Origin of the sequence: Algoriphagus yeomjeoni (genome assembly GCF_003259505.1) — a bacterium.
Taxonomy (GTDB): Bacteria; Bacteroidota; Bacteroidia; order Cytophagales; family Cyclobacteriaceae; genus Algoriphagus; species Algoriphagus yeomjeoni.
The window spans coordinates 1-230,686 of the sequence record NZ_QLLK01000006.1 but is presented as its reverse complement, the minus strand read 5'-3'; the positions used below and the strand labels follow the sequence as shown (position 1 = coordinate 230,686).

General features: G+C 40.2%; 185 protein-coding genes, 1 tRNA gene and 1 pseudogene (1 of these 187 cut by a window edge). 112 read left to right on the top strand and 75 right to left on the bottom strand.

Translation table 11 applies throughout. From position 1 onward, the window contains the following. The 5 genes from LV83_RS12120 to LV83_RS12100 all read left to right on the top strand — a co-directional run. Window positions 1-130, top strand: partial view of a winged helix-turn-helix domain-containing protein gene (locus tag LV83_RS12120; protein WP_111611792.1) — the 3' portion only. Its footprint begins 164 nt before the window's first position; only the last 130 of its 294 coding nucleotides appear in the window; its start codon lies off the left edge, out of view; it ends in the stop codon at window positions 128-130. A gap of 54 nt (window positions 131-184) precedes the next feature. Next, a complete protein-coding gene (locus LV83_RS12115) occupies window positions 185-511 on the top strand; it encodes a potassium transporter KefB (RefSeq protein ID WP_111611791.1) in 327 nt (108 codons plus the stop codon). Window positions 512-559: 48 nt separating this feature from the next. After that, window positions 560-1,285 carry a DoxX family protein gene (locus tag LV83_RS12110; RefSeq protein ID WP_111611790.1) on the top strand — a complete coding sequence of 242 codons (726 nt, stop codon included), beginning with the start codon at window positions 560-562 and terminating at the stop codon, window positions 1,283-1,285. Window positions 1,286-1,343: 58 nt separating this feature from the next. Next, complete coding sequence (locus LV83_RS12105; RefSeq protein WP_111611789.1) at window positions 1,344-2,585, top strand: hypothetical protein; 1,242 nt, start codon at window positions 1,344-1,346, stop codon at window positions 2,583-2,585. Window positions 2,586-2,693: 108 nt separating this feature from the next. Continuing rightward, complete coding sequence (locus LV83_RS12100) at window positions 2,694-3,953, top strand: cation:proton antiporter (protein ID WP_111611788.1); 1,260 nt, start codon at window positions 2,694-2,696, stop codon at window positions 3,951-3,953. A gap of 9 nt (window positions 3,954-3,962) precedes the next feature. On the opposite strand, the gene LV83_RS12095 is transcribed toward LV83_RS12100, so the two are convergent. Continuing rightward, window positions 3,963-4,628: an FAD-binding oxidoreductase gene (locus LV83_RS12095; protein ID WP_111611787.1), complete on the bottom strand. Its 666-nt coding sequence runs from the start codon at window positions 4,626-4,628 to the stop codon at window positions 3,963-3,965. Window positions 4,629-4,786: 158 nt separating this feature from the next. Here LV83_RS12095 and LV83_RS12090 point away from each other — a divergent pair, with 158 nt between their 5' ends. Both LV83_RS12090 and LV83_RS12085 read left to right on the top strand, forming a co-directional pair. Continuing rightward, the gene (locus LV83_RS12090; protein ID WP_111611786.1) at window positions 4,787-5,698 is read left to right on the top strand and encodes a sugar phosphate isomerase/epimerase family protein; all 912 of its coding nucleotides are present in this window, start codon (window positions 4,787-4,789) and stop codon (window positions 5,696-5,698) included. Window positions 5,699-5,845: 147 nt separating this feature from the next. Then, complete coding sequence (locus LV83_RS12085; protein ID WP_111611785.1) at window positions 5,846-7,366, top strand: arylsulfatase; 1,521 nt, start codon at window positions 5,846-5,848, stop codon at window positions 7,364-7,366. A gap of 146 nt (window positions 7,367-7,512) precedes the next feature. Here the strand turns inward: LV83_RS12085 and LV83_RS12080 are convergent, their stop codons facing one another. Then, a complete protein-coding gene (locus LV83_RS12080; RefSeq protein ID WP_111611784.1) occupies window positions 7,513-9,039 on the bottom strand; it encodes a hypothetical protein in 1,527 nt (508 codons plus the stop codon). A 269-nt stretch (window positions 9,040-9,308) separates the two neighbouring features. After that, the gene (fahA, locus tag LV83_RS12075; protein ID WP_211320480.1) at window positions 9,309-10,577 is read right to left on the bottom strand and encodes a fumarylacetoacetase; all 1,269 of its coding nucleotides are present in this window, start codon (window positions 10,575-10,577) and stop codon (window positions 9,309-9,311) included. Between the two features lie 236 nt (window positions 10,578-10,813). Here fahA and LV83_RS12070 point away from each other — a divergent pair, with 236 nt between their 5' ends. Then, the gene (locus tag LV83_RS12070; protein ID WP_111611783.1) at window positions 10,814-12,703 is read left to right on the top strand and encodes a CocE/NonD family hydrolase; all 1,890 of its coding nucleotides are present in this window, start codon (window positions 10,814-10,816) and stop codon (window positions 12,701-12,703) included. A gap of 122 nt (window positions 12,704-12,825) precedes the next feature. Beyond that, window positions 12,826-13,803 carry an NAD(P)-dependent alcohol dehydrogenase gene (locus tag LV83_RS12065; RefSeq protein WP_111611782.1) on the top strand — a complete coding sequence of 326 codons (978 nt, stop codon included), beginning with the start codon at window positions 12,826-12,828 and terminating at the stop codon, window positions 13,801-13,803. Window positions 13,804-14,145: 342 nt separating this feature from the next. Here LV83_RS12065 and LV83_RS12060 read toward each other — a convergent pair whose 3' ends face one another. Next, window positions 14,146-15,051 carry a mechanosensitive ion channel family protein gene (locus tag LV83_RS12060; protein WP_111611781.1) on the bottom strand — a complete coding sequence of 302 codons (906 nt, stop codon included), beginning with the start codon at window positions 15,049-15,051 and terminating at the stop codon, window positions 14,146-14,148. A gap of 453 nt (window positions 15,052-15,504) precedes the next feature. Between LV83_RS12060 and LV83_RS12055 the strand changes: the two genes are divergently transcribed. The 7 genes from LV83_RS12055 to LV83_RS12025 all read left to right on the top strand — a co-directional run bounded on the left by LV83_RS12055 (window position 15,505) and on the right by LV83_RS12025 (window position 22,144). After that, window positions 15,505-16,086 (top strand): Crp/Fnr family transcriptional regulator, encoded by a 582-nt coding sequence (locus LV83_RS12055; protein ID WP_111611780.1) that lies wholly within the window; start codon window positions 15,505-15,507, stop codon window positions 16,084-16,086. A gap of 63 nt (window positions 16,087-16,149) precedes the next feature. Further along, window positions 16,150-16,512, top strand: a complete 363-nt coding sequence (locus LV83_RS12050) for a DUF4260 domain-containing protein (protein WP_111611779.1) — start codon at window positions 16,150-16,152, stop codon at window positions 16,510-16,512. Between the two features lie 116 nt (window positions 16,513-16,628). Next, entirely contained in the window at window positions 16,629-17,129 is a 501-nt protein-coding gene (locus LV83_RS12045) for a GreA/GreB family elongation factor (protein ID WP_111611778.1), read from the top strand. Between the two features lie 171 nt (window positions 17,130-17,300). Continuing rightward, window positions 17,301-18,446 carry an ATP-binding protein gene (locus LV83_RS12040; protein WP_111611911.1) on the top strand — a complete coding sequence of 382 codons (1,146 nt, stop codon included), beginning with the start codon at window positions 17,301-17,303 and terminating at the stop codon, window positions 18,444-18,446. A 203-nt stretch (window positions 18,447-18,649) separates the two neighbouring features. Next, entirely contained in the window at window positions 18,650-21,283 is a 2,634-nt protein-coding gene (locus LV83_RS12035; protein ID WP_111611777.1) for a valine--tRNA ligase, read from the top strand. Between the two features lie 137 nt (window positions 21,284-21,420). Next, window positions 21,421-21,840 (top strand): nucleotidyltransferase substrate binding protein, encoded by a 420-nt coding sequence (locus LV83_RS12030; protein WP_111611776.1) that lies wholly within the window; start codon window positions 21,421-21,423, stop codon window positions 21,838-21,840. Then, a complete protein-coding gene (locus tag LV83_RS12025; protein WP_111611775.1) occupies window positions 21,815-22,144 on the top strand; it encodes a nucleotidyltransferase domain-containing protein in 330 nt (109 codons plus the stop codon). Before LV83_RS12030 ends, LV83_RS12025 begins: the two co-directional genes overlap by 26 nt. Window positions 22,145-22,403: 259 nt before the next feature. Here the strand turns inward: LV83_RS12025 and LV83_RS12020 are convergent, their stop codons facing one another. Continuing rightward, a complete protein-coding gene (locus LV83_RS12020; RefSeq protein ID WP_111611774.1) occupies window positions 22,404-24,938 on the bottom strand; it encodes a phosphoenolpyruvate carboxylase in 2,535 nt (844 codons plus the stop codon). A 265-nt stretch (window positions 24,939-25,203) separates the two neighbouring features. Between LV83_RS12020 and LV83_RS12015 the strand changes: the two genes are divergently transcribed. After that, entirely contained in the window at window positions 25,204-26,343 is a 1,140-nt protein-coding gene (locus tag LV83_RS12015; RefSeq protein ID WP_158530560.1) for a lactonase family protein, read from the top strand. Here LV83_RS12015 and LV83_RS12010 read toward each other — a convergent pair. Further along, on the bottom strand, window positions 26,340-27,422 hold the full coding sequence (locus LV83_RS12010) for an o-succinylbenzoate synthase (RefSeq protein WP_111611772.1): 1,083 nt from the start codon (window positions 27,420-27,422) through the stop codon (window positions 26,340-26,342). The genes LV83_RS12015 and LV83_RS12010 overlap by 4 nt on opposite strands. A 159-nt stretch (window positions 27,423-27,581) precedes the next feature. Between LV83_RS12010 and LV83_RS12005 the strand changes: the two genes are divergently transcribed. Next, window positions 27,582-28,793, top strand: coding sequence for an S-adenosylmethionine:tRNA ribosyltransferase-isomerase (locus tag LV83_RS12005; protein ID WP_111611771.1), 1,212 nt, complete (start codon window positions 27,582-27,584; stop codon window positions 28,791-28,793). A gap of 57 nt (window positions 28,794-28,850) precedes the next feature. Here the strand turns inward: LV83_RS12005 and LV83_RS12000 are convergent, their stop codons facing one another. Further along, window positions 28,851-29,105 (bottom strand): hypothetical protein, encoded by a 255-nt coding sequence (locus LV83_RS12000; RefSeq protein WP_111611770.1) that lies wholly within the window; start codon window positions 29,103-29,105, stop codon window positions 28,851-28,853. A gap of 380 nt (window positions 29,106-29,485) precedes the next feature. Between LV83_RS12000 and LV83_RS11995 the strand changes: the two genes are divergently transcribed. After that, window positions 29,486-29,574: transfer RNA gene (locus LV83_RS11995), tRNA-Ser, on the top strand. Between the two features lie 344 nt (window positions 29,575-29,918). Here the strand turns inward: LV83_RS11995 and LV83_RS11990 are convergent. From LV83_RS11990 to LV83_RS11975, 4 genes are all read right to left on the bottom strand, one after another. Further along, a complete protein-coding gene (locus LV83_RS11990) occupies window positions 29,919-31,310 on the bottom strand; it encodes an FAD-binding oxidoreductase (protein ID WP_111611769.1) in 1,392 nt (463 codons plus the stop codon). Window positions 31,311-31,338: 28 nt separating this feature from the next. Beyond that, window positions 31,339-31,719: a group I truncated hemoglobin gene (locus LV83_RS11985; RefSeq protein ID WP_111611768.1), complete on the bottom strand. Its 381-nt coding sequence runs from the start codon at window positions 31,717-31,719 to the stop codon at window positions 31,339-31,341. A gap of 124 nt (window positions 31,720-31,843) precedes the next feature. Next, on the bottom strand, window positions 31,844-32,938 hold the full coding sequence (locus LV83_RS11980) for a nickel-binding protein (RefSeq protein ID WP_111611767.1): 1,095 nt from the start codon (window positions 32,936-32,938) through the stop codon (window positions 31,844-31,846). 178 nt (window positions 32,939-33,116) lie between these two features. Further along, window positions 33,117-35,288 (bottom strand): glycoside hydrolase family 31 protein, encoded by a 2,172-nt coding sequence (locus tag LV83_RS11975; RefSeq protein WP_111611910.1) that lies wholly within the window; start codon window positions 35,286-35,288, stop codon window positions 33,117-33,119. Between the two features lie 392 nt (window positions 35,289-35,680). Between LV83_RS11975 and LV83_RS21620 the strand changes: the two genes are divergently transcribed. The 4 genes and pseudogenes from LV83_RS21620 (at window position 35,681) to LV83_RS11960 (ending at window position 41,034) form a co-directional block, all read left to right on the top strand. After that, a complete protein-coding gene (locus LV83_RS21620; RefSeq protein WP_245947043.1) occupies window positions 35,681-37,159 on the top strand; it encodes a TonB-dependent receptor in 1,479 nt (492 codons plus the stop codon). A gap of 12 nt (window positions 37,160-37,171) precedes the next feature. Continuing rightward, window positions 37,172-38,851 (top strand): annotated as a pseudogene (locus LV83_RS21615) (TonB-dependent receptor); the annotation flags it as partial. Between the two features lie 130 nt (window positions 38,852-38,981). Then, window positions 38,982-40,274, top strand: a complete 1,293-nt coding sequence (locus LV83_RS11965) for an alkaline phosphatase family protein (RefSeq protein ID WP_317046674.1) — start codon at window positions 38,982-38,984, stop codon at window positions 40,272-40,274. A gap of 139 nt (window positions 40,275-40,413) precedes the next feature. Continuing rightward, entirely contained in the window at window positions 40,414-41,034 is a 621-nt protein-coding gene (locus LV83_RS11960; RefSeq protein WP_111611766.1) for a Crp/Fnr family transcriptional regulator, read from the top strand. Window positions 41,035-41,357: 323 nt separating this feature from the next. Here LV83_RS11960 and LV83_RS11955 read toward each other — a convergent pair whose 3' ends face one another. Genes LV83_RS11955 through LV83_RS11945 form a run of 3 tightly spaced genes read right to left on the bottom strand, consistent with a single transcriptional unit; the run spans window position 41,358 to window position 45,896 of the window. Beyond that, window positions 41,358-43,868 carry a YbcC family protein gene (locus LV83_RS11955; protein WP_111611765.1) on the bottom strand — a complete coding sequence of 837 codons (2,511 nt, stop codon included), beginning with the start codon at window positions 43,866-43,868 and terminating at the stop codon, window positions 41,358-41,360. 50 nt (window positions 43,869-43,918) lie between these two features. Next, window positions 43,919-45,577 carry a proton-conducting transporter transmembrane domain-containing protein gene (locus LV83_RS11950; RefSeq protein WP_111611764.1) on the bottom strand — a complete coding sequence of 553 codons (1,659 nt, stop codon included), beginning with the start codon at window positions 45,575-45,577 and terminating at the stop codon, window positions 43,919-43,921. A gap of 13 nt (window positions 45,578-45,590) precedes the next feature. After that, the gene (locus tag LV83_RS11945) at window positions 45,591-45,896 is read right to left on the bottom strand and encodes a hypothetical protein (RefSeq protein WP_111611763.1); all 306 of its coding nucleotides are present in this window, start codon (window positions 45,894-45,896) and stop codon (window positions 45,591-45,593) included. Window positions 45,897-45,986: 90 nt separating this feature from the next. On the opposite strand from LV83_RS11945, the gene LV83_RS11940 reads away from it, so the two are divergent. From LV83_RS11940 to LV83_RS11910, 7 genes are all read left to right on the top strand, one after another. Further along, complete coding sequence (locus tag LV83_RS11940) at window positions 45,987-46,880, top strand: LysR family transcriptional regulator (protein ID WP_111611762.1); 894 nt, start codon at window positions 45,987-45,989, stop codon at window positions 46,878-46,880. A gap of 137 nt (window positions 46,881-47,017) precedes the next feature. Further along, on the top strand, window positions 47,018-48,118 hold the full coding sequence (locus LV83_RS11935; protein ID WP_111611761.1) for a glycoside hydrolase family 43 protein: 1,101 nt from the start codon (window positions 47,018-47,020) through the stop codon (window positions 48,116-48,118). 117 nt (window positions 48,119-48,235) lie between these two features. Next, a complete protein-coding gene (locus LV83_RS11930) occupies window positions 48,236-50,680 on the top strand; it encodes a zinc-dependent metalloprotease (RefSeq protein WP_111611760.1) in 2,445 nt (814 codons plus the stop codon). Between the two features lie 316 nt (window positions 50,681-50,996). Next, window positions 50,997-51,992: a c-type cytochrome gene (locus LV83_RS11925; protein WP_111611759.1), complete on the top strand. Its 996-nt coding sequence runs from the start codon at window positions 50,997-50,999 to the stop codon at window positions 51,990-51,992. 95 nt (window positions 51,993-52,087) lie between these two features. Beyond that, window positions 52,088-52,471 carry an HYC_CC_PP family protein gene (locus LV83_RS11920; protein ID WP_449353831.1) on the top strand — a complete coding sequence of 128 codons (384 nt, stop codon included), beginning with the start codon at window positions 52,088-52,090 and terminating at the stop codon, window positions 52,469-52,471. Window positions 52,472-52,535: 64 nt separating this feature from the next. After that, window positions 52,536-54,749 (top strand): TonB-dependent receptor, encoded by a 2,214-nt coding sequence (locus LV83_RS11915; RefSeq protein WP_111611757.1) that lies wholly within the window; start codon window positions 52,536-52,538, stop codon window positions 54,747-54,749. Between the two features lie 272 nt (window positions 54,750-55,021). Further along, the gene (locus LV83_RS11910) at window positions 55,022-55,378 is read left to right on the top strand and encodes a heavy-metal-associated domain-containing protein (RefSeq protein WP_111611756.1); all 357 of its coding nucleotides are present in this window, start codon (window positions 55,022-55,024) and stop codon (window positions 55,376-55,378) included. A gap of 592 nt (window positions 55,379-55,970) precedes the next feature. On the opposite strand, the gene tnpA is transcribed toward LV83_RS11910, so the two are convergent. Then, window positions 55,971-56,441 (bottom strand): IS200/IS605 family transposase, encoded by a 471-nt coding sequence (gene tnpA, locus LV83_RS11905; protein ID WP_111611755.1) that lies wholly within the window; start codon window positions 56,439-56,441, stop codon window positions 55,971-55,973. A 147-nt stretch (window positions 56,442-56,588) separates the two neighbouring features. Continuing rightward, the gene (locus tag LV83_RS11900; protein WP_111611908.1) at window positions 56,589-57,338 is read right to left on the bottom strand and encodes a DeoR/GlpR family DNA-binding transcription regulator; all 750 of its coding nucleotides are present in this window, start codon (window positions 57,336-57,338) and stop codon (window positions 56,589-56,591) included. 187 nt (window positions 57,339-57,525) lie between these two features. On the opposite strand from LV83_RS11900, the gene LV83_RS11895 reads away from it, so the two are divergent. The 5 genes from LV83_RS11895 (at window position 57,526) to LV83_RS11875 (ending at window position 63,223) form a co-directional block, all read left to right on the top strand. Next, the gene (locus tag LV83_RS11895) at window positions 57,526-58,209 is read left to right on the top strand and encodes a peptidoglycan recognition protein family protein (RefSeq protein ID WP_111611907.1); all 684 of its coding nucleotides are present in this window, start codon (window positions 57,526-57,528) and stop codon (window positions 58,207-58,209) included. Window positions 58,210-58,384: 175 nt separating this feature from the next. Continuing rightward, a complete protein-coding gene (locus LV83_RS11890) occupies window positions 58,385-59,851 on the top strand; it encodes a glycoside hydrolase family 10 protein (RefSeq protein WP_245947041.1) in 1,467 nt (488 codons plus the stop codon). A 10-nt stretch (window positions 59,852-59,861) separates the two neighbouring features. After that, window positions 59,862-60,341 carry a GNAT family N-acetyltransferase gene (locus LV83_RS11885; RefSeq protein WP_111611754.1) on the top strand — a complete coding sequence of 160 codons (480 nt, stop codon included), beginning with the start codon at window positions 59,862-59,864 and terminating at the stop codon, window positions 60,339-60,341. Further along, entirely contained in the window at window positions 60,338-61,603 is a 1,266-nt protein-coding gene (locus LV83_RS11880) for an MFS transporter (RefSeq protein ID WP_111611753.1), read from the top strand. Before LV83_RS11885 ends, LV83_RS11880 begins: the two co-directional genes overlap by 4 nt. A gap of 114 nt (window positions 61,604-61,717) precedes the next feature. Next, window positions 61,718-63,223, top strand: a complete 1,506-nt coding sequence (locus LV83_RS11875) for a glycoside hydrolase family 3 protein (RefSeq protein ID WP_111611752.1) — start codon at window positions 61,718-61,720, stop codon at window positions 63,221-63,223. 473 nt (window positions 63,224-63,696) lie between these two features. On the opposite strand, the gene LV83_RS11870 is transcribed toward LV83_RS11875, so the two are convergent. The 4 genes from LV83_RS11870 to LV83_RS11855 form a co-directional block, all read right to left on the bottom strand. After that, window positions 63,697-64,833 carry a hypothetical protein gene (locus tag LV83_RS11870; RefSeq protein ID WP_111611751.1) on the bottom strand — a complete coding sequence of 379 codons (1,137 nt, stop codon included), beginning with the start codon at window positions 64,831-64,833 and terminating at the stop codon, window positions 63,697-63,699. Window positions 64,834-64,896: 63 nt separating this feature from the next. Then, window positions 64,897-66,030, bottom strand: a complete 1,134-nt coding sequence (locus tag LV83_RS11865; RefSeq protein ID WP_111611750.1) for an aldose epimerase family protein — start codon at window positions 66,028-66,030, stop codon at window positions 64,897-64,899. A gap of 117 nt (window positions 66,031-66,147) precedes the next feature. Continuing rightward, complete coding sequence (locus LV83_RS11860) at window positions 66,148-67,518, bottom strand: amidohydrolase family protein (RefSeq protein WP_111611749.1); 1,371 nt, start codon at window positions 67,516-67,518, stop codon at window positions 66,148-66,150. A gap of 104 nt (window positions 67,519-67,622) precedes the next feature. After that, the gene (locus tag LV83_RS11855; RefSeq protein WP_111611748.1) at window positions 67,623-68,120 is read right to left on the bottom strand and encodes a gluconokinase; all 498 of its coding nucleotides are present in this window, start codon (window positions 68,118-68,120) and stop codon (window positions 67,623-67,625) included. A gap of 370 nt (window positions 68,121-68,490) precedes the next feature. On the opposite strand from LV83_RS11855, the gene LV83_RS11850 reads away from it, so the two are divergent. Together LV83_RS11850 and LV83_RS11845 are read left to right on the top strand one after the other, a co-directional pair. Continuing rightward, the gene (locus tag LV83_RS11850) at window positions 68,491-70,818 is read left to right on the top strand and encodes a PIG-L family deacetylase (RefSeq protein WP_111611747.1); all 2,328 of its coding nucleotides are present in this window, start codon (window positions 68,491-68,493) and stop codon (window positions 70,816-70,818) included. A gap of 89 nt (window positions 70,819-70,907) precedes the next feature. Next, complete coding sequence (locus LV83_RS11845; protein WP_111611746.1) at window positions 70,908-71,774, top strand: ROK family protein; 867 nt, start codon at window positions 70,908-70,910, stop codon at window positions 71,772-71,774. 211 nt (window positions 71,775-71,985) lie between these two features. Here LV83_RS11845 and LV83_RS11840 read toward each other — a convergent pair whose 3' ends face one another. Further along, window positions 71,986-72,636, bottom strand: a complete 651-nt coding sequence (locus LV83_RS11840) for a bifunctional 4-hydroxy-2-oxoglutarate aldolase/2-dehydro-3-deoxy-phosphogluconate aldolase (RefSeq protein WP_111611905.1) — start codon at window positions 72,634-72,636, stop codon at window positions 71,986-71,988. Between the two features lie 224 nt (window positions 72,637-72,860). Beyond that, window positions 72,861-75,338 (bottom strand): S9 family peptidase, encoded by a 2,478-nt coding sequence (locus LV83_RS11835; protein WP_111611745.1) that lies wholly within the window; start codon window positions 75,336-75,338, stop codon window positions 72,861-72,863. 264 nt (window positions 75,339-75,602) lie between these two features. Between LV83_RS11835 and LV83_RS11830 the strand changes: the two genes are divergently transcribed. After that, the gene (locus LV83_RS11830) at window positions 75,603-76,478 is read left to right on the top strand and encodes a UDP-2,3-diacylglucosamine diphosphatase (protein WP_111611744.1); all 876 of its coding nucleotides are present in this window, start codon (window positions 75,603-75,605) and stop codon (window positions 76,476-76,478) included. Then, a complete protein-coding gene (locus LV83_RS11825; RefSeq protein ID WP_111611743.1) occupies window positions 76,475-77,590 on the top strand; it encodes a glycosyltransferase family protein in 1,116 nt (371 codons plus the stop codon). Before LV83_RS11830 ends, LV83_RS11825 begins: the two co-directional genes overlap by 4 nt. Window positions 77,591-77,604: 14 nt before the next feature. Here LV83_RS11825 and LV83_RS11820 read toward each other — a convergent pair whose 3' ends face one another. Together LV83_RS11820 and LV83_RS11815 are read right to left on the bottom strand one after the other, a co-directional pair. Beyond that, window positions 77,605-80,199, bottom strand: a complete 2,595-nt coding sequence (locus LV83_RS11820) for a M56 family metallopeptidase (RefSeq protein ID WP_111611742.1) — start codon at window positions 80,197-80,199, stop codon at window positions 77,605-77,607. Continuing rightward, window positions 80,196-80,564: a BlaI/MecI/CopY family transcriptional regulator gene (locus LV83_RS11815; protein ID WP_111611741.1), complete on the bottom strand. Its 369-nt coding sequence runs from the start codon at window positions 80,562-80,564 to the stop codon at window positions 80,196-80,198. The genes LV83_RS11820 and LV83_RS11815 overlap by 4 nt, the downstream gene beginning before the upstream one ends. A 309-nt stretch (window positions 80,565-80,873) precedes the next feature. Between LV83_RS11815 and LV83_RS11810 the strand changes: the two genes are divergently transcribed. From LV83_RS11810 to LV83_RS11800, 3 genes are read left to right on the top strand one after another with little or no spacing between them, the layout of a single operon-like run. Continuing rightward, window positions 80,874-83,549, top strand: coding sequence for an MGH1-like glycoside hydrolase domain-containing protein (locus LV83_RS11810; RefSeq protein WP_111611740.1), 2,676 nt, complete (start codon window positions 80,874-80,876; stop codon window positions 83,547-83,549). Then, the gene (locus LV83_RS11805) at window positions 83,521-84,123 is read left to right on the top strand and encodes a ribonuclease HII (RefSeq protein ID WP_211320478.1); all 603 of its coding nucleotides are present in this window, start codon (window positions 83,521-83,523) and stop codon (window positions 84,121-84,123) included. The genes LV83_RS11810 and LV83_RS11805 overlap by 29 nt, the downstream gene beginning before the upstream one ends. A 36-nt stretch (window positions 84,124-84,159) precedes the next feature. Further along, window positions 84,160-84,486: a DMT family transporter gene (locus LV83_RS11800; protein ID WP_111611739.1), complete on the top strand. Its 327-nt coding sequence runs from the start codon at window positions 84,160-84,162 to the stop codon at window positions 84,484-84,486. Window positions 84,487-84,491: 5 nt separating this feature from the next. Here LV83_RS11800 and LV83_RS11795 read toward each other — a convergent pair whose 3' ends face one another. From LV83_RS11795 to tsaD, 7 genes are all read right to left on the bottom strand, one after another. Further along, window positions 84,492-85,208, bottom strand: coding sequence for a DUF502 domain-containing protein (locus LV83_RS11795; protein WP_111611738.1), 717 nt, complete (start codon window positions 85,206-85,208; stop codon window positions 84,492-84,494). 92 nt (window positions 85,209-85,300) lie between these two features. After that, window positions 85,301-85,465: a DUF1328 domain-containing protein gene (locus LV83_RS11790; protein WP_111611737.1), complete on the bottom strand. Its 165-nt coding sequence runs from the start codon at window positions 85,463-85,465 to the stop codon at window positions 85,301-85,303. Between the two features lie 298 nt (window positions 85,466-85,763). After that, the gene (locus LV83_RS11785) at window positions 85,764-86,198 is read right to left on the bottom strand and encodes a hypothetical protein (RefSeq protein WP_111611736.1); all 435 of its coding nucleotides are present in this window, start codon (window positions 86,196-86,198) and stop codon (window positions 85,764-85,766) included. A 76-nt stretch (window positions 86,199-86,274) separates the two neighbouring features. Next, complete coding sequence (locus tag LV83_RS11780; RefSeq protein WP_111611735.1) at window positions 86,275-86,784, bottom strand: HNH endonuclease; 510 nt, start codon at window positions 86,782-86,784, stop codon at window positions 86,275-86,277. A gap of 3 nt (window positions 86,785-86,787) precedes the next feature. After that, complete coding sequence (locus tag LV83_RS11775) at window positions 86,788-87,585, bottom strand: SH3 domain-containing protein (protein WP_146613712.1); 798 nt, start codon at window positions 87,583-87,585, stop codon at window positions 86,788-86,790. Continuing rightward, window positions 87,548-88,015 (bottom strand): SsrA-binding protein SmpB, encoded by a 468-nt coding sequence (gene smpB / locus LV83_RS11770; protein ID WP_111611733.1) that lies wholly within the window; start codon window positions 88,013-88,015, stop codon window positions 87,548-87,550. Before smpB ends, LV83_RS11775 begins: the two co-directional genes overlap by 38 nt. A gap of 2 nt (window positions 88,016-88,017) precedes the next feature. Continuing rightward, window positions 88,018-89,031, bottom strand: coding sequence for a tRNA (adenosine(37)-N6)-threonylcarbamoyltransferase complex transferase subunit TsaD (gene tsaD, locus LV83_RS11765; RefSeq protein WP_111611732.1), 1,014 nt, complete (start codon window positions 89,029-89,031; stop codon window positions 88,018-88,020). Window positions 89,032-89,108: 77 nt separating this feature from the next. Between tsaD and LV83_RS11760 the strand changes: the two genes are divergently transcribed. From LV83_RS11760 to LV83_RS11730, 7 genes are all read left to right on the top strand, one after another. Next, complete coding sequence (locus LV83_RS11760; protein WP_170124568.1) at window positions 89,109-93,638, top strand: translocation/assembly module TamB domain-containing protein; 4,530 nt, start codon at window positions 89,109-89,111, stop codon at window positions 93,636-93,638. 40 nt (window positions 93,639-93,678) lie between these two features. Next, complete coding sequence (locus LV83_RS11755) at window positions 93,679-94,977, top strand: cryptochrome/photolyase family protein (protein WP_111611731.1); 1,299 nt, start codon at window positions 93,679-93,681, stop codon at window positions 94,975-94,977. Further along, a complete protein-coding gene (locus LV83_RS11750) occupies window positions 94,974-95,924 on the top strand; it encodes a Smr/MutS family protein (protein WP_111611730.1) in 951 nt (316 codons plus the stop codon). Before LV83_RS11755 ends, LV83_RS11750 begins: the two co-directional genes overlap by 4 nt. Window positions 95,925-95,927: 3 nt before the next feature. After that, the gene (locus LV83_RS11745) at window positions 95,928-96,761 is read left to right on the top strand and encodes a hypothetical protein (protein WP_111611729.1); all 834 of its coding nucleotides are present in this window, start codon (window positions 95,928-95,930) and stop codon (window positions 96,759-96,761) included. A 116-nt stretch (window positions 96,762-96,877) separates the two neighbouring features. Further along, window positions 96,878-97,696, top strand: a complete 819-nt coding sequence (locus tag LV83_RS11740) for a CPBP family intramembrane glutamic endopeptidase (protein ID WP_111611728.1) — start codon at window positions 96,878-96,880, stop codon at window positions 97,694-97,696. 91 nt (window positions 97,697-97,787) lie between these two features. Beyond that, the gene (locus LV83_RS11735; protein WP_111611727.1) at window positions 97,788-98,432 is read left to right on the top strand and encodes an MOSC domain-containing protein; all 645 of its coding nucleotides are present in this window, start codon (window positions 97,788-97,790) and stop codon (window positions 98,430-98,432) included. 172 nt (window positions 98,433-98,604) lie between these two features. Then, on the top strand, window positions 98,605-99,081 hold the full coding sequence (locus LV83_RS11730) for an acyl-CoA thioesterase (RefSeq protein WP_111611726.1): 477 nt from the start codon (window positions 98,605-98,607) through the stop codon (window positions 99,079-99,081). Between the two features lie 453 nt (window positions 99,082-99,534). Here LV83_RS11730 and LV83_RS11725 read toward each other — a convergent pair whose 3' ends face one another. Next, window positions 99,535-101,607, bottom strand: a complete 2,073-nt coding sequence (locus LV83_RS11725; RefSeq protein ID WP_111611725.1) for a beta-N-acetylhexosaminidase — start codon at window positions 101,605-101,607, stop codon at window positions 99,535-99,537. 198 nt (window positions 101,608-101,805) lie between these two features. Here LV83_RS11725 and LV83_RS11720 point away from each other — a divergent pair, with 198 nt between their 5' ends. Genes LV83_RS11720 through LV83_RS11710 form a run of 3 tightly spaced genes read left to right on the top strand, consistent with a single transcriptional unit; the run spans window position 101,806 to window position 104,723 of the window. Beyond that, entirely contained in the window at window positions 101,806-103,137 is a 1,332-nt protein-coding gene (locus LV83_RS11720) for a GntP family permease (RefSeq protein ID WP_111611724.1), read from the top strand. Between the two features lie 37 nt (window positions 103,138-103,174). Further along, window positions 103,175-103,900: a hypothetical protein gene (locus LV83_RS11715; protein ID WP_111611723.1), complete on the top strand. Its 726-nt coding sequence runs from the start codon at window positions 103,175-103,177 to the stop codon at window positions 103,898-103,900. 37 nt (window positions 103,901-103,937) lie between these two features. Further along, on the top strand, window positions 103,938-104,723 hold the full coding sequence (locus tag LV83_RS11710) for a polysaccharide deacetylase family protein (RefSeq protein ID WP_111611722.1): 786 nt from the start codon (window positions 103,938-103,940) through the stop codon (window positions 104,721-104,723). Window positions 104,724-105,199: 476 nt separating this feature from the next. Here the strand turns inward: LV83_RS11710 and katG are convergent, their stop codons facing one another. Next, window positions 105,200-107,455, bottom strand: a complete 2,256-nt coding sequence (katG, locus tag LV83_RS11705) for a catalase/peroxidase HPI (RefSeq protein WP_111611721.1) — start codon at window positions 107,453-107,455, stop codon at window positions 105,200-105,202. A 336-nt stretch (window positions 107,456-107,791) separates the two neighbouring features. On the opposite strand from katG, the gene LV83_RS11700 reads away from it, so the two are divergent. From LV83_RS11700 to LV83_RS11680, 5 genes are all read left to right on the top strand, one after another. Then, the gene (locus LV83_RS11700) at window positions 107,792-108,352 is read left to right on the top strand and encodes a LemA family protein (RefSeq protein WP_111611720.1); all 561 of its coding nucleotides are present in this window, start codon (window positions 107,792-107,794) and stop codon (window positions 108,350-108,352) included. 199 nt (window positions 108,353-108,551) lie between these two features. Continuing rightward, window positions 108,552-110,234 (top strand): DUF2207 domain-containing protein, encoded by a 1,683-nt coding sequence (locus LV83_RS11695; protein WP_111611719.1) that lies wholly within the window; start codon window positions 108,552-108,554, stop codon window positions 110,232-110,234. Window positions 110,235-110,256: 22 nt separating this feature from the next. After that, window positions 110,257-110,787, top strand: coding sequence for a hypothetical protein (locus LV83_RS11690; protein WP_111611718.1), 531 nt, complete (start codon window positions 110,257-110,259; stop codon window positions 110,785-110,787). A gap of 10 nt (window positions 110,788-110,797) precedes the next feature. Next, window positions 110,798-111,520: a hypothetical protein gene (locus tag LV83_RS11685; protein ID WP_111611717.1), complete on the top strand. Its 723-nt coding sequence runs from the start codon at window positions 110,798-110,800 to the stop codon at window positions 111,518-111,520. A gap of 48 nt (window positions 111,521-111,568) precedes the next feature. Beyond that, the gene (locus tag LV83_RS11680) at window positions 111,569-112,102 is read left to right on the top strand and encodes a dihydrofolate reductase family protein (protein WP_111611716.1); all 534 of its coding nucleotides are present in this window, start codon (window positions 111,569-111,571) and stop codon (window positions 112,100-112,102) included. 1 nt (window position 112,103) lies between these two features. Here LV83_RS11680 and LV83_RS11675 read toward each other — a convergent pair whose 3' ends face one another. The 4 genes from LV83_RS11675 to LV83_RS11660 all read right to left on the bottom strand — a co-directional run bounded on the left by LV83_RS11675 (window position 112,104) and on the right by LV83_RS11660 (window position 117,212). Then, window positions 112,104-112,886, bottom strand: a complete 783-nt coding sequence (locus LV83_RS11675; protein ID WP_111611715.1) for an SDR family NAD(P)-dependent oxidoreductase — start codon at window positions 112,884-112,886, stop codon at window positions 112,104-112,106. Between the two features lie 88 nt (window positions 112,887-112,974). Next, window positions 112,975-113,550: a hypothetical protein gene (locus LV83_RS11670; RefSeq protein WP_111611714.1), complete on the bottom strand. Its 576-nt coding sequence runs from the start codon at window positions 113,548-113,550 to the stop codon at window positions 112,975-112,977. Window positions 113,551-113,561: 11 nt separating this feature from the next. Next, entirely contained in the window at window positions 113,562-114,656 is a 1,095-nt protein-coding gene (locus LV83_RS11665; protein WP_245947040.1) for a sugar phosphate isomerase/epimerase family protein, read from the bottom strand. Window positions 114,657-114,659: 3 nt separating this feature from the next. Then, window positions 114,660-117,212, bottom strand: coding sequence for a DUF7133 domain-containing protein (locus tag LV83_RS11660; protein WP_111611712.1), 2,553 nt, complete (start codon window positions 117,210-117,212; stop codon window positions 114,660-114,662). Window positions 117,213-117,426: 214 nt separating this feature from the next. Here LV83_RS11660 and LV83_RS11655 point away from each other — a divergent pair, with 214 nt between their 5' ends. From LV83_RS11655 to LV83_RS11635, 5 genes are all read left to right on the top strand, one after another. Continuing rightward, complete coding sequence (locus LV83_RS11655; protein ID WP_111611711.1) at window positions 117,427-117,855, top strand: cupin domain-containing protein; 429 nt, start codon at window positions 117,427-117,429, stop codon at window positions 117,853-117,855. A gap of 38 nt (window positions 117,856-117,893) precedes the next feature. Continuing rightward, window positions 117,894-119,027, top strand: a complete 1,134-nt coding sequence (locus LV83_RS11650; protein WP_111611710.1) for a DEAD/DEAH box helicase — start codon at window positions 117,894-117,896, stop codon at window positions 119,025-119,027. A 263-nt stretch (window positions 119,028-119,290) separates the two neighbouring features. Then, entirely contained in the window at window positions 119,291-121,045 is a 1,755-nt protein-coding gene (locus LV83_RS11645) for an arylsulfatase (RefSeq protein ID WP_111611709.1), read from the top strand. A gap of 7 nt (window positions 121,046-121,052) precedes the next feature. Next, window positions 121,053-121,637 carry a TMEM175 family protein gene (locus LV83_RS11640; protein ID WP_111611708.1) on the top strand — a complete coding sequence of 195 codons (585 nt, stop codon included), beginning with the start codon at window positions 121,053-121,055 and terminating at the stop codon, window positions 121,635-121,637. A 222-nt stretch (window positions 121,638-121,859) separates the two neighbouring features. Further along, complete coding sequence (locus LV83_RS11635; protein WP_394335801.1) at window positions 121,860-123,095, top strand: multidrug effflux MFS transporter; 1,236 nt, start codon at window positions 121,860-121,862, stop codon at window positions 123,093-123,095. Window positions 123,096-123,147: 52 nt separating this feature from the next. On the opposite strand, the gene LV83_RS11630 is transcribed toward LV83_RS11635, so the two are convergent. Next, window positions 123,148-124,557: a cellulase family glycosylhydrolase gene (locus LV83_RS11630; RefSeq protein WP_111611902.1), complete on the bottom strand. Its 1,410-nt coding sequence runs from the start codon at window positions 124,555-124,557 to the stop codon at window positions 123,148-123,150. A gap of 183 nt (window positions 124,558-124,740) precedes the next feature. Between LV83_RS11630 and LV83_RS11625 the strand changes: the two genes are divergently transcribed. The 8 genes from LV83_RS11625 to LV83_RS11590 all read left to right on the top strand — a co-directional run bounded on the left by LV83_RS11625 (window position 124,741) and on the right by LV83_RS11590 (window position 130,530). Then, entirely contained in the window at window positions 124,741-125,607 is an 867-nt protein-coding gene (locus LV83_RS11625; RefSeq protein WP_111611706.1) for a cation diffusion facilitator family transporter, read from the top strand. 77 nt (window positions 125,608-125,684) lie between these two features. Then, window positions 125,685-125,981, top strand: coding sequence for a cupin domain-containing protein (locus LV83_RS11620; RefSeq protein WP_111611705.1), 297 nt, complete (start codon window positions 125,685-125,687; stop codon window positions 125,979-125,981). Window positions 125,982-126,039: 58 nt separating this feature from the next. Next, window positions 126,040-126,459, top strand: a complete 420-nt coding sequence (locus LV83_RS11615; RefSeq protein WP_111611704.1) for a nuclear transport factor 2 family protein — start codon at window positions 126,040-126,042, stop codon at window positions 126,457-126,459. A gap of 26 nt (window positions 126,460-126,485) precedes the next feature. After that, window positions 126,486-127,178 carry a response regulator transcription factor gene (locus LV83_RS11610; RefSeq protein ID WP_111611703.1) on the top strand — a complete coding sequence of 231 codons (693 nt, stop codon included), beginning with the start codon at window positions 126,486-126,488 and terminating at the stop codon, window positions 127,176-127,178. Window positions 127,179-127,271: 93 nt separating this feature from the next. Beyond that, window positions 127,272-128,648, top strand: coding sequence for a sensor histidine kinase (locus tag LV83_RS11605; RefSeq protein WP_111611702.1), 1,377 nt, complete (start codon window positions 127,272-127,274; stop codon window positions 128,646-128,648). A 112-nt stretch (window positions 128,649-128,760) separates the two neighbouring features. Further along, complete coding sequence (locus LV83_RS11600) at window positions 128,761-129,276, top strand: hypothetical protein (RefSeq protein ID WP_111611701.1); 516 nt, start codon at window positions 128,761-128,763, stop codon at window positions 129,274-129,276. Between the two features lie 11 nt (window positions 129,277-129,287). After that, entirely contained in the window at window positions 129,288-129,752 is a 465-nt protein-coding gene (locus LV83_RS11595; RefSeq protein ID WP_111611700.1) for a hypothetical protein, read from the top strand. Between the two features lie 4 nt (window positions 129,753-129,756). Further along, window positions 129,757-130,530: a YoaK family protein gene (locus LV83_RS11590; protein ID WP_111611699.1), complete on the top strand. Its 774-nt coding sequence runs from the start codon at window positions 129,757-129,759 to the stop codon at window positions 130,528-130,530. 128 nt (window positions 130,531-130,658) lie between these two features. On the opposite strand, the gene LV83_RS11585 is transcribed toward LV83_RS11590, so the two are convergent. From LV83_RS11585 to LV83_RS11525, 13 genes are all read right to left on the bottom strand, one after another. Next, on the bottom strand, window positions 130,659-131,744 hold the full coding sequence (locus tag LV83_RS11585) for a bile acid:sodium symporter family protein (protein ID WP_394335802.1): 1,086 nt from the start codon (window positions 131,742-131,744) through the stop codon (window positions 130,659-130,661). A 96-nt stretch (window positions 131,745-131,840) separates the two neighbouring features. Beyond that, complete coding sequence (locus LV83_RS11580) at window positions 131,841-133,325, bottom strand: mandelate racemase/muconate lactonizing enzyme family protein (RefSeq protein WP_111611698.1); 1,485 nt, start codon at window positions 133,323-133,325, stop codon at window positions 131,841-131,843. A 126-nt stretch (window positions 133,326-133,451) separates the two neighbouring features. Then, on the bottom strand, window positions 133,452-134,426 hold the full coding sequence (locus LV83_RS11575) for an RraA family protein (protein WP_111611697.1): 975 nt from the start codon (window positions 134,424-134,426) through the stop codon (window positions 133,452-133,454). A gap of 62 nt (window positions 134,427-134,488) precedes the next feature. Continuing rightward, window positions 134,489-135,763 (bottom strand): mandelate racemase/muconate lactonizing enzyme family protein, encoded by a 1,275-nt coding sequence (locus LV83_RS11570; protein WP_111611696.1) that lies wholly within the window; start codon window positions 135,761-135,763, stop codon window positions 134,489-134,491. A gap of 24 nt (window positions 135,764-135,787) precedes the next feature. Continuing rightward, window positions 135,788-136,720, bottom strand: coding sequence for an RraA family protein (locus LV83_RS11565; RefSeq protein ID WP_111611695.1), 933 nt, complete (start codon window positions 136,718-136,720; stop codon window positions 135,788-135,790). 60 nt (window positions 136,721-136,780) lie between these two features. Then, window positions 136,781-138,298, bottom strand: coding sequence for a SusD/RagB family nutrient-binding outer membrane lipoprotein (locus tag LV83_RS11560; RefSeq protein WP_111611694.1), 1,518 nt, complete (start codon window positions 138,296-138,298; stop codon window positions 136,781-136,783). A gap of 11 nt (window positions 138,299-138,309) precedes the next feature. Then, complete coding sequence (locus tag LV83_RS11555) at window positions 138,310-141,849, bottom strand: SusC/RagA family TonB-linked outer membrane protein (protein ID WP_245947039.1); 3,540 nt, start codon at window positions 141,847-141,849, stop codon at window positions 138,310-138,312. Window positions 141,850-141,892: 43 nt separating this feature from the next. Then, window positions 141,893-142,849 carry a FecR family protein gene (locus LV83_RS11550; RefSeq protein WP_111611692.1) on the bottom strand — a complete coding sequence of 319 codons (957 nt, stop codon included), beginning with the start codon at window positions 142,847-142,849 and terminating at the stop codon, window positions 141,893-141,895. A gap of 210 nt (window positions 142,850-143,059) precedes the next feature. After that, entirely contained in the window at window positions 143,060-143,656 is a 597-nt protein-coding gene (locus LV83_RS11545; RefSeq protein ID WP_111611691.1) for an RNA polymerase sigma factor, read from the bottom strand. A gap of 117 nt (window positions 143,657-143,773) precedes the next feature. Further along, window positions 143,774-144,913, bottom strand: a complete 1,140-nt coding sequence (locus tag LV83_RS11540) for a DUF819 family protein (protein ID WP_111611690.1) — start codon at window positions 144,911-144,913, stop codon at window positions 143,774-143,776. Between the two features lie 8 nt (window positions 144,914-144,921). Then, window positions 144,922-146,007: a DegT/DnrJ/EryC1/StrS family aminotransferase gene (locus LV83_RS11535; protein WP_111611689.1), complete on the bottom strand. Its 1,086-nt coding sequence runs from the start codon at window positions 146,005-146,007 to the stop codon at window positions 144,922-144,924. After that, window positions 145,988-147,277 carry a glycosyltransferase family 4 protein gene (locus LV83_RS11530; protein ID WP_111611688.1) on the bottom strand — a complete coding sequence of 430 codons (1,290 nt, stop codon included), beginning with the start codon at window positions 147,275-147,277 and terminating at the stop codon, window positions 145,988-145,990. The genes LV83_RS11535 and LV83_RS11530 overlap by 20 nt, the downstream gene beginning before the upstream one ends. A 281-nt stretch (window positions 147,278-147,558) precedes the next feature. Next, complete coding sequence (locus LV83_RS11525; protein ID WP_111611687.1) at window positions 147,559-149,010, bottom strand: NADP-dependent isocitrate dehydrogenase; 1,452 nt, start codon at window positions 149,008-149,010, stop codon at window positions 147,559-147,561. Window positions 149,011-149,223: 213 nt separating this feature from the next. Here LV83_RS11525 and LV83_RS11520 point away from each other — a divergent pair, with 213 nt between their 5' ends. The 16 genes from LV83_RS11520 to LV83_RS11445 all read left to right on the top strand — a co-directional run bounded on the left by LV83_RS11520 (window position 149,224) and on the right by LV83_RS11445 (window position 172,212). Further along, complete coding sequence (locus tag LV83_RS11520; RefSeq protein WP_111611686.1) at window positions 149,224-150,009, top strand: enoyl-CoA hydratase/isomerase family protein; 786 nt, start codon at window positions 149,224-149,226, stop codon at window positions 150,007-150,009. A 15-nt stretch (window positions 150,010-150,024) separates the two neighbouring features. Beyond that, the gene (locus tag LV83_RS11515) at window positions 150,025-151,530 is read left to right on the top strand and encodes a polysaccharide biosynthesis C-terminal domain-containing protein (RefSeq protein ID WP_111611685.1); all 1,506 of its coding nucleotides are present in this window, start codon (window positions 150,025-150,027) and stop codon (window positions 151,528-151,530) included. 159 nt (window positions 151,531-151,689) lie between these two features. Further along, window positions 151,690-153,417: a tetratricopeptide repeat protein gene (locus tag LV83_RS11510; RefSeq protein ID WP_111611684.1), complete on the top strand. Its 1,728-nt coding sequence runs from the start codon at window positions 151,690-151,692 to the stop codon at window positions 153,415-153,417. Next, window positions 153,410-154,150 (top strand): DUF4292 domain-containing protein, encoded by a 741-nt coding sequence (locus LV83_RS11505; RefSeq protein WP_111611683.1) that lies wholly within the window; start codon window positions 153,410-153,412, stop codon window positions 154,148-154,150. The genes LV83_RS11510 and LV83_RS11505 overlap by 8 nt, the downstream gene beginning before the upstream one ends. Before the next feature lie 5 nt (window positions 154,151-154,155). Then, window positions 154,156-155,403, top strand: coding sequence for a murein hydrolase activator EnvC family protein (locus LV83_RS11500; protein WP_111611682.1), 1,248 nt, complete (start codon window positions 154,156-154,158; stop codon window positions 155,401-155,403). Window positions 155,404-155,515: 112 nt separating this feature from the next. Further along, window positions 155,516-155,716: a Sec-independent protein translocase subunit TatA/TatB gene (locus LV83_RS11495; protein WP_086501145.1), complete on the top strand. Its 201-nt coding sequence runs from the start codon at window positions 155,516-155,518 to the stop codon at window positions 155,714-155,716. Between the two features lie 18 nt (window positions 155,717-155,734). After that, window positions 155,735-157,162: an Asp-tRNA(Asn)/Glu-tRNA(Gln) amidotransferase subunit GatA gene (gatA, locus tag LV83_RS11490; RefSeq protein ID WP_111611681.1), complete on the top strand. Its 1,428-nt coding sequence runs from the start codon at window positions 155,735-155,737 to the stop codon at window positions 157,160-157,162. 13 nt (window positions 157,163-157,175) lie between these two features. Further along, complete coding sequence (locus tag LV83_RS11485; protein ID WP_111611680.1) at window positions 157,176-158,564, top strand: LysM peptidoglycan-binding domain-containing protein; 1,389 nt, start codon at window positions 157,176-157,178, stop codon at window positions 158,562-158,564. A gap of 122 nt (window positions 158,565-158,686) precedes the next feature. After that, on the top strand, window positions 158,687-159,784 hold the full coding sequence (locus tag LV83_RS11480) for a DUF4837 family protein (protein WP_111611679.1): 1,098 nt from the start codon (window positions 158,687-158,689) through the stop codon (window positions 159,782-159,784). Window positions 159,785-159,806: 22 nt separating this feature from the next. Beyond that, the gene (locus LV83_RS11475; RefSeq protein ID WP_111611678.1) at window positions 159,807-162,077 is read left to right on the top strand and encodes an NADP-dependent malic enzyme; all 2,271 of its coding nucleotides are present in this window, start codon (window positions 159,807-159,809) and stop codon (window positions 162,075-162,077) included. Continuing rightward, entirely contained in the window at window positions 162,074-162,670 is a 597-nt protein-coding gene (gene ruvA / locus LV83_RS11470; protein WP_111611677.1) for a Holliday junction branch migration protein RuvA, read from the top strand. The genes LV83_RS11475 and ruvA overlap by 4 nt, the downstream gene beginning before the upstream one ends. A gap of 21 nt (window positions 162,671-162,691) precedes the next feature. Beyond that, a complete protein-coding gene (gene sov / locus LV83_RS11465; protein WP_111611900.1) occupies window positions 162,692-169,813 on the top strand; it encodes a T9SS outer membrane translocon Sov/SprA in 7,122 nt (2,373 codons plus the stop codon). A 56-nt stretch (window positions 169,814-169,869) separates the two neighbouring features. Further along, a complete protein-coding gene (gene gcvH, locus LV83_RS11460) occupies window positions 169,870-170,247 on the top strand; it encodes a glycine cleavage system protein GcvH (RefSeq protein WP_111611676.1) in 378 nt (125 codons plus the stop codon). Between the two features lie 10 nt (window positions 170,248-170,257). Beyond that, a complete protein-coding gene (locus LV83_RS11455) occupies window positions 170,258-170,626 on the top strand; it encodes a VanZ family protein (RefSeq protein WP_146613711.1) in 369 nt (122 codons plus the stop codon). 70 nt (window positions 170,627-170,696) lie between these two features. Beyond that, on the top strand, window positions 170,697-171,374 hold the full coding sequence (locus tag LV83_RS11450) for an energy transducer TonB (protein ID WP_111611674.1): 678 nt from the start codon (window positions 170,697-170,699) through the stop codon (window positions 171,372-171,374). A gap of 163 nt (window positions 171,375-171,537) precedes the next feature. Then, window positions 171,538-172,212 carry an energy transducer TonB gene (locus LV83_RS11445; RefSeq protein WP_111611673.1) on the top strand — a complete coding sequence of 225 codons (675 nt, stop codon included), beginning with the start codon at window positions 171,538-171,540 and terminating at the stop codon, window positions 172,210-172,212. A 44-nt stretch (window positions 172,213-172,256) separates the two neighbouring features. On the opposite strand, the gene LV83_RS11440 is transcribed toward LV83_RS11445, so the two are convergent. The 3 genes from LV83_RS11440 to LV83_RS11430 are packed head-to-tail and all read right to left on the bottom strand — an operon-like array spanning window position 172,257 to window position 177,517. After that, complete coding sequence (locus LV83_RS11440; RefSeq protein WP_111611672.1) at window positions 172,257-173,138, bottom strand: YicC/YloC family endoribonuclease; 882 nt, start codon at window positions 173,136-173,138, stop codon at window positions 172,257-172,259. 14 nt (window positions 173,139-173,152) lie between these two features. Beyond that, the gene (locus LV83_RS11435; RefSeq protein ID WP_111611671.1) at window positions 173,153-176,449 is read right to left on the bottom strand and encodes a biopolymer transporter Tol; all 3,297 of its coding nucleotides are present in this window, start codon (window positions 176,447-176,449) and stop codon (window positions 173,153-173,155) included. A 21-nt stretch (window positions 176,450-176,470) separates the two neighbouring features. Continuing rightward, the gene (locus tag LV83_RS11430) at window positions 176,471-177,517 is read right to left on the bottom strand and encodes an NAD(P)/FAD-dependent oxidoreductase (RefSeq protein WP_111611670.1); all 1,047 of its coding nucleotides are present in this window, start codon (window positions 177,515-177,517) and stop codon (window positions 176,471-176,473) included. A 56-nt stretch (window positions 177,518-177,573) separates the two neighbouring features. On the opposite strand from LV83_RS11430, the gene LV83_RS11425 reads away from it, so the two are divergent. The 5 genes from LV83_RS11425 to LV83_RS11405 are packed head-to-tail and all read left to right on the top strand — an operon-like array spanning window position 177,574 to window position 184,654. Continuing rightward, window positions 177,574-178,227 carry an MBL fold metallo-hydrolase gene (locus LV83_RS11425; RefSeq protein WP_111611669.1) on the top strand — a complete coding sequence of 218 codons (654 nt, stop codon included), beginning with the start codon at window positions 177,574-177,576 and terminating at the stop codon, window positions 178,225-178,227. Next, the gene (pssA, locus tag LV83_RS11420; RefSeq protein WP_111611668.1) at window positions 178,224-178,910 is read left to right on the top strand and encodes a CDP-diacylglycerol--serine O-phosphatidyltransferase; all 687 of its coding nucleotides are present in this window, start codon (window positions 178,224-178,226) and stop codon (window positions 178,908-178,910) included. The genes LV83_RS11425 and pssA overlap by 4 nt, the downstream gene beginning before the upstream one ends. Before the next feature lies 1 nt (window position 178,911). Continuing rightward, on the top strand, window positions 178,912-182,166 hold the full coding sequence (porU, locus tag LV83_RS11415; RefSeq protein WP_111611667.1) for a type IX secretion system sortase PorU: 3,255 nt from the start codon (window positions 178,912-178,914) through the stop codon (window positions 182,164-182,166). Continuing rightward, the gene (porV, locus tag LV83_RS11410; RefSeq protein WP_111611666.1) at window positions 182,163-183,380 is read left to right on the top strand and encodes a type IX secretion system outer membrane channel protein PorV; all 1,218 of its coding nucleotides are present in this window, start codon (window positions 182,163-182,165) and stop codon (window positions 183,378-183,380) included. The genes porU and porV overlap by 4 nt, the downstream gene beginning before the upstream one ends. A 2-nt stretch (window positions 183,381-183,382) precedes the next feature. Further along, window positions 183,383-184,654: a M16 family metallopeptidase gene (locus tag LV83_RS11405; protein WP_111611665.1), complete on the top strand. Its 1,272-nt coding sequence runs from the start codon at window positions 183,383-183,385 to the stop codon at window positions 184,652-184,654. Here LV83_RS11405 and LV83_RS11400 read toward each other — a convergent pair whose 3' ends face one another. Genes LV83_RS11400 through LV83_RS11390 form a run of 3 tightly spaced genes read right to left on the bottom strand, consistent with a single transcriptional unit; the run spans window position 184,655 to window position 186,933 of the window. Beyond that, window positions 184,655-185,605, bottom strand: coding sequence for a glycosyltransferase (locus tag LV83_RS11400; RefSeq protein ID WP_111611664.1), 951 nt, complete (start codon window positions 185,603-185,605; stop codon window positions 184,655-184,657). Between the two features lies 1 nt (window position 185,606). Beyond that, on the bottom strand, window positions 185,607-186,536 hold the full coding sequence (locus LV83_RS11395) for a hypothetical protein (RefSeq protein ID WP_111611663.1): 930 nt from the start codon (window positions 186,534-186,536) through the stop codon (window positions 185,607-185,609). Next, window positions 186,508-186,933, bottom strand: a complete 426-nt coding sequence (locus LV83_RS11390) for a sugar 3,4-ketoisomerase (protein ID WP_111611662.1) — start codon at window positions 186,931-186,933, stop codon at window positions 186,508-186,510. Before LV83_RS11390 ends, LV83_RS11395 begins: the two co-directional genes overlap by 29 nt. 103 nt (window positions 186,934-187,036) lie before the next feature. Between LV83_RS11390 and LV83_RS11385 the strand changes: the two genes are divergently transcribed. Continuing rightward, the gene (locus LV83_RS11385) at window positions 187,037-187,663 is read left to right on the top strand and encodes an IMPACT family protein (protein ID WP_111611661.1); all 627 of its coding nucleotides are present in this window, start codon (window positions 187,037-187,039) and stop codon (window positions 187,661-187,663) included. Here the strand turns inward: LV83_RS11385 and LV83_RS11380 are convergent. The 3 genes from LV83_RS11380 to LV83_RS11370 are packed head-to-tail and all read right to left on the bottom strand — an operon-like array spanning window position 187,656 to window position 190,893. Continuing rightward, window positions 187,656-188,255, bottom strand: a complete 600-nt coding sequence (locus tag LV83_RS11380; protein ID WP_111611660.1) for a 3'-5' exonuclease — start codon at window positions 188,253-188,255, stop codon at window positions 187,656-187,658. The genes LV83_RS11385 and LV83_RS11380 overlap by 8 nt on opposite strands. Next, the gene (gene nhaC, locus LV83_RS11375; protein WP_111611659.1) at window positions 188,252-189,715 is read right to left on the bottom strand and encodes a Na+/H+ antiporter NhaC; all 1,464 of its coding nucleotides are present in this window, start codon (window positions 189,713-189,715) and stop codon (window positions 188,252-188,254) included. The genes LV83_RS11380 and nhaC overlap by 4 nt, the downstream gene beginning before the upstream one ends. Window positions 189,716-189,765: 50 nt before the next feature. Then, window positions 189,766-190,893: an NAD(P)/FAD-dependent oxidoreductase gene (locus LV83_RS11370; RefSeq protein WP_111611658.1), complete on the bottom strand. Its 1,128-nt coding sequence runs from the start codon at window positions 190,891-190,893 to the stop codon at window positions 189,766-189,768. Between the two features lie 75 nt (window positions 190,894-190,968). Here LV83_RS11370 and LV83_RS11365 point away from each other — a divergent pair, with 75 nt between their 5' ends. Further along, window positions 190,969-191,448 (top strand): Mpo1 family 2-hydroxy fatty acid dioxygenase, encoded by a 480-nt coding sequence (locus LV83_RS11365; RefSeq protein WP_111611657.1) that lies wholly within the window; start codon window positions 190,969-190,971, stop codon window positions 191,446-191,448. Here the strand turns inward: LV83_RS11365 and LV83_RS11360 are convergent. Then, a complete protein-coding gene (locus tag LV83_RS11360; protein ID WP_111611899.1) occupies window positions 191,442-193,748 on the bottom strand; it encodes a patatin-like phospholipase family protein in 2,307 nt (768 codons plus the stop codon). The genes LV83_RS11365 and LV83_RS11360 overlap by 7 nt on opposite strands. Before the next feature lie 219 nt (window positions 193,749-193,967). Here LV83_RS11360 and LV83_RS11355 point away from each other — a divergent pair, with 219 nt between their 5' ends. Both LV83_RS11355 and LV83_RS11350 read left to right on the top strand, forming a co-directional pair. Then, entirely contained in the window at window positions 193,968-194,465 is a 498-nt protein-coding gene (locus tag LV83_RS11355; protein ID WP_111611656.1) for a DUF4494 domain-containing protein, read from the top strand. Window positions 194,466-194,813: 348 nt separating this feature from the next. Beyond that, entirely contained in the window at window positions 194,814-195,881 is a 1,068-nt protein-coding gene (locus LV83_RS11350; RefSeq protein ID WP_111611655.1) for a PAS domain-containing protein, read from the top strand. Window positions 195,882-195,958: 77 nt separating this feature from the next. Here LV83_RS11350 and LV83_RS11345 read toward each other — a convergent pair whose 3' ends face one another. After that, window positions 195,959-196,828 (bottom strand): SDR family oxidoreductase, encoded by an 870-nt coding sequence (locus LV83_RS11345; RefSeq protein WP_111611654.1) that lies wholly within the window; start codon window positions 196,826-196,828, stop codon window positions 195,959-195,961. Between the two features lie 98 nt (window positions 196,829-196,926). Here LV83_RS11345 and LV83_RS11340 point away from each other — a divergent pair, with 98 nt between their 5' ends. Then, entirely contained in the window at window positions 196,927-197,742 is an 816-nt protein-coding gene (locus LV83_RS11340; protein ID WP_111611653.1) for a hypothetical protein, read from the top strand. Window positions 197,743-197,796: 54 nt separating this feature from the next. Here the strand turns inward: LV83_RS11340 and ahcY are convergent, their stop codons facing one another. Then, the gene (gene ahcY / locus LV83_RS11335) at window positions 197,797-199,116 is read right to left on the bottom strand and encodes an adenosylhomocysteinase (protein WP_111611652.1); all 1,320 of its coding nucleotides are present in this window, start codon (window positions 199,114-199,116) and stop codon (window positions 197,797-197,799) included. 83 nt (window positions 199,117-199,199) lie between these two features. Next, on the bottom strand, window positions 199,200-199,958 hold the full coding sequence (locus LV83_RS11330) for a biotin--[acetyl-CoA-carboxylase] ligase (protein WP_111611651.1): 759 nt from the start codon (window positions 199,956-199,958) through the stop codon (window positions 199,200-199,202). Window positions 199,959-200,020: 62 nt separating this feature from the next. On the opposite strand from LV83_RS11330, the gene rsfS reads away from it, so the two are divergent. The 4 genes from rsfS to LV83_RS11310 all read left to right on the top strand — a co-directional run bounded on the left by rsfS (window position 200,021) and on the right by LV83_RS11310 (window position 204,168). Next, window positions 200,021-200,368: a ribosome silencing factor gene (rsfS, locus tag LV83_RS11325; RefSeq protein WP_111611898.1), complete on the top strand. Its 348-nt coding sequence runs from the start codon at window positions 200,021-200,023 to the stop codon at window positions 200,366-200,368. Window positions 200,369-200,432: 64 nt separating this feature from the next. Further along, window positions 200,433-202,505: an ATP-dependent zinc metalloprotease FtsH gene (gene ftsH, locus LV83_RS11320; protein WP_111611650.1), complete on the top strand. Its 2,073-nt coding sequence runs from the start codon at window positions 200,433-200,435 to the stop codon at window positions 202,503-202,505. A gap of 59 nt (window positions 202,506-202,564) precedes the next feature. After that, window positions 202,565-203,341 (top strand): UDP-2,3-diacylglucosamine diphosphatase, encoded by a 777-nt coding sequence (locus tag LV83_RS11315; protein WP_245947038.1) that lies wholly within the window; start codon window positions 202,565-202,567, stop codon window positions 203,339-203,341. After that, a complete protein-coding gene (locus LV83_RS11310) occupies window positions 203,338-204,168 on the top strand; it encodes a hypothetical protein (RefSeq protein WP_111611649.1) in 831 nt (276 codons plus the stop codon). The genes LV83_RS11315 and LV83_RS11310 overlap by 4 nt, the downstream gene beginning before the upstream one ends. 209 nt (window positions 204,169-204,377) lie before the next feature. Here the strand turns inward: LV83_RS11310 and LV83_RS11305 are convergent, their stop codons facing one another. Continuing rightward, window positions 204,378-204,803 carry an FKBP-type peptidyl-prolyl cis-trans isomerase gene (locus LV83_RS11305; protein WP_111611648.1) on the bottom strand — a complete coding sequence of 142 codons (426 nt, stop codon included), beginning with the start codon at window positions 204,801-204,803 and terminating at the stop codon, window positions 204,378-204,380. A gap of 182 nt (window positions 204,804-204,985) precedes the next feature. Between LV83_RS11305 and LV83_RS11300 the strand changes: the two genes are divergently transcribed. The 4 genes from LV83_RS11300 to LV83_RS11285 all read left to right on the top strand — a co-directional run bounded on the left by LV83_RS11300 (window position 204,986) and on the right by LV83_RS11285 (window position 209,904). After that, window positions 204,986-206,368 (top strand): sigma-54-dependent transcriptional regulator, encoded by a 1,383-nt coding sequence (locus LV83_RS11300; RefSeq protein WP_111611647.1) that lies wholly within the window; start codon window positions 204,986-204,988, stop codon window positions 206,366-206,368. Continuing rightward, window positions 206,358-207,701, top strand: coding sequence for a sensor histidine kinase (locus LV83_RS11295; RefSeq protein WP_111611646.1), 1,344 nt, complete (start codon window positions 206,358-206,360; stop codon window positions 207,699-207,701). The genes LV83_RS11300 and LV83_RS11295 overlap by 11 nt, the downstream gene beginning before the upstream one ends. A gap of 248 nt (window positions 207,702-207,949) precedes the next feature. Then, window positions 207,950-208,762, top strand: a complete 813-nt coding sequence (locus LV83_RS11290) for a DUF6438 domain-containing protein (protein ID WP_111611645.1) — start codon at window positions 207,950-207,952, stop codon at window positions 208,760-208,762. A 140-nt stretch (window positions 208,763-208,902) separates the two neighbouring features. Next, window positions 208,903-209,904, top strand: a complete 1,002-nt coding sequence (locus LV83_RS11285) for a DHH family phosphoesterase (protein ID WP_111611644.1) — start codon at window positions 208,903-208,905, stop codon at window positions 209,902-209,904. A gap of 216 nt (window positions 209,905-210,120) precedes the next feature. Here the strand turns inward: LV83_RS11285 and LV83_RS11280 are convergent, their stop codons facing one another. Further along, a complete protein-coding gene (locus LV83_RS11280) occupies window positions 210,121-210,924 on the bottom strand; it encodes a hypothetical protein (RefSeq protein WP_111611643.1) in 804 nt (267 codons plus the stop codon). A gap of 530 nt (window positions 210,925-211,454) precedes the next feature. On the opposite strand from LV83_RS11280, the gene LV83_RS11275 reads away from it, so the two are divergent. The 3 genes from LV83_RS11275 (at window position 211,455) to LV83_RS11265 (ending at window position 216,004) form a co-directional block, all read left to right on the top strand. Then, window positions 211,455-212,423: an NAD(P)-dependent alcohol dehydrogenase gene (locus tag LV83_RS11275; RefSeq protein WP_111611642.1), complete on the top strand. Its 969-nt coding sequence runs from the start codon at window positions 211,455-211,457 to the stop codon at window positions 212,421-212,423. Between the two features lie 183 nt (window positions 212,424-212,606). Beyond that, a complete protein-coding gene (locus LV83_RS11270; RefSeq protein ID WP_158530558.1) occupies window positions 212,607-213,305 on the top strand; it encodes a DUF4397 domain-containing protein in 699 nt (232 codons plus the stop codon). A 227-nt stretch (window positions 213,306-213,532) separates the two neighbouring features. Beyond that, window positions 213,533-216,004, top strand: a complete 2,472-nt coding sequence (locus tag LV83_RS11265; protein WP_111611640.1) for a hypothetical protein — start codon at window positions 213,533-213,535, stop codon at window positions 216,002-216,004. A 199-nt stretch (window positions 216,005-216,203) separates the two neighbouring features. On the opposite strand, the gene LV83_RS11260 is transcribed toward LV83_RS11265, so the two are convergent. The 3 genes from LV83_RS11260 to LV83_RS11250 all read right to left on the bottom strand — a co-directional run bounded on the left by LV83_RS11260 (window position 216,204) and on the right by LV83_RS11250 (window position 218,483). Then, window positions 216,204-217,619 carry a porin family protein gene (locus LV83_RS11260; RefSeq protein WP_111611639.1) on the bottom strand — a complete coding sequence of 472 codons (1,416 nt, stop codon included), beginning with the start codon at window positions 217,617-217,619 and terminating at the stop codon, window positions 216,204-216,206. Then, window positions 217,606-218,154 (bottom strand): RNA polymerase sigma factor, encoded by a 549-nt coding sequence (locus LV83_RS11255; protein ID WP_146613710.1) that lies wholly within the window; start codon window positions 218,152-218,154, stop codon window positions 217,606-217,608. Before LV83_RS11255 ends, LV83_RS11260 begins: the two co-directional genes overlap by 14 nt. A gap of 77 nt (window positions 218,155-218,231) precedes the next feature. Continuing rightward, on the bottom strand, window positions 218,232-218,483 hold the full coding sequence (locus tag LV83_RS11250) for a hypothetical protein (RefSeq protein ID WP_111611637.1): 252 nt from the start codon (window positions 218,481-218,483) through the stop codon (window positions 218,232-218,234). A 236-nt stretch (window positions 218,484-218,719) separates the two neighbouring features. On the opposite strand from LV83_RS11250, the gene LV83_RS11245 reads away from it, so the two are divergent. Continuing rightward, a complete protein-coding gene (locus LV83_RS11245) occupies window positions 218,720-220,525 on the top strand; it encodes a hypothetical protein (protein WP_111611636.1) in 1,806 nt (601 codons plus the stop codon). Window positions 220,526-220,571: 46 nt separating this feature from the next. Here LV83_RS11245 and LV83_RS11240 read toward each other — a convergent pair whose 3' ends face one another. The 6 genes from LV83_RS11240 to LV83_RS11215 all read right to left on the bottom strand — a co-directional run bounded on the left by LV83_RS11240 (window position 220,572) and on the right by LV83_RS11215 (window position 227,674). Continuing rightward, window positions 220,572-220,943, bottom strand: a complete 372-nt coding sequence (locus LV83_RS11240; RefSeq protein ID WP_146613709.1) for a SpoIIAA family protein — start codon at window positions 220,941-220,943, stop codon at window positions 220,572-220,574. A 30-nt stretch (window positions 220,944-220,973) separates the two neighbouring features. Continuing rightward, a complete protein-coding gene (locus LV83_RS11235; RefSeq protein ID WP_111611634.1) occupies window positions 220,974-223,580 on the bottom strand; it encodes an ABC transporter permease in 2,607 nt (868 codons plus the stop codon). Continuing rightward, on the bottom strand, window positions 223,570-223,911 hold the full coding sequence (locus LV83_RS11230; RefSeq protein ID WP_111611633.1) for a PadR family transcriptional regulator: 342 nt from the start codon (window positions 223,909-223,911) through the stop codon (window positions 223,570-223,572). The genes LV83_RS11235 and LV83_RS11230 overlap by 11 nt, the downstream gene beginning before the upstream one ends. Window positions 223,912-224,019: 108 nt before the next feature. Beyond that, window positions 224,020-225,663, bottom strand: coding sequence for an FAD-dependent oxidoreductase (locus LV83_RS11225; RefSeq protein ID WP_111611632.1), 1,644 nt, complete (start codon window positions 225,661-225,663; stop codon window positions 224,020-224,022). Between the two features lie 160 nt (window positions 225,664-225,823). Further along, window positions 225,824-226,978 (bottom strand): hypothetical protein, encoded by a 1,155-nt coding sequence (locus LV83_RS11220; RefSeq protein ID WP_111611631.1) that lies wholly within the window; start codon window positions 226,976-226,978, stop codon window positions 225,824-225,826. A gap of 111 nt (window positions 226,979-227,089) precedes the next feature. Then, on the bottom strand, window positions 227,090-227,674 hold the full coding sequence (locus LV83_RS11215; RefSeq protein ID WP_111611630.1) for a uracil-DNA glycosylase family protein: 585 nt from the start codon (window positions 227,672-227,674) through the stop codon (window positions 227,090-227,092). 221 nt (window positions 227,675-227,895) lie between these two features. Between LV83_RS11215 and LV83_RS11210 the strand changes: the two genes are divergently transcribed. From LV83_RS11210 to LV83_RS21525, 4 genes are all read left to right on the top strand, one after another. Next, a complete protein-coding gene (locus tag LV83_RS11210; protein ID WP_111611629.1) occupies window positions 227,896-228,480 on the top strand; it encodes a DUF4136 domain-containing protein in 585 nt (194 codons plus the stop codon). A 218-nt stretch (window positions 228,481-228,698) separates the two neighbouring features. Further along, window positions 228,699-229,547 carry an OmpA family protein gene (locus LV83_RS11205; RefSeq protein WP_111611628.1) on the top strand — a complete coding sequence of 283 codons (849 nt, stop codon included), beginning with the start codon at window positions 228,699-228,701 and terminating at the stop codon, window positions 229,545-229,547. A 359-nt stretch (window positions 229,548-229,906) separates the two neighbouring features. Further along, window positions 229,907-230,323, top strand: coding sequence for a GxxExxY protein (locus LV83_RS11200; protein WP_111611627.1), 417 nt, complete (start codon window positions 229,907-229,909; stop codon window positions 230,321-230,323). A 167-nt stretch (window positions 230,324-230,490) separates the two neighbouring features. Beyond that, window positions 230,491-230,686: IS1/IS1595 family N-terminal zinc-binding domain-containing protein (locus LV83_RS21525; RefSeq protein ID WP_449353829.1), on the top strand; the 196-nt coding region annotated here is incomplete at its 3' end.

The window sequence follows — 230,686 nt, the reverse complement described above, 5'->3', positions numbered from 1 at the left end:
CATTTCAGTAGCCAAATCATTTCTAGGCAGAAAACCATTAACCAATTATTCAGCAACAGCCCAAGGTAAAGCAGCATTCCAAGACCATCTGGAATTCCTTGAAAATTTGATCAAAGAAAACAAACCCTAAAAAAAATTTATACAAACACTTTGAATTACAAAGTACTTTCAAAATATAAATTCTATGAAGACTAACATTGAATTTCTAAAAGGTATTCAAGCCAAATCCGCGAGTGTAGCAGGCCTCATTGGAGCTGGAATTCCATTATCCTGGCTCTTATTTCTCATTCTGGTCAAGAGTGAAGACTTCGAGACCTGGATGATTGTCCCCCTCACATTTATCCCACTTGGTGGTTTGTTTGGAGGATTATTCTTCTACCTGATGGGATTTATCTGGTTTCCTTCAGGGGGAAGAAAGCTGGCGGCTATCATTTTCAGCACAGTAGTCTACTTTATAGGAATATGGCTAAGCGCGGTTCTTTCATTTAGCCTAGTCGGGCTTTGGGATTAATCAATTTACCAGATCAAGGCATTTCCAAACTATAAAACCAATTAGTAAATGACATTATCAAGTCTATCCGAAAGATTAGAAAACTACTATTTCAGCATAAAGCAAAACAGATGGCATTGGTTGTTTCAACTTGCTTGCAGAATACTGCTCGCTTATGCATTCATTGTTGCCGGCATGGTGAAGATTCTAGGTGAGCGATTTGCCAGTGGATTGTCAGTGATACATCCCATGGGATCCTATTTAGAAGCCCTGCATCACACGGGTTATTACTACACCTTCATCGGGGTTGCTCAGGTGCTGGCTGCCATTATGCTTTTAATTCCCAGAACTGTATTAGCCGGAGCTTTGCTCTACCTCCCCATCATTGTAAATATTTGGGTTCTATCATTTGCTGTTCGATTTGTGGGTTCTTATATGACATCACCTTTAATGGTATTGGCTAACCTTTACATACTTGCCTGGCACTATGATAAGCTGCGATATATACTTCCTTTTACTAGTTATTACAAGGAAGTAAGCGTATCCAAACCAGCGAAATACGAGAATAAATTTCCAATCCTATTCTGTATTGGAGTAATTTCCACTATGGCTTTCTTTGTTTGGTTTGCACGGTTTGGCCATGAAGTCATGCCTTTAAATTCCCTCTCTGACTGCAAATCTCAATTCATAGGAACAGAAAATGAAGCAGTTGGATTTGAATTTTGTGAATGTATCCATACCACCGGGAATCCACTGGACGAGTGTTTGGAAAATTTCGAAAAATCTAAAAATTAGAAAAAACATAACTCATTTATAATCAATAAAATACTGAACAACATAATCCTTCCCGACCATGCGTACAGAAATCTTAACTCACATCAATGATCCGGCTTATCTGGAAAAGCTTTACCGAAGCAACAAGTCAGAGTTTAAAGCATCATTTACTACGCTTTATCCCGAAATAAGGGAGAAGCCAATCAGCGAATTTTGGAACGAAAGGTTGAATTCCGAAGCTGGTGGAATCTCCTGGGGTTCCAATAACGAACTAGTTTACGTTGGCGTTGCCACATTCCTAGCAGGCTTGATCGCCCGGATTCCATTCACATTCTCCGTTTCAGAAGACTTCTTTTATCCAAGAAATATCGCCTTCATCATCTTCCCCGTCTTGGTAGCCTTTTTTGCATGGAAAAATAAATTACCTACCAAAACTATAGCGATCATTGCTGCTATTTCTTCAGCATGCCTGATTTATATCAACTCTCTGCCAGGCATTGAAACTGACACATTGATTTTAGCATGTCTTCACCTGCCTGTCTTATTATGGATTTTGATTGGAGTGGCTTTTTCAGGTAAAGAAATTCGGAATGTAAATAAGCGATTGGAATTCCTTCGATTTAACGGAGATGTGATTGTGCTATCAGTTCTATTAGGGATAGCTGGAGCAATTTTAACAGGTATTACCTTTGGACTTTTCAGCTTGATTGAAATAAATATCGAAGAGTTTTTCCAGCAGAACCTAGTAGTTTTTGGCTTGCCTGCTGTCCCGATTATTGCCGTTTATCTGACTTGGACAAATCCTCAATTAGTCAATAAGGTATCCCCAATCATTGCCAAGCTGTTTAGTCCAGCAGTACTGATTATGCTTACCGTATATCTTGTGGCGATCATGTATTCTGGAAAGGACCCGTACAACGATCGGGATTCCCTCCTACTCTTCAATTTAGTTTTGATTGGTGTGATGGCCTTGATTTTCTTTTCGGTAGCCGAAAGCTCTAAAGATCAAAAGAAAAGCGGCCATTTTTGGATCCTTTTTCTTCTATCCATTATTACAATAATTGTCAATAGCGTTGCACTTTCAGCAATCCTTATTAGGATATCTGAATTGGGGATCACACCAAATCGAATGGCTGTCCTAGGTAGCAATATTTTGATGCTCGCTCATTTGCTAATGATTGCTGCTAAGCTATTTAAGACAGTGTCTAAGAAATCAGAAAGTAGCGAAGTTGGAAAGACTATCGTGAATTATATTCCCTTATATTTCATTTGGGCAGCGTTTGTATTCTTCCTTTTCCCAGTTCTATTTAATTTTCAATAAATTCGATTTCATGCAGGGATCAACTACCCAAATGATCCCTGCACTTTTTTGACTCAATCAATAAATTGGTTGTATTTTGGCAAAAGCCATCAAAACCACTTCTAGACAATGGATATTTTTAGCATCATAACCATTCTTATTGTCCTATCAGCAGTATTTGCCTTTATCAACACCAAATTCCTGAAGCTGCCATTTACCATTGGACTGATGATTATTGCCATCGTATTTACGCTTGGAATTACCATTTTAGGCAAGATCAATCACTTTTTCATAGATGAAGCTGAGCTACTGATTGGTTCAATTGACTTTGAAACGGCACTGCTTGACGTCATGCTGAGTTTCCTGCTTTTTGCCGGTGCGCTACATACCAAGCTAGATTCCTTGAAGGCAATGAAAGCTCCGATTGCCTTTTTCGCAACCATTGGAGTCGTACTTTCCACTTTCTTGGTTGGTACGATGATGTATTATATTTTCATCCTTTTTGGACATGAAATCAATTATATCTACTGCCTGCTTTTTGGTGCGTTGATCTCTCCTACTGATCCTATAGCTGTTTTGGGAATTCTCAAAGATGCCAACGCCCCTAAGAAATTGGAGGTGAAAATAGTGGGAGAATCACTCTTTAATGATGGTGTGGGCGTAGTTATTTTTCTGGTGATTTTCAAAATCGCCCAAAAAGGAATTGACGCTGTAGATGCTAGTGAAGTTGGCTTGCTTTTTCTCGAAGAAGTGGCAGGAGGCATTGGTTTAGGACTGGTTGCTGGCTGGTTGACCTTCAGATTAATGAAGGTAATTGATCATTACGAAACGGAAGTAATCATCACCTTGGCCTTGGTGATGGGACTTTCTATGCTAGCGCACCAACTCCACGTATCGGGTCCGCTGGCAGTAGTGGTAGCGGGGATTTTTATAGGAAATAAATCTCCAACTATTGCCTGGTCTGAGACCACACATAACTACGTGGACAAATTTTGGGAACTGATCGATGTACTTTTAAATGCTGTCCTCTTTGTTTTAATTGGCTTGGAGCTCCTTATAATTACTGCAAGTGAAGAATATTTAACCCTTGGCTTGCTGGCTATTCCAGTTGCTTTATTAGCTCGATTTTTATCGCTGGCTGGCCCTGTAGCTATCTTTGGTAAGAGGCTTGATTTTATCCCAAAAACCAATCTATTAATGACTTGGGGAGGAATCCGTGGCGGTATTTCCATCGCATTGGCATTATCGCTTGAGCCACAAATGGAGCGCGAACTCTTCCTAACTGTCACCTACGTAATCGTGGTTTTCTCAATTATAGGACAAGGATTAACCATAGGACCTTTAGTGAAAAAGGTAATAGGTATGAGCGAGAATCACGAACCGAAGTAGGAATAAACCCTACTTCTCGAAAGTAATAGCGTCAGGATTTGCCCCCAATTTTTCTAATGTTTCGCTGATTGCTTTTATCATCGGATCTGGCCCACAAACATAAAAATGCTGAGTATAATCCTCCACATGTTTTTTCAAAAAGTCCTCGTCGATACGTCCGTGTTCATGACCTTCAGCACTTTCTTTTTCAAGAATAGAAGAAAAATCTCCTTTAAGAGTTTCTCTAAAGTATTTCTCCAAAATAACATCCTGCTTGGTCTTATTTGCGAAGAAAAGTTGGTTGCCACTTAACTTTCCCTGTGATTTCAACTGTTTGATTATTGCGATAAAAGGAGTAACGCCAGCACCTCCAGCTATAAAAATCCCCTTTCCTTTGTACTCAATTGCTCCCCAAGAATCATCAAATAAAAGCTCATCGCCTACCACTAATCGATCGAGCTGATTTGTCACTCCATCATGATCAGGATAGGATTTTATTACAAATTGTAAATAATCATCTTCAGGTAAAGAAGTAAATGTAAACGGGCGCTTTTCTTCCTTCCAATCCGGTTTATTGATAGCTACTTCGGTTGCTTGCCCAGGAGTAAATGAATAACCCTTTGGCTTTTCCACTTTGTACTGCTTTACATCGTGTGTTAATGTCTGAATATCAAGTATTTTTGAAATATGTGTCATTAAAATAGTTTGGTTGGTTGTACTTTATAATACGTAATCATGGCTTTTTGTTTAATCCCGGCGGTATTTTCTCCTGCTGTTTCAGGAGCAAATGTGTTATTCCATTCAATATTTCTATGAATTAGCTAACTTGTCCAGCAGAAAAAATCAATCATAAAATGAAAAAACATTTAAGCCTAAGAATCAGCTTTTTACTTGCTTTGACAATTGGTTTTACAGCATGTAGCAGTAAAACTGGGACCGAGGAACTTACAGAAGTAGAAGTAGGTACAGAAATTCTTTCTGGAGACTTTGGAGGTCTAGCCCTATATACATTAAGAGATGCGATGTCAAAGGATCCAAAAGGCACACTACAAGCTGTTGCTGATAATGGCTATGCCTATGTAGAAACAGCAAATTATTCAGATGGAAAATTCTACGGAATGACTCCCACAGAATTCAAATCCTATTTAGAATCTATCGGGCTGACAGCCAAGAGTGCACACATGGGCATGGTTAATTTGGAGAATGCAGATCAATTGATATCAGATGTGAAAGCCGCTGGCATTGAGTATTTTGTTATTCCTGTACCTCCTATGGGCATGTTTACCTCTGGAAAAGATGGAATGGGAATGAAAGGAAGCCCAGAGGAATTGGTTAACATCATGAATACTTTGGGAGAAAAATGCAATAATGCAGGGATCAAACTTTTGTATCACAATCACGACTTTGAATTCAAAGCGATGGAGGATGGTACTGTGATTGAAGATCTTCTTTTGGAGAAATGCAATCCTGAATTTGTTAATTTTCAAATGGACCTTTTCTGGGTCACAAAAGCTGGTGTTGACCCACTTACCTACTTTGAAAAGTATCCAGGGCGCTTCATTGCTTGGCATGTAAAAGACATGAATGAAGAAGGTAACTTTGCTCCTGTAGGAACTGGCACGATAGATTTCAAGAGAATCTTGGCAGAGAAGGATAAATCAGGAATGGAGTTCTACTTAGTAGAGCAGGACAATACTTTCGATTTAGACCCTTTGGAAGCAATCAAAATCAGCCATCAAGGTTTAGAAGAGATTGGATTCAAATAATCCCCCCTTTTTATAAATTAAAAGCCACCTTAATCGGTGGCTTTTGTCGTTTTTGAGGATCCTGCTTTTAAAACTCAATAATCACCCACTCCTCATTTCAGATGTTTTTAGTAATTTAATCGGTGTCCCGAAAACGATAACCTGATTATGAAAAACCCAATTTTCATTTTGCTGCTTTGGCTCTTTATTCCTTTGGTTGGAAAGGCTCAGCAAGAAAAGCCAAATATCGTCCTGATTCTGGCAGATGACTTAGGATGGTCGGATATCGGTTCTTATGGAAGTGAGGTAGAAACTCCAAACTTAGACTGGCTGGCTGAAAATGGGGTCAGATTCACTCAAATGTATAATACCTCAAAATGCAACCCATCAAGAGCAGCCTTGATTACGGGTTTGTATGCCCAGCAAGTAGGCTATGAATCTACCTACGAGCAACCTCTGAAAAATGGAATCACATTTGGAGAACTTCTCCAGTCGGCAGGATATAGAACACTTTGGGCAGGCAAGCATCACGGATATGACCATCCAATGGATCGGGGCTTTGATAGATATTTTGGGCTAAAAGAAGGAGCTTCAAACCATTTCAACCCCGGACCTCGTCGCGGAAACGAACCTCAACCTGCTCAAAAAAGGGATGATCGACCATTCTATGAGGACCGGAAACTTATGCAGCCTTATTCTGTACAGCAAGATTACTACTCCACAGATTACTTCACCAAATATGCCTTGCAGTGGCTGGAAGAATACAAAGATGAGGACAAGCCATTTTTTCTTTACATAGCATATACCTCACCTCATGATCCTCTGATGGCTTGGCCGGAAGACATTGAGAAGTATAAAGGAAAATATTCTGAGGGGTATGAGTCTATCCGACAAAAGCGCTACAAAAAACAGAAAAAACTAGGAATCATAGATGATACCCATGTCCTAAGCGAAGCTACCTATCTACCTTGGCAGTCGCTTTCCGATTCTCTCAGAAATATAGAGGAGCAGAAAATGGAAGTTTATGCAGCAATGATTGATCGCATGGATCAAAAAATCGGGGAAATCATCGAAAAACTGAAGTCCCTCAACAAATTTGAGAATACTGTTTTCCTATTTCTTTCCGACAATGGCGCCTCAGCTGAAGTAGTCACGATTCCTGGAGACGGGAAAATTGGTACGGTAGGACATTGGACTTCGCTGGGGCCCGATTGGGCAAATGTAGGAAACACACCTTTGCGATTCTTTAAAAACTATTCTTTTGAGGGAGGTATCAAAACACCCTTAATCATCTCCTGGCCAAAAGGTCTGGGTCATCAAAATGAAATCAACTCTTACCCAGCACATCTGATCGATATTCTCCCAACTCTTGCAGAACTCGCAGACGCCAGTTACCCAAGTGAGTTCAAAGGAAATTCTATCTTTCCTACGGAAGGAAAGAGTCTTTTACCTGCTATTCGAGGTGAAATTACCGAACGTATGGAACCAATTTTCTGGGAATGGAGAATTGGAAGAGCCGTTAGAAAAGGAGACTGGAAACTCGTTGCTCATGGAGAAAACGCCTCCTGGGAATTATATAACCTAAAATTAGACCCAAGTGAGACAATAAATATCATAGACCAAGAGCCTGAAATTGCTAACGAGCTAGCGCTTGAATTCACAAATTGGAAAGAACGAGTAAGCTTTTAATGCAAGAAACCCCAAGTTGCAAACTGATAGTGTAATCATTCAATTGAGCTTGAGCACAATACTAATTAAGGAAAGTTTCACTCTGCATAAACAAAAAAACCACTCCTGAGTAGAAGTGGCTTTTCATTTATGGACCATTAACCTTTTTACCCCAGAAGTAAAGTCAGATTTCGATGAATAGAATTTTTACCAATCCACTTGTATCCATCAGTTGTCCGTGCTGAGGCTGTCAGCACAAAACTATATGCACAGGATTGAGGTGGTCGCCAATTCCCAGATTCAGGAATTAATTTGTTTGCAAACCCTTCCCAGTTTCCTTTTGAGGGAGTGTATCCTTCGTAATAAATTGAAGTAGATAGACCCTCTCCGTAGGTGGCATGAAAACTTACAGAACGGAGATTTCCTTCTGGATCATTGGCTGTGATACGGAAATTCAATCCATCCGGTGCTGCTCCTATGCTTTCTATAGCACAGGCAGATACTTCAATTCTGCCATGTTTTACACTTTCGATGATCGTAGCCGGCACATGATTGTCTATATATAATTTCAACTCTTGGAATTCAAGCGGTCTGTAGCTAGTTCCTACAAAAAATGTGACTTTTATAGTATACAATCCTGGCAATAATCCAGAAGTAGGAAACTGTATAAGCAAGTCATCGATGGAGTAATCCGTACTTGGATTTGCCAGCTCATAATACCCATATGAATTTGGCGCAAAAGCCTCCAAAGCATAGTTGGAGCCCGTCCAGCGATAATTGGACCAATTGCTGATCAACTTCTGGTAGGCGCCTCCTCCCGGACCGGCTATTTCTACCATATACTTCTTATTGCTTGCACCATACAGAGATATCATTTTGGCACGGTTCCCTATCAAGTTTAGGGTACCGCCAAAAGCAGCATTTTCCACATGAAGAGAATAACTGGACTCCGTTGTAGCACGACCGGTAGTTTGATTTATTATATCCTGATCAGCCGTATTTTTACCTGCAGGAATCAATCCTACACTTCCTATCAAATGGCCTAATGAACTGGAAGGAATACTTGGCTTTCTAGAAAGGACAAGCTGTCGAAGTTTGGTAAAATCCTTATAAAAATTGCCCGGGAAATCCGTTGTGAACCCAGGATTACTGGATTTTACCCTAAACCCAAAATAGGTAAAGGGCGTACTCAACGGCCAAGAGAGCGACACGTTGATCTCGCTAAGTTCTATTCTGAATTTCCAGATTCTATGGGAAACTTCTGAGTTCGGACTTGGACCAAATTCTTGAACCACTGCCGAATTGGAAGGATCGGAAAGTAATCCTGTCCATTGTCCAGGACCTAGGTACTTCTGTCTACCGAGTTTGTTTGGCTGACCAGGGTAAAGTCCATAGTTCACATCTACATTGGAAGTGATCGCTCTATCCCTAGTATTGTCAAAAGTCAGCCAAAAATAATCGTTAGTACTGCTGTCATTCCCAGTATCAGACACCACATCAAGAGTGAGGTACAGAAAATTAGCATCGTTCTTTGCCATCACAAACCCTCTGGAGAACTTGAGACTACCAGCTCCCTCCCAACCTCCTTCGGTAATAGGTTTATTGATGTCAACTGGATTAATTGCCCATTCACTCCGTAGAGGAAAAGCAAAAAGTAATGGGGTTGTAATAGATAAATTTCTAAGCTTAGCCATAGTTTTTAATAATTATGAAATGTGAAAAGAAGTAATTGTCTCCTAAAAAATTGAGACAGTCTTGAAATCTAAAATCTCGATTTGTCACCTTAAATGACCTAAAACTATCGAGAACCAACTTGCTCTATTCAACTACAATCAGATTTAATCATCTGAATTTCAATTGATTAGTCAATTTAAGAATTTGAAGAAAAAATGGGTAGGAATTGGGCACAAAAAAAACCCTGACTTGCACTAAATCAGGGTTTTATATTAGTATTATTTGCAAATCACTTCGCGGGTAGCACTTTAGTTTTCACTTCACCAAAGCCAACCCGAACTCCATCCTTCTCAGCAAATCCTTTCATAATTACCGTGTCACCATTTTCAATGAACTTTCGCTCAGTACCTGAATCAAGCTTTACGGTATTTTGTCCATTCCAAGAAAGCTCAAGCATAGATCCAAAGGAATCCTCAGTTTTACCCGAGATCGTCCCGGAAGCCATCATGTCGCCTACATTGATATTACAACCATTGACTGTCTGATGCGCTAATTGTTGAGCCACATTCCAGTACATATTTTTGAAATTGGCAGTAGAGACTTTGCTACTTTTCTCATCTTCTGGCTGGATATAAGCCTCCAACTGTATATCAAAACTATGTGGTTTATTACATTTCAGATAGTCCAAAACTTCTGGTTCCTGAACGGGACTTTCTACTTTGAACTGTTCCAAAGCTTCTAAAGTCACCACCCAGGTGGAGATAGAAGAAGCAAAGCTTTTTCCTAAAAATGGACCTAAAGGCACATATTCCCATGCCTGAATATCCCGCGCAGACCAATCGTTGAAAAGCACAAACCCAAAAATATAATCCTCCGCGTCAGCTGTAGACACTGAATCGCCAAGCTTGGTAGATTTACCGGTAATAAATGCAAGTTCCAGTTCAAAATCCAACTTTTTACTTGGACCAAATACCGGAGCACCTGTCTCAGGATCTTTGGTTTGACCTTTTGGACGGATCACTGGCGATCCAGATGGAATAATTGACGAAGCACGACCATGATACCCCACGGGAAGATGCTTCCAGTTAGGTAAAAGCGCATTTTCTGGATCACGAAACATTTTGCCAACGTTGGTGGCATGCTCCATACTACTATAGAAATCCGTATAATCTCCAATCTTCACAGGCAACAGCATAGTCGCCTCCTTACGATTTAGCATTACTTTACCGCGGGCTGAATGATCTCTTAGCTTTTCATTATCTGCCAAAAGCAGTTCCTGAACACGCTCTCTGATTTTTTTAGTGATTACTTTTCCCAATCCTATCAATTCATTCAGAGATTCGCTTAAGAAAATCCCTTCAGGTAAAAACATGTCTGAAAAGAATCCCTCTTGATCCAGAATGCTTAAGTCAACAATCTTGTCGCCTATTGCTATCCCGATGCGAGGACTAAGCTTTTTGTTTTTAAAAACTCCAAAAGGGAGATTGTAAATTGTAAAATCAGAATTTTTCGCTACTTCCACCCAGGTATTCAGGGCGTTGCTAGGGCTGTCGCTCATTGGTAAAAATTGTTAGGACTGCAAATTTAGACTTTATGTATGAAATGAAAAGGGCTAAAGCTGAACTAGCTAAATTTCATGATCCTTGCTTTCTCATAAGTCACTGGCTAATTGACTGTTGGCATAAAACAGCTAAATTTCAATTAATTCCGATCTACGAATTCAACCAATTATCATTTTATGTACCGCAAAAATGATCACTTTGTTAACTTTGAATATATCAGAATCTCTAATTCATGAAAAAACTAAATCACCTATTCCTGACACTAGTATTGGTCTTTGCCACCACTTTGGCTTTTGCGCAGGAAAAAAGCATTATCGATCAGCTCGATGAGGTTGCCATAGTAGATCAAAAAGTCATGATGCCTATGCGGGATGGCGTGCGACTGGCCACAGATATTTACCGTCCCAAAGGCGAGGGTAAATACCCCATCGTATTTTCCAGGACTCCCTATAATTTCAATACTTGGGGAAATGGAGAATTGAATACACGCACCATGCAAACAGCCCTCTCTTGGGTGGAAAAAGGCTACGCATACGTAGTACAGAATGAGCGTGGACGATACTTTTCCGAAGGAGATTGGGATATTCTTGGTGTTCCCTTGACTGATGGAAATGATGCATTTGAGTGGATGTCCAAGCAAGCATGGAGCAATGGCAAAGTGGGACTTCTAGGTTGCTCTTCTACTGCGGAATGGCAAATGGCCGTGGCTTCACTGGATCATCCAGCTTTGGCGGCACTGGTACCACAGGGATACGGAGCAGGAGTTGGCCGGGTAGGTGAATTTAATGAGCAAGGCAACTGGTACCGTGGCGGTGCTGGACAGATGCTTTTTACCAATTGGCTTTATAGCGTACAGCATGATCCAATGGCACCAAAATTACCAAAAGACATCAGTCAAAAAGACTTGCTAAGACTCCAGCGCTTTTATGATATGTCCCCGGAGTATCCGAGAATTGATTCCAAAGAGGCATTGGCACACCTTCCCATTCAGGACATCATCAGAAATCAGAATGGGCCGATGGGCATCTACGAAGAAATGATCACCCGTAAGCCAAACGACCCAAAGTGGTTTGAAGGAGGATTGTATCACGATGACATGCCATTTGACAAGCCAAGTTTCTGGTTTGTGTCTTGGTTTGATGTATCAGCCGGGCCAAATATTGCACTCTTCAATCATGCAAGAGAAAATGCCGTATCGGAAATGGCTAGAGAAAATCAGTACTTGGTGATCGCTCCAGTACTTCACTGTTCCTATACCAGAGCCTCCGAAAACACAATGGTGGGTGATCTGAATGTAGGAGATGCCCGATTGAATTACGATGAGATTATTACAGCTTGGTTTGATGTTTGGCTAAAAGGTGAAAAATCAGAAGTCATGGAGGAAATGCCACGCGTACAGTATTATACCATGGGAGCCAATAAATGGCAAACATCAGACGTTTGGCCACCAGCTGAAGCAGTCATGACTACTATGTATTTGGACTCTGAAGGACAAGCAAATACGCTTAATGGAAATGGAAAACTAACTCCTAAAAAGCCTAAAAAAGACAATCCTGATACCTTCAAATACGACCCAATGAATCCTGTGACTTCCTACGGAGGCAATGTTTGCTGTACTGGAAATGCAATTGATGGAAGCGGAGGTTCCAAAGATCAGTCTGAGATGGAGAAGCGTGATGATATACTTGTTTATACTTCTGATGTTTTGGAAGAAGGAATTGAAGTTTCGGGATTCATAGAGTCCTACTTATACCTCTCTTCAGATGCCAAGGACACTGACGTTACTATCAAACTAATCGATGTATATCCAGACGGCAAAGCTTATAATCTGGATGAAACTATCCAGCGGGTTCGCTACCGTGAAGGCTACGACAAGGAAGTTTGGATGGAAGACGGGAAAGTCTACGAAATCAAAATGACTCCAATGAGCACTTCCAACTACTTCGATAAAGGTCATAGAATCCGCATCGAAGTGAGCAGCTCAAACTTCCCACGCTTCGATAGAAACATGAATACCGGTGGAAATACGTATGATGAAACAGAAGGGGTAATCGCTACAAACTCAATCCATCATGGGGCAAAGAGTCTGAGTAGAATTGTGTTACCGATAGTGAAGAAGTAATTTTATCACAATTGAAAGTTAAAAGGAAGCCGAAATGCTTCCTTTTTTTATTTTTTGACTTTAAGAAACTGTAGAAACTAAAGAATAGCTATTTTCAACCAGATCATTGAAAAACAAAACTGATGAAAGCTATATTTTTTGAGAAGTACGGAAAACCAGAGAAAGTGCTCTCATTGAAAGAAGTAGCCATGCCTATTCCTGAGGATTATGAGGTTTTAATTAAAATCCATGCTACTGCTATCAATGATTATGATTGGAGTATGGTTAGGGGCAAGCCTTATTTGTATAGACTGATGTTTGGGCTTTTCAAACCTAAGAATCCAATTGCAGGGATGGAATTGTCAGGTGTTATTGAAGGCATTGGGTCAAAAGTAGGCAAGCTGAAAGTTGGGGATTCAGTCTATGGCGATATATCGCAGTTTGGGTTCGGGACATTTGCGGAGTATGTAAGTATTCATGAAGATGCGGTAGTTATCAAACCTGATGAATTAAGTTTTGAAAAGGCAGCTGCTATTCCACACGCTTCTACCCTAGCACTCCAAGCACTTCGGCATATAGGAGAAATAAAGAAAGGACAAAAAGTACTCATCAACGGAGGCGGAGGCGGCGTGGGAACTATCGGGCTTCAACTGGCCAAACTCAGCCACTGTCATGTAACCGGTGTGGACTCAGGCGAAAAGTTAGTGATGATGAAATCGCTCGGCTACGATGAAGTGATCGATTACAAAAAGACAGATTTTACAAAAACTGGAGAAAAGTATGATCTAATTTTGGATTGCAAAACCAATAAATCCCCATTTGCATACCTGCGAGCCATGAAGCCAACTGGAATCTACGTGACCATTGGAGGTAATATTGGGAGCCTATTATCAATACTTTTTTGGGGCAAAATCTTATCCTTATTCACTAAAAAAAGCCTTCAAATTCTTAGCCTAAAACCAAACGAAGGCTTAGATGAAATAGCCCAGCTGGTCATCCAAAATAAAGTTACTCCTGAAATAGACGGGCCATATCCACTTGAAGATACAGCCAGACTAATCCATTATTTTGGCGAAGGAAAACATAAGGGGAAGATTGTGATCAGGGTGAGTGGGCAATAAATTCTCAAAGTCTGAATAAGCCAGTTAATTTTAAAGCTGTGCCCTCCGCGTTATCCTCCGCGACCTTTGCGATAAAAAAACACTATTTTCACTAAAACTATGACAGCCCTCGAACAAAAGATATCCACCTACTTTGGCGTCATGCGAGAGGATAGTTTACAATCAGTAAACTCCCGATTTCACCTAGAAACACCGAAAAAAGGACGACTACTTTTTGAAATTCGGTAAACCTTCTAACAAACTTAGATTTATCAAATCAGGACTGATGAGAGTGTATAAGCAGACTAATAGTAAAGAAGTAACCCAATAGATTTCTACTCCTTATTTTCCAATTAATAATTCCTAATCCTCCCTAGCTGCCATCTGCAATTTATTTTTCCCAAAATCCAAGGTGCGAATTGGGAAAGGAATATTGATTCCTTCTGCATCGAATTTTTTCTTGATAAGCATAATTGCTTTGTGCTGAGCAGCTAACTTTGGTTTTGGCTTGATGCTATTGATCCAAAATCGAGTCACAAAATTGATAGAACTATCCCCAAATTCCGTGAAGAAAAAATCTATTTCCTCATTTTCTACTATCGGGAAATTTTCTTTGATCAACTCGAGAACCATTTTTTCAACTTTTTCCAAATCGTCTTCATAACCAACCCCACAGCTTACTTCTACCCGTGACCTATCAGTCAGCGAGTAATTTGTAAAAGGATTATCAATAAAAATAGAATTGGGAATGATTACATATTCATTATTGGTTTGCCTAATTGCAACATTTCTAAGGCTGATTTCGGTCACGTAACCTTGCATACCATTGGTTTCAATAAAGTCACCAAGTCTGATCTTTGGCTGAAATGAAAGCATAAGGCCAGAAAACGTATTGCTCAAAGTGCCCTGTAAAGCGAGACCGATAGCTAAACCAACGACACCAGCACTCGCAAGAATCGTAGTAAGAACGGTATCCAACTGCATCACGCCTAGCGCAACAAAGAATCCAATCAAGATTATAATAGCGAAGACCAGCTTACTTACCATTTGCCTTATCGCTTCGTCAGATATCCTTTTGTAGATAACCTTTTTACCAAGACTTCGGACGCCTTTTGCTATAAAATAAAAAATGACCATGACCAAAATCGCAACGGCAAAATTGGGCAATTTTAAAATGATGGCATCAAACCACCCGTCTAGCTTGGTCCAAAGATCACTTATCGCATCATTGACTGAAAACTTTTCTTCTATTCCTTGTGCGTCTTGCATAATTGGTTTTTTGAGGTAAATCTCTAAGACAATTCAGTACCTATTCTAAAAGCATCAAGATTAAAATAACACCTGCCATAAAAAAAATGTTTACAATTGAACATCTTCATACTAAAAAGCAGAGTTTGAAATTGGCTAATTACTATCGTTAAAACCCTAATAGCAAAGTCAGATAAGCTCTTTAAAATAAAATACTTGTAAGACAAATCCAAATCATGTAGCTGGTGACACTTCTTGATCTCAAAACATTGAATTGCATTTCTGAACGTATAATGAAGTGTAGATGCAGCTATCGGAATTATATCAGTACCTTCTGCTCACAAACTGCCCTTTAGGTTTTGAGCCAGCTTATAGAGCACCATAGAAACTCTAAAGCTTCGCGCATCCCGCATCAATGGGACTCAGCGACTTTTGCAGTTAATTATATCCATTTATACTATTTTCACTTTCGAAATGACAGAACTCGAACAAAATATAAAAAGCTATTTTGGCGTGATGCCCGAGGATAGTTTGCAAGTAGTAAGCTCACACTTTCATCTTGAAACACTAAAAAAGGGTGACTGCTTTTTGAAAACAGGAAAGCCTTGTAACAAACTTAGTTTTATAAAATCAGGACTGTTGAGAGTGTATAAGCAGACTGAAAGTAAAGAAGTAACGCAATGGATTTCTACTCAAGGTTATTTTGTCACTGATCTTTCGAGTTTACTTTTTCAAAGTCCGGCTCGTTGGACTATTGAAGCATTGACGGATGCAGAGCTTTACACCATCAGCAGAGAAGATTACAAGTCCATTGGAACTGTGGTTCCCAATTGGCATGAACTCGAAAAGTTGTTTATTGCCAAATGCTTTACCATTTTAGAGGACAGGATTTTCACTCATTTATCCATGACTGCCGAAGAACGCTATGCCCATTTCTTTGAGCATAATAAAGAGCTATTTAATCAGGTTCCGCTCCAATACATCGCATCCATGCTCGGGATGACCCCTGAGACATTCAGCAGAATTAGAAATAAACAAGTCCGTTCAACTTCTTGATATTTATCAAGAGTGATCTCCCTGCTACTTCCCAATTTTGCCTCAACTCTAAATCATTGAACAATGAGGTACTTACTAAAATTGGAAGAAGCAGGACTATTCCTACTCAGCATTTACATATTCACCACTTTAAATTTGGCCTGGTGGTGGTTTCCAGCACTATTGCTTCTACCAGATATCGGAATGATCGGCTATTTGTTTAGTCCTAAGATTGGAGCAATTACTTATAATCTCTTCCATCACCGATTAATTGCTGTCTGTGCTGGTTTATATGGATTGGCTTTTGAAAGTAAATATTTGATGCTTGCTGGGATCATACTTTTCGCCCACATTTCATTTGACAGATTAATGGGCTATGGTTTGAAATACAATGATAGTTTTGACCACACCCATCTAGGAATGATTGGAAAAGCCAAGAATAATTGAAAATCTGTAAAAGATAGTCTAATCTCCCGGCCTTTATCCTCATCCTACTTATCGCCTTTTCATGAAACTTAATTGTTGTATTAGTCCTTATCAAAGTTGGATCAACAAATACAGGTATGAGCAGAGGATTTGTAAAAGAAGATGATCAGGAAGAAACACCACTAGTTCCACCAAGAGCTGAGGTACCGAATGGAGTGACCAATTATGTCACCCAAAATGGAATGAATGAATTGCTGGCAGAAAAGCAGTGCCTTTTAGATGAGAAGGCTTCTATTGATGCATCGACAGAACAAGAAAAACGCATTGCTTCAAATTTCATCAATGCGAAAATTCATTTGCTCGAAGAACGGATTGCGATTGCCAAAATCGTGAATTTAAGCGACCAACCTCAAGATGAAATTCGCTTCGGAGCGACAGTCACGTTGAAAATCGGAAATAGCCCAAAAACTCAAACCTATCAGATCGTGGGAGTGGATGAGGCTGATATCGCAAAAAACAAAATCTCATTTATTTCCCCTATTGCAAAGATTCTGATCGGCAAAAAAGTTGGCGATAAAGCAATTTTAAAGTTGGCCAAAGAGGACAGAGTTTTTGAGGTAATGGAGATTTGCTATTGAACAGTCAAAAGCAGAATGTGACTCACAATCTATTCAGATCAAAGTTCTTAATTTGGGAGAGTCAAGTTCTCCCCTAAAAAAGCAAACACATAACTTTCTCTTTTTCAATAAATTATTTCACATGAATTCATTTTTGTGTATTTTTGGAATCAAATTCCTAATTTGCACAAAATGGATTACTTCGATCGACATATAAAATCCAAAGCTTTAAATCTGCTTAGCAAATTCCCGTTGCTAGCTGTTACAGGTCCGCGTCAATCCGGGAAAACTACTTTTGCCAGAAAATTGAAACCTGACTTCACCTATGTCAATCTGGAACTTCCAGAAGCACGGAATTTCGCTAAAACCGATCCCCTGGCTTTTCTCAGATCTTACCAAAACGGTGTAATTCTAGATGAGGTGCAATGGGTTCCAGAACTCTTCTCCTACTTGCAAGTACTGACAGATGAAAGAAATATAGTTGGGGAATACATTTTGACTGGTTCTCAAAATTTTCTACTATCTAATCAAATCACTCAGTCCTTAGCTGGTCGGGTTGCAATTTTGAACTTGCTGCCATTTTCTAAGCAGGAATTAACCGATCACATCACCATTCCTTCGTGGGAAGATCTTGTCGTAAACGGTGGATATCCCAGGAAATATCAGTTTGATATCGCTCCAAACGACTATTATCCCAATTACATCCAAACTTACATCGAGCGTGATGTGAGGCAGATTTTGAATGTGATGGATTTAGGTAATTTTCAAAAATTCCTGCAGTTATTAGCTGGTCGAGCTGGTCAGCTTTTTAATCAAAGCAACTTCTCCAACGAATTGGGAATTGATCAGAAAACTGTGAATTCCTGGCTTTCTGTATTAGAAACATCCTTTATCGCATTCAGACTTCCATCCTATTACCGCAATTTCAACAAGCGAATTCTGAAATCTTCCAAAGTGTATTTCTACGACACAGGAGTTTTATGTAGTCTGTTGGGGATTAAGCGCGCAGAAGATTTGAATGTCCATTTCGCAAGAGGTCCTTTATTCGAGAACCTAGTGATTTTAGAATTGATGAAAAAAGAATTGAATTCAGGTGAAGTCCCAGCTCTTTACTATTGGCGCGACAACCACCAAAACGAAGTAGATCTTTTGCAAGAAAAAGACGGAAAGCTGACTGCGATAGAAATAAAATCTTCGGAAACCTTCCATACAGATTTCTTAAAAGGTTTGAAATACTTTCAAAAAATCGCTCCTGAAAGCCTCGCAAAACTCATATATGCTGGAAGCCTAAGTCAGGAACGAGAAGGTATTCAGATTAGTAACTTTTCAGAGCTTTAAGTAACTAAGCCCGATTGACTCGCTTTTGCAGGAGTAGAACAACAATGATTACTACAAACGTAAAGCGCAATTTTAAGTGAAATCATGAACCGCGCCCTCAGCGAAACCTCCGTGAACTCCGTGGTTAAAAAAAGGAATCATCAATTCATGCCTCCGAAATAGGCTTTTTTCCTATTTTTGCCCCTCTAAATAATCATCCGAATATGTCTATTGCCAGCAAATACGATCCAGCAGCTACCGAAGCCAAGTGGTATGCCTACTGGATGGAGCACAAGCTTTTTTCATCGAAAGTAGATCCAAACAAGGAACCTTATGTGATCACCATGCCGCCACCAAACGTCACGGGCGTCCTCCACATGGGGCATATGCTGAACAATACCATTCAGGATGTATTAATCCGTCGCGCCAGAATGCAAGGCAAAAATGCGCTTTGGGTTCCCGGAACAGATCATGCTTCGATCGCGACTGAAACCAAAGTAGTAAACCTGCTGAAAGAGCAAGGAATAGATAAAAAATCGCTCACCCGAGAGAAATTCCTAGAGCATGCCTGGGAATGGAAGGAAAAATACGGAGGAATTATTTTGGATCAGTTGAAAAAACTGGGGGCTTCCTGTGACTGGGATCGTACAGCTTTTACAATGGATGCAGGTTTGAGCGATGCCGTGATTTCTGTTTTTGTGGATTTGCATAAAAAAGGTAAAATCTACCGCGGTATCCGCATGGTCAACTGGGATCCGAAAGGAAAGACTGCACTTTCTGATGACGAGGTGATCACGAAGGAAATTGCTTCGAAGCTCTATTATGTAAAGTATCAAATCGAAGGTTCCAAGGATAAATTTTTGACCATCGCCACCACGCGTCCTGAGACGATCATGGCGGATTCTGCGATCTGTATCAATCCAAATGACCCGAGATTTACGCATCTCAAAGGCAAAAAAGCTATCGTCCCTCTGATCAACAAAGCCATACCAATCATCGAAGATGAGTACGTGGATATGGAGTTTGGTACAGGCTGTTTGAAAGTAACTCCAGCGCACGATATCAATGACTACGAACTTGGTCTAAAGCATAAATTAGACGTGATCGACATCTTAAATGATGACGGAACTTTGAATGAAAAAGCGCAGATTCTGGTGGGCGAAGACCGCTTTGTCGCTAGAAAAATGATCGCCAAGAAACTGAAGGAAGTAGATCAACTGGATAAAATCGAAGACTACAAATCCAATGTAGGTCACTCCGAACGAACCGATGCGGTAGTCGAGCCAAAGCTTTCCTTGCAGTGGTTTCTGAAAATGGACGAGATCACCAGGCCTGCTCAGAAGGCTGTGATGGAAGACATCATCCAATTGTATCCGCCAAAGTTCAAGAACATGTACCGTGCTTGGATGGACAACGTTCGCGATTGGTGCATTTCCCGTCAACTGTGGTGGGGACATAGAATTCCAGCCTATCATCTTCCAAACGGTGAATTTGTAGTGGCTAAAACTGCTGAGGAAGCCCTGCAGCTTGCGAATGAACAATTTGAAGGCACGTTTACTTTAGCTGATTTACAGCAAGACGAGGATGTATTGGATACTTGGTTTAGCTCTTGGCTTTGGCCTATTTCGGTTTTTGATCCTGAGGTTTTCACTACTGGAAAGCCAAATGAGGAATTGAAATATTACTACCCAACTAATGACTTGGTGACTGCTCCGGAGATCCTATTCTTCTGGGTGGCGAGAATGATCATTGCTGGCTACGAATACATGGGCGAGAAACCTTTTAAAAACGTGTATCTCACAGGTATCGTCCGTGATAAATTGGGTAGGAAAATGTCTAAATCCCTGGGCAACTCACCTGATCCTTTGGACTTGATCGCCCAAAATGGCGCTGACGGTGTCCGTACAGGAATGCTTTTCTCCTCTCCTGCCGGAAATGATTTACCATACGACGATAAGTTAGTGGAGCAAGGGAGAAACTTCGCCAATAAAATCTGGAATGCCTTCCGACTGGTAAAAGGCTGGGAAATCGATCCAAGTTTGGATGGTTCTGCAAATGCTTCAAGCATTGAGTGGTTTGAAAATCGCTTCAATCAGGCATTGGTAGAAATCAATGAGCATTATGAGAAAATTAGAATTTCTGATGCCTTGATGACCACTTACAAGTTGGTATGGGGTGACTTCTGCTCTTGGTACCTGGAGATGATCAAGCCGGAATACCAGCATCCTATCGATCAGGAAACTTACGATAAGACAATTGCTCTTTTCGAAGATATCCTGAAGATTTTGCATCCATTTATGCCGTTTATCTCAGAGGAACTTTGGCACCAAATCAACCAAAGATCCGTGGAAGAATCTTTGATCTTGGCTTCTTGGCCTACGGAAAAAGGATTTGACAGCAAGATCATCGAAGAAGCAAATCAGGTGTTTGAGGTAGTTTCTCAAGTGAGAAACCTACGCGCTTCTAAAGGAATGTCACCTAAAGAAACGTTGGATCTAACTATCAATGCTAAAAATGAAGCATTATACGGACGATTCTCAGCTGTCTTAAATAAGCTGGCGAATCTATCTTCACTGAACTTTGGTGAAAAGGTAGAAAATGCGATCAGCTTTGTGGTGAAGTCTGACGAGTGCTTCATCCCGATGGGAGATTCCATAAACGTGGAGGAGGAAAAAGAGAATATTCAGAAAGAGATCGACTATACGAAAGGCTTCCTGAATTCTGTCATGAAAAAACTCAGCAATGAGCGATTTGTCGCTGGGGCACCTGCACAGGTGATAGAAATGGAGCGCAAGAAACAAGCTGATGCCGAAGCCAAGATTAAGGCTTTGGAAGAGAGTTTGGCGAAGTTGGGGTAAGGTGATAATATTCCCCATAAGGCGCAGAGGACTTCCTGAATAATTAGAAAGTAATTACAAAACCGGAGACTGTTAAAGTCTTCGGTTTTTTTAATGTCCTTTTGGTGAAAGGAAACTTTTTGGGTTAAATTGACGAGATGGAACAAGACACGCGATGGCATCAGCGACTGGAAAATTATTCGAAAGCTCTTGGTCAACTAGAGAAGGCTGTAACTCTATCAAAAGAAAGAGAGTTAAGCGATTTGGAAGAACAGGGACTTATCCAAGCTTTTGAGTTTACTCATGAGCTGTCTTGGAATTTACTTAAAGACTATTTGATTTATCAAGGTAATTCTTCAATAACTGGCTCTCGCGATGCCACAAGAGAAGCCTTTCGTTTAGGATTGATTTCTGATGGAGAGAATTGGATGGAAATGATTAAAAGTCGAAATCAGTCATCCCATACGTACAATGAAGGGATTGCAGAAGAGATTTCATCCAAAATCATAGAAAATTATCATCAACTTTTCAGAAAACTGGAAGAAAAAATGTATGAGCTCAAAGCTAGAAACGAGTAACGATTTCGGACTGTCGGGAGAGACTATCGAAAAAATGCATAATGTATTTCGAAATCATCCCAAAATTCAAAAAGCTATACTCTATGGATCAAGAGCTCTGGGCACCTACCGCCCTAATTCTGATATTGATCTAACCTTGCAAGGAAAGGGTTTATCTTTTTCGGAGCAGCTTCAGATTGACAATGAGCTGGACGATTTGCTTTTGCCCTACCAAATAGACCTCTCTCTTTTTGATCGTATTGATAACAAAGGGCTAATAGAACATATTGAGAGAATAGGAATGGCGTTTTACATGAAAAAATAAAGTCTGTTAACACTTATTTTCCAGACTTTGAAAGTTGCAGACGTTTAATTCTGAATTTTATCTTAATAACTAGAAGTCAAGAAAAGCACGTGAACAGTTATTACTATAACACACAAACCCTTCGAGATTTTGAAAATCTCAAAGATTGAAAAAATAAACCTTGCCCACAGCGTAAACCTCTGTGAACACTGTGGTTAAAATTAAAAAAGCCCAATTGAAATAAAATTCAAAAGGGCTTTTATATTAAAGTGAGTGAAACTTATGCAGCGTTTCTAGCCGCATTGATGATCCCAAACATACTTCTCAAAATCAATTTCTGAAGCACTTCCGTGGTTTTACCGGTTTCTAGGATTTTCTGAATCGCATATTGCTGCACAGTAATGAGTGGCAAAACAATACGTTCACGAATTTCAATTGACTTTTTGATCACTTTATTATCTCCCATCAATTCGTCCATGGAAGACACTTCTTTGAGCTTTTCTATAGATCGTAAGTATTCATCATACATGATCTCCCAGAATTCCCCATAGTTCTCATCCTGCTTCAAATAAGCAGTAGCCGGATAGAAACACTTGGTCAGCGACTGCATCGAATTCCCAAGAAGTGCTCTGAAGAAAAGACTGTTATTATATAGTTCTTTCAAATCACCCAGCTTCCCTTTCTTTTCCAATACTTCAACTGCAGCTCCTACCCCATAGAAACCAGGAATATTCTGCTTCATTTGCGCCCATGAACCTACGAAAGGAATAGCACGAAGGTCTTCAAATTTCAAACCTTCGCCCTTGCCTCTTTTTAATGGTCTGGAGCCAATATTGGTCATTCCGAAATACTTTAGCGGAGTCACATACTCTAGGTATGGAACGAACTTCGGATGACTCTTGAATTTTTTATAGGACTCATAAGCCTCGCCAGCTAACTCGTCGATCAAAGCACGCTGTTCTGTATTTAGATTCTTGTCAGCACCACCATATAAGTGATTTTCCAGCCCTGCACTGAGCAATTGCTCAAAGTTATAGGTACAAGAAGCTTGCTTGCCGTAGTTCGCAGAAATCGTCTGACCTTGGATCGTAACCTGAATCTCAGAGTTCTCCACCTTCTCACCTAGGGAAGCATAGAAATTATGCATATTTCCACCACCTCGTGCAGGAGGTCCACCTCTACCGTCGAAAAACACAACTTCGATTCCATTCTCTCTAGATACTCTGGTCATCTCCTCTTTTGCTCTCAAAATGGACCAGTTAGCCTGAAGATATCCACCATCCTTAGTCCCGTCAGAGAAGCCAAGCATGATTGTCTGTTTATTACCTCTGAATGCCAAATGCTTTTTATACTCAGGCATGTTATAAAGACTGCTCATGATTCCCGGCGCTTCCGCCAAATCATCAATCGTCTCAAATAATGGCACAATATCCAATGGCATATTTTCCTTGTCTTTGCCCAGACACAATTGATTCAGTTTAAAAACTTCCAGCAAATGCTTACGAGATTGACAATTGGAGATAATGTATCGGTTCATGATCTCCTCTCCGCTTTCCTGCTGGATAGAATCAATTACCCCCATAGACTCCAGCATCTCCCGATTAAACGGATCTTGGAATGAAGCAATTTCAGGAAGCTCGGTTAGGCTCATAATATGAGCAATCTGCTCATCTTCAGTTCCCTTAAGTTCTTTGCCCTGCAGTTGGAAAATCTCTTCAATCAAAGTGTCATGCTTACGGCTATCCTGACGCATATCCATGCAAGCAAAGTGGAATCCAAAAATTTTAACTTTAAGAATAAACTGATCCAATTCTGCAAGGAACAACCCTTCATGGTATTTGATCAAACCTTCCCGGGCAGACAGCAAATCTGCCAGCAACTGATCTTTGGTTTGATAAACCGGATTATTCTCAAACAACGTGGAGTAAAGACCACGCTCAATGTTGATTAATATCTCTTCTACATGCTTAAAGGTCAACCTTCTACGAACCTTCCGCACGTCTTTGTAATAACACTTTAGCACCCACTTTTTCAAGCGTGCCGCCACTTGTTTTGTGATGGTATGCGTGACAAATGGATTGCCATCACGGTCTCCTCCTGGCCAAAAACCGACTTTGAGCAAGCCTGGGTTTTCCCAATCGTGAAGTGGGATATCCAAGGATCCGAGTAAGCGAACCATGATGTCCGAAATGCTCTCGTAGAATATGTTTTCAAGGAACCAGATCAAGCTAACTGCTTCATCGTAAGGGGTAGGTTTTTCGCGCTTGGTAAATCCTGTTTTCCCTAATTGCTGCAAAAGTGAATTTATTTTACCGAGATCATCGGTGCGGATAGCATTTTCCAGATCGGTGATGATCGCTAGGACATTACCAGGATAAAATTGTGTAGGGTGAGCCGTCAGCGTGAGCCTAACCGAGAATGTCTTCAACTTTTCAATTAGCTCTGTCCGCTTATTGTCATTATCCGTACGGTCTATCAAAGCTTTGACCGTTCCTTTTCCTTTTAGGTCATGGATTTTCTCATACGCAGCATCCTCAATCGAGTCAAACAAAACGACTTGTCGCTCCACATACTGAATCATCTGGAAAAGCAAGTCGGATTGCTGCTCAGGTGTAGATTCTGGCATCAATTCATCGAAAAACCCTGCAATAATTTCCTTGGGAGTCAATCCCTTTTGGAAACCATCCTGACATGCTGTGCCTAAAATCGGAAGTAAAGTTCCGGTGCGGTAGATGTCATTGAAGGGAAGATCTAAAAACAAACTGTTGTAAATGGTGAAGCGCTTGGCTACTTGGGTATCATAGGTTTTATACATTATACATCTTCCGTTTTAATGGTTAAGCAAATTAGTAAAAATTCTAAAAACTGAAATAACTATTAACTATTCATTAATAAATAATCTCATTTTCTTCCTTTTTTTCAAATAAACAAGTGTTTTTACACCAATATTATAATTTCAGGAGTTGAGATAATTCAATACCTTTCTATTCTGAAATCGAACATGAGTCTTAAGTTACAAATTGGAATAATTATTTACTATACACGATTTGCTGTGACCAATGATAAGAAGTTTTAAACACATGAATAAAAACCTTTTCCTTGCGGGAATCTTAGCTGCAACTTTTGCCTGCTCTCCAGAAAAATCAACAGAAATGAACACCACTCCTACTACTTATACTTTTTTGGTTGGCACATATACTGATGAAGAGACTCAGGGACTCAATCAACTTGATTTTACTCCTTCGGAAAATAAATTAGAAATCAGAACAATCTATCCAGGGATTCAAAATCCTTCCTTTGTACTGGCAAATTCATCAGGTGATAAAGTCTACACTTTAGAAGAAATAAGCAACGTTCCTGGCGGAAACATTATCAGTTTGGATCGTTCTATTCAAACAGATAAACTTACCAAATTGAGTGAGTTACCAAGTTTTGGAGACCATCCCTGCTATCTAGCTCTTTCTCCCGAAGAAGACTATCTAACAGTAGCCAATTACAGTGGCGGAAGTTTAAGTGCTTATAAAATCAGTGAAAACGCAGCGCTCACCCATCTGCAGACAATACAGCACAAAGGAAGCAGTGTCAATAAAGGAAGGCAAAGCTCTCCTCATGTACACAGCACAGTTTTTAGCCCAGATGGCAAGTACCTTCTAGTGGCAGACCTAGGAACTGATGAGGTATACGTTTATGATTTTGATGCAAATTCTCCCAAGCCTTTGACTTTAAACAACACCTATAAAGTAACTCCTGGGGATGGGCCTAGGCACTTGGTATTTTCTGCAGATGGCAAAGAAATCATGTTGGTCCAAGAGATGGCGGCAGCCTTGGAAATCTTAAGTTTTGATGAAGGAAACATCAGCCCAAAGCAAAGAATCTCTTTACTATCAGAAGGTTTTACTGGTGGTGTTGGAGCTGCAGAGGTTCGGCTTTCTCCTGACGGAAAAAACATTTATGTCTCAAACCGAGGGGATGCAAATACAATCTCAGTGATCAGCAAAAATACTTCAGGAGAATATGAATTCACTCAGCAGATTTCTTCCGGAGGGATCATGCCAAGAAATTTCAATCTCACTTCTGATGGGAAATATCTTCTCGCTGCACATCAAGCAAGTGATGACATCATTGTTTTTGAAAGAGATGTCGAAACTGGAATGCTCACGCAGACAGATTGGAAAGTAAGCGTCCATAGCCCTGTTTATCTATTCAGACTTGAAGACTAGGAAGGTTGTTCCCAAGGAATCTGTGAACTGTAGTGTATCTGACCTTCTTTGATTTCCAGGGGGGAATCAAGATTATTCTGGTATAATTTGCCAGTGCCCAAACCTTGGGGAATTGATGCATCCAACTCGTCCGCAAGCTGGGAGATAGCATTTAGGCCGATGTTACTTTCTAGTGCTGATGTCATCCACCAGCCAATATTACGGTCCTCAGCGTGGGATATCCATTCTTTGGTTTCTAGAATTCCACCAAGCAAAGTTGGTTTTAAGATGATATGCTGAGGCTGAATTGCATCTAGGAGTCCAGCCTTATTTTTCACACCAATCAGTTCCTCATCTAGGGCGATAGGCAGCGGAGTTGCTTCGCAAAGTTGTTTCATTGTATCCCAATTTCCAGCTGAGATTGGTTGCTCAATGCTATGCAAGTCATAATTGGCCAATTCCTTTAGTTTTGACAATGCATCTGTTGCTGAAAATGCTCCATTTGCATCTACGCGTAGGGTTATCTGATTTTTTGAAAAGCGCTCTCTGATATAAGAAAGCAGATCCAATTCCTGCTGAAAATCAATAGCTCCAATTTTCATTTTGATGCAATCAAATCCTTGCTCAAGCTTTTCCTTGATTTGATCCAGCATAAAGTCTTTCTTTCCCATCCAGATCAACCCGTTGATTGGGATGGCCTTTTTCCCTTTATGAAAATCCTTTCCAAGAATCTTCTTTTTCCCACCATTCTTCAGATCAAGAATCGCAGTTTCCAACCCAAAACGAATACTTGGAAGGTCGAAAGGAATAAGGTTAGCTAGTTGATCTAAAATACTCAAATCATCCTTCTTCCAGCTCACCTGAGAGATTTGTTTTAATGTCGATTGGAGCACTTCCTCAAAGTCCGGTCTATCATCTAAACTTAAGTTCACTAAGGGTGCAGCTTCACCCCAGCCTACAACTTGTGGGGTATTTACGTGAAAAGCTTTGATCCAAAAAACATTCTTTGTCTTCAAAACACCTCTTGAAGTTCCTGCGTCGAATTTAAACACAAGAGTTCTTTTCAGGTATTCAAAGGAAATTTTGGAGGACTCAGACATGGTTTTGTAGATGATTTGGAAGGTACGTGAAATGCTCTATCGAGAACCTTTCTCAATCAAGGGGTTTTTATTTAGGGCATTCCATCTGACCTTTGAAAAACAAAATATACACAGATGAATTGACTTGGCTTATATTTGCGGGCCGAAGAACACCTAGTTATGCAGATCCCAGAAATTGATTTAAAAGCTTACGAATATACGTTACCTGAGGAAAAGATCGCAAAATTCCCTTTGTCCAGACGAGACTCTTCGAAACTTTTGCACTACAGAAATGGGCAGATTTCCCACTTGAATTTTAGTAATCTTCCGGAGTTGCTTCCCGCAGAAACACTTCTAGTTTACAATGACACCAAAGTTATCCCTGCGCGATTGATTTTTCAGCGGGAAACGGGAGCAAAAATTGAAATTTTCCTTCTGCAACCACTTGCACCAACAACAGTAATTCCAGAGATTATGCTTGCTAAGCATCCGGTGATCTGGGAAACGATGATCGGGAATGCTAAAAAGTGGAAGGATAACGAAGTGCTAAAAGGTCAAATCCCTTTTGAAGGCGGAACTATAACCTTGCAAGCCAAACTAATCGACAGAGAAACTCGCCAAGTTGAGTTTTCGTGGGATAAAGCTGAAGTAGCATTTGTAGATGTGGTAGAGGCTAGCGGCGAAGTACCTCTTCCACCTTATTTGAATAGAAAGCCTATAGAGGAAGACAAATCTAGATATCAGACAGTTTATTCTGAAAAAGAAGGTGCTGTGGCTGCTCCAACAGCTGGGCTACATTTCACGCCGGAGATTTTCTTGCAACTAAAGTCGAAAGGAATCAAGGAGGCTCAAGTAACGCTACATGTGAGTGCAGGCACGTTTCAACCTATTAAAGCAACACAAGTCACCGAGCACCCGATGCATAGCGAGCAAATCCATGTAAATAGGAAAACCATAGAAATGGTCCTAAGTCAGCTAGGAAGTGTGGTGACAGTAGGAACCACCTCAGTCCGCACGCTGGAAAGCTTGTATTGGTATGGAGTGAAATTGATTGAAGGCAAAGGTGAAGAACTAAAAATCCAGAAGCTTTTTCCTTATGAAAATAGGGATAGTTTGCCTTCGCCTCAAAAGTCCTTCGAAGCTATTCTTGCTTTAATGGAAGAAAAAGGTTTTCAAACTATAATGGGTAGCACAGAGATATTCATTTTCCCCGGATACAAATTCAAGATTGTCAAAGGACTAATTACCAATTTCCATCAGCCTGGCTCTACCCTTATCCTACTCATTGCAACTATACTAGGAAATGAGTGGAAGCGAGTATACACTGAAGCTTTAGCTAATAATTATAGATTCCTTAGCTATGGTGATAGTAGCTTGCTTTGGATAGATTAAGTCAGTCAACACAAAAATTTTCTAGCTATTTACCCGGTATAGATCAAAATGTAATCATTAAGCCATTTGCAAACTGAATTCTGAAAATTCAGAATAGTCAATTTCTTTTACCATTAGAATCATCGCATTTGCAAATTCCTGCTTACAGGAAAGAACTTCATACGCATAAAATAAATCTTCGGTGATGGTGATTTCTAATGAACCAAAAAATCGATTTAGCTCATCCTGAGAATTTGAACGAACAGATACACATCCGTTTTTCGATTCACTTTTCTCAATAATGAAATTTGCAGAAGCTGTTTGGATTATCATGTAGTTGGCTTTTTAATGATAAACAAAGCTAGCCTAGAGAAATATTAAATCAATACCCTATGCAGGGTATTTTTCAGTTTTGGCGGAAGTAATTGTCAAATTATTTTATTTGATATTCAGACCATTAGGCGAAAAGAATTAATCATTGAAATCCTATCCGTTAATGGCTTGTTAAATTCTGATCAATTGACTTATATTTGCATCGATTTACAAGATGGAGCTGGGAGAGGAATCGACCAAAGTTCCAAAATTTCATTGAACGAATGATTTTGTAAATCAACAAATAAGCCAAGTAAAATATCTAGAGAGTTGGGTGAGTGCTTATCCCGATAGTTATCGGGACAGCAGTTTGATAATTCTAATCTAGAAAAAATACATTTAGAGAGTTGGGTGAGTGGCTTAAACCAGCAGTTTGCTAAACTGTCGTACGTGTCAAAGCGTACCGGGGGTTCGAATCCCCCACTCTCTACTACTACAAACCCTAACTATCTGAAATATTGATAGTTAGGGTTTTGTTTTTAGATTCAGTAGCGAGTTGGATTATATTTTGGTTTTAGTGAAATCCATTTGAACTCTTTGTTTTTTCAGAATTCCAAGGGTTTTCAAATTATCAACATAAATGTTATCCCGCCCCATCAATGTAGTCGCAATGTGCATGGTACAGGGTAGAATTTACTGCACCTCCTACCTGGCTCAAGTCTAAATTTTTCCGCTGGAAGACTTGTAAAGGCCTTGTACTGCCCTCCTATCCTTCTTCCCTAATTCCTTCGGGATATGCCCATAAACTGGAAAACAGAATTTATTAAGGTATTTTTATATAGCAGGTTTAATATTCTGATTTACTCTAAACAAGTTTTCAGGATCGTATTGCCTCTTGATTTTTGAAAGCCGGGCATAGTTGTCTTTATAGCTTGTTTTTACCCGCTCCTCTCCTTCATCCATGATAAAATTCAAGTAAGCTCCACCTGAAGAATAAGGGTGAAGTGCATTCCAGTAATCTTTGCACCAAGTAGTAATTTTTTCAGCATTGGCAGGATCGGGATCTACGCCAACTATTACCCCTGCATATTTGGCATCTCTGTAAGCCCATGGTGTTGCATCCTTGGCAACGCGGCCTGCCGCACCACTAATGGGGTACATGTGCATTTGGGATAGCGGAGTTGGTATTTTTGAGCCGAACTCCAAGTGTTTTTCACTGGCTTCTGCACTCAAATCATCAAAAAAATCTGCTCTCCAGTACCACTGTAGCCCCGGGGGTAACAACCCGTCAAATAGGGTTTGTATTGCAGGATAAGGCATTGAGCCCACATGAGCAAATATTGGATTGAGATCCATTATTGGCTTGAATACTTCTTCCGCTTTTTTCTCATCTCCTAGGTAACACCACACTATACCACAAAATTGTTTGTGATGCAGTGCTTCAGGGAATGGAGGTCCAGGTATTATCATGGTAGCAATAAATCCATTCAATTCGTCTGGGGCATCCTGAATGAATTTGTTGTACCATGCCATAATCTCCTGAGTTTTCTCTATTGGCCACAGAGTGGGTCCACCATATACATTCGTGATTGAATGCGCCTGGAAGGTAAAGGAAGTTACTATTCCAAAATTCCCCCCACCTCCCCGGATGGCCCAAAACAGATCTGTATTTTCATTTGCATTGACCGTAACAAACGAACCGTCGGCTAGCACCATTTCTGCCTCCAAAAGATTATCAATGGTGAGCCCGTACTTTCTAGATAAATAGCCAACTCCTCCTCCTAGTGTCAACCCACCTACTCCTGTAGTAGATATAATTCCAGCAGGCACTGCCAATCCAAATGGATGCGTAGCGTGATCTACTTCACCCCAAAGGTTTCCACCTCCAACTTTCACAGTTTTATTCTTTTGGTTCACCAAAACGAATTTGATACCAGAAAGATCTATCACCAAACCCTCCTCACATAGTCCCAACCCTCCACCATTATGTCCTCCGCCCCGGACTGCAACCAATAAATTATTGTCTCTACCAAAATTTACAGCATGCATGACATCCGCAACATCCACACATTTTACAATCATTCCTGGATGTTTATCTATCATGCCATTATAAACTTTGCGGGCATCATCGTAAGCCTTGTCGGCAGGCAATAGTATTGTTCCCCTCAGCTGAGTTGCCAATTTTTCAATAAGAGCAACATCCAGATCTTTTATTACGGTTGTCATAATTTCACTTTTAAATGGTTGACACTAACTATTTACCCACAATCGAATCTTTTAATGAACTTAATATGGCCTGTACATTGACCTGCGATTGTTCATCTATGTTATGTTTGTTTAAAACATACATAATATCGTCCACCGTGTGTTGGTATTCTGCTGAAGTGATATTCATTTCCTTATGTGCTGTGGGCATATCTCTTCCGGTATAGGTGACCGGTCCACCACTTCCTGCACTAAAAAAATCAACCGTGTGTTTCTTGATGACAGCCAGGCGTTCTGGCTGATCTTTATAAGGTAAAAACCGTGCACTGATTGCAGGGTTATTCATGTGTGCCTCTACCACATCATCCACAATGGCAGTGATGCCAGCAGTACCTCCAAGGTTTTCAAATAGACTTTTGCTAACGCTCATAATAGTTTATTTAAAAGTTATTAATAAACTCAAATGTATAAGCTAGCACTACCAAAGCCTGTCACATTTAATTCAAAGACATGTAATCTTGGTTCAACTGATACTTTACCGGCTAAAAAACGAATTAGGCGTTGGCTGGTAAATATTCAGATGGAGAATGCCCGTATTTTTTATGAAAGCATTTTGAAAAATAAGAAGGACTGGAAAAACCAGTTTCGAAAGCAATTTCTGAAACATTGCCACTATTTTTATTGAGCAAGGCGAGCGCTTTCTTTAAGCGGTAGTCTTTTAAAAAAGTATTGGGTGATTTACCGGTGAGAGTTTTTAATTTTCGGTAAAGCTGGGATTTACTTAGTCCGGCCGGTTTGCTGAAATCATCTACTTTCAAATTGGAATCACTCCAGGATGAATCTATAAAATCCATTAGCTGGGTGATCAGATTTTCTTCCTGAGACTTCAAAATCACGAAGTTCTGAGTATTGTTAAATGCATTTATGTTTTCGCTAAGAGCAAGCTCAGCCACTTCTGCCGAGACAATAATATCACCGGGTATCATTGCACAAATCCGATCTGCCAAATTTATAGTATCCTCAAAAATTGATTTCTTTTCTGTGACTGGCACACCGGCACTCAGCCCAATTTTTGAAGAAAATGAATCAATGTGTAACTCCTGACACGCTGAATTTATTTCCAGAGATGCAGCCACAGCTCTTGATACTGATTCAAAGGAAACAATAAATAGATCTTTAGATTCTCTCACTACTCTGCCATCATTAGCTTTGATAACATGTCGGATTGCTTCGAAATATGCTGTAAATGATTCATCTATCTGATAAAAAGTACTATACCCTGAAAAGGATGGTACTTTCGCAATGACCATGATTGTTCTGAATGCAGGGTCATCAATACTTTCAGAAATGCCTTCTTGATTTTTTTTCGGGTCTTCTATTCTTCCTAAGAATGACTCTACTACTCCTGCATCCACTTCTATGATGCTATGTGGTATCTGACCGTGCGCTTTGTCGTGCATAGCCCTTATTGCCTGTTCATTTGGTGCCTCAACCAGACAAAATGCAGTCTTCCTTTTATCATCAAACCAATAGGTCAACCCTCTACAGCCAAAAGTATCCTGAATTTTCAGGTCTTCTTTGTGCAATTGCGCAACATGTTCTGCTGTAACAGATTCCGAAACATCATGTCTGTCCATGTATATTGGCATAGTAGCAGTATTAACTTTTAACAATGGCTTACATGTAATTTACTTAATTTTGATAGTTATGTAATAACTAATTTATCCTATAGAAAACAGGGAAAGTATAGAGGTAATCCAAAAGCTAACTTTTCTGAAATCCCCAACTTTTCAAAAGAACACCATTTTACTTTAACAGTCCCTATTTCTAATTCGGGTTTGTCATCCAGCTCCAGTTAATATTTCCATAGGAATAATTTCCGTTTTTCAACTCCTCAAAACTACCCTTCAATTGCCCTTCCTGAGTGAGGTTCGATTTGAGTTCTGAAAGTGAATATTCACCACCCTCAAAGTCATAGCTGATCCCATCATCATTGTATAATAAGTAGGTGTTTTCCTTTGAGCCATAAATCCTGACTTCCAGCGATTGATCATTCGAATTCTTATCTACTGAGTTGAGCATAGGAATAATCCCTCCATCTTTCACAAAAAGTGGTATTTCTTCTAGTTTGGTCTGTATGGTAATCGTTTCCCCATTCCCAACATAATCTCCGGTATAGAAATCGAACCACCTTCCTTCAGGAAGAACAATACTACGCTCCTTCTGCCCAGTAAATACAGGTGCTACCAGTATGGAGGGTCCCATCATGTATTGATCGGTAACTTCCAATCTTTTTTGCTCTGCGTATGGGTTTTTCGCATCATCCAACTTACCTCCAGCCATGGTTTCCTGGGCTTCATATCCATTCTCCAACACCATCGCTCTGAAAGGTGGAATACCCTTTTGATTGTACTCATAAAAGGCAGAATAGAGATAGGGTAAAAGCTTCATTCTAAGCTCTATTGTATTTCTAACCATATCTGTTACTTCAGGGAAGCTCCAGGGCTTCTTACCAGATGACCAGGCATTAAGCATCATCAGTGGAGAAAAACTGACTGATTGAAAACGTCGAATCCATTCCTCAGCCGAATCAGCATTTCGGATTTCAGGAGTCCATAAAAGCCCTGCCAGTGAGGAATTAGCCAATGCTGTCACGTAACCCTTGTGATCATAATAATCACTATAAAGCACAAAATTATGACTGCTAGCACCTATATAGGCAGATCTGATCAGACTATAGGTTCGCTGATTTTGCTCCTTAAAATAACGACCAAATATATCCATCATCATCATGCCATAGAGTTGTCTGATTTCTACTGCATCATTTCCTGAAGGAAATGTGGCATGATCGGGCCATAGCCATACATCATAGCCATCCACCTCGTCAAATTTGTACCCGCTCACTCCAATAGCTAAATGATTCTTTTTGTGGTGATTCAACAGCACTTGTTGTGCTTCAGGAATGGTGAAATCAGGAACCTCTCCAAGCCAAACAGTATGACTTCCCGTATAAGGACTGATATCCTTGTACATGGTCGAAACCGGCGCTACATATGGATTCTCCCAGAGATTTACTTTTATCCCTTTTTGATCAAGTGTCCGGACAAAGTTTTCAGGGTTGGGAAAGCGTGTGGTATCCCAATCAAATGAACAAGGATAAGCAAAACTTTGCCAGCCTGGCTCTAGTCCTATTACATCCAAGGGGAAATCATGTTCTTCAAAATCCTCAATTTCCTTCAACACGTCCTGGTCACTGCTTTTGGTATGCATTCGATGCCAAAAACCCAAACCCCATTTTGGAGGGATGACGCCGCCTCCAAAAAACAGGTTATACCGTTGAACAACCTCAAGAGTTGTCTGTCCGGTAAAAACAAATATTTCCATTCCATTTCCTTCTACGCTTGCTTCCACCGCATCGGACAAAGGCCGGGCTGCCCAGTTTTTACCTGTTGTCCGGTCGATGGGTTCAGGTATATTACTGTCCTTTCGATTACCCACTCCTACATGGATTTTTACACGTTTCGAGGAATTAATCAATACCCCGTACCCTTCACTTGAAATATAAAAGGGAACCGGCGCATGCGTGTACCCTTTGATTCCACCGTAATGATCTACTTTGAGTGTATAAGCATTACTTCGTCTGTTTATCCCTTCGAACTCTAAACCTAAGCCATAGATTTGCTCTGATTCATTCAGTGGCAATCGTATACTTGCTCGATCTGGAGTAAGTAGGCTGCGACTGGCATCCTTGGCAAACGGGAAAGGAGAATCGCCCAAGGCTTCGATAGCACCAACCTTCGGAGAATTGGTATAATCCATGGGATTTAACCCCTTTTCACCAAAACTTGCCTTCCAGATGCCCGGCATTACTTTCTCCCATTTTAATTCTTCCATCTCAGAAATCAAGGTGTTCTGCGCGTATCCATGCCTACAGACAAGTATGAGAAGAAATAGCAATACGTTGAACTTTAAAAGACAGGGGCTTGATTTTGGGTCCATGATCATTGTTAATTAGAAACTATATTTTTCAACCTTCTGGCAGATAGTAAGCTACAAGTTAAATAAGAAAATAAGGACACTGACATCATCAGGCAGTTTATGCGATAAAGTGAATATAGAGATCAAATAGCTCCTCTATCAGCCCTTCAAATAACTCCTTGAGTTAAGTGATTCTAGGCAGAAAAAGGAGCTTTGCATCGCATTAAAATTATTTATTTCCGGAATTAGTTTTTCATTTTCCCTCGAATCGGACCTAGGTTGGATGCAGACATATTAGCTCAATATTTCCCAGTTTATATTATTGTTAATGATGCCTCGCATGTTAATTTTTAACATTTCTACCACCTTCTGAAATCTAGTTTTGCCTCAAATTAAACCATTATCCAAACACTATGAGGTCAAAAACTTTTACCCATTATCAGGTAGGAATCCTATTTCTTTTCCTATTCTTTGGGTTCAAAACCCAAACTTATTCGCAGGCGACCAATGCTTCCATTTCCGGACAGGTAAAGGATGAAAACGGGGAGCCACTCATTGGAGCTGCTTTGCTCATCAAAAACGAGCTTACTGGCTTTACGGCTTCTGCCATCACTAACCTTACAGGTAACTACACGGTAAACCAGCTTCCTTTAGCCAACGATTACTCGGTAACCTGTACGTATATGGGCTATGGCACGAAGGTATTTACTGGATATGCGGTCAGCCAAGGAGATCGTATCAAACTGGACATCGTTCTCAGCGAGGAAGCTCAATCCCTCAGTGAAGTAAGCGTAGTTGCCAATTCTCTATCCAACAGCATTGATCGCTTCGGTAGCTCTACTGCCGTCACTGCGAAAGATATGGCGACCCTTCCTGTTAATGGCAGAAACTTCAACAGCTTGGTTGACCTTTCTCCAGTTTCTAATGGCAGCAACCTCCTCGGCCAGCTTTATTCTTCTACCAACTATACGATAGATGGTATGACGAATAGAAGCCCACTTTCCAGCGGATCGACCAACAGAGGTCCTTTTTCCATCTCTATGGAAGCTATCCGGGAATTTGAGGTGTCTACCAACGACTACGACGTGACTAACGGTAGAAGTGGCGGCGGAATTATCAGCGCAGTAACTAAAACGGGAACTAACACGGTACATGGATCTGCCTTCCTATTCAACAGAGCAGATTGGCTGAGCAGCAAGTATGACACCCGAGGCAATGTGCGGGAAGATGAGTTTGCCATACAGCAATATGGATTTACCCTGGGAGGTCCGATTATCAAGGACAAGCTTCATTTTTTCCTTGCCTATGATGGGCAGCGCGATGCGAGACCACTTTATATCGCTGACATCAGAACACCGGAAGATGAGAACAGATACAACCTTTCTCAAGAGTCTCTAGACCGATATTTACAAATTGCAAGAAATGAATATGGAGTAGCAGAAAGCCCTCAGACAGGTAGTTTTGATAAGAAAAGGTACTCACATACCGCCTTTGCTAGAATTGACTATCAGATTAACAAGTCCAACTTGTTGACGATCCGAAACAACTTTTCCCGTGATCTAAATAGCCAAGGCGTATCTGACAACAGTTCAATTAACCTCTACGAAGTCTATGGCGACCACCTTTCTACTGCCAATAGCTTGATGGCATCTCTACGAACTGAGATCAGCAATAAGCTAACCAACGAACTGAAGCTCCAATACCTATACACACTTGATGACGGAAGTCCAAACGCGCAACTTCCAAGCAGTAATATCCCAAGAGCGATCGTTCAACGGGTGGAGTCTGAGGTAGATGGAAGAAATGTAAATACCACCATCCAACTGGGTGGGCAGCGCTACCTTCCAGAAAGATTCGAGTCCAATGTGTATCAACTGGTCAACAACCTATAATATACCAAAGGCAGAACAGATTTCACTTTTGGGATAGACTTCTTGCTGAACAACCTTAATTCACTAGCAACTAGTGAGTTCAATGGCCGATTCTATTTCACAGGATTGGACAACTTTGAAAACCTGCAACCTTACCGATACGCCAGAGAAGTCGCTACAGAAGATCCTACAGTAGAGCAAAGCATCTTTGGAGGAGGAATCTATGCACAGGCTGAGACAGATTTAGGAAGAGGAATGAATTTGGTACTTGGCCTGAGAGGAGATTACACAGGTTACCAAAACAGCCCTACTTTCAATCAGACTGTATTCGACGAGTTAGGCTTGAGAACTGATGTAAAAACAGGCGGGTTTCAGGTACAGCCAAGAGTTCAATTCACCTGGGATATCAATGAAAAGCAACAGGACATCCTGAGAATTGGCGGTGGTATTTTTGGATCTGCACTGAACAACTATTCAGATGTAAACAACCTACAATTTGACGGCACCAAGATTTTCGCAGTAGATATCACGGGTGAAAATGTACCAATGCCTGATTTCGTTTCCTACAGAAATGACCCTACCACTGCTCCAGGTGTAGATTTATTGAATCAACCGGGTATCACCCCAGTGACAACCATCAACATGAACAGCGAAGATTTGAAAGTTCCCACTGTTTATAAAGGTAATGTGATGTACAACCGAATTTTCAACAATCGCTTAAGACTTGGCGTCAACTTCATCGCATCAATCGCCAGAAACAACTACATGTATGTAGACAGAAACATGGTGGATCAACCTTACTTCACCTTGGATGAAGAAGGTGGAAGAGGTGTCTATGTACCGGCATCAACGATCAGTACTTCCAATGGAAATGCAGATTGGACCCAAGGAAGAAAAACAGATCAAATCGGTAGAGTACTAGAGCTAAACAGTGAAGGAAGAAACAATACCTACACCTTGGTGATCGATGGAACCTATCGCTACTTCAAAGACGGACAAATCACCGCTAGCTACACTTGGAATGACAGCAAAGACAACACTTCTTACAATGGTAATGTCGCTAACAGTGCAACCCTATTTCAGATGGTAGTGGATGATCCTAGAGATCTTTCTAACATGAGCTATTCCAACGGTCAATACAGAACCAAAGTAGTTCTTTATGGTACTTTACCAACTTGGAAAGGCATCTCTGTAGGCGTGAGATACTCCGGAATTGGTGGTACTCGCTACTCCCTTCGAGTAAACGGTAACGTCAATGGTGACTTTGTGAACTCCAACGATCTTGCCTTTGTATTCGATCCAGCTACCCCAGGTTTGTCTGAAACTATCGCAGCAGGCATGAACGATATACTGGCTAATCCAGACAACCTAGCATCTGATTACATCAGAGAAAGCCTAGGAAAAGTAGCTGTGAGAAATGGTGGAGAAAATGGGTATTTCGGCAACTGGGACATTCGGGCAGCAAAGAAAATCTACTTCAGTGGTGAAAAGAAATCAGGAATTGAACTGGGGCTGGATATTTTCAACGTAGCCAACTTACTCAACAAAGACTGGGGAACGTCCAAGAACTTAGGCAATCAAAACCTCTTAACTATCCGGAATTTTGATCCTGTGAAAGAAGCTTACGTCTATGAAGTAAATCCAAACGTTGGAGTTACCACGCCTGGTGGTACACCTTACCAAATGCAGATTTCAGGCAAAATCTTTTTCTAAATAAAAAATAAGTCCGCTGTCATCCGACAGCGGGCTTTTTCAAACCACACGAATAAACATGTATCCTACCTTTTTATCAAAAAAGATAAATCTCCTTATCCTTTTATCAATAGCATTAGGCAACCACTTTGTGCTAGCGCAAAACGCAAAACCGGCTGAACATGTGGTGTTGATTTCCATTGATGGCTTTCGCCCAAATTTCTATCTAGAGGAAAAATGGCCCGCTCCAAACTTGCAAACCATGGCAAAGGAAGGAGCTCGATCTTTGGGCGTAACTGGAGTTTTTCCTTCCGTCACTTATCCATCGCACACTACCGTAATCACAGGAACCATGCCTGACAAGCATGGGATTTATTACAATGCGCCTTTCGAGCCTGAGGGGCAAACCGGCAGATGGTATTGGGAAAATGAGCTGATTCAAGTTCCTACCCTGTGGGAAGCGGTAAGAAATGACGGGATGACCAGCGCCAGTTTTCTTTGGCCAGTATCTGTCAATGCTCCTATTGATTACAATCTCCCTGAATTTTGGAGTCTGGAAGGCTATGGGAGAATAGAGCCCATGAGAGAGATGGAAACTCCTAAGGGATTATTGGCAGAAATGGAACTCAACGTACTCGGGAAGCTAAATGAAAAGACGTTCAACGGCGACTACCTAAACCGGGAAGATAGAATCGGCGATATGGCTGGCTACATTCTAGAAACTTACAAGCCAAACTTCATCACTCTTCATCTCATAGCGACAGATCACTTCCAGCATAGCGAAGGAAGAGATGGCCCGATGGTACATAAATCCATCGCCGCTACCGATAGAGCTATCGGCAAAATCATGGAAGCCGCGGAGCGGGCTGGCGTATTGGACAAAACCACCTTTATCATCACCGGAGATCATGGATTTGTAAACATTCACAGCGCGCTTAGTCCTAACATTTGGCTTGTAGAGGCTGGTTTAATGGAAAATAAAGACGACCGCGGTAATTGGAAAGCGGCATTCCATACCAGCGGAGCTTCAGCTTTTCTACATCTAAAAGATAAGAATGACACCCAGACAGCCGCTCAGGTAAAGAAAATCCTCGCTGATTTGCCAGAAAACATCAAAAAGCTATTCAGAGTGGTGAATAGAGAAGAATTGGACGAAGTCGGCGCAGATCCAAATGCCGTATTGGCACTTGCTCCCATTCAGGGCATCTCCTTTTCCAGCTCTACAGATGGAGACACACTGAAGCCAGCCAAAGGTGGAACACATGGCTATTTCCCGGACTTTGATGAGATCGAGACAGGTTTTATCGCTTGGGGCGCAGGAATTCGTGAGAATGTTGAGATTCAGGAAATGGGCTTAGTAGATGTGGCATCCGTAGTGAAATACCTATTAGACTTATCCATTGAGCTACCTGAGAGCACATTATACCCGGGAATAAAGAAATAACAGAAACCAAAAGCCGGAGAGAAATTTATGTTTTTCTCCGGTTTTTACTTCAGGAGAGCATGAAGTACATAAACTTCATATTGAAGTAACTATGTGCTAACAGTAGTCAGGTAATTTTGAGAAGATAATCTTCCGAAATATGGCAATACCTGTACGACCAAATAATGAAACTTATAAAGGTTTCAATTTTTTCGACCACATCTCCTCCCAGCAGTCTAGCCAATCCTTTGGTATGGTTAGAGAGATTGTGGTAAAAAAGAACGACTATATCTACACCCCTTCTTCGGATCATACCTATATGTATGAAATAGTAGAAGGCGCAGTGAAGTTGGGTAGCTACACAGAAGATGGTGAGGAATTTATCTTTGATGTGCTGTTTAAAACCGATTTTTTTGGGGATTTAAAATACTTGAACAACCAGTTTTTTGAGTATTCAAAAGCATTGATAGATACACGTTTGCGTGTTTACAACCGCGATTTTTTCAAAAAAATGGTGATTTTGAACCCAGAAGTTTCCGAGTGGTTCATCTCCTACCTAGTTAAGCGCTGGTGCAGTGCTGAAAAAAAGCTTAAAAAGCTACATGAGAAAAAAGCAAAAGAAAAACTTACGTTTCTCAATTCCTATTTTGATATCAAGGTCTCAGATGCAGAAGGGTTTGAGTTTGCCTTGATCGATCTTCTTACCCAAAAGGACCTTGGCGATTTGATCGGTATTACTAGACAAACCGTGGCTAATTCGACTAGGACCAAAGCCCTTTAGACTAAGACTTCGCGTTTTTTATTAAAGAGGAAAAACATCAAACCTGCAGCTTCTGGCTATAACCCATCATCTTTTAACACAAAAAGCCCCGAAGGGCTTTCTAATCAAGATTCCTCAGACTCCGGCTACTTGACAGAAACATAGTCCGGGAGGCTTTTACCGTACTAATCTGGTTCTTTCAGTTTGGAGTCATTGAATATGATGTAAGTTCCGTCTTCATATATTAAGGTACAGTTTTGAAGATCTACCATTTTGAAACTTACTTCCACGATGTCACTTTTTGGACTTGTGTTCCATTAGCCTGTCAGAAATGACACACAAAATCAAGCCGCCACCTGAGCTACGCTTTCCCAAGTCAAATCTCCAGCATATTTATGAGAGATTTTACCCCCATCATTCATGACCATCAGATAGATCCAGCCATTGTCAACTAAATCTCTCACGCCTTTATGCTTTTTCAGGATGGAATTTATAGCCTCAATCGGTGCTTCTATGATGACATTGAGTTTTTCAGGTTGATGCTGGTAGTTCTCTCCGTCGTGAACTGCCTGCATTGGTAAGCCTACCCTGAGATCGCCGGAATAACCTTCAAGTACCCCCAAGCCAGCCGTAACGTTGTGTAAAGTTTTATTTCCAGAACCAAAAGTCTTGTTATCAACCGTTGAGCCGTAATACTGAAGATTGATCCAGCTTGTGACTACCATAGGAGCAGTCATGATCAATTCAAGAACAGAAAACCCTGAATCCTTTTCCCATTCATAGGAGTGCAAAAATGACTTGCCCTCCATATCCATCCCTTTTGTTCTTTCACGAGGAGCAACCACGAAGGCAGAGCATCCGGCAAGCCCCCATTCCGGGCGGGTCTGTGACCAATCTTTACTCCTTGTGATTATCATCTTTTCTATAGCCGAAGAACTACTAGCCGTCATACGAAGAGACCGTTCAGTTCTTGCGGCATGACCTGCTGAAACCAAGGATTTTTGAAGAGATTGCAACTCTTCTTTTCTATCATTTGGCACATCATATTCATTGAATATCCTTACTTCATCGGTAGTAGTATCATGAAGACAGGCCAAGAAGATTGTATTTACCGGAATGAAGATGTTCTCTGATTGCAAAGCTGTTCTAACCACCCTATTGTTTAATACTGCAGCTGCTACGCGGGCATTTGCCTCTCCTGAGTGACCTCCGCAAGCACCGCAGTCATAGCCGGTGGCATGTGGATTATTTACTGTGGTAGATCCATGCCCGACGATTAGAACAAACCTCCCAAAATCATCAGTCAGAGACATTGCCTTAAGTGCATTCTTGGCCATTTGGATTTGTTGATCAAGCGGAATCCCTGTCGTTTCGCCTAGATGATGATTTCTTCCCAGGCTGATAGTTCTATTTTTGAAATCCTTGTTTGACATTCCCTCCTGGTCTGGATGTGGTACGGGGCGCGTTAAGCCAAATGAATCTGTGAAAATTTTAGGGAGGTATGAAAGCCCCATTGGACTGACAAAACTGAAGCATGTTACAGCTCCTGATTTAAAGGATTTCCAAACCTGTTGAACCTGTCGATTCTGCAGTCTTCCAGAAAGAGCTCGTTGATACGCCTTCGGGTCAGATAGCTCTTCAAGGATTGTAGGACCAGTTTTCAGCAGTACAGGACACTGAGCTTCTCCTTCATTATGTCCTATTGGAACATATTTTATTGGAAAAGCGAAGAACCCAGCAAATCCAAGTGTTTCTATTTCGTGATCAACTAATTCGAGATTTCTTCGAAACACTTCGGATCGTACATCGATGCAGAATATTGCCTGTGCTTTAGCCTGCTCTGATTCTTGACTCTTTGATGGCTCAGCCAGTTCGAATTTCTCGATAATTTTTCTTTGCGCTGCCAAATCAAAAGCCTCCTGTAGAATCAGGTTATGTGCTAAATGTTGATTCAATTCCGGCTGATTATTTAGCAGAGAAAATGTACCTTTTGCATCATCCCATTTTATATATAATTCTTCTTCGTTCAAGCTTTCGAGCAGACAGGCCTCCCAACAAATGAGCAGGGCTAAAAACTCGATAACTTTTCCGTCTTTTCCTCCATACAGCTCAGAATCCCAATCCACTCGAGCCGCATAAGCAGCCCATCCACCTACTTTTAGGAGCAGGCGGTGAAAATAAAGTGAAGCTTGCTCAGGAGAAACCCCTAGTATATCCAAGGCTACTTTTGTGGCTTTAATCGGATCATCTGGTAATGACTTCACTAGTTTTCTAAATCCCTTCAACCCAATCAATTCTGGAGTGCGGTCAATTTGGGCCTCAGTTTTCCAAGAATAAAACAAATCCTGCTTTTGATCAGAAGCCACCCAAATTGCTTGCCCCTTATCAAAATAAGATGCAGCCCATTGAGAGACTCTGCCGATGAGAAATCTTTCCCAGTCTTTTTTAGTCACTTCAGTAGCCAGATCTGCTACTGTAGCAATCGTTTTAGTTACCTCCTTTGACTCATTCTTCTTTTTGAGAATCTTGATAAATTTATCCGTAGATATCCTTGCTCCGCCTTTGCTAAGAGCCTGTTCAATGTCTCGCTCTATTATTTCTCCTGCATTTAGTTTGTCCAGGTAAAATGATGCCGGTAATGTCATTTGAACTGCACCTGCCGTAGCTAATTCCTGAGCCACATTGCTGAATTTTTTGCTAGTAAAGCCCAAGTAAGGATTCACAGCTACGAAGTTTTCCAAAGGCCAAACTGGAGCTATTTTCTTACTTGCTTCTCGCATAGTATTGAGTAATACTTCTTGATTCATTTCTAGGTTTTCAAATAAGTTATATTCAGATTCAATATCTTTAATCATTTGATTATCATTATTTTAGATAAATATATAAGTAGCACTAGTTTACAATTCTAAGCAGGTTGTTTTTCAGGGCTATAGACTCTCATATTCTTTTGCTCGCTCAATTCCGCAGTTAAAACAGACTTGATTTCATACTTATGAGAGTAAAGAGCTCTGACCATTCTATCAAAAATTGCATTTGCATAAAGCCCATTTTTCAAATGAATAGCCATTGCCTGGTAAGATGGTTTGGCTGACAGGTTTGGGGCGATTATTTGCAGGAAAACTGTCACTCCAAAGGCAAGAAGTAGGATGGAAATAAGTATGATTTCCAACAAGTTTGGTATTGCTAATTCAGGTATTTGTGAAGAAAGCAGAAAGTGGGATCCAGACTCCAGTGTAAAGAAAGCCGCTGTAACTAACACAGATAGAAGACTCGCTTGACTCATTAGCTTCAAGCTCCCATTGGAGTCAATCGCTGTGGTAAATAAGCGTGAAAGCCCCATTATAATCACTGCACCAAGTGCAAGTAGGGCTAATTCCTTTTGGGGATCAATTCCCCAGGCTAAGGCAAATGCGGCATAAAGTCCCAATGCTAAGAGAATCCCCAAGGCAATTCTAAATGGGCTGCCGATTCTAGTTGATGAAGTGACTTTTGAAGCTCTGATAACCTCAATCACACTTCCTGAAGAAAGGAAAGAATGCGCCTTGTAAAATGAGTGAGCAACCAAGTGCAGCATCGCTGCAGGATAAAGCCCGAGGCCACAAGTCATTAAGCTGAACCCCATATGCGCAACGCTAGAGTATCCCAAGGCTGTTTTTACAGATGTTTGTGTGAGAAAAACAACTGAAGCAAAAAGAGCCGTGAATCCTCCGACAGAAATCAGAATCAAGGGAGCATAAGTGCTAGCTTCCAACACAAATGCCATACGTACAATTAGGAATGGACCTGCATTCAGCAAGCCTGCGTGAAGAAGTGCAGAAACCGGTGTGGGAGTTTCCATCACTTCAACCAACCAGCCATGTGTAGGGAATTGCGCAGATTTCAAAAGTGCAGCCAAAACCAGCAGTACTGCAACTGCCTCTAAGGCTAGCAAAGAGCTACCGGAAGCCAAATTTGCCTGTATCTCCTGAAAGATCACTTCCAGATTTCCTGTATTAAACTGAATATACAGAAGTGTAAACGCTGCTAGCAAGCAAGCATCTCCAATTCTGGCTACAATGTACTTTTTCCGCGCAGCGATGATTGCTCCAGGTCTGTCCTTGTAGAAAACAAGCAATCTATGTAGTGACATGCTGGTAAGCACCCACGAAACAAATAATAAGGCAAGATTTCCTGATATAACTAGAAGCTGAACTGAAGCGATTGTCGCAGCAAGTCTTCCAATAAATGCTCCATGATGCGCATCACCATCCAAGTAATTCATGCTGAACCGGACCACTACGAAACCTATGAGTGCTATCATAGCCAGCATCAAAATACTTAAAGCATCTAATCTTACACTCAACCCTAGTTGATCAATTCCGATCAGCGGGGACTCTAAAGCCCCATAATTGGCCACAAAAAAACCGCTTAAAGCGGCAATTAGAATGCTAACTACAGTGGAGGCTGTTGCCACTTTTTTTACAAGTGACGGGTGTATACCATTCTGAAACCACGATGTAACTGCCGTTAGTACGAATACCAGAGGGGACAATAAAACTGCAAAAGCGAGAAAACTTTGATTCATAGTCAAATGAGATTTATATGATTTCAATCGTAACCACTGATTCTATTTTCAAGGTTTTGCCTTGGGACTTCGCAGATTTTATCACCTCATTTAATTCTACATTGCTTTGTTTCAACTCCACTATTCGCGCTTCAGAAACCTGATCAATCTCGCCAAATCTCACTTTATTACTGAAGCTTCTCATTCCATGAAAGTTGATTTTTTCGGAGAATAAATGGTTAATAATTTCCATTGCATCTTCTGGCGAAAATTCACCCTTAATAAGATCCTGCTGATTCGTGTCAGTTAGAGTTTTTTGTTTTAGTTGAGCTGTGTTCATTAGTTTGTATTTTAGTTTGTGAAGCAAAGTTTAAAAATGTCATTCATAAATTTTTATTTATATTTGTTATGTAATACATAAGTAATTTTTATGAACTATACCATACACCAGCTTCAGATATTTCTTAAGGTGGTCCAGACAAAGAGCATCACAAAGGCTTCAGAAGAACTTTTTATGACTCAACCGGCTGTTTCTATCCAATTAAAAAACTTACAAGATCAGTTTGAAATCCCACTTACCGAGGTCATAAGCAGGCAATTACATGTAACAGATTTTGGCCATGAAATTGCCATACTTGCAGAGCGTGTGGTCCAAGAATTAGAAAATATCAACTATAAAACGCAAGCTTATCAAGGAATCCTGAGCGGTAAACTCCGAATATCAGCAGCCTCTACCGGCAAATATGTGATCCCTTATTTTTTGTCAGGATTTATGGAAAAAAATACGGGTATTGACTTGGTACTGGACGTTACCAATAAAAGCCGGGTCGTTGAAAGCCTTAAAAACAATGAGATTGATTTCGCACTAGTCTCGGTGATTCCTGAAAAGCTAAGTATTGAAGAGGAATTATTGATTGAAAACAAACTTTACTTGGTAGGAAACCGACCTGTCAGAGATGAAAATAAACCACTGATATACAGAGAACAAGGTTCTGCAACACGACTTGCCATGGAAAAATACTTTGAATCTCATCGTGTAAATCAAAGAAAACGGATGGAACTCACATCAAATGAAGCTGTAAAGCAAGCCGTGATAGCAGGACTCGGGTATTCCATTATGCCCCTGATAGGAATTCAAAATGAACTTATTAACAAACAATTATTTATTCTAACTCAAGAAGACCTACCATTAAAAACAGAATGGCGTTTGATTTGGCTGAAAGGAAAAAAAATGTCTCCTGTGAGCCTTGCTTTTCTCGATTTTATACAATCAGAAAAACAGGAAATCCTTAATCAAAATTTCAATTGGTATCTGGAATATTGAAATAACATTTTTGCTGCCACAGTCTTACTTATGCCTTTGGGAAATAGAATGCTCCTTCCTTTAGCCTCAACCTCATTTGTTCTGAAAACTCACTTTTTCAAATTATATTGACCCCAGTTAATCAATCAAACCTATTTATGAACAACCTAGTAAAATTAATTCCTGCTTATTGTGCGCTTTTTGCGATAGCATCTTGCGGCAAACCCAGCGAAACTACCGATGTCACTTCAGAAATTGAAGTAAGTGATACTACCTCAAAGTATCTTTCCCAACCCTTAATTTCTGATCACTACACAGCAGATCCTTCTGCTCATGTTTTTGATGGGAAAATTTACATTTATCCGTCCCATGATGTAGAGTCAGATGTTCCTGAGGATGATCTGGGTGCGCATTTCAATATGATGGATTACCATGTGTATTCCATGGATTCTCCATCAGGAGCAATTACTGATCACGGAAAAGTACTAGGAGCTGAGGACGTGCCTTGGGCAAAAAGACAACTTTGGGCGCCAGATGCAGCAGAAAAAGATGGTAAATACTACCTCTATTTTCCTGCAAAAGATGATAAAGATATTTTCAAAATCGGGGTAGCTGTCGGCGATTCACCTATCGGCCCGTTCACTGCTCAGCCTGAGCCGATCAAAGGAAGTTACAGCATTGACCCTTCGGTATTCGAGGATTCAGACGGATCATACTATATGTATTTCGGGGGTATTTGGGGCGGTCAATTGCAAAAGTATAGAAACAACAAATTTGAAGATAAAGGTGCGGCGCCTACCGATGGGCTTCCTGCTGACGATGAACCGGCTTTAGGTCCAATCATTGCAAAAATGAGTGATGACATGCTTCAGTTTGCAGAAACTCCAAAGGAAATCAAGATTTTGGACGAAAATGGCGCTCCTATTTTAAATGGAGATAACGACAGAAGATTTTTCGAAGCGGCTTGGATTCATAAGTACATGGATAAGTATTATTTATCTTATTCTACAGGTGACACGCACTTTATTGCTTATGCAATTGCAGATAATCCATATGGACCATTTACCTACCAAGGTGTAGTTCTAAACCCTGTGGAAGGTTGGACCAATCACCATTCCATTGTTGAAGTTGATGGCAACTGGTTTATTTACTATCACGATACCCAACTTTCCGGTAAAACTCACCTACGAAATATTAAAGTTGCCCCATTGAAACACCTAGAAGATGGAAGTATTCAGACGATCAATCCTTTGAATTGATTAGCCTAAAACAACTATCAAACCCTTCATCCTAAGAAAAAGGAGTCACCAAAAATGACTCCTTTTATTTTTTGGTCAGTACCAGTACTTTGTTCTTACAAACCAATTAAAACATTAATGAGAAAAACTACTGCACTTTTAACTGCATTTCTCTTGACACTAAGTGTGGCAAGTTTTGCACAGAAAAAGAATAAGAAAAATGCGAAAGATGAGCCGGTAGCTCAAAGTCAGCCAGCCAAACCGACTGAAAAAAGCCCATTCAAAAAGTATAGCGAAATCGTCACAGATGAAGCCGTTTCAGATGAAGGACTGTTTACTGTTCATAAGGTGGGAGACAAAAGCTACTACGAAGTCCCATTTGAGCTTTTGGAAAAAGACATGCTTTTAGTAAGTCGAATTTCAAAAATCGCTGATGGTCTAGGTGGTGGGTATACTACCGCTGGTTCTAAGTCAAATGAACAAGTGATTCACTGGTCGAGAATGCAAAACAGTATCCTACTTCGCTCCATCTCTTTTGACAATGTGGCTGCGGATTCCCTTCCAATCTTTTTGTCTGTAGAGGCCAACAATTACAATCCTATTTTGGCTTCATTTAAAATCGAAGCCTTTAATTCGGACTCAACTGCCGCCTTAATCGAAGTAACTGATCTATTCCTTTCTGATATTCCTGCTTTAAGCGGTCTTTCATCTTCCATGAGAAGGGAATATCAGGTGAGAAATCTTGATAAAGAAAGAAGTTTCATAACCCGCATGGCAAGCTATCCTGAAAACGTAGAGGTAAGACATGACATGACTTACAATGCCACTTCTCCCCCTTCCAATTCAAGGTCTGGCACCATTTCCATGGAAATGAGCCAGTCAATGTATTTACTTCCAGAGAAACCTATGCAGCCTAGATTACATGATCCGCGGGTGGGCTGGTTTACCGTTCGTCAGATTGACTACGGCTCGGAGGCATTGAAATCAGATCAAAAAACCTACATCAGAAGATGGAGGCTGGAGCCAAAAGATCCGGAAGCTTATGCTAGAGGAGAGCTGGTAGAACCTGTAAAGCCGATTGTCTATTATCTTGATCCTGCAACTCCAGCCAAGTGGAGAAAATATTTCCGTCAAGGAATTGAAGACTGGCAGGTAGCTTTCGAAGCTGCTGGATACAAAAATGCGATAATAGCCAAAGATGCTCCGACTGCCGAAGAAGACCCAGATTGGAGTGCCGAAGATGCGAGATATTCTACCGTGCGCTACGTTGCTACGACCACGCGAAATGCCATGGGCCCAAGTGTATCTGATCCTCGCTCTGGTGAAATCATAGAAAGTGATATCGTATGGTTTCACAACCACCTCCGTTCTTACAGAAATCGGTACATGCTAGAAACTGGTGCTGCCAACCCATCTGCAAGAACTTTGAACACACCTGATGAGGAAATCGGTGAAATGATGCGAAGAGTGATTTCTCATGAAATCGGTCACGCACTTGGATTGCCACACAACATGAAAGCGTCCTATGCCTACCCTACTGATTCTTTACGTTCGGCTACTTTCACCCAGAAATGGGGCTTGGCAACTACCATCATGGATTACACTCGGTATAACTATGTTGCGCAGCCAGGTGACGAGGGAGTGCGCTGGGTGAGAATGCTCGGCCCATATGACAACTATGCAATCAACTGGGGCTATAGATACATCCCGAATGCTGATTCTCCAGAAGCTGAAAAGCCTATTTTGAATAGCTGGATCAGGGAAAAAGCTGGAGATCCTGTTTATTTATTTGGACGTGGAAATTCTTTTGACCCAAGTGACCAAACCGAATCTGTAGGCGATGATCCAGTTAAGGCAAGCACTTATGGGTTGGCAAACTTGAAAATCGTTGCTCCGAATCTTGCAAAGTGGACAGCTACTGCCGGCGAAGGTTATGATGATCTAGAAGAGTTGTATGGAGAATTGATCGGAGTTTGGAGCCGTTTTGCAAATCATGTAGTGACCAATATTGGTGGAGTTTATCAGGAATTAAAAACCACCGATCAAAGTGGTTTTGTTTACACTCCTACCCCTAAAGCTGAGCAGGTGAATGCAATGAAGTTTTTGAACGATCATGTTTTCACGACTCCTGACTGGCTTCTTCAAAAGGAAATATTGAATAACATCGAAGCTAGTGGTGCTGTTGCAGGAATTGGAAGCATGCAATCAAGGTTGCTAAGTAGCGTGCTAAGAATGGATAGATTGGAGCGATTGATTGAAAATGAAGCATTGAATGGCTCTTCTGTCTACACGATGACTCAGATGCTGGCTGATTTGAGAAAAGGCATCTGGTCAGAGCTTTCTGGATCTCGGGACATTGATACTTTCCGCCGAAACCTTCAAAGAGCTCATGTAGAGCTACTCGCTTCTTTAATGACTCAGGATGAGAATAACAGGTCCGATGTCAGTGCTGCTGTTCGAGCAGAATTAAAGACCATCCAAACAACTGCCAGATCCGCAAGCACTAGATACAGTGCAGGTATAGTTCAAAATCACCTTCGCGATATTGATGCCCTGGTGAATTCAATACTTGATGTTGAATAAACTTACTTGTCATTGCCTTTCTCAGGAAGGGCAATGACATTTTTTTTATCTTTTCCTGAATAGAATCTTCGCATTCTTAACTTACTTTTGAGCTCAAAGAGTCTATTTTATCTGAATCAGCATTTACTCAGCTGATTATTTCTACCTCAAAATTTTTTATTGCTTGAGGATATTATTTAAGAATATTTAAATCCCTTTTATGAAAATATCAAGATTTATTTGAAGGATTTATTTTCCTGCGAAAATTATCAAGGAGTTTATAATCAACTAATTATAGAAAAATGTAAATTTTCATATACCAAAACTCATTTTTAATATGAAAAAGATTTTTAAAGTACTAGGTTACCTACTTGGAGTCCTTGTTATTCTGATTATTTGTGGAGTAGCATTCGTGAATTTCACCTTTCCTAAGGTCAGTCCTGCCCAAGACCTAACCATTGACCACAGTCCCGACCGAGTAGCTAGAGGAGCCTATCTCGCCAACCATGTAACGGTCTGTGTAGATTGCCATTCCGCACGGGACTTCTCTCAATTATCTGGACCGATTCAGCCGGGAACACTGGGTTCAGGTGGGGATAGATTTGACCAAAGCATGGGCTTCCCAGGTGTCTTTTATGCAAAAAACATTACGCCTTTCGGGATTGCGGACTACACAGATGGGGAATTATACCGCCTTATTACCACTGGGGTGACTAATGAGGGCAGAGCCATGTTCCCACTTATGCCTTATCAGTTTTACAGCAAAATGGATCCTGAAGACATCTATGACATCATCGCTTACATCAGAACTTTAGATCCTATCGAAAATGAAATCCCTGAATCAGAGGCTGATTTTCCCGTTAGCATCATCCTGAAGACCATTCCAAAAGATGCTGATCCTCAACCAAAGCCAGCTAAGACTGATCAAGTAGCCTATGGAAAATACCTAACAAATGCTGCCGCCTGCATGGAGTGTCATAGTCCTGTGGACCCTCAGGGCACTATTTTGGCTGGCTTAGAGTACTCAGGAGGAAGAGAATTTGCTTTCCCTGACGGTTCGTTGGTTAGATCTGCAAATTTAACCCAAGATCAACAAAGCGGTATTGGAACCTGGTCTGAGGAAATGTTTGTGGGAAAATTCAAGCAATACTTAGACTCAGGATATCAGCTCCCTAAAGTACAGCCTGGAGAATTCAATACCATTATGCCATGGGTAATGTATGCTGGAATGGAGGAATCCGATCTCAAAGCGATTTACTCCTACTTAAGAACAATTGAGGCAATCCCAAATCAAGTGGTCAAGTTCACTCCTCCGGGTACTTCCTCTGAGTAAGTACATTTTCCAAATAATTAAAACCTACCTCCACGCCAATCGTATTGGAGGTAGGTTTTTCTTTTACAAATGGAATCCCGACCTTTGTTCACGTAATGAAAGCAATCATCTCATCCTTAATGCTCCTATTTTTCCTGACCGGTCAAATCAACCTGACTTTGGCGGCGCATTACTGTGGAGATGAGTTAAAAAGTGCGGAAGTTTCTATCGCACCTGAAAAGACGGATTGCTGTGGAGTTGATTTAAGCTCTATTCCTGATCCAGATTGCTGTTCGGATGAATACACATCTTCGGATTCTGATGACTATTTTGGAAAGGCTCAGTTTGAAGTTCAGATTTCCCCAGAGTTTGTACTGGCTTATTTTCTTACTATCCCAGTCCTCCAATCTGTGGACATACAGATTACCAATTCCGAATATCTTTTCCCAGATCGGCCTATTCCCGATCTCACTATTCTTCACCAATCCTTCCTGATTTAAGAAAAGCTTGATTTTTAGTCGCCTGAGGCGAAATGTAAATCTGTTTACACACAAGCAATTCTTCATGTTACGAATACTTCTATTTATAGGGTGCTTAGCGGCCCCCACGCTTTTATTTGCGCAAGCTAGCATAAAAGGAAAAGTACAATCTGAGTCAAATGAAACTCTCGTTGGCGCTAGTATTAACATACTCGGCAAGACGCAAGGTGCGATCACCAATCTGGACGGGCTATTTGAGTTGGAAAATGTGCTCGAAAATGACCGTCTAGTCGTATCCTATTTAGGCTATGAAGCAGATACTTTGGCACCGGTATTTGACCAAACTATGCTGATTACACTTCAGGAAAGTGGTGAAGCGCTAGAAGGTGTCACCATCAAGGCACGGTCTGAGTCTGTGGTGGACGAGGCTCCTTTTCTCAATATTCTAATAACCGAAAACGAACTACAAAAGGCTGCTTGTTGTAATTTATCGGAAAGTTTTGAGACGAATGCCTCCGTGGATGTCTCCTACCCGGATGCTGTCACCGGCACCAAAATGATCCAAATGATGGGGCTGGATGGTCGATATGTGCTGATCAGCAGAGAAGGAATCCCGAATATCCGCGGCCTCAATTCCCGGCAAGGAATGATGTTCGTCCCAGGGACTTGGATTCAGTCTATCGATGTCGGGAAGGGTGCTGGTTCTGTGATCAATGGCTACGAATCCATGACCGGCCAGATCAACGTGGATCTTTTCAAACCGGAATCCATGGATGCCTGGTACCTGAATGGCTACCTCAATTCTTTTGGAAGAATGGAAATCAACGCAAACCATCAGATCCCAATCTCTGAAAAATGGAGCTCAGGCGTACTTTTTCACGCAAGTAATCTCAGCTCAGAAATCGATGGAAATGACGATGAATTTATGGATCTTCCTAAAGCCCGTCAGCTAAATTTCCTCAACCGATACAAGTATGAGGGAGATCAATTCATGTCTCAAATCGGTGTAAATCTATTCATGTCTGACAATGCTGGTGGGCAGAAAGGCTTTGACTTCAACAGTGATCTGAGCACAAGTAGCGTATATGGCTACGAGATGGATACCAGAAAAGCAGAAGTTTTCGGTAAACTCGGCATGATCTATCCTGATAAACCTACCCAAAGCTGGGGCTTTCAATATTCCCTTTCCTATCAAGACTTCAATGGTGGCGCCGGAAGAAGAATCTATCAAGGGATAGAGAAAACAGCCTACGGAAATTTCATCTATCAGAATATTCTGGGGTCAAGCTTTCACCAATATAAAACTGGAGCAAGTTTTCTTTATGATGATTTCGAAGAGACATTTGATTCAAATACTCCGACCGGACTTGATACAGCGATGTACAGAACAGAAAAAGTCCCTGGGCTTTTCTTCGAATATAACTTCATCCCAAACGAGCGCATCACTTTAGTAGCAGGAGCCAGAACGGATTTTCACAATCTTTTCGGGACTTACTTCACACCTAGAGTGCATGCTAGATGGGAATTTATCCCTAGTTGGACCCTTAGAGGTTCCGTGGGAAAAGGCTATAGAACCCCGAATGCCTTGATGGAAAACAGTTCCGTTTGGATATCAGCGAGAGAGCTGGTCTTCAATGCCGAACTGAAACCCGAGGAAACCTGGAATACAGGAGTTAGCATTGCTGGAAGCTTACTGGTAGATGATCGACCTTTGAGTATAGTGGCAGACTATTTCTACACAGACTTCATCAATCAACTCGTATATGACCGGGATGTAAGTTCTGAGCAGCTTGTAATCAACAATCTTCATAAAGGTTCGTACGCCAACAGTTTCCAAATCGAAGCTAGCTACCCTATCACAGAAAGGCTGGATGCAAAAGCTGCCTACAAGCACTACCAAATGATGATGACAACGAATGGAATTCTCCAGCAGATGCCGCTTACCAGTCGTGACCGTGTGTTCGCAAATTTAGCCTATGCTACCAAATACGACAAATGGAAAGTTGACATGACACTCAACTGGAACGGTCCTATGCGAATTCCTAATACCAGCGAAAGTCCGGTTGAATTTCAGCAACCAAGTGAGTCCCCGGATTTCTTTATGCTAAATGCGCAGGTTAGTCGAGGTTTTCGCTGGGGAAGCATCTATTTGGGCGGCGAAAACATCTTAAACTTCAAACAATCAAATCCAATTATTGATCCTGAAAATCCTTTTGGTCAGAATTTTGACGCCTCTATGACATGGGGACCGATCGCTGGACGAGTGATTTACACAGGAATCAGATATAAAATCAAATGATAATTAGCAATTATGCCAGTAACTATTTCCGCTTTGTTTTACAGGACGGAATACGGAAGAAGGGTGACCGATGTAGCCTTAACGAGTAAGACACCCAAATCCTACAATACACTCATCTTCATTCTGGCAAAGGCGGAAAAACATAAAAATTAAAAAACTGAAATTATGAAATCGAGCATTACTAAAAAGTCACACACTGGCATGATTGTAATCGCTGCGAGATTCCTCCCGATAGCTATCGGGATGGCCTTTAAAAGACAAATTATAAACACATGAAAAAAATAATCTTAACCTTCTTTATCGCGGCTTTTGCATTCGCTGCACAAGCACAAGTAAAAACTATCGGAATCAAGACATCTGCCATCTGCGAGATGTGCAAGGAAACACTGGAAAAGGATCTCACCTTCGAAAAAGGAGTGAAATCTGTGAATCTGGACTTGGAAACCAAAGTGTTGAATATCGCTTACCTAGACTCCAAAACTGATCCAGACAAACTCAGAAAGCGAGTGACGATGGTAGGCTATAATGCCGACTCACTTAAGCGCGATCCAAAAGCCTACGCAAAACTGGATGAATGCTGCAAGGACGGCGCCCACGATGACGATATCCCAAAGAAAAAGGATAATTAAGTATTCGAAAGCTTCTCAGAAATGGGAAGCTTTTTTTGTGGATATTTAACCACCGAGTTCGCAGAGAATTTCGCGGAGGTCACAAGATTTAGGCTTGAAATTTTATAGCAATACCACCCTTTCAGGGTTCGAATGGCCGTTTTCCTTGCTCTATTTCTAAAATCATTTCAACTCTTCGAGGTTTGAAAATATCTCTATTACCCTAAGAATTAGGGGAAAAACCCCTCTACTAAAATAACAAAGCCAGATACTACAGAATAAATATTGGGAAATCACCACTGCTTTCTGATTCATCAATCCCGAAGGGATGTCATTAGTATAGATTTAAAAGTTTCCAAGGCAATATCACCCTTTCAGGGTTCGAATAGCCGTTTTCCTTGCTCTATTTCTAAAATCATTTCAACTCTTCAAGGTTTGATAATATCTCTATTACCCTAAGAATTAGGGGGATAATTCTTCTACTAAAATTACAAAGCCAGAAAAAAAAAAGATTCGGCAATCACTGCTCCTTTCAGATTCACTAATCCCGAAGGGATGTCATTAGTATAGAAAAATTAAATAAACCTATGTCAGGAACCCTGAAAGGGTGGCATTATAGAGTATCATCAAGAAAATCAAACAAATACTTCTCCTCGTGATCAATTTCAAATTTTTTCAAGAATGCATAATACTCATCTCTAAAACTGACTTTCTTATGGTGATTTTCTTGATTTAAGATATACTTATAAACTTGATTCAGTTGAGAATGTGAATAGGAAAATACTCCATATCCATCTTGCCAGTCAAAATGGTTTTGAACAAACCCCCTCTTATTAATAAAATTGGATGAATTATTCTTCACATCTCTTATCAAATCAGAAATTGACATTGATGGCTTAAGTCCTACAAAAACATGCACATGATCAGAAACTCCATTCACTATAATTGACTTTTGTTTCTTCCCTTCTATTATACCTGAAATATATTTAAACACCTCCTCTCTCCACGGCTTCAACAGGAGATTTTCCCTTCCTTTTACTGCAAAGACATATTGTAAATAAACCTGAGAAAATGTGCCAGCCATAATTAGATCAATTAAAAAACAATTCAATTTATAGAAAATCGATATAATTACACCCCTTCAGGGTTAATCCAAAAATAATCAATACTCCCTCTATAATACTTTCACCTCTTCGAGGTTTACTTGAATCAATTTATAAAAATCATAACCTCACACCAACACCAACTCAAACGATCTGAATGCATCAAGCATTGGATCAGATGGATCAAGTTCTGTCACCAGGGTATGAACAGCTGTCATGTCACAGGTCTTGTATTTTTGTACGGAATGAAGCTTATCAGAAACAGTAAGTATCACGGTCTTTTTCGCCGCTCTGATCATCGCCTGCTTCACCTGAATCACCTCCCAATCAAATTCAGTCAATCCAAACTGAGCGTCCAGATATCCGGTACCCAGTATGCACATATCTACACGGAGTTGCGCAAGCGCGTTTACTACCGTTCCTCCCACTGCGAATTTCGCTTCGTGTAAAAGTTTACCACCGAGAAATATCACCTCCACATTTTCATGATCAAGCAAGGCCATCGCCACATGAAGACTTGGGGTAAAAACAGTTAAATCCAACTTTTTAGGAATAAGCTTAGCCACTTCCATATTGGTAGTACCACCACTCATTAGGATCACTTGTCCATCTGAAAGCAGCGACACCGTTTTTTCGGCTATGGATATTTTCTTGGACTTCAGATAGATATTCCCGTCGTCTTTGGTGAAGGTCATAAAGCCAAAGGATGTAGCCCCACCGTGAACTTTCTTTAGCTTTTTCTCGCTATCCAGCTCCTTTACATCACGTCTAACAGTATCTATTGACACATTTAAAGAGTCCGATAAATCATTAAGTAAAACCCTGTGGTGCAGGTGTACTTGATCTAAAATATACTTCTGTCTTTCTTCTTTGAGCATGGAATAATATTTTTCAGTTTGGGAAAGTAAGAAAAACAGCAAAAACTTGCAAAAATAATCATGAGTTGAAATATCTGGCAAAAAATTGCTCTCTTTCATTGCCTATCCTGCAATTTTCTGGGTAGTTTAGCTGTGCAAAGCAATGCTGTTCTACTTTGAATTCGAATATCAAATCCTGTATAAAACCATGAAGTTCAATTCATTAAATACGATTTTCCTTTACACTTTAATCTGCATTCTTTCACTTTTTCAGATTTCCTGCAGCCCAAAACCCACTTTCCGAATAATAGAAAAACCTATCACTTGGAATAAGGAGAGAGAAAATTTATCCTTACAATACCTGAAAACCCGTCATGATCTGGATAAAAAAACTGCAACTATCAACCCCAAAATGATAGTAGTTCACTGGACTGCAATTGATAATATCGAGATGACTTTTGATGTTTTTGATCCGCCAATATTAGGCGGCAGAGCGGATTTAACTGGCGCTAGCAACCTTAATGTTTCTAGCCAATTTCTGATTGATCGGGACGGCACGATTTTTAGACTACTGCCTGACACTACTTTCGCCAGGCATACCATTGGGTTGAATTACCTTGCAATAGGAATAGAAAATATCGGAAGCGATGACATGCCTCTTAACAAGAAGCAACTGAAAGCCAACGAAGAACTAATCAGATATTTGGATATAAAGTATAACATCGACTATGTAATTGGCCATCATGAATACCAAAATTTCCAAACCACTGATCTTTGGAAAGAAGCCGATCCAGACTATCGCACGGTAAAAACCGATCCGGGAGATGACTTTATGAAGAAACTCCGAAAAAATCTGTCTGACTTAAATTTGAACCCTGTACCAACGCTCTGATTACCCGTTTATGCAATTCCATTCTAGGCACCTTTTTATAATTCTTGCCTTCGGGCTCTTCCTTTCTTCCTGTAAATCACAAAAAACCATTACTCCCGCGAGTAAACCAAATGGTACCATAACGACTTCACCAAATACAAACCCTGGCGCAAATCTTCCAATAAAATCCCTGCCAATGGCTCCGGTTGCTTTACAGCCGTTGACCTTTCAAATGCCAGAAATGCCACGAGAATTTCGGGGAGTTTGGATTGCCACCGTTGCTAATATCGATTGGCCTATTTCACCGGATGACGCATACGAAAAGCAAAAACGTGATTTCATCAATCTGCTTGACTACTACAAAAACCTAAATTTTAACGCAGTCATAGTCCAAGTACGAACAGCAGGGGATGCTTTCTACCCAAGCAGTTTGGCTCCATGGTCCAAATACCTGACAGGAAAACAAGGGCAAGCTCCAAACACAACTGAAAATCCACTTACCTGGATGATCAATGAATCCCATGCCCGAGGATTGGAATTTCACGCTTGGCTGAATCCTTATCGGGCAACAATGAACCTAAACACCTCTGATCTTAGCCCAGAGCACGACTATAACTTGCATCGTGACTGGATGCTGAAATACGATACCAAGTATTACTACAATCCAGGTTTACCAGCAGTGCAAGCACATTTATTGGCAGTGATCAAAGAAATCGTGGATAATTATGACATAGACGCTATTCACTTTGATGACTATTTCTACCCTTACAAAGTAGCCAAACTAGACTTCCCGGATAAGTCAACCTACGATAGATATAAAAAACCTGGACAATCTCAGGACGACTGGAGGCGTGACAATGTCAACCAATTGATTCTAGCGCTGAACCAAACCATAAAGCAGAGTAAGCCTTGGGTGCAATTTGGGATTTCACCTTTTGGAGTTTGGAGAAATCAAGACAAAGATCCGAAAGGCTCCCCTACCCGCGCGGGACAGACAAACTATGACGATCTCTATGCGGATGTCTTGCTATGGATGAAAAATGGCTGGGTAGATTACATGATCCCCCAACTCTATTGGAGCATGGACCATAAGCTGGCTTCGCATAGAATCCTGAATGACTGGTGGGCAAAAAATCACTTTAATACCAATATCTACATTGGAAATGGACCGTACAAAATCCGTGATGATTCTGATGCTGCTTGGGACAATCCACGCGAGATTAATACGCAGATCTCTTACACCCGAACGCTTCCGACCATTCAGGGAAATGCCTTTTTCTCCGCAAAATCCATGAAAATCAAAAATCAGGATGTAGCACAACTACTAAAAAAAGAGCTTTATAACGAACCTACTTTACCGCCAGCATTCCAGCCAAAAGGTCCTTCTGTGATAGATAGCCCGGTCGTGTTCAGTGTGGAAGCCAATTCAGAAAAGACAACTATTCGCATGGCAAATCCACTTGATCCAGCCATCAGATACGCACTGATCCAAGGGGCAAATGAGTTGAGCCAGTTGGCTGAAGCCGAAATTCATCCGGTGTGGGTCGGTGGTATGCGAGCCAGAACTTTAGAAGTAAAAAGTCTAAATACAACATACCTAGCCATCCGTTGGATCGACCATTACGGAAGAATTGTCCAAACCCAAGTTTACCAAATACCTTAAATCCCCACTTATGCAAGACATGCTTGTCCGTTTAACCGGTTTACCGGATGTTTCTTTAGAAGAAGCAGGGTTATTGAAAAAGGAGAAAGTGGTCTTTCGAAGAGCAATTGCTCCAGAGAAGCATTTCGTAAGCAACTGGGTTTTGGAGCATTTTGGTGAGTATTGGCAGTCAGAAGTAGAAGTCGCTTTCAGCAGGCAGCCGGTCGCTTGTTGGCTGGCGCAAAGAGGAAATGATATCATAGGTTTTGCATGCTATGAAAGCACTGCGCGTAATTTCTTTGGTCCCACAGGCACATTAGAGTCCGAGCGAGGAAAAGGAATCGGTAAAATCCTCCTGATCAAATCACTGGAATCCATGAGGGAAATGGGTTATGTCTATGCAATCATTGGCGGTATCGGACCGGCAGAATTTTACGAGAAGACAGTAAATGCAAAAATAATAGAGGGTTCAGACATCAGTATCTACGAAAACCTGATTCGAAAATCATGAGTAAAACCACCCAAAAAAGCCCTTGGATCTGGATTCCTTCCCTATACATGACAGAGGGAATTCCTTACATCGTCATCATAGTAGTCTCAGTCATCATGTACAAAAAGCTCGGTGTCTCCAATTCGGACATTGGGTTGTACACCAGTTTACTCTACCTCCCTTGGGTAATTAAACCCATCTGGAGCCCGATTGTGGATCTTTTTGGCACAAAGAGAAAATGGTTCCTAAGCATGCAATTAGTTCTTGCACTTGTCTTTTTAGGCGTTGGACTTACCACTTCGGGCAGTAACTTCTTCTTTATGACTTTGGCTTTCTTCTGGATGGGAGCATTTGCTTCCGCCACAAATGACATCGCTTCCGATGGAATGTATCTGATCGCTCTGAAGCCTGAGCAGCAATCCTTCTTCGTGGGGCTAAGAGGTACTTTCTACAGAATTGGAATGATCACAGGTCAAGGCCTGATCGTGATGGTAGCCGGTTATTTGGAAACTTCACTTGGTGACAACAGTAAAGCTTGGTCCTATACTATGATTATTGTAGCCGTATTGATGCTTCTTCTCACCACTATCAATTATTTCTTTACTCCAAAAGTTGAAGAAGAATCAACGGAGAAAACTACTCGAGAAGCAAGTTTCGGAAAGGTATTCAGCACCTTCTTCACCAAGAAAAACATTGGAATTTCCCTTGCATTCGTCTTACTCTATAGACTTGGAGAATCACAATTGGTGAAGATGGCTTCCCCATTTTTACTCGATGTCAAAGAAAAAGGAGGATTGGCTTTGAGTACTTCTGAAGTTGGTTTTATGTATGGAACCATCGGCGTGATTGCCTTGCTTTTGGGCGGAATTTTAGGTGGAATCGCCATTTCCCGAGATGGATTGGGCAAGTGGATGATCCCGATGGCACTTTCGCTCAACCTACCTAACTTGCTATACATCGCGTTGGCGCATTTCCAACCAGAAAATATATTCTTTGCTGGAAGCGTAGTGGTCATTGAGCAATTTGGCTACGGATTCGGATTTGCTGCCTACATGATCTTCCTGATTTACCTGGCCGAAGGGCTTTTCAAAACCTCCCATTATGCCCTAGCAACAGGCTTTATGGCCATGGGAATGATGTTCCCAGGGATGATCTCCGGCTACATCCAGGAATGGCTAGGCTACACAGGGTTCTTCATTTGGGTAGGTATTGCTATGATTCCAGCACTGGCAATCGCTGCAAGCGTGAAGTATCCGAAGGAGTTTGGGAAGAAACTAGATTGATTTCGGAATTCGGATTTACGATTTACGAGACTCACAGGCACTCCAATCAACCTCTTAGACTCTTTATCTTCTGACAAAAAAAAATTTCCAATCTTTCAATTTTCCAATCTTCCAATGAACCTGAATCAAAAAATCGCCCAATGCTTTTCACCTGCAGCATTTATTCATGACACGGAGGAAAATTATCAAGCAATAGAAAAACTCATTCTTGAACAGGAAATCGGTGGGTTGACATTTTTTCATAGCCGACATTCTGCAGCTGCAAACTTCGAAAAGCGGGCGGAAGTACTTGATGTGAGCGGGACTTTGGAGAAAATGATTGCGCTGATCAATCGCTATCAAGCTATTTCAAAAACACCCTTGCTCATCAGTATTGACGGAGAATATGGACTGGCGATGCGAATCGAAAAAACTCCACAATACCCTTTCGCTATTACCCTTGGAGCAATTAAGGAAAATGCGACAGAACTGATCGAAGAGGCTGGATATAGAATAGGATTGGATATGAAAGCTGCCGGAATTCATCTGAATCTAGCTCCTTGCTCCGATGTAAATACCAACCCAAACAATCCTGTGATTGGCTATAGATCTTTTGGAACAGACCCTAAACAGGTAGCTGAAAATTCTTTGGCTATGTATCGAGGTATGAAAAAAGCTGGAATTGGCGCTTGTTTGAAGCATTTTCCTGGGCATGGAGATACGCAAGTGGATTCTCATCTGGGACTTCCGGTGATCCAGAAAACCAAAGAAGAACTGGAAAAAGAAGAACTTCTACCCTTTCAAGTTGGAATAGACCAAGGGATTGAGATGATCATGGTTGGGCACTTGGCAGCACCGGCTTTATCATCAGGAAAAGAAATCGCTGCAAGTATCTCTCGAGAGATCATTACTGATTTACTGAAAACTGAGATGGGTTTCCAAGGTTTGGTAATCTCTGATGCGCTAAATATGAAGGCTGTAGCAAACTTATTTCCTGAGCCCGGCCAACTCGAATGGAAAGCTTTTCATGCTGGAAATGACATACTTTGCTTTTCTGATCACGTGAAGGAAGGTATTGAGAAAATCGCTGAAAATGCTTCAGAAGATGAAATTGAAGCTGTTTTCGATAAGATCTGGAAGTTAAAGGAGAAGTTGGGAGTTTTAAATTTTAAGAAATTGGAGGTTCAGACGTTCAACTGGGAAAGTCATTCGGCTTTCCAATCTAAACTTGCTAAAGAATATGTATCCATCGTTTCTGGTAAAATTGACACGGTAGAATTGAGGAAATTGTCGGGTGAAGGAAAACTTGCTCTTCAGAGTTTCTACGATAAAGAGAAGTCAGTTTTCTTGCAAAAGCTTTATCAAAAATTCGCTTCAGAATTAAGTAGTAATTCGATTGAAAAAGCCGAAAAAGTAATCATTTCCCTTTTTGTCCCTTCTCACAAGCCGCTGAACAAATTCGGAATGGATCAGGAGACTTTAGCAGGAATCAAAAGCTTAGCTCAAGCCAAGTCATGCATTTTGGTTCATTTTGGAAACCCTTTGGCGCTAAAACATCTTGGAGATTTGAATGAATTTGAAGCAGTTATTTGTGGCTATCAGGCATTTGAAGAAGCTCAGGAGGTTGCCAGTTTTTTTTAAGCACAGAGCACGCTGAGGTTTCGCAGAGATCCACAGAGTTATAATTGGCTTTGTTGCTTCAGTTGTTAACTCAAGATTTTGTCATTACTTTCTTGTGAAAAGGTCTGACTACATTGCTCTTGGCTTGCTAATGATCTGTTGAAAGCCCTAAAAGTCCAGATTCTAGAGAAGCAAGACGACTAAAGCACTGTGCTCTCTGTGTCACCCTTTGCGGACTCCGTGGTTAAAAAAAGCCGGCTCCCTTTCGGAAAACCGGCTCAAAAGAAATCATCACGCATTTGCAACTGGGTTAATCAGCTACGTGTACATTCTGACTTCTAATATGAATTTTAGTTGGTTTAGTTATACTTATAATTGTTGCAAGGATTGTTCCAATGGCGTTTCAAGCGAATAAAGAGAGTTTTGCCATCTAGGCATGTGTAATTCTTGCGCAATCTGTTGAAACTATTTCACTACCAACATTGAGAAACAGGCTATTTTTTCACAAGCTCCCAGATCTCATATAGATAGTAATCTAGTTCTTCCTCCTCGTTCACCACTTTCACCAAAACTCTGTTAATTGGCAGAGTCATTTGAACCAAGCCTGAAGGACTTGTCAACTCTCCAGGTAGCTGAACTCCGTCCTTAAAAAGTATTACTCTTTGAAATTCGGGATCACGCATCCAAAAAGTTTCTCCATTACTTTTCCTCAATTCATTCGCTGCTTCTGAAATCTCCTTCACATAAATAAGCCCCAACAAATCCGAGTCGAATTTTAGTATTTTTTGATTTCTGGAATACAGCGGTGATTTATTAGAAAGACCCAAATTTGATTCTTTTAGCGGGATATCATCCAATGCTTCAAAAAATTCTTGCTTGACTGAGATCCTTTGAATTACATTCCAATTGATAGGATTATAAACAGTGATTTCATTATCAATAGAAGTAGTGAAATATAAATCTCCGTTCCTATCGTCCAAAGTAAAAATAGGAATAGCAACTGCTGGAAATTCTTCATTTTCAATCCCTTCATAAACTTTTCTACTAGACAACAAGACTTCCGATTTTATAGATTTACTAGCAACATCATAATATTCCACCATATTGGTTTTTGAAGGAATCCATTCAAGGCTTGTATTAATGGACATATTGGAAGCAGTCATAATAAAGGATACTTGAGATCCCTTAGTCAAAGGAACAAACTTGGACCAAGGTCCAGAATAAACTACAGTAGTACTTGTTGGTTCAAACCTTACTCTATCAATCAAATTGAACTCTAAGTCGTATTTCAAAAGCTCAATTGAAGTTTGTACCCATATATTCCCATCAGACGAAAAACCCATAGTCAATGCCGATGATTGGTAATCTTCTGGCCCTTCACCTTGACGCTTTTTGCTGGCTATAATATTCCCGTTTGCATCGAATACAGCCAGCTCTATGCCTTCAGACCGTTTATCAATAAAGCCAACAAAAATATCTTTCTTAGGGTCATAATCTCTAATTCCGACATCTGTAAGACTCTCTACACGGATTTCTTTGACTTTTTTGAAGGTATATTCCTGAGCAAAAAGAGTGAATGCCAAAAAAGTGGCACTTATATAGAGAGCAGTTTTTATGAGAACGATTTTCATGGGTTTATTCGATTGAAAATCAATCTAATAAAATAGCCCCAAAAACTAAATTTAATTCTGTCTTTAGTTCTCTACGCCAAACTCATACACGATCTCGTGAACATATTTTTCATCTGGAGCTAAGGTGGCTGAAGGAAAACTTGGCTTATTTGGACTATCTGGCCAAGCTTCTGGCTCCAGACAAAGAGCCCAGTGCTTCTCATATTTCTTGCCATCCGCGCCAGCAAAGCTGTTAAACCCGTTTGCAGTATATAACTGCACGCCAGGAGCCGTTGAGAAAACCTCCATCACTCGGCCACTTTCAGGATGCTTTACTATGGCAATCTTCTTCAACTCGGAGGAGTTTGCTCTCTTAGTCACATAATTATGATCAAAACCTTCTCCCAATGCGTCTAATTGATCACCCAGATTTTTTGGGGTTTGAAAATCAAAGGGAGTTCCGGCTATGAGTTTTATTTCGCCAGTGGGTATCTGCCCTGGCCCACCAGGGGTAATCGCATCAGCGAAAATCTGTAACTCGTGATCCCGCACATCGCCCGTGATTCCATTAAGATTGAAGTAAGAATGATTCGTCAAGTTCACGACTGTTTTCTTATCGGTAGTGGACTCAAAGCGCAGCTTTAGTTCGTTGCTACTCGTCAGTTCCATCCAAAGCGTAGTCATCAAATTCCCCGGAAAACCTTCTTCTCCATCCACACTCAAGTAAGTCATCTTCACTCCTACTGCACCTTGCTTCTTGTAGGTCTCAGGAGTCCATACTTTCGCCCCAAATCCTTTTACTCCACCATGAAGCGTGTTCTCTCCATTATTTTTTGTGATTTGAAAAGTCTCACCGTCCAGAGCAAAAGAAGCCGTCCCTATTCTATTTGCATACCTACCTACTGCAGCTCCAAAGTAAGGTCCATTCTTGGTAAAGTAGTCCTGGACATTCTCTAGTGCCAAGACAACATTTTCGAGCTTCCCATTTTTATCAGGAACTATAATCCTGGAAATAATCCCACCAAAATTGGTGAGTTCCACCTGCATCAAACCATTGTCAAGCGTGTATTTAAAAACATCCTGCCCTTCCCAATTCCCAACCTTTTCGCCTTTGATGGACAAAGAAGCTTCCTGTATCACAGTCATTTTGGTTTGCGAGAGACTTACTGTTACTGAGATCAATAGCAGTATTGTTACTAGTTGGATTCTTAGGTTCATGTTTTATGCAATGAAAAATTTGAAAATAGTAAGAACTTGTCCGCCTTGACGCATTGGGAAATTTCGGATCGAGGTACCTTTAGATCTCGTAAATCATAATTCGTAAATCAAAACTGCTCATCTCCTTTTATGATTTTCTTCAATCTTATTGATCTGTTTGTCTAGCTCATTACGATCATAAACTTTCCCTTTCATCACTACCATAACTGGTACTTTCAATGTATTCAGATCTACCAAAGGATTTTCCTGCACCAGTACAAAATCAGCAGAAGCTCCAGCTTTGATCACTCCCCACTCTCCTTCTTGGTCAAAATACTTTGCTGGATTTACAGAGCCAGTTTTCAGAATCTCATAATTAGACATACCGGCTTCGGACATCAGCTCAATCTCATGATGAATGGAAAAACCCGGAACGTTGAAGACCTGCGGTGAATCAGAAGTCATTAGGATAGGAACTCCAGCTTCGTGCATAGTCATGAATAATTCATTCCTAAAGTCAAGATAGGGTTGTACATTTTCTTTTGTCAAAGTCCCTCTTTCTTCATAAGGCGTCTTTGCATTGATCCAACTTTGAACTTGCTGAGCAGACATGTATTTCATTTCGGGGGCATTTCTATAGTCTTCAGCAGGTTTGTAGCCAAAGTACCGATCAAAAAGTGTCAAAGTCGGAGCCATCCATGCTCCTGTTTTCAAAGTCAAATCAACCAACTCCGGAAGCTTGCTCATATCTGCTTCTTTCACCAAAAGCATCGTAAAAGGCCCTGCTTTTTCCGGTTCCAAAACCTTGGAATAATCTGGCATCAGTGCTTCCACATATCCATCCATATGTTCGATGGATTTGTAACCATTCTCCAAACTTGCTTTTAAACCAACCGCCAAGGAAACATGTCCTCCGAAAGGAATTCCAAGTTCCTTTGCTGTTTTGGCAATAGCCAAAAACTCATCCATCTCCAATCCAGGATGCAATTTCAAATGATCATAGCCAGCAGCCTTTTCATCACTCACCATTTGCGCAGCTTGCTCGGGTGAAGAAACAGAGGAACCACTGAAAGAAGGCCCAGAAAGAAAAAGTCTCGGTCCATCCAACTCACCGGCATCAATTCTCGCCTTCAAAGGTAGATGAGAAGCATGCCCGATCATTCCTCTAATGCGAAGAACTCCATTTGAGAGATATAGCCACATAGCTTCCTCCTGGAGTTCAGTATTTCCATTTTGAGCAACTGGAATATGTGAGTGGAACTCGGCCAAGCCTGGATAAACATAGGCCCCACCTCCATCGATCACGGGATTTACTTTGAAATCAGTTGCATCTGACATTGGAACTATTTTGATGATCGTACCATCAGTCACCAAAATGGCTTGGTCGGCAAGCACCTGATCATTTTCCATGGATATTACATTCACATTGGAAATGTAGAAGGTTTGAGAAATCCCCGTCAAGCATGGGATTTGGAAAAACAGGAAAATCAAGAAAAGTAGCTTTTTCATAGTACAGAGAATCACATGGTTTACTCAATTTCGCTTTTATCGTGTCCCTAAACAATCCATCAGGAAAATATTAAGCTCATGAAGGAGTTAATTCCCAAGGCATCTTACTGTTTACCCTTAATTGGAATCTCCAAATACCTAAAAGCCTCTGAAAGCATATCGTTTACACTTTGAGAAATATTCAATTTTAAACCATATTCGGGTTCTTCCCATGTCTCAAACTGCGAGTCAAGCATGCCTGCTTTCATGTAGTGATTTTTGCGGGCAAGCATGCGATTCCAGATCAAATCCCGATCACCTTTGAGGTGAATCCAACGCACATCATCCTGCACTTTCAGTAATTCTCTATAGCTTTCCTTTAGAGCTGAGCATGCCAATACAGCACCGCCAGACTTCTCATGCACGATTAAAATATCAGCTAAGGCTTTAAGCCATGGCATTCTATCCTGATCGTTGAGAGGAAAGCCTTGACTCATTTTTTCGATATTTTCCTTTGGGTGAAAATTATCAGCATCAAAAAATGGCAATTCAAACTTGTTGGCTATCCCCGACCCAATGGTCGTTTTCCCTGTTCCCGAGACTCCTGTGACGATAATTAGCATGAATGAAAGTTAAGGAAATAATAAAATTATTTTCAACACTTCAGCCCCCAACGCCACTGACGAATTATAATATCAAGTATTAGAGAAACTTAGATCTTTAATGAAAAAAATTCCAGAAATAATAGAATTCACACGGACGTGACTCGAAAAATAAAACTTTTACAAAATTTTTGTAAAAGATCGTTTTATTAAAAAACATTTTTTAGATTTGTTTAGATAAGTAGCCTGAGTAAAAACCTCCTGATAGCAAGTTTTAAAAAGGAGAATCTTTCAAAAAGACTTCATTGCATAATTTGAATGATACTAATCACTCGGCACTTAACTAGTTGATTATAAACACAGTCCTAATAAACAAACCTGTCAAAACAGTATGCTAAGTAAGTATCCGCTTTCAGAAGTTGAAAAAAGTTTTCTTCAGGAATCTGGTGTAGAGAAAATCAGCACCCTAATTCCCTACCTTCAAGTTGACAATTTTCCGAAACTTGGCTTGCTTACTGCTTGTCGGTTTTTGGAGTGGGCAGCAGCAAATCCTGAAGGAGTAATCAGTTTGCCAACTGGTAAGACACCAGAATTTTTCATCAAATGGACACAGTTTCTACTTGACAACTGGGATAATAAAAAAGGAAAAGATGTCAGGGAAAAATACGGTCTGGGGAATACCAAAAAACCAATTCTCAAAGATCTGACTTTTGTACAGATCGATGAGTTTTATCCAATTTCTTCAAAGCAGAATAATAGCTTTTTTGACTACGTCAATAAGTTTTACATACAGGGATTCGGACTTTCGAAGGAAAAAGCCATTCTGATCAACTCAGATGAGATTCCGCTAGCTAACGGCCTTCATTTCAGTGCCGTTTTCCCAGACTTGAAAGTTGACCTTTCGTTGAGATTTAGAGACCCAAAAAATGATCTTGAAAAACTACAGCAGCAATCAATCTACAAGATTGACCAATGGTGTGGTGAATACGAACAGAAAATCAGAGACGCTGGAGGAATTGGCTTCTTCTTGGGCGGAATCGGTCCTGATGGACACATCGCGTTTAATACTCGAGGATCACACTTATTCTCTGTGACTCGTCTTACAGAAACCAATTTTGAGACCCAAGCTGTAGCTGCCGGTGATCTTGGTGGAATTGAAATCTCCTCCAATAGACTAGTCATTACAATTGGACTAGATACTATTGTATACAATCCAGATGCTGTAGCGATTATCATAGCTGCTGGTGAGGCAAAAGCAGGAATTGTAAAAGATTCTCTTGAAACCCCGCTGAATAATGTCTTCCCGGGCACTGTTCTTCAGAAGCTTAAGAATGGCCGATTCTATGTAACCAAAGGAGCAGGTGTAAAACTTACTGACTCTGTAGATTCATATTATCAGAAAGGTGAATGGACTTGGGAAAAGACAGAAAGATCAGTAATCGACCTGTGTAAGAAGCTTGGTAAGTACGGTCACAGGATCAAGTTATCAGACCTTAAGGCTGATAAATACACCAAATTAATTCCTGATTTATCTGAGGAAACGGTAAGCCAGGTAATGAAAAGCATTGAGAGCAAACTCGCTAAAGGCTTAGAACAAGAAAGTAATGAAGTGCTTCTTCATACTGGCCCGCACCATGATGATATTTCGCTTGGGATTCTACCTCACATCACAAATCAGCTCCATGAGCCAAGTAATGAAGCTCACTTTTCAGTATTGACTTCAGGTTTTACTGCAGTTACAAATACCTTTGTAATCGAAACACTTCTATCTACCAAAAAGCTACTCGATAATGGCCAGATTCAAATGGTCAATTTTGAGGATTTCTTTGACGTAGGATATAGTCTGAAAACTGACAAGGATGTTTATCACTACTTGACAAATGTAGCATCAGAAAAAGCAGATCAGCGTCTGAGAGGACTTTGCCACCGAGTGGTAAGAGCGTTGGTAATCGTTTATGAAATAAAAAATAAGTCTCAGCTACGCGAAACAATCAATGATGTAATCAGCATTCTGAAAAATAGCTACGATGGCGAAAAAAATTCCGCTAAAGTGCAGAAGCTGAAAGGAATGATTCGTGAGTTTGAAGAAGAGCTAGTTTGGGCTCACTTTGGAGTACAAGTGAAAAATGTACACCATTTAAGACTTGGCTTTTATACAGGAGATATTTTCACCGAACAGCCAGATAAAGATCGAGATGTAGAACCGATCGTGGAAATGTTTAGAAAAGTTAACCCTACGAAGATTAGTTTAACGCTCGATCCGGAAGGTTCAGGGCCAGATACACACTATAAAGTTCTTCAGGCAACTGCAGCTGCTGTGAAAAAGTGGGGTGAAGAGAAAGATATCAGTAAGCTCAGAATCATTGGATATAGAAACGTTTGGTTCAAATTTGAGCCTCACGAGGCCAATGTGATTGTCCCAGTTTCACTTGGAGATATGTCCGTGATGGAGGATTCATTTGCCAATTGCTACCTTAGCCAAGTCAATGCTTCTTTCCCGAGCTATTCTCATAATGGTAAATTCAGCACCGTTGCCAAAAGAATTTGGGTAGATCAACTGGACGCAATTCAACTCCTTCTAGGTAAGAATTACTTCTATCAGCACGAGCGTGCACAAGTTAGAGCTAGTCATGGGTTAATTTTCTTCCGTGATATGAATGTGGAAGAATTTTTAGCTACTGCTAGAGAATTAGAAAAATCAATTGAAGGAATGCTTTAATTGCAAGTACCGCGAAAGCTGCGGCTGTTTATTAGCCATAATAGTCACAGCTTTTCTATAAAACCTATCAACCTTATTAATTGTAGCGAATGGAAAAAGCCATTTTGGGATTAGATATTGGAGGCACCGGGATCAAAGGTGGTGTGCTAATTAACGGACATCTAGAAGATATCCGATCCATTGCTACACCTGCAAAAGAAAGTAAAGAGTATATCCTTGAATCCATTGCGGAATTCATTGAAACCTATTTGGTATATGACCTAGTAGGTATTGGCATTGGAATTCCCGGGTTAGTCGATGTACGAGAAGGCATAGTATTGGGGCTATCAAATATTCCTGCTTTTCAGCATGTAGAATTAAAGAAGTTTCTAACCAATCGTTTTGGAAAACCTGTCTTCATTAATAATGATGCAAATTGCTTTGCCTCAGGTGTCCATAAGTTTGGCGTAGGCCAAAGGTTTAACCATTTAGTAGGTCTCACGCTCGGAACGGGTATCGGTGGAGGCATTGTCATTAACGGCCACCTGTACAGTGGAGTAAACTCTGCCGCTGGTGAATGGTGTAGCTCAACCTATTTGGATAAGGACTTTGAGCACTATTGCAGTGGGAAATTCTTTGAAAGATCTTATAATAAAAAGCCTAAAGCTTTGGCCAAATTGGCCCTAGCTGGAGATCCAGTCGCCTTAAAAGCATTTGATGAATATGGCCACCATTTAGGAGAGCTTATCAAGCATATTCTTTATGCATTAGCGCCAGAGGCAGTTATCTTGGGAGGTTCTATCAGAAAAACGTATCCACTTTTCAAAGAATCTCTCTTTAAATCCATTTCAACCTTCAATTACCCTACGGTGATAGAAAGATTTGAGATTTTACTATCTGAAATGGATGAAACAGCAATTCACGGCGCAGTGGCTTTGGTAGAGTTAGAAAATGAAAACGAAGTAGTAAGTAATTAGATATAAATTGGTTTGTAGTAATAGAAAGGTGGCTTTTATCAAAGGCCACTTTTTTTTTGATTAGATGTTTTTAACCGCGGAGGGTGACGCAGAGCCCACAACTTATAGGTCTAACCCTTTATAAACCTTGTCACTTAGTGGTAAAAAATACCCAAAACTACCTTTCAGCCTCCTTGGCCATTGAATTTGATAATTGATTTTTGAAAATTTCTTAGCCTTTTACAAAGTTCTGTATCTCCGCTTTTACACTTATGAAGTGTTTTTTCAATCCTTCAAAGTCTCCTGCTTCCACCAGCTTTTTATCAATCAGCGAACTCCCCATTCCCACTCCGATAGCTCCTGCCTCAAAAAATGATTTGATATTGGATCTAGATACTCCGCCTGTGGGAAGCAATTTGACTTGATCCAATGGTCCAAGCACATCTTTGATGAACTCCACTCCAAGGTTTGTGGCTGGAAAAACCTTCACGGCAGAGGCCCCCAAAGACCAGGCTTTGTAAATCTCCGTAGGTGAAAAAGCTCCTGGGAAAATCGGGATATTCTCGTCAACTGCATGTTCTATCACCGTCTCATCTATGATAGGTGTCACGATAAACTGCGCACCAGCATCAATCGCTTCTCTAAGCTCGGAAAGGTTACATACTGTCCCAGCTCCGATATTCAGTTCAGGGAATTTACTCCGCAAAGTAGAAATCATCTCAGCTGCACCAGCAGTATTCATTGTGATCTCAAGCGTAGTAAGTCCAGCGGACTCATACGCCTCTGCAATCTTCAAAACAGATTCAAGAGATTGGCCTCTGATAATTCCTACAATTGGTGCACTGTTAAACTTATCCCAAAAAAGTGTAGTTGAATTGCTCATGTGATTTGGAGTCTCCTGCATATGATTTCGACTTGATCCGACAAGATAAAAACTGCCAGTTGAACTTCAAGAAATAAATCTCCAGAACAGTAAGAAGAAATATTTCTGTGAGTTATTTCTCCCAATATTGAACACGAAAAAGCCCGACTCTTCTCAGAATCGGGCCTCAATCTCAAATCTTAAATCTACAGCCGCGGTTTGTGTCTCCACAAACCACAAATTTGCTACTTCGTCAGTGGCTTTTCTCGCTGCATTTCTACCATATCCACCGGCGGAGGAGTATTATCTCCTAGTAGGTGCTGCACAAAGTAGTCTCCCATTTTCCAGAAGAAATACTCCGTCATGTCTCCATAGCCATGTCTTTGATCTGGCAGTACAACCAACTCAAATCGCTTTCCAGCTTTGATTAGCGCGCTGGCCATTCTAGTGGTATTTGCAGGATGCACATTATTATCGGTACTTCCGTGTGAAAGCATTAAGCGGCCTTTTAAGTTCTTCGCTAAGTCTGGATTCTTATCAATCTGATAGATGAACGTCGTATCACCTTTGGCATTGATCTGCTCTTTTACTCCGTGATGCTTTTCGGACCACCAGCGGTTGTAAACGCTGTTGTCATGATTTCCCGCTGAGGAAACAGCCACTTTGAAAAAATCAGGATAAACCAACATTGCAGCTGTGGACATAAATCCTCCACCTGAATGCCCATGGATCCCCACTTTAGACTTATCTATGAAATCGTATCGATCTGCTAATTGCTCTACCGCAGCTTTTTTATCAGCCAAGCCATAATCCCTTAGATCTCCATAGCCATAGTTATGATACCACTTGGAGCGACCTGGGTGACCGCCTCTATTTCCAAGCGTAATCACTACAAAGCCAAACTGAGCCAGTCGATCCGTTCGGTCTAATCTTGCAGAAAAAGCCTTGTCAACTGCTTCTGTCTGTGGACCAGGATAGACATACTCGATGATCGGGTACTTGCGCGTAGAGTCAAAATCAAAAGGCTTGTACATCACACCATAAAGATCTGTGATTCCATCGTCAGCTTTGAAGGTAAATGGCTCAGGGAATTGATACCCAGTGGCCATAAGATTGGAAAGATCAACTGTCTCCAAATCCATTATTTTGTTTCCTGCTTTGTCTTTCAAAATGGCAACTGGCGTAGTATTCACTCTGGAATAGTTATTCACAAAGAAAGTCGCATTGTCATTGATCTCCGCAGAGTGGTTGAAATCCCCAGAATTCAGCAATGAAATAGCGCCTCCATCCAAGCTCACACTATACAAATGCTCGTAATAAGGATCCTCTCCTGCTTCCCGACCATTTGCTACGAAATATAATTTCCGGCCTTTCTCATCCACCCGTGCAACTCTGTCGGTATGAAATGCTCCAGAAGTCAATTGACGCTTCAAAGTCCCGTCTTTTCCATAAAGGTAGAAATGTCCCCAGCCGTCTCGCTCAGACCACCAGATGATTTCATCCCCAACTATCTCAGGCTTCAAAAAATCGATGTAGCTATTGCTCCGCTCTTCAATCACGACTTCTTTTTCATTGGTCGCAAGATTCCATCTACAGATATCTACTTTTTTCAGATCTCTAGAAGTCACAGCGTAATAAAATTCATCCAGATCGCCGAGCCAAGTCACTGGGCGGAAATCATCATCCCTGGAACTTTCCAGAGAATTGGAATTATAGACATTCAATGTTTGATCTTTAAAAGTCCCGACAGGGAGGCTTGATAGTTCTTCAGTGTCAAATGAATAATGCAGTAAATAAGTAATCGGCTGTTCCTTTTCGCCAGGCATAGCATATTTATAAGTCTCAAGCGTTGGACGGGGATTCTTAGTGCTGTGTATCACCCAAAGATCTTTCACTTTGCGCTGATCAGTTCTAGTCATCACAAATTGCTTTGAGTCAGTGCTCCAGTAAGCTCCTGCACGCTTTCTCTTATCTTTATTCTTCTCTGTTTCCTCGTTATCCTCACCTCTGCCACTTGAGCCATATTCGAAGTTTTCCTCACCATCCTCAGTCAACTGATGCTCCACGATGGTGCTGTCTTTTTCATCTTTCACAGCTTTCAGAAAGTTCTCCTTATCCATCCAGTAGAGATTATTCTGCTTCGCAAAAAGAACCTTGGAAGAATCAGGAGCGATGTTTGCCCATGACATGCGTTCTGGATCTTTTGGAGCATCAGTGATTTCAGTCAACTGCTGATTGCTGATGTTATAATTGAAAACAAAGGTCTTTTTCTCCATCGAGTCCTTAGCGCTTTTGTTCTTTTCTTTGATCTCAGCCCAATCCTTTTTCAGCACATCTTCCGTGCCTTTTACTTTGAATTTGATAGTGTTTTCATCTTCCAAAAACTTTAGATCGTCCAACTTCAAATGCTGGCCATCCACTGGATCTTTGGTGATTTTCATAATCTCCATTGCCAATTTATTGGTATCAAAAAGTTGACTTTTGGTTTTTCTCACCGGATCCACGATGTACCAATTTTTGCCATTACTGGTCTCGAACTCATACCAAAAACGATCTGATTTCTTAAGCCAATGTGGGTCAACTCGGGTGGAGAAAACCAGTTTTTTCATTTTCTCAGGAGAGAATCTAGCTGCAAGCTCATAATTTCCCGAGTAAACCTGCTCCTGCGAGTAGCTATTCTGGAAAAGTAAAATGAACGCAAATGCGAGTAAAGTGTGCTTCATAGTTGTTCTATTTGGGAAAACGAATCTAAATCAAACTTTTCCTACTAGCAGAACCACTAGTATAAAAATCCCGTGTGAATTCTTTCATTTATACGGGCATTTGACCCTGCCCTCTAAATCCTGCCGATAGAACATACTTTTTAATATGTTTTTAACACTGAGATTACATTAGAAAGCAAAACCTACGTAATCTTACTATTTTTTTAATAATGCACTGACACTGAGTTCAAGTAGAGGTTATACCTTTCAACCAAAACCAATAGAGTGAAAACCCAATTCAAAACAATCGTCGTCTCTGACGTACATCTGGGCACTAAAGGTTCGAAAGCCAAGGAAATCGCCCGATTCCTCAAGCAGTATAACTGCGAAAACCTCATTCTCAATGGAGATATCATCGACGGCTGGCAACTCAAAAAATCAGGTTCCTGGAAAAGAAAGCACACCCGCTTTTTCAACAGAATCCTCAAAATGATTGAGAACCATAGCACCAAGGTCTATTACCTCCGTGGAAATCACGACGATTTTCTGGATCAGATTCTACCCTTTCAGATGGGCAATCTTTCTATACAGAAAGACATGATCTACGAAAGCCATGGCAAAAAATACTTCATCACTCACGGTGATGTGTTTGATAGCATCACCACGAATCTGCGCTGGATAGCCTACTTGGGAGATATTGGCTATACTTTTCTGTTGTGGCTGAATAGTGTGGTCAATCATTACCGAATCAAGCGAGGACTTCCCTATTTTTCCCTCTCTCAATATGTAAAAGGAAAAGTAAAGTCGGCCGTTTCTTACATAGATCAATACGAGGAAGAGTTGGCGAAAATGGCCAAGGCAAAAGGCTGTGACGGAATTATCTGCGGACATATTCACAAAGCTGAAAACCGGGAAATCGACGGAATTCAGTATCTGAACTCTGGTGACTGGGTGGAGACGATGAGTGCTCTGGCGGAAGATCACGAAGGAAATTGGCAGTTGATCTATTACAATGAAATCAACTTTAAAGAAGCTGCTGACGACAGCCTAAACCAATTCTTCATTGGTAGACCTGATTCTATTGAGATGCCTTTTCGTGAAGTTTCTTTTGAAGGTAGAAAGGATGACCTAGAGCCACCAGCATTTACGTCTATTCAATGAAGTTTGTCTTTATAGTCCAAGGTGAAGGCAGAGGTCATATGACTCAAGCCATTGCTTTTTCCAAAATGCTCAAAAAACAAGGGCATGAATTAATAGGAGTAATTGTCGGAAAAAGCAAACGCAGAGCACTTCCAGAGTTTTTCTCCAGAGAAATCTCAGCTCCCATTCATTTGGTAGAAAGCCCAAATTTTGCCTGCGATAAAGCAGAAAAGAAGATTTTGATAGGAAAGACAATCCTTCAAAATCTTGCTAAAGCTTCTACTTTTTGGCGAAGCCTAAAGGAAATTGATGCGGTGGTGCAAGCTGAGCAACCTGATATCATCCTGAATTTTTATGATTTACTAGGCGGACTTTACAATGGGGTTTTTAGACCAGAAGCGCAATATTGGGCTATTGGCCATCAGTATTTGATTTATCATCCTGCGTTTCAATTTGCCCAAGCCAAAGGTTTAAACAAATTCTTCTTCAAGCTCAACACCACAATGACTGCTTTCGGGGCAACAGAAAAACTTGCACTCTCATTCTATGAATTGGATTCTACCGAAAAAATCACCGTAGTTCCACCTTTGCTCCGCGAGGAAGTCAAAAGACTGACTCCAACTCCAGGTGACTTCTTTCTCACTTACATGGTCAATTCTGGGTATGGAGAAGAAGTTATTGCCTTCGCGAAAGCAAATCCAAAATTAAAAATCCGAGCCTATTGGGATAAAAGAGACGCGAATGAAACTGAGCAGCCACTGCCAAATTTGAGCTTTCATAAGGTACATGACCAGAAATTCCTCAAAGATATGGCTGCTTGCAAGGGACTCGTAAGCACTGCAGGATTCGAATCCATCTGCGAAGCGATGTATCTAGAAAAGCCAGTGATGGTGATCCCTGTGAAAGGTCAGTATGAGCAAGCTTGTAATGCACTGGACACAGTTTATTCTGGAGCGGGAATTGCCTCAGAGAATTTTGATTTCGCCAAGCTTGAGCATGCCATTCAATCGCGAGAAATATCGGAGAAAACTTTCCAAGATTGGGTAAGCACTTGGCCAAAAACATTCAGCCAAATTCTCCCAGAAACAAAAATGACTGAACCAGATTTTATCCTGACTCAGTCATTTTCATGATTTTATGAATAAAATTAGCAGTTGTTCAAGGCTCTTTGTTCTGGACTTAGCTCAGATACTGCTTTGAATACATTCTTTCCATTTTCCTCTACGCGGTAGTAGGGGAAATTGACCATTTTGACTTGTCGGCGCTCAGGAGCCCCCATATTCAGGAATATAATTTGAAGCTCATTGTACATTTGAAACAAAGTATTTCGCTCCTCCATGGATAAGGAAGCATCGTTTCTACCTTTATTACGCATCAATTCATATTTGTAAGAGACCTTTTTGTAGGACTCTAAAAGTTCTGCAGGGGCAGGTGGAGGAGGTGGTGGCCCCAATATACTACGCTCTTCAGCAGTTAGATCTTTTGCCTTTTTGTAGTAAACTTCGCCTTTGGATGTCAACTTAATGTAAGGAACATAAGGTACCACTGCGCGCCTGACTTTTGGCTTGTCATGGAATGCAACCTGGAAGTACATGCTTCTGAGTTCAGAATGCATGTCAGTTAACTTCTCTTGCTCAGCTTCGCTTCTTTGTACAAAGTGCGGAGCTTGCTTTCGAAGCTTTTCGTAGGCTGCGTAGGCATCTATGTAAGCTTGAAGATCATTCTTTATCTGAGCTGCTTTTACTCCCGGAGGCCATTTGCTTGAAATTTCTTCTTTCTGTTCGGCGACAGGGTCATTACTTTGTTTGTCAGGAGCAGAATTTTTAGGTGGATATTTAGTTTTCCAATCTAGTGGTGGTGGTGGTAGTAGAGGTGGTATTAACTCTGGGTCAACGTCCTTCAGTTGACTTCTATCTTTATAATAATGTATTTCTCCATCCTTAACTAGCTTTGTATAAGGATAAATAGGTATATACAAAGGATTGACTCCTGGAAAACCCAGAAGTGACAGTACTTGTGATCTCATTTTATCGCTAAACTGATAATACATCGCATCTAATTCAAAATACAACGCTTCCAATATTGCCTGATCTTCTCGGGATCTATTTAGGTAATGAGGTTCGCCGCTTCTCAAACTTTCATATTCCGCAAACTTTTGAGAAAAGTACTCCACTGGATTAGCATATTTAGAAATATCCACTAAATAAATTGCAGTAGGAGAAATCGTAATATATCCTTTTCCATTTTTCAGCCTTGTCACTTCTTCTACATAGGCCTCATTAAATGAATTATAGGATAGGTTAGAATCAACATCAGGAGTAAAATAGATATGTGGAATTATAGAATCTTTATTTCCCTTATCATCCTCGCTGGAAGGTGATAATAACATAGACCGCTCTTTATCTGTGAGTTCCGAGTAATTTTTAGTTATATAATACATTTGAACTTTTTCTACTCTAAATCTAATCCCGCTGTAAAATTTAGCTTTCTCCTCTTCCTGAGCCTCACTTGTTTTCGTCCTGGTTTCAACGTAATGAACTCGCCGAATATCCAAGTCTCTGAGGACTGCTTGAAAATCACTCAAGTCTCCCATAGAAAGTTCTGATTCAGTGATCAAATTAATCTTTATTGCATTTAGGGATTTTTTAGTCTCGCTTATCAACTCCTTAACAGCGTCCAAGTCATAATTCTCATTTTCATATAGAATTACTGCACCTGGCTTCAGCGTAAAAGTCAAATCAAAATCCATAGGCTCGAGATATTTTTGATTTGCAGTATTTACATACACTTCACTTTCATTTGTAGTATTATCGGCCTGAGCAGCAACTCTCTCAGAGAAAAAGTAAACTAACGCACCCAAAACCGGAACCAAAGCAATCACTTTGATCCAATTATTTAAATTCTTTGACTTTCTCTTCATCATTTCAAATCGTTTTTTGGTTAATGAAAAATTCAAGCTGCTTGCCAATCCATATTTTTGCTCGGAGAGCATCATAGAGAGAAGCTGCGATTCATATTTCTCCAGCGGAGTGCTTCGCAAAGCGACTTCATCAGCGATAAATTCGTGATTGAGTTTGATTGTTGCTTTTGCCCAATACAATCCAGGATGAAACCAAAGCGGCACCATTAACGCCTCAATAAACAAAATATCCCAGCTGTGCTTTTCCTCGATGTGCGTGCGTTCGTGATCGAAAACCGCATCTGTAAACTTCCCATTTTCCAGATCTGATTCTGACACGAAAATGTACTTGAGAAATGAATAGGGCAAAGATTCTTCTTTAAGTAAAACCAACGTCTGCCCACGGTAATTGATCTTAATATTTTGTTGAATCTGATTGACCAAAACCTTGATATTTCGACCAAATCGATACAAGAAAACAAGGGAAATCAGGCCATAAAGCCCTAATAGAAGGTATGGCCAGTTGAACTGGGATTCTGCCACTGCTTCAAATACCTGTTCCTGATTGAATCCCTGACTTACCTCTTCAGAGTAAACAGGCTCAGAAATCATGTCGGATGAGCCCGCTTCAGCGTAAATTGGCTCAGAATTTTCTTCAGCTGGAACAATTGCTATTTCCGCAGGAACCTCAATGGTATAAAGTGGTATCAGAAAAGATGCTACTACCGAAAAGAGCAGAAAAAACCGATTGAACCTATGTAGTACTTCCCGCTGCAAAAGCAACCGGTGCACCAATAGTAAAATAAGTAAGCAGGCTATGGATTTGATTAAGTACAGGATCATTTCTTCTGATTTAGCTGGTCTTCGATTATACTTTTAAGTGCTATTAACTCCTCTTCGGAGAGCTCCGCCTTTTTAGTAAAAAAAGACGCAAACTGAGCTGGTGAATCGTTAAAGAAGTTTTTAATCAGGCCTTTCAGGTGCTTGGAGAAATAACTTTCTTTTGTAACCAAAGGATAATATTCCCGCAGCTTTCCATTTGCCTCATAGCCTACAAATTCCTTGTCTTGCATACGCTTAAGTAATGTAGAGATAGTCGTAGAAGCAGGCTTAGGTTCAGGATAGGAATCCATCAGGTCTTTCATAAAAGCTCGTTGTAGCCTCCACAAATGATTCATCAGTTCTTCTTCAGCTCGGGATAGTTTCATTACCTTTATATTAAATTTACTCTACAAATGTAGAACAATAATTTTCATCTACAAGTGTAGAGTAAAATTTTAAAAGTTAATTTCTGTGAAAAGCCGCTTTGCCAAAATAATCTCACAGTAGAATACCCTAAAAAATCATTTCTCAGAGTCGAAATTTCTTATTTAAAGAATATTCAACATTTGAATGAAAAAGGGGTTTAATTAAAAATTCAAAAAAATAGCAGGGCTATTCATTAACGGATCTTTGTTTATCAAGCTATAATTAATAGAATTTGATAATTTCGAAGATTGCCCTTTAGAGAGAATTACATGTCAGCTGAAAATATACGATTACAGGAAGATAGAGACTTTACCAAACATTGGAAAAAATGGGGACCATACCTCACCGAAAGACAATGGGGAACTGTCAGGGAAGATTATAGCCCAGATGGTTCTGCTTGGGAAAACGTAACCCACGATGATGCCAGAAGTAAGGCATATCGCTGGGGAGAAGAAGGGATTGGAGGTATCTCTGATAACAAGCAGAAATTCTGTTTGGCTTGGGCTTTTTGGAACGGCAAAGACCCTTTCCTAAAAGAACGCCTATTTGGATTAACAGGAAATCAAGGCAATCATGGTGAGGATGTAAAAGAGATCTATTACTACTTAGACTCTACCCCTACGCATAGCTACATGAAGATGCTTTATAAGTATCCTCAAGCAGAGTTTCCTTACCGGGACCTATTGGAAGAAAATAGTAAGCGAAGCAAACTAGATCCCGAATACGAGTTGATAGATACCGGGATATTTGATGAGGATAAATACTTCGACATTTTCATAGAGTATGCAAAGCAGGACATAGAAGATATCATTGCAGTAGCGACTATCCATAATCGAGGGCCCAAAGAGGCTACAATCTGGGTAATGCCTACACTCTGGTTTCGAAAGACTTGGTTTACGGGGCATGAACCATTTATGCCCAAGCTCACCAAAACTGGTGAAAATACCATTAAAGCCTTTAACCCAAAGTCAGGTAATTACTCCATCACATTTGATGGGAATCCTGATCTAAAATTCTGTGATAACGAGACCAATCGGGAGAGAATCTACCACATTGGGAATGAAAAGAAATTTCTAAAAGACGCAATAAACGATTTCGTAGTTCAGGGTGATTCCAGCCACATCAACCCTGCTAATCAGGGCACAAAAGCTGCGGCAATCTATGATATTACTATCCCTGCTGGAGAAAGTAGACAAGTAAAACTCAGGCTTCAGCATCAGGTAGAAGAAAATCCACTAGAAATCTGTGATACTTGCCTAGACCAACGTAAAAAAGAAGCGGATGAATTCTATGAAGCACTTCAGGAGCGAGTTACCGACGAGGATTTAGTAAATATCCAACGCCAGGCTTATGCAGGCATGATGTGGTCCAAGCAATTTTATTACTATGATGTGGAGCGATGGCTGGAAGGAGATCCAGGCAGATATGTTCCTCCAATAATTAGAAAAGAAGGAAGAAATAGTAACTGGCGACACTTGCAGAATTACGACATCATTTCCATGCCTGATAAATGGGAATATCCTTGGTATGCTGCATGGGACCTAGCATTTCACTGCATTCCGATTGCAAGGATAGATCCTGAGTTTGCAAAAGACCAGCTTCTCCTTTTGCTCAATGAATGGTACATGCATCCAAATGGGCAAATTCCAGCTTATGAATGGAACTTCTCTGATGTGAACCCACCCGTGCATGCTTATGCGGTACAACGGGTTTATCAGATTGACAAAAAAGCTAATAATGGCGTAGGCGATCAGGAATTCCTTGAAAGAGCACTGCATAAGTTAATGCTCAATTTCACCTGGTGGGTCAATCAAAAAGATAGTGATGGCAAAAACATCTTTGAAGGTGGATTCCTAGGTTTGGATAACATTTCGGTATTCGATAGAAGTCACGCTCAGAAGTATCATGGCAAGCTAGAACAGGCTGATGCCACCTCTTGGATGGCGATGTTCTCGCTGAACTTGCTTCGCATATCTCTCGATCTCTGCGAATTCAATACAGTGTATCAATTCACAGCTACTAAATTCCTGGAGCACTTTCTTTATATCGCGGGAGCAATGAGTGATATTTCCGATGAGCATATTTCACTTTGGGATGATGAGGATAACTTTTTTTACGATGTATTCCATATTCCTGGAAAAGAACCTCGTAAAATGAAAGTCCGCTCCATTGTAGGTTTAATTCCCCTTTTCGCAGTGGAACCTATTCGGGAAGATCTCTTCGCGAAACTTCCTGAATTCAAGAAGAGGCTGGATTTTTTCCTCCGGGAAAAACCAAAATTAGCGGCCTTAGTATCGAGCTGGATTCAACCTGGCTATGACAAACGCAGGTTATTTTCGCTTTTGAGAGGACACCGAATGAAAAGCGTACTTCATAAAATGTTGGACTCTAATGAATTCTTAAGTGAATATGGCATAAGATCGCTCTCCAAATACCATGAGAAAAATCCATACTCAATGAAAATAGGAGGAGAAACGCTGTCTGTAAAATATACTCCTGGAGAATCCGACACAGTTATGTTCGGCGGAAATTCCAACTGGCGAGGACCGATCTGGTTTCCGATCAACTTCCTCCTTATAGAATCGCTAAAGAAATTTGACTTCTACTATGGAGGGGATTTCTCTATAGAATATCCGACCGGATCAGGTAAGTACATGACGATGGATATTATCGCAAAGGAGCTTTCTCTTCGCTGCATGAAAATCTTCATGAAGGATGAAAATGGTATTCGGCCAGTATTTGGGGCGAGTAATAAAAAATACCAAGAGGATCCACACTTCAAAGATTACATACTTTTCTATGAGTATTTCCACGGAGATAGTGGAGCAGGATTGGGAGCTTCCCACCAGACCGGCTGGACTGGCTTGGTCGCCGAGATGATTCACAAGTTTTATAAAATCAGAGAAGATCAGCACCATGATTCTAAAACCCTTTTTAGAAGCTAATCGGTTAGAAGCGGGATGTGATGAGGTCGGGCGGGGTTGCCTCGCAGGACCCGTGGTGGCTGCAGCAGTGATTTTGCCAGAGGATTATTCTAATCAATGGATCAATGATTCCAAAAAACTGGGTAAAAGGCAGCGTGAAGATCTGATCGAGGAAATCAAGGACAAAGCATTAGCCTGGCAAATCGCAGAAGCCAGCGTAGCTGAAATCGACAAGATCAATATTCTAAACGCTTCTTTTCTGGCGATGACTCGAGCTGTTCAGGGTTTAAAAGTGCAACCGGATCATTTGCTAATCGATGGAAATCGCTGGAAATCTAAATTGACTATCCCTCACACATGCGTGATCAAAGGGGATGGAAAATTTGTTAGCATTGCGGCAGCTTCTATTCTTGCTAAGGTATATCGAGATAAATTCATGGAGAATTTGGCAGAAGAGTTTCCTCATTATGCTTGGGAGCGAAATGCCGGCTATCCTACCAAAGATCATCGAACAGGAATAGAAGAATTCGGGGATTGCATCTGGCATCGAAGGAGTTTTAGGTTGTTGAAAGAGCAGACAGTCTTAAGATTTTAACCTTGCGTCCTTGTGTTATCTTAAAAGAAACCTTAAATGAACTGGATACTATTAATCATCGGAGGCTTATTTGAAGTTGGTTTTGCTTCTTGTCTTGGGAAGGCCAAAAATGCAACTGGATTGGCGGTTTACGGCTGGTATGGCGGTTTTTTGGTCTGTCTCACAATCAGTATGCTTCTTTTGATCAAAGCAACTCAGACACTGCCAATCGGAACTGCTTATGCAGTTTGGACTGGAATCGGCGCAGTAGGAACGGTATTGGTTGGAATTTTTATCTTCAAAGAATCAGCAGAATTCTGGCGTGTGTTTTTTCTCGCAACGCTAATTGGATCCATTATAGGCTTGAAATTCGTGTCCGCTTAGCTGTTTTAAGAAGGGATATTATCCAACTTATCTTCTTCTATTTCAGACTTTATTATTTCTTTTTCGCTTCCATCCGTAAGTATTTCTGACAACTCCATTCCAGCCAACATCTTTGAAGTGCCTGTTCCCATACCCATCACAGTACGCATAGCATCTTGGGTAGTCACACTCAAAAAAGTAATGAGTTCTCTCGGTACATGGTAAATGTTGCCATTCGTTGGATTTGGAGCAGTAGGAACAAATACTGTATAAAGTTTTTCATCAATCTGATCAGTTATAAAGCCAGTCATCATAGTACCTGATCGAAAAGGATCCAAGAGTACCACCTCTGAAAAAGGAAGCTTTTTCAAGCCTACAAATTGATAAACTGTTTGATGAATTAAATTATAAAGCGGGAGTTTAGTGAGGTATTTTCTCTCAAAGCTTTTGAAGTAAACCTTGCCAACCTTATTTCTAACAAGAAGACCTATAAAAAACACGAAAGCGCTAAGAATCACCAGCGAAAGCACATTGATTATCCAATGTGGTTCAGCTGCTCCAGGATCTAGGGCCGCGCTGAGCGGTGCAACTACTCCAAAAATAAAATTGAATACAATCGATAGCAGAATAAGAATAATAGTAAGCGGAAGTAGGATTAAAAAACCTTGAATCAAACTATCAAGGATCACTCCTCTTCCAGTTTTTTCTTCTGCTATTAATGGAGTATGTGGATCTGATTTCATAGGTTCTAAAGAAAAATTTCAATGGCTTCACGACTCTTCACGAATCGCAAAACCATTGGTTAATTGTTTGAAATTGTCTCTTTTGAGAGAGCTTAAGGTTTTTTCACTAGATGCATAATCAAGGAGATGACTAGCAAGACCAGGAAAATGTAAAAGATGATTTGAGCGATAGAAGCTGCACCAGCCGCTATTCCTCCAAATCCTAAAACAGCAGCAATCAAAGCGATTACTAAGAAAATTAATATCCAGCGTAACATAGTTTTTAGTGGTTTATGGTTCGTTGAAAATTAATTCAAAATCGTACCAAGCAGCCAAACTGACTATTAAAGGTGTTTTAGAGCGAATTCATGTAGTCTCCAATAATCCTTACGGGGAATAATAACCCCAAAACCAGCAACTTACCATCAAAAAAGCACTTCAAGAACAGCAGCTACTTTTTTCAATTCCCATTGACCTTATGGGAAAATATTTGTTACACTAGAACATCTAGGACAAAAAAAAGCTGTTAGATTTTCTAACAGCTTTTTTAATGGTGGTGATTGGTAACTACTTTTTCTAATTTATTTTTTCAAAAACCAACTTCCCAGAACCGGGATTAGTGCTTATTGGCTCTAGCACCATTCTTTCGCCACTAAATTCTACAATTTTGGCTTTTCTGATTTCTTTTCCAGTTTGAATAGTCAGCACATCCTCGCTACTGATTTCAACTTTTGCCTGTTTTTGAACGATTTCTTGGCGGACATAGTCCGTGTATTTTAAACTGTCTCCAGGTACAAATTCATAGATAGTATTTTCAAGCCTATTATTGATTTTGTATTCCATCCCAGCTCTCATAGCTGGCGTTGCATTCTGATACTCCTGCGAGTTTCTCATTTGATCCATAGCATCGAAATGCACCAATTGCCAAGTACCAATCAGCTGTTCAAATTTGACTTGGCTGGTTTGTAATACAAATGCGAGTAGTAGCGTAGGGATGATGGAAAGATGCATGGTATGAACACGGCAATTATTTTGCCAGAAAAAGGGCAAACTTCCTAATTATACCTTTCTAGCCAGAAATCGAAGCTTACTGTACTAAGTTGCCATTCAAAAAAGGCAACCACTCCTCTGCTTGGCGTTCGGCATATTCTGATAAAAAATAAGCTAAAGAAGGTTTAAATGGCTTTTTAATTATTGTGAGCCCAACCTGCTCGGGACTTTTATCACCTTTGAGCACATTGCATCGGTGGCAAGCTGTGGTCAAATTGGTCCAGTTAGATTTTCCTCCTTTGGAACGAGGAACCACATGATCTATAGTCAGCTGCCTTTTACTTCCACAATATTGACACGCTCCACGGTCTCTTCTAAACAGATTGACGCGATTCAGGAGTACGCCACGATATGGGATATTTTTATAGTGATTGAGACAGATCACTGCAGGGTATGCAAAACTGCGGCTGACTGTCCTGATTTGAAGCAAATCATAAACCGATAAGCAGTTTGCCTTTTCCAAGAGTAATAGGACGATGGCTTTTTGCGGAGATACTACCGCAACGGGAGAATGATCTAAATTCAATACCAATACCCGCTTTTCCATAGTTTAATTTATAATTGACCGAGTTTCTAGCTCCACCTGTTTATCCTTGCTGCTCCTTAGATGGGCTTCCCATTCACTCAGATCCGACACTTTTATTCGATTGTCCATCCAAAACACTTCTTCAGCTCCAAGATACAAGGCATAGTTGACTTGCTTTTTTTCTAACTCCTTGAAAATAAATAAATCACCTGGCAAAACGTGCTCCGGGTCAATTTTTCTACCTGGAATTTTTCCTGACTTCCATGAATAGCCGGCAATGTTAAAGATCAGTTCAAAACCTTGTCGCTCATCTAATCCAAAAATGCTTCTCCCTCCTGCTTGGTACGGTGCATTCACATATTTCACGGCCACATCAATTAATTGGGATCTATCAGCTTTTATCGCATGACTGCGAACAGAGCCAGTAAAACCAATATGGTCCTGCCAATTGAAAAGCTCTAAGTCTGAGAAATGGAGCCTGCTGCCCGGAAGTAAATAGAGATTGGTGCCTAGATATTCAATGGCCGCAATTGGACTGGTGACTACCTGAAAGTCCGCATTGAGGAATTTGTAATAGTCTGCTGCCGGAATTTCCTTGATCGTATGGGTGGTAATCCAGCCTTCCAGCCCAGTATCCTCATGCAAAATCTTGAACCATTGCTGATCGGAAGTCATCGCTATCGTCTGATAGCATTCACCAAAAAGTAACTGTGTGACCAATGCGGAATCAAATGTAGGCCTGCGGTAAAGAGGAAGAATTGTTTGCCTGCAGATCCCAAAAGCATCAATCAAAGGCCATTCGCTGGATTTCTCTTTTTGCATCTTTTTCCTTCAGGTCCTGTCGTTTGTCGTGAGATTTTTTACCTCGGCCTAGCGCAATTTCCATTTTCGCCATTCCTCGGTCGTTGATAAATATACGAACTGGAATGATAGTCAGCCCTTTTTCCTGTGACTTAGTTTCGAGTTTTTCCAGTTCTTTTTTGCTTAAAAGCAACTTTCGGTCCCGGATAGCCACATGATTATAACTCGCCGCCATAGAATATGGAGCAATATGCATCTGACGTACATAAAGCTCTCCATCCAAGAAAATACAAAACGCCTCGGTAAGGGATACTTTCCCTTCCCTAATAGACTTTATTTCGGTTCCCTTCAAAACCATTCCAGCCACGTAAGTATCTACAAATTCAAACTGAAAACTTGCCTTTCTGTTTTTTATATTGATGACTTTGTCAAACTTATTATCCTTAGCCATGCTTAGATTTTCATTTTTGCGAGAGGAGCTACATCCATAGATGAAAATTCTCCTTTCAGGTATTTATAATGTGCTGCCATGGCAATCATGGCAGCGTTGTCTGTACAATATTCGAATTTTGGAATGTACAAGTTCCAGCCTTTTTGCCCGGCCAACTGAGTCAATGTATCCCTCAAACCTGAGTTAGCGGATACTCCCCCAGCAATAGCTACTTCCTTCACCCCATACTGCTTCACCGCCGCTTTCAACTTTATCAGGAGCATTTCTACCAATGAATATTGTATGCTGGCACAAAGATCGGCCAGGTTTTCTTCTATAAATTTCGGGTTATCTTTTAATTGGTCCCGAAGAAAATATAGGACCGCCGTCTTTATTCCACTGAAGGAATAATTCAATTCTGGCATTCTGGTGATAGGAAATTGAAAAGCTTTCGGGTTCCCTTCCTTGGCATATTTGTCAATAAGTGGACCTCCTGGATAAGGCAATCCTAGCAGCTTAGCTGTTTTGTCAAAAGCTTCTCCGACAGCATCGTCCTGCGTCTCTCCTATCACTTCCATTTCTAAGTGACTTTTCACCAAAACCAACTGAGTATGTCCTCCACTTACTGTCAGGCAGATAAATGGAAAGTTTGGTTTTGGATCCTCGATAAAATGAGCCAAAATATGCGCATTCATATGATTCACTTCAATGAGGGGGATTTTCTTTGCAAAGGCAAATGCTTTAGCGAAGCTTACTCCTACCAATAGCGACCCCATGAGACCAGGACCTCTGGTGAAAGCTACTGCTGAAAGTTGATCCTTAGAAATTCCTGAGGATAAAATGGCCTCCTGAACCACTGGAATAAGATTTTCCTGATGAGCCCGCGAAGCAAGCTCCGGAACTACTCCCCCATATTTTTCGTGAACTGATTGTGTGGCGACAATATTATTAAGTACTTTGCCATCAGCTATAACAGCCGCAGAGGTCTCGTCACACGAGGATTCAATTGCTAGAATAAAGATATCGTTGGTACCCATTGGAAAAGAACGCGAAAGTTAAGGATTTTTTGCACAAAGCGTTTCGGGTAATACTTTGGATCGTCTTTTCATCAGTCATGTTTTTTATCGTAGTGGCCCTGAGTTTACAGATCACTTGGGTTCAAAATAAGGTAATAAACACTGTAACAGGCATTCTGAATAATAATTCAGATTTCCACACAGAGATCGGTCAAATCAGGCTCACTTGGTGGGATGCACTCGAGCTAGACGACGTCATCATCCGAGATCACCGGGATAGTTTGATGATAGGTGCCAAAAAAATCAATGCAGATTTCGAGTTTCTTTCCTTAATTCCTCCAGGAATCACCACTATCAATGCTGTACGGATGGAGACTGCTCAACTCCACCTACTCACCCATGAAGGTGATTCAGACATGAACATCAATCTTTGGGTGGAAGAACTTTCAACTATATTTAGTTCGCGCAGCTCTAGTTCGGGACCCACTCAGTTTAAGATCAATACAGTAGAGCTTAGAAATTCCCAAATATTTATTGTCAATGAAATAACCGACGCGATCACAAAAGGTCTGGATTACAATAGACTACGCTTTTCTGATATCACCTTAAATGCTTCGAACTTTTACTTGGAAGGCCCTGAGATTGGAGCTGACATTAAAATGCTAACAGGGACAGAGTTGACTTCGGGTTTTGAGATCATGGAACTCAAAACCAATATGAAATATGGTCCGGAATTCATGGAGTTTGATAGACTAAGCCTAAAGTCAATAAATAGTCATATCAAAAACTTCCTCCGATTTGAATACGCCACCCCGGCAGCATTTTCCAATTTTGAAGAGGAAGTAGTCATCATTACTAACTTGGATGAGACCAAGCTAGACTTGGGTGATTTAAAACTTTTCGCTCCATCCCTTCCTGATATTGATGATGAAATCTATTTATCCGGAAAAGTATCTGGACCTGTGTCTGATCTTAGATCAGAAGAATTCCTGATTCGGCTTGGGGAAAAAACAGCCATTTTCGGATCATTTAGACTAGATGGGTTACCGGATCTAGAGGATACTTATATCAACTTATCACTTAAGAACTCCACGATTTTAGCAAGAGATTTAGCCCCTTACTTGCCTTCCAATATTGCCAAAGAAATCAACAAGTTCAATACAGTACGGCTCACAGCTGATTTTGCGGGTTATTTGCATCGCTTTGATACAAACGGTGATTTTAAAACTTCAATTGGTGACATCACTGGTAGGGTGAGTTTCGACAGGGCTGATGGGCTACCAACGACCGTTTCTAATGTTACAACCCAAAATCTAGACTTAGGAATCATCGCTGAAGACAGGGAATTATTTCAAAAAGTAAGCCTCAAAGGACGTATAACCACAACTGGTAGTTCCATAGCTAACTTGCTTCTGGATGTGGATGCTGATATCAGCAAATTCGGATTCAAAAACTACCAATACACCAACATCAAGACGGACGCTACTTATGGGAAAGACCTTTTCCGAGGCAACCTGGCGGTAAAGGACCCGAACTTCAAAATCATTGCAAACGGTGAGGTAAATCTTCGTGAATCAACTGATTCAGTTCGGATGAGTTTACAAATTGATACTGCATTTCTAGATCGATTGAATTTGACAGAAAAGGCAACTTTCATTAGCGGAAATCTGGATATTGATGTAAAAGGAATAGAACTGGATGATATCCAGGGAATTGCACGGTTCAGAAACATTAAAGTCGGCTATGAGGATAGATTTTTGGACGTGGGAAGCTTTAATTTCCAATCTCTTTTTGCCGGAGGCACTCGAACCATGTCCGTTAATTCAGATTACCTAGTCGCAGCTGCCTCCGGTCAGTTTAATCTGGAGCAAATGGGTCGAGATTTGGACATTCTTTTAAGCCAGTACATAGCCATCATTCTAAATGAGGAACAGCCCATAGCAGATCTTGAGCGCAATTTCTCTGAGATTTACAACCTCGATCTAAACCTTCGGCTGATCAATATCAACCCAATTGTTCAGCTTTTGGAGCCTGATTTGAGTATTTCTAAAAACATGGTTTTGGAAGGAGCTTTCTATCAAACAGAAGAAAATACTGTTTTTAACTTTTTTACAAGTATTGACACACTGAAGTATAAAACGAACACCGCTCAAAATATTAACATAGATTTTAATACCTCAAAAATCATCAATAGCCCGGACATTCTAGCTTCGTTTTATGTCTATTCAAAAACTCAGTCGCTGGGCAAATCACTGCAGTTTACCAATTTTGGATTTGAAGCCATTTGGGATCAAAATGAAATGGATATTGATCTCACCCTGGACCAGGATTCTACGCAAAGTGCCGCAAGAGTCAATGCCGTAGCCAAATTCTCCAGCCAAAATACGCAGCTGGCTTTTGAGCCGTCCTCCGTGAAAGTACTAGATAGGGAATGGAAATTTGATTCCCTGAACCTCATCACAATTACACCAGGATTAATTCAAGTTGACAGTCTCAAGTTATTCAATGAAAACCAGTCTATTTCTCTACAAGGCACAATTAGTGACAGGGTTGAGGATAGATTGAATTTATTGGTCAACAATGTGAATATTGACCTTTTGAACACCCTATTCCCGCAGGACTTCGACGGTACTGCAAATGGTCTTCTATCTTTCGAGCAACTTTTAGACAATCCATTGATGCAAGGTGAATTAAGTCTGAATGACTTCGCCATAAATCAGTTTCCAATAGGTGATATGGCTGCAAAAGCCAACCTGGATCTAGAGCGATTACAAGTTTCCCTGACTAATGTCAATCAGGGAAAAGAAACGATAAACCTAGGAGGGTATATTCTCACAGAAAATCAAGAACTGAATATGCAGGCTTCATTAAATGAAGCTAGCCTGGTGATTCTTGAGCCATTTTTATCCAATTATCTATCTGGTATGGGAGGCAGTATTTCCGGCAAATTAGACCTGGGAGGAACTATGGCTTCACCAAAAGTAGAAGGCACAGGAAGATTGAACAATGGCAGACTAACGGTAAACTATCTTAAAACCACCTATTTACTCAACGGAAACATCCTTTTTAGACCTAATCAGATCAGCCTTCAGCAGGTTTCTATGAGAGATCTCTTTGGCAATCAAGCCACTCTCACCGGGGGCATAAATCATCAAGGCTTTAATAACATCCGATTGGACATCAGAGCCAACCTCAACAACCTTCAGGTGATGAATACCACGGATAGGGACAATGAGACTTTTTATGGAACAGCCTACGTCTCGGGAACGCTTGAAGCTGTTGGTACTATTACAAATCTAGATATCAATGCACGAGCTACCAGCCAGCCAAATACTAGAATTTATATCCCCTTGACCAGCAGTAACACGCAGGCTCAGGAGGATTTTATTAACATGATCAATATTCAGGATACTGTTCGGATTCAGCAAATCGCTGAGGAGATCAATAGATTGGAAATAGAAAACGTACGAATGAATTTCGTGCTTGACATCACCCCTGACGCCTACACTGAGATAATAATCGATCCTCGAACGGAAGAAGGAATATCCGGACGAGGACGAGGAGTTTTGACAATGAATGTTGATACGCAGGGGAATTTCACGCTGAATGGCACCTACGAAATCACGGAGGGGATGTATAATTTCTCCCTCTATAATGTCGTGAAAAAGCAATTCAGTATCAAACCCGGAGGAAGGATCACTTGGTACGGAGATCCATACAGCGGAATTATGGATATCTCTGCCGAATACACCGAAAGTGTGTCTCTACAGCCTCTCGTACTAAGTTCGGTGACGCAGTCCAACCAAAGTTCCGCAGCAAGCCGAAGATATCCAGTCAAGGTCTTGTTGAACCTGGATGGTGAATTACTCTCCCCTGACATCAGCTTTGGATTTGACTTTTCCGAATTCCCATCCAGTGGTGAAACCCAAACTACTATTTCTTCTTTCCAAAATAAGATTGCCAATGATGAACAGGAAATGAACCGACAGGTTTTCTCAGTTATCATGACGAGATCATTTTCCCCAGAAGGTCAATTTTCAGGTGTTTCCAATATTTCATCAAGCTTGGGGCAATTGCTTTCTTCCCAACTCAACAGCTTTTTGGGACAGGTTGACAAAAATCTAGAAGTAGATTTGGACGTTGCTAGCTTGGATCAAAATGCATTGGAAACTTTCCAACTTAGCGTAGCTTATACTTTCCTCGATGGACGCCTCCGTGTGTCTAGAGATGGTGGTTTCACCAATAATCAGGGAAACGCCAGTGCTTCTTCCATCATAGGAGATTGGCAGGCAGAATACATGCTTACCGAAGATGGGGTGTACCGAATTAGGATTTTCAACAGAAACAACTTCAATACTTTTACCTCGCTTTCTCTTTCCAAAAACGTCTCTACTTATGGTGTTGCCGTATCCCAAAGCGTATCTTTTAATTCCTTTTCGGAGTTGTTCAGCAAAATCACCCGAAAGAAAAAAGAGAAGTTGATCATCAACGATCAGGATGATTTTTTGCGCTATCAATTTGAAAATAAGACGGAATGGGAAAAAATTGAACTTGATAATATAGAAGAAAGGCTTGACTCGCTAAGTCGCGAAAGAAGGATTAAGCTATTGAAAGAAGGAGAACTTTAAACAATCTCTCCTTTTTAGAGATTAAATGAATAAAAGACAGATGAAAAAAGTAAGCATTTTTTGGTTCAGAAGAGACCTCAGGTTAGAAGATAACCACGCATTATTTCAAGCCCTCAGTGAGAGTGAAAACGTCTTGCCACTATTCATTTTTGACAAAAACATATTGGATAAGTTAGAAAATAAGGCTGACGCTAGAGTGGAATTCATACACGATCAGATCAGCAAAATCCATGATGATTTGTCTAAAAAAGGTTCTTCCCTACTAGTCAAACACGGAGATCCTGAGCGCATTTACAAAGAGCTGCTACAAGAATATGATATCCAATCAGTCCATACAAATCGTGACTATGAGCCCTATGCAAAAAGTCGGGATGAGAAAGTAGCTAAGATTCTAAATCAGAACGACATTTCTTTTCACCAATACAAGGACCAACTCATATTTGAGCCGGGCGAAATCCTGAATGGTTCAGGAGAATTCTACAAAGTCTTTACTCCCTTCAGCAAAGTTTGGCTTAGCAAGTTTGAACCGAAGAAGATAGAAGATTACCAACCGATGCACTGGAGAAACTTGCTTCAAACTGATCCGATTAAGCTTATGACGTTGGAAGACATTGGGTTTGAGAAAAGTGACATTACCATTCCATCCAAAACTGCCGATGAAGAACTCATCGCACATTATGATGAAACAAGGGATTTCCCTGCCAAAGAAGGTACTTCAAGATTGGGAATTCACCTGCGTTTTGGCACTATCTCTATCCGAAAGCTTGCGCTAAAAGCCAAGGAACTCAATGCTACCTATTTAAATGAATTGATCTGGCGGGAGTTTTATATGATGATTTTGGCATATAATCCCCAAGTAGTTGATAAAGCATTCAAACCTGCCTACGATCAGATTCCTTGGCGAAATAACGAGGAAGAATTTGCAGCTTGGTGTGAAGGAAAAACAGGCTATCCTATTGTAGATGCCGGAATGCGTGAATTGAACACCACTGGCTACATGCACAATCGAGTCCGGATGGTCGTAGCTTCCTTTCTCACCAAACACCTCCTGATCGACTGGAGATGGGGAGAAGCTTATTTCGCAGAGAAATTACTGGATTACGAATTGGCTTCTAATAATGGCGGCTGGCAATGGGCTGCAGGCACAGGCACAGACGCCCAACCTTATTTCCGAGTGTTCAATCCGAGTTCCCAGCAGGAAAAATTTGACAAGAACTGGAAGTACATCAAAAAATGGATTCCTGAAATAAACTCAGATAAGTACCCAAAACCGATCGTAGATCATAAATTTGCAAGGCAACGTGCAATCGACACCTACAAATCAGCCTTGAATCAATGAATATCGGAGACCGAGTAAGATTACTACATGGAAACGAAGAAGGAATCATCCGCAAAATTTCTTCTAGTGGAAGAATGCAGATAGAGATAGAGGATGGATTCATCATTCCAGCCCTGAAATCAGAACTGGTTCTTATTCACGAAACCGAAAAGCAACATTTTGGTGAGAAGCCGGTTGAGGAAAAAGAAATCGATACGCCCTTGCCTATTTCCGGCCCAAAAGATCAGGGGCTCTACCTCGCTTTTGTTCCGATCAATGACCAAAGTCTGAGCCTATACCTGATCAATGACAGCCGTCAGCCTTACTTAGCGCATGCGTCTGAAGTTTTTGGAACCAACCAACGAACCTTACTTGCCGCCACTTTGAATCCTGGCGAAGCGAAGAAATTTGATGATAGGCTTTTAAAGGAAATGGACGAGTGGCCTGCATTTTTGCTACGCTTTATCCCTATTCACAACACGCTGGAAAAGGCAATTCCTGCTTTTGAGCGTCAGCTGAAGATGAAGCCTACACAGTTTTTCAAACACCTGAGCAAGGCACCTCGACTGGATAAAACAGCATACATTTTTGCACTGGAGCAGACTACCAAAGAGCTGGATATCCGTGCCCTAAATCAAGAACTTGGAGAAATCACACCTAAATCTGAAACTCCAAAAGCTGTAAAACCTTCCCGATCAATTGATTTGCATATAGAAAAGCTAGCGACGGACCCAAAGGGCATGAGTAATTCGGAAATGCTTCGTGTGCAACTGGAGACCTTTGATAGAAACCTGGATCAGGCTATCGCTTCGGGAATGGACGAGATTACCTTCATCCACGGCATCGGAAATGGCGTGCTTCGTAAAGAAATTCACAAGCGATTGAGTCAACATCAAAATATTAAGTACTTTCAGGATACGCAAAAAGATCAGTGGGGCTATGGCGCAACACTGGTCAGAATCTCCTAATCTATGCAGGCAAAGGTATCCCCTGTCTTTCAGCTTTTCGAAACTCAACACCAAGAAGCTAAAGCACTTTTTTTGGTTTTGGGAAAGCAAATCAAATCCAAGAAAGCAATAGAACTTCTTGGAAAGATGGACTTTATGGAGCTTTATGCAGATTTGATGGCCAAGGTTCACTTTGATATTGAAGGATTGAATTTTAATATTTTTTCGGATTTCAAGCAGATGAAGAGAAGTCTCAGAAAAATCCATCATTTCAAATTGGCAGAGAAAAGTCTGAATAATCGGGAGCAGGCGCTGGGAATCAAATACAATGGATATAGAATCCACTTGGATAAATACAAGAAGAAGTTATATACCGATGCTTTTGATCTCATTGTCGGAAGCACGCTGAAAAGCTGGGATGAGTTTCACCATAAAGCCCAATCAGCTAGCAGAGGAATAAAGCCCTTGGCTATTCACACTGCAGTCAATCAGATTATACAGGACGAGCTGGAGTATTTTAATTTAGACCACAAGGGTGCTATGGATAGTAAGGCTTTGAAAGACACTTTTGAAGGATTGCGAACCATCATCATGCTGGAAAATACGCTAATTGAGATGGGGTTCAACTCCATTTTTATCACAGGAATCCATCAGGAAATAGAAGTGTTGAAGAACAACTTGAAACCTTGGTACTCCAATCACCTTTCCTTGCAATCATTGATGCATTTTTTGGGAGCAAAAGAAGATATTTCCAAAAAATACCTGGAATGGGCCAAAGAATTAAAGGCCGAAAAGAAAACTCTTTCCGCTCAAGCAGAATTCCAAGCACATCAGTTGTTTGATAAGATTTTGGGGTAAAGAGGCTATCTTGGGTTGGAGTCTTTGACATAGAATTTTGTACTATCGCTCAAAAGGAAGTAAATCCGCAAGTGATATAAAACATTAGCCTTAACTAATAATTCTCTAACGATCAATTGAAAATCTTACTTACAGCATCTGTCTTACAGGACCAGGAGGAAAAGAAAAAATATCGCTGGCAGGTCAGTATCAGCATATTAATTTTGTTCATAATCGGGTCTGTATTGAATATTCCTTTTAGCAGAGAAGTTAAAAGGCTGAATATGATGGCTGGAAATACAGAGGTGCATCTGAACGAGTCACTTATTGATGACTTAATTCCAGTTTTACTGAGCAGTTTAGTATTAGGTGCTATTTTAGTTTTTGTTGGCTTATGGATTTCTTCAAGATCCAATTTGGGAGCGCCAGTTATTGCAAGGATTTTTTCAAAGAATCCAATTAATGAAATAATAAGCTGGAAATCAGTTTTTTCAAGTATTCTTTTAGCAACATTGGCAGCGCTATTCTTATTAGGCCTTTTTGAGTTGCAAAGTGAATTTTATCCAATTTCAAGTAAAATGTCACGTCCCTCAAAGCCATTTTATGCCCTAGTATCATTTTCTGCGGGAATTAGCGAAGAAATAATGTTTCGATTAGGATTGATGTCATTGATAATTACAGTCATCCAGTTTTGGAAAAAAGTAGATAATCCTTCAGATAAAACAATCTGGACAGGCATCATAATCTCAGCACTTTTTTTTGGACTTATTCACCTTCCATTATCCAAAAATTTCGTGGAATTAACGCCTTTTACTATCGGTGTCACTATGATCGGTAACTTAATAACAGGCGCTACATTTGGTTGGATATTTTGGAAGCGCGGTTTATTGGTAGCAATAGCATCACATATTTCATTTGATTTAGTTTTTCACGTTATAGGAACACCTTATTCATAAAAAACACCAAAGGCAAGTCAAATAGAAGACCCTGAGAATTACCATAAAATCACGATATATTAGTCTGGAAATCAACTAACCCATTTTTAGGATGAAAATCATCTCAACCAATATTGGCAAACCCACCATCTTCATCTGGAATGGAAAGGAAGAAACCACTGGGATCTACAAGAAGCCAACAACCAAGCCTATTTATTTGACAAAAAATGATGTCATAAATGATGAGATCTCAAACAGATTAAATCATGGCGGATATTATAAAGCTTGCTATATCTTTTCGGCCGAACAATATCCCTATTGGCAGGCGCTTTATCCAGATTTGGATTGGTCTTGGGGTATGTTTGGTGAAAACCTGACTGTTTCAGATTTCGATGAAAATGAGGTTTACCTTGGTGATATTTACAAAGTTGGGGAAACGCTGGTGCAGGTTTCCCAATACCGTGAACCCTGCTATAAATTCGGACATAAGTTCGGAACGCAACAAGTCATCAAGCAATTTATTCAACACGGCTTTGGCGGTACTTATCTCAGTATTTTGGAAGAAGGAATTGTGAATGTAGGAGATGAATTTACGTTGGTTGAGCGACCTGAGAAAAGTCTTTCAGTTTCCGATTTATTCCAACTAGTTTTTGCAAAAGAAAAAGATCAAGATCTTCTGAAAATCGCTGCCAGTAGTAAGGCTATACCTCCAAAAAAGCGGATCTTCTTAAGCTCATTTATTGAATCTAGTAACTAAAAAAAGATCCAAAAGCTGATAATCCCTGAAGTTGGCGTTGTTGATCAATCATTCAAACTTGGAATTAGTACGCATTTCGAAATCCTAACTAATCGATTCTGGAACTCCAGCTTACCCCATAAAAAACCGAAATATCTCTTAGCTTAGCATCTAAATAAGACCTTTCAGACCTATGGATACCTCACACAAAACCTCATTTCAATTTATCAGCGAACCTTCGGACATCAATTTCGGGGGAAAAGTACATGGAGGTGTAGTGATGAAATGGATTGATCAGGCGGCTTACACCTGCGCCAGAACTTGGTCAGAAAGTTATTGCGTAACAGTATATGTCGGCGGTATCCGATTTTACAAGCCTATCAACATCGGGGATGTTATCAAAGTAGAGTGTGCAGTAATCTACACTGGAAGCTCGAGCATCCACATCATGGTGGAAGTATATTCTAGAGACTTTGGACACAAAGAGTTTGAGAAAAAGACGCATTGTATTATCATTTTTGTGTCTGTAGATGAAAATGGCAATCCGAAAAAAGTAAAGCCTTGGATTCCGCAAACCGATCAAGAGAAAAAACTGGAGGAATATGCCACTCGTTTGAAATCTCTCCGCGAAAATATTCACAACGAAATGAAGCCATTTTTTAATGAGTGATTTTTAAGTGGAAAATAGTGAGAAGTATAATGTTGTATGAAGCGGACCTTGGCGGTCTTTGTGGTCAAATACTATCGATCGTGACCTTGGCACTCTACTCTTGTAACTTTTATTTGGTAACCCAGAATTTCATTCTGGGCTTTTACTGGTCTTGCCTTTGGCAAGAATCCATATAAATAACACTAAACTCTTGTGCCAACGGCACTATCAATAGCAGCCCTGAATACAGCGAAGCGAAATTCAGGGTCATAGTTATGTAAGAAATATCACGAGTGCCAACGGCACGATCGGTATTCCTATTCAAGCCTTGGAAAAGCCGTTATTATACCTAACAAAAAGTCCTGCTTCCGGAGAAGCAGGACAACAATCCTCACTCTTAGCGAACCTTTGTGATCTTTGTGGTTAAAAAGAAAGACCATCGAGGTTTGAAAAAACCTCGATGGTCCCCAACTCCTATTTAATCTCCACATCACCTGTCATCTGCAAACTATTCCCTTCCGTAATTTTTTGAAGGAAAAGCTCCTCCACGTAGAATTGCCAATCAGAAAACTTGATCGCCTGATTCGCCAAATGCACGTGGTGATCCTGGTCAAGAATGTAATCGTCAGGTTTGTTCAGCTCTCTGGTTTTACCATAAACAGCTTGCAGTTCTGCCAGCTGCTCCTTCCATTCATTTTCAAGATTGAGTAGTTTCTTTTTGGCAGCATCTCTTTCTTCATCAGTCTTGGCCAAATCCCATTCTGCAAGAAGCAGTAGAGACTTATTGGTGAATTGCGTGACTTTAGCCACTTGCTCATAAACATCAAGTCTGTAGGCATTTCTCAGCGCTGCTTCTTTTGAGGCAGATATTGTATTCAGAACCGACTCTATCACCTGCTGATTTTCGGTTGCTTTTGCCAGTTTATCAGCATTTGCTTCTGCCCAAGCGCCAGGCTTTCCTGCCTCAGGCAAAGCCAAAACAGCATCTTGCATAGGATTTTCCATCTTTCTTAGGCGGTTCCTATCTTTATCGTCAAGAAGGGCATTTTTCCAAAAAGCCACTGGACCCTCGAGGTCATTAATAAATGCAAAGTCTTCAGAGGCCAACTCCGCACCAAATGTTCGCTGCCGATAGGCTGCATGTAATTCATCTGAAGTTCTCTTCTGTCCAGACCAAGTGTATTCGGCAAAAATCGCAATCCCTCTTTGATACAATTCGAAGTGTGGAGAATCATCATCCCAAAGTGTCAAAAGCAAACCGTCCGCTTTATTATCGATAGAGATCAAGGCGAAATCCCGAATATTCACAGTATTACTTTCTTCTAGCGGCATCAGGTTCCAGCGGGTTTGACCAGCAGTCGCTCCCATCACTTGGAAGCCATGATCAGTAAACCACTTCATAGCGCGATTATTCCCGATAGTTTCCGGCATGCTGTAATTCCAGCGCATGTACACACAGTTTTTAGGAAACATATCTACATAAGTATTCAGATTGGGTTCGTTCACCGTCCAGATACTATCTATCTGCGCATCCGTAAGGTCTCTATTAAATATAGAATTGTACACACCTGCATTTTTCAGAGGCATATCATCCCAGAAAATCGGAGTCAAGCCCTTGTTTTCCGCGTATTCACTCACCCTATTCAGCCAAGTCAACTGCAACTCAAGCGGGGATTTCCCACTTCCTCTTCCTGTAGTATGAACTTCATCGCCGCCCACATGTAGGTATTGCGCATGAGGAAAAGCTTCAAGCGCATCGGAATACAAATCAAACTGCACTTCATAGGTTCGATCGTCCAGTGGATTGAATGCCCAATCACTTTCAGGATCATCCCGTAGATCTTTATATTCCTCATGCTTTAGAATGAATGATGCATGTCCCAGACCCTGCACCAAAGGAGAAATCCGGATATTTCTAGCCATGGCATGATCACTCAGCTTTTTCCATTCTTCTATAGACCAAGCATCAGAAGAGCCAACTTTGGGTTGCTTCTCATAAGCCAGCTTATCCTCGATTTCCAGGATTATCCCATTGATTTTCAGTTCAGCCAAGCGATCCATCAATTCATAGTAATAGTCCTTCTTTTCCAAATGATGCTTCACGTCTAGCTGAACCGCCCGATAATTCAGCGCTGGCTCATCTTTTATTGAGATCAAAGGCAAAGCCGCATCTTGGTCCAGCGCATCTTGCACTAATTGGCCGAGTGTGATTAATCCGTACCAAAGTCCAACTTTGGTCGCCGCTTTGATTTCGACGTGTGCCTCAGTAATCTCCAGCGTGTAGGCCTCAGGTTTCAATCCTGAAGTGGTCTCTAAACTTAGGGAAACTTCACTTGTGCCTGCGAGCGATTTACCCGCAATGAAATCTGATTTAGCCTGTTTGACAAAGGCCTCAATTTCAGTAGCAGCAACTGAAGAAATGCCAGTTATTTCCATCGAAGCAGGACTTGGCAATATCATATAGCTTCCAGCTTTTTTCGGGGCAGAATTGCATGAAGCTACCAGTATAAGAAGAAGCAGCAGGTTAAAAACTGATAATTTACGCATGTAAAGAGGTTTTGATGGGTGTTTGAAATTTGATTTAGCTAAAATACCAAATATTAAAAGGCAAGTACGCCACTCAACAAACAATTAGAAAGCTAATAAAGCATGAAGCTTTATTATTCCTTTTTTTTGCCTAATTTTTAGGTTGAAGCCAGTAGCAACACGTGGTACTAGTTTTTTTCAAACCCAACCTAACCTATAATGCTCACCTTATTGATTATCCTTTTTGCCTTGGCACTGATTCTAATTGCCATCGTCAAATTCGACATCCATCCTTTTCTTGCACTTTTTTGCGGTGCTATCCTTTACGGATTATTAGCTGGAATGCCCGGAGAATTAATCCTACAATCCATTTCTGAGGGGTTTGGAGGGGTTTTAGGAAGTATAGGCTTACTCATCTTGCTCGGTGTGATGATGGGGACTTTTTTGGAAAAAACCGGAGGAGCAATTGTTATTGCAGAGAAAATCCTCTCTTGGATCGGAGAAAAATCGATCACAGTTGCCATGATGATATCTGGATATATACTCTCGATTCCAGTTTTTGGCGACAGCACTTTCATCATGATGAACCCTATCAGCAAGTCGCTGTCTCTGAAAGGAAAGGTTCCTTATGCTGCCACTACCATTGCTTTAGCGCTTGGAGCCACCGCGTCGCACTCCTTAGTCCCTCCTACTCCAGGACCAATCGCTACCGCCGGAATTTATGAAGCAGACTTGGGAATGATCATTTTCTATGGATTGATTGTAAGTTTAACCGCCTTGATTCCTTCTTACATTTTTGTCAAAAAGGTAGCTTACAAAATTCCTTTGGTTCCAAAAATGGCTGTTAAAACTGAGGAAATTGATAAGAAAGAAAGACCCTCAGCTTTTGCATCATTCCTACCCATCATCGTCCCTCTAATTCTTATTATAATCGCTTCCATCGCCAAGTATCCAACCAAACCTTTTGGAGAGGGTGGTTTTTACACTTTTATTCAATTCGCAGGAAGTCCAGTCATCGCATTGCTATTGGGTTCTTTCATGGCTTTCACTCTGCCAAAGAAATTCGATGCGAAGTTACTTTCCTCATCCGGCTGGATCGGAGAAGCAATTCTGATCGCAGCGCCTGTGATTCTGATTACGGGGGCAGGAGGAGTTTTTGGAAAAATGCTGCAAAACTCAGGAATCGGTGATCTGGTCAGCTCCAGTATGAGTGGCGCAAGCTGGGGAATTTTTCTTCCATTTTTGATAGCTTTCGCGCTGAAAACTGCTCAAGGATCATCTACTGTTGCGATGATTACTACCGCTTCGATTATTGCTCCTCTTCTTGGTTCTCTTGGATTAGACTCAGAAACAATGCGCGTATTCGCAGTTTTGGCTACAGGAGCCGGTGCTATGGCGATCTCCCATGCCAATGACAGCTTCTTTTGGGCAGTAACTCAACTCTCCGGATTATCCATCAAGCAAGGTAATAAAACGCACAGTTTGGGAACGCTGATCATGTCGGTGACGGCGATAAGTGTGATTTATCTGATTACGCTGGTGGTGGGTTGAAATTCTCTATCTTAATTGGAGCTAACCTTATTTAATCATGATCAGGCAAACGAAATCTCCACCTAGTCAATTGTACCTAATCATGGGTTTTGTTGGTTTGTTTGCTGTTTTGGTAGGATTCTCCACTACGTTTATAATACCTGTAAGTCGAAATACATTTATTGCGCCCCCTTTAATCTATATCCATGGTGCATTAGCTATGTGCTGGGTAAGCCTGTATTTATTACAGGTCTTACTCATTCGAAGCAAAAATCTAAAGATTCATAAGCAATTAGGGATTATTGGATTACTAATCGCACTGAGTATTGTCGTCACTTTGTTGCCCACCGGAATGCATCAAGTAGAACGTGAACTTGCAGAAGGTTTAGGACAAACTGCTACCTCTTCATTAGTTGGCATCTTATTTTCAGGGTTGATTTTTGGAGGCTTGGTGATCTCTGGAATCGCAAATAGAAAGTCGCCTGCCATTCACAGAAATTTTATGCTACTGGCTACACTTGTTTTGATTTGGCCGGGTTGGTTTCGATTTAGACATTTTTTTCCGAATGTATCTGATCCCGCGTTTTGGTTTGGGTTTGTATTGGCAGATACATTCATTGTTATCAGTATCCTTTGGGACCGAGTTGTACATGGTAAATTCAACACCACATTGCTCACATTTGGACTGTTGATAATCCTAGAAAACACGCTTGAACTTTACTTTTTTGACAGTCCATGGTGGCAAGAACTAGGTAACAAAATCTATTTCCTTATAAAAAAATGATACAGCAATCCTTCCCACGACACCTCTGCTACCTCGTATGAAAAATAGACTTACCCTTTATCTTCTCCTTTTTCCACTAATTCTTCACGCCCAAATCCTAAAAAACCCAATCCCTGACAAACTGGTCGTTTTGACTTTCGATGATGCTCCGGCTAGCCAGTATTCAGTTGTAGCTCCTTTGCTGCAGGAATACGATTTTGGCGGGACTTTCTTTGTCTGCGAGTTCCAGCCGAATTATGCCGATAGCGCTTTGTATATGAATTGGCGTCAAATTCAGGAATTGGATAGAATGGGGTTTGAAGTGGCAAATCATACCCATACCCACGCCAATGTCAGCAAATTATCCCAAGCAGAATTTAATAAACAACTCAGCTACATCGAGGATAAATGTGACTCTTTAGGAATTCCCAAACTCACCAACTTTGCCTACCCTGGATATGGCTTGAATTCACAGGCATTGGAATTTTTAGAAGCAAAAGATTATGTTTTCGCTCGAGCTGGAGGAAGCAGAGCGTACGATCCTTTGAGTGATCACCCTTATTTGATCCCAAGTTGGGCGACTGATGAAACGAACAAAGCCGAAATCTTGAGTGCCTTTGATCAAGCCAAAGATGGAAAGATCGTTATTCTGACAATTCACGGAGTTCCAGACATCGAACATCCTTGGGTGAATACTCCTCCTGAACTTTTCAAGGAATATTTGGAATACCTAAAAGTGAATGAGTTCACGGTGATTTCTATGAAAGAATTGGAGGAGTATATTGATGTGGATGAAGCCAAGCGCTTACACAAGCCGGACTTTTCGAAGAAGCTTAGTAATTAAAACAGCCTACATAAGAAATGGCTTTAAGCTCTTGAATAGAAATAATAGATCTCTAGTGAATCCAGTTCCATAGGAACCCTTGACCGGTAGCAAGAAAATATTCTCAAGGAGGCTCGTTCCGTAGGAACGACTGGTCAAGAATTGATACCACACGTTCCTCTGGAACGAAGAAACCCAACCTGGTGACAATCAACTACCAACCAACTGTCCCGATGGGAGAAAAATATCTCACAGAACTAAATTTGATTACCAGCTACTTTGAAAGGTTTCGGGCTAGCTAGCTCTGCGAAGCACTCAACCTAAAAATAGCAGAAGTATAAAATGTAACCTTTGCGAATCTTCGTGCTCTTTGTGGCTAAAAAATCATTTTTTTATTTGTGTCCTCTGCGAAAAACTCAGTGTCCACCGCGGTTACAACAAAAAAGGTGATCCGTTTCCAGACCACCTTTTCAAATCTATAGTAATACTAACTAAGCTTAAGCCAGGTCGTAACGATCCAGCATCATCACTTTGTCCCACGCTGCAACAAAATCCTTCAGGAATTTTTCCTTAGAATCAGCACATGCGTACACTTCTGACATCGCACGAAGCTCAGAATTAGACCCGAAGATCAAATCAGCGCGCGTACCTGTCCATTTTACTTGTCCAGTCTTGCGATCTGTTCCTATAAATGCATGTTGTCCCTTGTCTGCAGCTTTCCATGTAGTACCCAAATCGAGCACATTGACAAAGAAGTCATTGGTTAAGGCACCAGGAGTTGCTGTGAACACACCATGCTTAGAATTATCATAATTCGTACCCAACACTCTCAAACCTCCAACAAGTACAGTCATCTCAGGCGGCGTAAGCTTAAGAAGTTGCGCTCTATCTATCAGCATTTCTTCTGCTGAAGCGCGGTGCTTTGGCTTGTAGAAATTTCGGAAACCATCTGCTGCTGGCTCCATCGCTGCGAAAGATCCTACATCAGTCTGAGCTTGAGAGGCATCTGCTCTTCCTGGAGTAAATGGAACAGTGACATCACTTCCCGCATCTTTAGCTGCTTTCTCTACTCCTGCACATCCAGCCAAAACGATTAGATCAGCTAACGAAATCTGCTTTCCACCGGATTGAGCTTCGTTAAATTCCTTCTGGATAGTTTCCAATTTATCTAGCACTTTGCTTAGCTGAGAAGGGTTGTTCACCTCCCAGTATTTTTGTGGAGAAAGTCGAATTCTTGCTCCATTTGCACCACCACGCATATCTGATCCACGGAAAGTAGAAGCCGAAGACCATGCTGTAGAAACCAATTCAGAAACGGAAAGACCTGAATCCAATACTTTCGCTTTCAAAGAAGCAACATCTGCATCATTCACCAATTCGTGATTGACAGCAGGAATCGGATCTTGCCAGATCAGTTCTTCAGTAGGAACTTCTGGACCCAAATAACGCTCAATTGGACCCATATCTCTATGTGTCAATTTGAACCAAGCTCTTGCAAAAGCATCTGCAAATTCGGCTGGGTTTTCATAAAATTTCCTTGAAATTTTCTCGTAAGCTGGATCTTCCTTCAACGCTATATCTGTAGTCAACATAGCTGGGGCATGAGACTTAGATGGATCATGCGCATCAGGCACTGTTCCAGCTCCGCCACCATTTTTAGGAGTCCACTGATGAGCTCCCGCTGGGCTTTTTGTAAGTTCCCAATCGTATTTAAAAAGATTGTCAAAATAGCTGTTGCTCCATTTTGTTGGAGTAGAAGTCCAAGTTACTTCAATACCACTCGTGATGGTATCGCCTGCATTACCTGTTCCATAGGAGTTTTTCCAACCTAATCCCATTTCTTCGATACTAGCTCCTTCTGGCTCAGCACTCACATACTGAACTGGATCTGCAGCGCCGTGCGTCTTACCAAAAGTGTGACCACCAGCTATCAAAGCAACAGTTTCCTCATCATTCATAGCCATTCGGCCAAAGGTCTCACGAATGTCATGAGCTGCTCCAATTGGATCTGGTCTTCCTTCTGGACCTTCAGGATTCACGTAAATCAACCCCATGTGAGAAGCACCTAGAGGATTTTCCAATTCTCTATCTCCGCTATATCTTTCCTTATCTCCTAGCCATTCTCCTTCAGATCCCCAGTAAATATCCTCTTCTGGCTCCCAAATATCTGGGCGACCTCCACCAAATCCGAAGGTTTTGAAGCCCATTGTTTCTAGTGCCACATTACCCGTAAGGATTAATAAATCTGCCCAAGAAAGTTTTCTTCCATATTTCTGCTTGATTGGCCAAAGTAGCAAACGAGCCTTATCCAAATTCGCATTATCAGGCCAGCTATTCAATGGTGCAAAACGCTGGGATCCAGATCCTCCGCCACCACGTCCATCGGCGATTCTATACGTACCGGCACTGTGCCAAGCCATTCTGATAAAAAATGGACCATAATGCCCAAAATCTGCTGGCCACCAATCTTGAGAATCTGTCATTAAATCAGCAAGATCCTTTTTGACAGCAGCTAAATCCAATGATTTAAACTCCTCAGCATAATTGAAATCCTTATCCATTGGATCTGACTTCGAAGAGTGCTGGCGCAGAATATTCAAATTCAATTGGTTTGGCCACCAATCATGATTTCTTGTCCCGCCACCGGCTGTTTTATTCACTGAACCTTGGGTAAAAGGACATTTTGCTTGATTATCATTCACCTCCCAAGCAGGGTCTCCAGGTGATTGATGTGGGTTATTGTGTTTATCCATAATATTAAGAGTGTTTTTACTTTTTGAAATTCTGAAAGCTAATTTAACAAAAGATTTGCTTATGTAATTAAAAATCTCATTGATAAACTCTATGGCCGTTTCATTCTTCCATTGAAATTATCAGTCGAATATGAAACAATGAAATTCAATTTATCTATTCGCTCAAAACCGATTTAAATCAAGTTTTTAGTCATTTTTACTACACTTTGAATTTGCTGATTTTCTTGAGTTTTAAATAAAAGGTGGTATTTTGAATTTGTTAATTAATTGGTTCTAAATAAACTGATTTATTTCTCCTATCAGGTTCACAGTCATTTATTTTAAAACAACCCCAACATGGTAACTCTACTTATTATTATTGGAATAGCGCTTTTGATTGGCGTTTTTCTGGTCGGTATCTTCAACAGTTTTGTGAAAAACAAAAACACTGTTAAAGATGCCTGGAGCAATATTGACGTCGCTCTCAAAAGAAGATATGATTTGATTCCAAATCTGGTAGAAACAGTGAAAGGTTATGCCAGCCATGAAAAGGAAACCTTGGAGGCAGTAATCCAAGCTAGAAATTCAGCTATGGCAGTACCTTCAGATGATATCAACCAACAAATACAAGCTGAAAATCAGCTTCAAAAAACACTAAGAAGCATCTTTGCTTTGAGTGAAGCTTATCCTGATTTGAAAGCCAATACCAACTTCCTACAGCTACAGGATAAACTCAATGAGATAGAAGAAAATCTTGAAAGATCCCGAAGATATTACAATGGCACAGTACGCGAAAATAATACCTATGGTGAAAGCTTCCCAGGTGTCCTTTTCGCCGGAATGTTCAATTACAAGCATTATGATTATTTCGAAGCTGAGCCAGAAAGCCGAGAGAATGTCAAAGTGAGTTTTAATTAAACATTAGTTCTCTCAATCATTCAAGTTGCATTGCTTTCTTTGGGCTGGGGGGCCGATGCACACCAAAATGCAGATTGTAGCTTGGTATTTATGTTATTGGCAATAGATTTTCACAATTGAAGGAACGCCAATTCATTGATTAGAGATCAACTTTCCTTCCCATTTTCTTTGGGGTTTTTACAAGTTCATGAGCACTAGTATGAAAAAAATCGCCTTTCTATTTCTCCTTTTTTTTGCGCAGCTAGAAGTCTACTCGCAAGACTTTACTGTCACTTCCTATACTGTTGACATTACAATTCATGAAGAAGGATACTTCGATGTGGTGGAGAAATACAACCTTAATTTCGAAGTGCCAAAACACGGGATCTATAGGGATATTCAGCTGGCTTATGACTTACAAAACGAAGAAGGACAGCAAGTTAAACGCCAATTGAAACTTAGTAAAATCGAGGTCCCTGGATACAAATTTGATGCGCCTTCGGCATTTGGACAAAAATATTCTGATAATGCCCGGATTAAAATCGGTGATGCGAATGTGACACTGGAAGGTCCGCAGCAATATGAAATCAGGTATAAAGTTGAGAATGCTTTCCTCTTTGAATCCGAAGCAATCCAATTCTATTGGAATATCAAGCCGAGTGATTGGTATGCTCCATTTAATAAAATAGCCTTTCAGGTTCACCTTCCTAATGGAGTAACTCTTCAGCAAGATGATTATTTCTTGTATTCAGGTACCGTAGGATCGAATGTTCCCACTGATGATTTTGAGACCAGCTATGCTAATGGAGTCTACTCGGGTAACAGCAAAGAAGGCGTAGTATCCTCGGGAGGAGAAGCCGTTACAGTTTTGCTGAAATTACCACTGGGAAGCGTTAAAGAAATCAAGCCACTCTGGCCTTTCTGGACAGACTTCGGCTGGACTCTGATTCTTCCATTTGTTTATTTTGCCTTTTATTCCATCTGGAAAAAGCATGGGAAAGACGATCATGTAACAACCACCACGAGCTACTACCCTCCTCCAGGCATGGACCCTGCTATGGTAGGTTTCTTGATCGATGACTCTGGAGATACTGTTGATCTTATCTCTTTGATTCCATTTTGGGCTTCCAAAGGTTTTTTAACTATCGAAGAAATTGATGAAAAAGGCTGGTTTGCCAAAGATGATACTAAGCTCATCAAATTGAAAGAAATCGAAGCGGACGCTCCATTATATCAGCGCCAACTATTCAATGGTCTCTTTGCCAGCAAAACAGAAGTTCTCGTCAGCAGTCTCAAGGAAAAATTCTACACCACTATGAGTACCGCAAATGGGAGTTTGAAAGATGCTGCCCAACTATATTACGTCAACAAATCCCGTAAAATAAAGAATTACACCATTTTCGGATTGATACTATCAATGATCATTCTAGTCCCTACTTTCTTGTTTTTCTGGGGAATTCTTGCAGCCATTGTAACGGGTGTTTCAGGTATATTCCTTCTGATCATGAGCCAGTTTTTGATCAAAAAGAACAAAGAAGGATCTATGATTCTTTCCGAGTTGAAAGGCTTTAAGCAGTTCATCAAAGTAGCTGAGGAAAACAAACTCAAAATGCTACTGCAGGAAGATCCCACCTATTTCGAAACTACGATGAGCTACGCCCTAGCTTTTGGGATGTTTGACAAATGGGCCAAAAAATTCGATGGACTAAACCTCCAACCACCGACCTGGTATTATTCTTCCACAGGAAGGATGATGACGATGAATCATTTCTCGAAATCTTTCAACAATTCCATCAAATCCACCCAATCCACCATGGTCAGTTCCCCATCTAGCTCTGGAGGTTCTGGTGGTGGTGGTTCATCTGGAGGTGGCTTCGGTGGTGGTGGTGGCGGAAGCTGGTAATTTTTATTTAGACATACTTAACATGAAAAAAACAGGACTCTTTTTAACTGCATTCTTCATTTTTGCGATGAATATGAATGCCCAATCCTTAGACGACAAGTATCTGAGTAAAGTTCAGACACTTGACAGCACAATTGAAACACTGTATGGGGTGATTTCTGGCAAAAAAGGTGAAGAGCGAAATTGGGAGCTGTTCAACTACTTATTCCATCCAGATGCAAAGTTGATCCCAACGGGAAAAAACCAGGCGGGGGTGATTGGCGCTACTTTTTTGTCACCTCAAGATTACATTGACAGAGCAGCAAAAATGCTGGTTGATATAGGTTTCTTTGAGAAAGAAACGCACCGAACAGAGGACACTTTTGGGAATATTACACAGATTTTTAGTACGTATGACTCCTTCAACCATGAATCAATGGATAAACCCTTCGCAAGAGGAATCAACAGCATTCAACTCCTAAACGATGGGGAAAGATGGTGGATTATCAATATCTATTGGATGCAGGAATCCCCAGAGGCCCCTATCCCAGAGATATATTTGTCGAAAAAGTAATTCTGCCTAAATGAACCGAGAACAACTCCAAAGAGATTTTTTTCCAGCGGAGATTATGCTCAAATTATACAGAGATCTAGCAGGCTCTGGAGCAGAAGCTAAAATAGAATTGATCGATGAATACATTGAGAAAGTTCGGGATTCTTATGATGAAGATGTCCTCTATATAAAGCAACACAATCAAATAGCCCACATTTACTGCATGTCGGAGCAACATAAACAAGCTATATCCCATTTTGAAATGGTGGTTGAAAAAATGGCTCCGGATGACTACCCTCCCATATATTTTCTAGCTATTAATCTATTGATTAGAAGCAATTGCATTCTTACAAATTATGATGTTGCTAAGAAATGGGGTGAGCTGGCGCTAAAAAACCACCATCATGCAGATCCAATTTCCAAGTTGCACATTCTCAACGATTACATGGATGTTCTCTCCGAAACTGAAACTGATTTAGATAAAAAACACTACTCAGTGATTCAATCAATCATTGATGAATATGGATTCCCTGAAAAGTTGGGAGATCCAGTGGAGACCGTTCGATCTATGAATAAAAGACATAAGTTTTGGGCTAGAAAAATGGGTGATTTGACACTTGCTTATGCTAAAACTGATGGTGCAAATACTTTTGAGGATTTGGAGCAATACATAGAATCCTGTGAAATAGGATGGTATAAAGTCCATGCTTTGAAATCTCTCGACCTACTTAAAAACAAAAGTGCCCAAGGATAAAAGACTTGTGGTAATTTTGACTCCACCTTTTTTCCAAAAAAGATTAATATGAAAAACAGCGTATTTATAGCCACCAGTCTTGATGGACTCATTGCAGGAAAAAACGATGAGTTGGACTGGCTATCTACTTTTCCGGAAATTGATCAAATCGATACTGGTTTTAATGACTTTACCTCCCGCATCGACGCATTACTGATGGGAAGAAATACCTTTGAGGTGGTAGCGGGCTTTGAAGGAGAGTGGTTTTACAATAAACCTGTTTTCGTCTGGAGTAATTCCCTGACAGAGATACCAGAAAGATTAGAAGACAAAGCCTTTCTTGTCAAAGGCAGTATCACAGAAGTACTTGACGAAATCCATGGTAAAGGATATCAACAGCTTTACATCGATGGAGGAAAAACTATTCAAAGCTTTCTAAAAGAGGATCTAATTGACGAAATGATCATTACCACCATTCCTGTATTACTGGGGTCAGGCATTCCCATGTTTACAGATTTACCCAAACGCTTGGTCTTTGAATGCATCAAATCAACCCGATTTTTAGATAAAGTGGTGCAAAATCATTTCGTCAGATCAAGATAACTCACCTCGCCGTCCATCCCCCATCCACAGTGAGCATGGATCCCACCATATAGCTTCCAGCATCTGAAGCCAGATAGATGGCAGCGCCTTGGATTTCTTCCAATCTCCCCCATCTTCCAAGTGCTGTAGCACCAACGATAAATTTCTTTCCTTCTTCCGTTTCTGCAATTGGCAGATTCATTTCTGTCAAAAATGGCCCTGGACAGATTGCATTCACATTGATATTGAATGGGGCAAACTCCAATCCTAGCGCCCGTGTCATCTGAACCACAGCACCTTTGCTGGAAGTATATGGAGTACGATTGGAAAGGCCAACCAGGCCTAAAGTACTTGCCAAATTAATGATACTGCCACTTTTCACCTCTTTCATGTAAGGTGTTACAGCCCTACAGCAAAGCCAGGTTCCAGTGACATTGATGTCCATCACTTTCTGAAAATCTTCTAAGGTTAATTCATCTATTGCACCTCGAATATTGATTCCAGCGGAGTTAATCAAGACATCTATCCTTCCAAAAGCATCGAAAGCAGCTTTTGCCATCGCTTCTGTCTGCTCTTTGTTCACCACATCCGCTTCAAAAGCAATTGCCTTCACACTGTAAAGTTTGGCAATTCTCTTGGCAGATTCCTCTCCTTCTTTGAGTGTTCTACTGACCAGCATCACATTTGCGCCGGCAGAAGCTAGCCCTTCGGCCATAGCTAGACCGAGTCCTTTGGAGCCTCCTGTGATGATTGCTGCTTTTCCTGTTAGATCAAAAAGTTTGATTCCAGGTAATTTATTAGACATGAGTTTAAGGTTAATATGTTTGAGACTAAGTAATCAATTAAAAAAACCTAACGCTATTTATTATTGTTTTTATAAAGTTAGCACTTTACTATTTGTTACTTTTGCCTTGTAACTCTTCAAATTCATCCTTAGATATAAAACCTGTTTCATAGAGCCATTCAACTCGCGTTGTTCTTAATTCAAAGTCTCCCTTTAAAGAATTTAAATATTTTTCTTTCACATAGCATCTTGCCAACAATTTCAATTCTTTAATAAATGAGTCAACCTCATTTTGGTTGGCCTTTGTTCTAAAAAGTATAAAAGTGGCCTTCGCTGTCGAAATATAAACTTCATTTACCCAATTCATAAAGGAAAGAAAAGAAAAAGCTGTAGTTGCTATTCCAAATCCAATAATAATACTCCAATCAGCTTTTGTTTCAGGTATTGTGATTTTTGAAAAAAATAATACAAAGAAAAAAAACCCGGACATTCCAGTCATTAATAACCAAAAAATAGGGATTTGAGAATGTTTGTAAATTGTGTTGGTTTGCAATTCTTCATATGGAATTTCAGCTTCAATAAACTGATTAAAGATCCCATTTTCTGTATATGTAAAACCCTCTTCTAGTAATACCATTTTTCGGCTGGTGAAGAGTTTTTTCTGATTTATCTCTATTTTTCTCATTTCTGACAAAATTATCCTAATAAGATTCGACTATATTCCAGACAAGCCAATACATTCTTCTCTTCATAAGCTAGTTGCTCTTCCTTACTCAGACCTGTCACATGCGGCAACTCACCTTTGAATTGATTTTCTTCCATCAATCGCTCCATTCTATACACATCCAATCCTGACAAATGATCGAATGTAGCCCAATAGCTATCTTTCATTACAGGGATTTCCAGCGGATCACGAGTGATCATCTCCAGACTAAAGTTGATCTCAGGATTATACTTTTTACAAAGTTCAACTGCAGATTTCAAATCAACAATTCCTTCACCTAATGGCACTTCGGAAAGCAGAAATCCCTCAGGGTAGTTTTTCACACCCATATCTTTCACATGAGTAGAAAAGGCATAAGGCGCTAAGGTCTCGATCACTTCCATTGGATTTTCCATAAATGAAAGATTATTTCCGAAATCCAAAGTCACACCTACCCACTCGCTCCCCAGCTTTTTGATGATTGCTTCCAGCTCCTTTGCTGTCCAATCTTTATGATTCTCTACTGCCAGCTTCATGTTATGCTTTCGCACAATGGGCTCGGCTAGTTCAATCGATTCAATCGCTTTTGTCCGAAATGCCTCGTAATCACCTAAGGTTTTGAAAGTAACATAGCGTCTTCCACTCAGGCAGGCCGTTCGCAAAACCGTAGCCCCTGCCTCTTTTGCTGCCAGAACTTCTGCTTCAAACTTAGCGATCTCATCTTTTGACTTTGGCAAAGAAATGCTTCCCTCCATATACAATCCTGTCTTTTCCCTCGCATCTCTTACTTTTTTGGCAAAATCTGAAGACCAACCATTGACCAATGTCTGCACACCGCCCGCTCCTATTTCCTTACAATGCTCGATTAAACTGAGGGCATTCTCAAAGCCTGGATAGTTCTCGCTTGGTGTATCCGAATGCCATCTCGCAGCATAAGAATGTACTACAATTCCCATGGGTACATTTCGCAGAAAATCAGGAATTAAAGGCAGGGGAAAAGTCATTGCCATTACTCCAAGCCCAGCTGTCTTTATGTAATACCTTCGGTCTGAATTGTAGCTCGATAGACTGGGTTTAGAACTGTTCATAGCTTATGGTTTTGGGGCTTCCACAGGAGGCAATGACTCTATGTACTCATCTAATTCGGCCGCTTTCCAAGGGTAAACTCTTCCTTGAGTTGACACCCGAGTTTTGCCAATAGTACGGCCAGAAATCGGTGAAGCTTGGTTGCCCCACTCATTTCTAATATAAGTCAAAATCGCCGCAATACTTCCATCGTCCATGGTAGAATGTGCAGGCATAACCGGGAGAATATCCGGAGCATCATAGGTTTTTCCGGATACTTCCACCGGACCTTCTAAGCCATGAAGTAAAATCATCGCTAACCTGCCCTCGTTGCCCAAAACCCATTCAGATCCTACTAAAGGAGGTCCCATCCTCGGAGCTCCTGCTCCATCTGAACCATGGCATCCTGCGCAAGTCACCAGAAATTTCTGCCGACCGTCAGCAAATTGCTTCATTGCCTTCTCATCCAACTGATTAGCAACAAGCTTCACTTCTGAAGGCGTATAGCCAGGCCAAGTAAACAATCGCTTCAGCATATCCACACGATTTTCATCGATAGGCAGATCAGTTCTTTTGAAAAGTGCTGGCTCTGAAGTCAAAGGAATAGGTTTCCGATCTTTCAGGTTGGCTGCCTGAATGGACATTCCAGAAATGAGAATATTTTCCTTCCAGCCTAACTCTTTCTCGTCTGCCAAGGTCAATAACCCTTTTACTTCTTTTTGATCTCCATTTTTAACGATTGCACTAGCTAGTGTTTCAAGAAAAATCTCTTTGGTCTGCTCTTTCACCTTCCACTCTTCTGATGCCCAAAGCTTTTGTAGGAAATCATATTCCCTTCCGCCCAAACTACTCAACATCGCATCACGAATTAATGGATCATCTCCATACTTTGAGAAAATAACCGAAAGCACATGTTCATCTTCAGAAGGCTCCAGCACATAACTACTCAGCGAAAGTTGCAGGGCTTCCTGTGAAGTGGTAGAATCAACTACTTTTTCCATAGCCTCCGCAAGTCTCCCTTTAATAGCACCAGACTCCATAGCAAATGGTTCCAATAACCTAAGAGCAGTACTTTGAACCAAACCATCAGAATTTTCGAAGATTGACAGAAGGAAATCTGCTGAGAGCAGTTTTAAACCTTCCAAGGTCCATAGTGCATGAAATCTTCCTAGTTCGACGGACTTTGAATCAGCAGCGAGCTGCATCAACTTCTCTTTTACAGACTTGTCATTCTGCTCCACCAAGAGTCTCTGGGCCATATCTCTATACCAGCCATCCCTATTTGAAAGAAATGCGATCAATTCATCGTTGCTAGCTTTTGAAAGCTTGGGTTGAGCTAAAGCATTTTTTCCTTTTGGCACTATTCTCCAAATCCTACCCAAATGCACGGGCATTTCCAGCCCTCTACCAATTGTTTGCTCCCGCAAATAAGGCGTCAAATATTCTCCATGCTGAATCAAACCACGGTACATATCTGCAATGTAAAGTGCGCCATCTGGGCCCGTAGCAAAGTCAACAGGTCTAAAACGTTCGTCTGTTGATGCTAGAAATTCAACTCCCGAGTGCGGATCTTTTCCTTCCAAAATATTGCCTTTTTGGCTGATGATATTTCGCTTCACCAGATTACCCGCAGGTTCGGCGACAAAGGCATTTCCATAATACTCCTCAGGAAAAAGTGTTGATCTATAAATCCATGGAGAACAGGCAGCTGTAAACTCCATCAAGCGCTGGTCTTCACTGAGGACGCCAGGAATGTATCCTCGATTGACGGCTGGCGTCTTACGAATAGGGAAAACTCTGCGATCCATGCTAACTCCGTAATCAATACCGGTTGATGGAGAATGATTGGGGTTACGGGAAAGGTAATTTGGAGGAACCAAATCCGCATGCAACTGCGACCAATTGTAATTATAAAATAAACGACCTTGATCGTCCTGACTGATTCCCCATTGACCACGAAACTCGGTAGTATCTCTAATCCATTCGCCATCTTGGTATTTATACCTCAGCCTGGATTTAGCATTGTAATACCAATTGTCAACATTGCGAAGTAGCCCATTATCTGAGTGTTCAGGATTTCCCGAGGATGCGTAAGTGGAATCCAAAAGGACTTTTGTATCAGCTTTTAGATCTCCATCCAGATCTTTGGTGATCCAAAGGGCAAGATTTTCAGAAACTAAAACCCCATCCGCGAAAAAACCGAGCGCTCGAGGCATGATCAGACTATCAAGGTAAATCGTGCTTTTATCCATTACTCCATCACCATCCTCATCTTCAAGCACCGAAATTCTACCGATTGGTTTATCCTCTTCAGAACCAAGGGTATCAGTCATAAAACCACGCATCTCGATCACCCAAAGCCGGGAATCCTCATCGAACGTGATGAAAACCGGATCTTCCACCATGGGTTCGGCGGCAACTAACTGGATTTGAAATCCCTCTTCTATCTGGAAAGTCTCTAATTCTTCTTCAGCAGCCTGGGCAGGAGAAGGGTTTGAAGGGTCTTCTTGTACAGGTTTAGAACAAGAAAATAGGGTTATTGCTATCAAAAAAGATGAAGCAATACGAATAATCGACATACTACAAATTGGTATTTTGGGTTTGAGCTGAGAGCGCTTAAAGTCGCTAACCTTTAATATCTTGGCTATTCAACTTAAGACAGATACAATTTTAAACATATTACTTTCTTACACAAGAAAGAATTAATCCAACGGCATGATTATTCATTTCTATACAAAAGGAAATTAAACAGACTTATTAGGTATATTCATTTTCATCCTTCAAAACGTCAAAATGAAGAAAAACATACTACTGGTAGTGATTCTATTTCTGTTTTCATTTTATGTTATTAAAAAAGAGGTTTGGGAAAAGCGCGCTCCAACTTCGGTAACCCTCATCAAATCTGAACTTTCCTGGAATGGAGATTCCTTGCCCAACTACCCAACTTCCTCCCCGGAGATATCAATTCTTAAAATCACCATTCCAGCACATTCTGAACTTCCACTTCATTATCATCCCGTTATAAATGCAGGCGTGCTTTTAAAGGGTGAGCTTTTTGTGATCGATGAAGATGGAAATGAACTGACCATGAAAGCAGGCGACCCCATTATAGAAGTAGTGAATAAAAAGCATTTGGGAAGAAATTTGGGAGATGAAGACGCAGAAATTATCGTCTTCTATGCTGGCGCAAAAGGCATGAAGATTACGGAAAAAGTGCAATAGTAACTTCCAAACCTTAACTTTGCGCAAAATACAAGCAAATGAACTTTTCAGATTTAGGACTTTCCAAGCAGATACTTGATGCCATCAAAAAAGCCAATTACGATACTCCCTATCCTATTCAGATAGAAGCTATCCCGGCTGTTTTGCAAAAGAAAGATGTACTAGGAATAGCACCAACAGGCTCTGGAAAGACGGCTTCTTACATTCTTCCCATTCTCCAAAGACTTCAGGAAAAAGAGGTGAATAAAGGTAGAATGATCCCGATTCTAGTACTTGTACCTACCCGCGAACTGGCGAGTCAAGTAGCAGAAGTGACTGAGAATTTCGCCAGATTTTTAACCCGACCTGTCAAAGCATTGGCAGTTTTCGGAGGAGTTTCCATCAATCCTCAGATGATGAAAATCTACGGAACGGATATTTTGGTCGCCACTCCCGGGCGATTGCTGGATTTGCTTTCTAAAAATTCTCTGAATCTGAATCAAGTTGAAATACTGGTATTGGACGAAGCAGACAAGGTTTTGAATATGGGATTCAAAGAGGAAGTAGATCTGATTTTAGAAAAACTACCAAAGAAGCGTCAAAACATACTTTTCTCTGCAACGACCGAAGAAACCGTAGAAGGGTTAATCAATGAAATGCTTCATGAGCCAGTCCGAATCACTGCTGAGCCAGACACTGTTTCCCCAGATTTAATTGAGCAGTATGCCTACCGAGTTCCTATGGAACAAAAAGGCCCATTCCTGCGCTATTTGATCAACTCTGGGGATTGGTCCCAGATTTTGGTTTTTGCTTCCTCTATCCGAGCAGCAAATAACATTGTCACCAAACTCAACAAAAATGGAATCGATGCTTTGGCATTTCATGGAGACAAAAGCCAAGGTGCTAGAACTGAGGCTTTGCATAGATTTAAATCCGGGAAAACCAGAATTCTTGTTGCGACTGACCTGGCAGCCAGAGGAATTGACATCAAGTTTTTGCCGCTTGTGATCAATTATGAATTGCCGAGGTCGCCAAAGGATTATGTACACAGAATCGGAAGAACTGGTCGTGCTGGTGCCACTGGAGAGGCAATTTCCTTGATTGCTGAAGAGGATTTGCATCACTTCAAAATCATCCAAAAGAAGATGAAAAAGCATGTGCAGTTGAGAAGTATAGAGAATATTGAGTTTTAATAGGAAGATTTCCTGCAGATATTCGCAGATTTATTTAGACTATTGATCGTGCCGTTGGCACTCTTATAATCAACACATTCCATTTCAACCCAGAATTTCATTCTGGGCTTTTATTGACCTTGCTGTTGGCAAGGGATTTCACTTTTCCTTAAAGCAATAGCGCCAAAGGCAGGATCCATATTTTAAACGAATTCGATTCACAGCATAGCTATTCGACTTAGAAAACCTACTTTAGACTATCGTCAAGCCTTAACTTTAGTCTTATGAAAATTCAACGATCCATTTTTATCCTTTTGCTTTTCGCTTCTCAAGTCACTTTTTCGCAGCAAACAACAAAATCTCCCAACGTCATTCTCATCATCACGGACGATCAAGGCTACGGAGATCTAGGATCCACAGGTAATCCTCACATTAACACACCGACCCTGGATGCTTTCGCTGCAGAGAGTGTTCGATTTACTAATTTCTATGTTTCCCCAGTTTGTGCTCCTACCCGGGCGAGTTTGATGACGGGCCGCTATTCCCTTCGAACCGGTGTGCGCGATACTTACAATGGAGGTGCGATGATGGCTTCAAGTGAAATCACCATCGCTGAACTATTGAAATCAAAGGATTATGCGACTGGGATTTTTGGAAAATGGCATCTGGGAGATAATTACCCTATGCGACCTAGCGATCAGGGATTTGACGAATCACTGATTCATCTATCCGGAGGAATGGGCCAAGTCGGAGATTTCACTACGTATTACCAAGGCGATCGAAGCTATTTTGATCCGGTGCTCTGGCATAACAATCAGCAGGAAAGTTATGAAGGTTACTGTTCTGATATTTTCGCAGGTGAGGCAATCAAGTTTATTGAGAAAAATAAGGACAAACCATTCTTTACTTACTTAGCTTTTAATGCACCGCATACCCCACTTCAGGTTCCAGATGAATATTATCAAAAATACAAAGACATTGATCCTTCGTTAGGTTTTGGAACTGATGGAAAGCCCTTCTATCCCATGTCTGAAAATAATAAAGAAGACGCGCGGAAAGTTTACGCAATGGTGGAAAACATCGATGATAACCTGAGAAAGCTTTTCCAAAAACTGGAGGAACTCGGAATCGAAGATAATACCATCGTCATCTTCATGACTGACAATGGTCCTCAGCAGCAACGCTATGTAGCTGGACTAAAAGGTCTAAAAGGAAATGTATTTCAAGGTGGAGTAAGAGCTCCATTTTTCATTCGATATCCTAATGGATTCAAAGGAAACAAAGAGATCAACACGCTTTCTGCTCATTTAGATGTACTTCCTACGCTTGCTGATCTCTGTGGATTTGAAGTACCAAAGGACAGGAAAGTAGATGGTCAAAGTCTGCTTCCTTTGATTCAAGGCCAAAATGCTTCAACGATTGACCGCAGTTATTTTGCGTATTGGACGAGAAAATACCCTGAGCTTTACCAAAATATTTCCATCCAAAAAGCAGGCTGGAAGTTGGTGGGAAATACGGATTACAATTCAGAAATCGAAAAATTTAACTTATACAATCTGAATGAAGATCCATATGAGCTAAATAATCTTTCCTCAAAAAATGTAACCAAAGCGACGGAATTGAAATCCGAAATGGATGCGATCTACTTGGAGCTGATCAATGAAAAAAATCAGAAAGATCCTCCGATCATTCATGTTGGAAATGCATCTGAAAACCCAATATTTTTAAACAGAAATGATGCTGCCGGAGAGCGGGGAATCTGGGCGCAGGAGGATATTTTCGGCTACTGGAATGTCAGTATTGAGCCGGGAATTTATGACATTCGGGTGAAATTCATCAAACCCGTACCTCCCAAAGGAAGGATGACCATTGAGACTTCCAACTACGCCAACATTGCTTTTGATAGATCCAACGAAGAAGTGGATATCTTTGAAATGAAGGGAGTCTCGCTCCAAAAGACCAAAGGACAATTGCTCCCTTTTTATGAGGTGAAAGGACAGCGCTATTTTCCATTTTGGATAGAACTCGAGAAAAAATAAACAACTCATGAATAAAAACAGGCTAGAAGCATTCAGCGATGGCGTATTGGCAATTGTCATCACCATCATGGTTTTGGAAATCAAATTTCCAAGCGGAGATGAATGGACAGATTTGCAGCCACTTATCCCGGTGTTTTTGAGCTATACTTTGAGCTTTATTTACATAGGTATTTATTGGAACAACCATCACCACATGCTTCATACTGTCACCAAAGTAAATGGTAAACTGATGTGGGCAAATCTTCATTTACTATTCTGGCTTTCTTTAATCCCATTTACAACTGGTTGGGTAGGAGAAAATAGCTTTGCAGCTTTTCCTATGGCGGTTTATGGGATAATACTTCTCATGTCTGCTATTGCCTACTTTATCTTACAAAGACTAATCCTCCACAGTCAAGGGCCAGATTCCATCTTAGCCAAAGCTCTGGGCAAGGATTTAAAGGGAAAACTGTCACCAATTATGTATCTCCTCGCGATCGGTGCTTCTTGGATTGATCCAGCTATTTCGGGAGCCATTTATCTTTTTGTAGCCTTGATGTGGTTGATTCCTGATTTGAGAATAGAAAAGATGATAATTGCAGAAACGGATTGAATTAGCTTAACGTGTATTCTTTGGTTATTTTAAGAGGATTCAAAATCTTCCAATTAAATCTAGTTGGATTTTTATAAGATCTATTTCGATTAGTGATTTATCAACGATTTATTATTTATCATAAATTTTTCATAAAAAAATAACCAGATATTTACGAACTCATTAACGACTACCCCTGTTTACTTCAATTAATCCGAATTTTAAGATCAAATAATTTTTAGGGTGGAAAAGAAATACAGCAAAACGGAATACTTTAAGATTGTCCTGGTACTAGGTGCCTTGTGTACGATTAGCCCATTTTCAATCGATATGTACCTCCCAGGTTTTCCTGAGATGGCCAAGGATCTGAATACACCTATCTCCAATATTCAGCTTTCCCTTACTGCCTATCTAGTCGGTATTGCCATTGGTCAGTTGTTTTATGGACCTTTGCTGGATAAGTATGGGCGAAAAAAACCGCTCTATGCAGGTTTGGCTATATACATTCTTGCATCCATTGGGTGTGCGATGTCACAGTCTGTAGCAAATCTGGTTTTCATGCGCTTCCTTCAAGCTATTGGAGGCTGTGCAGGAATGGTATCTGCGCAAGCTATAGTTCGGGATATTTTTCCAGTGAAGAAAATTGCACAGGCCATGTCTTTGCTTATTCTCGTGATTGCGGTTTCACCGATGATCGCTCCAACTTTAGGTGGTTTTGTCACTGCAGCTTATGACTGGCACTGGGTATTTATCATTCTTGCAGTACTCACAGCTTTCATTTGGATTGCTACAGTAGTAGTACTTCCCGCTGGAGCGCTTCCGGACAGAGAAATCTCCCTAAAGCCAAAGCAGGTATGGAAAGGCTATATAAAAGTCCTGGAAAACAGACAGTTTTTAGTTTATATGCTAGCCGGAGGAATAGCTGGAGCGGCGCCTTTTGCCTACATCGCAAGTTCAGCAGATGTATTTATGAATTTATACGGCTTGAGTGAGCATCAATTCGGTTGGATCTTCGCTATCCTAGCCTTTGCCATGATAGGCTCTACACAGTTGAATCATATTTTATTAAAGAAATTTTCATCCCAACAAATCATCAACTTCTCCTTACACTATCAAGTGACGGTGGGTTTGATTTTAGTCACAGGAGTCTATTTCAACTGGTTTGATGTGCTTTCCTTGATCGCTTTGATGTTTGTGTTCCTAACAGCCCACGGCCTGAATGGTCCAAATACCACCGCACTTTCTATGGCACCATTTGCTAAGGCAGCAGGCTCCGCTTCTGCAATGCTGGGAAGCATGCGTATGGCAATCGGTGGAATTGTGACGGCAATCGTCAGCTTATTCCATGCAAGTTCTGCATTCCCCATGGTAATGGGCATGGCGATCTGTGCAGTCGGAGGTTTTATAGTTTTAAAAATGGATCAGTCTATCCCGGGAACGATCAGCCGGGAAAGAAATAAAGAGGTGTTTGCCTCTTAAAACCTATAAAATCTAAAAGCCGAAATTCGTGATGAATTCCGGCTTTTAGATTTTAATCTGTGATCGCCTCTATCAAATCTGGATGAACCTGTTCCCCGGTATTTCGATCAAAAAGCGCAAAACCATAATCTCCTGCGTAGCCATTATCCCAATAGAATGGAACCAATCCATGGCTGACCATACTTTTGGTCACATAGCTTAGGTAGTCAGCCACGTAGCGGTGGTTTTCCTCAGCTTTTTTCATGATTGCCCCATATTCACCCATCAGTACGGGAACACCTTGATCAATAAAATTGGTTTTCATTTTTTGGAACTGCGCATCCACATGAGATTCCCCTCCCCAAGCAGCTGTTTTTGAAGGATCAGTCGCATTTGTGCCCCATTGGGTGATGATTTCATCCTCCCGCAAAGCAAATTCATAGGGGTCGTAATAATGCGCTTCGACCATCAGACGATCCTCTGTATCATCCGTTGGCATATCGAAGAAATTCACCCCATGGTCAATATTTGTGTTAAATGTCTGTACGACTAGGTTTCTGTAGGTATTTCTCCCACCTGTGGAGCGCACAGCATCCACGAAGGTTTGATTAAAAGAATTCTGCACCTGATAATATTCAGGTTTCGGGGTACCATAATCTCCTTCCACCATCACTTCATTTGTTCCGGCAAAAAGTAGGTGATCATCATAATCCCGGAAATTCAATGCTATCTGAATCCACATTTTCTCCAGTCTGTCATTCACATAGTCCTGCTGTGCAAAAGTCGGCTGCATCCAGCCTTCGTCCCAATGGATGTTCATCAGCGCATACATGTCATTGTCGAGCACATAATCCACCACTTCCTGCACTCTAGCCATCCAGGCAGGATCGATTTCGTAGGTCTCTGCATTGGTAAATTTACTCCAGGCAACAGGGATTCTTACCGAAGTAAAGCCAGCAGCCTTGATCGCATCGATGAGCGCTTTTATAGTTTTCGGATTGCCCCAGGCGGTTTCCCCTCCTATCGCTTCTAGGGAATTACCAAGATTCCATCCTATCCCCATTTCACCTGCCAGATCCAAGCTAGAAATATCACGCATTCCGGTATTATCGGCGGGGATGTAATATGCTGGAAATTGAGGCTCACTCGCATCCTGAGTTATTTTAACTGGCTGGATGATAGTCCCGGATCGTATATTTATAACAGTAGTCCGGAGTTCTTCTGTGGGGTTTAAATCAACTTTTACGGATATCTGAGCATTCCCAGATCCTTGTCTTGGGCTCACAGTAATCCACGAGGCATCATGCTCCACCTGCCATTGTTGATTACTCGTAATTGCCAGACTCAATGTTTCTTCAGTAGAAACGAACACTAGCTCGGTTGAAGAAACCATAAGAGTAGCCGGTTCTTCTTTTTCCCCACAGGAGAAAATGCTAAGTGAGAGTAGAGCTGCAAGTGAGAAAAATCTAGATAGGTTATTCATAGGGTTTAATTTAATCCTTTCAAAAGTATTCAATCCTTCACTATCCAAAGGGGGCTAAATGTTAGCGAAAAGGGATTCATTTGTTACTTAAACTTATAATTGCTGATAGAACCGCTTGTTTACTCCTATTCTATCGGCAAAGGAATATTCCCTACTTTTGCGAATCCAATACCCGCCCAAACCATGAGTAACTCAACCCTTGCAGTAAGAACAGTTATTTTCAGCATGCTGGGAAATGTTGTTTTGGCTACAATTAAATTTCTGGCAGGCATTTTTGGTAATTCTTATGCCTTGATTGCTGATGGTATTGAGTCTGTTGTTGACGTTTTTTCTTCATTACTCGTGCTTTTTGGGTTGAAGTATTCTTCTAGACCAGCAGACGAAAACCATCCCTATGGTCATGGAAAAGCTGAGCCGCTGATCACCTTTCTGGTAGTCGTTTTCCTTATTATTTCAGCCTGTACGATCGCTTATCAGGCTTTCCAGCATATTCTTATTCCCCACGAACTGCCAAAACCTTTTACTTTGACCGTGTTGGCAGCCATAATAATTTGGAAGGAGGTTTCATTCCAAGTGGTCATACGAAGAAGTAAGAAATTAAACAGTGGGGCTCTAAAAGCTGAGGCATGGCATCATAGAAGCGATGCAATTACTTCAGTCGCTGCTTTTATAGGTATTACAGTCGCCATTTTTGGTGGTGAGGGATTTGAGGTCGCAGATGACTACGCAGCGCTTTTCGCGGTAGCTTTCATACTTTATAATTGCTATAAAATCTTCAGACCCGCTCTTGGTGAAGTAATGGACGAGAATATCTACGAAGAATTGACCAAGCAAATTCGAGCTGTATCCTTAACTGTCCCCGGAGTAGAAGGAACTGAAAAATGTTTTATCCGAAAAGCAGGAATGGAATACCATGTCGATCTACATGCCTTGGTTCCAGGAGAACTGACCGTAACCGAAGGTCATGACATTTCTCATAAGCTAAAAGATAAACTATGCGCCGAGATTCCAGAACTGGGAAATGTGCTTATCCATATTGAGCCTTTTTAGAATTAGGAGATAGACTTTTCGGAAAGAATACCTAATTTATACTCCAATCGATTTTTCAACTAAACCCAGATTCTGCCATGAATATCCTTGAGAATTTAGCCTTTGGGAATGAACGCCCTTCCGTCTGCCCTATTCAGCGAACTGACAAAACGAACTATTTCGCCATAGGCCTCCTCCAAGATCAGATCTTAAAAAAACACACGGCAAATGTCCCCTCTTTACTTACTGTGATGAAAGGAGAAATCGAGTTTTTCATCAATGGAGAGAATTTCCTTCTCAAAGAATTGGATACATACGACATACCAGTGATGGTAGAGCATGAAGTGAAAGGCGTCACAGAGAAGAATATTTTTACAATTGTACAGGAGAAATAATAGGTTTGAAACCTCCTTTAACTAATACTTTCAAATATTCTAATTAATCCCAAACCCTATGAAAACCTTATTAACCATTGCCCTTTTACTTTCTGCCACTTTTGCCTTTGCGCAAGCAGAAAAAGACGTAGCCTCCCAAGTAGAAAAACTCAGATTAGCCTTGATTGATCCCACCGTAGCCAATCTAAGCGAGTTAAGTTCCATCCACCTAAGCTATGGACACTCAAGTGGGAAGCTGGAAAACCAAGCACAATTTATAGAGGCACTCGTCAGTGGTGCATCAGATTTTGCTAAGGTTTCTTTTGAAGACCAAACCATACAAGTAGAAAAAGACATAGCTATTGTCCGACATAATTTAGCAGCAGATGTGCTAGATGGCGGTACATCAAACTCCATTAAAATCGGGGTAATACTCGTCTGGCAGAAAGAAAAAGGCCAGTGGAAATTATTGGCCAGACAGGCTTATAAATTAAGCTAAGACTTTACCCTCTAACCCACTGTCTTTTGAAAAAAATACTTTTAGTAGAAGATGACACCCGAGTATGTAGTTTTATCAATAAAGGTCTGACTGAAAACGGCTTTGAGGTCACTATTGCAATGGATGGCACACTTGGACTTCAGCTTGCTCTTACTAGTCAATTTGACCTTATCATTCTGGATATAATGCTACCGAGCATAAATGGCCTAGAAGTATGTAGGCAGATCCGGCTCCAAAAGTCCGATGTTCCTATTTTATTTCTCACGGCTATGGGGAGTACGGAGAATGTAGTCATCGGGCTTGATTCTGGGGCAGATGATTACTTAGTCAAGCCATTTAAATTCATAGAGTTGCTGGCTCGGATCAAAACGCTCATGCGTAGAGGAGGCAAATCAGAAGATTCAGAAGATATTACCAGCGACATTTACAGGTTTGCAGATTTAGTTTTGAATGATACTGAAAAGACCGTATTCCGAAACGATCATGAGATCTCATTGACTTCCACAGAATTTCGGTTGTTATTAATGTTTATGAAAAACCCGCGAAAGGTCCTTTCGCGAGTGGATATGCTGCATGAAGTCTGGGGAGTAAATTTTGACATGGGCACTAATGTAGTCGACGTGTATGTAAACTACCTTCGGAAAAAAATGGATAAATACGGAGACCAAAAGCTCATCCAAACGGTAATCGGAATGGGTTATGTGTTAAAAGAATACTGATGCAATCGCACTTGACTGATACCAACGGGCTTAGACCAAATACAGAATAAAGATACAGGCTGTATGGGAAGTTAAAACACATGTCATTACCCTATGAAACTTCAAAATAAGATAATCTATATCCTTCTTACAGCCTTCATCGGTTACACCCTGCTTTTCAGCGGATTTATCTATTATTCAATTTCCATTTTTGCTTTCACTGACTTTTATAAAAGATTGGAAATTAGAGCAATAGCCACCGCGAAAATTGAGCTGGAGAAACAGAAAGATAGTAATGTGGTCCAGCAATTGCGCCAAGATTACTTGGAACCTCTAGCCAATGAGCAACACCTAATCCTGGAAGATATCAATGAAGAAAACCTCGTGAATGACCCCAGGCTTAAGGATTTCAATAAGTCATTTCTAAATGATGTGGTGGCTGAGGGAATCGGTACGTACAGCCAACAAAACGCTTTTTTCTACGGAACAATCTATAAGACTCCAGACCAAAAAAAGCACCTGGTAATACTTACCGCTGAAAACTACTTTATCACCCATCATCTCGCCTACCTCAGAAATCTTATTTTTACTTCACTGGCTATAGCCTTCCTACTTATTGTATTGTTCTCTATTATGTTTTCCCGGAAAATCATTGAACCTATTCAAAACATAATCAAGAAGACAAAAAAAATAGGATCTGAAAATCTTCATATGAGATTGGAGGTTCCCGAAAACAATGATTCAGTCCGAGAACTAGCGCAGACATTCAATGACATGCTTAATAGGCTAGAAACTTCTTTTGAGACACAAAAAAACTTTATCAGCAATGCATCTCATGAGCTAAACACCCCTCTGACCTCAATAATCGGTGAGGCGGATGTCTCTCTTTCAAAACTTAGAAAGCCAGAAGAATATGTCGAGTCTCTTAATGCAATACTGGATGAAGCGGAGAAGCTTCAGAAAAAAACCCAAGCATTGCTTCTGCTAGCGCAAACTGGCTTCGATGGAAAAAAACAAAAGTTCGGAAAAGTACGAATGGATCAGCTGATTTTGGATGTAAAAGAAACAGTAGAGAAAATTCAAACTAAAAATAAAATTTCGCTGGATTTTAGCCTCCTCCCCGAAAATCCACTTTTACTGAAAGTATTAGGAAACGAGCAGCTGCTACATCTGGCTGTCTCCAATATAGTCCTGAATGCCTGCAAATACTCTGATGGACAGACCGTGAATATTGCGCTGGCTGTAATGGACGGGTCCATTATTATTATCGTGAAAGACAGTGGAATAGGTATTCCCTCAGACGAAATGGACTATATCTATGACCCATATTTCAGGGCTTCCAACACAAAAAATCATGAAGGACATGGAATCGGATTGCCTCTTGCTAGAAACATCATCCGAATTCACGATGGGGAATTGAGGGTGAGCTCCACTATAAACAAAGGTACCACCGTAGAGATTCATTTACCTAAAGGAGACTTTGTTCTCTAATCAAATTCTAATTTCCGCCCCACAAAATCTAATTAGATCTTAATCTCATCTTTAGTCCATTCTAATACCTCAAAGATAATTTAGCCCCTGTTGATTATAAATGACAACAGCTATGGCAAAAACTATCTTAATACCAACCGACTTCACAGTTGAATCGCTGAATCTTGTAAAGACAGCCTTGGAAAATAACACAAATCATTCTGAGAAATTGAGATTAATTCTCGTTTACGGTCAATGGGCTTCCTCCTCGATTACTGAATTACTTTTTTATTCTAAAGGAAAAGTACTGGAAACTCTGGAAAATGAGGAATTTAAGTGCAGTTGCGAAATGCTTTTGAGCAAATATGAGGCGATCATAGAGCATATGTCGATTGATATCTTCAGCGGCAACAACCAAAATGCTTTTGAAAACTACTTGGAAGGCAACAAAGTCACTGAAGCCTACATACCTCGAAACTATAAGTTTAAATTAAAAAACAGCAACAGTTTTAACCTGATCCCATTTTTCACCAAAAGTAAAACAACTCTCTTCAAGGTTAATTGGCACACTGTATCTGTAGAAAACGCAGAAAGCAGTAAAAACGAATTATCCTCTTTGTTTTTCACACATGGACAAGTAGCCCATTAAACTACTCAATAATGAAATACACCTTCATCTACTTGGCGATATTTACCTCTACGATGGTGGTGTACTTTACTCTTCTATCGCTACAGGAGTCTCCGACTTCTAATATTCTAGGAGAATGGAAGGAGATTTCATGGGAATATGAAAAGTTGGATTCAATCCTGCAAAAGGACAATAGTTTCGACTACATGGTAACAGACCATATTAAGGAACAGATTAGTGAAAATCTAATTATTCATAAAGCGGAGACCTGGAAATTCACTGACAATGAAACATTGGAAATGCAAGGGTCTGAAACTCAAAAATCATTGCACTGGACACTCAAAGGCCGTGGAAATATCCTTCAAATCGATGGGGCAGACTTGATGGAACATTATGAAATACAAGAGCTCAGTTCAGATCGTATGGTATTACACTTCAATTTTGACATGCAAGTACGTGGTATTGTCAAAATGACTTTCGAAAAAATCAATACCTAATCCAATGATCAGTAACAATCAAACTCGAACAGTCAAAGAAAACATACAACTCGGTGCCTTGACGGCTTTTTCAGCGGGAATGGTAAACGTTATTTCTGTGATTATTTTTTTCGCGTTCACTTCGAATGTTACTGGACATTATGCGATTTTGGCACAAGAGATTTCCCATGGCAATTGGTATCAGGCACTGGTTGTTTTTGGCTGGATTGGTTTGTTTTTTTTAGGGAATTTCACTTCAAATCTGATCGTAATCAATTTCCGAAAAGAAAAAGCTTACTTGGCGCATTCCATCCCAATCGTATTGGAAATCCTGTGTTTGCTGGTAGTTGGCACTTACATTCAATTTTACTATAAAGAAACTTTATTGGAAACGGAATTGATGGTGAGTGCAATGCTATTTGCCATGGGGATTCAAAATGGACTTACAGCCACCATTTCAAATTCGGCGGTCAAAACAACCCACCTTACCGGACTAACTACTGATCTGGGAATACTTGCTTCATTATTTACAAAAAAAGAAAATCGAGAAAATCCGCATCTGAGAAATAAGTGGAAACTACTATTAGCGATCATGTCATCTTACCTAGCAGGAGGCATTTCGGCAGGATATATCTACCTAAATATAGCCTACAATGTATTTTACATTGTTTGTGTCTTCTTGGTGATTGTCATCGGATATGATTTCTACCGATTAAAAATGAGAAGTTTGCTTCAAAGAAAACAACCTTATTATAGAAAAATAATCAAAAGTCAAGCTCCTCAACTTTCTAATCATTAACAAAATAGACAAAACAGAGTTTAATAGTCACCCAAAATTAACAGATTAACATAAAGGTTTTGAACAATCAAAAAAGACAGTCCGATTAGTGGGACTGTCTCTTTTTTTTGAGTTAAGAAATTTACGGTTTACTCATCTTTAATTGGTTTTTTATGCCAATAGGAAGCGAGTATAGAACCGCTGACATTCATAAAAGGACCGAATACGGCAGGAGCTAAACCAACTGTGGCAATCTTTCCCATCTCCTTGGCAATACCGGAGGCTAGTCCCCCATTTTGCATTCCGACTTCTATCGCGATGGTTCGACAATCTTTTTCACTAAGTCTAAACAATCTACTAGCCCAATAACCAAGCACATACCCGAAGAGATTATGAGCAATTACTAGGACGATTAATAAAGGACCAATGTCCAGAAGACTATCTCTACCCGCAGCTACTATTACTACCAAGATCAATGCTATGGCAGCCATTGAAATTATAGGCATGAGATCATCCAACCATTTGGCTTTTCCTTGCAAGAAGTAGTTAAAAATAAGACCTGCCCCAATTGGTAGAATAACCATTTTCACGATGCTAAGCATCATTTCTACTACGTCAATCGCGACAAACTCTCCTGCAAGCCAGCCCATTAAAAAAGGAGTCACAAAAGGAGCTAACAAGGTAGTCACAGAAGTAACAGTGATAGAAAGTGCAAGGTTGGCTTTGGCAAGGAAAGCCATCACATTCGAAGCCATTCCACTCGGCGAGCATCCGATTAAGATAATTCCGGCTGCAATCTCTGGCGGAAAGCCACTCATATTTGCCAATGTAAATCCAATAAACGGCATAATAGAAAATTGACAAAGAACGCCAATTATGACTCCTTTGGGCATTTTGACTACACCAAGAAAGTCTTTGATACTCATCGATGTCCCCATACCAAACATGATCACCTGAATCAAAGGAACAATCAATGCGCTAAATTTGAAGCCCTTATATTCTTGGAAATACTGTGGATAATAAAGGGCAATCGCAACTGACCCGAAAATCATAAGTGAGTAGGCGTACCCTTTTAATTTTGGAATTCCAAGAAATGCAATTGCGCATATAAAGAAAAAACCGATCCAGAGGGGCCCGGCATTTGCAAAACCAGAAAAGAGAGTAATGCCGAGTGCGGCTAAGAATAATACACCACTGACTATTGATAAGGCTTTTGTAATTGTTGGGTTCAAAATGAGAGACTTTTGAGTGAATTCTTTTTTTAAAATAACCCGAAAACCAGTTTTACAACAAGTCTTCGGGTTTTCTAGCAATAAGCAAAATAGGCTTTTTTAACTGTAGGTTCTATCGTGGGAGCGCTTCTCATTCCACATATCCGTAGGAGCAAAATATGAGCTATCCGAAGGATGCAAGTGAGCTTTTACCACTTCTTCATTCAACTCAATTCCTAAACCTGGTGCTTCCAAAGGAACTGGAGCATAGCCTTTGTCGATCATTTTGCCTCCACCCGTCATAGTAACCAAATCCTCCCACCAAGGTACATCAACTGAGTGATGCTCCAAAGCAAGGAAATTCTGAGTTGCTGCTGCACAATGCACATTTGCCATAAAAGAAACTGGGGTTCCAGCCTGATGCATAGCCATTCCTATCCCCTTTTCTTCAGCATAATCAGCAATACGTTTTGTTTCCAAAAGCCCACCAGAGGAGGCTAAATCCGGATGCACGATATCTACTGCATGATTATCTATCAAGTCTTTGAAGTATTCTAATAAATAAATATCCTCGCCTGTGGTCGTTGGCGTATTCAGTGCATCAGTGATCGTCTTATGCTGCTGCCACATCTGCCATGGCACCATATCCTCCAGCCAAGCTAATCGATACTTATCCAGTGCCTGCCCTAGTCTAATACAGTTGTTTAGATCAAAGTGACCATAATGATCCGTAGAGATAGGAATTTCATAACCTACCATCCCACGTACATGATCCACGATTTTGGCCAATTCATCCAGACCCTTTTCGGTAATCTGTACACCGGTGAATGGATGGGCGGTGTTCGCATAGGACATATAGCCCCCTTGCCACTGACTTTTACCCATTTTGAAAATCTCTGGATTGACAATACATCCGGGGATATCCATGATCTCTCCAATAGAAACATCCATTTTGAGCCAAGTATAGCCTTGCTCTTCTGTTCTGAATTTAATCAACTTCAATTGCTCCTCGGGAGATTTTGCTTCAGGCGTATCTGCATATAGCCTCACAGAATCCCGATATCTACCTCCTAAAAGTTGCCAGGCAGGCACATTGTATGCTTTGCCACAAAGATCCCAAAGGGCCATCTCAACACCACAAACGCCGCCGGCTTGTCGAGACTGCCCACCAAACTGTTTGATGATTTTAAAAATCTTTTCAACATTACAAGGATTTTCCCCGAGAATCCTGCTTTTCAGCATCAGTGCATACCTAGGATCAGCACCATCCCGAACCTCTCCCAATCCATAAATTCCTTGATTAGTATCAATTCGAAGAATAGCAGTGCCACCCATAACATTGGTATGCGCATAGCGAAGATCAGTGATCTTTAGATCTGATGGAGCGGAAGCCCGGCGTACATTCTTGGTAGTTTCAGCCATGGTATCTTCTATTCCGAGTCCCATTAATGCGGTGAGACTTAATCCGCCAAGAGCTGTCTTTTTCAAAAAATCCCTTCTATTGTCCTTTGTAAAGGGATTATCAATCTCCGCCTGACGCTGCGCAGTGTATGCGCGCTCCTGCTCCTTATTCTTTTGAATGAGGTGTTGTAATGTGCTTTTCATGGTCTATTGGGTTATTGTTTTTATTCTATTTAAAAATGGGAATTACCAAAGAATGACGTAATCGAGTGATTGCTGAGGTCTTTTCTTTGATTTTGAAATGGGAAATCATAGATCCTACATGAGATCTCAATAATTTCTTTCCTTCAGGTAATCGTCCAATTCCTGTTTGGTCATGGGAAGCTTACCAGGGTAATTATTTAACCAGTTAAGAAAATCCTTCTTTATCTCTTCGGTCCATTGGCTGTCGATCTGTCCCGCAAGATATTTTCCTTCCCGAAGTCTCTGATGCCCAAACTCGTCGCGTAAGCCAGTTACTTCAGAGGTCAAAACAAGCTCCTCCACCAGATAGGCTGGGATAAAAATCACCCCGTATTTCTTTGCTAAAACTACATCTCCCGGGAGCACCGTAGCTCTGCCAATCCGAATAGGACTGTTGATAGAAGTAAGCATCATTTGCTGAATGTAGGATGGATCTTGTCCTTTCATCCATGCATTGAAGCCTTCGATTTCAGAAAGACCTTCCTGGTCACGAACAGAACCGTTAAAGACCACGCCTCGCTGGGATTTGGCATAGATGGCATTTCCGAGATTATCACCGATCAGCGTTCCATCTACTATTTTACCATAGCCATCAGCAACATACACATCCCCATTTGTGAGAATATCAATAGGCCAAGAATTCGTCCCTCCCTTAGGGGATCTACCTTCTTTTTCTACTCCCTGATCTTTCACCTGCTTTTCCAAATCTGGTCGCAGTGGCATGTACTGAGCAGTCACTACCCGACCAGTCATCGCTTCATCAGGAAGCATGATTTGCCAATCGCCTTCATATTGGTTCTGATATCCTTTGTTGCGCAAAACTCCCCAAGCTTCTTCTATGGAGATATTTTTCAGGCGCTCCAAAATTGAATCAGAGACTTTAGGTCTTCCATCAGGAAATCGCTCGCCAGTCCATTCAGCAGTTAAGGCTTTGATGTATTCGGGAGAAGCGCCCACATTTTGGGCTTTCAACTCTGTATTTGGCAGTAAAAAGAGACAAGAAAAAGCGCCGATCAAGAGCGAAGTCTTGATGCTTTTTTGGGGGTTTGAATTTGGGTTCATTGGTATTTTGGATTTAGGTTTTTTCCTTCACTATATCTCACTGAAGAAAAAATTTTAACTGATTACTCAAAGAATGGAATGCCTGGGACTGCATGCTTTTTCATCCCTTCCTCGTTGATTTCTACACCGATTCCAGGTTTCTCAGAGACTGTGATAAAGCTGTTTTCTGTTCTTGGGCCATCATAAGTCACTATGTCTTTCCATAAATCATCAGTGTCCATATAGATTTGCCACTCCATGATCTGGAAGTTAGGCACAGAGGCACAGACATGGCAACTCGCCATTGCTCCTAAGAAAGAAGCAACCATGTGTGGAGAAAAAGGCACATAATAAAGGTTAGCTAGGTTTGCTATTCGTTGTCCTTCTCCGAGTCCACCTGCTTTTTGCAAATCAGGCATAATAATATTCAATGCTCCGTCTGACAATAGTTTTGTAAAACCGTAGGCGAGGTAAATATTCTCACCAGCACAGATCGGAGTGCTAGTCTCCTGAGTGATGTGCTTATACATTTCCGGGTTATCGGCAGGAATTGGTTCTTCCAAGAACATCAAGTTTAACGGCTCATAAGCTTTCGCCATTTTCATTCCCGTTATCGCGTCGTAACGCCCGTGCATATCTACACAGATATCAATATTTGGCCCCACCTCTTCTCGTACTGCCGCAATGGCATTGTACATTCTGTCTATTTCCAAAGGACTTGCCGTCCAGTTGAAACGGTCATATTTATTGGGATCTCTTGCGTCATCAACATCAAATTTTACTGCATTGTAGCCTCTGGAAACGGCGTTTCTCGCCGCTAGCGCATAATCATTTGGAGTTGGATTGGTGGAAGTATAAAGTGCTGTATCGCAGTAAACACGAATTTTATCTCTGAATTTCCCACCCAATAATTGATAAACAGGGACATTAAAAACTTTTCCGGTAATATCCCAGAGTGCTGTCTCTATCGCAGTCAAAACTGCCACAAAAACGCCAGATTGTGCGCCACCAAAAAAAGCTCCTTTTCTGATTTGCTCTGCAAGACGATTAGGGTTAAGTGGGTTTTGTCCTTGAAGCTGTCTGCCCATCCTCTGAATCATGTAGTAAGTGCCTTGGATAGCATCTACTGCTTCTCCACAGCCCCAGACGTCTTGATTGGTGTATATTTTAACATATACAGCCCCACGCACATAGCCGCATTTTACATCTGTGATTTTCAGGTCAGAAGGATTAGAGTAAGGATTTTGCTTGGCAACGGCTTCATTTAGTCCACCAAAAGTCCCCATTAAGCCAGCTCCAGTCAGTCCAGCTACGGCACTTTTTTGTAGAAATGATCTTCTTGAATTCTTAGATTTCATAGGTTTTATGGGTTGTATTAAATATTACCAGGTTCTGTTTTTAAGTATTTCTTGAATTTGCTCGCGTGCTATTGGCAATTCATCTATATGGGATTCTAGCCACTGAGAAAAGTCTTTCTCTATCTCATCAGACCATCTGGTATCGATATCTCCAGCAGTGTATTTTCCCTCTCTAATCCTCTCATGTCCAAACATATCTCTCAGACGCACTACTTCAGAAGTGACTACCACTTGCTCCACTAAGTGAGCAGGAATAAAGGATACTGCTCCATCACGACCCAAAACCACATCACCAGCCATCACTGTAGCTTGACCGATTTTTGTAGGTTTATTGATGCCAATTAACATGGTATTCAAATCTCGAGGTTGATTGTGATGGGAAGGATGATAGCTACGGAAATAGGAAGTGAACCCACCGATTTCTTTGAGCCCGGCGATGTCTCTGATCGCTCCGTTATAAACTATTCCGTTGCCTGAATTGGCAAAAATTGCATTGCCTACATTATCGCCAATCGTCGGACCTCCATCATGAATTCCAAATTGATCGGCTACATAGACATCGCCTTTCACCAACAAATCCACCGGCCAGACATTTTGACCCTTTTTTCCTTCAGCCTTTCCACGAGCATCTATAGCTCCATGAATGTCTGGTCTGCCAGGCATAAAAGTGGCAGTCAAAGCCCTCCCCACCATAATGCTGTCAGGGTTGATCATTTCCCAGCCTTCGGCATATTGATATTTATAGCCTGCATTTTTCATCACTGCCCACGCTTCGTCATGGGTTACGATTTTCATACGCCTCAATAGGTCATCAGAAACTTTAGGGCGACCATCATCAAATCTTTCTCCTTTCCATTCTTGGGTGAGAAAGAGCATTTCCTCTTTGGAAATCTGTTGTGCAAAAGAATCTATCCCTAAAAAGAATAGAAACAGAAGGGTTATATAGGTTTTGTTCATTTTGGAATATAACTAAAATCAAAAAAACCGAGCCTGGATTTTCCAGACTCGGTCATATTTCTATTTGTCCCACCAAACTTTCGTTGCAAGATTATCAGCTCCACTAGCTGAAATAGCAGCCTGCACGTTTTCAGAATTTACCGAAATTTCTGAATTCGGATAAGTTATCCGATTAATAAAATCAACCTCTTTTCCTGGGAAAGGGTTGGTGGTAAGGATAGGAAATCCAGACCTTCGGAAATTGGCATAAGCCTCCGGTCCATTCATAAATGATGATACCCAATATTGAGTATTTATCATTTCAAGCGCCTTAGAAGCATCAAATGGATTTGCTGCTAAATATGCATCTGCAGCCGCTGGTGCAATAGAAGATGCAGCATCTACCGTACCCAACTGTTCCATGTGAGCCCTTACTCCTGCGTTATAGTATGATTCGACATCTCCTGAACTAATCCAACCTCTTTGTCTAGCTTCAGCTAAAAGAAGGTTGTTTTGTGAAGCTGTAACTAAGAAATTTGGTGCTGTATTTTTGGCAAGTCTTCTTCTATCTGCTTGGGCAAATTCATAAAAGCTTGTTAAGCCCAGATTTGCAGCAGCTTGTACCGCACCAGCATTATCATTTCCCATTGGCATACCTACATGTACACTAGCGTCATAAGTACCAGCTGCCACCGTCTGCTCTGGACCTGATTTAGCATCTACATAAGTGATTGCTATCGCAGAGAGGCGAGGGTCATTTTTACTTTTCAAATAATCCACAAATGGAGCTGTCAAATAGAAATTCGATGCCTCTGTAGAATTCAATAAGTTTCCAATTGTATTCAAATAGTTAGCATCATGGTTAATTTTTGCATTGTCGGCATTTGAAAGAATCACTCCACCCTGAAATGCTGCCTGAACTACCTGTTGAGCTTTTGTTGCATTTACAGCACTCAACCTCATGCCAGCCCGCAGCAATAGCGAATTGCCAAAGCTTTTCCACTTATTCAAATTCCCTCCATACAGGATATCCGCAGTTTCAATTTTTCCTGAAAGATTCAAAGCTGCTGTAGCCTCAGTCAATTCCTTGATGATGTCCTCATAAATAACTTCTTGAGAATCATATGTAGGGAAAAATACCTGCTGAGAATAGCCTAATCCGCCTTCGAAATAAGGTATACTTCCATAGTCATCAGTCAAAACCATAAATGCAAATGCCTGAATAATCCGTGTCATGTTTAGCAGATTAGCTCTGGTCGGATCATCTTGGACTTGACTGATTACATCTCTCGTATTCTTGATCACATCTCGATAATATCGCTGCCAAAGTTCCTGAGTTGCATTTCTATTATCTTGATTGAAATTAGCACCTGTAAGTACGCCGGAGTTTGGCGATATAATCTGTTGAACAATGCCTATGTCATATATCAGCGTACCGTTTGGATAAGCGCAGCCAACAATTGCTGCATTTAGTTGAAACGCCGGGTCAATAGCCGTAGCACTAACTTTATTCGTATTCAGCTCGTCGAAATTGCTGTCGCAAGCTGATGTATACATCAGAATGGACGCTAAGAATATATAATTTAAGATCTTTTTCATGTCTTTATAGTTTAGAATTTGACATTAAGATTAAAACCTAAACCTCTGGTAGAAGGAAGACCCGTGGACTCCATACCAACCAAATTATCAGAAGAATACCCGAATGATTCTGGATCAATATTATCAACCCATTTCTTTATCATGAATACGTTATTTGCCACGAAATTCAGCTTGACCGATTTGAATGGCTGGTTTTCAGGTAAATGTTTGGTAAAATCATAGCCCAAAGTGATTTGGCGAAGTTTCACATAACCTCCATCATAGATCACTGGCTCTACTAAAGCTTGAGATCTAACTACTTCCCAATAGGACTGCACTGGCGCTACTGCTGTATTTATTTCACCAGCTTCGTTTACTCCATCTCCTACGACTCCACCTTCTCTTCCTTCCAAGGTCATTTTATGTAAACCATGTCTGGTAGCATTAAAATTGGTACCGGAAAGCATAGTATTTCCCAACTTATAGTCAATCAGGAACGACAGCATTACTCCCTTATAGTTGAAGGAGTTATTAAAGCCTCCAACCCAATTTGGTAGTGCACTTCCGAAATTAACAAGGTCAGTGGTTCTAAGTGGAAGCCCGTTAGCACCAAAGATTTTTCTTCCTTGATCATCTCTTCTGTAGCCAAAGCCTGCCACTTGCCCCATTTCCATACCAACGATTTGTCTCAATTCTCCATTGAAAACGTGGGTTCCTACGGTGATTCGCTCTCCAGGATTATCCGTCAATAGGCTAAGAACTTTGGTTTTGTTGTAGGCAGAGTTTGCGGAAAATTCCCAAGTAAAATTATCGTTCTCCACAGGGACAATGGTTAAGAGCATTTCAATTCCCTTATTTTCACTTTGACCACTGTTGATAGAAGTATTGACAAATCCAGAAGCATCCGAGATCTGCGCACTTACAATCTGGTCTGTAGTGAGTTTTCTGTAGGCCGCCAAGTCCAAACTCACTTTGCCTTGGAACATCCGTAGTTCTAATCCAACTTCTGCTTCACCAATTCGCATTGGTCGCAAATTTGGATTTGGAAGGTTGCTTCCGTTAGGTCCACCTACTGGCTGACCTCCAAACAAGTTGTTGTTTATGCCATAAAATAGCACATTGGAATACGCTCCTACATCGGCATCACTTCCCACCTCAGCATATGCTACTCTTAGTTTCCCAAAATTCAACCAGCTGCTTTGAGCAAAATTCTCAGTGAATACCCAGCTAGCTGAAAGGGAAGGATAAAGAATACTTCTATTTTCTTCTGAAAGCGTGGAGAACCAATCGTTTCTAACTGTACCAGTTAGGAAAAGCATATCCTTATAAGAAACTTCAGCAGAACCGTAGATTGAATTAACGGCCCGCTCATTAAGGTCATAAATAGGATCTTTTGCTCTTCCATTCTGAACCGTATAAAGATCTCTAACTACGAAGTCGGTCACCTGTACACTATTCAGGTCAGACCTTCTCTGCATGTGATTACCACCAATATTTGCATTGATTCCAAAATCACCAAACTCCTTATTAGCATTGATCAAAAAGTCTGTGTTTATCTCACGGAATCTTCGTTGCTCCTGGGTGTAAACACCATTTACAAAACCTGCTGGGGCTGGTGCTCTAGATGCTTGTCCAGTTGGAAAGTTATTATAATCCTGATCTCTAGTCCAGAAATCCTGTCCAACTCTTCCTTGAACAAATAACCAGTCAGTCAATTGGTATTTAACCGCTATGTTTCCAAAAATTCGGTCTCTTCGAATATTTTGAAACTGGTCAGAAAGTGTGAAATAAGGATTGGTACGATTTCTAAATCTTGAATACACGGCTTCATTTCCATTTGCATCGTAGCGATTTTCCCTAAGCACATCCAGAGGCATTGAATTGGCCATATTGTAAAGAGCAACCGGGATTGTATTATCCTGCTGACCGATGTTTGGAGGATTATCGTTCTGTTCGTGAGAGTAATTAAAGTTTCCACGGAAACTGAGCTTGGAACTCAAATCATAAGCAAAGCCCAAATTGATAGTCTTTCGATTGTAGGTGTTGTTTGGGACGATGCCCTTACTATTCAGATCAGAAAAAGACAAACTCATACCTCCCTTTTCGCCAGAGGTAGCAAGTGTGATGGAGTTAGTCACGTTCTGACCATTTCGAAAGAAATCATTGATTATACCTCTTACAGGAACGTAAGGAACAACTACTCCATCAAATAGCATTTGAGTCATGCCAGGAGCGAATTTCTCACCAAAGGACCATTGCCCTGAAGTAGGATTTGGAGTAGTAGGTCTTACACCTTGCTCACCTTGGCCATATTCATATTGGTAATCTGTGAAATCAAGGGGAGCTTCGTTCGTGTAGTTTAGGTTATAGGTAACTCCCAATCCTCGACTTTCATTTTTGGTTTTGGTTGTGATCATGACAACCCCGTCTTTGGCGCGAGAACCGTATAATGCAGCGGCGGCAGCTCCTTTCAGAATAGTCATAGATTGTACATCATCGGGATTGATACTGGATAGTCCATCACCACCATCAGAGGTATTTCCTCCTCCACGCACGCCAATACTACTATCAGAAGCATTATTACCAGGATTCGAACCGAAGTTGGTATTATCAATAGGTACACCATTCACTACGATGAGCGGATTATTTTGACCCGAAATAGAGGATTGGCCACGAATACGGATTTTTGATGTACCTCCAGGACCGGAGCCTAATGCTGAAATACTTACCCCGGCTACTTTGCCTTGAAGTGCATTCATCACGTTTGGCGTCCTGTTGATAGTCAACTCATCAGACTTCACTGTTGATGTAGCGTATCCAAGACTTTTTGCTGATTTCTCGATTCCTAGGGCAGTTACCACAACTTCTTCCAAGTCGCTAGCATCCACTTGCATGCTGATGTTTACTACGGACCGATTGCCAACCACTTCTTCTTGATTGAGATATCCTACAAAGGAGAAAACCAGGACAGATGTTTCGCTCTCAACATTAATTGAATAGTTTCCATTGTTTCCAGAAACAGTACCTGTTGAGGTTCCTTTGAGAAGAATATTAACTCCCGGAAAACCCATCCCATTTTCGTCGGTCACTCTACCGGTAATCTCTATCCTTCTTCGCTCAAGTTTTGAAATAGCATTTCGAGAAATTCTCGCATTTGAAGCGGAGGTTCTTCCCTCAGAAGAAGGAGCAGCAGCAGAACTGAGGATATTATTCAAAATGGGATCTTTAGCCGCTAGACTGGATTTGTTTTGAAATATCACATAAAAATTCTCTCCAGCTTTTTCATAGCTGAGTCCTGTTTCTTTCAGGATTACTTTCAATCCCTCCTCTACAGAACTAAAAGAAGATTTTGACGATTTGATTCTTTTTGATTGAACCAATTCATCCTTGTACGCTATCGAGACTTTAAACTTATTCTCGAATTGTGTCAGAACCTCTTTGAGGTCTCTGTTTTCACTCCTAGACGAATAGGTGTCTAGGTTCTTTTCCGATGCTATCAAACCCTCGACTTGCGCTGATGCAAACCAAGAAATCGAATAGCTCATACATAATAATAGTACAAACTTTCTCATTGTAAACTGGGTTCAGGTTTTTTGGGGAATACTTCATTTTGGGTTACTTAATCAGATACTTATTTTGCTCGTTTACTATTTCAATATTGAAGATTTTGGAAACTTGATCCATAAAATTTGCAGCGTCACTTAGTGGCATAGAGCCCGATGCTGTCTGCATTAGCATTTCCTCATCTTCAAATTCTATCTCAATTCCATAATTATTTTTGGCCATTGTGATGATTTCACCTAAACTGGTTTCATCCAAGTTTAAGACCTTGTCTTTCCAGGAGGTATAGAGTGATGTGTTCACCTTTTTTCGTTGAAACTTACTTTCTTTAAACTCCACTAAATCGCCCGGATTCATCAGGATTTTTCCTTCCTTATCTTTTACTGGAAAGCTGAGGGTCACCATGCCTGAGGTAAGCACTACCTCTGTCTCTTGCGATCGGTTATACACATTAAACTCTGTCCCGAGTACTTCTATTGCTACATTTTGGGAACTTAAAACCTTAAAAGGTTGATGATCTTTCTTGTGGACTACGCTAAAAAATGCCTCGCCTTCGATCCATATTTCTCTGGCAGTCTGGCCCTCCCAATTGTCGACAAAAGTCAATTTCGAATTAGAATTGAGAATAACTTTAGAACTATCTGGGAGTGTAATTTCTTTGGTTTCTCCGAAGGCAGTTTGGTACTCGATTTCCTTAGGGGAATCAAACCAAATCCAAGTCACAAGGATCAATGAAAAGGAAGCAATTGCCAAGGCAAGTGGCCAAACTTTTCTTTGCTGAACAACCGGCTTTTGCACTGCAGTTGGCTTGATATCAGCTTGAATTGCACTCCAAACATCAAACAATTCTCTTGGCTTCATCTCAAACTTAGACTTATCTAGATCCAAAACCAATTTCCTTGCTTCTTCGATCATCGGTACTTTGGTTGGGTTAGCTTTTTTCCAAGCCTTCCAAAATTCCTCATGAGTTGAGTCACCATAGAGTACCCATTCTTTAAAAAATGGATCCATGACAAAGTCATTTGTAAAAAAATTATCGTATTCAGATGAAAGATGATTCACAGCTACTCTTTTGGTTAATACCTATAAGAGTGACTGAAGATTAAAACCTCATCATTTTTTCTAAACTTTTTTCAAAGAAAGTTTGAGAACCAAACTAAAAAACTGAATTAAAGTGGATTAAAAAAAAATTGAATGATTTAGAAGGGAAGATTCGGGAAGTTATCTCAGCACAACCCTCATACATTGAAGCGCTTTTGACATGAGGTTATGTGCAGCCGCTGGAGTGATGGACATGATACTTGCTATCTCAGCGTAACTTAGATCATTGAAAAATTTTAATATTAATATCTCACGTTGGCGCTTTGATATTTTAGTCAATCCATTTATAATTTTCTTTTCGTTCTCTTTCATGAAATCTTGAGCAAGAAGTTCGTCCTCAACAGAAAGATCGAAATCTAAAAACTCATCATTTTCATTTGAATCCGTAAAAAGCTTTCGGTTTCTATTGATATGTTGGATTAGCAGGTTTCGAAATGATGTAAAAAGGTAGTGTTTTACAGAATCTATTTCAGTTAGTGTTTCCCTTCGATTCCAAATGTTGGTAAACAACTCTTGAATGCAATCTTTAACTAACTCCCGGTTATAGCAAAAATGCATACCGTAATTGAAAAGTAAATTAGAAAATCGCTGATATAGGTTAGAAAAAGCGAGATCATTCCCCTTTCGGACGCTTTGCCACAGGGCAACATCGTCAGAATTAGTCCTCAAGTCAGTTTTTTGGCTTCTTGAAATAAATAGATTAACTGGACTACCCATATTCAAAATTTTATTACTGTAAAATTCCGATTCAAGGTAGTAAGTTTTTTAATACATATCAAAGACTTCCTTTATATATTGTGCAGAGCAAAAAAACCACCTAATCACCAATTCCAATTACCCAAGTATGCCAGCTATAAAAAAACCTGCATAAGTACCCAATGCATTCCCAAGACTTCCTACCAAGACTCCCGGAATAAGCAAATCAGGACGGTTCAAACTCTCTGCTGAGGCAAGCGCAGTGGTATTCCCACCAACATTTGCCTGCGAAGCCACTGCTATCACATCCCAATCAATTTTCAATAATGCTCCCACCCCAAAAATCACTAATCCATGAAGCACTATAATCACCGTCACAAAAAGAATCAATGTGCCTGCCAGTTCACCCAATCCAGACAAGGTGCTCAGATCACAAAGTGTCCCAATCGTCGCCAAAAAAAGGAGTATTAGAAAAAAACCAATGGTATGAGTACCTGATAATTTTTTGATGAATTGCAGCTGAGCCAAAATCAAAGCAACTGTAGTGAGTGTAATAATTTCAGGGATTTGTGGAAAAAACTGAAATACGAGCTTAGAAAATGCCATCGCCAACAAAGCCAAACCGAGTATTGCAGCCAGCCCAGGAATACTTACAGATTCTTCTTTCTTTAACTTTTGAATTTCATTTCCAGCCGGAAGCAACTTTTTTCTAGGAAATAAAGTCTGCAAATACTTAGGTAAAATCAGCGTAGCAATAATCCATGGCGTTCCTATCAAATTGTCAACTACCGTACTAGCAGCATACAAATCAGCATTTTCATTCACGTGGTAACTCAGCGCAACTGCATTGAAATTTATACTTCCACCTATATATGTACCAGTGTACATACCGGCAATTGCATTTGCCATATCTCCTATTTCCGTAGCTGGCTTCACTAAAAACCAAGCAACAAGAACTCCGATTATGGTTCCCAATCCACCAATTCCGAACATAAATAAAATTGGTCCTCCAGCTTTCTTAAGACTTTTAAGGTCAACTTCCAGCAAAGCAATAAAAATCCCCATTGGCGCCAGGTATAAAAAAACTCCAGTATAAATCGGATTACCGTTTGTTGCAGTAGGAATGATATCAATGTTTGCTGCAACTGCCGCAATCAGAATCACTAAAATAGGGGTACCGATAGTTTTCCATCCTTTGAATTTTGCAAGCCAAACAGAGAGCAATACAATCATGCAAAGCATTCCACTGACGTAAATTGGGTCTTGAGTCCAAGTCATAGTGGAAATTAGGCAAAAAAGTCTTGAATAGATTTAACTATACTTTCTATTTCTTCGTCCTTCATCCAAGGGTTTAAAGGCAGGGAAAGCCCTCTTTCGCTAAGATTTCGAGCATTATCGAATTCCCCTTTACTTCGAAAAGGCTCCATATCAGGCAAAATATGCGGATAATGGATTGCTGTTCCAATTCCCCTTTCCAAAAGAAACTTTTTCAATTCATCTCTACGATCAGTTTGAATCACAAAAAGATGCGCATTATGATCTTGTTGCAAAATATCCAATGGAAGACTCAAACGATCAATTGACGAAAGCTCGTCCAAATACATTTGTGCAAGCCTTTTTCGAGTAGTTTGAAACGATCCAAAACGCTGCATAAACACATTTAAAAAACCAGCTTGTATAGAATCAATGCGACTGTTTCTCCCTACCAGGTCATGTTTATCACGAATCTCTTGCCCGTGATTAAGCAGCATTTTTATTCGATCGTTCAATTCTTGGTCATTTGTCAAGCACATTCCTGCTTCACCCAATGCACCCAAGTTTTTGGTTGGATAAAAACTCAAGCATCCCACATCTCCAAAAGTCCCGGCAGCTTTCCCATTTTGAAAAGAACCGAAAGACTGAGCCCCATCTTCAATGACGAAAAGCTTATGCAGTTTGGCTTTTCGCACCAAGCTTTCCATATCCACCAGCTTTCCATAGAGGTGAACAGGAATCACAGCCTTAGCTTTGGGCGTAATCGCCTTTTCCCAATCCGAAGCCAAAAGCCCATTTTCATCTGTATCCCAAAAAACTGGTTTTGCCCCAACCATCACCACCACTTCAGCCGTGGAAACCCAAGTCATCGCAGGAATAATTACTTCATCGCCTTTCCCTATTCCCAATGCTCGCAGCGCAAGTTCCAATGCATCCGTTCCATTTGCACAGGCAATAGAAAATGTAGAATTGAGGTAATTTGTAATTTGAGATTCGAAAGCTTGTACCTCCTCTCCTCCAGAAAAATTTCCCTTATCGAGCATTTCTGCAAACTTGGATTTCAAAGCATTTTTCAGCTCTTCATCCATTCTTTTGAGATCAAGAAAGGGAACCTTCATCCAATAATTTGGCTAATTGAAAACTTAGATTTTTTCGGGAATACTGCTCAATTCCAGTAGCTGATTCCCATTTCCCACTTCGCTCAAAAAGCTCCCTCAAACTAACTTGAATCGCCACATGATCGGAATGAGAAAACACTTTACCAGCTCCAGCCTCTTGCACAATTTTAGCAGAATCTCCATCTGCATCTCCGAGAGCAAGAATCGGCAAGGTCGTCGCCATGTATTCGAAGAGTTTTCCTGGAATATTACCCTTCGCATTTTTGGTATTGGTCAGAATCAAGGCCAAGGCATCTGCTTTCTCGTAGAAACCAAAAACTTCCTGGTGAGAAACATATCCTGCAAAATTCACATGAGCGGAAAGCCAGGAATCCGAAGCAATTTCCTCACGAACTTGGTCACTAACTCTCCCTACAAAGGTAAATTTCACCTCACCCTTCTCCTTAGAAAACTCTTCTTTCATAGCTTTCAGCAAAGGCATGGGATTTCTGATTGAATCAATTATCCCTGTATATACCAGGTGCAAACTGCCGGCTTTTTTCTCTCCCACAGAAAATCCCTGAGGTATATCAGAGTCATCAAAACCATTGGTAATCAAGTTGATTTTTCGACTGGCCAGTTTCTCCAAATCATGCTGAAAAGTCGGAGAAATAGTAGTGACAGCATCTGCTTCAGAAAGAACCTCTTGTTCCAGTTTCTTATGCTTGGCCCGCACTCGATTTTGCATAGGAAGCTTATCTAGAAATTCCCACTCAGACCAGGGATCACGAAAATCTGCAAGCCAGAAAACTCCAGTTTTTCGCTTTAGATCTCTCCCAATTAAATGCATGGAGTGCGGCGGTCCTGTGGTGATGATTGCTTGAAATTGTCCCTTTTCAATCAATTCAGTTAAGAATTTTACGGATGGCTTCACCCAAAAAACCCGGGGATCAGGAACCATCAGGTTTGCTCTGAGCCAGATGGCTGCTTTCTCTATAAAACTTTGTTCTTTTTGCTCCAGAACCCTTCCCGGATGTGATTCTTTTTTGCCTCGAATTCGATCCAAAAGTTGATACGGTTCCCAGATCGGGAATTTCATTACCTCCAGGTCTTTGGAAATTTCCTTTTCCAGCGTTTTATCCTTCAGGTCAAAATCAGGGTTCTCAGGTGTAAAAATCACGGGCTCCCAACCAGCTTCAGGTAGATACTTAGCAAATTTCAGCCAACGCTGAACGCCAGACCCTCCACTCGGAGGCCAATAATAGGTGATTATTAAAACTCGTTTCTTCATAAGTGTACCATGTCCTAAGTCTAAAGTACCAAGTAGCAGGCCATAAAATCAAATAAGAGCAGAAACATTGAGTCGAAGTTTCAGTATTCGGTCGCAGTATACTGTCGCAGTAGTAAACCCGAGTTGGCGCAAGTCTTCAGACTTGTGCCGCAACTTGTGTCATTTGAATTTTCAGACTTCCTACTGTAATCAGGAAACTGCAAAAAAATGGTCCAAGTCTGAAGACTTGGACCTAAAGCTGGAATAAATTTCAAATTTGAAATCTTAAATCCCCAATTTCCTTATTCGCCTTGAGCAAGAGAATAGCCTCGCACGCCGTCGAAAGAATATAAGTTTTCAGTTTTGATAAAGTCAAAACCAAGTTCTTCTACTTGCTTCAGCAATTCTCGAACTTGTGCATGTGTGATCGTTCCTTGCTCGGCATTCTGGAATCTACATCTCCAGTGGTCGGTGCAGAAAGACTCACGCATTCCGTCAGGGAATACTTTAATTCCTCTGTTGGTAATCAAGGTCAATTGGAGTCCATCAGCATTTGCTTTACGAAGCTTTTCGCCCAATACTTGAGGATCTCTACCTGACTCATCCCAATCCACGAATACATCAACGCCGATAAGCTCTTTTTTAGCTTTGTTCACTGGAGATACAAACACATTCATAGGCGTGGTATCCTTATCAAACTCAGCCGGAACCATCGTAGAAGGAAGTTGACCGATTCTCTCGATCACTGCATTTGCAAACTCTTCGGTACCAACTTTCTTGGTAGAAAGGCCTTCCTGATAGATATCACCTGTGTGAATTCCATCTTCCAACGTCTTCATCCAAGCATTAGAGATTTTCTCGGCAATTTCAGGCTGACCAATGTGAACCAACATCATAATTGCTCCATTTAGCAAGCCAGATGGATTCGCAATACCCATTCCCGTGATATCAGGAGCAGAACCGTGAATAGCTTCGAACATCGCTACTTCTTCACCCACATTTGCGGAGCCACCGAGCCCTACAGAACCGGTCACCTGCGCTGCTACGTCGGAAATAATATCTCCGTATAGGTTAAGCGTTACGATCACATCAAAAGTCTCTGGTCTATCTGCAATCAAAGCCGTTCCGATATCGATGATTTTGTGATCATTTTTAATATCTGGATACTCCTTTGCGATCTCATCAAACGTCTTGTGAAAAAGTCCATCAGCAAGCTTCATGATGTTATCTTTAGTCATACAAGTCACTTTCTTGCGACCGTATTTTTTAGCGTATTCAAAAGCATATCGGATGATTTTCTCAGAGCCAGGTTTTGAAATCAATTTCAAAGACTGGAACACTTCCTGAGTCTGTCTGTGCTCGATACCTGCATACAAATCCTCTTCATTCTCACGGATGATTACTAGATCTGTCTTAGGGAAATGAGTCTTAATAAATGGCGAAAAAGCTTTGCAAGGTCTCACGTTCGCATACAAGCCAAATGAGGTTCGTGTGGTCACGTTTAGTGATTTAAAACCACCTCCCTGAGGAGTAGTAATCGGTGCCTTCAAGAAAATTTTTGTTTCTCTTAACGACTCGAAAGCGTTCGGTTCCATACCGGAACTGATTCCTTTGAGGTAAACTTGCTCTCCGATTTCGATTACATCGTATTCAAGTTGAGCTCCAGCAGCTTCGAGGATCGCCAGTGTAGCCTTCATGATTTCGGGACCGATCCCGTCACCATAGGCAACTGTAATTTTTCTTTTGGAAGACATATTAATATAGTGGATTTAGTTAAAATTTGATTTTGAACAAAAGTAAATAAAAATGTGGAAGCAGGTTTTTGACCTAGGACAAAATCCACAATATCTAGGCTTTAATTACAAAAGGGGTAATAATCCTTTACCTTAGGTTAAGCATTTTCCCAATCCCCAGTTTGGGAATGACTACCCTACTTGTATATTTGTTTTTATACCCAACGATAAATTATGGCTGATTTCAAAAACATCCTGACTGAAGTGAAAGGTGGAGTGCTTCACTTGACCATCAATCGTGAAGACAAAATGAACGCATTGAATTTTGAGACTTTAGAGGAGCTAAGGACAATTTTTGAAGAAGTTTCGGACAACAAAGAGATCAAAGCGGTGATCATCACAGGATCTGGAGAAAAGGCCTTCATAGCTGGCGCCGACATCAGTGAGATTGCCACCTTGAATGAAGTGAATGCCAGAAAATTTGCTGAAAACGGTCAGGAAATATTCAGCATGATAGAGAATTGCCACAAGCCTGTAATCGCCGTTACCAACGGCTATACCCTCGGTGGAGGCTGCGAATTGGCTATGGCTTGCCATATGAGAATTGCTACAGCTAATGCAAAATTCGGTCAACCAGAAGTCAATTTAGGGATCATTCCAGGATACGGAGGAACTCAACGTTTGACTATTTTAATTGGCAGGGGAAAAGCAAACGAACTCATGATGACTGGCGATATGATTGGTGCCGAAGAAGCGAAATCTCTCGGGCTTGTGAACCATATACTTCCTACCAAAGATGAAGCGTTGGCAAAGGCGGAAGAAATTATTTCCAAAATCTTAAGCAAAGCACCACTGGCTATTGGCATGATCATAGACTGTGTGAATTCCTCATTTATTCCTGACGAAAATGGCTTTCAGACAGAAGCAAATAGCTTTGCCAGATGCGTGAAATCTGGGGATTACAAAGAAGGAACGTCCGCTTTTCTCGAAAAAAGACAGCCGCATTTCAAAGGAGAATAAGCTCCTTGACACTGAATGAGTAATTTCAAAAAACTAGCTGGACAAACCGCAGTTTATGGACTGAGTAGTATTCTCGGTCGATCTATTAATTTTTTAATGATTATCGTGTATACCGAATACCTCAGCAAAGAGGCAATGGGTTCGTTCACGAGTATCTATGCGCTGGTAGGATTTATGAATATTGTGTTCACCTACGGGATGGAGACCACTTTTTTCAGATTCGCAACCGGTAAGAATCTAGACTCAAATAAAGTTTATAATACAACCCAGTCCATGCTCATCACGAGCACGCTCCTTTTAGGATCGGGACTGTATCTACTGGCACCTTGGTTAGCTGAATGGCTGGAATATCCAGGGCAGGCCTATTTATTCAGATGGACAGCATTGATCTTGTCTTTTGATGCGATTCTTGCTATTCCTTTTGCTAAGCTCCGTTTAGAAAACAAAGCCTTGATCTTCGCTGGAACCAAAATTCTAAACATCCTGCTTAATATATTTTTCAATCTCCTTCTTATCATCGGCTTTCCGTATTTGATTTCAAATGGTACAATCCCACCAGGTTTTCTCGGCTATAGATCAGATTGGGGAGTTGAGTATATTTTGCTTTCAAATCTTTTTGCAAATGGGTTGATAATCCCATTCGTTTGGTGGAAAGCTGGTGTTTTCAAATTCCAATTGGATGGAAAGATCATCAAACCCATGTGGACCTATTCCATCCCGCTACTCTTCATGGGATTAGCAGGAGTCACGAATGAGTTGTTTTCAAGATTCTTATTCGAATATGTACTTCCCCCAAATTTCTATGCTGGACTCTCGGCAAGGGAAGCCGGGGGAGTTTTTGGCGCCAATTTCAAGCTCGCGATCTTGATGAATTTAGTGATTCAGGCATTTAAATATGCTGCAGAGCCATTCTTTTTCAAGCAATCACAGGACAAGAATTCTCCTTTGTTGTACGCCAAAGTGATGCATGCTTTCATTCTGTTTTGCACCGTGTTAATGATTGCTATTTCCGTAAATCTGGAATGGATGGGGCCACTTTTTTTAAGACAACCCGGATATGAAGAAGGACTTTTTATAGTACCAACCCTCTTAATGGGCTACCTACTTCTCGGCATCTATTTCAACCTCTCTATTTGGTTCAAAATCACTGATCAGACCAAATACAGTTTCTGGATCACGTTGGTTGGAGCGATAATCACCATTGCAATTATCTTTGTTTTCGTGCCGATCTGGGGATACATGGGTGGAGCGCTGAGTACGATTTCCTGTTATTTTGTGATGTGTCTATTATGCTATTTTTATGGTCAAAAATATTACCCAATCCCTTATCAGACGGCAAAAGGCGCCTTTTATTTGTTAGTCTCTTTTGCAATAAGTTATTTGGGGTTTTATTTAAATCTGGGCGTTACTGCATTGAATTTCTTTATGAAAAACGGCCTGATCTTACTTTACATTGGGCTTATCTTCTTGCTGGAAAAAGACCAGATAATGTCCTACTTACCAAAAAGTAAGAAACCATAGTATTTAATTTTATTGTTTGGGATCATTTATGAAGTAATTATCGTTAGCAAACCAAACGACCCAAAAATCGCTTTAAGTATTTCATACTTATTTACAAACAAACGCTAATTGCATAAAAGGCATTATGTTTGTTAATTCAAGCTGCAGACCGTATTTACTGTGAATTTCAAAACAACAATCCTCCTATTTCTACTTGTTGCTTTCAGCTCCTCGGCAAGTTTCTCGCAAGAAAAGCTTTCAAAAAAAGAGCGAAAGGCACAATTGAATGAATCTCAAGGCACCCGCTATTTCATCGAAGGTGAAAAGAACCTCGTGCTTAATGATTTGGAAAAGGCATTTTTTTACTTTCAGAAAGCTATGGAGTTTTCACCTGATGCTCCTGCTATTCATTATAAAATTGCAGAGATTCTAGTAAAAGCGAATCAAGCAGAAAAAGCGATGTCGTATGCGACCAGAGCTGCTGAACTAGATCCCGAAAACAAGTATTACGCTCTGATGGTCGCTGAGATCTATACTAATCTAAAGCAGCCACTTAAAGCTGCAGAAATCTTAGAAAGATTAACTGCTGACGGGGAAAACAATCAACAATATAACCTAGATCTAGCATCTATTTACTTGAACGAGAAAGAGTTAGATAAAGCACTAATTGTATTGGATCGGGCGGAAGAGTTTTATGGTATAATGGAGCCAATTACTATTCAGAAGCAGCGGATCTATTTGAGTAAAAACAACCTGAGCAAAGCAATAGAAGAAGGTAAAAAACTAGTTGAAGCTCGACCTGGAAACCCTTCCTATGTCATGAATCTGGTTGAGATTTTATACAATAACAATAGGGTAGATCAGGCATTGGGTTTAGTTTTTGAAGAGATCGAAAAGTACCCAAGTCAGCCTGAATTGCAAATGGCAGCCCACACGCTTTTAAAGGACAAGGGCGAAATAGAAAAATCCAACCAATATCTGTATTCTGCTTTCGCCAGCGCCGATCTTGATCCAGAAGTCAAATCCAAAGCTTTTTCTAGTATTTTAACTGAAATCAAAACTCAGGAAAGAGAAACCCTCCTGGATAGTTTGGAAACTTTAATGGCAAAATCCACCCCTGAAAATGCGGATATCTACGCTGCTTTGGGTCAGCGAAGAATGCTTGAGCAAAAGAATAAAGAAGGAATAGAGTACTTCAAAAAGTCACTTTTGATCAATCCGAAGAATGCTACTTTACTTGAGCAGGTGATTTTAGGGTCTTTTGGTGAAGATGCAGATTTCAAGGAATTAGAGAAATTCACAGTTTTAGGTGTGGATGAATTCCCGCAAAATCCAGAATTCTGGTTCTATGATGGTGTAGTAAAATCTGCTCAAAAGAATGATGAAGAAGCCGTTGTATCTCTTAATAAAGCGATCGAACTAAACGCTAATAAAAACCCTCAGCTAGACCAAGTTGCTTTCGGTTCTCTGGGAAATTCTCTTTATAACTTGGGAGAAAAAGAAGAGGCTTTCAGGAATTTTGATAAAGCACTGGAGCTCAACCCTAATGACGAGCAAGTCCTAAACAATTATTCCTATTTCCTTTCATTAGAGAAGAAGAATTTAGAGAAGGCAAAGACGATGTCTGATAAAGTTGTTCAGAGATTTCCAGATAATGGCACTTTCCTTGATACGCATGCTTGGGTTCTTTTTCAGATGGAAGACTACGAAGGAGCAAAGAAATATATGGACTTAGCGATGATGCATGAAACACAACCAAGTGGTGTCATGCTTGAACATTACGGAGATATTTTATTTCATCTGGGTAAAAAGAATGAAGCCTTGAGTTATTGGAAAAAAGCCGAAGGAAGTCCTGAGGCCTCTGATAAACTTTCACAAAAAATTAAAGAGGGAAAATACCATGAATAAACTTTTTGCAGGAATTGTGCTCGTCATAGGTCTCGGCCTTCTTTTCTCCTGCTCCAAAAAGACGATAGTCTATCAGGCAGATGGGAAAATGGAAGATTTCTCCCCTATTTACACTGACTATAACTACATGAGTGCGAAAGCCAAAGTAGTGATCGAGGAAGAATCAGGCAAAATCACTCGCGGTAGTTTAAACCTTCGCGCAAAAAAGGATTCCGTATTATGGTTTGTCATTTCTCCCGGAATGGGAATGGAGGCTGTAAGAGGGCTCATCACTCAGGATAAAATTCAGATCAAAGACAGAATCGGTAAGGAAGATGTCAACCTAACCTTTACCGAATTCGAGGCAGTTTATGGACTTAAATTATCATTGGATATTTTCCAAAATGTGCTTTTTGCCAATCCTCCTCACCAAGTAGATTACAAAGACAGACTTGTGAGAGTAGGTAAATCTTTTGAGCTTACCCAAGTTCGGGACAAAGTAAGGTACTTTTCCAAAGTCGATGTCAATTACAGAAAAGTCTCAGAGCTAGTGAGTAATTCACTTGATGATCGCGGCTCATTACTTGCCAGCTACTCCACTTTTCAGGATATAGACTCCAAGCCATTTCCATTTGAAGTTCTCTATAAACTTGCATATCAACTGCCAGAAGGTGGACAAAACACCATCATCAATGTGGAATGGACTTCAGTTGATCCATATTCAGCCCCACTTAGCTTCCCTTTCAAATTTTGAATTGCATGTTTCGCAAATTTCTAATTCCATTTAGCCTTCTGATTGGATTCGTGTTTTTTACAGCTGTGGACGTAGCGGCCCAAACAAAAAAAACACGTGAAGAACTAGAAAAGCAGAAAGCTGAAGTACAGGCTAGACTATTGGAATTTGATAAAATCTTAAAGCAAACCACTGCTACAAAGAAAAACTCCATAGGTGAACTAAATGCTGTAACCAGACAGTTTCAAACTCAAACTCGTCTTGTTAATACACTTGACCGAGAAGTGAAGCTAATCAATCAGGAGATAAATGAAACGGAGGATAAAATAGAAAGCTTAGAAGTACAGCTAAAGGAGTTGAAAGCCGAATACGGCCGGATGATTTATAATGCTTCCAAGCTCAATAGAGGTCTTTCTATAGTTTCTTTTGTCTTCAGCTCTGCCAATTTCAATCAGCTTTATTCTAGGTTAATGTATTTGAAACAATACACCGATAGCCGAAAACAACAAGCAGCCCAAATTGAGAAATTAAGCTTAGAACTCATTGATCAGCGCGCCCTATTGGACAATAAAAAAGCTGAAAAAGAAAAAGTGCTTGCCGAAGAGCAAAAAGAACGAGCAGAGCTTGACAAAATGAAGCGAACCCAACAAGGCCTTGTCAATACGCTCACTTCTAAAGAACAAGAGATAAAAAAACAGATCACCGCGACTAAGAAACAACAGGATCAGCTCAATAAAATGATCAAGCAGGTGATCGAGGATGAGATTCGCCGAGCTGAAGCAGCTGCTAAAAAAGAAAATAGCACAGCTACCAAATCAACTGGTAGTAGTATGCCGATGACGCCAGAAGTTGCTGCATTATCAAAATCATTTGCAGGTAATCAAGGTAGACTTCCTTGGCCAGTGGAAACAGGTTTTGTATCTCAGGGATATGGTACCTACCCACACCCTACTCTTAAAGGGATTACGATGGAAAGTGATGGGATAGATATCCGTACTCAGCCCAATTCTAACGTAAGAGCTGTTTTTGATGGCACAGTTACTAAAATCACCACCATGCCTGGATTTGGCGGAACGGTAATCATCAAACATGGAGAATATTATACCATGTATAGTAAGTTGAAAACCATTACTGTAAAATCGGGTCAAACTGTAAGCGCAAAAGACGTAATTGGTCAAGTTGCCTTAGGTGCTGACGGAGAAGCAGAAGTACATTTTCAAACTTGGAAAGGTCTATCTGTAATGAATCCCTCTGCATGGCTAACATCCAAGTAGCAGAGAATTGCGTATATTCATAAAAAAGATGGACTGCTTTCCCGCTGAACTTTGTGTAAGCGGATCACAGTTATATCTTTGTATCCACATTTACCCTTAAACACACACCATCATGACTACATTAGGTTTCATTCAAAACATGGGCGGTGGCTCGATCATACTGATCGTATTGGTCGTCCTTCTATTGTTTGGTGCTAAAAGAATACCTGAATTGGCTCGTGGCCTTGGCCGTGGTATCAGAGAATTTAAAGATGCTACCAAGGACATTCAGAACGACTTAGAGGAAGGTCTGAAAGACGACAAGAAAAAGTAATCTCTTAAGCCAAGAAAATTGGAAAAATTCATCTCATTCGACGAAATAAAAAAATCGCTCGAAAAGAAGGAAACAGACTGTCGTGCGATAGTCCAATATTATCTTAAAAACATTCAGACGAAGGCGCATCTAAACGCCTTCGTCGAAGTTTATGAGCAATCCGCTTTAGACCAAGCGGACCTCATTAATGAAAAACTTGCCAATGGAAATGCCGGTAAACTTGCCGGAATGGTTATCGGTATCAAAGATGTTCTTTGCTACGCAGGCCATGAATCCAATGCATCTTCCAAAATCCTTAAAGGTTTCGAATCCCAATTCACCACCACAGCCGTCCAACGATTGCTCGACGAGGATGCTATTGTAATTGGCCGGCTCAATTGTGATGAATTCGGAATGGGTAGTTCAAATGAGAATTCAGCCCATGGGAAAGTTTTGAATGCTGTAGATGAATCTCGAGTGCCAGGTGGATCTTCTGGAGGTTCTGCAGTTGCCGTGCAAGCCAACCTTTGCACAATTTCTTTAGGAACAGATACAGGCGGATCTGTAAGACAACCTGCAGCTTTTACCGGAGTAATAGGAATGAAACCTACTTATTCGAGGGTTTCTCGTTGGGGTTTGATTGCTTATGCTTCTTCATTTGACTGCATAGGCGTTTTTTCCAGAACTGTGAAAGACAATGCGCTGGTCATGGAAATAATGGCTGGCCATGATGATTACGATAGCACTTCATCAAGAAAATCTGTTTTGCCCTACAGCCAACTTCTGCATTTTGATAAAAAGGCAAAAGTAGCCTATCTAAAAGAGACAATTGAATCTCCTGCTCTTCAGTCAGAAATCAAAGCCAACACATTAGCAGTATTGGATAAATTGAAATCTGAAGGCCATCAAGTAGAAAAAGTAGAGTTCCCATTGCTTGATTTTATCCTCCCAACTTATTATATTCTTACTACTGCAGAGGCAAGTTCCAATTTATCAAGATTTGATGGCGTGAAATATGGATACCGAACCCCAAATGCACATAATCTAGAAAGTATGTATAAGCTGACTAGAAGTGAGGGATTCGGAGAAGAAGTAAAGCGAAGAATTATGCTAGGTACGTTTGTGCTAAGTGCTAGCTATTATGATGCATATTTCACCAAAGCACAGAAAGTCAGAAGGTTAATAAAAGATTTTACAGAAAATCTTTTGAATGAATTTGACTATATTATTATGCCGACTACGCCATCCACTGCGTTTAAGTTTGGTGAGCATAGTGGTGATCCGGTAGCGATGTATCTGGAAGATCTCTTTACAGTGCAAGCTTCAGTTTCTGGAGTCCCGTCTATTTCTCTTCCTAATGGGAAAGATGAGAATGGAATGCCGATAGGATTACAAGTGATTTGTAACTCTTTCAAAGAGGCAGAACTATACGCTTTCAGTAACTACTTGACCGAATTAACATCATAAACCCAATATTCCAATGAAAAAATCTTTGTTCAGAATTTTCACACTTGCGCTTATCACATGTTTGATCCCACTGTCCAAAGCCTTTTCTCAGGATGATGAATCTATAGCTGCCGCTCCCCTACTTGATGAGGAAGTTCTTCCTAATTACCATTACGAGTACATTCCAGATTTTACTTATGACGATATCGATCGGCGCGTAAAAGCAATGGATCATGAAATGTCCTTTGAACTCAACGATCGCATTTTTTCATTCATACAGTATTTTACTGTAAGAAATAGAGACTATACCAAAATGGTCTTGGCTAGAAAAGAGCTGTTTTTCCCAATGTTTGATGAAATGATGACCAAACATGAAATGCCGCTTGAGATCAAATATTTATCAATTATTGAATCTGGACTCGATCCTCAGATCCGATCTCGCGTAGGTGCGATGGGGCTTTGGCAGTTTATGCCAGCGACAGGCAGAATGTACGGAATGAATACCAACAGCGAGGTAGATGATAGAATGGATCCGGAGCTTTCTACCGAGGCAGCTGCCAAATATTTGAAGTCACTTTATCGAATGTTCGGTGATTGGGAAGTAGCGATGGCTGCGTACAATTGTGGACCTGGCAACGTGAGAAAAGCAATCCGTAGATCCGGAGGCAAGAAAACTTTTTGGGGTATTTATAATTATTTGCCTCGTGAAACCCGGAGCTACGTTCCTCAAGTTCAAGCCATGCTATATATCTTAAATCACCTTGAAGAACATAATTTCTTTCCAGAAGACCCCACATATGTGGTTGAATATGAGAAAATTCGTTTTGACAGAGCGTTGAGTTTAGACAAATTAGCTGAGTTAACAAATCTTTGTGTATCAGATTTGAAGACGCTAAATCCGGCCATAAAAAACACAAGATTACCTGAAAGTAATAAAAGCATGGCTCTTCGAATCCCTAGGACTAAAGTACCATACATTAAAGAAAATCTAGCTTGGTTGAATGATTCTCTTAACAATGCTCCCACTATCCTACTTGCGTCTAATGTCCAGGTTCAATCAGTAGAAGCGCTAGCTCAAGAAATTAAGCAAAATAGTACTGTTTATAGAGTTAGATCTGGAGATGTCTTAGGTTCAATTGCACAAAGGCACGGAGTCACAGTAACTCAAATAAAATCTTGGAATAATCTATCTTCAAACCTCATCCGGGTTGGACAGACTTTGAGAATAAATTCTGGAATGTCCGGAAATATTGCTACTACGCAAACAAATGCCTCTGGACAAACCACTTATATAGTTCAGCCGGGAGATTCTCTTTGGATTATTTCCAGAAAACATGAAGGCCTCACCGTGGAACAAATAAAGCGTTTGAACAACTTGAATTCAAATAATATTAAGCCTGGTCAGAAGCTAATTATTGGCTAATTCCGACCAGATTTTGCTCTAGTTTGTTAATTTTTTTTAAGTAATGGCAATATTCAGTCCTAAATAAGGATAAATGTTCTGATGTCATTAATTTACCCTATCCAAGAATCAAACGACCAAAAATGAAAACCTTTTCATCCATTTTCATAGCCCTAGTTATGGGTATTGTGTTTACGTCCTGTGAATCCGACGGAACAGGCGCAGACAGTTCAAAGCCAAAAGCAAGAGGCTCCATAGGGGAAATCATCCTAGTAATAGACTCTGTTAAGTGGGCAGGACCAGTTGGTGATCAGCTAAAAGAAATCTTCGAATCTGATATCCCGGGAATGATCCGCTCAGAAGCAAAGTTCAAAGTGAACACGGTGGACCCTAGAGCCATGACTCGTATGCTCAAAATGTCCACAAACCTAATTTACGTTACAACTTTTGACGACAAAGGATCTGCCAGTCAAGCAATTAATGCGCAATTCTCAAAGGAATCCAAGGAAAAGGCAATGAATGATCCTGAAATCTATTCTTTAAGAATGGAAGATGAATATGCAATCGGACAGGAAGTGCTTTATTTGTTTGGTAATACAGAAGAACAACTTGTAGAGAATCTAAAGAAAAATGGAAGTCGACTTCAAAATCTCTTTGAAGTAAGAGAAAGAGGCAGATTGGAAAAAATAATACTAGCAAGGAAAAATTCTGCTGCCGCAGTAGAAGCGAGAGAGAATCTTGGAATTGAGATCAATGTCCCAGCATCCTATCAGGTTGCCAAGTCAGAAGATGACTTTTTATGGGTACGACAAATTACACCTAGTGGAAATCGAGCGGATATAAGTTTATTTTTCTATGAGACAGAGTATACTTCAGAAGAGCAAACTTTCCCTGCAAACATCCTCAAACTCAGAGACTCCATCACGAAAGAACATATTTTTGGTGATCCTGAGGACACGACTTCCTATGTAGTATCTGAAAAACAAATCCCGCCTGCTTTCAGAAACATGGTGATTAATGATAATTTTACCACAGAAATAAGAGGCGCCTGGAAAACCAACAACATAAGCATGGGTGGATCCTATCTTGGTTACCTCATGATTGATCAGAAAAAAGGAAAACTTTATTACATTGAAGGGTTCGTATTTTATCCAAATGAAATACACAGAGATGCCCTCAGAGAAATAGAGACCATTCTTCTGAACACTGATGTGAGTTGGAAGGAGGACCAGGGGGCCTAAAACCCAAATTAGACTAGCTTTTATGGCAATCAAAATCCGCAAGGAAGACGCACTAAATTATCATACGCAAGGCTCGCCTGGCAAAATTGAAGTAAATCCCACCAAGCCACTTTCTAGCCAGATGGATCTTGCACTGGCCTATTCGCCAGGTGTTGCAGAACCCTGCAAAGAAATAGAAGCGGATGTTGAAAACGTCTATAAATACACCGCCAAGGGCAATTTGGTGGGTGTTATTTCCAACGGAACTGCGGTTCTCGGACTTGGAGATATAGGTCCTGAGGCATCAAAACCAGTAATGGAGGGAAAAGGAGTTCTTTTCAAGAAATTTGCAGGAATAGATGTTTTCGATATTGAGATCAATGAAAAGGATCCTAAAAAGCTAATACAAATAATCAAGTCTCTTGAACCAACTTTTGGAGGAATTAATCTGGAAGACATCAAAGCACCCGAATGCTTTGAAATAGAAACTGAACTTAAGCGGGAAATGAAAATCCCGGTCATGCATGACGATCAGCATGGCACAGCAATTATTTCTGGAGCAGCATTACTGAATGCCCTTGAAATTGTTGAGAAGGATATCTCAAAAATCAAATTAGTAGTAAACGGTGCAGGAGCTGCGGCAATTTCCTGTACTCGGTTCTATATTTCTCTAGGCATAAAAAAGGAGAACATTGTTCTATGTGACATCGTCGGAATCTTGAGATCAGATAGAACCGATCTGGATGAGATTAGAAGAGAATTTGCCACAGATAGAGACTTGTATACACTTACTGATGCATTGAAAGATGCGGATGTATTCTTAGGCCTTTCTGCGGGAAATATTGTTTCGCAAGATCAGTTAAAATTAATGGCACCAAATCCGATCGTTTTCGCTTTGGCAAACCCTGATCCTGAAATTTCCTATGACTTAGCAGTGGCTACACGTCCAGATCTAATCATGGCAACGGGACGTTCTGATCATCCAAACCAAGTAAATAACGTCCTGGGTTTTCCTTACATTTTTAGAGGAGCACTAGATGTGAGAGCCACAGCGATCAATGAAGCCATGAAATTGGCTGCAGCTCATGCAATCGCAAAATTAGCCAAAGAACCTGTTCCAGATATTGTAAACAAAGCTTATGGTGAGGACAAACTAGGTTTTGGACGATTATACCTGATTCCTAAACCCCTAGATCCTCGATTGATTACTACAATTGCTCCAGCTGTCGCTAAAGCTGCTATGGAAACTGGTGTTGCTAAATACCCGATTAAAGATTGGGATGCTTATGAGCTTGAGCTTCAGGAGCGCATTGGAATTGACCAAAGATTGATGTCTGTGGTCATCGCCAGAGCCAAAAAAGATCCTAAGCGTGTAGTATTTGCGGAAGCAGATAATAGAAAAATACTTAAAGCCGCTCAGATCATCCGTGATGAGAAGATTGGAGAACCAATACTCCTTGGCAATAAAGAAAAAATCTTATCTCTAATAGCAGATAACTCCTTAGATCTGACCAATGTCACCATTATAGATCCTTTGGAGGAAAAGGAGATGCTGGCAAGATTCGCTGATATGCTTTTGCAAAAGCGCAATAGAAAAGGAATGACCGTAGGAGATGCGGCAAGACTAGTTACTCAAAGAAATTACTTTGGTGCCTTGATGGTAGAATCTGGAGCGGCAGATGCTTTTATCTCTGGTCTTACGCGAGACTATCCAAAAACCATCTTGCCATCGCTGCAGACTATAGGTGTAAAACCTGGAGTAAATCGCGTGGCAGGTATGTACATCATGAATACTCCGAAAGGACCGTATTTCTTTGCTGACGCAACAGTTAACCTTAACCCAACGGCAGAAGAATTAGTGGAAATAATAGGCTTAACAGCGGATGCTGTGAGATTTTTCAACATGGAACCAAGAATCGCTGTACTTTCTTATTCCAACTTCGGCTCGGCTAAAGGAGAAATTCCAGAAAAAATGGCAAGAGCTACAGCAATTGCTCAGAAAAAATATCCGGATTTGGTGATTGAAGGAGAAATGCAGGCAAACGTTGCGATTAATGAAGATATCCAACGTGAAATGTATCCATTTTCCAAACTCATTAACAAGAGAGCGAACACACTGATATTCCCAGATTTGAGTTCAGGTAACATCGCTTATAAGCTGCTAGCTGAACTTGGAAACTCCGAGGCTATTGGACCTATTTTGCTAGGAATGAATAAGCCGGTTCACATTCTACAGCTAGGAAGCTCCATCAGAGAAATTGTTAACATGGTAGCAGTGGCAGTAGTCGATGCTCAGTCCAATAGCAACTTATGATCGATTATCTAAGCGGAAAACTAGTTTACAAAGACCCCACTTATGTCATTATCGATGTAAATGGGATAGGATATCATGTAAAAATATCCCTTCAAACCTATACAGAAATCAAGGATGAGGAGCAGATTAAGCTCCTCACATTTCTTCATATTAAAGAAGATGCTCACACACTTTTTGGGTTCAAGAAAGAGGATGAAAAGCGTCTATTTTTATTATTACTTTCCATTAATGGAGTAGGTCCAAGCACGGGCCTTATGATACTTTCTTCATTAAGTTCTGCAGAAATAGAGCAGGCAATTTTGGCTGGCGATGTAGCTACCATCCAACATGTCAAAGGAATAGGTGCAAAAACCGCCCAACGTATAATTTTAGAGCTTAAAGACAAAGTAGGTAAAGGTGGTTCTGAAGCTTCCACTACACCACTAGGGTTTTTGAAATCAAGCAATAAAATCCGCGAAGAAGCGTTACAAGCACTTATTACGCTTGGTTTTCCAAAAGCTGCAGCAGAAAAAAATATAGCCGCTGTACTGAAAAAAACCACTGGAGAAATTTCGTTAGAAGATTTAATTAAAGCATCTTTAAAGACACCATAATATTAAGTTGTATTGACCTTTTTGAGTGTACTAACTTTTTACGGGAGGAGGTTTCTCGGTAGTTGGCCTGAATTATTCATCCTATTTGGTCTATTACTCGCCTATTCCACTTCTGAGGCTCAACAAACCAATCCTGACAGTGTTCAGTCCCGGATTGATTCATTGAATCGAAGGAGACTAACTCCCTCGTATTTGCTTTGGCAAAACTTGAGGACGAATCCCCTATTCCCAACCAGGAATCCCTTCTTACAGTCCCAAATCCCATTTTTAAAGTCCAGCCCCATTACCCAAAATGTAGAAGTAAAAATAGATTCTGCTCTGCGGTACAATGTGGTGGATCAGATTGATACGGTCCGTGTAGGAAACGAGCAAGAATATGATTTTGAACAATTTTCCAAAATTCAAGAATATAAAGTCAGACAGGACTATTGGCGAAGCCGCGCTCGTGGAGGAGATGGTGAAAGCGCTGTAGAAGGAAGAGGATTAATCCCTCCGCTCACGGTTAGTCCCTCATTTGACCGGCTTTTTGGGGGAAGTGAAATCAATATTGTTCCATCAGGCTATGTCAATCTAGACTTCGGGGCGATCTTCCGCAGAGTGGATAACCCTACCCTACCCATTAGGCAACAGCAAAACGGTGGATTCAACTTTGACCAGCAGATCCAAATGGCAGTAAATGGCTCTTTGGGAGAAAAAGTGAAGATCGGCGCCAACTTTGATTCTAATAATTCCTTTGACTTCCAGAACCAGATGAAGCTAGAGTTCAACGGTTTTGAAGAAGATATTATCCAATCAATTGAAATCGGTAATGTCAGCATGCCTGTGCAAAACCGGTTGATTCAGGGAGCGCAGAATCTTTTTGGAGTTAAGACCCAACTCCAGTTCGGTAAACTGGGAGTGACGGCGGTTGCATCTACTCAGCGTGGCCGTAGAGATAATTTGACCATAGATGCTAATGGACAAGGTAGGTCATTTGACATTCAGGCTTCCAAATATGACGACAATCGACATTTCTTTATCGCCCATTTCTTCCGAGACAATTACGAACGTTGGTTGAGAGGCCTTCCTCAGGTACTTTCCGGGGTGAATGTGACAAGAATCGAGGTTTACATAATGAACCGAGCGGCAAATACAGAAACGCTCAGGAACTTTGCTGCATTCATGGACCTTGGCGAGGGAAGGGTGATTTACAATCCTACAAACCCAAACATAGGTTCAGGAACGCCTTCAGCCCCAGCTAGTAACTCGGCGAACCTTCTTTATTCCAATATCTCAAGAAACCCTGCTTTCCGCCCTTTTGACACAGGATCTCGGGCTATGGAAAATAGTCTAGGTCTCAGAAAAGGCGTTGATTTTGAACAAATAAATGGTGCAAGGAAATTAGATCCTACAGAGTATTTTTTCAATCCTCAGCTTGGCTACTTGTCACTTTTCAGAAGGCTTCAAAATGATGAAGTTTTGGCTGTTTCTTATGAATACACCTACAATGGTCAAGTGTATAAAGTAGGAGAATTAACAGAAGACTATCAAACAAGACAAGAAGATGAACTGATTTTCATGAAACTTCTTCGTCCTGCAAGAATCAATACTAGAGTCCCAACCTGGGATTTGATGATGAAAAACGTCTACAGCCTTAATGCCAATCAAATATCGCGAGATGGTTTTCAGCTTCAGGTAATCTACAGAGATGATAGAACCGGACTTGACAACCCTTCACTTTTGGAAGGCGAAAATGTAAAAGACAGACCATTAATTCGGCTCACGGGCCTCGATAACCTGAATCCACAAAATGATCCTGCTCCAGATGGGAATTTTGACTTTGTCGAAGGCCTCACAATCTTAACAAATCGAGGCCTTTTGGTATTTCCTGTTTTGGAGCCTTTTGGATCAAACCTTGAACAATATTTTCAGCCCGGTGAAGTGGTATTAAAAGAGAAATACGTTTACGATACACTTTACACCACAACTCAGGCCGATGCTGAGCTTGTTACCCGACTTAACAAATATTTCATTAAGGGTAGGTTAACTGCAGGTTCAGCAAGTGAAATCCAGCTTCCGGGACTTAATATTTCTCCTGGATCTGTGATAGTACAGGCAGGAAATATCCCTTTGACAGAAGGGGTAGATTACACCATTGATTACAACGTCGGAAGACTTGTTATTATCAATGATGCAATACTTCAATCAGGGAAACAGATCAATGTGAGTTTTGAAAAAGCTGATCTAGTATCCTTTCAAACACGAAGTTTACTTGGAACTCGTCTCGATTACTTATTTAGCGACAAGTTTAACTTGGGCGGTACATTCCTATATCTAAATGAACGGCCAAACGTCACTCGAATAGCCACTGGAAGTGAAACTTTGAGAAACAGCATGTGGGGTATAGACGGGAACTTCTCTGATGAATCCCGCTGGCTAACCAAAATGGCGGATGCACTTCCTTTTACAGATACTAAAGAAACCTCTCTGGTAAATATCAGTGGGGAATTTGCACATCTAATCCCCGGTACTTCAAATCGTGTAAATGGAGAACAAGCATCCTACATTGATGATTTTGAGGCAGCAATAACTCCATATAATCTAGGAGGTGCAGCTAATCAAAATTGGAAGCTTGCATCTGTGCCGCAAACGTTTGACAATAGATTTGACTTAAGTAATCAAACAGAAGACAACCTAGGTGCAGCTTACAGAAGGGCTAGAGTCGCCTGGTATAATATTGATAATATTTTCTATAGGGAAAGTGGCCCAGGCGTTCCAGCCAATATCACTCGGGAAGATCGAAGAAACCATTATGTAAGAAGAGTCCTACCTCAGGAAATATTTCCTCAGCAAGATCGTGATGTAATCGTCACTCCAGAGCCTCTTTTTGAACTAGCCTACTTCCCAAGTGAGCGTGGAATGTATAATTACAATACAAATCTGACTCAAGATGGATTACTTCCAGAGCCTAAAAAGAATTTTGGTGGAGTAACTAGGGCTATTACTACTGAAGTTGATTTTGACCGAACAAACATTGAGTACATAGAATTCTGGCTTTTGGATCCATTTATTGAAGGAGAAAATGGTAGAGTATTGGACGGAAAATTCAACCAAAACAACACGACTGGTGGTAAACTTTTCATCAATCTAGGAGATATTTCAGAAGACATCTTGAAAGACGGCCGTCATGCATTTGAGAATGGCCTGCCAGCCGATGGTGATCCTGCTGAAACTGGACAAAATGAATGGGGCAGAATTACTCGTGAGCAATTCCTTCTTCCTGCCTTTGACAATTCAGAAATATCAAGACAAAATCAAGATGTAGGCTTGGATGGTTTGAAAAATGAAGATGAGGCAAATTTTTTTCGAAGCAGATTCTTAGACCGGCTAAATGTAAATACGAACGCCAGAAACGAAATTCTACAGGATGTCTCAGGAGATTTATTCGAATATTACCTAGATGAGACTTTTGATCAAAACGATACAAAGATTCTAGAGCGTTACAAAAAATTCAATGGTATGGAAGGCAACACGCCAGTGTCTGCAAACCAAAACCTTCCTTACACACCGTCCGGATCAAATACTCCAGACAATGAGGATCTAAACACAGATAATACCATCAACGAACTGGAGAACTATTACTCTTACGAGATGGATCTCAAGCCAGGAAGTTTAATAGTGGGGCAAAACAATATCGTGGATAAAACCACGGCAAATGTAAATGGTGAATCTGTTGACTGGTACTTATTCCGTATCCCCGTTCGCCAACCAGACCGTGTGGAAGGCGACATTACAGGTTTCAAATCTATTCGTTGGTTTAGAACCTATTTGACTGATTTCGAGCAGCCTGTAGTATTGCGAATGGCTAACTTCCGAATGGTTGGCAGTCAATGGAGAGTATTTCAGGAATCACTTTTCGAAAGAGGCCTATTCGAAATTCCTGAACCTGACAATTCAAATGTAACTGTAGATGTGGTGAGTATAGAGGAAAACAGTCAAGGAAGTTCTACTGAAAGTCCATATGTGCTACCTCCAGGAATCTTCAGGGATCGTGACAATACCTCAACTGTAGAAAGAAGATTAAACGAGCAATCACTTCGTGTCTGTGTGGAAGACCTAGGAGCTAGAGATGCTCGCGCTGTATTTAAAAACGTAACCTTGGATTTGGTACAGTTTGAGCGAATCAAAATGTTCCTTCACGCCGATAGTGAGGATGCGATGGATGGGGAAATCACTGCATTCCTAAGGCTGGGTACGGATTATACGGATAATTATTACGAGATAGAAGTACCTCTTATTATCACTCCAAAAGGTACCAGAGATCCAGAACTGATCTGGCCTGCGGAAAATGAAATCGATATCGCTATTCAGGAAATCGTAGGTGTGAAGGTAGCCCGTGACAATCAGCAAGTACCGCTGAATATTCCATTTTCTCAGCAAATTGGACGGTATACAGTAACGGTGGTCGGTCGTCCTGAATTGAACCAATCACAGTCCTCGATGATCGGTGTGAGAAACCCAGGTACCAATGGCGGTGGAAGTAGGAGTATTTGCCTTTGGGCAAATGAACTCCGGGTAACGGGCGCTACCAAATCAAATGGATGGGCAGCAAATGCTCTCATGAATGTGAAAATCGCTGATGTGGCAGTAGTTACAGGTTCCATTAGACACAACTCAATTGGCTTTGGGGGTCTGGAAACCAGATTATCTCAGCGTGCCAGACAATCAACCACGCAATATGATATCTCTACCAATGTGGATATTCATAAACTTTTGCCGGAGGCGATTGGAGTGAGCATACCAATGTATTTCTCGATAGAGAATAGTACTACCAAACCAGAGTATGATCCATTGAATCCAGATGTTCCATTCGAAGTAGCTTTGCAAAAATTTGAGACACAGGATCAAAAAGAAGCCTATCGAAAAATAGCGCTTGATCAAGTAAACCGCAAAAACATAAGTTTCAATAATGTTAGAAAAATAAAGTCTAACCCAGAGGCAGAAAATCATTTTTATGATATCAGTAATTTGTCTTTTTCATATGCCTATGGAATAATGACCCAGACAAATGCACAAATTCAGGACTATTCCTATAAAACATATAGGGGCAATGTCACTTATAGTTTCCAACCAAAACCTCTAGCTTTTGAGCCTTTCAAAGGCTCAGGTATTTTAGATTCTCCATACTTAAAACTGATTAAAGATTTTAATTTAAACCTATCTCCTACCCTAATATTAGCTCGATTGGACATAGACCGGAAGCACCTGAGGTCTCAGTATAGAAATGATCAACTTAGTACTGCTGGAGTTGATCCGCTATTCCAAAAGAGCTTTTTCATGAACCGATTCTACTCTGTGAATTGGGATTTGACTAAGAACCTACGCGTTGATTATACTGGAAGTGTAATGGCAGTGGTAGATGAACCACAAGGGGATTTGGATACAGAACAGAAATCTGATTCAGTTAGATTCAATGCTTGGAGATTTGGAAGGAGAACAAACTATAACCACAGTATAAATCTGAATTATACCTTACCGCTAGACAAGATTCCATTTACTGACTGGATCAAAGCTGATTACAAATACATAACAACTTATACCTGGCTTACAGGGGCAATCGGACAAAGAGATACACTGGGTAATTCCATTCAAAACACTAGAGACCAATCACTTAATGGTAAATTTGATCTTATAAGACTTTATAATAAAAATAAAAAGCTGGCTGCACTGAACGCCCCCAAACGACCGAGTATCCCTGGCAGAACAGAAACCCAAGCAGAGGATACGATTGGAACACCATTTACAAATCAGCTGCTAAAAACGCTGATGATGGTAAAAGAAGTCACCTTCAATTATGGAAAAATAGAGGGGACTTTCCTGCCTGGCTATATGCCAAATACCGGACTTTTGGGAATGGATCGTGCATTCGAAAACCCTGGTTTAGCCTTCCTGTTTGGTAGTCAGGACCCAGCTATTCGAAATGAATTTGCCCAAGCGGGAATCATGGCTCCAAGCAGTGAATTGACACAAACTTTCAAACAAAGTAGTGCCATAAATATGAGGTTTGGAAGTATCGTAGAACCTTTCCAAGACTTCAAAATCACCTTAAATGCAACAAAACGTGAGGTGGGTGATTACCAGGAAATTTTCAGAAACTCTTTGGATAATCCTGGCGAATACGAGTCTATAAGCCCAAATCGCCTTGGCACATATAGTATCACCACGATTATGATTGGTACCAGCTTTAGCAAAGATGGTTTCGATAATGTTTCTCCACTGTTCAATGATTTTGAGCAGAATAGGTCTATTATAAAAAGTCGATTGGAAACACAAGGAGGTGGTGGAGAATACTCCATCAATGGACAAGATGTATTAATACCTGCTTTCTTGGCTGCGTATAGAGGAAAAGATGCATCAGAATCCAACATCAATCCATTTCCAAAAACGCCACTGCCAAACTGGAGATTGGATTACCGAGGACTTTCTAGGCTAAAGGGACTAAGCGAAATCTTTAGCAGTATAAATATCACCCATATGTATACATCTACCTATGACGTGAGTAATTTCTCTAATTCACTTCAATATCAACAAGGCTTAGAGCTTTACAATACTCTTCAAAATATTCCTAGACCAACTGAAGTTAATGAAGTAGGCCAGTATATCCCGATTTATGTATTAAATCAGGTAGTTCTTACTGAGCGCTTTGCACCATTGGTTGGTGTAGATTTATTGACAAAAGACAGGCTAAATATTGCAGTAAATTATAATAAGGAGCGGTCTTTAGGATTGAACTTCTCCAACTCCCAAGTGACAGAACAGAAGAGCAATGACTTTGGATTGACTCTGGGCTATACCAAAGCAGGACTGAAAATCCCTTTCAAATTCCAAGGAAGGCAGTCCGTGTTAAAAAATGACGTTCAATTCAAGTTGGATTCGAAAGTAGTAAGTACCACTCAGATCCAGCGAAAAATCGAAGAAGGAAGTACGGTAACGAGTGGAAACTTGAACATTTCTATCAGACCAACAATCTCCTATTTGATCAATCAAAACCTCAATCTCACCCTATATTTTGATCGAACCATCAATGACCCTAGAGTGACAACTGCCTATAAGCGAACTTCTACAGCTTTTGGCGGCCAACTTCGATTTAATTTAGGTCAATAGATTTTATCCTTGACCGATTCCTATTAATTTTGACTCCCATATTAACTATTTAAAAAATGGATTTTCCTCAAGAACTAAAGTACACCAAAGACCACGAATGGGTTAAAATTGACGGTGATGTTGCAACTATTGGAATCACAGAATTTGCCGCAGGTGAGCTAGGTGATATCGTCTATGTAGAAGTTGAAACTACAGGTGAGACATTAGACACGAATGAAGTTTTTGGCTCTGTAGAGGCTGTGAAGACAGTTTCTGATTTATTCATGCCAGTGGCGGGTGAAATTTTGGAAGTAAATCCAGAGTTGGAAGATGCTCCTGAATTAGTGAATGAATCTCCTTATGACCAAGGATGGATGATCAAAGTGAGAATAACAGGTGACCTTCCTGCTGATTTATTGTCTGCATCAGCGTATGCAGAGTTAGTTGGAGAATAAGCAATCTGTTTTGAGATTAGGAATTGCTATAGTTTGGTTAATTTTCATTGCCGCAGCTATGCTCACTCCAGGAAATAACTTTCCAGATCCTTCATTTCAAGCTGAAGACAAGTTGGTCCATTTTATATGCTTTGGCCTACTGAGTTATCTTTGGTGTGGAGTTGGTGTGAAACGAGATTTTGTGAAAGGATTACAGGGTAGAGTTTTAACCAACTACTTGGTTTTCGGCGTAGCCGCTGGAATAGTTTTAGAATGTGCTCAACTGTATATCCCCTTCCGATCTTTCGATTATATGGACATGATTGTCAATGAAATAGGTGGAATAGCAGGTTTATTAGCATATTTTAAGATTCCTACCACCAAGATTGGCTTGGAATAGTGCCTATTAATTATTACAATTGTTAGTCTGAAAAAGAAGAAAAATTTAACCGTAATAAACCAAACGTATAATGGAAGCAAAAAAAACTCCCAGCGCTGATCTAACCAGAAAGTCAGGAATGTTCCTGAACTTAGGTTTGGCAGTGGCTGTAGGTGCTACCCTTGCTGCCTTCGAATGGAAGTCATTTGACGATGGTTCATTGAAAGACCTTGGTCAAGTAACTGATAACTTCGAAGAATTGCTAGATATTCCAATCACGGAGCAGCCACCACCACCACCGCCACCACCAGTAGAGCAGCCTATCATTCAGGAGATTCCTGATGAAGTAGAAATCGAAGAAAAAATCGAAGTTAACTTCGATGTCGATGTGAAAGAAACTACTGTAATCAAAGAAGTGGTGATTGCTGAAGCTCCTGTAGAGGAAAAAGTAGATCAGATCTTCGATGTGGTAGAAACGCAGCCTGAGCCACCAGGGGGAATGTCAGGTTGGAACCAATACCTTTCTAAAAACCTAAAATACCCTACTCAAGCAAGAAGAATGGGTACTGAAGGTACTGTAATTGTGGTTTTCGTTGTAAACACAGATGGTTCTATTCAAGACGTTGAAGTATTGAGAGGAATTGGCGGAGGTTGTGACGAAGAAGCAGTAAAAGTAGTAAGTGCTGCTCCTAAGTGGACACCAGGTAAGCAACGAGGTCGTCCAGTACGTACTCGTATGAGACTTCCAATCAGATTCAAATTGAGCTAATCCTTTGGATCCAAACTATATAAAGACCCGATTTCTCGGGTCTTTTTTTTGCCGTATTCTTAACAACTTTTAGCTTAGTTAAATAGTGTTAGAGGATTAGTATCAGCGGGTTATGAAGTGTAAATTATTAGAGTAGTTTTTTCTAACCTCTAATCATATACTCATGGAACACAAAAAAAATCCAAAGTTGGACCTCAGAAAGTGGTCAGGAACTTTGTTTAATCTCGGGCTGGCAGTAAGCCTTGGAGCAGTATTGGTGGCTTTCGAATGGAAGGCCAGAGATCAAGGAATCATCAAAACATTTGAAGGGATGAAAGATGAATGGGATGAAATAGATATCCCACAAACAATCCAGACCCCTCCTCCACCGCCACCACCACCTACCCCGATCGAGGTAAATATTATTCCAGATGACATAGATATTGACAAGATCACTGATATCAAAATCGACTTAAACACAAATGAACAAGCTGATATTCCCGAGGTACAATTAACTGAGGCGCCAATAAAGGAGGACATAGATGTGATCAAAGACTTTGTTGATGTGCAAGCGATGTTTAAGGGCGGTATGGATGCTTGGTATGCATATCTTAATAAAAACCTGAAATACCCTTCACAAGCTAAAAGAATGGGGATAGAGGGAATGGTAATCGTGCGCTTCGTTGTAAATACTGACGGATCTATACAAGATATAGAGCTAGTCCGAAGCATAGGCGGAGGATGTGATGAAGTAGCTAAGGAGGTAATTCAAAACTCCCCAAATTGGACTCCTGGCAGAATAGGTGGAAGAGCTGTACGATCTAGAATGACTATGCCGATTCGCTTTAGACTTAATTAAAGTGTATGCAGATCAAAAAAATAAGGGGCTCTCAGCCCCTTATTCTATAGTACATTTAACGATTGCTCTTTTACTTTTTCGAGCTCATCCTTCATTAGAATCACATGCTTTTGCATTTCAGCGTCATTTGCTTTGGACCCTATGGTATTGATCTCTCTTCCGATTTCCTGCGAGATAAACCCAAGTTTCTTGCCCTGACTGGTTTCTTCAGAAAGACACTTTGAAAAGTATTTCAAATGAGTGTCAAGCCTGACGATCTCCTCTGTTATGTCCAGCTTTTCGAAATAATAGATCAGCTCTTGCTCAAATCTATTTGCATCAAAAGAATTTTCATCAAGCCATTCGCTAAAATGATTACGGATCTTTTGCTTTATTCTATCCTTGCGCTTTCCTTCATTTTCCTGAATTTTTGACAATCCAACTGCAATTGCTTCGATATTGCTCTGAAGCTTTTCTTCCAAGGAATTCCCTTCATCCTGACGAAATGAATCACATTTGTTTAATGCGATTATCAACACTTTTTTTATTTCTTCCCAATCCGCCTGATCATCTCTTTGCTCACCTGTAACCTGAGTTATTACGGTTGGAGACTGGAGTGCAAGCTTGAAAATATCCTGGGAATTGTCATTTACACTAGATGCAAGGGCTTTATATTTTTCATAAAAAAGAGCAAACAATTCTTCATTAATACTCACTGGCATTTCTGCCGACCCTTTGGATTGGAAATCAATCGAAATGCTCACTTTACCTCTATCCAAAATAGACTGAACCAGATTTCTAATTTCTAGCTCTTTATCATTAAACTGTCTTGGACTTCGGATGGACAGATCCAAAAATTTTGAATTGAGCGTGCGTACTTCCACTTGGATCACCATTCGCTCATCTTCAAATCCGGCATTTCCGAAGCCGGTCATTGATTTGATCATAATAGAATTTGTTGTTAGAAATTAAAGCCCAAAGTTACATAGAACTTTAAATCTTCGGCTTCATAATTTCTAATAGGTCTTGCTACATCAAATTTGACATAGTAGTTGAGTAAAACAGTTCTTAATCCAGCGCCATAGCTCTGGAGCCAAGGATTATTGAAGTTATTAAGCGTGATCGTAAAAGGAGATCCTTCTGTGTTAATTACTTCGGTATTTTGATCATTCACACGCTCCCATGGAGCAGAATCATTCCATGCTGACCCTATATCATAGAATCCAACCAATTGGAAATTACGAATAAAATTGGAGGTGATATTTCCCCTAGTTAAATAAGAGAATACGGGTATTCTAAGTTCTGCAGTAAATGTGATCATATTTCTACCTCGTATCTCATCGTAATCATATCCTCTCAAATCAACAAAGTCTGCAAAAAGGATGTTGGAATTTTCTACACCGGTAGGATTTCTGATGGGTGAAGACTCTGGTCGATTGGATGGCGGGCGATAAAAGTCGTTAAACAACCAATTATCCATTCCACCCAGCATGTAGGTTTGCGGATTATTTCCCATAAAGGATCCTGCGTAAAGTCTTGCTGCAATAACAATGTTCTTGTGGATAGCTCTATATTCTCTCAAATCGAGGTAGAAATTCCCAAAGGAGCGGTCATTATTATTGAAGGATTGATATTGGGTATAACCAATTTTGCCTTTGAAACCTCGCTGAGAATATAATCCCAACGGCTGTGTACGATCGTAAACAAATTCTGCCTTACCTCCGATATAATTTACATTTAGCCTATTCTGCTCAGAATTTTGACCAATTATTAAAGAATCTGGATTAAGATTGAAATATTGTGTTTTGGCCACGAAAGGTGATAAAGAAACTCTTGCATTAGCATTTAAAGGGTATGAAAACCCAAGTTCCGCCTTAGTCAACACATATTTCTGGATAGTAATATCACCCTCCGAAACTCGAATTGTCCTACGATCAAATCTTCCTTTAAAATCTACCCTACTTTTCAAATACTCATACTCAAAGAACAAATCTCCACCTGACCTGAAATCAAGCGTCGTCATCACTCCGCCTTGGAATACATGGTTGTCTAACAAATCAGTCATTTTACCCGTCATACCAATCCCGAAACCTCTTAGAGGATCTACCACAAACCGGGTATTGATACTATTTATAAAAAACTGTGGATCCATTTGTCTTGGACCAGTCACTTTTTTCCTTAAGCTCTCTCTCCTAAACGATTCTAACAAATTCGTTTTGGACTCTGCAGCTTCTGCAACCACTGATTGCGAGCCAAGGTTAGGTGGTAAAGTGTCGAAAGTATAATTATCAGTATTGATTCCATTCTTAGATTCAAAGCTTAAGCGCTTCAGATCGATCGATGATGTCGAGTTATTCGGAATAGTATCCAACATGATCGAAGGTTGCACTGGTTGATTTTCATCCTGCAGAATTATGGTTTGATTTTCTCTTGCTTGCTTTTCTTCTAATAACCTTCTGGCTGCCATCCTCTCATTGAGACTCTTAGCTTGCTCCAGCTGTATTCTTGGTGTACTAGGAGTAAATTGATCTGCGCTTGAAAATCCTTCAACTACAAGAAAACTCTCCCTTCCATCACGAATAGAATAAGCCATTCTATTCATTCTACTGTTGATGTCGAAAGCTTCAATACTTTTATTGAAGGCAGAAATTTGATTTGAAACCTGATTTCCTATGCTCATTCGCATCAGGTTATTAATTCCACTTAAATCACTTAAGTAAACAATAGAATTGCTATTGACTTTCCTTGGCCTTATATTTTTACTGTTCGAATTGGTCAGCTGCTTGGTGATCACTGTGTCAGTTACCTGCACCATGTAGAGGTTATAATAATCTGGTAAGGATGATAATTCAAGATTTTTCCCCATTAGCGAATCCGGCAAACTAGTCGCATTCGAGGAATAAATAATGGTCGAATCATTCAAAAACATAGGTGTCAATTCATCAAAAGAATCATTGGTTAGCCTTTTGCCAGCACCTCTGGTGTTTAACGTATAAATATCAGATTTCCCATTAGAAATGGCTGACAGGACCATATTTTTCCCTGTGCTGTTGAAATCAAGGCTAAGGATCTGAGTGATATTTCTTAAGAAGATCTTATCCTGATTAGACCCATCAATTGACCTCAGTCTAAGTGTAGTGATACCTCTCTTGAAAGATGCAATGGCAATATTTGCCGAATCTCTCCACGCTATAATTGGGGAAGTGAAATTGGCTTCTTGATCTTGCAGGGATGTTCCTCCAGCAAAGATTGTTTGTTCGCGACCGGAGCTAACTTCTCTTATCTGAACTTTGTACTTTCCTCCATTATTGATCACATAAGCCAAGTTTAATCCGTCAGGACTAAACTTTATATCATTGATCGCCCCTATAAATCTTGGGGATGTTTCAGCTACTGCAGCACTTCTATTTGGGTCTTTGAAGGTCGAAGAAACTTGCTTGTTGATATCCAGATAATACTTTTTCCAATCTTCGGTAAATGTTTTATAATTTAATCCTACCGTGTTGGCTATACTGTTTTCCTCATTTCTGTTTATTCTCGAAAGATTGAGAATACTGGACACATACCTTCTTCCATACCTTTCTGCTATGTAATTCCATACGGATTGGCCCACCAAGGCGGCTTCTCTTTCTTTCAATTTGAGAATTTTTGGCGTTTCGTCTTCCTCAAAATAATGTCTTACGAAGTCATCCATCTCTCGACTCCAGCCTTTAGCTAAATAAAGCGCTACGCCATCTACATACCACTCCGGGAAACTATTGGTAAGGTTGGACTGGAAGGCATCAGAGACAGATGAACCATAAAGCATCTCTTCGATAATAACCTTGACAGTACCGTATAACAAATCATCCTTAAATTCATCAACCTCACCTTTATACGCTACTTCCGCTAGAAGCCTATTGAAATTGGTTTGACCTTGCTCACTATATTCTTCCTTATTCAGGTTGATATTGCTTTGCAAAAGCTCCTCCGGAGAATTGTATATATAGATTTTTGGCTTGGTATAGGCCACGTAGCCGATCATCTGAGTCAAGCGATTGAACTCACTTTCCAGATAATCAATAGCCATTTTGGCATTTGCACCACCTCTGTCATAGTAATAGACCTCAAAATTATTTGAGGAATAAAAATACCATTCAAACTGCTGGTGCTGGATTCTGTTTTTCCCAAAACGCTCCTGGTCAAACTGAGCCAGGGCAATAAATGAATTCAACCATAACCCAGCAAAAACTAAAATTCGGAAAAGGTGATATCGCATTCTATTTGCTGAAAGATGTCTTTAAATATAATTAAAATACCGAGCTATGTCCACTTCGTGGTCAATTGCCTTATCATTTAGAAGGTAGTTAGCCATTATATCACTAAAATATGGAATAAGTGACACTCCTTTGGCTCCAAAACCATTGAATATGTAAACGCCTACCTCGGTAGGATGTTTTCCCAAAAATGGTTTTCTATCTCTGGTTGCAGGTCTAATTCCTGTCTTATGGCTAATAATTTCATCCACTGGTACAAGAACCAAATCCTGTAACTTTCCTAAAAGCTCTGTTTTCGCTTCATTTGTCGGGCCCTCTTCCAAATCATGTTTAGTATAAGTAGAACCAACCCGATGTACACCATGACCTAGATGGACTCTGAATACGCCTCTATTCACGACATAATCAGGAGCAAACCCTTGTTTCACCTCCAATATTTCTCCTTTGACTGGTGCAAAAGGCAGGTAATTGAAAAACCTAGAGTTCATAGCCCCAAGCCCATTACAATAAATTAGTGCTTTTGTTTTAATATTTCCATAGGCCCAAAATTCTCCATCATGGGAAAGTATAGACTCATCAAACTTCTCTACAATTAGTTCTTCCTTGAAATACGAAGTCATCGCATCAAGTAGATTGTTGATATTCAGCCAACCTGAATTGCGAAGCATAACTCCACCAAACGGATCTTTTAAATAGTCTGATTGACTCTCTTGATAAATCTTTTCTAAGTAAGCTTCAAAACCAGGATCAGCACTATGGCCCATCCACTCATTTTGCTCCTCTACACTGAGAAAAGGTCTATAAATGGCTTTTTCTGTAAGAAATTTGCTTCCGGTAAGTCTTTCCAGTTCTTGGTAAAAAGGTACGATTCTAGGAAAAAGCGAATCTGCTTTCCAGGTTTTGACCATTTTTCTTCCGGTCACTGGATTAAAAAGCCCGGCAGCCACTCTACTGGAATTATTAGCTCCAGGCTGGTCCATAATCCTAATTTTCTTCCCAGCTTGTTTTAGTCTGTAGGCCAGCGCTGATCCTGCAAGTCCCTGTCCAATGAGCAAAAAATCAATTTTCATAACCCAAAATAAAGGTTTAATTCCTTATTTTGTCTCAATTCTGACATACATTTCCCATGCTATATATTAAGTCTTTTACCTTCAACCCTTTTCAAGAAAATACCTATTTGCTTTACGACGAAAAAGGCAATGGAACATTAATAGATCCAGGATGTTTTGATTTAGCTGAGCGAAAAGAGCTACTTGATTTTGTGACTGAAGAAAAGATTCGAATTACTCAGCTTCTTAATACCCATTGCCATATTGACCATGTCTTAGGTAATGCTTGGGCAAAAAAAACCTTTGGAGTCGATCTCCTTATTCATAAAGAAGAGGCTGCTGTTTTAAAAGCTGTGGAAGTTTATGCTCCGAATTATGGGTTTGTAGGATACGAAAGCAGCCATGCGGATGGATTTCTCGTAGAAGGAGAGGAAATTAACGTTGGAGGCGAAGCTCTGAAAATCATTTTCGTCCCAGGACATGCGCCGGGCCATGTGGTTTTTTACCATAAAGATTCACATCAGTGTATCGCCGGAGATACGCTGTTCAGAGGCAGTATAGGTCGTACAGACTTACCAGGAGGCGATCATGAATTATTACTGAGTAAAATAAAATCGCAACTCTTCACGCTTCCCGAGGAGACAGTGATCTATCCAGGCCACGGTCCAGAGACAACCATTGGATTCGAAAAAACTCACAACCCATTCGTGGGTAAAAATGCAAGATCTTGAAAATTAAATCTCATATCCCAAATGCCATAACACTTCTTAATTTACTGACAGGAGTAATAGGTGTAATTTGGGTAATTAATGGAAATGTAGTCTCAGGGGCTTATTTCATTATTTTAGCAGCAGTCATTGATTTTTTTGATGGTTTTGCAGCTAGGCTTTTGCATGTTCAGGGAGAACTTGGAAAACAGCTTGACTCACTAGCCGACATGGTTTCATTTGGAGTTCTCCCAGGAATGATTCTCTTTCAAATGACCAAAGTCAGTACAACAATAGAATGGCTCCCCTACTTGACACTCATTGTGCCATTATGCTCAGCAGTTCGATTGGCGAAGTTCAACCTAGACACTAGGCAAACTGATAAATTCATTGGTCTACCCACGCCAGCAAATGCTTTGTTTATTAGCACCTTACCATATTTTGCAATACAGTGGCCAGAAGTTGGAACCTGGCTTACTTCACCCTTTTTTCTAGTAGGAATAGCATGGCTCTTTTCCATATTATTACTAGTAGAGCTCCCGCTCATTGCATTAAAATTCAAATCATTTTCTCTGATCCAGAATAAATATAGATATGCACTTTTAGCCATTGGGCTAGCTCTGATTTTATTAGTTGGGTTGGCGGGAATTCCTATTCTGATTTTAGCCTATTTAGGATTATCAGTAGTAGAAAACGCTTCTAGCTAGGATGATCTGCAAAAGCCACAAGCTACTAGTCACTCTTCTATTCAACATTTTGTTGATAGGCTCAGCTTCTGGTCAAAATTCATTTTACAAATTCAAAATTACAGAAGAAGGCGTTTACAAACTAAATGCAAATCAAGCCCAAGATTTTGGAGCAAATTCCCTGAGCGAAATTACCATTTATGGTTACCCAGGTATGTTGCCACAACTTTTACAGCCTCAAAATATAGAACTACAGGAAGTTCCAAGTTGGGAAATAGATGGTAATCTGTATTTCTACCTTTCATCGCCACATAGCTATACTTTTGACGAAGAAACAATTGAATATCAACATAATCCCTATTCCGATTCTATTAGTTTCCTAGTGGGAATATCTCCAAACCCAAAAAGGATAGCAACAATTTCTGGGCAATCAGGAACCCTAGATCCGGCTATTCTATACCAATGGAATTGGCTCAAAGAAGATGAAAACAATATCCTAAACTCAGGGAGAACTTGGTATTCAAGGGCAATTGCACCTGGTATAACTCGTGGATATTCTTTTCCATTGGAAACAAATTCTAACGCCAAATGGAAGGTTTCTGCGAAATTAATGTCAAGTGCAAGCTTAGCTTCCCAGATCACTATAGCTGTGGATGAGATGACTATTTCGGAGAGTTCATTTGGAGGAATTCCGAGCAATACTTATGCGATAAAAGGAGAAGAAGTATGGGCGAATGAGAGTTTTTCACCTTTGGGAAATCAGGTGGAGAGATTGAGAGTTTCATTCCAGGCCACCAGTTCAAATGATGCAGGCTACTTCGAATACATAGGAATAGGAGTTCCGCACTCAAGTGATTCTTTGGATGAAGGCATTTATTCTATGAATCAAGAGACTTCGATTTCAATTGCCGCCATAACAGGCTTATCAGTTTGGGAGGTTGGAGATTTTTTTAATCCAAAGGCAATTGATTTCAGTACTGGTAATATAATTACTGGACAAAGGTTCATTGTATTTGATAAAAACCAAGCAAAGCTTATCTCAGAAATAGAACCAGCTAAAATAAATCTTCGAACCCAATCCGCTTGGCCAGAGCTTCTCATAATCACTCCTAAAACACTCAGCTATTCAGCCAACAAACTTAGCCTCCACAAACTTGGATTGGGTATTTACTCTGAAGTAGCCTTCCTCGATGAAATCTACGATTCATTCGGCTATGGAAATCCTGACTTAAATGCAATCCGGAATTTCATAGCCTGGCATTACCATCAAGGTGGTAAACTTCAAAATGTCCTGATTTTAGGGAAAGGAACCTTTGACTACAAAGGAATTTTGGGTGGAAGGCCAAACCTAGTCCCTATTTACACCAGTAGAAATAGCTTAAATCCTTTATCCACATTTAGCTCTGATGATTATTTCTCACTTATTGAATTTGGTCAAGGAGAATGGGAAGAAACTAGGGATGGTGACGAAATAATGCAAATCGGAGTGGGAAGATTACCGGTGATCAATGCTCAAGAAGCAAATATCGTTGTAGATAAAATTATCGATTACGAAAAAAATCCGATCGGAGGAGACTGGAAAAAAACAGTAACCTTCTTTGCAGATGATGGGGATAACAATATTCACTTACGCGATTCTGAAGCTCATGCTTCTTTTTTAAATGAAAATCACAAGGACTTCAAGCAGCAGAAATTATATCTAGACCGGTTTGAACAGGAAAAAAGCGGAGAAAGACAGACTTCTCCACAGGCAAAAACTGCCTTAGAGGAAACGCTCCAAAAAGGAACTTTACTCCTCAATTTTATTGGCCATGGCAATGAAACCACACTAACCGCTGAGGAAATATTTCTGACGTCAGACATTTCAAATTGGGCTAAACAGGAGAAACTAGCATTGTGGGTTACGGCTACTTGCCAATTTGGTAGACATGACAGCCCATTTTTGAGATCTGCAGCGGAGGAGCTATTGACCGCTACAAATAAAGGTGCAATTGGACTTTTGACCACGGGAAGACCCGTCTTTAGCAGTGTGAATTTTTCATTAAATGATGCCTTTTTTAAAGAGGTTTTCAAACTCGAAGATGAGCACTACCAAGATCTGGGAAGCATCTTCAGAAATACAAAAAACAAAAGTTTAAATGGAGCACTTAACAGAAATTTTAGCCTTTTAGCTGATCCCAGCATGAAGCTGGCAAGTCCGGAATTTCAAATTGAGTTTACCTCTTTTAAAAACCCCGATAACCAAACTATCCTAGATACTCTTTCTGCACTTCAAGTAGTAGACTTTGAAGCAGAAGTAATTAATCCGAATACTGGCAGAGTTTCTACTGCTTTCGAAGGTGTTTATACAGTAGAATTACATGACAAACCGATAACTGACAAAACTTTGGGAGACGAAAGTAATCCGGTAGATTTTGTAATATCTGAGAATCTGATTTTCAAGGGCAAGGGTAAAATAGTAGCTGGAAAAATCACAGGAAGAATGATCATTCCTAAAAATATAAATTTAGAATTTGGAGAAGGAAAAGTTCGAATTCTTGGGGAAAACACGAGTCAAAATTGGGAAGCTTATGGATTTAGTCCAATTGAAATTGGTGGGACTTCCAGCGCACCACTTGGGGACACAGAAGGCCCAATTATCGGTGCTTCTTTTGGTGGGAAAGGTGAATCCCCTTTTATATTCCCTTCCAAAACAATTAGAATGGAAGCAACATTTTCAGATTCAAGCGGTATAAATATTTCTGGATTTCTGCCTGCAGAAAATCTAACTATTCAAATAAATGATAAAGCCCCTGAACTATTAAATGATTATTTCACCTCAGAAAATAGCACATACAAATCAGGTAAAGTGACGTTTGTATTAAAAGACTTAAAAGAAGGAAAGAATTTGGTAACTATCCGCGCATGGGATAACTTAGGAAACGGGAGTGTATTTAATGAGGAGATTACAGTAGATGGAAGTGATAAATTAAGAATACTTAGTCACAAAACTTATCCCAATCCAGCAGTAATTGAGAGTCGTTTTGAGCTTGAACATAATCAACCGGGTGAAAATTTAATTCTTACGCTTGCTGTTTTCCAAACAGATGGCAAGACACTATTTACAGAAAGTGAACGTTTAGTGAAGGCCAATGCTCAAATAGATGATTTGGTTTGGTTTTTTTTACAAAACCAAACCAAATATCCAGCAAAAGGAACTTATATTTACAAACTAACGCTTCAATCAGAGTTTGATAATTCTGTTGATTCAGTAAGCGGACTAATATTAATTCAATGAAAAAAATAGCCATTAGTAAAAGGAAAAACCTACTTATAGCAGTTTTTACCCTGGCTACTTTATCTGTGTATGCACAGAACAGCACTATCATTTCTGGTCAGGATCCTGATCGAAGAGTGATAACTACGGCTGTTCCTTTTTTGAATTTTGCTCCAGACTCCAGACACTCGGCTATGGGCGATGCGGGTGTTGCCATGTCACCTGACGGTAGTTCCGCACATTGGAATGCTGGAGGACTAGCATTCGTTGAAGATGATATGGGGTTTTCACTCTCCTATTCCCCATGGCTTGGTAAGCTTGTCAATGACATGTCTTTAAGTTACCTGACCGGGTATTTCAAAATTGATGAAGTTTCAGCATTTGGATTTGACCTACGTTACTTCAATATGGGTGACATCCAATTGACTGATGGACGAGGTAACCCTCTAGGTGAGTTTAATCCAAGAGATATAGCAATTGGTGGGACCTACTCAAGAAAGCTTTCATCCTACTTAGGTTTGGGGATTTCTGCCCGATTTATCTACTCTAATCTTTCTGGAAATATCTCATCAGTAGGTGGCAATGAAGCTAAACCAGGTATCAGCGTCGGAACTGATGTTGGCCTTTATTATTCTAAACCAATTTTCGCAGGAGCGAAAGATGCTAACTTCGCTTGGGGACTTAGTATCACTAATATTGGCCCCAAAATCACCTACAACTCAGCTGATGATTTGGACTACATTCCTACCAATTTGAAAGTAGGTACTGCCTATTCTATAGATCTTGACGCTGTAAATACCTTGACATTTGCGCTAGATCTCAATAAACTTTTGGTTCCAACACCTCCAATCTATGCAACCAATGAAGATGGGACGTTGGAAACAGATGAAAATGGAAATCTTATCATAGAACCTGGAAACGGTAAAGACCCAAATCGTCCACTTATTTCAGGAATGTTTGGCTCTTTTGCAGATGCTCCAGGAGGGTTTTCTGAAGAAATGCAGGAGATAACAATTTCATTCGGAGTTGAGTATAGCTACGAAGATAAGTTTGCTTTACGTACCGGATATTTTTATGAGAATCCAAATAAAGGCGGCCGCAAATACTTCACAATGGGAGTAGGTTTCGACTTGAAGAAGCTTGGATTTGACTTCTCTTACCTAGTACCCCAACAACAAAATCACCCACTCGCAGAGACATTACGATTCTCTTTGATGTATAATATTCCCAATTAAAAATGGTTTTAGACAGGTCGAAGGCTCCGGAATTTAACGTTCCAGAGGATTTTGAACTATTGCCTCCATTGGAACTTAAACTTTCCAATGGTGCTAAGTTCTTTTATATCCCCACTCCAGGTTTAGAGGCAGTTAAAATTGATGTACTATGCAGAGGTCAACGAGCATCACTTCCGCTTGAGCAAACACTTGTTTCCTCATTCACTCTTCAAATGCTTCAGGAAGGATCAAAAACTAAAACTGCTAGTGATATAGCTGAGTTCTATGATTTTTATGCATCTGAAGTTCACCCAATTCTAACTTTTTCTCAGGAAGGCTTAGGACTTTTATCTACCAAAAAACATCTCAACATCGTATTACAAGAGTTTATATCCTTGTTTACTGAAGCTACATTTCCACAGGATATGTTGGAAAAACGCCAGTCTCAAAGAAAACTCAGCATCAAATTAGAAAAGGAAAAAACAGCTTCAAGAGCGAGTCAGGTATTTAGAAAATGTCTCTTTGGAGCTCATCACCCCTATGGCGTAGAAATTAAGGAAAGCCATGTCGAAAGTATCTCAAGAGATCATCTGGTTTCTTACTATAACACCATGCTTTGGCAAGATTTAGAAATTTTCGTGACAGGAGATTTTGATTCAGAAGAGCTTGATACCATAAGTAAGTTACTTGGGGAGCTACCAAATCGAAGAGCAGTAGAGCCGGTACTTTTACCGGGTGTTAATTCCCTATCGGCAGTTACAGAACCAAGGGATAAATCTGTGCAAAGCAGTATTCGTATAGGAAACTGGTCTATCCCTCAGAATCACCCTGACTTTGTTGCACTTTCAGTGTTCAATACTATTTTGGGAGGGTATTTTGGCTCGCGACTGGTGAAAAATATACGCGAAGATAAAGGCCACACCTATGGCATTTTTTCTTCGCTTGCCGAAATTGGAGATTCTCATTATTGGGTAATAGCGGCTGATGTCCAAAAAGAATTTTACCTAAACGTGATAGAAGAAATCTACCATGAAATTAGAATTTTGACAGAAGATGGAATCAAATCAGATGAATTGGAGGTAGTCCGAAACTATTTAATCGGACAAATGCTGAAACAATTCAGTACTTCATTTGACTTAATTGATAGATTCAAAGCTGTACATCACTCTGGAATGAATTTCGATTATTACGCCCAAAAATTGGCATTCTTGAAGGAATTTACTTCGGAAGACATAAAGGAAGTTGGAAAAAAATACTTCAGCAACCCGCCATTTATTGAGGTCGTAGTAGGCTGATCAGGTCAGCTTTACATATAGCCATGAAATATCTAAACTAGCCCAAATCCATAGCTTATATAAGCTGAATTCAAATCCTTTGACATTCATTTCAGCGGCAAGCTTTGCAAAGCCTTTTGCGGACTCAAAATTCGCTGACCATAGTGCATGTTTTAACTCAAATAACAACCTAATTTTCAACGCCTCGTCCTCTTTCGGACTTCTATTCATTTCCCTTATTTTTTCACAAACCCGTAGTGTACTTGGAAGCATTTTGGATTGGTATCGCTGATATTGACTAGCCGAAAGCGAGTTCTCATGCTTTCTCTTAAGAACACCAATATGGTCCGAAAATATGATTGGGAAATCTCTTGCCAATCGTAATTGAACATCGAAATCTTCATACGAAAGCATGGCATCATATCCACCAGCTTTTTTAAGAATTTCTGCATTAAAAACTACCGTAGGAGCTGAGATATAACTTTTGCGGATGAGAGTTTCATACATTTTATTCTCTAGCGTTAGCTTTTTTAACTTCCAATAATCATCACGATTATAAAATGAATTTTCTATTCCATTTTCATCTAAAATTTTAGCATCAGAAAATACAAATGCGGCTGCCGGGAATATCTTCAATCTGTCTATAGAGGCAGAAAGATGATTTTCGTACAAAAAATCATCTCCAGATAAATCAACAACAAACTGGCTTTGAACCTGATCCAAAACTTCATTAAAAAGCTGGCAATAAGGTATAGATTCATGCTTATAAATTGCTCTAACTGGAATTCGCTCAGAATTATTCGTTACCCATTCCTTGATAATTGCAGGTGTATTATCCTTACTTCCATTATCTACTACGATCAATTCAGCGTGCTCATAATCTTGAAGAGCCACACTTACTAAGGCCTTTTGAATCCATCTCTCATGGTTGAAAGCAATACAAATGATTGTAACCTGATCAGTTTTATTCATCTTACAGTTTTTTCACCCAAGTGATTTTATTACTGATATCATTCGAAAAGCGGGATTTAAAAAACATCAACTTGTGATTTACCCCATCATGAAGATCTGAAGAACCTAAGTCAATAAAATCTACTTTTTGCTCTACAGCAAGCTGAAAAAGCTCAGTCAAAATCAATTCACCGCCATTCTTTACAGGAATTTTAGGATTGATCGCAGAGAGAAAATAATACAAGGAATTACTCGTCAATTTCACAGCAAGTGAATATCCAATTGCCTCACCATTTTTACTTAAAGTGATCAGAAAATAACGATTTGGATACTCGGATACTTGCTGCACAATTCTATTGTCATCAAGTGTAATATCATAACCTTTCTGAGTGTTCCATGATTTAATCTCTTTTAAAAAGCCAAAGTTGGAAATAGTCGAATGACTGATTTTAATATCTGATATTTTTCGCTTCGACTGGAGCTTGGGAGATGCCTTTTGAGCCAGTTTTTTGATTTTCTTTTTTCCTAAAAAAAAATGATGACTTAACACGTTTTCCTGCTCAAAACCACTTTTGACTAACAAGTAATTTATCAAATCAGTCTGCGGCTCGTAAGGTTTTGGGGCTTGGGATATAGCAATTGATTTTATACCTCTGTGAATCAATTCCGCAACAATAGCCTCGATAAAAGACTCTAATGATGCTGAACTAGAGCTATCAACTATCCAAAAACCACCAAAAGGTGACTTGGGAAGGGATATAGCTTCGCCGGTTTTGGTGATCCCAAAAGTGATAAGAGCCTTAGTCTTTTGCTTTTTTTCCCAGATAAAATCAAGTTGATCCTGACAGTTTTCAAATGGTAAATTGCCTAAAAAATAGTCTTTTCCCTCTATCAAAGAGGAAACAACCCGAAGCTCGTGAGGATCATTTATTTCTTTTTTGAAGCTTTCCAAAATAATCTAGGTCTCTGATGTAATCATCTTCTGAAAAAGCCTGGTCTGACATGCCAAGCAACACTGAGTCAGGAGTAAATCTGGCAACTAACCAATTTAAAGGAGGGATAAAAACGGCCTGCTCTGGAGAACTTAACTCGAACTTAAATGTTTCGCCTTGTACCGAATGAATTTCCAGAAAAACCTTTCCTGCCACCGCTACTACCACTTGTGATTCTTGCCAATGTGCATGATTTCCGCGAGTCTCCCCTTCCTTTACACCGGATATCCAGAAACAACGCTGAATTCCTTTAGGAAAGAGTTCCAAATTCTCCCAAAAGGTAAGGCTTCCCGTTTCAGTGGAATTCCCTGGAAGAGTTAAAGTATAGGGTGATTTTGAAATAATGGATTCAGGCATTTCGATCTTTTTCCTCTAGATAAAAGTAAGTTATTTCAGATGGATAACCTGTTACCCATTTGTTAATTTTCTAAATTCGCTGCACATCAACTTTAAGAAATACATGTCAGACCTCGGCGACGAGTCAGTATTCGAAGATACGTTTTTAACTGTCTCCAGAACTTCTGAAGGCCTATACAAGGATAGAAGCAGTAAGTTTTTCTATTTTTCGTTTCCGGTGAAAAATGAAGAGGAAATTAAAAACTACCTGGCTGAGCTTCGCAAAAAATATTACGATGCTAGGCATCATTGCTTTGCATGGGCACTTGGAAAGGATGCAGATCAGTTTCGAACAAATGACGATGGAGAGCCGAACCACTCTGCTGGAGATCCCATTTTGGGACAAATCATATCAAATAATCTAACAAATATTCTAATCGTTGTTGTAAGATATTTTGGAGGGACAAAACTGGGAATGGGGGGATTAATTCAGGCCTACAAAACCTCCGCTGCGCTGGCGATAGAAGAAAACGAAATTATAGAAGAGCAGGTGAAAACTTCCATTTCCGTTCAATTCCCTTATCCTGTGATGAATAATGTCATGAAGCTCATCAAAACACATGATATTCAGATTCTAACTCAAGAAATGACTTTGGACTGCGAGATGAAGTTAGAATTCAGAAAGGGTTTAGAGGAGCTGATTATTAATTCCTTTGAAGAAATCGAAGATTTGGAGCTAACCCTTATTTAAACAATTCATCCAAATACCCTTCAGACTTAAGTTTTTTGAATATTTCCAAACATCCCCAAGCATCTGTAGCTGCATAGCGCTGCTGCTTAATCGTCAGCTTTTCTGCCTCCCAATTGGATACTTGCTCAGACTTGGAAATACGGATTCCTAACACCATTGCACATAGATTTCTCACGCCGATATTGATAAATCCAACTCTTTTCAGCTCATCATTTAGATCAAAAAATGAATTGGCATAAAATGAGTCTGTCAATTTTGCTAAGCCTTTGATGTCGTCATGGACGGCAGCACCCACTTTCACAATACTCTCTTTTTCGAGAATATTCCGAATAGAATCTGGAAAGCCTATTTCATTCAATCTAAAAAGAAAAGCTTGTGTAGAAGTGGACAATTGTAGCAGGGAAACTTGGTTTGTTACTCCCTTTTTAAATGCTGGCTTGGTCTCCGTATCAAAACCAATGACACGTTGCTGAACCAGGAATTCGGCTACTTCCTCAACATCTTCAATTTTATCGATTAAAAACATTTCACCCTCAAACTGTCCCAGTGGAAGGGCATTTACTTCTTCTTTTGTAATCTTAAATGGAATCATACCAACTTTTCTTCTTCTACTTCATCGTAATAGGTGATCCCTAGTTTGAAATATCCATATAGAATGGTCATAAAGGGACTAATAATATTAAAAAAGCAATAGGGTGCATAGACCAAAGTAGCCACTCCCAATACCGATGCTTGTGTAGCTCCACAGGTATTCCAAGGAACTAAAACGGAGGTTACTGTACCTGAATCTTCTAGCGTTCTACTTAGGTTTTCAGGTGCCAATCCTCGCTTTTTATAGACATCTGCATACATTCTGCCAGGAACCAAAATAGCTAGATACTGATCTGAAGTAGTGATATTAAAGAATACGCAAGTAGCAACCGTGGATGCGATAAGTGATCCAATGCTGTGTACTTTCTGGATGACTGCTTCTGCCAAAACGCGTAGCATGCCACTTTCTTCCATTATTCCGCCAAATACCATGGCTGCGATAATCAACCATATAGTGTACATCATCCCCGCCATACCACTGGTTACCAGCAATTCATTCACCACATCATTTGTAGTCGAAATACTGATTTCTCCGTAAAGAGACATCATCACTGCCTTGAAGCTTTGGTAGGCGTATGAGGCATTTTCGTCAGCAATCAGCCGTATGATCTCTGGTTGGAAAATCACTGCAAAAAGACCTCCCAAAAGTGCTCCTGCAAGAAGAGCTGGGATTGCAGGGATTTTTTTGATAATCATGACTATTACCACTACTGGAACGATAAATAACCAAGCACTAACATTGAATTTCTCAAGAATTACATTCGAAATAGCCTGCACATTATTTACTTCTCCACTTGCCTCATAATTCAACCCGATCACAATAAAGATGATGATCGTGATCGTAATTGAAGGAATGGTGGTTTTCGCCATGTACCGAATATGGGTAAACAAATCTGTACCTGCCATGGCCGGTGCAAGATTAGTTGTATCTGAAAGTGGGGACATTTTATCACCGAAATAAGCTCCGGAAATAATAGCTCCTGCTATTATCCCTTCTTCAAACCCTAAAGCTTTCCCTATTCCAAGTAAAGCGACTCCAACAGTAGCAACGGTGGTCCAACTACTTCCTGTTGCCACAGAAACGATAGCACTTACAATACAGGCTGCCACCAAAAATATCGCCGGGCTTAATATCTGGAGCCCATAATAAATCATCGCTGGAACAATCCCACTTAATAACCATGTACCAGCCAATGCTCCTATCAGAAAGAGAATCAATATACTGGACATGGCAGAACTGATGCTTTTGATCGCTCCATCCTGTAGCGTTTCCCAACTGTATCCTAAGCGGAAAATAGCTACCAAAGCAGCCAACATAGAGGATAGTATAAGAACTATTTGGTTGGATCCTGAAAGCCCATCTGTGCCAAAAACTTGAATATTCAATACCAATAGGACGATCAAAAAAACCAGGGGAATTAGTGCGTCAAGAACTTTTGGAGAACGGTTAAAACCTTGCATCAATAGGGGTTTGGTGGATTAAGGAGTTGAATCTAATGAAAAAATATTAATTACATCTTGGACAAAAGGACAGAAAGCTCCTTTCCAACTTGCCAACCAATAGCCACACCCATTCCGCCTAATCGAACTGCAGCAACAGTATTAGTACCTACCTGTTGAATTATAGGAGATTTAATTTTGCCAAAAGCCATTATTCCAGTCCATTCCATATCCCAAGCAATCCTTTTACTCGGAAAGATTACTTCTTTTGCCAATTTTTCCAAGTGAGATTTAATTTTCGGATTAACTTCAAAATCAGTGCTTTTTTCGCCTTCAAAATCCTTATTCCTTGCTCCGCCTAAAAGAAGTCGCCCGTCAATCTGACGAAAATAAACATAGCCTTTATCCATATGAAAGGTTCCTTTCCATGGGATTTTGAAATCCAAAGGTTTAGATAAAAGGATCAATCCTCTACCAGGCTGAATGTCTGAATCCGGCAAAAGTTTTTTAGTAAAGGCATTGGTGCAAATCGCAATTTTATTAGCCTTAAACTCCAAGTTAATTTCGCCTGCACCATCTTCTGCCAAGACTATTCCATCATCTTTCTGTATTTCATAAACTGAAACTCCTGTTAATATTCTGATCCCTACCTCTTGGGCTAATTTCCAAAGCGATGTCATGTACATCCCAGGGTCGAGTTCTCCCTCAAATTTATTTTTGACGATAAAGTTGATTTGATCAGCAAAACCCATTTTCCCTGGATTCTTAACGAGCGAAAAAACATCTTCCTTAAATACTGGCTTGAGAATTTTATTCACTGACCCCATCTGATCTAACGCTTCTCGCTGGGTCTCATCCAACAGTTCATATCCATTTGAGTGTACATACCCAAGGTTTTTTTCTCCAAACTGCTTACCAATCGCCTTAAGACCTCTATATCTGCGCTCTACAAGAGCAAGAATTTCATCTTGGGGCATATTCCAAAAATCATCTAATATCTCCGTCAAACTCCCAAAGCAGGCGAAACCAGCATTTTTAGTGCTTGCACCAGTTGGAAATACTCCACGCTCTAATACAAGTATGTTGGACTTGGGGTGGTTTACCTTATAATGTATAGCTGTTGACAAGCCGACAAATCCAGACCCTACCACAATAAGATCGTATTTAAGAAAGTGTTTTTTCTCCCAATAACTGAACATTTCGATTTTAAGAAAAAGGAATTAAAATAGATTTAGTATTTTAATTCAATCTAAGCGATATAATCCCAAAATACCATGAGAAAGATCGATGAGTTATTCCAAGAATATGGTCAGAGTCATCAAAACATGACCAATAAGGTTATCCATTGGGTTTGTGTACCTGCTATTTTTTTTAGTATTGTTGGGCTTATTTTTAGCATACCCTCGGAGCCGCTACCTAGTCTTCTTCCATTCCTTGAAAATTTTGCCAATTGGGCGACGGTAGTATTAGTGCTAGTGTTGATTTACTACCTCATGCTTTCTATCCCGCTTACCTTAGGCATGTTTCTTTTCTCTGCTGTATGTTTAGCATTGGCAAATTTTATAGATCTGTATTTACCAGGGAAGCTATGGATGGTTAGCCTTGGCGTGTTTATTCTAGCCTGGATCATGCAGTTTTATGGTCATAAGATTGAGGGCAAAAAACCTACATTTCTCAAAGACCTTCAATTTTTGCTGATTGGTCCAGCATGGTTGATGCATTTTATCTACAAAAAGTGGGGACTAGCTTATTGAGAAGGGAGCTCTTCCACAGCAACACTATCTGCCAATTCGATAGGATTTCTGGTAAAGAGCTCTTTTAATCTTTTAAGAGAACTTTGGTTTTTCAGTGTATAGACACTTTCCAAGATTGATTTCTTCTCTCTTGCAGTCAATCTCCAGTTCAAAGATGCACGCTGCATTGTCTCCTGACTTTCTGTCAACTCCTCCACTTGTACCTTCTCCGGTGCATATTCAAATTCTATTTTTTCAAGATTAAAAGGCATCGACTCTACCATATAATTGAAAAGTACTTCATTTTGAATCGTTTGCACATTATCCCAATTCGCATAGATATTCTTCAATGGCGTAAATACCTTCTCAAAGATCCTTGGAGGAAAGCTCGGAGCTATCTCTGTGATTTTCTCAGAATCTCGGATAGTCACCAACACCACTCCTCCTGTATTTTCCTTGATCCAGGATTGGAAAACGTACATAAATCGGAGAGCATCCTGAATTCCAAAATTATCTGACAACCCGGTATCCATAGTTTCCATGACGGGATTTGAAGGCAATTCTATATTTGGCGTAATAAATGGAAAAGTTGCGCTCATCCTCAAGGCAGTTAGAAACCTTAGATTCTCTGAGTCATGTTCCTGAAAGAAACGAAGGAAATCAATCGACTGCTTCTTCTCATCCATACCAAGTTTACCTAGCATCGATGTTCCAAAAAACGACATGGAATGTGGAGAAATCACAAGCTTTCTACCATCATTTGTTATCAAAGTAGTCACGGGAAGCAAGGGAATACTGCCGGAAAACTCAGGTTCTGCGTATGCAGAAATCGGTTTATCCAGAATCCCTTCAGTATTCTGGTTCAATTGATTTTCGAAAGCATAACCCCTGTCTTTTAGATACTTATGCCCATTATAGTGAAAATTTTGATTTCGTATCAACAAGTCATTAACCAGCAGGGTAAAAATGATCGGATTAAGATTATCAGCGGATATTTGATCTAGGTACTTTTCATCTAATGGGTTTACGGAAGGATCGGTTAATGACCTGAGATAAACCTCTCTAAAAAAAGCCTCACCTATTACCCCACCCGAAGCACCTGTAAAAAGTTCTGTATGTTTTAAAACCTCTCCCTCATCTATTCCATACATACTCTGCAAAACTTTAACTGTCCACAATGCTGACCGCTGACCGCCTCCGCTTGAGGCTACCATTACCATTTTAGGCTTTCTCTCATTAGGAAATTTTGCTTTCCAATTATTGAGAATATTAAGGACGTTTTCCCTATCCTTTTTTACCAGTTCAGGACTCAACAGACTATCCATGTGAGCAAGGCTGTAGGTAACAGGAGGCACTGAATAATCTAGTCCATATGCTTCATGGGGACGATTGAGAAAATTGAAATTACTGAAATAATTAGCTAGAATAATAAAGGAAAATACAGCAAAAGTAGCCCATCTCCTTAGCCAAAAACTAACAGCTCCTACCAACATGACCAAAATGGCAAACAACAGCGTAGCACTCATCGCTGCGGGTAATTGGAGAAAAGGATTCTCTTTGAAAAACCCTAAAAATAAGACAAAGAGGATCAAAAAAACTTGTATTACAAATAGGTTCAAATGATTTTGATCGAATACACGAAGCAATTTTGTCCCTTCAAATCTGGAAATATCAGGCCTGACTTTTTCAGGCCGAAGGTTCAAATTCAGGTAATAAAGAACCTTGTATTTTTGAGTTTTCAGCTCCTTATATTGGCTGATTACATTTGCTCGTGTCAGCCTTACTTTACGAAGTCTTTTGTCAACCGTCCCAGCAAATAGGATGAAGAAATCCTTGTTAGTAAAAGCAAAATACCCAAATATGACAGCGTAGGTAACTACACTGCCAGCCAGAAACCCGAAAAAATAATAAAGTACTTCCCAGTCATTGGCAAGGTTGTTACCCAGCTGGAAATCTATAAACCTTAAAATATACACCACATAAAAAATAAAAGGGATGATTCCATTATTCACGCAATAGTGGATAAACGGCTTATTCACAATTGCTAAAAAGGGAAAATGCCTTCCATCCATAATGTAAGTGGACATATGAAATGCCATAGTTAAAACCGCAAAACCAATTCCCATCAAAAAAAAGCTCACCCAAGAAACCTGATGTAGATATTCAGGATCTAGGAAAAGAAACGGAATCCCCAACATCACACCGAAGTATTCCAAAATAACCCCCATCAATAATATCCAAATAAGAACAAGACTTAGGTTTTTTCTTAGATGAAGTAATAGTAATTGGACTGGAAAGCTGTACCAGATTTTATCCCGCATTGTATTGGTTTTGCGATAATTTACTGCTTTTCTTTTACTCTCCACAATCTTTTCATGAATCCAATTTTGGTTTATGAAGAGTATATTATCTGACAAATAAATTGGTTTGAAAATCAAGGAGTTACTAATCTCTATACCGTTCAAGCTGTTGCTTTTGCCGAAAACACACTTGCGCTTCAAAGGATATATTTTACCTTCGAAGCTCAAACAGAAAGAATTATGAGAACTTGGTTTTTATGCAAAGTCAAATACGCAAAGGAGAATGAGCAGGGTTTGCTTAAAAATATTTCCGAGGCATATCTAGTTGATGCGGTATCATTTACAGAAGCAGAAGCAATTCTATATGATAGGCTAGCATCTCAGATTAGAGGAGATTTTCAAGTCACTGGAATAAGTAAAAGTAATATTGTAGATGTTTTCTTTTATGAGGATGCTGACATTTGGCACAAATGCAAAATATCCTATATGGTGGCAGACGGAGAAAGTGGCAAAGAGAAAAAAGTGACACAATACATGATCGTAACTGCTAACGATGTAAAAGAAGCCTACGATAGAATTCAAGAAAGTCTCGGCAATATGCTTGTGAGTTTCAGAGTACCAGATATTGTAGAGAGTCCTATTATAGAAGTATTCCCTTTTGAGCGGGACGAAGTAGCTGATCAATTACCTGAAGGGAATTTCAGACCAGTTTCAGAAGTTACTCAAAACGAAGAATAATAATTCACAACTATAGAACAAAAAAGATCACGGAATTTGATGTGCCCCCAAAAAGTCATACACTTATTGGGGGCATTTTTATGCCAAAAAACAGAAAACACAATTACGAATTCCGGCTTAGGATAGTGCAATAAGTTATCAAGGGTCGCCACTCTTCGGTAAGTATCGGCAAAAGGGAAAACATCAGGAGCTACTTAGTCAAATGCAATTCCTACACAGAAGCTCAAAAAACAGAACACTACTCAATACCGGCCAGTCAATTCACTGATTAAATATATTTTTATGTATTTCAAATAAATATATATGCATTTTAAAGAAATTCAAATGGAGATTCTTTAAATTTACAAGATGAATGATTACGATGCTATTCAGGGTTTCAGTCAGCTAGCTGTATTATCCGAGTACTTTCTACAGGTTACGCTAGAAAAGACTGGGCGGGTCATCACATCGGATTCTAGCATAGGCCCAGTACCGACTTTTTTCGACAATAAAGAAAAACCAATCTTTTTTTCTGATTGCTTTGCCGCCTCAAATTGGGGCAAATATGAGAGCCAGAGAATAAAAGCTTGGAAAAACTCTCACCAATCTTTTACTGTTGACCTTCAAAAGATCGAGCATCCTGAAGGTGATTTGGTTGACACAAAATGGGAATTCTTTTTTATTACTGAAGATTATGGAACTTGCTTAGGGATAGGACATCCAGTTTCCCAGCCAATGCCTTATAATTTAGGCTTAGGCGATTTTTTTGATAGTGCCACAAGTGAGGGTAAAGAAATTATTGACAGTATTTTAGAGGATAAGCTACTCGGTTTTTGGGAGTTTGACGTATCTAAAAAGGGGGATAAAATAAGTAAGGGACTGGGCCAAATGCTCGGATATACCCAAGATGAATTAAGTGGTAGCACTCCTATTTCATGGCAAAAACATATCCATCCTGAGGACTTCCCAAACTTATTAAATGATTTAAGTATTCATTTTAAGACCGCAGGTAATCTACCTTTCAAAAAGGAATTCAGGATTAACCAAAAATCAAATCAAACAATCTGGGCTTTGGGATTTGGTAAGACGATCGAGTGGTCGAATACCGGACACCCGACCAAAATCTTAGGTTGTATTTTGGATATTTCAGATAGAAAGAAACAAGAAATATGGCTAAAGGAGCATCACTACTTTCTGAAAGAACTGGCATTTGAACAGTCTCACACACTTAGGGCAAGGGTGGCAAATATCTTAGGAATCCTCGAAATATTAGATAGTGAACCACAAAACAACGAATCCAAAAGACTAGTACAGCTAATCAAAAAAGAAACAAAATTATTGGATCAATCACTTAAGAAAAGTATCAAGGAATCGGTTCAAAAAAATAAGTCGATTGAAAATGATTTATCAAACGAATCAAATTCTTCTCCATTTTAAATAGAAAAGATCAGGAACTTAAAGTTTCCTGATCTTCCATTTTGCTTTCAGATAGCCCCAAATCACTTTGGGGCTCATCACTTTTTTCCTCTAGAGGCTTCCATCATATCCCACATTTCTTCTGGTATTTGATCCAAATTATTGAACTCACCTGCCCCTTTTAGCCATTCACCTCCATCTATTGTCATTACCTCTCCATTTACGTAGCTAGAATAATCTGACACCAAGTAAGCCGCTAGATTAGCTAGCTCTTGGTGTTCACCAACTCTACCAACTGGCACTTTCTTAGCCGGATCAAATTTTTTCACCAAATCACCAGGAAGTAGGCGACTCCAAGCTCCTTCTGTAGGGAATGGCCCAGGAGCGATTGCGTTTGATCGAATACCGTATTTAGCCCATTCAACAGCCAGAGAACGAGTCATGGCTAACACTCCGGCCTTTGCAGCAGCAGATGGAACAACATAGCCGGAACCTGTCCAAGCGTAAGTAGTGACAATATTGAGAAAAGTGCCTGATTGCTTTTTTGCAATCCAATCTTTACCAGCAGTTAAGGTGACTTGGGAAGTACCTTTTAAAACAATATCCAAGACAGTATTGAATGCATTTGTTGATAGTCGCTCCGTAGGGCTAATAAAATTCCCAGCAGCGTTGTTCAATACCACATGAATTTGCCCCAGTTGCTCAGTAGCATCCTTCCACATAGCTTCCACTTGATCAATTTCCCTAACATCACAAGCTAATGGAATTACCTTCCCTCCTTTTGCAGCCATCATTTCTTTAGCTGTTTCCTGCAGTACTTCAAGCTTTCTAGATGTGATTACCAGGTTGGCTCCAAGTTCTAAAAAATACTCTCCCATCGATTTGCCTAGCCCTGTTCCTCCTCCAGTTACAATAATATTTTTGCCTTTCAATGCTCCTTGTTTGAGCATTCCTTCTGCTAAAATCATAAATTTGTGGTTTATCGTCGAGTTCCAAGATAGTTATTTCGGCGTGGTAATTGAAGGACGAATAGTAAACCAACGCTAATATTTTTAATCACCATTTAATGAGAAGATATATTTTCGGACTGATTGTACTAGTTCCAATTTTGATGAGTTGTGCGGAAGATGAGGAAAAAGTTATCCAGACAGATTTACCCACGGAAGCATCTCAATTGTTCAGTATTTCTAAGGACTGGAACGAAAGCCTATATTTTGCAATGATTACTTGGAAGGAATATCAACAGGTAGATTCACTTGATTTACCAGGATGTCCAGCAATTCACTTGGACCAAGTAAGTAAGGTAGTAACGTTAGATTTTTTGGCCGGCAGTACTTGTACTCAATCAGGAGAATACAGTAGAAGTGGGAAATTGACCATCAAATTTGAAGATCCCTTAGCTAACTCTATTAACAAGTGGACTTTAACTTATGATGATTATCACTTTGGTTCAAAAAAAATAGAGGGCATTAGAACTTTCACTAGAAGTGGTTCCGACGAGGTTCTGGAGGAATTTAATGATCTTGTAGAAAGCACAGAAACTAACCTCAGCACAGAGTTCTCCGGAAAATTCAAACACAGCAAAACTTACGTAAATAATTCATTGACCAGCTTTAGTTCTACTGGAAGCTTAACAGGTATAAATGCTGTCGGTAGGGAATTTCAAATAGCTATTAATGCTCCTGTGAATCGATTTATAAACTGCTTACAAGAAAATGAAGTCCTTCCTAAAGTAGGTGCAGAAAATTGGTTTGTGTCTCGAGGGGGAAATTCGGAAGTATCTTATTTAACTACCTATGAAGTATTAGTTGATGAATGCAAAGTTGCCGCCAATACCATGTTGCCTGACGGAAGAAAGCTACTTTTAAACCCAAAAAAGTAATCACAAAAAAAACCCCGATTTTCATCAGGGCTTTCATTTTGACCTATTAGTCTATTAATATCTATAGTAATCAGGCTTAAATGGACCTTCAACGGTAACTCCAATATATTCTGCTTGATCCTGAGAAAGAACTTCTAATTCAACACCCAATTTAGCGAGGTGTAAAGCCGCAACTTTTTCATCTAAATGCTTTGGCAATACATAAACTCCAGGCTGGTAGTCATCTGTATTATTCCAAAGTTCAAGTTGAGCTAACACTTGATTAGTAAAGGAGTTTGACATCACGAAAGATGGGTGACCAGTTGCACAACCCAAGTTCACTAAACGACCTTCAGCTAGTACAATAATTTCATTTCCATCTACATTGTAAAGATCTACCTGTGGTTTGATCTCTATTTTAGTGTCACCGTAAGTTCCATTCAACCAAGCCATATCGATTTCATTATCGAAGTGACCGATGTTACAAACGATGGTTTTATCTCTCATCGATCTGAAATGCTCTTCAGTAATGATGTTTTTGTTTCCAGTAGCAGTCACTACTATATCAGCCTCTTTTACTGCATCTGTCATTTTCTTAACTGCGTAGCCATCCATTGCAGCTTGTAATGCACAGATTGGATCAATTTCAGTAACAATAACTCTTGCACCAGCGCCTCTCAAGGAAGCAGCGGAGCCTTTTCCAACATCACCATATCCACCTACAACAGCTACTTTGCCCGCCATCATGACATCAGTTGCTCTTCTGATCGCATCTACCAATGATTCTTTACATCCATATTTGTTGTCAAATTTAGATTTGGTAACAGAATCGTTCACATTGATAGCAGGCATTGGAAGAGTACCTTTCTTCATTCTTTCGTAAAGTCTATGAACACCAGTAGTGGTTTCTTCCGAAAGACCCTTGATGCCAGTCACTAACTCCGGGTACTGATCTAAAACCATGTTGGTCAAGTCCCCACCATCGTCCAAAATCATATTCAAAGGCTGACGATCTTCTCCGAAAAACAAAGTTTGCTCGATACACCAATCAAAATCCTTTTCGTTTAAGCCTTTCCAAGCATAAACTGAAATACCAGCAGCAGCGATAGCAGCAGCAGCATGGTCTTGAGTAGAAAAAATGTTACAAGAAGACCAAGTTACCTCTGCTCCAAGCGCAACCAAAGTTTCGATCAATACAGCAGTCTGTATCGTCATGTGAAGACAACCTGCAATCCTAGCACCCTTAAGTGGCTGAGAAGCACCATACTCTTCACGTAAAGCCATCAAACCTGGCATCTCTGCCTCAGCTAGTTTGATTTCTTTTCTTCCATACTCTGCCAAGGAAATATCTTTTACCTTGTATTGAATGAATTTTTCAGATTTTATTTCTGACATATTATTGATAGTTAACGTATTAATTTCACTTAAAACCTGCGCAAAGGTACCGCTTAATATTTGGAATCTAAAATTTTAAGGGGCTATAGGAAGGAGATCTCTTTCAATCCAAAAACAGCTATTTCTGTGTTTTCTAACTCCATTTCCAATCTTCCATCTGCAGATATTCCAACAATTTTTCCTGAGAATTGTTCTCCATCTGTAGAATAATTGGCCCAAATTTCTTTTCTGTACAGATTCATCAGGTATTCACTTTTGATTTCTTTCCACTTTCCTTTCTTCAATTGAATGTATCCTTGCTCGATTTGAGTAATCAAAAGCCGAAATAATTCTTCTAATGCAATCTCGCTTCCTGTGATTGACTTGATTGAAGAAGCACTAGCCGAATGAAAATCTATCTGATTGATATTTAACCCTATTCCAACCACAGCAAATTCCCACTCTTTACCTGAAAATGTATTTTCAATCAAAATTCCACCAATTTTTCCGAACCCCGGCACGATCAAATCATTAGGCCACTTTACTTCTATATTGGGCACATAGTTTTGAAGCATCTGCTTTATACTATTTGAAACTGCCATATTGAGGTAAAACTGCTCTGAAATATCCATGAAATCAGGTCTCAGAATCAAGGAAAATGTCAAGTTCTTTCCAGCTTGCGAGCTCCAACTATTTCCTCGCTGACCTTTGCCTTTGGTCTGGTGGTTGCATATTATAATGCTGCCTTCCCTTGCCTGACCCGTCCTGACCAGATTGAGCGCAGTGTCATTAGTCGAGTGACACTCTGGCAGGAAATGAACATCTTTCCCTAAAAAAATCGTGTTGGCAAGAATTTTATACATAAATTTTGAATTCGTCTAAAAAGGATGTTTTATACGCGACGTTGCAAAATTAAATGAATAATATGACAGCAGAAGAGCTGAGCAAAGTAATCATTAAAGGAATGGAGGAAAAAAAGGCCTCCGACATAGTTTTAATGGATCTAAGAAATATCAAAAACACAGTGACTGATTTTTTTGTTATTTGCTCAGGAAATTCTGACTCACAATTAGACGCTATAGCGGATTCTATTGAAGAGGAAGTGTTTAAAATTGGTCAAGGAAATCCATGGAAAAGTGAAGGAAAAAGTAGCCGTCAGTGGATATTAGTAGATTATGTGAACGTTGTGGCACATATTTTCCTTAAAGATAAAAGATCATTTTATGGATTAGAAGACCTTTGGGGGGATGCCAAAGTCACCCGAGTTGGATAAATACCAAAAACTTTCAGCTTAACCCTCCGTTTACCTTAAGTTTATGAAATTACCGTTATAAGAAATGAGCGATACTAAGAATAATAAAAACAAAAAATTCACCCCAAAGACACCTCAAAAACCCAATTTTCAGCTTTGGCTGATAATCGCTGCGGTTGCCGTACTACTAGGTCTTACTTGGATTCAGAATAGAAATGCAGTTGTAGACATAACTCAAAAGAGATTTGAGGACATGTATTTAGCTGGTGATGTCTCTAAAGTAACCATGGTCAAAAACATGGAGCGTGTAGATGTGACTCTTAAAACTGCTGCTTTATCCACCGATAAGTATAAGACTGAATTGGAGTCCAATTCAACTTTCTTTAACCCTCAAGGCCCTCACTATTCATTTGAAGTAGCCTCTGTAGACAAATTTGCACAGGATTTCGATACACTTAAGGAAGAAGTTCCGCAGGAAAACCGCATAGAGCTATCTGTTGCAACTGAAGAAAACTGGGGAAGCTACTTCAGTAGCTTTGGATTCTTAATTCTATTATTTGTCCTTTTCTGGTTTATGATGCGCCGGATGGCAGGACCTTCAGGACCAGGCGGACAAATCTTTAATGTAGGTAAATCAAAAGCTCAGTTATTCGACGCTGAAAACAAAGTCAAAATTACTTTTGACAATGTGGCAGGACTGGATGAGGCAAAAGAGGAAGTTCAGGAAATTGTGGAATTCCTTCAAAACCCAGGGAAATTCACCAAACTAGGTGGTAAAATCCCTAAAGGTGCTTTGCTAGTAGGCCCTCCAGGTACTGGTAAAACTTTGCTTGCAAAGGCCGTGGCGGGAGAAGCCGGTGTTCCTTTCTTTACGCTTTCAGGGTCTGATTTTGTGGAGATGTTCGTAGGTGTAGGTGCTGCCAGAGTTCGTGACTTGTTTAAGCAAGCCAAGGAAAAAGCGCCTTGTATCATCTTTATTGATGAGATTGACGCGATTGGTAGATCCAGAGGAAAAGGCCAAATGCCAGGCTCTAATGACGAAAGAGAGAATACGCTTAACTCTCTTTTGGTAGAAATGGATGGTTTCGGAACTGACACAGGAGTAATCGTAGTGGCAGCAACCAACAGACCTGATGTACTTGATAGTGCATTGTTGAGACCAGGTCGTTTTGATAGACAGATTTCTATAGACAAGCCAGATATCGTAGGAAGAGAAGCTATTTTCAAGGTACACTTGAAGCCTATCAAAACGGCTGATGACGTGGATCCGAAAAAATGCGCTGCACAAACACCTGGTTTTGCCGGGGCTGAAATAGCCAACGTGTGTAATGAAGCTGCTTTAATAGCTGCTAGGAGAAATAAAACAGCTGTAGATATGCAGGATTTCCAAGATGCCGTCGATCGTGTGATTGGTGGTTTGGAAAAGAAAAATAAGATCATCTCTCCAGAAGAGAAAAAAATTGTAGCATTCCACGAAGCAGGTCACGCAGTAGCAGGCTGGTTTCTGGAGCATGCTGATCCATTGGTCAAAGTAAGTATAGTTCCTCGTGGCGTAGCCGCGCTGGGTTATGCACAATACCTTCCAAAAGAACAGTTTCTTTATCAAACAGAACAGTTGATGGATGAGATGTGTATGACTCTTGGTGGTCGTGCTGCGGAAGAAATTATCTTTAAGAAAATTTCTACAGGAGCTTTAAGTGATCTGGAGCGTGTTACTAAGATGGCATATTCTATCGTGTCAGTTTACGGTATGAATGATAAAATTGGAAACATTTCCTTCTATGACTCTAAGGGAGATGGCTATAAAATGACCAAGCCTTACTCTGAGACTACCGCTGAGGTAATCGATGAAGAAGTAAGAAAATTGATTCAGTCAGCTTATGATAGGACGAAAGACCTGCTTACGCATAGAATCAAGGAATTAGATATTTTGGCAAAAGAGCTTTTGGAAAAAGAGATTTTATTCCAGGCGGATTTGGAGCGCTTAATTGGTAAAAGACCATTTGACAAAGAAACTACTTATCAGGCCTTCACGAATAAGAAAGATGTACCAAAGGAGCCAGACTTGATCTCGAAAGACGAGAAGAGCGAGTCTGAATCTTCAGATCCTTTAGTAGATCCTATACCGGAGCCGAATTCTGATAATCGAATTTTATAATATTAGCCCCGATTCATTCGGGGCTTTTTTATTTTGTTCCCGCTCGTTTATCTTTAGTTATGCAATCCCCCCCATTGGATTTTCCACTGAATGGAAAAAAACTCTATTTCGCATCAGATTTTCATCTTGGAGCACCAAATGATGCTGAAAGTAAAGTACGTGAAAAACGCATTATTCGCTGGTTGGATACCATTTCGGATGATGCTGCAGCAATCTTTTTAGTGGGTGATATCTTCGATTTTTGGTTTGAGTATGGGCAAGTAATCCCAAAAGGTTTTATTCCTTTTATTTCAAAAATCCACCAACTCAGAGAGCGTAGAATTCCTATTATTTTCTTCACCGGAAATCATGATCTATGGATGAAGGACTATTTCACCCAAGAAATGGGAATCCCTGTTTATACTCACCCTATTGAACTGAAGGTAGAAGGAAAATCTATATTGGTAGGGCATGGAGATGGTCTAGGACCTGGAGATAAGGCTTATAAAGTCATAAAAAAAGTCTTCACAAACCCGGTAGCACAGTGGTTATTTCGTTGGCTTCACCCCGACTTAGGAGTCAAACTTGCTAAAGGTTGGTCAGGACACAGTCGTATTTCTAATACTGAAAAAGACGAAAATCACTTTCTTGGCGAAGATGAATGGCTTTGGACATACTGCAAGGAACTTGAGGCAAAGAAGCATCATGATTTTTACATTTTCGGACATAGACACTTACCACTTGAGCTCGAAGTAGGTACAAAGTCCACCTATTTCAATCTTGGAGAATGGGTGACGCAAAACACCTATCTTTCCTTTGCCGCCAAAGAAGTTAAACTTTCATCCTTCGAAGGATGAGGGCCTTCATACTTCTCATCATTGGCTTGGTTCCGCTTTTTGCCTCGGCACAAACCGATGTAAAACTAGGAATTCCCCTCGCAGAGATTTCGCTCCAGAATCTAGACTTGATCTCCTTCGATACTAAAGACCAGTTATTTGCTAGCACTACCTCAGGAGACATTTATTTATTCAGTGCAGATGGCAAGCAATTGAACTTATTTTCTCCCGCTAGGCAGGGACGATTAAATCAACTGGAAGCTGCATGGACAGTGAACATTTTTAGCTTTTCGTCAGATCTGCAAGAGTATAGAATCCTGGATAGATTCCTTAATCCTTTGGCAGAAAAAGGCTTCTTCTTAGCAGATATAAACTTGGCGAAAGCAGCGACTTTGGGAAACAATAATATGGTTTGGGTATGGGATGAATCCGATCTGAATTTAAAATTATTGGATTTCAGAAGAAATCAGATCATTCAATCTCAGCCTCTTAATTTGATTCTGGAATCAAACGATTTGAGTGTCACTGAAATCAGAGAATTCAAGAATCGCTTGTTTATGAATGTGCCGGAAACGGGTGTTTTTATCTTCGATAATCAGGGGAACCTGATGCGAAAAATACAAATCAAGGGAATCAATAAGCTTTGCTATTACAACGAGCACCTCCTCTGGATCGCTGATAATAAGCTGGTGGCAATATCTCTCACTTCCAATGAAACCAAGACATTAGCTGAACTGGAAAGTCCAGGAGGAATTTACCTTCAAATCGGACAAGAAAGATTAGCAGTCGTTTTCAAAGACAAAGTAATTCTATATGCTACTCCTGATTGGTTAAAGGTATTGAAGTAAAGCGGTCTTGTTACTCCATCTTTCTTTACTCAATATTCAGAATTCAACATTTTCAAAAATCATCAAAGTCCAGCTGCAACAGAAGCAGGGCTACATTACAACATCGCTTCCTCTGTAAAAAACCCAAATCCTGCTCGGTTAAAAGAAAAATCAAAAAAAGGCCATTTCATTGCTGAAATGGCCTTTGGTACATTATCAATTGAGAGCTATTAGTTGACTTTCACCAACTCAATATCAAAGATCAAGTCTTTACCAGCTAGCTGGTGATTTGCATCTAATGTGATCTTTTCAGCATCCAAGCCCACAACTACTACTGGCATTGGCTGACCATTACCGCCCTGAAGTGTCAGTGACATTCCTATTTCAGGCTTAATATCAGCTGGCACTTGAGCAATTGGCACATCGATCATCATATCATCTCTTCGCTCACCGTATGCCTCCGCAGCAGGAATCGTTACGGTAACCTTGTCTCCTAGCTTCATACCGTCAACTGCAGTATCGAAGCCTTTAATCATATTTCCATCGCCTAAGGTAAATCCTAGAGGCTCACGATTTGCTGAAGTATCAAATACGCTTCCATCTTCTAATTTACCGGTATAATGCACTTGAACTGCATCTCCTTTTTTAGCTTGCATAGTCTTTTGTTTTAGTAAAGTACAAAGGTACAAAAATCTCTTAGGGATGAAAACCGTAGGGGTAATGTCCGATTTCAGCATAAAAGCGTACACAAATGGACAGTTCGTCTCCAAAAACCCACTTAATCCGCTTATATTAGGGTTGGCATCATTTTGCTATTAAGAAGATCAAACAATCAACCATGGAAACTCAAGATTTAGGCAAGATTCTTATCATCGATGATAATGAGGATTTACTCTTTGCCGCCAAAATGCTTTTGAAAAAGCACGCGAAAGAAGTAATGATAGAAAAGGACCCGCGTAGAATTCCTTTTTTGGTAAATAACAATAACTATGATGTAATCCTTCTGGACATGAACTTCCGGGAAGATACGACTTCAGGTAAAGAGGGGTTTCACTGGTTAAAGCAAATCAAAGAGATCGATCCAAAAGCTGTAGTAATACTTATCACTGCTTTCGGAGATGTGGAAATGGCTGTGCAAGCTTTGAAAGAAGGTGCTACAGATTTCATATTGAAGCCTTGGCAAAATGAGAAATTGATCGCTACACTATCTGCCGCCATCAGATTGAAAGAAAGCTACAATGAGGTAGATAAGCTGCAGAAGAAGCAAAAGCAGATGCAGAGCGACATGAAGAAGCCTTACACGGACATCATCGGTCAAAGTGCTTCAATGAAGAATATCTTTTCGATTATTGATAAAGTGGCTCAGACTGATGCAAATGTCTTGATACTGGGAGAAAACGGAACAGGTAAAGAATTAATTGCACGAGCCATTCATGATAGATCACTCCGAAAAGACGAGATTTTTGTAGGGGTGGATATGGGTTCCATCACCGAATCCCTATTTGAATCCGAGCTTTTTGGACATAAAAAAGGCGCCTTCACAGATGCAAAAGATGATCGTGCGGGCAGATTTGAGATTGCCGATAAAGGTTCTCTTTTCTTGGATGAAATAGGTAATCTTTCACTACCTCTACAATCGAAATTGCTAACAGTTTTGCAGCGTAGAGAAGTAACAAGAATAGGCACGAACAAGGCTCTTCCTGTGGATATTCGTTTGATCTGCGCAACCAATATGCCGATTCACGATAGTATTTCTGACAATTCATTTCGACAGGATTTACTCTACAGAATTAACACAGTAGAGATTTTCTTGCCACCACTTCGTGAGCGCCAGGATGACATCCCGATCTTGGCCAATCACTTTCTGAAAAGCTATAGCCAGAAATACCGTAAAAACTTTACAGGATTTACTTCCGCAGGATTGGATCTGCTACAGCATTATGCTTGGCCGGGAAACATCCGTGAGCTTCAACATGCTATCGAAAGAGCTATAATTATGGCTGAAGGCGACATGCTGGATTCAAGAGATTTCTTCTTCCTTTCCGCAAAGCCAGCTTCAGATAAAGCTCCAACTTCAGTCACGTTGAATCTCGATGACATGGAGAAAACTACCATTCAACGAGCAATAGATAAAAACGGAGGAAACATTTCTAAAGCAGCTAAGGAGCTTGGTCTGACCAGAGCATCCTTGTATAGAAGGCTGGAAAAATATGGACTATAAAGTTGGCTTACTTGGGAGAATCGCCTTTCTAGCAGCTTCTCTTTTTCTTCTTGCCTACGCTATGATCGATAGTTGGGGAGTATTTATGATTTCCCTACTTCTCGTTTTGGTCGTATTTCAGATTATCTATTTGCTCCGATATTCCGAAGGATCTTTCAAAAAAGTGCGTGTTTTCCTGGATAACATCAAGCAAGACAAATACTCCCAACTTTATCCTGTGAAGTTTGATGGAACAGAAACGGATGACTTACATATAGAATTCAACGCGATTCTCGCAAAGCTTAAAGAAGATCAAGCTGAGAAAGAAGCAAATTACCAATACTTCAGATCTGTCTTCAAACACCTGAGTATTGGACTGATCACTTTTGGTGAAAATGGCGGAATTCAAATAGTCAACACCGCTGCCAAACGAATTCTCGATGTAGAAGAATTGAAAAACATCGGGGAAATCGAGGGGATCAATAAAGAATTGCACCTTGCGATTAATAATCTTCGAACAGGCGGAAGTGAATTGATCAAGATCGCACATCCTGACGGCATCATGCAGCTTTCTGTTTATGTCATCGAACTGTTGATGCGTGGGGAGAAATTCAAATTGGTTTCGCTACAAAATATCCAATCTGAGCTGGAGGAAAAAGAGATGGAAGCTTGGCAAAACCTGGTCAAAATCCTGACTCATGAGATCATGAATTCAATTGCACCAATTTCTTCTTTGGCAGGAACTATCCAAGGAGAAATGGAAAGCAAAATCGAACATGTGGAGCAAATCACTCCTTCAGATATGGAGGATTATTTGATGGGAATTAGCACTATAGAAAAGCGTAGTCAAGGGCTGATCAGCTTTGTATCTGACTTCAGAAGCTTGGCACATATCCCTGCGCCGAAGTTCAGCAGTATTGCTATCGCAAAACTCTTCGATCAACTGGAAGTTTTACTTCAGCATCAGCTGGAAACATTGGATGTAGAGTTTATCAAAGAAATCAGTCCGAAGGAACTCATTCTATTCGGCGACCAAACTCAAATCGAACAAGTGCTTATCAATCTTACCCAAAATGCGATTCAAGCCGTGGAAGATTCTGAAGTGAAGCGAATCATCCTTCGGGCATTTATAGATGAGGCTGGGAAAATTATCTTAGAAGTAGCTGACACTGGCAAAGGAATCGAAGAAGAAGCTTTGAGCAAAATTTTCATCCCATTCTTCACTACCAAATCCAAGGGTTCTGGAATTGGCTTAAGTCTATCCAAACAGATCATGCGACGTCACAAAGGCAACATTCAGGTTCGCTCCACTCAGGGTGAAGGGACAACTTTTAAGTTGATTTTTAATGGGTAAGATTTAAATTCAGAAAGCTGAAATTAGAAAGCTTAATGATCTGGAATGTCATCACCGAGGTCAGACTCCCTGGTCTGTGTCCTCACAGACAAGGGAAATTAGATTGAAGTGTAAAAGCTGAGCTGCAATGGAAAATTAAGTAAAAACTGTCTTTTCAGAACTTGGCTCTGAATGAGTTAAAAGTAGTTAAGTAAAGTATCACCCCTTGATAAATCACCGTCATTGTCATGAATCTCAAATCCACTTTCATGAGAAATACTTTACTCTTCAGCTTCGTCTTGCTTTCTCAATTTTGCTTTGGGCAACTAAAATCAGTCAAGGGGAATTGGGTCTCGGAAAAAAACGAAACACTATCGATCTCCGATACTACAAACAATGATAACCATCTAGCAAGTAATGGAAATTCACGAAACCTCTATATAGAATTTCTAAATGACATACTAAGCTTTCAAGAGAGGTTTTATTCTAGCTCAGATAATTACAAAAAACTAAACGTAGTAAAATATGACCTGAAAATTGAAGAAGTGAATGATAGTCTCCTAATCGCTACACCTGTATCTGAAGCGTCTAAACGACTTTTCAAGTCTAGCGAAGCAATAACGTTCTTTAATCAAGAATTCATTCAAGACAGCTCTTTTGTCTTTGAGAAGCTAACTTTTCATACGTCTGCATGTTTTGGATCCTGCCCAGTCATACATCTTGAGATTTCATCGGACAAAACTCTTAAATACTCAAGCAATTTTTATAAGGAAAAGTCCTTCAATGAGACTGACACTGCACGTTCAGGGAATTTCACGGGTACACTCTCCGATAAACTATTCGATGAGCTAAGGGATTTGATTATCCAGTCAAAAATCACAGCACTGCAAGGTGGTCAAAATCAAATGCTATGTTGTGATGGGGCTATCAAAACCATAATCTTATACCATAATGGCCTTAGAACTTATTATAAAGTCATGTTCGAACCCAGGATACTAAGAGAGCTTATTTCATTTTTAACTACCATCGATCAAAATGTAGATCTTAAAAAGGTTGAGGAGAAGTTTTCTCTTGAAAGATAAAAACTGCTTTAACCGCTAAGTCCATTCAAATAGGAATTAATCGTAATCATTATCCTTTTATTCGTGCACACTTTTGTTCCTTTGCATAAAGACGAATATCACCTACTTGATCTTTTTAAACTCAAGTACAACCCACTTTCATGAACAAATACAAACAAATCGAAGCAGCAATCCTAGCGGCATCGAATATCCTTATTACTGCCCACAAATCTGCCGATGGTGATTCTGTCGGCTCCTCTTTAGGGCTATTGCATTTTATAGAAAAGCTAGGTAAAAAAGCCACTATCTGCCACCCTGACAAAGCGCCTGACTTTTTGGACTTTATTGACCTGTCTCCCATTATCACGATGGACCAAAAACCTGAGAAAGTCACTAAAGCGTTCATTGAGGCAGACTTGATCTTTTGCTTGGACTACAATTCCACTGACCGGGTGGGAAAGGAAATGCAAGTATTGCTAGAAGCAGCTACATGCACCTTGATCATGATTGATCATCATCAAGACCCGCAGGGCTTCACTTCATTGACGATTTCTGAAACATCTGCTTCCTCCACGGCAGAATTGATTGTGGAGCTGATTGAGCAGTCTGGAAATGAAGCAATATTGGATGAAAAAATCGGAACTCCTCTGTATTTAGGAATTCTGACTGATACGGGAAGCTTTCGCTTTAATTCCGTCAAACCGAGAACTCATGAAGTTCTTGCCAAATTGCTAGCTGCAGATGTCAAACATCATCTGATTCATGAATTGCTAAATGATACCAATACAGCAAGTCGGCTTCGCCTACAAGGATTTGCGATGTCTCAAAAGATGGAGATTTTGAATGAGAATACGGTTGCAATCATTCCACTGACCAAAGAGGAATTGGCAACTTATGACTACAAAAAGGGCGATACTGACAGTCTTGCAAACCTTGCTCTCTCCATCAAAGGAATTAAAGTAGCCATTATGCTTTCGGAAGGCGATGGTACGGTCAAACTATCTTTTAGATCAAAAGGCAAAGACAACCCAGTAAACACCCTAGCTGCAGCTCACTTTGAGGGAGGGGGACATATAAATGCCGCTGGTGGCATGAGTGAACTCTCTATGCCTGAGACATTAGATAAAATTAAGAGTCTGATTCCGGAATATTTTCCTGTTTAGATAGTCTGAGCTGTTAGTAGCTTTCAACATTTTCTTATTCAATAGATAAGTGCTGATTGCAAAAAAATTAAAAATTGAGTGTTGACAAAATTCAAAACGTTCGAGGTCAGAAAAAGACCTCAAACGTTAAGCCCCAGCGACGCTGTGAGAACCTCATAAAAAAACTCCGTGTATAAATCACGCGGAGTTTAATTGTTGGAGGCTTTTAACTCTTAATTAGTCTTTCAACGTCACTGTTCTGGTCACGTCATTGAATCCACCTGGGATCAAGTTTCCATCAGCATCAAGCAGTTCCAATTTAACAGTCACTTCACCTTTTGGTAGACCTTTAATTACATAAGGAGCCCATTCTGTGATCATAAATTCCTGACCGTTGATGGTAGCTCTTACTTTATTTCCATCTTCAGAAAGTGTAGTATTCAGCAAGAAGAAATCAAGCAATAAATTCTCTGTATCAGCGCCTGTATACTCACCTTTTGGACGGCTATAGATCATAGTAGGCTTGTCAAAATCCACATTCATATCATCGCTGGCAGTTCCAACAACCATCTTCTTAGCAATAAATGAATTCGCATTCTTTACTGACTCATGATATGATCTGCTCAAGAAAGCAACCAAGTAATGTGTTCCTTCAGGCATTTCTCTTTTGAATTCTGGCTCGTAGTGTGCTGAGTAAGGCTCATTATCCAAGATAAAATGGATATGCTGACCTTTGTCAGAATTGGCCAAATTCGCAGCCATTCCATTGCGTTCAGTTACTTCACCCAGCATGTAATCCTTCACATCAAAAGCAAAATCAACTTCTCCTGCTTTTGCAATGGTGGTATTGGATGGATTTTTAAGAGTTAAAGACGACGAGGCATAGGCAGGGGAATCTGTGAATTTCTCAATGGAGATTTCTGCCGGTGCAGTCATTTCTGTTTCCTCCATAACTACTTCTTCATTCTCTGCTTTTTTCGGTTGGCAACTTATAGCAATCAAAAGAGCTGCAGCAGCTGTACCTAATATCTTAACATTCATAATTTTCAATTTTAGTGTATTTGGTTTTCAGTATAACAGTATAAATTTCGCAAACGCTATTCCATAGAAGACTGAGCAAGCCTATAGATTTATTTTGGCTCCTAATCGACTAAAATTCAAACAAAGGCCTAGTGTTTTACATTCAATCTGAAGCGAAAATAGTCAAGAAGACCGCCTTAAACCAGTATTTAGACCAAATTCCACTGTTCTGGTAATGCATTCTATTATTGAATTTTTATCTATAAAATAAAAAGTATTTTTAAAATATTAATAGCCATTCAGTTAGCTGAGTCATCTATTTTCCCCAAATTGGGTAAAATCCTCAACTTGACTTTAACAATTCATCCTAACTCGTTGGCTTCAATAGGCAATATTTTGCTGGGGAGATTTGAAAAATGATAAACCTTGAAGTTATCATTTGTTGAATTTCAATCACTTGAGTTTCCAATCATAATGAATCCAATGGATTTTAAAAATGATCAAAAACAACCCATCTTTTGAACACAGATTCTTTTTTAATAACTAGTCAAATGAAAGCTGCCATCCGAAGATCATACGGTCCACCAAATACGATTACTGTTGAAGAAATCGAAAAACCTGTTCCAAAGGATGATGAAATTTTAATACGAGTTGTTGCTACCACAGTGAATCGTACAGACTGCGCAAATTTGACTGGTAAGCCTTTTATCATGCACTTAATGTTAGGTTTGGTGAAACCCAGAAAAATCGTCTTGGGGACTGATTTCGCTGGTGTAGTGGTTGCAATTGGGAAGAATATCGATTCATTTCAAGTCGATCAACGGGTTTTTGGTTTTACGGACATGGGACTGGAATCACAGGCTGAATACATGGCCATGATTCCTAAAGACAATCTCATCATCATACCTGACCCGATTGATTTCACGCAGGCCGTGGCCAGTCTTGAGGGAGCGCATTATGCACATTCTTTTATTCTTAAATCAGGAATTCGTTCTGGACAGAAAGTCCTAATCAATGGCGCCACAGGTGCAATTGGGTCAGCATTACTGCAGTTTGCGAGGACTTTTGATGTGCATATCACAGCTACTTGCAGTACAGAAAACATTGATCTGATCCGTTCACGTGGGGCTGATCAAGTTGTCGATTACACAAAAGAAGATTTCACACAGCGCGTTGAAAAATATGACCTTGTGTTTGATTCAGTTGGCAAAAGCACTTTTGGAAAATGTAAGCCAATTTTAGAGAAGAACGGAACCTACATTTCATCTGAATTAGGACCTTATTCCCAAAACGTTCTCTATGCCATCTTCACTCCTCTTTTTGGTGGTAAAAAAGTCAAATTCCCTATTCCATATCCTTTAGCGAAAACACTTCCTTATATCAAATCCAAAATTGAAACGGGACTTTTTAACCCTCTAATCGATCGTGAATATCCGCTTGACGAGATACCATCAGCTTATGAATATGTGATTTCAGGCAGGAAAATTGGAAATGTGATAATTAATCTATCAAAAGATTAAGTTTTTTAAGATGAGCACAAGATAGACTTCAGCTGTGCATTCCGATAATTATAATCCTTTGTAAACCAATCCACTTGCTTAAATTCTCTTAATTTATGTAGCGAAAATATCATCGCACGCGTCTTGGTATTGATTTAAAACTAAAACCAACAAATACGTATGATGAGTGTAAATTCATTTGCAATGAAGAAATTAAAATCACTAGCGACAGTAGCCTTGCTAGCCGGAACATTAGGATTAACCAGTTGTCTGGACAACGACGATATGATGGACTTTCCAGATGCAGGTTATATTTCCATTTACAATGGCGCCCCAAACAATACTGGCGTAATTGTCTATGCTGATCAAAACCAGGTAAATAATTTGCCAATTAAGTACAAGGATGTATTGGCCTACCAAAACTTCTTTCCTGGGGATAGACTATTCAAATTCTCTGATCCAAACTCTTTGACTTCACTTTTGGAGAAAGAGTACGAAATCAAGATAGATTCTGTGTACTCGATGTTTGTACTGGAAGAGGGGGGAGAATTGGATGCGGTGCTGGTAGATGACGATTGGTCCGAACCAAATGCTGATGAGGCACAAATCAGAATGATCAACCTATCTCCTGATGCAGGGTCGGTCACGCTAAAACTTGATGAGGTAGATGATCCATTCTTTGAAGGAATCGCATTCAAATCTAATTCAGACTTCGAAAGTCTGGATTCCGACACTTACAAACTAACTGTAGTTTCACCTACAGGAGAAGTGCTTGCTACCGCATCAAACGTAGAATTGATAGGAAATAGGGTTTATACACTGGTTCTTAGGGGCTACAATCAGTCCACCGAAAATACCAAAAAACTTGATTTGCAATTATTGACCAACTATATAGACTACTAAGTAGTCCAATTCCACAATGAAAAATCCCGGTCAGATCAGATCGGGATTTTTTTATTTTTGTACTTGTCCCGTCCTGAAATAGCTTTTTCAAATAATAGTAGTCAAAGTCCTAAAAGTATAACAGTTCTGATAATACGGGAGCTTTGAATTAAAATGACAAAGCATTTTTAATTAGTTTAGTCTACCCCAAGAAAATGTATTTACCCACTAATAGCCCCAATCTAATCATGCATAGATTTCTCAACTTGATCAAACTGAAACAACTACCATTAATAATCCTTTTTCTGGCCAGTTTTATCGCAGTTTCCTGCTCATCTGATCAAACAAAAATTGTCGATAAAACTGTAGGGTCTCTTACTTTGACCATCAATGACAAGGGGTCAGTAGTAAATCTTATTGATGCAACCACGGGTAAAGATTACATTCTCAAAGACACACTAGCTCCTCTGATGTCTATTCGGGTCAATAATAAAATGATCTATCCAAAATATGCGACAATAGAAAACGGCATCATAAACTTGACTTTTGAAAATGATGTGGTCGCAGAAGTTAAGATGGAAGAAAAAGAAACGCACCTCACATTTGAGTTAATTTCTATAACCAACAATGAAAACATAGAATTAATAGTTTGGGGTCCCTTCCCAACCACCATTCAAAAAACTATCTCTGAAACAGTCGGAGTGGTGCGGGATGATGATTTTGCTATCGGCATTCAAGCCTTAAACCTGAAGACTCTAGGAGGATATCCTTGGAATGAAAGTGATCGTATGCCAGAATTTGATTTCGTAAGAGAAGCTGAAACTGACAATATGCATCCAGAATCAGATGGCAGTGTGCTTTATAGAATTGAAGCTGCTGCCCCTCTACAAAATGGCAGTTCTCTGCAAGCGTACACTAGAAATAGAACCACTCAAAGAATATACTCAGATGTTGATCATGATATGATTGTTGCCCCGCCTTATGACGATGGTGGAGTTATTGGTTCCAAAATAGCTTTTTTTGGAAGTCCTGAACCAAAAACTTTGGAAACTATCGGGGCTATTGAAATCGCCGAGGGACTTCCTCATCCGATGATTGATGGGGAATGGGTGAAGACAAATCCTAATGCAGCCGCAGCATATCTCATTACCAATTTTACTGAGGAAACTGTAGATGAGGCCATTGCACTAACCAAGAAGGCAGGATTGAAATACCTTTACCATTATGGAAAAACATTTGAAACCTGGGGTCAATTCGAATTATACAAAGGTGAATTTCCAAACGGAATCGAAGGTCTAAAAGAATGTGTCGATAAAGCTGCTGAAGAGGGAGTTTATTTAGGTACTCATTTCCTATCAAATTTCATCCAAACAGATGATGCCTACGTTACCCCAATTCCAGATGAAAGACTAGCCAAAGTAGGAAGTTCAACCTTAGTCGATGACATAGACGAGACTGCTTCCACCATCACCATAGAGTCGCCAGAATTCTTCAATCAAATGAAGAATAATAATTTAAAAACAGTAATGATCGGCGAGGAATTGATTCGCTATGGAAGTGTTTCGGAAGCATCTCCTTGGCAATTGCTGGATTGTCAGCGTGGAGCATTTGACACTAAAGCCAGTAGTCACCAATCAGGAGAAAAGATCTCCAAGCTATTGGATCATGGGTATAAAGTATTCCTGAGTGATGCCGATTTGACCAAAGAAATGTCAGTCACAATGGCAAACTTATACAACCAGACTGGACTTCGTCAAATTTCCTTTGATGGTCTTGAAGGAAACAGATCAACTGGTTTGGGCTCTTACGGTGAAAGTTTGATGCCTTACACATGGTACACTAATTTGTCTGATGACTTAAAGAACCATTTGATCATTGACGCCAGTCGTACTACTCACTTTTTCTGGCACATTTACAGTCGTATGAACTGGGGCGAACCTTGGTATGCAGGTTTCCGCGAAAGTCAGACTGAATACCGATTTAACAATCAAGCCTATTTCCAAAGAAATTTCATGCCTGGCATGCTGGGTTGGTTTAAAATGACCCCAGAAACCAGCGTGGAAGATATGGAATGGATGCTCGCCAAATCAGCGGGTTATGATGCGGGTTATGCATTGGTGGCCGATCTGGAAACTGTTGATCAAAATGGCAACTCTGACAAAATTTTAGAATTAATTGGAGACTGGGAAAAATTGAGAATTTCCAACTCATTTACCGAAACTCAGAAAGAAGCAATGCGGAATAGCGACAAGGAATTCACCCTTAAAAATATCAACGGTTCGGAATGGAACCTGCAGGAAGTATATTCAGAGATTTACGTTCATGAGAAGAAAATCAGACAGCCAGGCGAACCTTTATATTCTACCTTAGAATTCAATAATCTGGGAAAGGAACAAGTGGTGCATTTCACTATGACTGCCATGAGCTGTGATGTAAGTGCTATTACGCTTGAGATTAATGGATACAAAAAAGTAGAGCTACCTGTGAGCATCAAAGAAGGCCAAACCTTAAAATATACTGGAGGAAAAGAATTGGTCTTATATGATGCCAACTGGCAGATCATCCGCAAATACGAAATTGACCTTTCTGATCTTAAAATCAATCAAGGTGAGAACGTAATCACTGCTGACAGCAACTTCGATCGAGCAGATAAGGATGCCAGTCTCAAAGTAGAAATCCGAACTTATGGAGAAGAGCAAAAAGTGGTTTTGAAAAGTTGACAATTTGCATCTTTTTATGTCCTGCTTCTGGAAAAACAGGACAACTGCTCAACCTTTCCACACATACCCAAAAAAGCCTTTCTGAAATTCAGAAAGGCTTTTTTGGGTAATTAGAACTTAACACTTTATTTAGGGTTATTATACTACCAACAAGGAAATTCCCTGCCAACTAAATACTGTCTACTGTAAACTTTCATAACTATTTTCCCCCAAAATTCATCTTGAAGCTTGCGCCAAATAAGCCATAGGTATCGCCATAGCCTGAAACTTGAGTCAACTGATAATTATAAAAGGGCATGATTACATAGTTGGCTCCTTTAGTCTCCAAAACCCGAAGGTTGACCCCAAAATTCAAGGTCGCAAACGGGTAAAATTTGCCGCTTTTTGATTCAAGAGAATTGCTTTGTACCACATCCTGTTGGCGAAGAGTAACAGAAGAATTCCCCAATGCATCATTCGCATAGAAAGCAGACTGTCTCTGTACAGTGAATTCCTGAGAAGCAGTACCTTCTAATGAGTAAAAGTTAGAAAATCCTGCTTGAATGGAAACAGAATTATTTCTTGTCACTGGATATTTAACAAAGACAGGAATTTCTACCTGCATCTGTCTTACCTCCAGTTTTTCCGTCTGTGGGTACGAATTACCAAAATTCATCACCATACTCTCTGCCTTAGCATTTTGACTAAAGTAATTAAAGCCAAATCCAGAGCCTAATGTGAGCTTCCCTGGGAGCTTGACATCAACCAACATTCCAAGTCCTATGGTAGATGCTGTCGCAACCTGATTATCATTTTGGATGGCTCCAAAACCTGGAGTCAAACCCATTCCCAGACCAACTGATGTTTTGTCTTTTTCTATAACCGGAAATTCACTTTCGGCAATAAAAATCTCCTTATCCGTAGGTTTTCCAGGTACAGGGACTTCCGCTGATACTAAAGTCTCAGGAGCTATGGTCTGAGTTAAAGAATTTAAGTTTTCCGGTTTTTTGTCTACCTCCTTTTCTATAATTGAGTTTTGGTTAAGCACAGTAGTACTAGATTTTTCAGGAACCTGCGCGATAACCTTTTCATTTGATAACACTGGTATATCCAGCGAAACTTTAGGTTGTTCTGTTTTCGCAGGCTTTTCTAAGAGCTCAGGAGCAATGGCTAGATTGTTGGTTTTGGAAGGAAGCGTCTCAACTGGCACAATCTCAGTTTTGGCAGTTTCTGATTCTGTTACATCTGAAGGTTTACCACTTACCTCAATATCCGAATCAATTCTTTTTGACCCCGGTTCAACACTCGCTTTTCTATCCGAATTTATTTTATTTGAATCACTCGAAGAAAGCTTTTCCAAAGCATTTTCTGGTGTGGAATCCACCTTTTCTGCAAGTTGAACCTCTTGTGGATTAAATTCTTCAATACCAGTTATATCAACAGAATTAATCCCTACAGCAATTAAAAGCAAAGACGCTGCAATACCTGTCACCCAATAGGCTATAGTTCTTCTTCTGCGCTGAGCACGCATTTTCTGAAAACCTTCCCAAGCACCCAATTCGTAAGGCGCTGAGGCTTCAAGCAACTTCTTTTTAAGGGAAGCAGCGATTTCCTTATCCAGCTTATCTTCCTTCATATTCTTTCAAGTGTATTGATACTAATTTGCGAAGCTCAGACTTTGCCCGCGCTAGATAGACTCGGGAGGAGCTCTCCGTCAAGCCTAGTTTTTCGCCAATTTCTTTATGACTATAGCCTTCGATCTCATAGAGATTAAACACCATCTTGTGATCTTCTTGCAATAGATTGATTAGGTTGATAATGTCCTGAAAGGCGAGATCCTGAAGCGCATTTACCTCGTGAAACACCCCAGTTTCCTCGCTGACATCAGATTGATTCTGAAACTTCTTCTGCTTCCGAAAATAGTCGATGGCCGTATTTACAGTAATCCTCCGAAGCCAAGCCTTCACCGATTGGAAGTCGTCGAATTTTTTGATCGACCCGAAAAACTTCAAAAAGGAGTCATTCGCAATCTCATCGGCCAGTGCCTTTTCTTTGGAATAGGACAGACTGATACCCATGACATAGCCATAGTATTTTTTATAGAATACCTCTTCGTACTTAGCCGATCGTCGTTTGCACCCTTCGATCAGCTCTTGGTCAGTCCACTTCAATTCAAACCTATTAATCTATGGTTTACGACATCCAAGGTGGAGTCGGAATTATCATTTTTTAGCTATTCATCTCATCACTAATTCACCGATTTAGCCGCTGAACCCTGCTCCCCCATAGCTTCTTTTATTTTTATATACTCTTCGTTTCCTGCTGAGTTCATACACTCAGCAATTCCTTTTAAGCTCTGAGGATAGATGGAATTTGTAGTAAAATTACTCCCTTCTATCATAAATCCAGATTTCTTTGCGATCGAGTCATTATCGGAGCCCGCGTTTAGCGCACTGCCCGCAAATATCAAAATCAAATAGATCCTTAGAAGTGTCTTCATCTTACTTTATTACCCTGACGGAAAGCTGTATGAATACGCTACAGAAGAGAAGAATTATTTTGGTTTTTGGGAAAATAATGTGAAAATCTGACTCTCATTTTTAGCCCAAAAGTTAGTGGCAGTTAACTAAAAAACTGACGAAAGTCACTTCAATCAATGAGTTCTCACAGACGATTGAAAAGCGGACGAACCTAGTTTTACTGCTTCAATATCTAGTAAAATCTCACCCTATAAAAATGCAAAATTATAGCAGAGCACATAGCTTCCATATCCCAGTTATGGGACTAGGATATACCGTAGATACTCCGATCAAAGTTGCCAAGTATGGGATCTCAAGTGTAGTCTCCATCATGGATGATCACTTGCTGGAAGATATGAGGAAAATTTATTCAACTAAATATGTTCGGGAATTCATTCCAATCTCAGATTCGGAAGATGATTACCGTGCAAAGCGCATCACTGCTTACCTTGACTTAACCCAGTCAATCATTGAGGAGCAGTTCAATAAATTGATCCATGGGGATTGGGAAAAAAGCCTAGAATTTCAAAAATATCTGAACCTTCTCCCTACTGAATCTCCAATTTCTAGCCTACTTGAAAAAATAAAATCTAGTCCTGATTCGGAGAAATTTCATCTAAAAGAAGAATTCAAATCACTGGTAAACATGGGCGCTGTTGACGTCAATATCATGACCAAAGTAGACAAGATAAACTCTGATAAATCAGGTAAAGAATTACCTAGAGAATATTCTGATGCTTTATCCGCTTTAAGAGGTTTTGCCACGAGTAAAGCAAATGGATCAGTGGTCTTTTCTGCTGGAATGAATCCTGCTTTGTATAGCTATGCAGAACAATTCTCTGAGTTTTTCCCAAATCAATTTGGCGAGATTTCGAAAGGAATTATTCTTAAAGTGAGTGATTACAGATCAGCTTTGATCCAGGGAAAGTTCTTGGCAAAGAAAGGACTTTGGGTTTCAGAATTCAGAATTGAGTCTGGTCTGAACTGTGGCGGACATGCATTTGCTACAGATGGATTTCTGATTGGGCCGATTCTGGAAGAATTTAAAAGGAATAGAAAAGAGCTTTTTTCAACACTTTACGAAACATGCCAAAAATCACTTGAAATCAAGCATTTAAACACACTTTCAAAAAGTCCTACTTTCAAGATAACATACCAAGGCGGAATAGGAACAGCGAGCGAAGATAGCTTCTTACGGGAGTATTATGAGCTGGATGGAACAGGCTGGGGAAGCCCATTTCTTCTGGTTCCCGAAGCAACTTCTGTAAATAATGACACCTTGGGTCGACTACTAAAAGCTAAAAAATCGGACTACTTTCTAAGCGATGCGTCTCCGCTAGGAGTTCCTTTCAATAACCTACGAACATCCTCGGGTGAAGAGCAGCGCCTGAAGAGAATTAAAAATAATCGACCAGGAAGTCCCTGCTACAAGAAGTTCCTTTCCAACAATACTGAGTTCACCGAAAAACCGATTTGCACCGCTTCTAGACAGTATCAAATTCTCAAATCAACCCAATTTGAGGCAGGGGAAATTGGGTCAGAAGAAATGGATAAAACGATAGCCAAGGATTGCCTTTGTGAAGGACTGAGTGCTCCGGCTATTTTAGCAGTAGGAGAAACTCCAAGAAGAAATCTCAGTGCTGTCACGATCTGTCCTGGACCCAACCTTGCTTATTTTAAAGGCACCTTCACTCTCAAAGAAATGGTGGATCACATCTACGGAAAGTTAAGCCTCAAATTAGATATTGAGCGTCCTCATGTCCTAGTGAAAGAGCTACAGTTGTATGTTACTTTCCTGAAAAAGGAATTTGAAAACAAAGTGACGGATAAGGTCGCGAAGAGAGATGCTTATCTAGAAAAATTCAGAAACAACCTGATCCAAGGAGTAGAATACTATCAGGATTTGATAGAGAAGGTAGAGGTTGATTCAACCACAATGTTAGCTAAAATGTCTGATCAATTTTCAAAAATCAAACGTGAAATAGAACAGTTGAGTACGCCTTTATTGACAAGCCTAACTTAAGAAGTCAATTACATTATTAGCTCGGATGACCAAGAAAAGCTGAAAGCTAATCCAGCCATTTTTCGGCTAATTTGCGATCTCGTAAAGGAAATGCTTTCAACTTACTTTTTGGCACTACCAAGTTTAAGAAAAGGACCAGTGAGCGTAACCAAAAGCTGTCCGTTAACATCGCGTATTTAGAAAGCTTAGGAAGCATATGGATATCACCCTGAATGGCTTTTTTCATAGCTTCAAAGTTTTCATATCCTCTAAATGAAGGCACGATTGACAAAACTTTGATGGAATCATTTCCAGCTAACTGTTCTCTCGCCACCTGCACCTCATGCATGTCATCAACGGTGATCACACCATCTATCACGTAGGATAAGATTCCATTTTCTATAGAATAATTTACTTCCATCTTCTCCCCTAACCCCAAATGAGCCTATTTTGATTAGAGAATTTTGAATTACTCAGATTTGAGAATAACTGCTGGGTTGGCTTTTAATATTTTCCAGATTTGCGAGCCTACGGTAACTGCCACTACCAGCAAAAGAATTACTAATCCACTGCCAATAGGAAATACTCCAACTCCAGAATGAAAAGCAAAAAAACTATCCAGAAAGCTAGAAATAATCAGAATAGAAAAAGCCCCACCTAATATTCCCGCTATTCCCCAAATAAGTAAATACCTCCTGAACAACTTCATAGAAATATCACTCAAATTGGCCCCAAAGACCTTTCTGACGCAGTAATCTTTGATATGTGAATTCATATTAAGGGAAACCAACCCAAACAATCCTAGCGCAGCTAGGATAACCGCTAGAATGGCTGAGAATAAAAGAATATTTCTCACTCCCTGAACATCTGAAAATTCCCTGTCAAACACTTCAGTTTGTAACTTTCCTTGGAAAAGACCTTTTGGAATGGTTTCGTGCCAAATCTTCTTGACTGCATTCAGAGAAGATTCTGCTGTCCCAGAACTCATCAACAGCGTCAGGTAATTAAATGTCGTATCTGGCGAAGCTCGTATCACCATTGGATCAATTGCTTCCTGGAAAAATATCGTGTGAAAATCCTCCACTACGCCTACCACAGAATAATTCGCGCTATCCAAGGTGATCTTTTCATCTAGAGGAAACGTCAATCCTAACCTATCCAGAAATGTCTGATTGACTAGTACAGATTCTTGAGTATCAGAAATAAGCTCTGGATTGAACATCCTACCCTCCTTCAACTTTAGATCTAAGATGTCCGGATAATTGGCTTCAGCATTCAAGAGGCTTATTTCGTACTCTTGATCGTCGAACTCCAGAACTTCTTCACGGATCCAGTTTCCCACATAATCTTGGCTCCCGCTGACCTCGTTGACAGTTGCCAGCGCTAACAGCTTGTTTTTGAGAGGTAAATAATCCTCTTGGTTGGGCACATTCACAATAATCTTGTCTGCACTAGAATAGCCCCAGTCCCGATTTTCGTTGATGTAATTTGTTTGGACAAAGGCGATTCCAGCAACTATGCCAATGATCGCAAGTGTAAATTGGAAAGTCAGTAAAATGCTTGTTAAGATGCTTTTGTTACCAATTTTTTGAGAGCCTTTCAGAATATTGATCGGCTTAAAAGAGGATACATAAATCGCTGGATACAATCCAGAAATGAGGGTAATAAAGAGCAACATTCCTCCCAAAAACACCCAGATATTTGCATCTCTTAAGAGGTCAATTTTGAGGTTTTTGGAAGCTATTTCATTAAATCCCGGAAGGAAAATGAATCCAGCCAAAAGGCAGCCCAGAAATAGCGCAAAAAAGCAAACCATTAAGTTTTCACTCAGAAATTGAAAGACCAGCTGACTTCTCCTACTTCCAATTACCTTTCTCACCCCAATTTCTTTTAATCGCTTTGAGGCCATCAAAACAGAAATATTGATGTAATTAAATACTGCCAAGATTAGAATAAATAACCCTATTGAGCCAAGTAGGATCTGTGGCCCCAAGCCCAAAAAATCACGAACTCCATTTTCAATCTCGTCTACTTTGTAAACTAAGTCTGAATAAGCAACCAGCCCCATATTCAGATAGGGTTTATCAGGATTGATTTGGTTTTGAATATTGGTCAAAGCTTGTAGCCCAGCATTGAACTCAGAAATATCTTGCCCTTTTTCCAGCTGGATAAAAGTCCAGAGTTCAGAATTCCATTCTTCTTCCAATGTAATATCTAGGGTAGAATATGGATGCGACTCAAAATTTACCAAAAGATCAAAATTGAACATATCCATATCGTTGAGATCTGCCAAGACACCTCCCACTTTATAGAGTTTTTCTTCACCATCCACTACCAAAGCCAGCTCCTGACCGATTGGGTGAATGTCCCCAAAAAGCTTCTCTGAAAGCTCATGAGTCAGGATCACTTGGTCTTGATCTCGTAAGGCTCCTGCAAAACCATAGTCCATTCGATAGGTGAACATTTCCATAAAAGCTGGATCTATGTAGATTGATCGCTGCTGATAACTTTCATTTTTGTGTATCAGTATTGGAAACTCACGAAGCACCCGAGTATGATTCTGAACCCGATTCAATTTTTCGGGAATCAACTCAGAGATAGGTTCTGCAACAGCTCCATAGGTCACCAAGCCATTTTCTCCTTCGGCAGTGTAAGTCAATTGATAGATCTCATCTTTGTTTGGTTGGTTTAGACCTTTGAACCAAATTTGAGCTATAAAGAGGTATGCCACCATGCAGCAACCAACAGCACACGCCAATCCAAACACGGAAATAAAAGTGGTTCCCTTTTGCTTAATAAGGTTCCTCCATCCGATTTTAAAATAGTTCTTTAGCATAGCTCCATGTGAAAATGTCTGGTAAGTTGATTTTGTGCGTTTGATATTACTCCAGCGGAAAAAGCTGAGCACATGGATAAGAAATCTAACCCTAGCATAAGCCAATCCTCTTTCTTCCAAGTCCATGTAAAAAAGCTCATAGGCATCACCTTGAATCTGCTCCAACCGACTGGGATTGCAGTAAAACTCCAGAAAACGATCTGGCCATTTGGGAGGAAAGTGTTTACACTTACTGTCCATTTGAAAAGTCCAAAGCAAGTGGTGGAAGTTGATCGTATAGTTTATTTCTTAAACTTTTCACCTCTTCGATTGCGGCTCGTCCCGCAGCAGAAAGAGTAAATATGCGTTTTCTCCTTCCTCCCCTTTCTTCAGTTGCTCCACCCATGTAGGACTTCAGAAATCCTTTTTCTTCCAAACGGTTGAGAACCGTATGAATCGCCGAGATATTGACCATCCTACCTGTTTGATTTTTGATCTCTTCCAACACAGCGACACCATAGGCCTCCTGATCCAAGATGCCCACAGTAAGCAAAATCAACTCTTCTAATTCACCTAAATGATAGCCCTTCATAAACGTCTATTATTTTATTTACAAAAGTAAATGTAATACATTACTTTCATATTTGTAAAACAAATATTTATCAAAAGCTTTGAGTGGATTTTTTTCAAAAAATTAGATTTAGTCTTGCTGAGATAGTACCTGCCCCTCTCCCAAAAGTAGTTGCTTTAGCTCCGCATACTTCACTTCCTGAACAGGGATGTCATTATCAATCGCCAGCGAGGCCGCTGCTGCTGCTGATTGACCCAGAATCATAAACACAGGCTCCATCCGAATAGAACCAAAGGCCGTATGAGAACTTGAGACGCAAACAGGCACAAGGAGATTTGTGCATTCTTCCTTCTTTGGCACTAAGGTTCCATAAGAAATTGAGTAGGGATTTTTAGGGTGTACTCCGATATCACCTTCATTCTGTACAAATCCCTCCTTCGTTACAAACCGCTGTGTATTGTGCGAATCCAGGGAATAAGAACCCATCCCAACTGGCTCTGGAACTTCCTTATCGCCTAGCACATCATGCTCAGTCATCACATACGCTCCCACCATTCTTCGGGCTTCGCGTACATAGATTTGATGCGGCCAGTTGTTATTATCTACAAATTCGTCCTTTGCCAACCCCCAATTTGCCATTTCAGCTCTTACCGGATCAGGAACATTTTCATCATGAGACATGTAATAAAGTAGACCTTGCTGATACTCGGTATGATCTTTTAGTATCTCCTCGCGTTGTTCGTAGGTAGCTTCCGGATAAGCATAATTTTTACCTATATAATCTGTAGAAAATGGACCGTGATTATTGGTGTCTGTCTTCAAGTTGGGAATTGGATCGTATTTTTCAAATGTCTCATCCCAACCGGCGGCATACACCCGAGCCAGTAATTCGTACCGGGCGGGATCATAGTTGTCTGGTTTTGGAAAAGGAATTCTGTTATCGGGATGCCTGCTCATCGCCAAACGATAGGTATATGCTTGAAGCCTATTATCCCCTTCCCCATTCTGCCCTGGAGGTTCCGATGAAATTTCCGGGAGCAACCCACTAGTCGAATCATCAGGAATCACATAGGGACTGATGTTATTTTGAAAATAATGCCGGTGCTGATACACACCTACCTGTACACCATTCCATTCTTCCCCATAAGTAGCGTTGGATTCTCTGCCTACATGGTAGCTCACACCTGCCGCCGCCATCAAGTCACCTTCATAAGTCGCATCTATAAAGACTTTCCCGCGATAAGTTTTCCCTGAAAGTGTTTGGATTTGAGTGATTTCACCATTCTCCTTGATAACGCCAGATTGTCTATCCAGCCTTTCATCCCGATGAATTTCCAAGTTATTCTCAACGACAAAATCTTCAAATACCTGCTCTGCCACATGAGGTTCAAAAATCCACATCGTCCTATTCTCCCCATCCATGGCTATTGTACCTTGCCCTTTGTTTCCATAGTCTTCTTTTTTCTGCCATTTCCAAGCGGAATCTTGTTGGTAATGTTGGTAAATCCTATGGTAAAACTCCCTTGCCAATCCTCCTATCACTGACTTGTTTCCGGTGTCAGTAAATCCCAAACCTCCAGATGACAAGCCGCCCAAATGAGTATCCGGCGAAACGACAATGACTGATTTGCCCATCGTTTTTGCCTGAACAGCAGCAGTAATCGCAGCTGAAGTACCTCCATAAATTATGAGGTCAGCTTGGTAGTCAGAAGTATTTTTGGGTTGGCAGGAAATGAGAAATGCAAGGGCAACTAGACTGGATAATAGTTTCATAGTGAATAAATTATTTTGGGAAAATTGAATTTGCCCATATGGCAGTTTAACTTTCAAAATAATCCATTTTATCCACCGTTGCTAACCAATCATCATTCTGACTCAGAAACAATGCCATTGATGAATAATTGTTCTACAAATCAAATTATCTCTGTACTATTTAGTTGATGTTCAATCTCAACTTATAAAGTACAATCCCATCATCCTCGGTTTCGGACAAACCTCCAACTTTGGACACGACCAATTCCCCGTCATTGTTGACAACCATTGGGAAATTACTCGACAAAGGAAAAGGTACATTAGTAGCCAACTGATTAAAGTCCTTATCGAAAATCGCTGCATAATTTGGATCTTTTTTTCGCGCAGCTAGACCATCCCGAGTCGGGGGACCAAGATCAATCACTTGTTGTTCATCAAGCCCCCTATTATAGACAGCAATGTAATAGTCTCCTGAAACAAGAATATTGGTGAATTTGCCAGTTCTCTTTTTCTGGTTTTCCACAAAAAACTGTTCGGCTTTGTCCAACGGTACTGGCGTATAGGAAACCCAGTCAGGTATATCAATCTCAACTGTTTTTTCATAGAGAAACTGATCTCCTTCCTTAGAATAAACATAAAATCGAGGCTCAAACCACATGCTTAGCAAGAGCTTTTCCTGATCCAACGTATATACCGGAATAGGGAAACCATGCACCTGATCTCCCATTAAAACTGAAGTTTCGGGTAGACGTAGGGCACCAAGGGTATCCCCAGTTGTTTTATCCTGAGATTCAATAATAGGTAGGTTATACAATTCGCGGTAAAACTCACCTTCTTCCATATTTATAGCTAGCGTTTCCGGCCAAGGCTTGGGATAAAAGATTTTGTTGCCAGATTCAAACATTCCCAGCTTTGGATACATCATAAAAACCTGATATGAATATGGAATAGTCACTTCTCCTACTTTGGTAGAATCCCGAAACATGTAATAGCCCTTCGGCGGGTTAAAAACTGTCACGTCTCCATTGAAATATCCAAGGCCTAGCGCCTGTCCAACTGGATCGATACCATCCTCACTGAACTTATGATGGTTCAGAATCTTCCCATTACCATCTACTTCCAGATATTCATAATATGAATCAGTAGCTAGAAGGTATTTATCAGTCTTCGGGTCGTAATCCAGGAGCATCATTTCTCCAAGATAATCTACTTGCATTGAATCGGTGATTTCCAGAGAAAAGCTTCTAGAAGAGGATTCACTTTCTGTTTTCTCCCCACAGGAAAAGTTGCTTATAACTAAAGTGATTAGTACAAAATGAGGTAGGTTAAGTTTCATAGTAAAAATTAAAGAGCCAAAACACTGGGATTAACTGCATGATTTACAAAATCATATCTAAAAAGATAAATACTATCAAAAAGAACAACTATATAAGTTTTTTTAACAAAACTATCTAGCTAGCAACTCATGAACACGCTCCCGAAGTACTGGCACCACGAGCTCCTCAAACCATGGGTTTCTCCGCCTCCACATAAGATTGCGAGGCGAAGGGTGCGCAAGTGGAATAAACTCAGGCATGTACGATTCGAAATCCCTTACAGTCTCAGTTAAATTTTTCCTCTTCCTATTCCCTAAGTAGTATTTCAATGCATGCTGTCCTATAAGCAAGGTCAATTTCACCTCAGCCATCTGATTTATCATTTTATGATGCCATAAAGGAGCGCACTCTGGTCTTGGAGGCAAGTCACCTCCTACACCTCTTCCTGGATAGCAAAATCCCATAGGCATGATTCCAAAGTTCCTCGGGTCATAAAATTGATCTCTACTCACATCCAGCCATCTCCGCAGTTCATTGCCGCTTGCATCGTTCCAAGGGATTCCGGTAGCATGAACTTTAGTGCCTGGTGCCTGCCCGATCACCAAAATCTTACTTTCAGTATGAATAGAAAATACCGGCCGGGGACCTAGAGGTAAAAACTCTTTACAAACAGTACACGACTGAGCATCAAGAACTAAAGATTCAAAACTATTCATCGGACAACATTTCACTTAAATGTTCACTCTTTTTGAGTGAAAAAAGAGATTATATGAAAATTGGTTAATAATTACAGGGAAATAATAGTAAATTATTAGGCTAGTTTATTGAAAAGCAACATTTTACTCTAAACAATGAGATGTTAATTCTAGTTAAATCCACTAGACCATCTTAGTTCGTACTTAGATAACAACCTTTCAACCACTCATTCCCAATTGCCATGAAAAACACTCACTTCCTTTTCGCATTATTACTTATTATTTGCGCAGGATGCTTTTCCTCCAAAGATTATGTAACTGATTACGACTATAATTATCAAGCTTCTTTTAAGAAATATAAAACCTTTGCATTCGTAGTTCCTACTGAAAAGGATACCAGTATGATATCCCCAGTATTGACTGCAACTATAGGCGCTAGGTTAGGTTCTCAGGGTTTCCGCGAGCAAGAGTCCAAACCTGATTTACTAGTGAGCTATAAGATATTCATGGATTCAATCAGATACCGAGGCTATGTGCAGCCAGAATTTGATTATTACTTACAGCGAATGAAAAATGTACCTGAAAAGGAAGATGGGGATTTGGACAAGGAGCAAGAAAAGGATGAAACGTATAACCACGTAAAGTATAGCCAAAACCAAGGAATGCTAGTAGTATATGTGATCGATAGCAAAAGAGGAAATACCATCTGGCAAGGTTATACTGCCGCCAATTTTGATTCAGAATCTCCCAACTTTCAATCGGATGTAACTCGGGCAGCTTATCGGGTCATGAATGAATTCAAAGTTGTAAATCGCCTCATGGAGTGACAGGTGAATATTTCTGAGTAAAGAATTAGTCAACCTGTGTAGGTATTCCACACTTTTTTGAAGAGGTTCCAAATATGTTTTGGAACCTCTTTTTTATATAAAATAGGGCTCTATTGTATCCAAACACGTCTATTCTGTCGATTTAAGTGAAATAACACCGGGATTCTCTTTGTGGCAATTGCTTTGAAATAGTTGATTCAAATACAAAGAAATCAACTATGAAAAAATCACTAATTGTTACAGGACTTTTGAGCGCCACTGTGATGGTGTCATGTGTGTCAAAGAAAAAATACACCGAACTAGAAGGTAATCTTTATAAGACACAAACTGAGCTTGCTACCACTGAGCAAGAGAAAGCGGAACTTGAAGAGAAAATGCAAATCATCGAAAACAGAGTTGCAGAATATAACGCTAGGATCAATTCTCTTCGTGATACCAACGATGCATTAACTATGCAGAATGAGGGCATGTATTCCCTTGAAGGTGCTACGATGATGTCCAAAACATCCAAAGAGAAAATGAAGCAAACCTTAGCAAACGTAGATCAGGCTAAACTTGCGCAAGCACAAACTTTGGAGGATTCAGTGAACCTAGCGGTAGAATACAATTTGAAGAAGAATATTACGGAGACTACTGTAGATGGAGAAGAGGATGATGTGAACATCAGCATTGACCAAACTGTCGTGATGATTTCTGTATCTGACAAGTTACTTTTCAACACAGGAAGCTACAGAATCAATTCGAAAGCTGATCCACTATTGCAGAAATTGGCTGAGGTAATTAATGCTGAGCCGAGCCTACAAGTGATGATCGAAGGGCATACCGACCCAAGAACAATCTCAACTGGAGTAGTTCAGGATAACTGGGACCTTTCTGTGAAAAGAGCAACTAGTATCGTGAGAAAACTTCAGGAAAGTTATAATGTAGCACCAGAGAAAATGATCGCTGCAGGTAGAGCTAGCTATATGCCTATCGTAGAAAATGATTCTCCTGAAAACATGGCAATCAACAGAAGAACTAGGATCGTTTTGATTCCTGATTTGGATATGTTCTTTGCGATGCTGTAAAACATAAAAAACCACCAACACACGTTAACCACCACAACCGAAAAGCAGGCTCTAGAGCCTGCTTTTTTTGTTAATACCACATTAATCACAAAGTCTTTTGGAGAGAATAAAGCTTAGTTTGGATTTTAAATATTGCATTGATTTTAAAAACCCAACAAGATGTGTGAATATGAAATTTAAAATCACACCACATAGACACATAGCTTGCATAGCATTTGAAATACTTCTCTCTATGTGACTATGTGGTTATTCAAAATAGGAACTTCAGTAGTTGATGCTAGAGTGCATCAAAATATTGGATTTTTAAAAATTGAGAGAGCATTTATAATTTACTAGAATTGAGTAAATTCTCACAAAAAATGGCATTAACACAAAAGATAGTAAATGACCTTTCCTACAAAATAATTGGAGCTGCAATCGAAGTACACAAGCATCTAGGTCCAGGACTGCTAGAAAGCATATACCATAAATGTTTAGCTATTGAGTTTGAAACAAGGAATATTAAATTCAGTAGTGAATTAATTATCCCTATTGAATATAAAGGGCATTCAATAGATACCCAGCTTAGGTGTGATTTCTTGGTAGAAAATTTAATTGTAGTAGAAATAAAATCGGTTGCAGAAATCCTTCCAATTCATCAAGCACAGCTGATCAACTATCTTAATTTATTAAAATCACCCAAAGGAATACTTATCAACTTCAATGTCGTTAACATTTTTCACCATGGTCAGAAGACCATTGTGAATAAATACTTTGAGGTGCTTGATAATGACTAATACATATTTTATACACAAAAGCGGCATAATACTGAAAAATAGTTGGTAAAAACCTTATAACATCAATGATTATCAGGTAAATACAAGAGGTTTACTGAAACTGGTTTCAGTAAACTTTTTTTGTACTATGAAAACTCAAAAAAAACAGATGTTGGGCTTGCGGGAATTTGGAGGTTATTCGCTGGGGGAAGCAGGCAGGAAAACAGCGATTTAAATGTAAAAACTGTGGTCTTTTCTTCACCCGTAACTCTAAAGAACAGACACTTCGGAACCGTTTTGTATGGTTTAAAAAATGGGTTCTTGAGCGGCAGACTTTTAAGATTCTATGTCGTGAAAGTGGTCTTTCAAAAGATACTCTTCAAC

Excerpts from the sequence above, each read along its gene's own strand:
- LV83_RS12115 (WP_111611791.1), top strand. The coding sequence starts at position 185 with ATGAAGACTAACATTGAATTTCTAAAAGGTATTCAAGCCAAATCCGCG.
- LV83_RS12110 (WP_111611790.1), top strand. The coding sequence starts at position 560 with ATGACATTATCAAGTCTATCCGAAAGATTAGAAAACTACTATTTCAGC.
- LV83_RS12105 (WP_111611789.1), top strand. The coding sequence starts at position 1,344 with ATGCGTACAGAAATCTTAACTCACATCAATGATCCGGCTTATCTGGAA.
- LV83_RS12100 (WP_111611788.1), top strand. The coding sequence starts at position 2,694 with ATGGATATTTTTAGCATCATAACCATTCTTATTGTCCTATCAGCAGTA.
- LV83_RS12095 (WP_111611787.1), bottom strand. The coding sequence starts at position 4,628 with ATGACACATATTTCAAAAATACTTGATATTCAGACATTAACACACGAT.
- LV83_RS12090 (WP_111611786.1), top strand. The coding sequence starts at position 4,787 with ATGAAAAAACATTTAAGCCTAAGAATCAGCTTTTTACTTGCTTTGACA.
- LV83_RS12085 (WP_111611785.1), top strand. The coding sequence starts at position 5,846 with ATGAAAAACCCAATTTTCATTTTGCTGCTTTGGCTCTTTATTCCTTTG.
- LV83_RS12080 (WP_111611784.1), bottom strand. The coding sequence starts at position 9,039 with ATGGCTAAGCTTAGAAATTTATCTATTACAACCCCATTACTTTTTGCT.
- fahA (WP_211320480.1), bottom strand. The coding sequence starts at position 10,577 with ATGAGCGACAGCCCTAGCAACGCCCTGAATACCTGGGTGGAAGTAGCG.
- LV83_RS12070 (WP_111611783.1), top strand. The coding sequence starts at position 10,814 with ATGAAAAAACTAAATCACCTATTCCTGACACTAGTATTGGTCTTTGCC.
- LV83_RS12065 (WP_111611782.1), top strand. The coding sequence starts at position 12,826 with ATGAAAGCTATATTTTTTGAGAAGTACGGAAAACCAGAGAAAGTGCTC.
- LV83_RS12060 (WP_111611781.1), bottom strand. The coding sequence starts at position 15,051 with ATGCAAGACGCACAAGGAATAGAAGAAAAGTTTTCAGTCAATGATGCG.
- LV83_RS12055 (WP_111611780.1), top strand. The coding sequence starts at position 15,505 with ATGACAGAACTCGAACAAAATATAAAAAGCTATTTTGGCGTGATGCCC.
- LV83_RS12050 (WP_111611779.1), top strand. The coding sequence starts at position 16,150 with ATGAGGTACTTACTAAAATTGGAAGAAGCAGGACTATTCCTACTCAGC.
- LV83_RS12045 (WP_111611778.1), top strand. The coding sequence starts at position 16,629 with ATGAGCAGAGGATTTGTAAAAGAAGATGATCAGGAAGAAACACCACTA.
- LV83_RS12040 (WP_111611911.1), top strand. The coding sequence starts at position 17,301 with ATGGATTACTTCGATCGACATATAAAATCCAAAGCTTTAAATCTGCTT.
- LV83_RS12035 (WP_111611777.1), top strand. The coding sequence starts at position 18,650 with ATGTCTATTGCCAGCAAATACGATCCAGCAGCTACCGAAGCCAAGTGG.
- LV83_RS12030 (WP_111611776.1), top strand. The coding sequence starts at position 21,421 with ATGGAACAAGACACGCGATGGCATCAGCGACTGGAAAATTATTCGAAA.
- LV83_RS12025 (WP_111611775.1), top strand. The coding sequence starts at position 21,815 with ATGAGCTCAAAGCTAGAAACGAGTAACGATTTCGGACTGTCGGGAGAG.
- LV83_RS12020 (WP_111611774.1), bottom strand. The coding sequence starts at position 24,938 with ATGTATAAAACCTATGATACCCAAGTAGCCAAGCGCTTCACCATTTAC.
- LV83_RS12015 (WP_158530560.1), top strand. The coding sequence starts at position 25,204 with ATGAATAAAAACCTTTTCCTTGCGGGAATCTTAGCTGCAACTTTTGCC.
- LV83_RS12010 (WP_111611772.1), bottom strand. The coding sequence starts at position 27,422 with ATGTCTGAGTCCTCCAAAATTTCCTTTGAATACCTGAAAAGAACTCTT.
- LV83_RS12005 (WP_111611771.1), top strand. The coding sequence starts at position 27,582 with ATGCAGATCCCAGAAATTGATTTAAAAGCTTACGAATATACGTTACCT.
- LV83_RS12000 (WP_111611770.1), bottom strand. The coding sequence starts at position 29,105 with ATGATAATCCAAACAGCTTCTGCAAATTTCATTATTGAGAAAAGTGAA.
- LV83_RS11990 (WP_111611769.1), bottom strand. The coding sequence starts at position 31,310 with ATGACAACCGTAATAAAAGATCTGGATGTTGCTCTTATTGAAAAATTG.
- LV83_RS11985 (WP_111611768.1), bottom strand. The coding sequence starts at position 31,719 with ATGAGCGTTAGCAAAAGTCTATTTGAAAACCTTGGAGGTACTGCTGGC.
- LV83_RS11980 (WP_111611767.1), bottom strand. The coding sequence starts at position 32,938 with ATGCCAATATACATGGACAGACATGATGTTTCGGAATCTGTTACAGCA.
- LV83_RS11975 (WP_111611910.1), bottom strand. The coding sequence starts at position 35,288 with ATGGACCCAAAATCAAGCCCCTGTCTTTTAAAGTTCAACGTATTGCTA.
- LV83_RS21620 (WP_245947043.1), top strand. The coding sequence starts at position 35,681 with ATGAGGTCAAAAACTTTTACCCATTATCAGGTAGGAATCCTATTTCTT.
- LV83_RS11960 (WP_111611766.1), top strand. The coding sequence starts at position 40,414 with ATGGCAATACCTGTACGACCAAATAATGAAACTTATAAAGGTTTCAAT.
- LV83_RS11955 (WP_111611765.1), bottom strand. The coding sequence starts at position 43,868 with ATGATTAAAGATATTGAATCTGAATATAACTTATTTGAAAACCTAGAA.
- LV83_RS11950 (WP_111611764.1), bottom strand. The coding sequence starts at position 45,577 with ATGAATCAAAGTTTTCTCGCTTTTGCAGTTTTATTGTCCCCTCTGGTA.
- LV83_RS11945 (WP_111611763.1), bottom strand. The coding sequence starts at position 45,896 with ATGAACACAGCTCAACTAAAACAAAAAACTCTAACTGACACGAATCAG.
- LV83_RS11940 (WP_111611762.1), top strand. The coding sequence starts at position 45,987 with ATGAACTATACCATACACCAGCTTCAGATATTTCTTAAGGTGGTCCAG.
- LV83_RS11935 (WP_111611761.1), top strand. The coding sequence starts at position 47,018 with ATGAACAACCTAGTAAAATTAATTCCTGCTTATTGTGCGCTTTTTGCG.
- LV83_RS11930 (WP_111611760.1), top strand. The coding sequence starts at position 48,236 with ATGAGAAAAACTACTGCACTTTTAACTGCATTTCTCTTGACACTAAGT.
- LV83_RS11925 (WP_111611759.1), top strand. The coding sequence starts at position 50,997 with ATGAAAAAGATTTTTAAAGTACTAGGTTACCTACTTGGAGTCCTTGTT.
- LV83_RS11920 (WP_449353831.1), top strand. The coding sequence starts at position 52,088 with ATGAAAGCAATCATCTCATCCTTAATGCTCCTATTTTTCCTGACCGGT.
- LV83_RS11915 (WP_111611757.1), top strand. The coding sequence starts at position 52,536 with ATGTTACGAATACTTCTATTTATAGGGTGCTTAGCGGCCCCCACGCTT.
- LV83_RS11910 (WP_111611756.1), top strand. The coding sequence starts at position 55,022 with ATGAAAAAAATAATCTTAACCTTCTTTATCGCGGCTTTTGCATTCGCT.
- tnpA (WP_111611755.1), bottom strand. The coding sequence starts at position 56,441 with ATGGCTGGCACATTTTCTCAGGTTTATTTACAATATGTCTTTGCAGTA.
- LV83_RS11900 (WP_111611908.1), bottom strand. The coding sequence starts at position 57,338 with ATGCTCAAAGAAGAAAGACAGAAGTATATTTTAGATCAAGTACACCTG.
- LV83_RS11895 (WP_111611907.1), top strand. The coding sequence starts at position 57,526 with ATGAAGTTCAATTCATTAAATACGATTTTCCTTTACACTTTAATCTGC.
- LV83_RS11890 (WP_245947041.1), top strand. The coding sequence starts at position 58,385 with ATGGCTCCGGTTGCTTTACAGCCGTTGACCTTTCAAATGCCAGAAATG.
- LV83_RS11885 (WP_111611754.1), top strand. The coding sequence starts at position 59,862 with ATGCAAGACATGCTTGTCCGTTTAACCGGTTTACCGGATGTTTCTTTA.
- LV83_RS11880 (WP_111611753.1), top strand. The coding sequence starts at position 60,338 with ATGAGTAAAACCACCCAAAAAAGCCCTTGGATCTGGATTCCTTCCCTA.
- LV83_RS11875 (WP_111611752.1), top strand. The coding sequence starts at position 61,718 with ATGAACCTGAATCAAAAAATCGCCCAATGCTTTTCACCTGCAGCATTT.
- LV83_RS11870 (WP_111611751.1), bottom strand. The coding sequence starts at position 64,833 with ATGAAAATCGTTCTCATAAAAACTGCTCTCTATATAAGTGCCACTTTT.
- LV83_RS11865 (WP_111611750.1), bottom strand. The coding sequence starts at position 66,030 with ATGAACCTAAGAATCCAACTAGTAACAATACTGCTATTGATCTCAGTA.
- LV83_RS11860 (WP_111611749.1), bottom strand. The coding sequence starts at position 67,518 with ATGAAAAAGCTACTTTTCTTGATTTTCCTGTTTTTCCAAATCCCATGC.
- LV83_RS11855 (WP_111611748.1), bottom strand. The coding sequence starts at position 68,120 with ATGCTAATTATCGTCACAGGAGTCTCGGGAACAGGGAAAACGACCATT.
- LV83_RS11850 (WP_111611747.1), top strand. The coding sequence starts at position 68,491 with ATGCTAAGTAAGTATCCGCTTTCAGAAGTTGAAAAAAGTTTTCTTCAG.
- LV83_RS11845 (WP_111611746.1), top strand. The coding sequence starts at position 70,908 with ATGGAAAAAGCCATTTTGGGATTAGATATTGGAGGCACCGGGATCAAA.
- LV83_RS11840 (WP_111611905.1), bottom strand. The coding sequence starts at position 72,636 with ATGAGCAATTCAACTACACTTTTTTGGGATAAGTTTAACAGTGCACCA.
- LV83_RS11835 (WP_111611745.1), bottom strand. The coding sequence starts at position 75,338 with ATGAAGCACACTTTACTCGCATTTGCGTTCATTTTACTTTTCCAGAAT.
- LV83_RS11825 (WP_111611743.1), top strand. The coding sequence starts at position 76,475 with ATGAAGTTTGTCTTTATAGTCCAAGGTGAAGGCAGAGGTCATATGACT.
- LV83_RS11820 (WP_111611742.1), bottom strand. The coding sequence starts at position 80,199 with ATGATCCTGTACTTAATCAAATCCATAGCCTGCTTACTTATTTTACTA.
- LV83_RS11815 (WP_111611741.1), bottom strand. The coding sequence starts at position 80,564 with ATGAAACTATCCCGAGCTGAAGAAGAACTGATGAATCATTTGTGGAGG.
- LV83_RS11810 (WP_111611740.1), top strand. The coding sequence starts at position 80,874 with ATGTCAGCTGAAAATATACGATTACAGGAAGATAGAGACTTTACCAAA.
- LV83_RS11805 (WP_211320478.1), top strand. The coding sequence starts at position 83,521 with ATGATTCTAAAACCCTTTTTAGAAGCTAATCGGTTAGAAGCGGGATGT.
- LV83_RS11800 (WP_111611739.1), top strand. The coding sequence starts at position 84,160 with ATGAACTGGATACTATTAATCATCGGAGGCTTATTTGAAGTTGGTTTT.
- LV83_RS11795 (WP_111611738.1), bottom strand. The coding sequence starts at position 85,208 with ATGAAATCAGATCCACATACTCCATTAATAGCAGAAGAAAAAACTGGA.
- LV83_RS11790 (WP_111611737.1), bottom strand. The coding sequence starts at position 85,465 with ATGTTACGCTGGATATTAATTTTCTTAGTAATCGCTTTGATTGCTGCT.
- LV83_RS11785 (WP_111611736.1), bottom strand. The coding sequence starts at position 86,198 with ATGCATCTTTCCATCATCCCTACGCTACTACTCGCATTTGTATTACAA.
- LV83_RS11780 (WP_111611735.1), bottom strand. The coding sequence starts at position 86,784 with ATGGAAAAGCGGGTATTGGTATTGAATTTAGATCATTCTCCCGTTGCG.
- LV83_RS11775 (WP_146613712.1), bottom strand. The coding sequence starts at position 87,585 with ATGCAAAAAGAGAAATCCAGCGAATGGCCTTTGATTGATGCTTTTGGG.
- smpB (WP_111611733.1), bottom strand. The coding sequence starts at position 88,015 with ATGGCTAAGGATAATAAGTTTGACAAAGTCATCAATATAAAAAACAGA.
- tsaD (WP_111611732.1), bottom strand. The coding sequence starts at position 89,031 with ATGGGTACCAACGATATCTTTATTCTAGCAATTGAATCCTCGTGTGAC.
- LV83_RS11760 (WP_170124568.1), top strand. The coding sequence starts at position 89,109 with ATGTTTTTTATCGTAGTGGCCCTGAGTTTACAGATCACTTGGGTTCAA.
- LV83_RS11755 (WP_111611731.1), top strand. The coding sequence starts at position 93,679 with ATGAAAAAAGTAAGCATTTTTTGGTTCAGAAGAGACCTCAGGTTAGAA.
- LV83_RS11750 (WP_111611730.1), top strand. The coding sequence starts at position 94,974 with ATGAATATCGGAGACCGAGTAAGATTACTACATGGAAACGAAGAAGGA.
- LV83_RS11745 (WP_111611729.1), top strand. The coding sequence starts at position 95,928 with ATGCAGGCAAAGGTATCCCCTGTCTTTCAGCTTTTCGAAACTCAACAC.
- LV83_RS11735 (WP_111611727.1), top strand. The coding sequence starts at position 97,788 with ATGAAAATCATCTCAACCAATATTGGCAAACCCACCATCTTCATCTGG.
- LV83_RS11730 (WP_111611726.1), top strand. The coding sequence starts at position 98,605 with ATGGATACCTCACACAAAACCTCATTTCAATTTATCAGCGAACCTTCG.
- LV83_RS11725 (WP_111611725.1), bottom strand. The coding sequence starts at position 101,607 with ATGCGTAAATTATCAGTTTTTAACCTGCTGCTTCTTCTTATACTGGTA.
- LV83_RS11720 (WP_111611724.1), top strand. The coding sequence starts at position 101,806 with ATGCTCACCTTATTGATTATCCTTTTTGCCTTGGCACTGATTCTAATT.
- LV83_RS11715 (WP_111611723.1), top strand. The coding sequence starts at position 103,175 with ATGATCAGGCAAACGAAATCTCCACCTAGTCAATTGTACCTAATCATG.
- LV83_RS11710 (WP_111611722.1), top strand. The coding sequence starts at position 103,938 with ATGAAAAATAGACTTACCCTTTATCTTCTCCTTTTTCCACTAATTCTT.
- katG (WP_111611721.1), bottom strand. The coding sequence starts at position 107,455 with ATGGATAAACACAATAACCCACATCAATCACCTGGAGACCCTGCTTGG.
- LV83_RS11700 (WP_111611720.1), top strand. The coding sequence starts at position 107,792 with ATGGTAACTCTACTTATTATTATTGGAATAGCGCTTTTGATTGGCGTT.
- LV83_RS11695 (WP_111611719.1), top strand. The coding sequence starts at position 108,552 with ATGAAAAAAATCGCCTTTCTATTTCTCCTTTTTTTTGCGCAGCTAGAA.
- LV83_RS11690 (WP_111611718.1), top strand. The coding sequence starts at position 110,257 with ATGAAAAAAACAGGACTCTTTTTAACTGCATTCTTCATTTTTGCGATG.
- LV83_RS11685 (WP_111611717.1), top strand. The coding sequence starts at position 110,798 with ATGAACCGAGAACAACTCCAAAGAGATTTTTTTCCAGCGGAGATTATG.
- LV83_RS11680 (WP_111611716.1), top strand. The coding sequence starts at position 111,569 with ATGAAAAACAGCGTATTTATAGCCACCAGTCTTGATGGACTCATTGCA.
- LV83_RS11675 (WP_111611715.1), bottom strand. The coding sequence starts at position 112,886 with ATGTCTAATAAATTACCTGGAATCAAACTTTTTGATCTAACAGGAAAA.
- LV83_RS11670 (WP_111611714.1), bottom strand. The coding sequence starts at position 113,550 with ATGAGAAAAATAGAGATAAATCAGAAAAAACTCTTCACCAGCCGAAAA.
- LV83_RS11665 (WP_245947040.1), bottom strand. The coding sequence starts at position 114,656 with ATGAACAGTTCTAAACCCAGTCTATCGAGCTACAATTCAGACCGAAGG.
- LV83_RS11660 (WP_111611712.1), bottom strand. The coding sequence starts at position 117,212 with ATGTCGATTATTCGTATTGCTTCATCTTTTTTGATAGCAATAACCCTA.
- LV83_RS11655 (WP_111611711.1), top strand. The coding sequence starts at position 117,427 with ATGAAGAAAAACATACTACTGGTAGTGATTCTATTTCTGTTTTCATTT.
- LV83_RS11650 (WP_111611710.1), top strand. The coding sequence starts at position 117,894 with ATGAACTTTTCAGATTTAGGACTTTCCAAGCAGATACTTGATGCCATC.
- LV83_RS11645 (WP_111611709.1), top strand. The coding sequence starts at position 119,291 with ATGAAAATTCAACGATCCATTTTTATCCTTTTGCTTTTCGCTTCTCAA.
- LV83_RS11640 (WP_111611708.1), top strand. The coding sequence starts at position 121,053 with ATGAATAAAAACAGGCTAGAAGCATTCAGCGATGGCGTATTGGCAATT.
- LV83_RS11630 (WP_111611902.1), bottom strand. The coding sequence starts at position 124,557 with ATGAATAACCTATCTAGATTTTTCTCACTTGCAGCTCTACTCTCACTT.
- LV83_RS11625 (WP_111611706.1), top strand. The coding sequence starts at position 124,741 with ATGAGTAACTCAACCCTTGCAGTAAGAACAGTTATTTTCAGCATGCTG.
- LV83_RS11620 (WP_111611705.1), top strand. The coding sequence starts at position 125,685 with ATGAATATCCTTGAGAATTTAGCCTTTGGGAATGAACGCCCTTCCGTC.
- LV83_RS11615 (WP_111611704.1), top strand. The coding sequence starts at position 126,040 with ATGAAAACCTTATTAACCATTGCCCTTTTACTTTCTGCCACTTTTGCC.
- LV83_RS11605 (WP_111611702.1), top strand. The coding sequence starts at position 127,272 with ATGAAACTTCAAAATAAGATAATCTATATCCTTCTTACAGCCTTCATC.
- LV83_RS11600 (WP_111611701.1), top strand. The coding sequence starts at position 128,761 with ATGGCAAAAACTATCTTAATACCAACCGACTTCACAGTTGAATCGCTG.
- LV83_RS11595 (WP_111611700.1), top strand. The coding sequence starts at position 129,288 with ATGAAATACACCTTCATCTACTTGGCGATATTTACCTCTACGATGGTG.
- LV83_RS11590 (WP_111611699.1), top strand. The coding sequence starts at position 129,757 with ATGATCAGTAACAATCAAACTCGAACAGTCAAAGAAAACATACAACTC.
- LV83_RS11580 (WP_111611698.1), bottom strand. The coding sequence starts at position 133,325 with ATGAAAAGCACATTACAACACCTCATTCAAAAGAATAAGGAGCAGGAG.
- LV83_RS11575 (WP_111611697.1), bottom strand. The coding sequence starts at position 134,426 with ATGAACCCAAATTCAAACCCCCAAAAAAGCATCAAGACTTCGCTCTTG.
- LV83_RS11570 (WP_111611696.1), bottom strand. The coding sequence starts at position 135,763 with ATGAAATCTAAGAATTCAAGAAGATCATTTCTACAAAAAAGTGCCGTA.
- LV83_RS11565 (WP_111611695.1), bottom strand. The coding sequence starts at position 136,720 with ATGAACAAAACCTATATAACCCTTCTGTTTCTATTCTTTTTAGGGATA.
- LV83_RS11560 (WP_111611694.1), bottom strand. The coding sequence starts at position 138,298 with ATGAAAAAGATCTTAAATTATATATTCTTAGCGTCCATTCTGATGTAT.
- LV83_RS11555 (WP_245947039.1), bottom strand. The coding sequence starts at position 141,849 with ATGAGAAAGTTTGTACTATTATTATGTATGAGCTATTCGATTTCTTGG.
- LV83_RS11550 (WP_111611692.1), bottom strand. The coding sequence starts at position 142,849 with ATGGATCCATTTTTTAAAGAATGGGTACTCTATGGTGACTCAACTCAT.
- LV83_RS11545 (WP_111611691.1), bottom strand. The coding sequence starts at position 143,656 with ATGGGTAGTCCAGTTAATCTATTTATTTCAAGAAGCCAAAAAACTGAC.
- LV83_RS11540 (WP_111611690.1), bottom strand. The coding sequence starts at position 144,913 with ATGACTTGGACTCAAGACCCAATTTACGTCAGTGGAATGCTTTGCATG.
- LV83_RS11535 (WP_111611689.1), bottom strand. The coding sequence starts at position 146,007 with ATGAAGGTTCCCTTTCTTGATCTCAAAAGAATGGATGAAGAGCTGAAA.
- LV83_RS11530 (WP_111611688.1), bottom strand. The coding sequence starts at position 147,277 with ATGAAGAAACGAGTTTTAATAATCACCTATTATTGGCCTCCGAGTGGA.
- LV83_RS11525 (WP_111611687.1), bottom strand. The coding sequence starts at position 149,010 with ATGTCTTCCAAAAGAAAAATTACAGTTGCCTATGGTGACGGGATCGGT.
- LV83_RS11520 (WP_111611686.1), top strand. The coding sequence starts at position 149,224 with ATGGCTGATTTCAAAAACATCCTGACTGAAGTGAAAGGTGGAGTGCTT.
- LV83_RS11515 (WP_111611685.1), top strand. The coding sequence starts at position 150,025 with ATGAGTAATTTCAAAAAACTAGCTGGACAAACCGCAGTTTATGGACTG.
- LV83_RS11505 (WP_111611683.1), top strand. The coding sequence starts at position 153,410 with ATGAATAAACTTTTTGCAGGAATTGTGCTCGTCATAGGTCTCGGCCTT.
- LV83_RS11500 (WP_111611682.1), top strand. The coding sequence starts at position 154,156 with ATGTTTCGCAAATTTCTAATTCCATTTAGCCTTCTGATTGGATTCGTG.
- LV83_RS11495 (WP_086501145.1), top strand. The coding sequence starts at position 155,516 with ATGACTACATTAGGTTTCATTCAAAACATGGGCGGTGGCTCGATCATA.
- LV83_RS11485 (WP_111611680.1), top strand. The coding sequence starts at position 157,176 with ATGAAAAAATCTTTGTTCAGAATTTTCACACTTGCGCTTATCACATGT.
- LV83_RS11480 (WP_111611679.1), top strand. The coding sequence starts at position 158,687 with ATGAAAACCTTTTCATCCATTTTCATAGCCCTAGTTATGGGTATTGTG.
- LV83_RS11475 (WP_111611678.1), top strand. The coding sequence starts at position 159,807 with ATGGCAATCAAAATCCGCAAGGAAGACGCACTAAATTATCATACGCAA.
- ruvA (WP_111611677.1), top strand. The coding sequence starts at position 162,074 with ATGATCGATTATCTAAGCGGAAAACTAGTTTACAAAGACCCCACTTAT.
- gcvH (WP_111611676.1), top strand. The coding sequence starts at position 169,870 with ATGGATTTTCCTCAAGAACTAAAGTACACCAAAGACCACGAATGGGTT.
- LV83_RS11450 (WP_111611674.1), top strand. The coding sequence starts at position 170,697 with ATGGAAGCAAAAAAAACTCCCAGCGCTGATCTAACCAGAAAGTCAGGA.
- LV83_RS11445 (WP_111611673.1), top strand. The coding sequence starts at position 171,538 with ATGGAACACAAAAAAAATCCAAAGTTGGACCTCAGAAAGTGGTCAGGA.
- LV83_RS11440 (WP_111611672.1), bottom strand. The coding sequence starts at position 173,138 with ATGATCAAATCAATGACCGGCTTCGGAAATGCCGGATTTGAAGATGAG.
- LV83_RS11435 (WP_111611671.1), bottom strand. The coding sequence starts at position 176,449 with ATGCGATATCACCTTTTCCGAATTTTAGTTTTTGCTGGGTTATGGTTG.
- LV83_RS11430 (WP_111611670.1), bottom strand. The coding sequence starts at position 177,517 with ATGAAAATTGATTTTTTGCTCATTGGACAGGGACTTGCAGGATCAGCG.
- LV83_RS11425 (WP_111611669.1), top strand. The coding sequence starts at position 177,574 with ATGCTATATATTAAGTCTTTTACCTTCAACCCTTTTCAAGAAAATACC.
- porU (WP_111611667.1), top strand. The coding sequence starts at position 178,912 with ATGATCTGCAAAAGCCACAAGCTACTAGTCACTCTTCTATTCAACATT.
- porV (WP_111611666.1), top strand. The coding sequence starts at position 182,163 with ATGAAAAAAATAGCCATTAGTAAAAGGAAAAACCTACTTATAGCAGTT.
- LV83_RS11405 (WP_111611665.1), top strand. The coding sequence starts at position 183,383 with ATGGTTTTAGACAGGTCGAAGGCTCCGGAATTTAACGTTCCAGAGGAT.
- LV83_RS11400 (WP_111611664.1), bottom strand. The coding sequence starts at position 185,605 with ATGAATAAAACTGATCAGGTTACAATCATTTGTATTGCTTTCAACCAT.
- LV83_RS11390 (WP_111611662.1), bottom strand. The coding sequence starts at position 186,933 with ATGCCTGAATCCATTATTTCAAAATCACCCTATACTTTAACTCTTCCA.
- LV83_RS11385 (WP_111611661.1), top strand. The coding sequence starts at position 187,037 with ATGTCAGACCTCGGCGACGAGTCAGTATTCGAAGATACGTTTTTAACT.
- LV83_RS11380 (WP_111611660.1), bottom strand. The coding sequence starts at position 188,255 with ATGATTCCATTTAAGATTACAAAAGAAGAAGTAAATGCCCTTCCACTG.
- nhaC (WP_111611659.1), bottom strand. The coding sequence starts at position 189,715 with ATGCAAGGTTTTAACCGTTCTCCAAAAGTTCTTGACGCACTAATTCCC.
- LV83_RS11370 (WP_111611658.1), bottom strand. The coding sequence starts at position 190,893 with ATGTTCAGTTATTGGGAGAAAAAACACTTTCTTAAATACGATCTTATT.
- LV83_RS11365 (WP_111611657.1), top strand. The coding sequence starts at position 190,969 with ATGAGAAAGATCGATGAGTTATTCCAAGAATATGGTCAGAGTCATCAA.
- LV83_RS11360 (WP_111611899.1), bottom strand. The coding sequence starts at position 193,748 with ATGCGGGATAAAATCTGGTACAGCTTTCCAGTCCAATTACTATTACTT.
- LV83_RS11355 (WP_111611656.1), top strand. The coding sequence starts at position 193,968 with ATGAGAACTTGGTTTTTATGCAAAGTCAAATACGCAAAGGAGAATGAG.
- LV83_RS11350 (WP_111611655.1), top strand. The coding sequence starts at position 194,814 with ATGAATGATTACGATGCTATTCAGGGTTTCAGTCAGCTAGCTGTATTA.
- LV83_RS11345 (WP_111611654.1), bottom strand. The coding sequence starts at position 196,828 with ATGATTTTAGCAGAAGGAATGCTCAAACAAGGAGCATTGAAAGGCAAA.
- LV83_RS11340 (WP_111611653.1), top strand. The coding sequence starts at position 196,927 with ATGAGAAGATATATTTTCGGACTGATTGTACTAGTTCCAATTTTGATG.
- ahcY (WP_111611652.1), bottom strand. The coding sequence starts at position 199,116 with ATGTCAGAAATAAAATCTGAAAAATTCATTCAATACAAGGTAAAAGAT.
- LV83_RS11330 (WP_111611651.1), bottom strand. The coding sequence starts at position 199,958 with ATGTATAAAATTCTTGCCAACACGATTTTTTTAGGGAAAGATGTTCAT.
- rsfS (WP_111611898.1), top strand. The coding sequence starts at position 200,021 with ATGACAGCAGAAGAGCTGAGCAAAGTAATCATTAAAGGAATGGAGGAA.
- ftsH (WP_111611650.1), top strand. The coding sequence starts at position 200,433 with ATGAGCGATACTAAGAATAATAAAAACAAAAAATTCACCCCAAAGACA.
- LV83_RS11315 (WP_245947038.1), top strand. The coding sequence starts at position 202,565 with ATGCAATCCCCCCCATTGGATTTTCCACTGAATGGAAAAAAACTCTAT.
- LV83_RS11310 (WP_111611649.1), top strand. The coding sequence starts at position 203,338 with ATGAGGGCCTTCATACTTCTCATCATTGGCTTGGTTCCGCTTTTTGCC.
- LV83_RS11305 (WP_111611648.1), bottom strand. The coding sequence starts at position 204,803 with ATGCAAGCTAAAAAAGGAGATGCAGTTCAAGTGCATTATACCGGTAAA.
- LV83_RS11300 (WP_111611647.1), top strand. The coding sequence starts at position 204,986 with ATGGAAACTCAAGATTTAGGCAAGATTCTTATCATCGATGATAATGAG.
- LV83_RS11295 (WP_111611646.1), top strand. The coding sequence starts at position 206,358 with ATGGACTATAAAGTTGGCTTACTTGGGAGAATCGCCTTTCTAGCAGCT.
- LV83_RS11290 (WP_111611645.1), top strand. The coding sequence starts at position 207,950 with ATGAGAAATACTTTACTCTTCAGCTTCGTCTTGCTTTCTCAATTTTGC.
- LV83_RS11285 (WP_111611644.1), top strand. The coding sequence starts at position 208,903 with ATGAACAAATACAAACAAATCGAAGCAGCAATCCTAGCGGCATCGAAT.
- LV83_RS11280 (WP_111611643.1), bottom strand. The coding sequence starts at position 210,924 with ATGAATGTTAAGATATTAGGTACAGCTGCTGCAGCTCTTTTGATTGCT.
- LV83_RS11275 (WP_111611642.1), top strand. The coding sequence starts at position 211,455 with ATGAAAGCTGCCATCCGAAGATCATACGGTCCACCAAATACGATTACT.
- LV83_RS11270 (WP_158530558.1), top strand. The coding sequence starts at position 212,607 with ATGAAGAAATTAAAATCACTAGCGACAGTAGCCTTGCTAGCCGGAACA.
- LV83_RS11265 (WP_111611640.1), top strand. The coding sequence starts at position 213,533 with ATGCATAGATTTCTCAACTTGATCAAACTGAAACAACTACCATTAATA.
- LV83_RS11260 (WP_111611639.1), bottom strand. The coding sequence starts at position 217,619 with ATGAAGGAAGATAAGCTGGATAAGGAAATCGCTGCTTCCCTTAAAAAG.
- LV83_RS11250 (WP_111611637.1), bottom strand. The coding sequence starts at position 218,483 with ATGAAGACACTTCTAAGGATCTATTTGATTTTGATATTTGCGGGCAGT.
- LV83_RS11245 (WP_111611636.1), top strand. The coding sequence starts at position 218,720 with ATGCAAAATTATAGCAGAGCACATAGCTTCCATATCCCAGTTATGGGA.
- LV83_RS11235 (WP_111611634.1), bottom strand. The coding sequence starts at position 223,580 with ATGGACAGTAAGTGTAAACACTTTCCTCCCAAATGGCCAGATCGTTTT.
- LV83_RS11230 (WP_111611633.1), bottom strand. The coding sequence starts at position 223,911 with ATGAAGGGCTATCATTTAGGTGAATTAGAAGAGTTGATTTTGCTTACT.
- LV83_RS11225 (WP_111611632.1), bottom strand. The coding sequence starts at position 225,663 with ATGAAACTATTATCCAGTCTAGTTGCCCTTGCATTTCTCATTTCCTGC.
- LV83_RS11220 (WP_111611631.1), bottom strand. The coding sequence starts at position 226,978 with ATGAAACTTAACCTACCTCATTTTGTACTAATCACTTTAGTTATAAGC.
- LV83_RS11215 (WP_111611630.1), bottom strand. The coding sequence starts at position 227,674 with ATGAATAGTTTTGAATCTTTAGTTCTTGATGCTCAGTCGTGTACTGTT.
- LV83_RS11210 (WP_111611629.1), top strand. The coding sequence starts at position 227,896 with ATGAAAAACACTCACTTCCTTTTCGCATTATTACTTATTATTTGCGCA.
- LV83_RS11205 (WP_111611628.1), top strand. The coding sequence starts at position 228,699 with ATGAAAAAATCACTAATTGTTACAGGACTTTTGAGCGCCACTGTGATG.
- LV83_RS11200 (WP_111611627.1), top strand. The coding sequence starts at position 229,907 with ATGGCATTAACACAAAAGATAGTAAATGACCTTTCCTACAAAATAATT.